Below are 220,238 nucleotides of genomic sequence, written 5' to 3'. Positions count from 1 at the left end.
AGTTCGGTCTCTATCCTCCGTGGGCGTAAGAAATTTGAGTGAATCTGACCTTAGTACGAGAGGACCGGGTTGGACGAACCTATGGTGTATCGGTTGTGACGCCAGTTGCATTGCCGAGTAGCTAAGTTCGGAAGGGATAACCGCTGAAAGCATCTAAGTGGGAAGCCCATCATGAGATAAGATTTCTATAAGACAGCTTGTAGACTACGAGCTTGATAGGTCGCATGTGTAAGCGCAGTAATGTGTTGAGCTGAGCGATACTAATTAGTCTTTTTGCTTTATTTAACTTTTACTTTTAAGTTCACTTCTATTTGATATTGTTTTTTAAGTGTGAAAATATCGCTTAATAGACTTGCAAAGGTCGAAAAAAAGAATTAAATATACCAAGAATTAAATTTTTGGTGTGTCGATAGCGGCGGGGAAACACCTGATACCATCCCGAACTCAGCAGTTAAGCCCGCTTGCGCCGAAGGTAGTGCCAGGGTAACTTGGTGTGAGACTAGGAAGACGCACCTTCTATATAAAAAGCCAGGTCAATGATCTGGCTTTTTTTTTGCCTTTTTTTAAGATTAAATTAAATATGACATTGTCGATCCTTACCTTAAGGATTACTCGTTTCTTTTTATTTTGTATGAACTACAGGATAGAAGAAACTTTATCGAATACTTCTTCGACACTTATTAGATCCATCATATCATCTTCTTTTACACGAAAGCGCCATGGAACTTCAGCTGGAGACTTATGGAAGTACTTTTTTAAGGCTCTAGGGTAGGCATTAATACAATTGTCTATTTGTCCGAATGGTCCAGTGTACTCTGGAGGAACTGCCGTATATAAACCTATTACTGGCCTATTTAAAGCTGCTGCCATATGGGCCGGGCCTGAGTCTGGTGCGATAACCATTTTTGATTTTAGAAATACATTCTTCAGCTCATTTAATGTTGTTCTTCCGCATAGATTTATTATATTTGCTTTTGATTCTTTTTCGATGGTGTCACAAATATCCTTGTCGCTTGGTACACCTGTAAGAACGATTGAAAGTTTTAAGTTGTCCTCAATGTGATTTATTAATTCAATATAACTTTTTGTAGGCCATGTTCTCTGAAGTGACGATGCCTTTGGGTGGATAACAATAAAGTTGTCTGAAGGAAGCTGTGAAATTTCTTCTTTTTTATAAGGAAGGTTAAACTCAATTTCCTTCGATTCGATACCTAAATAATCACTGAAGCCAAGAAAAGCATTAACAGAATGCTCTTTTTTGAATGGGATTGATTCAGATGTGAATACTTTTTGGAGATCGCGTCCTCTTTTTGAGTCAAAACCAATTTTTCTCTTTGCCTTGATAAAAGGATAGATAAAGTTAATTCTTAAGTTTGCTTGAGTACAAAGAAGTACATCAAAGTTGTAAGGAGCAAAGACTCTTTTTAATTTAAAATAATCCTTTAACTTCTTCGGTTTATCTATTTTTATAAGCTCAATATCTTCAATACCTTCTATTAGAGGGGCAAATGTATTACTTGTAATATAATAGATCTTAGCATTTGGGTAAGCCTTACGAATGCGATTAAGCATTGGCAGGGTCCAAATAATGTCTCCGAGGGCCGAAGTTCGCATGATGGCAATTGAGTTAATTTGATCAGATTTCATTTGGCTATTATAGTGATATTTTTGTGAAAAAGAAAGGCCCACTTTGTGTGGGCCTTAAAGTATTTGGCTAATTTAAAAAATTAGAACTTTAATTGAACACCAGCTGCTGCCATTGATGCATCATTTTGAGTTGCACCAGCATCAACTTCATATGTTAGGTAAGTGATATTGAAGTCAATATTCTTATTAAACATATATCTATAGTGAGCTGCAATTTGAGTGTAGTCATTATTAAGGTCTTTCTCGTCACGATTTTGATAAGTAACAGAGAAAACATTCTTGTTTAGCATATAAGTGATACCTGCAAGGATACGATTGATTTCGTTATCAGCTGCAGTTGTATCATTATTTTCAATACTATAACCAAGGTTGATCTTGAAGCTTCCCATTCCTAGGTTAACACCAGCTAAAGTATAGTTGCTATCTTCAGTTGCTCCACTTGCCCATTGGTCATAGCCAGCGTAAACGTCTAGGTCTACCTTTTCCATTTTTCTTTGGTATCTAACTAGACCTGAGTAGTGAGTATCACCGTAGTTCGCTGCTGGATCGTTATCATTTCCGTTTCCACGATCTGTTGAAAGAGCAATTGTTAGTCCACCCATGCTTGGTGTTTCATATGAGAACATGTCTGTTCTTGCACGGTATCTAAAGCCAAGTCCACCTGAAGCTGCACCGTCAATTCTTGCACTTGTGTCAGAACCTGCCATTGAAGCTACTGTTGAGCTTAGTGGATCAGACTTAAGCATGACATAATCAAGTGGAGTATATGTTTGACCCATTTTGAATGTACCAAATGATGTCTTTGCTCCAATTGCTGCTTGTCTCATTCTGATTCTGTAGTCGTTACCAGCATTCCCTTTAGTTGAGTTAAGTCCCATCTCTAGTACGTAAGTACCTTCAATCCCTTCAACACCCCATTTTCCTTTAGCTCCAAGTCTAGACTCTGAAGAATCTACGTCAACAAAGCCTGAAAAAGAAGTTCTGTTTGAGTCTTCGTTGTCAGTGTAAAGTGCAACTCTGTTTAATTTTCCATAAATTGTTGGCGCATCAATTGTTGCTGTCGCCGCGATTGTTGGAATTGCAACTAGAGAAGCTGCAACTGTCATTAGTTTTCTCATAATTCTCTCCATGAATAAATAATCTAATATAAATATTAAAGCGATAGCTAATAAATATGGCAAGTTAAATACCCGAAAAAATATAATGATGATTTAATGAAGAGGGCATGGTATAAGGCATCATGAAGAAAAATTTAGAAAATATGGTTTTACTTGGTACAGCAACTAGACCCCACGGAATTAAGGGAGCGTTTGTATTTAACCTTGAAAATAAGGTTAATAGTGTTCTTGGAAATGGCTCGAAGTTTATGGCCATACCGCTAAGTGGAAGTAAAATTAGTAAAGATGGTGAAGAAAAAGAAATTAAAACAATTTCTTTTGGTAATAAAGTCATCGCATATCTAAGTGGTGTTGATAATCGCAATATTACTGAAGAAATGCTTCCTTTTGAAATCTATGTTAGTCGTGATATTTTTCCAGATATTGAAGAAGAAGACGAATTTTATATGTCGGATATTGTGGGTTTAGATGTCTATGACCTAGAGAAGGAAGATGTTGTGGGCAAGGTTGTGAAGTATTTTGATAATGGGGCCCATATTGTTCTCGTTACGAAAGTAAATGGAAAGCATGTGGATATCCCATTTGTTGATCATTTTGTTAAGTTAGTTAATTTAGAAGAGAATCGTGTGGAGTGCTATATTCCACATCTTATGTAATGAAAAAAGTTTGGGTTTTAACATTATTTCCAGAGTTCTTTGCCGCCTTCAAAGATAGTGGTGTAATTGGTAAGTTTCTGGGGAATGAAGTTGAGTTTAATACGCTTTACCTGGGTGATTTTTCACCAAAAAGTTTTAAAGGCGTTGATGGTGCACCATATGGTGGAGGGCCAGGTATGGTTATTCGCGCTGATGTGCTAGAGCGTGGAATTGGCCATATTCTTAAAACTCAATCGCTTGATAAGTCTCAATTGGAGATTATATATACTTCTCCTCGTGGGGCCGTTTTTAATAATGAAGAAGCAAAAGAATTGGCCAAAGACTTTCAACAGAATAACAAGCAATATGTTTTTATCTGTGGCCGCTATGAAGGAATTGATGAGCGCTTCATATCTCAGTATGTAACAAAAGTGATCTCGCTAGGGGATTATGTTCTATCTGGTGGAGAGTTGGCCGTCATGACTATTATTGATGCCATGATGAGATTTTTACCAAAAGCACTTGGAAATGAAGATAGTGCAATTCTTGATTCTTTTGAGGATGGACTAATTGAAGGACCGGTTTATACCAGACCTGCCGAATTTAATAATATGAAGGTTCCTGATGTATTGTTAGAGGGAAATCATAAATTGATTGATGAATTTAATCACAGTAAAAAACTAGAATACACAAAGAAGTATAGGCCAGATTTATATAAAGCCTATATGAGAAATAAAGATTAAGGATATACTTAAAAATGAAAGATAATATTTATCTAGGATTAGTACACCACCCAATTAAAAATAAAAGAGATGATATTGTTACGACTTCTGTAACTAATCTTGATATTCACGATATTGCTAGAAGCTGTCGTACATTTGGAATTAAGAACTATTTTATTGTGACGCCACTTGAGGCCCAACATAAATTAGTTAACAGAATCCTCGGGCACTGGGAAGAGGATGATGCTGGTGTTTATAATCCTGATCGTCAGGATGCACTTGCAATTGCGCGTCTAGTAAATTCAGTTGAAGAAGGAATTAATAAAATCAAGGAGATAGAAGGCGTTGAGCCTTTAGTTTGTGTTACGGGAGCGAATTTTGACTCAAATAACGGTGTAGAAACCGACCTGATCAATAATGCGCGCCTTGACAAAAAGCCTATCTTCCTGTTATTTGGTACAGGATGGGGTCTTCACGCACAAGTACTCGAACGGGCACATTTCGCGCTTGAACCAATTTTTGGTGGAAGCGCAGATGGATATAATCATTTGTCTGTTCGCTCGGCAGTTGCCATCTATTTAGATCGACTGAATAGTGCCTCTAAGACTTTGAAATAGAATTTACTTAAGAACAACACTGTGTTGGTCCTCTGAGAAGTTCAAAACGTTATTGTAGGAGTTCGTAATGAATTTAGTAGACGTTGTAAATGAAAATTACAAGAACGCAAATGTAGAGTCTTTCCCAACTTTTAAAACTGGGGATACTGTTGCTGTTCACGCAAGAATCACTGAAGGTCAAAAATCTCGTATTCAGATTTTCCAAGGTGTAGTTATTGCAATGAAAGAAGCTGGAAAACTTACTGGTCACTTCAGAGTTAGAAAAGTTTCTTCTGGAATTGGTGTTGAAAGGGTATTCCCATTCCATTCACCAAACGTAGAAAAGATTGAGATCGTTCAAAGAGGTAAATCTAGAAGATCTAAGCTTTACTACCTAAGAGATCGTTCAGGTAAATCTGCACGTATCGCAATTGACTACGATAGAAAGTAATTTAAAAAACTATTTAAGTCATAAAGAGGCCCGCTTTATAGTGGGCCTTCTTTTTTAAGCTATGTTTGAAAACCAATTTATTACAAATCATAAATTTATCTTAGCAACTGATGAAGTTGGCAGAGGCCCTCTTGCAGGACCTGTTGTTACATGTGCAGTTAAGGTATCGATAGCTAACTTAGATATTCTAATTGAAACACTTAAGTCAGTAGGAGTTACTGACTCTAAGAAGTTAACACTGAAGAAGATGGAGAGCATCCTTGATCAATTAGGTGTTCAAAAATTTTTGAAAAAAAATGAACATGAATTATTCGAGTATAGTGTTGAGAAGGTTACTCCTAAGAAAATTGATGAGCTTAATATTTTTCAAGCAAGCTTACTAGGGATGAAAAAAAGCTGCCACAGTCTTCTTTGTGATTCAAAATCTGTAGTTCTAGTAGATGGGAAGTTTCCATTTTCATCTAAGAGAATTAAAGAAATTCACCCAATCATTAAAGGTGACTCAAAGTCGTCACTAATAGGTTTGGCGTCAATCATTGCGAAAGTATGTCGTGATCACATTATGATTAAAGAAGCTAAGAAATATCCTCATTACGGATTTGAAAAAAATGCTGGATATCCTACCGCCGTCCATCGCAATGCCATTCAAGAATATGGTATTACCCCGATTCATCGTAAATCATTTAAAGGGGTAAAAGAATTTGTCACGCAAGAAAATCGTTAAAGGTATCTCATTAGAGATTGAAAAATCTCGCATTGTTCACGGCGAATCTGTTCCTCTTTTGATTTGTCCTACGATGCTGCGCCGTCTGGGATGTGGCCAAGTAGATATTGCTGGGATCTATAAGTATAATGGAGAGTTTATAATTAGGCTTTTTGAAGTAAAGTCCAGTGGCTTCATGACTAACACTCAGAAGCAAAGATTGTTAAATAGCGCTCATTTTATCTCTTCATACTTTGAAATATCGTGCACAGTGTCGCTAGTTTGAACAACATTTACCTTGCATCGAACGAGGCCTTCTTTTACAATTTTCATATGGTTAAAAAATTATTCTTAATTACTCTTTTTATTTCAACAACTTTTACTAGCTTTCAAGCTAAAGCAGACATGGATCCTCGTGTGAAAATTGTCGCATTAAATGCAGGATATGGAACTGTTGGTGGGGCGCTTCTTGGAACTGCTGCAATGGCATTCGGTTCTTCTGGCCGCTCTGTTGCGATTGGTGCATCTCTTGGACTTTATGCTGGCTTAATCTTTGGTGGTTATATTGTTGGTAGTCACGAGTATAGAAAGAATAATCGTATGCAACCAAGTCAGGAAAATTATTATTACCCTGATACCAATGATAGTCCTTATCAGGATTCGCGCTTTCAAGGCGGTGGGTATAATTATCAAGGATCAGTTAATCAGGACGGCTTCTCTTTAGAAGGCCCGGCCGAAATTGGTTTTAAACAAGAACGCCCAGGCCAAGATTTTTATGTGAATCTTTTAAATTATCAGTTCTGAAAAGTACGCTTCTTCTGACCGTAGAATTGTGAAAGTTCTGTATCGTCAGTTTCGAATTCGTTAATTAGGATTTCCATTGCGTCGAAATTGTAGATTTTAAAAACTTTTAAAAACTCAGGAGCAACATTAGAAAGCCTAACTTGATCACGTCTTTTGTTTAAGGCTTTAATTGTATCAACAAATACACCTATTCCAGATGAGCCAACAAAGTTAAGGGCCGTTAGGTCAAGAGTGATTAGTGAAGTAGGATGAGTGTTAGTGATAGTTGCTAACTCCTGCTTAAGAGGAATGATATTTTCATAATCCATTCCACCTTCGATATGAACAGTGATATTTCCTGTTGAATCAGTACGTACTCTTGCTTGCATTGTCATTTAAACTCCTTCTTCTACAAAATAACAGCATCTGATATTAATTATAACGCATGGCGCACTAGGATTTTAGATGGAAGTTATTTCTTATGTAAGTTATAAATAAAGAGAATCATTAACAATTAGGATTAAACTTGAGACTAACACTCGTAACAACACCAATAGGAAACCTTGGAGATATAACTGAGAATATGCGTCAAGTATTTGCAAGTTGTGATCTTGTTCTTGCTGAAGATACTCGTGTTTTTCGATCTCTTTTATCAAAACTAGAAATAGAGCGCTCGAATTTGAAAGTTGTTTCATTCAACGATCACTCTCAAGACAGCCTGCCTTATTTTCTAGAACTAATTAAGGCAGCACAAATGCCAATCCTTGTTTCAGATGCTGGGAGTCCGATTATCTCTGATCCTGGACATATTTTAGTGAAAGAGCTTCTTAAAGAAGGCGGCGAAGTTACTTCTGTCGCAGGACCAAGTGCAGTTACTGTAGCTCTTGAATTAAGTGGAATGGCACCAAATCCATTCTGCTTCTATGGGTTCTTACCTCGAAAAAAAGGCGAAATCTCAACAAAATTTCGCCAAGCTTATCAAGCAAATGTAACATCTCTCTTCTTTGAATCTCCTCATCGTGTTCATGGAACACTTAAGCAGTTATCGCAAGAGTTTCCTGAGGCACAAGTAAGTGTTTGCCGAGAGCTGACAAAGAAGTTTGAGGAGTGCGTTCGCTTTTATGCCAAGGACTTTAAAGAAGAGATGATTAATACTAAAGGAGAATTTGTTCTTGTAATCTCATGGCCTAAGTTAGAAGGGGCAAGTAATACTACAAATGAGGAGATTGAGAAGCTAGCGCAGAACTACCTTGGGAAACAGACACCAAAAAATCTCGCAAAACTACTAGCAAAAATTACTAATCGAAAGACACAAGATATTTATCAAGGGCTTACTTCTAAATAATCCTTTTTTTCCAGTGTCTTATTGCTAGTAAAAATTTCTAATCCAAGTTAAAATTAAATAAATTGGAGTTAGAATGATCGTTAAAGTCATTGGAGGCCACGGTGGAGTCTCTCCACAGTGTCGAGCAACATCGTACTTAGTGGATGATAAATTATTAATTGATGCAGGATCTGTAGCAACAGGTATAAGTGTAAAAGAACAAACAGAGATAGATAATATTCTTATTTCACATTCTCATCTCGATCATATTTCTGATTTGGCCTTTCTGGCCGATAATTGCTTTGGTTTAAAAGGTTATCCGTTCTATATTTGGACTTCCAATGAAGTACAATCAAGTATTCAAAAACATTTACTCAATGATGAGATTTGGCCCGACTTTACAAAACTTCCAACCAAAAGTGATCCTACCTTAAAGTTTTCTAATATTGAAAGTGGAGAAACAAAAAAGATTGGTGAGTATACTGTTCATGCAATCAAAGTTAATCACTTTGCTGGCTCTCTCGGCTTTATTATTGAAAAGGATGATAGTGCAATCATCTTTACACAAGACACGGGCCCAACGGATGCTATCTGGGAAAAGGCCAAATCTATTAATAATATCAAAGCTATCTTTTCAGAAGTGAGCTTTCCTAATTCACTCCTTCAATTAGCGATAGACAGTCGTCATCATACGGCCGAGACGATGGGCCTTGAAGTTAAAAAGATGCCTAAGGATATTCCTATATTCTTGGGGCATCTAAAGCCAAATTTCTTAGATCAGCTAACGAAAGAAATTGCTGCTATTAATAAAGATGGCCGCATTAATATTCTTAATTCGGAAAATAAGTCCTATAAGTTTTAAGAGATTTTTATAGTCAAAAATTTATTTTCGTGAGATATCTCTTGCCGTGAATAATATAGATACTTTCCATTGTCAAAAACTTGAAAGCACGTTTCTTACACGTCTAACTCAACTATGTGGTAAGGAGAGTTTTAGACCAAAACTTGATCACATCAGAGATTATCTTGTCCATGATAGACGTGTCATTGAGTCGCGATCTAAGGTTATTATAGTCGGTGGAACAAATGGAAAGGGTGAGACTTGCCATAGTTTAAGCTATCTATATAAGAGAGCAGGTTTCACAAGCTGCTTGTGGACTTCTCCTCATGTTCTTTCAATTACTGAACGATTTAAAATAAATGAAAAGAATATTTCTATTGAGGAGTTAACTGAGTTACTTAATGAGCATGAAGAAGTTATCAAAGATCTTAAACTCTCTTTTTATGAAGCCTTATTTGTGCTTTTCATAAAATTTTCTCTTAAGCATGAAACTGATTTCGTCATTCTCGAAGTTGGCCTCGGTGGACGTTTCGATGCAACAAATATTTTTACAAGGCCAGTTGCTGCAATAACTTCTATTGGCCTAGATCATACAGAAATCTTGGGGAGTACTTTAAAAGAAATTTTATTTGAGAAATACGGTATAACACGTATGGGTGGAAAGCTACTTGAAAATGTAGAGCAAACTTTTCTAAAAGATATTCTATCTCAATGGTGTGGTCGTGATGATATTGCTTTAACTTCTGTCACACAACAAAAACAGTTAGCTTACTTTGAGAAGAATAGACAAATGGCAATTGCTCTCTATCAGGAGTCGACTGGGAGAAAACTCGATGAAGAAGGTATTTCTAAAATAGAGTGGCCTGTAACACCTGGACGTTGGGATCGTTTGAGTATTGAAGGTAGAGATTTTGTTTTTGTTGGAGCTCACAATCAACTTGGCCATAAGGAATTATTAAAAAGTATTTCAGATTGCCAAGGACAAGAGCTATATGATGTTCTGATAAGTTTTTCTTCTGGAAGAGAGGCACAGATCAAATCCACTCTAAAGCTATACGAAACATATCCTTGTGTTATTAAGTCCATTAATGTTTTAAGTTATGAGCACGAAAGGGCGCTTAGTAAAGAAACACTTCAACAAAACTTAAAGACGGGCACAAAAGTGTATGAATTGCACAATTTTCTCGATACAATATTAAGTACTAATGAGGAAATTGACGCAAAAAAACAATCAAATATCGAATCTCTTAGATCTGGTTCCAACAAAATACTTGTTGTGGGCTCTTATTACTTTATCGCTTGTATGCAAAAGTATCTTCGTTCTAAGTTTTCAAAATAATATCTACGCAGACACTCCAAAGGTTTTGGCCTTTGGTGAAAATGATGAAGTCCAAATTCTTTCTGATAAAGCTTATCGTAAAAGTAGTGATAACTCTTATGAGGCACATGGTAATGTTATTATCAAACTTGGAACTGATACGATCTACGGTGAAAAGGCCAGTATCTCTCTAGCGACAAAAATTGGTAAAATTTGGGGGAATGTACGTTATGCTGGGCCAAAGTTTAATCTCTATGGAACAGAAATTTCATACTCTCTACAAAAGGCAGAGTTTTCTGTTAAAAATGCAAAGCTAGTTGATGAAAACTTTGTTTTAAGAGGGAAGGAAATCGTTCGCCATGATAGTGGTGTCTTTAAAGCGATTGAAGCTGAGTTTACAACTTGTAAGGATTGTCCTGAGTCTTGGAGTATTCAAGGTCAAGAAGTGACAGTTGTTCCAGATGACTATATTAGTTTAAAGCATGCTTTTGTAAAAATTAATGGTGTTATTATAGTTTATATTCCATATGTTTCGCTGCCGATCAGAAAGGTAAGAGAGTCAGGACTTCTATTTCCAACAATTGGGCTTGATTTTGATGAAGGTTTTTACTTTAAACAACCAATTTTTTGGGCCATCAATGATAATAGTGACGCTACATTTGCTCCTACTGTTTTTGGAAAACGTGGAAATGGACTAGCCGTTGAGTATAGAAATACGCTTGGTAAATATTCTAATATTGAGTTTGATGGAAAAACTGTAAATGATAAAATATGGCAACCAGGAAAGCTAGATCTTGAGCCTAGTGGAAAAGATGAAATCAGAGGAGCCTACAAGCTTAATTATTTCTATCATCCAAATAATAAATTATCGTTTTGGGCGAACTCTACATACCTAACAGATCTAGATATTCAAAGTGACTATGAAGAGTATTTTGAAAAAAATATCTATATGGGAAGTGAGAAGGGATCACGTCTTTCTACTGACTATATGGGAGACTCTGTTATTGCAAACTTATACTCAAGTTTTATGAGTAATAGTATCTTTAGTGACCCCGAAGGTTTTGATACTGACTATGTTCAAAATACTGCAAGATTTGGTGTCGGTCATAGGCCATTTAATATTTTCAATTCGAAAGGTATTCTATCTAAAATTAATTTTTATCAAAATTTAAAATTTGATTATTTCAAACAAGATGTTGTGAATGAAAACTTATATTATAGAAATATTCAGCGTTTCGATTATAATCCATCTCTAGAGTTTGTCTTAAGGCCTATCTCACATATTAATATAAAAATGGAATCGGGTCTTGATGCTCAATACTATGTTCTGCCAACTGAGAAATCAGAAAAACAGAATGGGTACAAGTATGGGAACTATGTTAATACATCAATGTGGGTGGATATTGAAAAGGTATATGGACGTGCCTATATCCAGGAAGAGATTGTTAAGCCTGTACTCATTGAAGATACAGAGAGAAATTTAATTTCTAAAATTCCTCGCTCAGAAAGTGAAGAGCTAGACGTTAGAAAGTTGTATCGCTCTTCTTATAAGCATAGTCTTAAATTTGGTCTTAATCACTTTTATTATAATGCACAAAAATATCGTGGAAATGAAAGACTAGGTGACCAGTTTGCTCTTCTTGAGGATAATGGACGTTTTGACGAAAGAGATATTATTAGAGGTCGAAATAATACTCTTCAAGATGTATCGACTCGAACTGACTTGCCGGAATCTAATACAATTGAATTAGTATTTAATAATAATATATTGAAAAAAACACCTAAACCTAATTATCAGATGTTTAAGAATTTCAATTATCAACTTGATAACTATGAATATTCAAAAATTGCGTACTTCAATATTTCACAAGGTCTAATTCTAGAAGATAATGAAGATTCTACGACAGATACAAGTGAGCGATTAACAAGGCTTGCAATCCTAAGTGGATTAAACCTTAATAACTTCTCGTTAAATCTTTCAGAGTATTACTTCCATACGGAGAGTAAACATATTACTTCATTAAGTATGAGACATGACCTAAGAAGATTTCAGTATGAGCTTGGATTTAATTACGACTCCTTCTCCGAAGATCGTCGCTACTTTACAATTGATGTAGACTTTGAATTGAATGATATCCTTTCATTTAGAACTGGTTATTATTATGATTTTGAACTTGAAAGAGTTTATGAGTCCTATCTTGGTACTCGATATAATCCTTTAAATAATTGTTGGGTATTTGATATTGAGTATAGACAAAAAGATGAGTTTGTTAACAATAAGCTAAATCTCGACCAATCGATTTCGCTAAAAATCCTTATTAACTACAATGCTAAGAATTTTGATTCGGTTTTTGGAGTAACTCTGTGAAGTTAGTCTTTGTCGACTTCGAAGATAGTTTTACAAATAATATACTTTCTTACTTTAATGAATTTGACTTTAAAATCGAAGTTGTTAACTTTCGAAAACTTTCTCATTCAAATATTGCTCATTATTTTAATAATAATCTTGTTGTACTTGGCCCAGGTCCTGGCCATCCAGATGAGTATTTGAACCTTTTTAAAGATGCAGGGATTGAATTAACTGATTTTAAAGCTGAGCTACAAAAAGCAAGACGTTTAATCGGTATATGTCTTGGACACCAAATGATTCTTTATTTGTTAGATGAATTAAAAGTTGTGAGAAGCTCTATACCGATGCATGGCCAAGCAGTTGAGATTGAGATAGGCGAGGGCCAAGCTTTATTTGATTGTTTCAGTGAAGCTGATAGAAAAGTTCTCAGAAGAGCTAAGCTTCAGCGATATAACTCTTTAACTTTGCAGATTAGTAGTGGAGATTATTACTCTGGTAAGTGGGAAAGTGAAACTCAGCTTGTTTTTGATAAACATAATGAATTATTAATGGCATATAGGCCAAATCGTTTTCTAACTATGCAGTTTCATCCTGAGTCTGTAGGTACTTCATGCAATAATATCCTCTTTCAAGCAATGAATAAGTTTTTCATGTAGAATTATCGAGATGAGAATTGTACTTGAAGGTATATACGATAAAAGAGGATTTAAATTTGCCAATGAGATGGCAAGAGGAACCTATTGTTTTGACTTTAGGCCAAGAAGTTTTAACTTCATCCAAGGTTATGTCGTAGAGGAGCTTTTGAGAGATTCTTTAATCAGACTCGAAGATATTATTGAACTTCATTTTGAAAACGACTCACCAGTCGTCATTGATTCGGTTATTGAACAGGTCACAAAAATACATCCAAATATTAGAATAAACTACGGTCAAAGTGGTCTGCATTCTAAAGATGAATTAGAGAGGGCCGGTAAGCCATTTTCAATAATTTATGATATTTCAGATTCCAATGTTTATGAAAAGATACAGTCTCACTTATGTCAAAGTGTTGTTTTTTCATATGAAGACATTCATCGTATGGCAGATCAAGGCCAACTTAATATCTTTATTGTGAATTTCTACACAAAAGTAATGGCCACTAAGAATAAGAATTTTGAATTAGGTGTTAAGTTAAACTGGGATTCTAATCTTTCAATCTCTATTATTGAGCAACTTGATCCTGACTACATAAAATATGAAATCTCATCTCAAGTTGAACGTTGCTATCGTAATATCGATATTCCTAAGTTATCAGAATACTTTGGCGCTACGATAAAGGCCCTTGCTATTTAATAGCTTTTGATGAATAAATAATCTATGAATATTTTACTCTCAAATGACGATGGATACTCTGCTGAAGGAATTCAGTGTCTTTACGAAAGCCTAAAAGATATTGCCAATGTTGCTATTGTTGCTCCAGATAAAGAGCGCTCAGCGACTTCTCAGGCACTTACTCTTCATGATCCGATTAGAGTAGAAAAAATAAATGACTATACATTTAGTTGTAATGGATATCCTGCTGATAGCGTATTGATTGGAATTAACTCGGTTTTAGACTTTAGACCAGACCTCGTAATTTCAGGAATCAATCATGGTGCTAACCTGGGACAAGATATCTATTATTCAGGAACTGTTGGTGCTGCTAGGCAGGCCGTATTTCAAGGAATTAGGGCCATCGCTGTTTCAACAGTAATGAGATCAAGTGATGAAGTTAGACACTTTAAAACGGCCGCTGAGGTCGTTAGAAAGTTAGTAAAAGATAAGTCTGAAACTCTTTTAGAAATGCCAGAGTGCTCGCTGTTAAATATTAACGTACCAAATGTGTCGGTTAACGAAGTTGGCGAAATCGTTTGGACAACACCTCAAATGAGAAGATACAGTGAAGAAGTGTATGAAAGGGTAGATCAAATGGGCCGCCAGTATTTTTGGATTGGTGGGTCGCCTTTAGAGATCGATCCTGACACCACTTCAGATCATCATGCGATTATGAACGGAAATATTTCGTTTTCTTTCCTAAACCTTTTGAATTTTTCGTCCGATGTATTCCATGAATGGGCGGCAAAAATTTCCAAGTGATTTTTAATAGTTGATTATTTTTGTCCTCATTTGCGATTTAAACGAATGAGGACAAATGAAGAAGTCATTGCTATTTCTTGCGACATTACTGACGATACTTAGTTGTACGACCCTTAAAAATGGCCGCTATATTAAGCTAACAGATAATTATAATGCTGAGAAACTGGCCGATATTTTTAATATTCCACAATGGCAAATTGAAGAATTTAATAAGGGTGCCGCTTTTAAGAAGGGTGACACAATATTTTTACCTTATAAGAATGGAATTCTTTATAATCGAGTTGAAGGTAGGTCAATTTCTTCAATTAACTATCAAAAACTTCGCAAGAGCTCTCGTTTTTTATGGCCGGTTCCTTCGTCTAACCGTGTAACCTCTGGCTATGGACATCGCTGGGGAAGACCTCATGAGGGAATTGATATTGCTGCTCGTAAGGGGACCTATATTGTTTCTGCTGATGCAGGAGTTGTTGTTTTCAGTGGACGTAAGTCTGGTTACGGGAATATTACTGTTGTTTCACATGTTGGTGGCTTCTTTACGATCTATGCTCATAATCATAAAAATTACACAAGAAAAGGTCAAAAAGTTGCTCGTGGCCAAGTTATCGCAGCTGTAGGTAATACTGGAAAATCAACAGGTGACCACTTACACTTTGAAATTAGACATGACTCTAAGGCCTTTGATCCATTAGAGTTTTTTCACAAGCACTAGATCTAATAACTTAAAGTACATAAGTGCTGTGTTAACTGCGTCCTCGAGCGCAGTGTGAGCAACATCTCCCATATTTAAAAACTTCATTAATTTTGAACCGGACTCGCATTCTGCAGGGATTAGTTCCATATCAATTAATCCGTAAGCAATGCATGAGAGGTCAAGTTGGCGATGTTCGAAGTATTTTCTCATAAAATCCCAACCTAGGTCACGAGTCATGAATGGAAGATCTATAGCACTCATAGATTTACCAAATAATGTAATTTTCTTATTCCCAAAATACTCTCTAACTTCTTCAGACTCAAAGTAACTAATTAGTTCTTGCTTAAAGATCTCAATTGATAGGCCTTCGGCATGAGCTTTATCGATCAATTCTTTATTGTGATCAATAACCCATTGATTTAAATTAGGCTTGAGCTCTTCAAAGCTTGGGCATTTTATATAGAAATGTTTTTTTAGTTCTTTATTTATTGTTTTTGTTTTTGCACAAAAGGGAACCATTGCAAATTCGATGATTAAGTCTTTTTCTTCTAGTCCTGTTGCTTCAATATCGAATGATAAATAACGCATAGTTTTTCCCTTTTTGAGTTTATAAATATGAAATAGTAATCAATGAATTATACTTTTGAATTATATCTTTGACTAGTAGGCCACATGCTAATAAGTCATCATTAATAACACAAAGCTTACAGACTTTCTCTCCGTCACAACTTGAAGCAATTGGTATCTCTTTTCTTCTTAAGAACTCAAGAACTGTTAAGTTCATATCGAATTCACTAACCGATAATATCCAAGACTTTTGAGAGGCTCTACCATTTAGAGTTACTTGCACGTTAATTGGCCATTTCTAGGATCTTTATAAGTACTTAATCCATTGTTAAGCTCAAGTATCGTAAGATTTCCAAGTGCTGGAGTGTAGTATTGAGCAGTACCTTGTTCAGTTTTTGTCTCTCCATAGATTTCAGAAATCGTTCTTTTAGGGTTTTGAAGGACAAGTGACCTTTTTGTATTCATATACTGTTGAGCATATGAAACTTGAGGAAAGTTATTAATAAGGTCAGTTAATACTTGAGCATTATATGTTATGCCATTCATTAAAAGAAGGTACCTTCTTCCTTGATTCTGCTCACTTAAGCATAGTGCTGTGTAATTATCATTTTCAAAATTTGATAAAAGAACATCACCAATCGAATCTCCAACTTCAGGGAGAGAGCTTGTCACACCAATAATGTAATTATTATTATCTTTATAATGAGAAAACGTATTGTAGTATGACTTTTTAGGTCTTTTTAAAATCGCCATATTTGAGTCGTGTAATTTAGAGTCAAATGAACAGCTATAGTTACCTCTTCTAAACAGGTAGTTGGAATTGTAGCTACCGATACTATTATGATTTTTTGCATATGTTGTAAGTTTATTTAGTCTCTTTACGTAGCTTAGCCTTTCAAATAGTTCGTTCTCTCGTACTCCTTGGGCCCCACGGAAATATAATCTCTTCAGTGCTCTGTTTTTGAATAATTCTGCCTGATTATCTTTAATGTATTGCTCTAGTGATTTTGAAGCATAGACATATTCACTCACATTTCTCTCAATTAATGCAAGTCTTGACCTTATTGATAATGGCTTCTTGTAAAATTTTGCCATTCGAGAAACAGCATTCATAAAGGCAAAGTCATTTTGCTTCTGTGGAATACTATTGATAAAAAACTCTTTCCCTGCAACCTTAGCAATGAGTAGGGTATGAGAATTTAATGTCGTTGCATGTGGTGCGAAGTAAAGTTGAGATAGTGTAAAGTTTAATATCTGATTGCGATAACTAGAGTTACTAGATTTAGAGCTAATGAGTTTGACTACTTCTTGTTCATTTTTTTCATTATCTAATAGTATATTATTTTTCTTTTCAACAATTGGACAAGTGTGGTTGATACTTTGTGAAGTATTTAGTTTCTTTTCCACCTCTGAGCAACTAGTCAGTGCGGTCATTGCTATTAGTAGAAAAATGAAACTTTTAAGTTTATTCATTTTAAGCTTTGTAATTATCATTTTTATGAAACTCTTCATTCTCTTCGTAATAAATTTCAAGCTCTGAATCATTACCTCCAATATTATTTGAATTAAATGAATCATTAAGCTCTTGTATTACTTTCGTTACAGCTTTTTGTTTTCCAGAGATTTCGATTATGATCCAAAGACCTTTCTCATTAACTGCTGTGTGGGTAATATTATAGGCCATTTCTTTTGAGTTTAAGAATTGAGTTACCTGATCAAACGCTTTTTCTTGATATGGTGTCGTTCTGGCCGGTGGAGAAGGAATAAAATATGTAAAAGTTTGTTTATTATTAGGCTCTTTATTCCTGTTGAAAATACTCATCTATTCCCCGTAAGTTTTTATGATTACGTCTAATTATAAACGTCCTTATTGTTAAATGGAAATGTTTACCCATTTATTTTTTTTCTGCTTTTTTCATTATTGTGCGTTATAATTTAATTGATCGACAGGATGTCGTAGCAAGAGATAGGCATGAAGCCGAAAAAATGGAGGGCCAGTTGCAGGGCCCTCTTTTTTTTACTCAAAAATTTCGTTATCAAAATTCTTATTTAAATCTTTAATCGTCATTCCATCTGCTAAATTCAAAACTATAAACTTTCCATTTTCAACTTTAAAACTTCCACATTCAGTTACAACATAATCGACAACACTTTTTCCAGTAAGCGGCAAGTTACATTGTGGTAAAAGTTTTGGCTCACCAGTTTTACTAAAGTGTCTCATCATAACAATGATGTTTTTAGCACCATTTACTAGATCCATAGCGCCACCCATACCTGTTATTTTCTTACCAGGGATCTTCCAATTGGCAAGAGAGCCTTGTGTATCAACTTCCATTCCTCCTAGAACACAGAAGTCGATATGGCCTCCTCTGATCATTCCAAAGCTCATGGAACTATCAAAGAAGCTAGCTCCTTTTTCAACAGTAATGGTTTCTTTACCGGCATTAATTAGTGTAGCCGATACTTCAGATTCAGTTGGGTTATCTCCAACCCCAAGAACGCCATTTTCACTATGAATGATATAGCTATGATTCTTTGGAAGCTGTGATGGAATTATAGTAGGTAGCCCAATTCCTAAATTAATTGTTGAGTTCTCTTTGAAAAGAGTCGTTACTTCTTTTGCCATTTGTTCTTTTGTCCACATATTTAAGACTCCCTTGTTTTTAAGAATTCAATGGCATTCTCATAATTAGTACCTTGATAAACACGTTGAACAAAGACGCCTGGGATATGAACATCCTCAGGCTTAATATCACCGAGCTCGACAATCTCTTCAACTTCAACAATCGTTGTCTTTGCGGCCATGGCCATAAGGGGAGAGAAGTTACGTGCGGTTTCTTTAAACCATAGATTTCCATATTGATCTGCTTTTTGTGCCTTGATAATAGCAAAGTCTGCGTGAAGCGCTTCTTCTAGGATACAAGGTCGGTCAAACTCCTTTACCTCTTTTCCTTCGGCCACTTCGGTTCCATAACCAGTAGGAGTGTAGAAAGCACGTATTCCCATACCTGCCGCTCTAATTCTTTCACTGAGAGTTCCTTGAGGTACTAATTCAATTTCAATTTCATTGGCAAACATAGCCGCCTCTAGATCCGGATTTCCCCCCACATATGAACAGAAGCCTTTTGAAATCATTTTCTTTTTTAAAAGTTTAACAAGTCCTCGTCCCGAGTTCCCAATATTATTTGAGATGACCTTCAAATCATTTAACTCCATTTGAGCTAATTGGTTAATTGAGTTTTCTGGTATTCCACAAAGGCCAAAGCCTCCACTCATAATTGTTGAACCGCTCGTTACATCCTTAAGTGCTTCTTGAGCACTTGGAAATATTTTACTGTACATGTGAGTCCTCGATTATATTTAATAGTTTATCTAAGCAATTTTCTAACTCAAGAGGAGAGTAGTTTAAGTATGGACAAAGAATAAGAGATCGCTTTGTTATATTAATAAATAGGCCATTGTCGATTAGCTTATTCCATAATTGATTTGCTTCAATAATGTTATCATTAAGGTCAATGGCCATTAGTAGACCTATATGCCTAACTGCAGAGATTGATTTTGAATTATCAATCTTGTGCTTGAATGTCTCTAATAATTGAAAGTTCTCTTCTCTAGTTTTTATAAAGTTTTCATCTTTAATTATTGTTAGAACTTCATCAAGTATACGTAGTCCTATCGGGTGGCCTGCATTTGTGAGTCCACAGCTTAATGTATTATCATCAAAGAATGATGCATTGTTTTCACTAACAAAAACTGCTCCAAATGGAAAAAAACCACCTGAAATATTTTTAGCAAGTGTAATAAAGTCAGGCCTTAGATTATTGAAGTTTTGGAAACCAAAGTTAGTACTTGTACGCCCAAAACCGCAGACAACTTCGTCTAAGATTAGTTTTATCCCTGTCTCTTGGCATAGCTTAGAAATTTCATCATAATAACTTTGCGGAGGGATAAATACGCCGTTTCCACCTGTTATTACTTCAAGGCAGATTGCTGCGATATTAGTGCTTCCAATTTTATTGATAATTTCTCTTGTTTTGACTAAGTCTGGGTCATTAAAGAAGTTAGGAATGAATGCATGGAAGTTTGAAGGGATTCCAGCTCCATCTCGACGCCAATCACCCGTAAGAGCTAAGGCCCCTAGAGTTGCACCATGGTATGATGTCTCGCATGAGAGGATGAATTGTCGGCCAGTTATTTGTCTCGCCATTTTTATGGCATTTTCATTTGATTCGGCACCCGAAGTTGTATAAAAAATTCGCCCCTCAATTCCTATGACATTTAGAAGTTTTTGAGACACTGAATTCTTTAAACGATATTGACACTTAGGAATTGCCATTGGCATTGATTGGATTTGCTCGATCATTGCATCTTCAATTTGCTTATTGCGAATTCCAAATGATTGATGGTAACTACCAGAGGAAAGGTCATAGATTTTCTTTCCTTCGGGTGTAAGGTAACCCCATTCAAAAGTCTTGTCGATGTCGATTTTCTTGGCCTGGTTTTGTTTTGTCCATGTGTGAAAAAAAGGTAGGTGGGCCATAAACTCTCACTTTAAAATCTAATTTTTCATAAAATTAGGGGTAGATGAATTTCTACATATTCAAAATTCTTGTCATATTTTTTGCAGCCTCTCCAGGCCTTAAATACTTGAGTCTGATAATTAAATAATGCCCCACCGCATGTCTGAGATGGATCCTTTGCTCCTTCTGGCGCAAAGTGAGAACAGATTGATATGGGATGGCCATCGTGGGACATAAGTAGACTCATAACCGAAGCTTCGTCACTTATTTCATTCTTGTATTTACTAACCAGATCAAACCTTGCATGAGTAGTTTTACTAATGTTATTTGGATCTTCGACCGTTTTTATCTTTTTACCAAGGCAATGGTTTGTATGAAAGATTAAACCTTTTGGATCAGAGTTTAAAATTTCTTTTTGCGTTGGAGTTATCTCATAGTTAAAAGCTGACTTCCCATCGCTAATTAAATAATTGTGTCCTGAAGTGATTGGTGCTTCCATGAGAAGCTTTCCAACCTCTTCGAGTTTATCTCGTTGGGCCGCTTTTCTAATAAGTGCAGGCCAAATAATTCCATTAACACCGTCAACGACATTTATATTATTAACACCAATGAATTGCCCGTGATTATTTACCGCCATTAGCCCTAAACATCCACAAACTGTATAAATTAGCTGACGTGTGCCTTTTGCCTCATCAACGATATCAATTAGCATGAGGTAGTTCTTTGCACTTTGGTGCATATCCCATGTCTGAGCAGCTATACTGTTAGTCTCATCAATATAAGAGACTGATGTACAACCTTCATCTTGATTATCGTAGTCTAATTGAATATCTCTAAAATCTGTATAATTGTTGAGAATGATAATATCTCTAACTGTTGTATCACTTCCCTTAGCTATACCTTCGAGCTCCTGCGCAAGGGCCGCATCAAACTTCATTGTTTCTTCAAATTGAAGTTGTGCAAACTCATCGAGCTTATCTTTTAAATGAGGAGACCTCTTTAATAGAAGGCTTGTTCGAATCTTAACTAATTCTTTAATTGCTTCTTTAAAGGTTTCGCCATGCTTTAGTCCATTTTCATATGGGCCAGATGCATCGTATTTGAATATTGGTAGATTTAAATCTGTCATTAACATGTAAAATACCACTTCTTACTTGTTTGGTTTCCAAAAATATTTGGCGCATTAAGAGCGAATTTGTAAGAAGAGTCGTTGATGATTCTAAATTCTTTCCTTGTCTTTACTGGTGACTTTAGGTAGGCCACAGCTTGAGAAAGAGCATAAGCATCACCATCCCATGTTGAGATCATCATTAGAGGCCTTGATTCATAGACTTCTTCTTGCAGCATACAGATGCCAATCTGCCCAGCGATATGGATATAGCTTGCATCAGGTATTATTCCGTGCTCTTTCGAAAAGAGCTTCTTTTTACTATGGAAGTAAACGCTTTCATTAAAGACAACTTTAGTTCCGTTATCGTGAGCTACTTTAATAATTTCTTTAAGTTCATCATGAGAGAAATTGATTAAAAGGTCTCCAATGAACAACGCTAAGTATTCTTTCGTTGTAAGCTTTTCTTTTAGTTGTCCAAGAGTATCAACCTTTGAATTTGGGTAGAAGTCTAAGACACCAGAAAGAGTAGCTGACATAAAGCTTTGCTTACCAAAGTAGTCATGATTAAAAGAGATTACCTTTGTTCTTTGTTTTTGATTCTTAATTAAGATTGATTTGAAGATTTTTTCAACGCATTCACTATGCCCACTTGCTGTAAAAAAGTGCTGTAACTCTTTGGGTACAACTTCTTTAAACTCTTTTAGGTTTGCCATAAAGCTTTCATCAATAAAGTTTGATAGACATACTTTGTTTACAAGTGTCGGCATACTCTCGTAAGAGGCCGTATTTAAAATAGGGGAAGTTGAATACTTTAGGTCTTCATTCTTCCATTTTAGATTTTGACGGTAAATGATGACATCACGATGTTCTTCATCATCAAGATAGTTTTCTTTAAGTCTCATCTCAATAATTGCACCAAGGGAGCAATTAATGGCAAGCATTGCTCCTGCATGAATATCACGATTTCTTCCGTAGATGTAATCGTTTCCGTACGAACTTGCTAGGAGAGTAAGAGCATACTTTAAGTACTTGCCCATGCCTTGAGACTGTTCCATGTTCACAATCGTTGTATCCAACATATAAAGTGTTTTAGGGTTGTTGAAATACTTAACAAGGCGAAGTCCACTTTCGTGAGGGAAGTGCGATATTTTACCTGCAAAAGAGATACCTACTAATTGCTTTGTTTCACTTAATAGAGCAATTGCAATAGAGTCCTTACAGTGAGCGATCTTTTTAAACTTTTCAATGCTTGTTTGTCTCGTCGGTTCGTAAGTATGACGTTGAATTTCTTCGATTTTATGTTTGTAATAATCGAAGTTGTCGGCGTCAATTTTAATAAGCTCTAAATTAAATTCTTTATTAAAGAATTCTTGAGCAAAATTGAACGCAGCCTTGTCTTGTACTTGTCCTTTGAAGGCTTCAACAAGTTTACTATGCCAAAGGTATTCATTTGGAGAATTTACTTTTGTTTTTGGCGTATACTTTAGGACTCTTGATTCATTTTTGTATACACGATTAGCAATTTCATCGATTGCATCAAAAAGATAGTCAATATCTTCATTTGTCCAGGCCGTATTTAGTCTAAAACGTAGTGTGTTCTCTCCTGCTTGGTAATAGAGTAGTCCAAGATCAAAGCGATTAGCAATAAATGGTGCGATATCCTTTGAATCTGATAAGTCAAAAGCAAAAGCAACACCAAAGCATCTTGGTGAAGATAATTGATCCCACTTGTTTACAAGCTCTGATAACTTAGTTCTTGTATACTCTTCAATTGCAGAGATTTTGTAACGTAATTGATCAATAGCAATCGCTTGATAGTAACCTCTAATAACAGAGGATGTTTGAAATTCATTATTTTCCCAACATGGATTTTCTGTCAGAACAATTCCACTTTGGGCCTTTTTTGCACAAGTAATATATTCTGGATTCAGCTGATTTCCTTGTGAATCTTTAAGGTCAAATGTTCTGTGCCAAAAGAAGTCACGTCCAAGACCAAAACCTGTTTGAACCTCGTCATAGATAACTGACACTTTGTATGACTTAACAAGTAGATTAAGTGCCACGTGAAATCGATTTGTTGAATAGCGATCACCACCCTCGCATTGCATTGGCTCTACTAGAATTGCAAAGTGTGTATTTTCTTTAAGAGTTTCATGTAGCTGTTTTAAAGATGCAATTTCAGATCTTAATAACTCATCTGCATTTTTTTCAAAATCAGCAAGTTTTGCTTCAAAGTTTTGTGCAAAAGGGTTTTCCCATAGCTTTGTCCACTCTGAATCGATTTCAAACAAGAATTGATCACTTTTGGTTTCAGGGTATTTTATAAATGTTGTTTCGTGTCCATCTATTTGATACGGCTCACGCTTACTTGGGTTCCAAGTAGAAAAGAGAGTTGAAAGAAAGCGTCCGTGGAAGCTTCCTTCAAATGCTATGATTTGGTTTGCAGCTGTATGGGCCCTTTTTTTATAGGCCATAATTAGAGCAACTTCATTTGCTTCTGCACCTGAATTAACAAAAACAGGTGTTAGCTTCTTATTTGAGGCCTTTTCTCTGAGAAGTTCTTTGAATGAGTCTGCAATTTCAATAAATGTTGAATCAAGATAATTACCGGTCCACGCACTTTCATGCATTGTTGTTCCAAAGAGTGCCGTCGCATTAAAACCAAGGCCTAGTGTTGCGATCTGTGAGGCTGCATCGAGAAGGAACTCTGGAGAGTTTTCATCGTTTGTCTCCATGGCAAGATAAGGGCCTTGTGAGAATTTGTGATGTGGGATATATTCTTTCTTCTCCGCTGAAGTAAAGTTGTCTTTATACATTGTCGCAAGTTTTTCTTTTGCATGTTCATGGCTGTTTTTAGTGATTAAGTTGATTTCCATATCTGTAACCCTTGAGTATTTTTTACTATCTAACTTCTTTAAGTATTTTCTCTTTTAGAAAATCGCTAAATTTTAGTCCAGTGTTTTCTAGCATCTTCGGAAACATCGAAATACTTGTCATACCTGGGAATGTGTTGATTTCATTTAAATAGATATTTCCTTCACTTAAGAAGAAATCGATACGTGAAAGATGTCTTAGTTTGAGACATTTAAATGTTGTCTTTGCAATGATTTGCATTTGTGAGACTTGTTCATTTGTTAAATCTGGTGCCTCAACAAATGTCTTCGCCTTTGATTGATCACTATACTTTTGTTCATAGTCATAGAACTCATCACTTGCATTGACGATCTCACCGGGTCTCGAAGCATGAAGATTTCCATCTTGTTCGAATACCGCAATCTCTAGTTCACGTCCTTTTACAGTTCTTTCAATAAGAATGTCATCGCTATATTCTAAGGCCTTGTTGATAGCATCAATTAAGTCCTCTCTATTTGTAACGTGATAGCAACCAACTGAAGATCCTTGGCTAGCGGCCTTAATAAAAACGTCGTTATTTGATTTTTCAAAGAAGTCCACAACTTCACTTCGCTCATAAGGTAAATCTTTATGAATTGACATCCATTGTGTGTTTGGAATCCCTAAATGATCAAACCATAATTTGGTTGATACTTTGTTAAAACAAATACTACTTCCTTCATGGCGAGGCCCAAAATAGGGAAGTTTATGCATTTCTAAAAAACTTTGAATTTCTCCTGTTTCTCCAGGAGGGCCATGAATAACTGGAATGACATAATTAATATAAGGTCTTTCGGTTGCTGTTTCTAGTATTTGCCCATTTAGGCTTACTTTATGACCATTTAGAGTGAACTCACCTGTCTTGGTCATTTCAACGACAATAGGGTTGAGTTCTTGGATGAGGGCCACTTGTTCTTTTACGAATGCGGCCGAGCGAAGAGAAACTTCATGCTCAGTAGAGCCACCACCACAAATGATTAAGATATTTTTCCTTTCCATGGAAACCTTCTTTTAAAAGTAAATATAAAACACCCTAAAACTTATGCTTTAGGGTATTTTAAACTATCTAGTGTTGCTAGTTTCTCAAGCATTTCAGCATTCGTCCAATTGAATGAACCTTTCGAACCATGCTTACGAACAGCTACTGCATTGTTTTCAATTTCGCGATCACCTACAACGAACATAAATGGAATTTTAGATTTTTGTATTTGACGTGTCTTATATCCCATTGTTTCATTACGATCATCTACTTTTACACGGTAGCCTTGTGCAAATAACTGGTCTTTAAGTTTGTGGGCCGCTTCACCATGAGCATCATTATTTACCGGTACAATAACGATTTGTTCAGGAGCAAGCCAGAAAGGGAAAACTCCCGCAACGTGCTCAGTGTAAACACCGAAGAACCTTTCAAGCGATCCCAGTAGGGCACGGTGAACAACAACTGGTCTTTCTTCTCCACCGTCTGCTGTTGTAAACTTAAGATCAAAACGATCTGGTAGTTGGAAGTCTAGTTGAATTGTTCCTAGCTGCCACTTACGCCCAATCGCATCTGCTACTTCAATATCAATTTTTGGGCCATAGAATGCACCGTCACCTTCTTTTATTACATAATCGTGACCAGAAGCCTTTAGCGCTTCTTCAAGTGCGTTTTCTGCAATATCCCAAGTCTTATCATCACCAGCTTTCTTTTCTGGGCGAGTCGATAGGTTAACTGTTATATTATCAAAACCAAATAGCTCGTAAGCAGTGAAGATCATCTTCATTGTTCTTTGAATTTCTTCTTGAACTTGATCAAGAGCTAGAAAAATGTGGGCGTCATCTTGGCAGAATGAACGTACACGTGTCAGACCTGCAAGAGCACCGGCCTTTTCGTTTCTATGAAGACGACCAAAGTCTGCATAACGAAGAGGGAGGTCACGGTAGCTATATTTATAGTGCTTAAACATTAGCATGTGGCATGGGCAGTTCATTGGTTTAACTGCATACTCACGATCATCAATCTTTGAAAAGAACATATCGTCTTTATAGTGCTCGTAGTGACCAGATGTGTGCCAAAGAGAACTATCTAAGATCTGTGGAGTAATTACTTCATCGTATTCGTAGATGCGGTATAGTCTTCTAATATAGTTAACAAGTTCGTTAATAACGATTGTTCCTTTAGGCATGAAAAACGGAGCACCTGGAGCAACTGGTTCAAAGTGGAATAACTCCAGCTCTTTGCCTAGTTTTCTGTGATCACGCTTTTTCGCTTCTTCAAGCATCATCAGGTGTTGCTTAAGAAGTTTCTTGTCTTGAAATGAAGCTGCGTAAATTCTTTGCATTACTTCACGCTTTTCATCTCCACGCCAATAAGCGCCAGCGATGCTTAAAAGTTTAAATCCTTGTGGTAGGTCATTTGTATTCTCTACGTGTGGGCCACGACAAAGATCGATAAACTCACCTTGAGAGTAGCAGCTAACTTCCTCATCTTCAGGAATTGCTTCAATAAGTTCAACCTTAAGCTCCTGACCTTGTGACTTAAAGAACTCAACAGCTTCAGGTCTCGTCATTGCTTTTCTTTCAATTGGGAGCTTTTCTTTGATGATTGTTTTCATCATATCTTCAATTTTTGGTAGATCTTCCTCGCCCAGGGTTCGATCCATCAGAATATCGTAGTAAAAGCCATTCTCTATAACCGGTCCAACGCCAAATTGTACGTTCTCATTCGGGTAAAGTCTTGAAATTGCTTGCGCCATTAAGTGAGCGCTCGAGTGTCTGATTGTGTCTAAATCGTACTTGGGCATGTAATCTCCATAAAATTTTGGAATAATTCCTACTTTAAAGGCCCATAATATCAAATAATTAAATGGTTCATCAATATTTTGAATGTAATTATTTTAGTTATTGTAAAGAGTTTTGACGGGCAGCGTGATGACATGTTATGAACATGTTGTGGTAAGATTCCACAAAATTCTCACAGCGGAATAGAAATAGGGAGTTGATATGCAGATTGTCGGGGGACAAGAATCTGGAAATAAAGTAAATGACGGCTTTAAAACTGAAGCTTTAGGCTTTCTTGGTCATGGAGAAGGGCTCATTCCTTCACAGGATATTTTGACTAAGTTAGAAGTTGGTAAGGCATATTATCAACTAGGAAAACTTCATTATGATAAGGCCGATCTTAATAAGGCCGAAGTTAATTTCTTAAAGGCCATCGACTGTGCTGAGTGTCCTCAGGATAATTATCGTGTTTTAAAAATTCTAAGTTTTCTAATTAGAATCGCTGCGGAAAAGCTTGAGGATGAGAAAGCTGCTAAGTATGTAAATCAAAGTGAGAATATCATAAATGATTTACAGATGAATTTAGGAAGTCTTTCAGCTGAATACTTCTACTACGCTGGTTTAATTAAATCTTATAGAAATGATTTCTCAGGTGCATTTAGTGACTTAGAGCTTTCTTACAATAAGTCCAAAGAAGAAAATGATCCTGATCTTCATTCAAAGTGTTTGTTGGCCCTGGCCAATAATGCTTATAATAGAGGTGAGTTTGATCTATCGCTTGATTATATGGCCCAACTAGATAACTTATTAAAAATCATTAATAAGGAATACTTAGGTGGATCAATGCATATGACTTACGGAAAAATCCTTATTGCAAAGGGTGATGTTGAAGGTTCATTAAAGCATTATAACCTTGCTAATATTACTCTTCAGAATAAAAAATGTTGGAATCTTTACGGTTATATCCTTTTAGGAATTGGACAAGTTGAAAAGGTTAAAGGTGATTATGATAGAGCGACACTTTATTATAACCTTGCAAAACAAGCTGTTGATTCAACAACCTTTAAGCGTTTAACTAACGTACTTGATGCTGAGATTCATGAAGTAAATGATTCAAGTGTTGATATCTATCTTGATCGTAATAATAGAAAAGTAAAAGAAAAGAATATTGGTGTGATTGATTTTAAGCATCGCTTTGTTCTTTTAGAGATCCTTTTCTTACTTGCTAAAAATCGTGGTTCTTTTTACGACAAAGAAGATCTGGCACGCGAGATATGGAAAGATGAATACAATCCTCTTATTCACGATAAGCTTATCTACACGTCAATCTCACGTCTAAGAAAGCTTATTGAGCCTAAGGACAACAGTAATACTAAAAGAAAGTACATCATTCGTGGAAAGGATGGGTATACTTTCAATCCTGATGTTAAGATTCGTTACCAAATGGAAACAAAGCTTACTGCTGGTAAAGCTGTTGCAAACGTTGACATTAGTTCTCCTGTTTAATTAGCATTATACTTAATGCGATTTATTCTTATTTCAATATTTATGATGAATATATGGGCCCTTAAAGACAGGGCCCTTTTCTCTGTTAATGGCCAGATTTACTTTGGCCGTAATATCAATGAACTTTTAAAAGCATATCATCAGAGCGTTTGTTTGATAGGCAAGGATAATTACATCCAAAAGCTGTCTGGGTTGAGTTCAAGGCTTGAGCAAGTAAAGATCGGACCTCGTCATTTCGTTGCTAGTGAAAAAGATTTAGTTCTAAGAGCATTGATTTTGTCAAAGTCACTAAACCTTGAAAACGAGTACATGGATAATCCTAAACTTGGAAAATGCAAGGTCTCAAAAGACCTAGTTGGTAAAGTTTACGAAATCTATAACACTAATAAGGAACTCAAGAAGAGATATAATAGTTTTGTGGAATCTAATAAGTTAGATACATCATCTTCACAATTTACTGAATACAAAGATTTTGTTTTTAAGAATATTAGTTCGAGACTATTTCTGTAGCCATGAGTGATTTTAAGCAAAGTCTACTTTCTAATATCGTAGAGCCTAAGCTCGAGGAGCTAGCGAAGTTTGAGTCAAGTTTCTTTAACTGGCCATGGACTAAAGAGAGCTGGTTAGGCTTGGCCTCAAGTGGTCGAGAAATCTCATGTATCTGGGCCGCAGACGATGAGATTCAAGGTATTTGTGTTTTTGAAGTCAACGCACCAGATTTTTGCCATTTATATAAAATAATTGTTCATCCGGATTTTAGAAGGCGCTCCATAGCAAAGAAGCTGTTTGAGGCCATGTTGAGTCATTGTCAAAAGACTTTTAATGGCCAAATATTTCAGATTTACCTGGAAGTGGAGGCTTCAAACGAAGGCGCTATCAGGTTTTATGAGACTTTGGGGCTTGAGAAAATTCATTTAAAGAAGAATTTCTATGCAGATGGAGGTAATGCTGTTATAATGCATAGAGTTGTAAATTGAAGTTGTTTTCATAAGTTATCAATGACAAACCTTGACAAGATTTCAAAATCTTTGATAATTAATAAGTACTTAGAAATTAGAAAAGATTTTTCAATTTTTGAGTAAATAACGATTAGTTAAATATTTAACAAGATATAATCGGGTAGACTTTTAGGGCTACCCTTTTTTTTTATTTTTATAGGCTTTTTTATAAAAGCATATGGGATGCGTTTAATGGATTTAGATATCTCTTATTCAGGTATGGAACAAAAGTTTTATGAACTTACTCAAGAAGTAGTAAGTGCAGAAGGGTATCTTCTATACGATATGGAATATATCAAAGGCTCTAAAACTTTACGTGTTTATATAATGAATAAAGAAACTAAGACTGCCGTTATCGAGGACTGTGTAAGTGTTGACCGTGCTTTTAGTGAGCCTATGGAAGCACTCGATTGGATTCCTGATGACATCGTTTTAGAAGTGTCTTCACCAGGAATGTTTAGAAAAATAAAAACGAGAGAGCATCTAGAGTTAAGTATCAGTGAACGTATTCTAGTTCAACTGAGTAAGAAGTTTGGTGATCTTTTTCCAGGTGAAAAACTTGATAAAAAGACAGCTAATGCAAAAAAAATTATTTGCGTATTAAATAGCTTTGGTGATGATTTTATCGATGTGACTCTCGATAGTGATTTTGATTTAAAATTAAACTTAAATGATATTAATAAGATCGCACTTGAACCAGAAGTGTAATTGTTTGAGGTGAAAAATGAGTTTCTCAGAATTAAGTAAGATTATTGATGTTTTAGGAAAAGACCGTGGGATCGATAAGACAATTATCGTAAACGCTATTGAACAAGCTTTCTTAGTAACAGCAAGAAAGAAGTTTGGTATCCAAGGTGAGTACGAAACTCGTTACAATGAAGATGATGACGATGTTGAGATCTTTCAATATAAAAACGTAGTTGACGAAGTAAGAGATTCAATTATTGAAATCAACCTAGGTGATGCTAGAGAACTTGATGAAGATGTTGAGGTTGGTGATCAATTAGGTATTAAGATTGAAAACCCTAATTTTACTCGTGTTGACGTACAAACTGCACGTCAGATTATCATGCAAAAGGTTCGTGATGCTGAAAGAGAGATTCTATTCTCTGAGTTTAAGCACAGACAAGGTGACCTTGTAACAGGTATTGTAAGAAGATATGAGCGTGGAAATGTGATCGTTGATCTTGGAAAGGCAGACGCTGTTCTTTCAAGAAGAGAGCTAATCCCAGGTGAACAATTCAACCCAGGAGATAGAGTACAAGCATTCTTAACGGAAGTTGTTATGACTAACCGCGGACCTGAAATTAGACTATCAAGAACTTCTCCAATGTTCCTTGTTAAGCTATTTGAAATAGAAGTACCAGAAATTCAAGATGGAACTATTGAAATCAAATCTGCTGCTAGAGAACCAGGACAAAGAGCTAAAATTGCTGTTCAGTCAGTAGATAAGGATATTGATCCTGTAGGTGCTTGTGTTGGTATGAAAGGTTCACGTGTTCAAAATATTGTAAATGAACTTCAAGGTGAAAAAATTGATATCGTAAGATGGAATGATGATCTGGCAACATTTGCAATTGCCGCTCTTGCACCATCTGAAATTGAAAATATCTCTATCGATCACGATTCTAAATCAATGGACGTTATCGTAGAAGAGGATCAGTTATCACTTGCAATTGGACGTCGTGGACAAAACGTTCGTCTAGCAGCAATGCTATCTGGATATAATATTAACATTATCTCGAAGTCTAAACTTCAAGAAAAAGTTAATAAAGCAGTTGAAAACCTACTTCAAATTCCATCTGTTACAGATGCTATGGCACAAGTACTTGTTCAAAATAGTATCATGGCAATTGGTGACTTCATGGCAACTCCTGCTGAAGAGATTGCTTCAATGGCCGGTGTTGATGCTGCTGCAGCTCAAGCCGCAATTGATGAAGCAGCAAAGCTAGTTGAAGAAGGGTCAATTGAGCTTCAACCAGAAGGTGAAGAAGAATTAGTATCTGCTTCTGCAGTTCCTAAGTACCTAGGTATTATTAATAAAGAAGGTGCTGATCAGGATGAAGAAGGTACTGATAAATTTAATGAAGCAGAAAGAAGATTAAGAGAAGAATTAGCTGCATTTAAAATTAAGTAATTTTAAAATAGAAAAGTGTAGTCATACTACGGAGAAAAAATGCCTAAGAAAATATTTGAATTGGCCAATGAACTCGGAAAGAAGCCATTAGACCTCGTAGAAGAGCTGAAGTCTCACGGATTCTCAGTAAGAAACCACATGTCTGTACTATCTGATGAAGATATTACTAAGTGGCAAGAACTTGCTGGATCAAGTGCTGAAAAAGCATCTGCTGAGAAGGCAACTAAGAAGAAGACGGTCAAAAAGAAAGCTGCGAAAAAGGCGACAGTTAGAAAGAAGTCTGCAGCAAAAGCTGACGGAGAGAGCGAGGAAGATAAGCCTGCTAAGAAAACGGTTACTCGTAAAAAGAAAACTGTTGTACGTCGTAAAGCTTCATCAAAGTCTTCGGAGGCTACTTCTGATGATGAAAACACAGAAGCTGTAATCGAATCTTCTGAAGTTACTGAAGTAAAAGCTGAAGAGTCTGTAAGTACTCCTGTAATGGAAGAACCAGAGGCTCCTGAAGTAAAAGAAGAAACGACTGAAGTCGAAGCTAAAGAAGAAAGCTCTCCTGAAGCTAAGACTAAAGAAGAAGCTCCTAAGGATAAAGTGGAAGAGAAAGAGTCGACGACTTTAGATGGTAAGCCATTTGGTCTAAGAATTGTTTCTGCTCCGACTAAGGAAGATAAAGAGAAAGCCGCTGCTCGCAAGGCAAAGAAAGCAGCAGGTAAAGAAGATAAAGCTGAAGATGATATTAATGCCAAAGCTGGTCCGGCCGGAAGTGATGAAGATCGTACAGCGAAAAAGGATAAAAATCGTCTGAGTGGTCTTGCTTCTATGTTAAGTGCGAAGAAAACGGTTAACCGTTCGCAAGCTCTTAATGAAGAACGTGCAAGTACAGAAATGAAGTCTTACTCTTCGCTTCAAGGTACTGGACGCCCAATGTATACTCAAGTCAAGAGAAAGCGTCAGTATTCAGGTCCTTCGAAGTCAACTGAAATTACAGAAGTAAAAGAAGCAAAAAGAGTTGTTAAGTTACACGGTGGTGCTTACGCTGAGCAGTTAGCGAAGAAACTTTCTGTGAAGCTTAAGGATATGATCGACAAGTGTCTTGATCTTAATCTTCTTGTGAGAAATGGTGATTATATTGGTCTTAAGCTAGCAAGTCAGATTGCGTCGCTTTATGACTATAGAGTCGAAGATCAGTCATTTGATGAGGATGCAGCACTAGGGAAAGAAGAGCTTTCAGAAGAGCAACTTAATAAGTTACCTCTACGTGCTCCTGTCGTTACGATTATGGGTCACGTTGACCATGGTAAGACAACTCTACTTGATTATATTAGAAATGAATCGATTGCTGCTGGCGAAGCTGGTGGGATCACTCAGCATATTGGAGCTTACTCGGTAGATGTTAAAGACTCTAAGTTAACTTTCTTAGATACTCCAGGTCACGCGGCCTTTGGTGCTATGAGACAACGTGGTGCTGATATTACAGATATCGTAATTCTTATTGTAGCAGCTGACGATGGTGTAATGCCTCAAACAGTTGAATCAATTAAGTATATTCAATCTGCAGGTAAGCCATTAATTGTAGCGGTTAATAAAATGGACCGTGAAGGTGCTAACCCAGATCGTATTAAACAAGCTCTAACTGAATTTAGTATCACTCCTGAAGAATGGGGTGGGGAAACTCAATTCTGTCACATTTCAGCTCTTAAAGGAGATGGTGTTGACGAGCTTCTAGAAGCAATTGCTCTACAAGCTGAAATTATGGAGCTTAGAGCAGAGCCGAAAGGTCCTGCTGAGGGTGTTGTTATTGAGTCAAGAGTTGAGCATGGACGTGGTCCAGTTGCAACAGTTCTTGTTCAAACAGGTACACTTAAAAAAGGTGACTCGATTGTTGTTGGTGAAACTTACGGACGTGCGAGAAGTCTAACTGATCACAAAGGAAAGCAACATTCGAAAGTTGGTCCTTCAATGCCTGTTCAGATTATTGGTTTAAGTGAAGCTCCTTCACCTGGTGACTCTCTTAATGTTGTTAAAAATGAAAGAGAGGCTAAGAAAATCGCTCAAAACCGAATTGATGAAAGAATAAGAATCGAAGCGGCCGCTCAAACTCAAGGGCCAAAAGTTTCTCTTGAAGACTTCTTTGCAACAGCTGCAACTGAAGAAGGTCAGAAGAAAGATCTTAATCTTATTATTCGTTCAGATGTACAAGGTTCTTTTGAAGCAATTAAATCTGCTATTGAGACAATTTCAAATCCAGAAGTAGAAGTAAAAGTTATCCGTGGTGGTGTAGGTCAAATCAGTGATTCTGACATTGAGCTTGCAAATACATCTGGTGCCTTTGTTCTTGGATTTAATATGAGACCATCAACTTCAGCTCGTAAATTATCAGAGCAGTATGGAATTGATGTAAAGACTTACTCAATCATCTATGAACTAATCAATGATGTGAAACTTGCTGTTGAAGGTCTTCTTGATCCTGAGTTTACTGAAGAGTATATCGGGCGCGCAGAAGTACGTGATACATTCTCTGTACCAAAAATTGGAACGATTGCTGGTTCAGTTGTTGTTGACGGTAATATCCAAGTTGGTTGTAATGTTCGTCTTCTTAGAGAAGGTAAGATCATGTTTGATGGTAAGATGTCTTCACTTAAGAGATTTAAAGACGATGTTAAAGAAGTTAAGAATGGTTATGAATGTGGTGTTGGCTTAGAGAACTATGATGACATTAAAGTTGGTGACTTATTCGAAGCATATAAACTGAAAGAAAAGAAACGTAAGCTTGAGGATGTTTTAACAGCAGACTCACCAATTCTTTAATTCGGTTGGAGATGTCATGAGTGGCAATAAGAAAAAACTTCAGTATGAAGAACAGATTAAAAATGAAGTAAATCAATTACTTCGTCGTGGATTAGATAATTCAGCGTTTACTTTTTGTTCGATTACAAAAGTTGAAATAAGCCCTGACTTTTCTACGGCAAAGTTATTTTGGGATACTTTTGATCCGGCCAAAAGAGGTGATATTGCTAAGGCAATGGACACTTCTTTAGGTAAGATCAGAAGCCACCTTGCTAAGACTTTACAGGTAAGGCATACGCCTTCTTTAACTGCTGAATATGATTCTCAGTTTGAAGATGAGCAGGAAATTGAAAAACTTCTGCAATCTGAAAAAGATAAAGGAAAGTCTTTCTAATGGCTTCAAGAAATAAGAAATTTAAAGGCCCAATCTTTGGGCCTTTCTTTTTTAAAGTCGATAAACCGAAAGGGATGACTTCATTTGATGTGATAAGACGCTTTAAAAGAAACCTTCCTAAAAATATTGGAAAGATCGGTCACTTTGGAACTCTTGATCCATTTGCAACAGGTCTTTTAGTTATTGGTATTGGGCCTGCGACAAGACTCAATCAATACACTCAAATTGATTCTAAAGAATATATAGCAACGGGAGTCCTCGGTATAAATTCTCCAACAGGGGACTTTGATACGCAAGAAGGAACGATTGAAGAGTTAGAATTTTCTGAAGTAAGCTTTGACGATGTAAATAAAGAACTTAAGTCATTTGTCGGTTCATATATGCAAAGCCCACCGGCCTTTTCTGCTACTAAGCATGAAGGTAAGGCACTTCATGAGTGGGCCCGTGAAGGTGTCTTTATTGAAAAACCACCAGTAGAAAGAATAATTCATGAAGTTGAACTTTTAGAAGTTCAAGGACGTAAAGTCACTTTTCGAGTTTGTGTTTCCTCTGGAACTTATATACGCGTTCTCTTTGATGATCTTGCTAAGAAGCTTGGAACAAGAGGCGCTCTAGAAGATCTAAGACGAACTAATTCGGCCGGCATTAACTTAGAGAATAGCATTGATTTATCGATATTTGATGATGAAGATTTTAGTGCTAATGATTTTTTATTGAATTATACAAACCCAATTACTGAGCTCATTGGCTTTGAAAAATTGGAATTAGATGAGGCCAGTGCGCTTCGATTTATAAATGGCCAAACATTAAAGATGGACTTGGCCGATGGACACTATTGGATAAGATCGCAAAATCAAACACTTGGACTTGCTGTTGCTAATGGTGGCCTAATTAAAAGTTGTGTAGGATTTAGTCCTGCCGCGTTAGATAAAATCGATTTAACTATGTGTAATTCCTTAGACGAATAATTTTAATTCGTGCTATACTCTAGGAAATTACAAGTGAAATTTAAGGAGATAAAGTGAATACTACTTTAATTGCATTAGCTATTGCATTATTAGTTGTAACAGGGATGGTTGTCCAACTAGGTGTTTTAAGCCTTCTTTCAGGTTCATTCTTCTTCCTATTTGGGAAGTCGAAGTTTGAAGTTTTAAAATCTTCAAGCGATGAAAGTTTTGCTTTTGGTTACCGTTGGAATAATTCGAGAGAGCCTGCAAAATTCAATCATGTTGTTGTTAGGCTATTTAATCCATTTGGTAAGAAGACGCAAATTACTGTTTCAAGTGACTTTGCTGTTCAAGATTCAGACTTTGGTGTCGAAGTTAAAATGGGCCCAGCTTTTAAAGAAATTTTAGAACTTGAGAATCTTGATTCTTCAACTGTAGAAATTGAGCTTAAGTCTAAAGATGGCCTTACACAATCTCGTACTATGAAGGGACGTAAATTTATTGAAGCTTTCCGTGGTGCTGAGAATACTGTTGAGTCATTCAATGAGAAATATGGTTATGTAAAACCAAAGATGTTCTATCACCAAACAACTCGTTCATTTATTGCAGATTCAATTCCTCAAGGAGATATTCCTGTAGGTCTAAGAATTTCTGCTAATCCACAATTTGCTGGTGAATTCGCTGGTGCTGCTGGTGCAGGTGCTCCTGCTCAAGAAAACTTTGCAGTTTCTAAAGTTTGGATCGATGAAGGTTGTATCGTTTGTAACGCTTGTGAAGGTATCTATCCTGAAGTATTTGAAGTTACTGATACTAACTGTATTATTCGTCCAGATGCACCACTTGATAATGGACTTCTAATTCTTGAGGCCGCTGAAGCTTGTCCAACAGAAGTTATCAAATTCAATAAAGCATAACTTAAATTAAAAATTTTTCAATTTATATTAGGGCCCTCTTTTGAGGGCCTTTCTGTTATACTTTTCTTATGGATAAGACTAAGTATTCTACTCTTTTAAAACCAGTTAATAATGAGCATTTTAAGCGTAGCTTTTTCTTAACAGAAGAAGCTATTGATGAATCTCTTATAACCAATGTTTTCTTTGTACCAAAGGTTGGTAATGAATGGTTATACCTCGTTAAAGACAGTGGTAAGCTTGATTATCCTGGTGGTGAACTTAAGGATGGTGAAAGTGTTATTTTTGGCCTAGAGAGAATGTTAGGTCTTGAACTAGGCATAAGTGTTAAAAGTATCAACAAACTTGGACACTGGATCCTAGATGATAAGTACGATTCACCGTTACGAGAGTACTTTCCACATCCAATCTCTGCAGCAGTAGTCTTTACCGGTGAAGTTGCTATTACCGAAAATAGAGCCTCAACTCACTTGATAAAATCAGCTAATATTGAAGAGCTAAATCAGCTCCTTAGAAATAAAGATCGTTGTCTACAGGCCGATATTTACTTAGCAAGTTGTGAATTATTAATGGGAGATGTTTAGATGAGTAAGGTTATTCTAAGGTACTTACAATCAGTGGATGAAGCTGAATTTCTCATGGCCTTTAACGAAGTGTGGGAGGAAAATTTCGACTTTGTTCACTACTGGGAAAGTATCGCAAATAAGGACTTTCAAACTTATGTTGAAGTTGCACCAAGTTTTGCTAAGGGACACCATATCCCTAAAGAGCATGTGCCTGCTGCATTACTTTTTGCCTTCAATGAAGAGGGGAAAATTGTAGGTCGTACTTCAATTCGCTTTGAATTAAATGATCATCTTTTAAAGGTTGGTGGCCATATTGGTTACGGAGTATGCCCTAATTTCCGCAATCAAGGTTATGCGACTCAAATCCTTGCAGAGTCTTTAAACTTCGTTAGAAACAATATTAAGGGCCTTAAAAAGGTTCTTGTTACTTGTGATGAAGGTAATATTGGATCAGAGAAGACGATTCGCAAGAATGGCGGAGAGCTTGAGAATATTATTGAAGTTGACGGTGTGAAGAAGATGAGGTTTTGGATCGATCTCTAATATGAAGAAACCCGCCTGGACAGGGCGGGTTTCTCATTAAATGACAATTTAATTGGTAGATGGTTTGGATTATTTTCCTTCCATCGGGTTAATCATTCTGAAGTATAATCCAAGAAGTTTTACGTTTCTTTTCATATCTCCATAGAAGCTATCAACGTCTTTAGTAACTTTCATTTTCGTCATAGCTTCACCAACAAGCTGATCCATTTGTTGAATCTGAGCGAAGCTGTTTTCTTGAATATCTCTTAAGAAAACATCTCCTAGCTTGATTTGTTCGTTATTATTAAGACCTTGGATAATCTTAGTAATAACTGGTGCGAATAACTCAACTTGACCTTGGTCATTAACTGAAGGCATTGAGAAGTTATTCAGAAGGTTAGTGATCTTATTATCTAAGTATCTATCCTTATTTCCTGTTTTCGCCATTTGAATCATATCAACCGTTGAACAGTACTGGTCTGCAAGACGACATGCTTCTGCTTCAAAAGCGATTGGTACGATTGCCTGACTTAGAACTTGGTTGATGTAGTCTAGTGTTACACCTTCAAGGCCAATATCATTCATCATTACTGTAAACTGAGCTGATACAAAGTAAGAACCAGCTTGCTTAATAAGTGCTCTTTGAGCAAGGAATCCTGCAATCATCTCTTTTTGATCTTGTGAAGCAAGAAGAGCATTAATTTGAGCGAAGTATTTCTGCATCTCTGATTTAATTGTTGCTGCATTTCCAAGAGCAGCTGCCATTTCAAGCTCGGTCTTTTGAGCTTTCATTGTATCTTCAGTTGCATCTTGTGCTGCTGGAGTTTGTGCAAGTTGAAGCCCTTCAATTTGCGCCTTTTCCCATTCTTCAAAGAATGTTGACCAACGCTCATCGTGAGAAATTAACTGCATCATACTTGCTTTCTGGATAACGTTACCAGCTACATATGAGTCTTGTGCATAAGGTACATATGCTTTTCTGATATCAGTTTTCTCAGCTACATAATCCTCTGGGATTTGGTAAGTTTGCCCTTCGTGCTCGAAAGTCTCAGTAAGTAGATCTCTTTGAGAAATATGATTTACCCAAAATGCACGTGCAGGGTTAGCTGTTTGTTCAAATGTATCAATATTACCGTAAACTAGACCACCGATAGCAGCATAGTTAGTTTCAACTTCACCAACTTCAACGCTGAAGGCTCCATTAGTTAGTGGGATATTACGTCCTATTGCTGGGTCATATACTAGTGGAGTAACTTGACCAGAAAGAACTTCTCCAATTGTTGATTGTACAATTGAATCCTTAATATCAATTCCAAACAGGTACTGCTCTAGTAACTGGTATGGAATTCTTAGAGAGTTTGAACGGTACTTGTATGAGTACGACTCAGACTCTGTAAGTGCAATTAGAGCTGCTGCTTTATCATATTCAACACCACGGTTTTTCGCTCTATATGAATCACTATCAAGTGAGATTGCTTCATTCCACTTTGTTTCTACAACCATTGGTTTTTGAGTCGCTACTTGTAGAACTGTTCCATCATCAGCTGTAACCTCAGTTTGAGTTGGAACTAGAGTCGAAACAAATCTCTTATTTCTTTGTGCTTCAGTATCAAGCCCAGCTCCTGGAGTGATATCTGGAGTCGCAACTACTGACTGTAGGAAGAATAGTGACTTGATTACACCATTTACTAGGTCGTTAGTTGTTGCATCATGAGTTGCTTGATCTGCTTGAGAGTACAACTCAGGAGTATAAATTAGGTGATAGAATACTTCTTCGTTCATCATTCTTAACTTATAGAATTTATCCATTAGCCAACCAAATGCTGCTCCACCATAGAACTGCTTACGCTTTCCTGGGAAGTAGATATACTCGTACATCTGACGGTAGTCTGCAATTTGGTAATCAACGATTTCTTCAAAAGATGAACCAAAGTCGTGTCTGTTACACTGAGGAGAGTTTCCTGCGTCCTCATCTGAACAGAATCTGATTCTCTTAAGGCCTGCTTCTGCCATAAGTCTATGCTTAGAGATATTTGCAGGGTTACCATTTTCACCAACAAGTGCATCAATGACATCTTTAATTCTTACTAGGTGGTAGTATAGACCTGGTTCAAATTCAGATTCAACAGAAGATACCTTAACGTCAACACCATTGATCTCAATTGATGTCTTTTTCGAGTTAGTATATCCTTCAAGTTCTACCATTCCTGTATAAGCTGCACGTAGTGCGTATACATCGTATGGAGCTAGACCATCGTAAGTAGCGTGGTCATCAATTGTGTAGTCCATAACTGAAGATGAAGTTCTCTTTGCTTCTTTCTCTCCTGGGAATACCCAGTTCTTCTTATCAAATGAACCAACGAAGTTGTGACGTAGACCAAGGTTGTGTCCGATCTCGTGTGCAAGAGTTGGCATCCAGATATCAATTAGAATGTCATTCTTTCCTTCGTCAGTTTTTGCCATTTCAAGAACATCGTAGTTCTTAGCAAGGTTACTAAGTGCAAACTCAGCTGTTTCGTGGTTACAAATAGGGTTTTTATTACCCTTAGTATCGTACTCCATTGAATGCTTGATCTTCGCTTGAAGGGCCTCAATTGAGTTGTCACCGTGAATTGCTGCTTGTAGTGCAACGTCGTCCTTATTAGCAATTGCTTGCCAAGCAGCATGTACTGCTTTTGCCTCTTTTTGGTTAGCTCTTGTGAAGTTAGAAAGAACTTCATCTTTATCAAATGAGCTAGCTCTAAAATCATTCTTCATTAGACGGTGAGCATCTTTGATTTTCCCCATCTGTGAGGCCATATTTGGACGCTTAATTGTATTAAGTAGATTGCTCTTTAAGTTAGTGTGAGCAACACCGTGACGGTGAGATTTCATCTCAGCTTTCTTCGAGCTTTGAGTTACTGTTTCACCTTCAATTTCAACTTCTACTTCATCTGTGTTAGCAACTTGAGTCGCTTGTCCTGCTGCTTGAGTCTTTGCCTTGTGCTCTGCTAGAGCATCTTCAATTGCTTTCTTGTTAAGCTCATCTGCAAGTTTTTGAAGCTCTTTAGTTGGAGTAATATTCTTAACAAAGTTCTTCTCTGCGATCGCTTTATCAACCATCCAGTTAATTGAAGACTTCATGTTACCACCGTATAGGTAAACAGAAGCTGATTCAACAACACCGTTTCTTGGGTTAAACGATGGACCTCCAAGACCAATAATTGAACTTGAAGTAGCTTTTTCTACCCAGTAGATATGGTTACGTTGTAGATCTCCTAAGTGAGTTTTTTCCACAACTTCGATATTTACTGAACGTGACTCACCATCAAGATTGTGAGTTAGAGAAAGGTTCTTTGTTCCAGCTGGAATTGAATCATCTTTTTCAATCTTAAGAGTGATAACATCACCACGCCCTTCGTATTGAGTACCTTTGAATGCACGCTTGAAACCTAGGTTGATATCATCAATAACTTTTTGAGAAGAAACGATAATTTTATTTCTTAGATCAAGTTCTGTTTGAGTTAACTTTCTAACTAGTTTTCCATCTTTGTCGTATTTATTTGATGGAATCCCTGTTAGAACGTACTCGATATTCTTACCATTTCTGATATCAAATACCATTGGTAGATCTACAGTTGTATCAAAGTCACGAGTTTGCTCAGTGTATCCTTTTGGAACTAGCTTAGAACCTGTGAATAGACCAAAGTTAAACTTCTTTTGTACTTCGTAAGAAAGATTTTGCTCTGGCTCTTCGAACTCTTGATTGTACTTCATGAAAGTTGTTCTTTCTTTGAAAGTCATCGTTTCATTCTGTTGTCCCCAGTAATCTCCACCAAAGTCAGCACAATTAAATAGGTTACCTTTTTTATAAGTTGATTGAGTAGAGAAGTTAAGGAAATCATCTTTTCCATCAACAACCTGTACGATATCTCTTACCTCTGTCAGTCCGTGGGCCTTTCCGCCTCCACAAACACTCATTAGGTAAGGGTCTAGTGATGTAAGAACATCACCAATTTGGTCGTTACCAAGGTTTACAACAGCAATAGCTCTTTCATCATTGTGACTTGCTGGAACGTAGACGATACCACCTTTGTCATTCTTACTTTCACGGAAGTATTCAGCTTCAAATGCTAGTAAAGGCTCTGTATCAAGATTTGTTGATCCTGTTTTATCAAGAAGCGGTTTTGACCTTTTAACAAGAACACGTCCTGGCTCAAAGTGGAACTTAACGATTTCCACGTGGAAAGTTGCTTTAGAACCTGCAAAGCTATAATTGAAAATATTTGGAGAGTCTTCTAAAACTCTTCTAAAAGTAAATTCTTGATTCTTAAATTTTTCAAGCTTTAACCAAGCAGTTGATAGCTCATTTCTAATTTCTGTTGGGTAAATCTCTTCAGGTTGAGAATCTTTTTCTAGTTGAATGAATTTTGCATCTTCAGCAACAGTGCTTGAAGAGATTTTTGTTTCAGCTAAAACTTCATCATTATCATCGATATCGTACTTGAATTTTACGTACTTAATTTTTTCAGAGATCTCTGAGCGTAGGAAACAGTTATCAAGAGCGATCTTTGCTCTTTGTGCAGTATCCGCGTCACATCTTGAAAATAGTAGGTTGAATCTTTCTGCACGAACTAGTTGTTCTTCATTGTCAGTTAGATTTTCTTTCTTAATAACACGTGCAAAGTATGCCTTACTTTCATTGTCATCAAGAATAACCTTTATTAGGTCTTTGTTATCAAATACGTGACCATCATGCTTTGAAGTAGTGAAAGCATTTTCATTATTAAGGATACGATCTTCAAGTTGGCCTACTGTGAATAGGTTACTTTCAACTTTATCACGACGGTAGATAGTCGCGATCTCTTTTTGATCCATTCCGAAAACACCTGTGTAAGTTCTGTTTTCGATTAGGTAATCAACTTTGTAGTGAGTTGATTCAGAACGATCTTTTTCAATATATCTGATATGTCTTGTTTTTTCATCAAGGTCGTTTTTAACATTTTCTCTTTGGTAGAAGTCAACGCCATATTGAAATAGTGGAATGCGGTCAAGCTTAGAAGCTTTAACTGGAAGAACATCGCGAATAATCTTATTTGAAGCACTAAAAGCTTTTGCACTAGTGTCTGCTGGAGCTATGTATGCTACTAGGTAGTTTGTCGTTAGATCAAATGTGATTTCAAATTTCTGACCTTCTTTCTCTGCAAAAACTAGAAGATCTTTTACAAGAACATTATAAGTTTTATCATTAGAATTAACGATTTGAGTTGAGTAAAGAGTCTTTGCTTCACTACCAACACTTGTGTCAATTAAGTCTGTCGAAATTCTATTTTTAGAAAGTTCTTCTTGAGTTGCAACAGCAATTGCTTCAACTACAAGCTTAGCTGAAGTTACAGAATTCTTTGTACGATAGCTTTCTTGAGCAAAATCAGGCTCTTTGTCCGGAAGAGTCTTTGCACAACTTGAAAGAATCGCGGCCAATGCGAATGCATGTGTAAGGCCTCTAAGCATTCCAAATTTGTTTTCATTTTTGATTTTCATTTTCCATCTACCTTTGTTCTTTTTGTCATTTGTTCTTTATTCTCTTTGTATTCGTTATGCGTGTTCTATATTTTTATTGTTAGTGAGGCATATACTGATGAATCTCTTTCATCAAATAAATCGATCTCAACCTTCTTCCCATCCGGAGATAGGGGAGTTCCTCCAAATTCATGACCTATCTCTAGGTTGTATTTAGGGCCAAAGCTATAACCAATAGCTTGAGAGAACGAATAAGCATCTTTTGTATTGTTCTGATATGTCCAACCTTTCATATATGTTCCTCCAAGAGATAGGTATAGCTCATCCGACATGCTATATGTCAGATATGCAATTGATGAAAGACTATATGAAGTATTTGAGCTTCCAGTCATAGATGTTTCGTACTCATGGAAGTTCTTGGATGCACCAAGAATAACTAATGCAGATAGGTCCTTAATCCCAATAACACTATCGGCTATTGATAGGCCTTCACTTAAGCTAATTCCTGCTTGAAGGTTAGAATATTTTCTCGAAACTTTACTTGTTGGTAGTTTTATTGATGCTGTACCAAAAGAAACAACTCCATCAAATGGCTGAGAAGCCTTTCTAGTAAAGGATACAGACGTATCACTGATTCTACTTTTTCGCTCATCAACAAAGTCTTTTGATACTGTTGTTTTAGCGGCGAAGCTACCTTTATCTGTAATAATATTGAAACGAAATGAGTTATACATTCCACTATAATGATTCGCTTCAGAAGTCTTTAATAAGTCTCTTGAAACTGTTGTATCAATTCTAGCTGACCAATTTCTAGTCGCACCCGGTGCTTTTTTGACACCTTGGATATTACTAGTGCTACTTTGGGCAACAACAGATGTTGTTGTAAGTGCTAGTAAAATTAATGAGATACACTTAAATGGTGTCACTCTGTCTCCTTTTTTCGTTCCTGAAAATGATATTCGTCTAATACTTGATGCAAATAGTATGCCATTTGTTCAGTTTCGGACGAGTTCGCATTTGAAGTAAATATATAACAATAGGAGGTCTAAGACGCCGACTTTGGAAAATCTATAGGGCCGTTTAGGAAGTTGACGATATTTTAGGGGATATAAAGGGAGGCCGTGGGACGGCCTCCGATTACACTTAGGCCCAAAAGAGAGAGGGATTATGAGGGATATTAGGGCCTAAATGATTGTTGTACCAAATTTTAAACATGGGCGCCGCTATGCAGCACTCTCATTTTAAATATGCCTTATTAACGGATTGGACGCTAGCGAAGATAAGTTAATTTTGTTTAAGAAGAGTAAATTAACTTTTAAAGGAATCGTTTCAGAATTCCTGAAGTGATCATCTCTTTGAAACCGGCTTCATTTTCTTGCCATACTTCTTCGACAGTGATTCCTGTGTCGATAGTTGGACATTCAAATGTGAGCACAGGTGCTGCGAGATCGACACTGCCATATGTTCCAAGTGAACCTGGAGTTGGGTAGCCGATATCATCTGCTATAGGATATTTATTGTGCCTGGCCAAAAGTTGCGCAACATCCTTACAGTCACCATTGTAGTTTACGATTGGCTTCCATGAATGAATAGATAAGATAAAGGCCGGTGGATACTCTTTAAAGAGTTTGTCTAGATATTGATTTTCAGGCTCACTCAAAGGTGCCACTCCTGGGTTGTACTTGGCCTCTTCAAAATCACCCTCCCAACTCTGAGTAGGAAGGTTACGGTTTAGGTCTACGCCGTTGGCATTAACACGTGTGCCAGCATTAACACCATCAATATTAACAATTGGAATTACAACTAAAGGTAGATCAATCTCTACTTCGTTTTTAAGCCACGAAAAAATTTCTTTTAAGCAGTGAACTCCCTCGATCTCATCTCCGTGAACTCCTGCCATGATGTAGATAAAGCGAGATGAATCAACTTTATTTTTAAAAGCTTCGATTTCAAGATTGTTAACTGTTTTACCTGACTCTAATTTTATAAATTCCATAAAGAAATTGTGGTGGAAGTTTCCTTTTTTGTAAATGAAGATTTATACTTATGACTTTAAAAAGGAATCCTTAAGTAATGAAAAAGAAAAGCATACTAAAAACTTTAGAATATTTGGAAAGCGTTCTCGATACGCAAGACGATCATGATGCAATTGCTCAATTAAGAGAAAGCGTTGATCTACTTGAAGATGTTGAAAATGGTGTTACAAGTGGAAATGGCCACTTCAGTATCCCTATGGAAGCAATGGGGGCATATACTGTTTATAGTGATGGCGGTTGCCGTGGAAATCCTGGTCCTGGTGCATGGGGTGCAATGGGACAAAATCCTGAAGGCGTGGTCTTCTTTGAAAGTTCTGGCTTTGAGTTTCAAACGACTAATAACCGCATGGAGCTTACTGGTGCCATTGAATCACTAAAGTCATTAGAGAATGAACTAGAAGAAATGGGGCTTGATAACAGTCATGCGGCCTTCCTTTATAGTGACTCGAAATATGTTGTTGATGGAATTTCGAAATGGGTTCCTGGTTGGAAGGCACGTGGTTGGAAAAAAGCGGACAAAAAAACTCCAGAAAATATTGAGCTTTGGCAGAGCTTTGATGAAATAGTTGGCCGTTTTTCAAATTTACAATTTCGATGGGTAAAAGGACATAGTGGTCATCCACAAAATGAGCATTGCGATATGTTGGCCAATAAGGCCATGGATGAAAATATTTAAGGCTTGAAAAGCAGACTAAACCACTTTAATCTATTAAGATAAATATTAATTTGTAACTAGACTTCAATAAATTTAGACAAAGGATGTTAAATGAAGAAACTACTAGCAACAATGGCAATTGCGCCATTACTATTTGTTTCATGCGGTAAGAAAGCTGAAGTAAAGCCTGAGACTGAAAATGATAAGATATTTTATTCAGTTGGGCATGTTTACGGAAAAAGGTTTAAAGACTTTAAACTTACTGAAAGAGAAATGAATAACCTAATTCAGGGTGTTCGTGACGGTATGACTAAGGATGCAACTGATATTGATACAAGACAATTTGCATTCAAATTTAGAGATATCGTAAATCAAAGAATGAGTGAAGTATCTAAGACTGAAAAAGATGCTGGTGCAAAATTTCTTGCTGATTTCGTAGCTAAAGAAGGTGCGAAGAAAACTGAGTCTGGCCTAGCTTATAAGATCATTGAAGCGGGTTCTGCTAAGAAGCCAGCTGAAACTGATACAGTAAAAGTTCATTATAAAGGTACTTTAAGAGATGGAACAGAATTTGATTCATCTTATAAGAGAAATAAGCCAATCGAGTTCCCACTTAATAGAGTAATTAAAGGTTGGACAGAAGGGATGCAACTAATTGGTGAAGGTGGAAAAATTAAACTAGTTATTCCATCTGAGCTTGCCTATGGTGATCAAGGAGCTCCTCCATCAATTCCAGGTGGCGCAACGCTTACTTTTGAAGTTGAACTAATCGAAGTTCTACCTGCAGCAAAGAAATAATTCCAAAACGAATTTATTAAATTATAGATAGGCCTTCTTAAGATTACTTAATGAAGGCCTATTTTTTTGTCCCATCAAGTGACATTTAATTATCTGTATGTTTTCCTTTCATTATTGTTTCTAATTAGGGGGATAGATGAAAGTAATTCTACTGATTGCCTTATTATTACAACCTGTTTCTGAAGCTTCTTTCTTTAAGCATAAAAGAGAGAAAGAATCGTTCTTTAGTTATATTATTAGGATTTTGATTAAGCCTTCAATTCCTCACGATGGTGAAGGTGATACTTAAAAGGCGTAACCAACAGATAGCCCAAACATTGTTTGATCAGTAGATTGCTGAAAGCCATCAGCAAATTCTTCATCTGATTGGATAGCATCAAAATTAGCTTTAAAGATAAGTGACTGGGAGGTTGAAACTTTGTATTCAAGTCCTAAACTTACAGATGGAAGAAGCATTGCACTTCCTACTCTTACGGTATCTTGGATACTCGTTTCAGAACGACCAAAACCGACTCCAAGGGAAACAAAGTAGCTAAAACGGTAGCTCCAGTTATTATCGAATGATATTTTTAGGGCCGCCGTTCCCAACATTCTCTTTGTTTCTTGTTCAACATTTGGGTTGAGAAGAGTGAGTAGGTCAAGGTCATAGCGAAAGCCAATTGTTGTTTGGAATGTTTGGTTAATAGGAATAGCGTAATTGAATTGGAATGTATCCCCAGTTCTCGTGCCATCATTATTAGTACTAGAACTTGTTGATTCGCTCAGCCCTTGATTTTTGCCATAGAAGAATTCAAATCGATTATCGTAGCGCTGAAATTGCTTTTCTTTAAGAGACATCTCTTCTTCTGCAAGCATTTTTCTGTAATTCTCATCACCAAGAATCTTTGGAATCTCTAACCAAACTCTTTCCGGAGAATAGTTAACAGTAACAATTTGTCCTTTCTCAAACGGTACTCTGATATTATTGTCTGTAACAATCCACTGTGAGTACTCTTTTGTTATAGAGATGGCACGAGCTGTAAAAGAGATTTCCTTCGAAGAGAATAGCGACACTTGGCCTTTAACAATATTATCTACTCTTCCTTTACGAATAACAAAAGACATCCCGTCATTGGCAATATTTTGAATGACAATTAAGTTTGTGTTGAGATCGTATTTTTCAGCAATGGCGTGATCGGCCACTGTCAGAAATGCCATAGTGACTAGTAGAGTTTGCAAAAATCTTCGAAAGCTATTCATACAAGTATTTTATAACCAATGACAAGTTAAAGAAATCATTGGCAAATACTCCTTATTTGCTCTTGATAACCAAGGGGTTTGGTATAGTAATATTAATAGTTTAACTTTATTTATTAATCTCCGATATGAAATTAGGGATTTATGGATATGAAACTTAAAGATACTTTTTACATTCTCTTAGTTGTACTTTTTATCGCGTGTAAACCTGTTAGTAATACAGGCCGTGATAATGCTAACTCGTCAGATACTTCTGATCTTACGAAGAGGCATCAGATTACACTTATTGAAGTTTCTTCAAACCAATTGATTCTCAATGGGACAAATCTATCAACGATTAGTGCAGTCAAAACAAAGAATGGGCCCCAGGTTATCAATTTAAATATCTTATCAAAGTCAGCAAATATGGTTAGGTTAGGGGTTCCTAATGGTTTAAAAATCGTTGGTGGCTTTATCTATGACCTTATTGTAACAGATGCATTCGGACAAACTGTAACTTCTGTTAGTTTTGATGTTCAAAATAGTTCAATCTCAACAAGTAAAATTCAAGACGGCGCAATAACGAATTCAAAGTTAAGCTCTCTGGGGGCATCAAGTGCTGGCCAAGTTTTGCAGTATAACGGAGCTTCATGGGTTGCTGTTGACTATCTAGGTGGGTCTAACTATTTAGGACGTCTCATTCTTGATACAGGAGGAGTCACAGCTCCTTCAGTTGCCGGAGTCAATAATGGGGACTTCTATGTTGTTAACGATGCTGCTCCAGTTGCTGGTGATTTAAATGGTGATGGTAATATTGAAACTTTCACAGCGGGTGATATTATTCGTTTTAATGAATCAACGAATAAGTGGGACCTTCAATTAAGTAACGGGAGTTACGCTGGACCTTGGGATATAAGTGGTTCACATATTAGACGTAGTGGTTCAGGTGGAAAGGTAACAATCTCTGATGATCCATATGAAGGGCCATCTAAGTTAACTGTGAGTGGAAATATTGCAGGGCCTACAACTGCGGAAGAAAGTATTCTTTTACACGTGGGTGGAAATGTTGGTACAGGGCTTGGCTCTAGTTGGGCAAGAGCACTATCTTTTGGTTTAAGACAAGAACACAACGCTACGATGGGTGTTTATGGTAGTAACACAAATATTGGTGGAATGAATTACTTCTTTATCGATGTTGATGGAGATGGTGATAGCTTAACTTCTAGCTTTTGGAATTCTGCAGAGTTTTTCATTGATTCAGCAGGGCGCACATCAATTGGTGGTACTCCAGATCCTCTCTATCTTTTCTATGTTTATGGAAATTCGGGAGTCAATGGTAATTTAAATATTTCCTCAACTGTAACAGCGGCCAACTTTGTTGGAGATGGATCGGGGATAACCAATATTAATGCTGTTAATATGACAAATAGTGGAACAACAACAATTACAGCTGGTAGCTCCGGCCCTGGTGATATCGCCTTCCAATCAGAATCTTCTGACTTTGCTCTATACGATGCAAATGGAAATTTATCTTTTGGACACACATCTAATCTCGGTACATTCAATGCTACTGCTCAAATTGATGTACGTAGTGATTCTGGAGATGCAAGTGGACAATTTTATTCATATGGTGGCAATCAGTCGTCAATCAATCTCGCAAGTTCACAAGGTCTTATTACTGCACCTTCAATGACGACTGCAAATGATATTCTAGGTCTCTTAAACTTTGGTGGAGATACTGGTAGTGGAATAGTAAATACTGCTAGTATTCGTTCGACTGCGACTGAAAATTTTAGTGCAACAAATCTTGGAACAGAGCTGAACTTTTATACGACTGCAAATACAACGAATACACAGCAAGAAAATATGAGACTTACTAATAATGGAAGGCTACTTGTAGGAAGTACTGCTGTTTCTGATACCTCTGGTTATCAAATGGTTGTTGGAGGTAGTACTCAATTGGCCGGTAACCTAAACGTTACAGGCATTTCACAATTTAGTAATACAATTGTTTCAGGGACTCTTTCACACTCAGGAAACCTTTCAACTACAAATCTGACGGCGACTGGGACAATTCAAGGCAATGGGATTACTTCAACAGGCGGACTTACAAATACTGGCGCATTCAATACAACTGGTGCGGCCGTTGTAGATGGAACTCTACAAGTTACGGGGAATGCTACTTTTGATAGTGACATTACTGTAACAGGTGATGTTGATTTTGGTAATATCTCTGTTAATAACATTGCAGGGGATGCAACTACAAGCTCTGCATTTTTTGGACAAGTGACTTCTGCACAGAAAATTATATCTCAAGGTGGAATTGATAATGTTGTGTTTAAAGGTGGGACGTTAAATAACTTTGAAGTATTGGTTGATAATGGGGCCGGTATCAAGCTTGGGAATTTAAATACGGCGGGAGCAGTCGGCTCAAACCTACCTGTGACAATATCTACCGCAAATACAGACCGCATGACTGTAACTGCCGCTGGGCGTGTAGGTGTCGGTACAACAACTCCTTCTGAGCAACTTCATGTCGTAGGGAATCTAAGAGTTCAAGGATCAACAGACTGTACTCTTGGAGGTGGAGCTGGTGCAACGAATTGTACTTCAGATGAAAGACTCAAAGACAATGTGACAGAAATCGATCATGCCCTTGATAAAATAAAGGCCCTTAAAGGTGTTGAGTTTAACTGGAATGAGAAGTCTCTATCTCCTGGGATGCACTCGATTGGTGTGATTGCTCAAGATGTGCAGGCACAATTTCCAACGGCCGTTATTGAAAATGCTGATGGTTGGTTATCTGTTGATTATGCTGTACTTGTATCACCACTTATTGAAGCGGTAAAAGAACTCGATGGCAATTTGGCGATGTTCAAACTTATGAGTGAGGGGGTTGAATCTCAGGTAGCTCAAAATACACGTGAGATAGCTTCTCTAAAAGAAGAGAATAGTAAGCTTAAAGAAGAGAATGAAGAAATGAGAGAAGCTCTTTGCTCACTAAATCAAAGTTTTAAGTTCTGTCAGTAGGTGATTGCGTTTGTCAGCTATTATAGGCGCTTTAGCTGGCCGTCCTATTCCTAAGTCCTCAATATCACATCTTTCTAGAGGCAAGAAGAGCAATATTTTATAATGCTGAAATAACGTAAGTGTTTATTCGTGTTTATTTAAAGTTAAGGAATATTTTGGCGATAAGTTATTGGGATACTTGGGAAAGGTAATGAATCGTATACTATTAATTTCAATATTTTTAAGTGCTTTTATCGGCTGTACACCGCAGATGAATTCTTTAAAGCAGGCAAGCTGTGATGATGGGCACTACTTTGATGAAATCACTAGAAGCTGTATTCTTGATGTTTCTCCAAAGGCACCGGTTATTACAACAACTTCAGTTTCTATGCTTGAAGATGATGCCATGACAAGTTTTCCAATTTCTTTTACAGATCAAAATGGAGGAATACCTACTTCATGCACAATTGTTGATAGCTCAACAGGTCTAAACCAAACAATAACGATTGGCTCAATGACGTTTGAAAAGGTAAACACTTGGCAAAATGCAATGAACTTCTCAGAGCTTTATCTAGAGTTAGTAGATAACCCAACAGTTTCTGCTGGGGCCGAAGTAGTCTCAATAACAACAAATACAATTACTGTTCAAATTGATGCAGGCTTTTCAACTTCGTTGCAAATTATTAATGCAATAAACTCTAGTGCAACAATTAATCCAATCATCGTTGCTACGATTACAGGTCCGAATACGACGGAGAGTCCGACACCTGGGATTAAAATGTTAGGTGCAACTTGCGAATGTATTAGCGGTACTTGTTCGATGAATATTGAACCTTCTCGTCATTTTAATGGATCTTCACATATTGATTTTTATATTAGTGATGATGATGGTGATAGCGCTGTTTCAAGATTATATGTTGATGTGACAAATATTGATCAAGCTCCAAGTGTTGCGGCGACAAGAAGCACAACTGTAAGTGAAGATTCTCTAATTACTTTTGAATTCGATAGTGAAGTCAATGAAGTCCCTGTCTCTGGCTACTTTGATTATGATGGTGACTTTGCAACTTATTGTGTTGCTAGCTCGGTACATGCAAGTGTACAAAACTCAGATATCTCATGTAATTGCTCACTAGGTAAGTGTACGTTAGCGTTTACAACTAGTACAGATTACTTTAATGCGGCGATAGAAGATATGGTTGAGTACCAAATTTATGCAAATGGCCAGTATTCAAATACTGGAGTTGCTTCAGTTCGTGTGACTGAAGTTGATGATGAGCCAGTTGCTGCAAATATTATTACAGTAACTGTAGACGAAGATAGTACAGGGACGCCTGGGGCCCAAACTGCAGTAGGGCTTTATTTTCCAACAGCATCAGATGATTCTTACATGGGATTTCCAAGTTCTGATCTACGTTATAAATTTAAAAACTTAACAAGCTATCCAGATATTCAAGGCTCTTGTACAGGAGCTCCTGGTGATACATTCCACGCTAATAGTGTGGATGATGCTACTTTTTGTAATCTCTTTTTTGATGGAGATGCAAATGGTGTCTTTACTGTTGAGTATCAAATTTCAGATTCACCGCTACCTTTAACGAGTATGGCCGACTTTCATACAACTGGTTATATCAATGTGGTCATCAACGCTAAGAATGATCCACCTGTTGTGGCAGGTGGCCCATTTACTCACACTATGAATGAGTCTTCAGACTGGAATAGTGTAAGTGAAACAATTACTCTTGGAAGTGTTTCTGATGTCGATAATACAATGTCATCTCTTACGGTTTACTTTATTGATGGAAGTGGAAACCGTATCAACACGATGGCAGGACAAGGCTCTCTTGCTGGCACTGAGGGAACAATTAAAGATTGTGCGATTTCTTCAGGTGGTTCTATCACATGTTTATATGAAACATTAAACGGTAATAGTGCTAATACAATAGGAACACCTGATGACTTCCAATTTGTTGTTAGGGATTCAAGTAGTGCGGAGTCAGTTGTACAAAGTCTTGATGTTATTGTTCAAGAAACTTCTGATGCTCCTGTAATTTGTAATTACTCTGTTTATGATCGCCGCGCAGGTCGTACTGAATGTGGTGTAAATAATTGTATTGGTCATGGGGCACCTAGCTTCAATCCTACTTCTCACGTAAGTGATAATCCTGTTGTTTACTTTGATCGTACTAATGGGCTTTGTTATGAATCAGTTGACACAGATGACTGGGCAGTTGCTTCAAATAATGGGGTTCAAAATGCGAGCTTTATGAGTGATGTTATTGTAGGTGAAAAAGAAGATATTATTATTGATAATGTTATTATTAGTGAAGGTGGTAGCATTAATGAAGCTTCTCAAACGGTAACGATTGAAAATATTGTTTCAACTAATAATGTACTTATACAACCAATGAATATTCAATTCTTAAAGGATACTGACCTTGATGGTGAATATAGTGAAGCAGGGGATCTTGCAGTAGTAACAGGCGCTATGGCCAGTGGAGTAATTGATAATGGAATTTCAATTAATGAAGTATTAAGAATTAAAATGATCCCAACGGCGTCACAATATGGGGAAACGACAATTTCATTTGATCTTGTCGATAATGGTACAGGTTCACCAAGAACATCTGTTTCGTTTAAAGTTAGAGTTGAGCCTCAAACGGTTGCTCATCACGGTTGGGCCGATGTTAAAGCTCTAGGAACTAAAGTTGATCACTTTGGTATTCGAGTTGAATCTAGCTTTACATGTTCTCATTCACTAACAAAGTGCGATGGTGGAAAAGAGTGTTACGGAACGGTTTCGCCCGCAACTAGTAATGTCGTACCTGACTCAGCTGGTGCTATATATCGTACGGCGGCCAATCAGTGTTACTACTCAACAGGAACGACTTCAAATGATTGGGTTTTAATTAGTAAATCTGTTGCCTGTAATATTTCAGAAGTAAATCGCGATTATACGTCTAATGGCCTGCTAGAAGATACAACTACGACATGTGATGATCTTAATAGTGCAAGCTGTATTGGAGATGTTACATATGATTCAAGTGATGCTTCATCTGTTAGCGTTGTCTTTAACTCACAAACAGAGACATTACTTGCAAGCGATAACGACGGAAAATTCTTATTTAATACAGGCTACCGTGCAACTACGGATGAAGATTGTTTTTATTCTGACGGGACAAATTGGATTCCATATCATGGGACCTCAAGTGTAAGTGTTGAGTGGGAAGACTTCACTGTTGGTACGTCTGGTGCAATTCAAGGTTATAATATTTATCGTAAGAAAGCAGGGCCTCTACATACATTCAACTATAGTAATCCTTTAAATAGAGATCTAATTACTTCTTCTAATACTTATATTGATAACGGTGAGAACTCACGTTTAGCACCTGTTCCAAATCACACTTATGTCTATGAAGTAAGACCTGTTTTAAATTTTACGAATCAGCTTGGTGACAATGAATCACTTGAGATTACAACAAATAATAATGTTGCAAAATTAACAGTAGTTGCTCCACAAGAAAACTTTGCATTCGTCCATCGTTGGATGGTTAATAAGAAAGCTTGTGAGATGATGCATTCAGATTCATTTATTGATAGTAATTATGTTTGTGAATATAAAGGCTTTGGTGACACTGCTTCAGCTCTTGGTACAATTGGTTCAATTTATGACTTTGGAAAGGACTTACTTGTTCCTCGTTTTGAAATGGGATGCCCGTACTCTAAGACAAGTTGTGATACGACAGATGGCCAATGTATTGCTCAGAACTTAGGTGCATATGATGGGCCAGACGGGTCTATTTTCTATGAAAGATCAACAGGTACTTGCTATGTAAAAAATGGGGTATGGCAAAACTTTGCAACTCATACTTTAGATTCTGCAGTAGCATTTCAATCTTTCTTACCACCTTTAACAAATATTACAAATGCAAATGCAGCTAACGCATGTACTACACTTACTGGATCTCCGACTATTGTCGGATATGGTGCTGCGACTACTTATAAACTTCCAGATCGTGATGAGCAGATCGCTTATAGTGCTTGGGATGTAAGAGCTACTTCTGATGCAAATATTGAAGTTGTGGAAAGGGGACTTGCACTTAATTCTTCAAGTAAATGTAATGCATCAGGGGCAAGTGGTCTAGAATCATCATATATGGATATTGATAATTTAAGTTCTTCAGATATTCATACTATCCCAGGAACAAACTCTTCAGGAATTCGCTCTCTTCATACAGGTTCTGTATTTACACAAGACTGTATATCAGCTTTTGGTGTACAAGATGCTGTAGGAAATGTGGCTGAGATTTCAAATACAGTATATGGCTTCAACTCTAATATCTACTCATTTGCTTCAATCGTTTCGACTAAGGCCGATATCTATGGTGGGACAGGGGATTACATAATGGATTCTTATATTGGGCCTTGTAATGACTCTGATGGGGACAATATTTGTGATCTTGAGCTTGATAGTCACTTATTTGAGAATGTATCAGATTATAGTGCTAGATACTTTAACTATGTTTTTGGTATTCCAATTTCTAATGCGGCCAAGGCCACAGAAGATGCTATGCCTGGAAGTGTGATTAATGATTATACGCTAAGAATCGGATCAACAGCTGGAATAACTAACTCTCAACTTCATGATGATGAGATCTTTAGAATCTTTAACAACACTGATGGAGTAAACGGAAATATGGTTAGTGGTGGGGATTATGAAAGTCTTTCTGGGGCCGGTGTCTATGCATTTGAGTTTCTTCCAGATTCTGAGGCGAGCAGTAGAATTGGTCTGCGTTGTGTTATCGAACTTGATCCAAATCAGTATGACTAATTGGTGCTAACATTTGAAATTATGCTATAATCTTCAAGTATCAAGTCAATGAATGATTCTTGGGAGAAGGTTATGTTCTTTGGTCGCAATCGTGCTGGAAAATCACAAGACTTAGGGAAGGGAAAAATCATTTCTTTTCTTAATCAAAAAGGTGGAGTTGGTAAAACAACGATGTGTTTTAATACGGCACATGCCTTGGCCCACAAAGGTCATAAGGTTCTAGTTATTGATATGGATCCTCAGGCCAATATGAGTTACCTTTTTGGACACGATGAAAGCCGTAATAGCATCAGTATTTTCAACTTGCTACTAAACTCTGTAAAAGAGCTTAAGCATTTACATTCATCAACTATTTTTGAAAAAGTTGTTTTAAAAACTGATGTGGGAGTCGACCTTCTTCCTTCGGCCCAAGAGTTATCTGGATTTGAATTATGTGTGGCCGCCATAAGTTCTCCAAGGCAAATGATTTTAAAGAAATATATTGAGCAAGCTGGAATTAGAAAACGCTATGACTATATTCTTATTGATTGCCCTCCAACGCTTGGGCTTTTAGTTGTTAATAGTATTTGTGTGAGTGATGGAGTCATTGTTCCCTTTAGGCCAGATGACTTTTCAATGAAGGGCCTAGAGCACTTCTATGGAATGCTCTCAGATATTGAGGATATGGAAATTGTTAAGCTTCCTGAGATCATCACGCATATTCCAAATTTAATGGACACTAGACGTAAGCAAGAGGAGAGTGATCTTGATGAAATTAAGGAACTTATTCGTAAAGTAACTGGAGATGACCGCTTTATTGCTCCATTCTTTAATAAGGCCCAGATTGTGAAGTCTCAGGCCGCAAAAAAGTCGATCTACGCCTATAATTCCAAGGAGTATCGACCGCTTCATGAACAATTTAATAAAATCGCAAATTTAATTGATTCATGGAACGATTCGACTTTATAACTATAGTATAAGAGATAAAAAGGAGCTTTCGTGGCCACTATTAAGAACCCATTATATGTTGTAACTAACGAAGGACGTGACGTGGAAGGTGTCGCTACTTATCTTGAATTATTGGTAAAGAAATTTGGTTTGCAACCATTTCTTGATATTATGGATTCAATGATTGCGATGCTAACGAATCAGGTTGGAAATTACGGCTTTTTCATTGCCCTTCAAAAATTTATTGACCACATGGCCGCTCAAATAGAAAAAGTAGTGGAGTTTGCTTCACGCATTATTTAAAAAATGCTAGACTCCGATACATATTGACTTAAGGAGTTCATTTTGCAAATACAAGAAAGAGTTGACGCACTTATTTCAGAATTCAAAGGTTTTGGTGATTGGGAAGATCGCTATATGCATATCATCTCTCGTGGAAAAGAGATGGAATCTCTACCTGAAGACTTACAAAAAGAAGAGTATAAAGTGAAAGGATGCCAGTCTCAAGTATGGCTAATTCCTGAGCTTAAAGATGGTAAGGTTTACTTTCGCGCCGATAGTGATGCTGCCATCGTTAAGGGAATTGTTTCAATACTTGTAGGTGTTTATTCAGATGCCACGCCGGATGAGATCCTCGCAACAAGGCCTGAGTTTTTAGATACAATAGGTCTTCGACAGCACCTTTCAATGTCTCGTGCCAACGGGCTTTCAAGTATGATTAAGCAAATTTCAATGTACGCACTAGCATTTAAAACTAAAATTCAAATGGGCCTATAAAAGGGAATTTAGAGATGTATTTAAATAATATTCGACCAAGAAGAAATAGAAAGAATCATGCGATGAGATCTCTTATGCGTGAGACGACTCTGACTGTTGATGATCTTATAATGCCTTTATTTATTATCGACGGGCAAAATCAAACAGTTCCTGTAACATCAATGCCTGGGATTAATCGTTACTCTCGTGATCTTATCGTTAGGGAAGTAAAAGAACTTTGGAATTTAGGTATTAAGTGTGTTTCACTATTTCCTGCTCTTGATGATTCAATTAAAGATCGCTTTGCTACTGAATCAAAGAATCCAAATGGCCTTCTTCAACAGACAATTAAAGATATTAAGGATGCTTGCCCTGGTATGCTTATCATGACAGATGTTGCAATGGACCCTTACTCAAGTGATGGCCATGATGGGCTTGTTTGTGAAAAGACTGGTGAGATTTTAAATGATGAAACACTAGATATTCTTGCGGCCATGGCACTTGCGCAGGCCCAAGCGGGAAGTGATATTATTGGCCCATCAGATATGATGGATGGCCGTATTGCCGTTATTCGTGAGGCCCTTGATAGTGATTCGTTCACAAATACTCAAATTATGTCTTATACGGCCAAGTATGCTTCGGCATTTTACGGACCTTTTAGAGATGCTCTTGATAGTGCACCTAAAGCAGGTGATAAGAAGACTTATCAAATGGACTCTGCCAATACAATTGAGGCCCTACGTGAAATTGAACTTGATGAAGCTGAGGGAGCAGATATCTTAATGGTTAAACCAGGAATCAGCTACCTTGATATCATCGCTAAGATGAAAGAGCGTACCAATCTTCCAGTTGCTGCTTATAATGTGTCAGGTGAGTATGCAATGGTAAAAGCTGCTGCCCAGAACGGTTGGGTTGATGGCGATGCCGTAGCAATGGAGATGTTAACGAGCTTTAAACGAGCCGGATGCGATATGATTTTAACATATTTCGCTAAAGAAGTGGCCGTACAATTTGCCAAAAACTAAATCTGTTTAATCTTTTACTTTAATAGGGATGTAGGCCTTAGCTCTTTTTTCGCGGGCCTGCTTTTCTTTCACTGAAGCAATACCAACTAAAATACCGACGATGATAACAGGAATCCACATAATCACTCCTTGGTTCCTTTCCTAAGGATATTATATCATCGTTATCGGATAATATTTGATAAATCTAAGTCAATTTTTTGTGAACTTCAGCTAAATACTTGAATCTACGTAATCTATTAAGTCTCGGGCCGACTTTTTTGTGCCATCCTTAAACCACTTTGCCTCTGGATAACTGACAATATGGATACCTTCACGGCATTTTCCAAGGCAGTCACTTGATGTCACCCTAACAACGCCCTTTCCATATTTCTCATTGAAATAAGACTTTAATTCGCTTTTTAAGGCCATGGCATCTTCAAGCATAGGACAATCATTCTTCTTGCAGCTCTTGCAAATAAAGATGTGCTTTTTAAAGAGATTAGTGTCGTGTTCTTTTGCCATATAGAGTCCTAAGCTGTTATTATAACTAAAAAATTTTAAGGAATTTATACTATGGATTTTTGCCAAATTCTATCATCAAAACAAAAAGCATTACAAATTAATTTAGATAATAAGGTTTACGGCAGTTTCGCAGAAATTGGCGCAGGTCAAGAAGTTGCACGCGAGTTCTTTAGAGCTGGTGGAGCGGCCGGTACTGTTGCTAAGACGATGTCTGCTTATGATATGAAAATCTCTGATGCGATCTACGGAGTGGAAGCGTCGGGACGTTATGTTTCACAAGGTCGTTTACATACGATGCTAGAGACTGAATTTTCAAAGATGTATAAGCGTCTCAAGGATCAAAGAGAAGAAGGAACGAAATTCTTTTGCTTTGCCGATACTGTTGCTGCAAAAAGTTACTCGGGACGCGGTGAGTGTCATGGTTGGCTTGGTGTTCGTTTTCAACATGAAGCAGGAGCTGCTCCATCTGATCTTATTCTTCACGTAAATATGCTGGATCAAGAAAATCTTCAACAACAAGAGGCCATTGGTTTTCTTGGTGTAAATATGATTCACAGCTGTTTCTATAATACTAATGATTCTTCTCATCTCGTTTCATCTCTAATGGATAACCTTTCAGCAAGTCGTTTAAGAATTGATATGATTGACGTTAGAGGCCCTGCTTTTGATGGTGTTGATCCGCGTATTCTTTCTTTAGAGCTTGTTAAAAGAAAGTTTACTTCGGCCGTGATGTTTGATGAGAATGGTAAAGTTGTTCAAATCAAGGATTACTTATATCGCAAACCACTTGTTGTTCTTAGAGGTTCTTTTAGACCACCAACAAAGGGTAATGTTGACGCTCTTAAAGTTGGGCGTGAGCTATTATGTACAAGTGAGAAATGTGAGAATGTTGTGACTCTTTCAGAGATCTCAATGTCAAAGCTTCTTTCACGTTCATCATCAATTGATAACGCTGACTTCTTAGCTCGTGTTGATTTACTTGCAAAGATAAAGCAAAAAGTTTTGATCACAAATTTCGCTTCATATTTCGAATTAAATCAATTCTTGCAACCAATTGCTAAGAATCAAATTGCCTTTATCACAAACACATATAACTTAAATGAAATTTTAAATATCAAGCACTATGAGAATACGTCCTTTGGTATCCTTGGTGGTTTAGGTGAACTTTTTGGCCTAAATACTAAATTATATCTCTATCCATGTGCTGACGATAATGATTCTAAGAAGCGCTTAAGTTTTGCGGATGTTACTTATGATAGCTCGCTAGAGTTCCTTGTTAAGTATCTTCGTGAAAACAAGCTAATCGTTGATCTTGAAGGTTATGATCATGATGCATCAGGAATCTGGTCTCGAACAGTTATCGAGATGATCGAAAAGGATGAGAGTGGTTGGGAAAATATGCTTCCAGAGGAAGTCGTTGAATTAGTTAAAAGTAACAATCTATTTAAGAATTAAGAGATCAGCATGAAAAAGATTCTAGGTATTGCTATAGGCCTTTTTGTTTTAATAAGCGCTTGTGTTTATTTTATGCTCTTAGGCTCTTTCCCTGTAATGCATGGAAGTCTTAAAATCGATGGACTTAATGGTTTAACAAAGATTTATCGTGACCACGAAGGTGTTGTTCACATCGAAGCGGACTCCCGCCATGATATGAATTATGCTCTTGGCTTCTCAATGGCCAGTGATCGTAGTTTTCAATATGAGCTAATTAGTCGTGCTGGACAGGGAAGACTTGCCGAAATATTAGGCCCTGATCTCATCCCCGTTGATAAGCTATTTCGTACATTAAATTCAAAGTATATTCGTGACGGCATTTTAAAGACTCTAGATCCTATCGTTAGAAAAGATCTTGATTCATTTATGGCCGGCTATAATTACTATCTTGAAAATAATGTACGGCCAATTGAATTTTTCTTATTAGGAATTAAACCAAAGAAAATTGATCTTGAAGATATATATGGTGTCTTCGTATATCTAAATTATAGTTTTTCTCCATTTATAAGAAATGAAGTTGCTTATCAAAGTATTATGGCCAAGGTTAAACATCGCGACTTCAAATATCTATTCGCTAATAACGAAGTTGACTTTTCAAAACGCTTAAGACGTGTCGTTGATGCAAACTTTATCGACTATGAATCTCTTTTAAAAGGTATCGGTACATTTACAGGCTCAAATGCTTGGGCAATCTCTGGCAAAAAGACAAAGTCTAGAAGCCCAATTCTTGCAAGTGATCCTCATATTAACTTCTCCGCACCAAATATTTGGTATGAAGCAAATATAAAGAATAAAGAAGAAGGCTTTCATATGTATGGCCACTTCCTACCACTTATTCCATTTCCGGCCATGGGACATAATCGTAAGCTAGGTTGGGGATTAACTATAAGTTATACAGATGATGTTGATCTCTATCAATTAGATGATGATTTTGAAGTTATTCGTATTGAGGATTCACTAATAAAAGTTAAGGGAGAAGACTCGATTGATTTTCAAATTAAGTGGAGTGAAAAAGGACCGGTTGTTAATGAGATCGTTGAGGCCGTTAATAAAGACGCTAAGAATATCGCCGCTCATTTTAGTTTCTTTCAAGACGGCAATAAACCTATTGAAGGATTTTATGGGCTAGGGCGTGCAAAGAACTTAGACGAAATTAAGAAGGCCACAAGTATTGTAAAGTCACCCGGCCTAAATATTGTCTATGCTGATGCTGATGGTAATATTGCTCGACTAATTATGGGGGACAGTTATAAGAGGTCTCATCCTCTTGAGTCTGATCTTGTACAAACTCCTGATCGAAAAATTTTAGGAACTTATACATTTGACGAGAAACCACATGAAATTAATCCTAAAAGTGGTTTTGTTGTTTCTGCTAATGATGCACCTAAGACAATGAAGGAAGGAATCTATCATCGTGGTGGTTGGCATTCTGATAATCGCTACAATACAATCCTCAAGTCACTCGAACTTCGTGAAAACTGGGATATGGATTCTCAGAAGATGGTACAAACTGCAAGCTTTAGTTCAAATAATCGCAAGATGCAGAAAATCATTCATAATGCAGTTAAGAAATATCCGATGAACTCTCTTGAAGAAGAGGCCCTTGAAGTTTTTATGGATTGGAAAGGACACTCGCGTAAGGAGCAAGTTGCACCTTCTATATTTCATGAAACTAATATGCGTATTCGTAAACTTCTAATGGATGAGATGGGAGAGGACTACACTAAGTATTGCAAGGCCATTAATTCTTGGATTTTCTACTATCGTCTACTTGATACACCATTTGATAGTTGGTGGGATATTGAAAAGACTGCTCCTGTTGAAGATCGTGATTTAGTGATCTCAATGGCATTTAAAGAGTCTGTTGAATTTTTGAAATCAAAGCTTGGTGATGATATTAGTCAATGGCGTTGGGGGCGTGTTCACCAACTTACGATGCCTCATCCTTTTGCTAAGAATGATTTCCTTGCAAAGCTATTTAACCATGGGCCATATGAGGCAAATGGCTCGATTAATAGCATTAATCATATTCGACGTGTTTCTTGTGACAGTGGGCATACGCCGGTAACTGGTCCTAGTACTCGTCGTCTTATCGATTTCGCTAATGTTGATATTTCTTATGGAATTCTACCTTTAGGAAATTCTGGCCATATGCTTTCCCCATATTATGATAATCAGAGAGAGCGTTTTATGAATGATGAGTATCGTCCTCAAATTTTTAGCTTTGAGCTGATGAAGAAGTCTGGCCCTAAAGTATTAACTCTAAGGCCTTTGTAAATTTTATTTTAATCGAAGTTTAGACGAGCGATTAGGTGCATTCCATCTGTCGCTCGCAAGTTCATTTGCAATCTGCTGTGAACGATCAAAATTCACGTCTTCTGGCGAATAGGTGACACCAGGATCTTGTTGAACGTGAAGAGTTTGAGTTGGGAAGGCAAAGTTAATTTCATGCTTTTTTGCGGCCCTCAGAATATCGAGTAAGAATTTATGCTTCTCATTTAATTCATCATCCCAGCTTGGCACTTCCCAGAACATATACACGAGAATATTTAGTGAGCTTGCTCCCATGCTATTAAAATAAACTTGGAAATTATCCTTTCTTGTCATTGGGTGAGCAACGATAATTTGTCGAATACTTTCACAAAAATTTTCTATCTTCTCTGGTGGTGTCGCATAATCGATTCCAAGAGTTGTATTAAAGCGACGAAATCTTCTGCGCCCAAGATTGTCGATATTTGCGTTGATCAGATTTCCATTTGGAACGGATAAGAGCGAGTTGTGAAATGTTCTGATTCGAGTCGATCGCATTCCGACTTCTTCAATAATACCTTCGATATCATTGTTAATCTTAACCCAATCTCCAATTGTGAATGGATTATCAAAGAGAACCGTGAATGAACCAAAGAGGTTCGAAATTGTATCCTTGGCAGCTAGAGCAAAGGCGATACCACCAATTCCCATACCTGCAAGGATTGACTTCATGTCTAGCTCTAATGCATCTCCAATAAAAATGATACCGACAGCATAGATAAAGAATCTGGCGGTCTTTCTTATAAGTGGAACAACAATATCATCAAACTTATTTTCAGTTTCACGTGCCTTATCTTCAAGATAGAGACAGATAACTGTTAAGAGTTGGTTTAAGATAAATACGACGGATATGGCCATGACAATATCACAGGCCTTAACGACTAGAACAAGCGCATCTGAAGGGAGGTCAATCCAAGTCGCCAGGGTCTGAAAGACATAAGCAAAGGCAAGGCTTCCAAATGGTGATGTTAGTCTATTCTGTTGCTTTTCTGTAAATGTGATATTTCTCTTTTTTAGAATTGAAATCGTCTTCGCCGCAATATAGTGGCGTACAATACGATCTATAATAAAGCTAAAAAGAGTAATGACTAAAAGTAGAATCCAGTGAATATTTAATAAAAGAAATCTTTGATGAAAAGTCCAAGCTGGAAGGTACTCTTTTAGTCGATCTTTCGGTGACTGACTATATACGACATCTTTAGCAACTTTTTTACCTTTTAATGAAAGATCATAAAAGCGAAGTGATGTCATTGTTTCTTTAGTAAAGAGCCAGACCATTTTATCATCACGTTGTACTTGGCGAATGGAAATCTCCACATTGTGATCTTTATTTTCTACTTGTACGACTTCTTTTCGATAGTACCAGATTCCATCAGCAACTTTTCGTGGAATATTTTTTACATCAATATATTCGATGCGATCAAAAACAGTAATAAGTGTTCTCGAGAAATCTTTTAACTTGAAGTCTTTAACAGTATTTGGAATATGACGGCCATCTAGGGCAAGTATCGCTTGATCGAGACCCTGGTCATTACCGAGCTTATAGGCCTTCATGGATTTTAAAAAATAATTCATGGTCGCGCGAGGTGAGCTCAAGTCGAGGGGAGGTAGTTTTTGGCCAAAGGCCTGAGACTTAATGATTAAAATAAAGGCAAGAAAAAGTTTTAGAAAAAATTTATTCATAATAATCTCATTTATTTCGAAAAAAAAATTGGTTACCTTGACAATTATAAAACACGTCCCATCTTATTAGTAGAAGGGGAAAATTACCTCATGATTTTAGGTGTTTATACCCAAAAAATTGCGTGGAGGAATTTTTATGAATAAGTACGATTCAATCGTTGCAGGCAGTCTTGATATTGCCCAATCACTTCTCGTGGAAAAGAAGAATACTCAACTATCTGAGTGGCACCTAGCTTACGGGCTGGTAAAGAATCCTTCTTCTTTCTCATCAAGAGCATTAAAAAATAAATTAAAAGATATTAAATCAGAAATTGAGCGCTTGCCTCAAGCTTCTCAGGAAGTTTCTCTCGATAACGTAAGACCTACTGCAGGGCTTAGTAAGTGGCTCACATTAGCATCTTCGAATGCTATTCAATCTGGCCGTCAAGAAGTAACTGAAACTGACCTTCTAAAACATATTGTCGCAACTCTTTCGTCCCTCAATATCGATCCTAATACCTTTAGTTCTGCTATGAATGGAGATGATGAAGAAGAGGTTCCGGCCTTCCTGACAAACCTGAATGAAATGGCCACAGAAGGCAAACTTGATCCAGTTATTGGTCGTTCGAAAGAAATCCGAGCGGTAATGGAAATCCTTGGGCGTCGAGGGAAAAATAATCCTGTCTTAGTTGGACCTGCCGGAGTTGGTAAAACAGCTATTGTTGAAGGCCTTGCGGAAATGATTGTCAAAGGAACTGTTGCAGATGTACTTGAAGGTAAAACGGTCTACGCTCTTGATATGGGGGCTCTAATCGCCGGCACTAAGTTTCGCGGTGAGTTTGAAGAGCGTTTACAAAAACTTTTAAAGTATATAAAGCAAAATGCGGCAACGTCGATTCTCTTTATTGATGAAATTCATCAGTTAGTTGGTGCAGGTAAAACTGATGGTGCTATGGATGCGGCCAATCTTTTAAAGCCAGCACTGGCAAGAGGTGAACTAAATTGTATTGGTGCAACAACTGATGAAGAGTATCAAAAGTATATTCTTGGAGATAGTGCTCTGGAAAGACGCTTTCGTGCCGTTCCTGTAAATGAACCTTCAAAAGAAGATGCTATTGAAATATTAATGGGGATTCGCGAGAAGCTAGAGATTCATCATGGAATTAAGATTTCTGATGATGCAATTTTCAACTCCGTTATTTTATCTGATCAATATATTACAGATAAGAATTTACCCGATAAGGCCATCGACCTTGTTGATGAAGCGGCAAGTGCACTTAAACTCTCTGCTGAAGCAATGCCTGCAAAACTCGTGGAGTTAGAAGCTGAAATTCGCTCAAAGAAAGTGAATATGCAAATTGATAAGGACAATGAAAAACTGGCCAAGGAAGTTGAAGAGCTTGAAAAAAAATTCAATGAGCAAAAGAGCTCATGGGAAGAAGAGGTTCTTTCTCTTAAGCGTGTCTCAGAGTTAAAAAATCAAAGAGACAGGCTAAGTTTTGAACTAGAAGCTGCTGAGAGAAATCAGGACTATGAAAAAGCTTCAATGATAAAATATTCTCAGTTACCAGAAGTTGAAAAAGAGCTTGAATCTTGTCATCACGACTGGGTCCTTGCGACTAAAGATATTGCTCTTGTCATCTCAAGACAAAAGGGGATTCCAGTTGAGAAAATCCTTAAGTCAAAACAAGCACAGATCTTACAACTTGAAGGCTTCTTAAAGTCTCGTGTCTTCGGACAAGATGAAGCATTAACTGAAATTGCAGATACAATTGTTTCGGCCCACGCTGGCCTGACTGATCCTTCTCGACCACTAGGTTCGTTCCTCCTAAAAGGTCCTAGTGGTGTCGGGAAGACTGAGACAGCAAAGGCTTTATGTGAGTTCTTGTTTGATACACAGGATAATTTAATTCGTTTTGATCTTTCTGAATTTAGCGAAAAACACTCAGTGAGTAAGCTCATTGGTGCGGCCCCTGGTTATGTTGGTTATGAAGAAGGTGGTGTTCTAACTGAGGCGGTTAGACGCCACCCTTATTCTGTAATTCTCTTTGATGAGATTGAAAAGGCCCATTATGACTTTGGCGACATTCTATTACAAATTTTGGATGATGGTAGGCTAACAGATAATAAAGGACGAACAATTGACTTTAAAAATACGATTATCCTTTTGACGACAAATGCAAAAGTTGTTGAGACTGCCTTTAAACCTGAAGTTCTTGGAAGACTTGATTCAGTGTTAACATACAATGCACTTGATCGCTCAATTATGAATTCGCTAATTGATAAGCAAGTGCGATTACTTAATTCAAGATTACTTGGACGTAAGCTTAAGGTCGATTTATCAGAAAGTGTACGCACTAGACTCAATGAACAAGGCTATAGTGAGGCATACGGAGCAAGGCCTCTTGCTTCAATCTTTAATCGATTAGTTACAAGACCTTTGTCAAAAGAAATAATGGCACATGACTTAGAAGAAAAAGACTTAAAAATCGACTATAAAGATTCTCAAATAGTAATAAACTAATCAGACTAAGGGCTACTTTTTAAAAGGAAGTAGCTCTTTTAAATCTTCATGATATTTCTTTAAATTTATATTCTGGTTTTCTACGTGGTTTGCAATAGCATGATGAAGTTGTGGGTTCTTTAAATGGTGCCAAGACTCAATTTCAATCGGTCTAAAGCCTCGGTAGAGCTTTTGTTCTCCTTGAGCACCGGCTTCAAATACCTCTAGTCTATTATCGATGCAATACTCCATCGCCATATAGTAGCACATTTCAAAATGCAAAAATTCATATTTACTTTGATGAAGAGGGTGAATTCCCCAGTAGCGTCCATACAACTTAGTTTTTGATTCAAAAAATAGGGACATGGCAATAATTGAATCTTCTTTATAGGCCAGGTGGAAAAAACAATTGTCTAGGGTGTTTAGGCCAAGAAAGAAGTCGAGTGTTAGGTAGGCATAAGCAGACTTCTTATCAATGGTTGTTAAATATAGGCCATAGATCTGTTTTAGTTGATCTTTAGTGAGTTCACTTGCACAAGTCTTTTTGATCTCAATATCATATAAATGGCAGGCCTTTCGCTCTTTCTTTATGCTTTTTCTTTTATTTTTTTTTAGCCTTGAAAGATAGTCTTCAAATGAAGCGTAATCATTAATGAAATGATACTGAGTCGTAATTTGTTTAAAGAATCCTAAGTCTTTCAGGCAATAATAGCTATTATCTGTAAAATAGTAGTGTTCACTTGATAGTTTTAAATTCTGATACATATCAAAGGATTTTGTAAGCAGTGTCGTATCAAATTCTTGCGTGAATTTACTATTATTAACTGGAGTAAAAGGAATGGCGTGTATGAGTTTAGGATAATACTCAAGTCCCATTCGATGATAGAGGTCGGCCCAGGCCCAATCAAATATATACTCACCATAACTATGAGATTTTATATATGAAATGAGTTGATTGTTATTGGCCGTAAGGTGAGTCGCTTCCCAACCTCTTTCTGGGGATGCACTCCCACTATCTTCAATTAAATTTAGAAAGTGGGAGTTGGCAAAGGTATGCATTCTATTTATTTAATTCTTCTCGAATTTGTAATTCTAGTTGTTGATAGCTAAAACGCTCTAGTGGTTTTCCATTGATAAAGAATGTTGGTGTTCCACGAACTCCAAGCGTCTTACCATCTTCAGCATCTTGTTTTATCCATTCCATAAATTTTGGATCGTGCATATCTTTTTTAACTTTATCTATATCTAGTTCAAGAGTTGTTAAGTAGTTCCAGATTAAGTCAGGACGTGGGTTGTGGTGATTTCCCCAAGCTGGTTGACTTTTAAAGAGTAAATCAAGTGTTTGCCAGTATTGGCCTTGCTTTCTAGCTGCTTCAAGAATTGAAATTGCATAGGCCGAGTTTTTGTGAAAAGCAGCGTAGCGAACAACTAGTTTTATCTGTCCCTCATATTTCTCCATGATCTCTTTTACATATGGCGAAAAGGCACGACAAGACTCGCACTCTGGGTCTAAAAATTCTACTAAGACAACTTTTGCATCATCTGGTCCAAGAGAAGGAGAGTAGTCACGTTCAAATAACTTGTGGTTCTCATTGGCCATGAATCCGAGTTTGGCAGCTTGTTGTTTTTTGTAAAATGTTGCACTAATGGCAAAGACTGCAATAACAGTAACGATTGCAGCTATAATTTTATGACTTTTTTGCATTTAAGAAATCCTTGTTGCTATAAACTTCTAATAAGAATAGTGAAAATAAAATTGTAAAGGCGAAGAATGCCAGCATTGGGATTGAGATAAATCCGAACCAGTTAATCCATTTCTCTGAACATGGGACACCACTTACGCAGGGACTCGCACTTTCCGGAATGACCTTAAGTTGAACGAGGTTGTGATAGATTGAAATGGCCCATCCTGAAATGATAAATGGAGCAGCGTAGAGAATGCTTCGTTTATCATCTTGATAAAAACCAATCAGTAAAATCGCTGCAAGTGGATACATCGTAATTCTCTGCCACCAACAAAGTGTACACGGAACAAATTCCATAATGACACTAAAGAATAGTGATCCTGCTGCTGCGAGTACGGCAATAATCCACATAATAAAGAGGGTGTTTTCTTTGACTAATTTCATGTTGAATATAATAACGAAACTTTAAACAGATGACCAAGTAATTCGTCATCTGTCTAAAGCATTATATTGTCAATTTTTTGTAAAGTGGGTAGGGCTAAAGAGGGTACTCTGGATTGAAGTCCTGCTGGCCTTCATCTAAAACAATAGTAGGCTCGGAAATAACTTCTTCTGATATATCATCAGATGAAATATGATTAGAAGTCGTTCCCATATTGAAAAAGCGCTCAAGATTTTCTTGCATCTTTCTTAATTCTTTCATTATAGAAGCTGATTCTTTACCTTCGTAAGTAAGCTCCTCTAAAAGAATACGAGTAAGGTTCTTATTCATTCTTTTAGAAAGGTTTCTAAGGTGAGCATATTCCGCTGGTAATGGCTCCATCGTTTCAATTTCTTGTTCGGCTTCTTGAACACCGCCACGCTTTGCAGCTGCCACGATTTGCTTTACTTCTTTTACTGTTTTATCTGAGATCATTGGAAGAACGCTGTCTTGTACTTCTTTATCTAGTTTGATGATCTCGTTAGTTACACTTGCATTGATATGACCAAGTTGACGTGCTTTCTTTACATGCTCTGAGGCAAGTGCATCTCTTTTAATTGCACCTTTGATCACACTCTTTGAAAGACCTGTCTTTTGTGCCGTAATGGCAGCAAATGAATCCTGATCTTGCTCTTCTTTTGCCTTCTCAAGCTTCTTTTCCTCTGTTGTTGTTGCAATGACATCAACTTCAATCTTAGTGGCCGTTGGGTTTAGCTCTTCAAAAATTTCGCGTCCACGATTAAGACACTTCTCAAATTCGAGCTTATCAAGAGCTCTTCTAACAAGGTTCTCATCAATTGAGATTAACTCTTGTTCAAGTGATTTGCGATCAACAACATGAACAGGAACTTCTTCAATTCCAAGCTCTTTTAGGGCCTGATATCTTCTAGCACCAGCTAGAAGTTCGTTTTCTTTATTGATTGTTAGAGGATTGATTAGACCAATATTTTCGATACTGATTTTTAATGTCTCAACATCAGTATTAGTTCTTAGGTATTCACTATTTAATTTAATATCATGGATATTAACAGTTGTTGTTTGCATGGTGTCCTCATAATTTACAATTAATCTGTGTGTTGTGTGGACGCTATTTTAATGGGTAATTATATATCTGACCAGAGATGTAAGGTATTTTTAGTAACCACGCCCTGTGTTAACACGTTCAATGATTCGAAGCGTAAGTGTGTGTGGTATTATTGTTAGAATTATTTTAAAGATTTTATTTAGAAAACCTGGAACAATGTAGAATTTGTTTTTACCTAGCGCGTCCATTGTCTCTTTTACTACTTGTTCTGATGAGATTCCACTAAAGTGTTGCCTTTCGACCTTTCCTTGATTGATACGAAATTGAGTATAGACAAGTCCTGGGCAAACAGAGATGACCTGTTTGTTGGTTCCATTTAGATCTCGGCCTAGGGCCAGGCTAAAAGAGTGAAGCATGCTTTTCGAAGCAGCGTAAACACTTTGTCTTGGTACTGGGAAGAAGGCATAGAGAGAGGCGATATTGATAACTTTAAGTTTTTCACTTTGTTGTAAGAAGTGATGAGTAAGGCGCATTGGCACTTCGACATGTACTCTTTGCATATATACTTGTTTTTTTATATCTGTTTCTGGGAATTTTCCTGCGACTCCAAAACCAGCGTTATTCACAAGGTATGTAAGAGGTGTTTTTATTCTTGAAATTAGGAATTCACATGCATCTTCATCTGCGAGATCCTTGATAATGATTTCACAATTAACTTGATACTTATCTTGATATTCTTTTGCATTTTGCTCGAGCAGGGCAATGTTTCGGCCATGCAGATAAAGATCAAATCCTAGAGTCGCAAAGTAGTCAGCGAAGGCCTTGCCCATACCTGTCGTTGCGCCAGTAATTAAAATACTTTTATGATTTTGATTCTGCTTCATGATACCAAATTCCAATATTGCGAGGGGATTCAACTTCATTAAAGAAGGCCATGAGTCTGGCCTCTTTTCCTCGTTCATGTAGCATGATAGCACGATCATAGAGAAGGTAAAGCTCTAGGGCACGTCCAAATTGCCAACGAACAACATTTGCTAGAAATAACTTCTCTAGAATATCTTGATGATCTTCAAAGAACTGATCAAATTCTTTTGGACTAAAGTTAATTGGAATATTATTTTCAGTTAGCTTTGCAATTGCATATTCACTAAATGTAAGGGCGTAGAGTCTCTTGTGAGCATCACCAATAGGGATGATGTCGATCTCTTTTCCGTAAACAGTATCGATATAGAATTGAAGACAGTAGCGATAAAATTTCACACGCTTTTTTTGATTGAAGTCTTCAAGTTCCATACTCTGATGACCTCGAGTTGCTAGTGTTAAGCTATTGCTTTCAATTTGAAGAGGACTGTTTTCTTTTGCAAATTGTGAAAGGTTAGTATCCGATTTTGGCTCTAGCTTATTATAGCAGCAGCCAAAGTTAAGTAGCCCTCTTGTTTGGTTTCTACTTGCTACTTGCATATGCTTTAGCGCTAAAGGCCCACACGTGTGAAGACCTAATGAGAATGAGTCTTTGCTGAATATTCGAGAATTCTCTTTTCCCTCTAGGTCGATGCTAAAGTCATGGTTAATAAAATTTACGTCTTTAGCACCTTCTGGTTTTGGGTATTTTTTTAGGCGAGTGCGGCCAATTTCTTGAAATTCTGTGTTGATATCAAGACTTATCATCTCCATGCCAAAGTAATGAGCAAGAGTGCGGGATAGGTGCCCAACGCCTCCTCCAATATCAACTGTGTGCTTGAAGTCGCCTTCTTTATCTCTAAGCTTAGTTAGAAAGTTTGCAATCGCCAGAATCTCATCCTGCTTCTTTCCCTTAACTTTAAAAAATGCCCAACTTGGAAGTTCGTCGACTCCACGAATTAGGGATTCTTCAACGATCTCATAAACTTCATTTTCTTTTAGTGAATTTAAGAGAGACTTAAGTGGACCTTCTTCAAGTTTTGAATAATCTCTTAAGCAGTCAAGCTCGTAGAGTTCTTCATGACTTAGCTTTCTTAACGGAGCGATGAGTTCTTCTGGAATTATTTCATCAATCTCACCAGCACGCCAAGCCTGGAGAACTTCTTTTTGCCATAGCTGACTATATGGCCTTAAAATAGAGGCAAGGTTTAAAAATATTTGCTGGTAATTCATGCACAGCAATGTAGCACTTTTATCCATAATTTGGAAGGTAATAGTCATATGATCATTAATGAATCGCTAAATAAGTATAATAAAATCGCTGTTGTTGGCCTAGGGCTTTCTGGTCTTTCGGCCCTACGCCTACTGACTTTTCTAGGTAAGGATATTTATTTAGTTAATCAGGGTGCTGTTGAAACGTGGCCGGCGATTGAAGATAGCTCATGTATCAAGGCCAGGGTTGTTCAAGACGAGGCCTGTAATATTTTAGGGGAAATGGACCTTATAATTCTAAGTCCTGGAATGTCTAAAGAGCTTCCACTTTTCTCCAAAGCGACTTGTCCGATTTGGTGTGAAATTGAATTGGCCTATAAATTTGCCGATGCTCCAATTTTAGGCGTAACTGGGACGAATGGGAAGACTACTGTTGTCTCTTTCTTGGAAGAGTGTGGCAAGCAAGATCCAACGGGAGATTACTTTGTTGGAGGAAATATTGGAACGCCTTTTTGTGATTATATTTATGAGCGAATGAGTGGAGAGCGTGAACCTGCTCAAGGTATCATCTTAGAGCTCTCAAGCTTTCAGTTAAACTTGATCGATGAGTTTCAATGTGACGTTGCCGGGCTTTTAAATCTTACATTTAGTCATGGTGAACGTTACGATGACTTGAAAACATACGGACAGGATAAATTTGAAATCTTTAAAAATATGGCAAATCAGGGAATTGCCTTTCTTCCTAACGACTTAGAAGTCAAGAATGAGTACGCCATTCGCAATGAGCATCAATTGGATCTTTCAATTGGAAAAGTTAAAGAAGAGCTTTCTGAAGTTATTGATATTATGAAACTAAAAATTTACGGTGAACATAATCTAGTTAATACATACTTTGTGTATCTTATGTGGGATGCGTTTACTGGTAATATTAAGGCCTTTCAAAAAGCCTGTGATGTTTTTAATGGCGTTGAGTACCGCTTGCAAATGATTAAGCAAGACAAAGGACAGTACTTTTTTAATGATGCAAAGTCGACAAATTGGGAAGCAACACTAACTGCATTAAATGGAGTTAAGGAGCTTGGGAATGTTGAGCTCATAATTGGTGGCCAACTTCGAGGTCACGGTGATAATCAGCTAGAAAAGTTATTGCCATTTAAAGATCAAATTAAAAGAATTCTCTTCTTTGGAGAGTCTGGAAAAGTATTAAGTGAATTGAATTTTGAAATAGAATCTGAATATTTTGAAAATTTGGATGATATTTTTAAAGCAGGGTTTAATGCAGATGTAATTCTTTTTTCACCAGCATTTCCATCTTTTGATCAATACGCAAATTACGTCAAAAGAGGAGAGCACTTTACAAAATTAGCTCTTACTTAAGAACTGAAATTGTTACCTTTTGTGATTTGGAGTCTCTCATATTATCTGCAACAGTAATCTTGAATAAGAAAATAATAAGAATTCCAATAATAAATTTACCTGACTTTGATTCCATAATGTGATTATCGGTACTTAGTGACAATACTTTAGTAAAATATTGTCTTTTGTTAATAAATTTTTGCTTGTGCAAATTTTTTAGATGTAACTAAGACTAATAATAACATGCCCAGACCCATGATCAAGGCGGCGGTATCCTTTTCTGACGGACGTTCAGAATAATGCGTACTTATCTTCTCTTCAATTTTCTCATTAATATGACCACCGAAATTGGCACTGTCTTTAATAGGTACAATTGAGCCACACATTGGAATTTGTTCTTTTGGATAAAGATAAGTGGCCCCGTCCCAATCATCTTGTCCAATTGTTTCACGCCCAGTGAGATTCCTAAAATACATAAGTGAGCTTTCTTTTGAAGAGTGGCCAAGGCCAAAAGCGTGCCCAATCTCATGGGCAAAGAGGGCTATCTTTTGTGATCTTGTTTGATCATTGTAGCGAGTTCCTGCAATATCATTGAGTCCAATAACTGAGCCTTGGATTTCAGTTCCATTGAGGTTGTTTGGGAGCGTAACTGCTAAAATTCCTGTTGAAGTAAAAACCGTATTATTGCTATTGCAAACGATTAATATTTGCGTATTCGTGCTTGGAACCTGGCTGACACAGCCAGCTTCACCAGCGGCACAGATTTGTTCTGTTGTATAATCAGCATCAACAGTTAAGATATTGCCACCTTTTAAGTGGAGGCTACTTGTTGCAATTTTATTCCAATACTCACTCGCTGCAATCTCCACCATATCCATGATTTCATCTGCTGAATCTGTAATATTAGTACAGGCATTGTCAGCGACATCAACACGAATTTCTGGGTTTGAAAAACGAATTGGAATATTTGCATTAATTGTAAAAGCGTAAGAATACGTTGATAGAAGTAAGCACAGAATTAGCTTCATTATTTATTTCCAAATGTATAGTTTATCGATAAAGCATAGCTAAATGCTCGCTCTTGTCCATCTTCAATATTGAAGACACTTAATTGTCCATTTAAATAGTATGACTTATTAAAAAGGTAGTCTCCGCCTACTATGACAATATTGTTAATAGCTGTTTGGTAATCTTCTGGTGTATAGAATTGTTGCGTCGACATTCCATTTCCTAAGGTTTGAATCTCACCATCCATGGCCGTATATGTAAAGAAAATACCAAGGCCTGCATGTATTCTAAAGTGTTGGTTAAATGTATGCTCAATTAGGGCCTGAATCCAAAAGTTGGTTACGGTAACAGCACTATCTTCACTTGATTTAGGGATTGTTAGGCCTGCTTCAATATTAAGTGCTTTTTGCCACGGAATATCTGTACGAAAATTTGCTCTAATAAAAGGATTAAATGCGAAATAATTTCTGCCACCATCTATATCGGATTGAATCTTTCCGACATACTTCGTTAAGTTTCCAATCCCAAGTGAGAATTCGCCAGGTATACTATGATCTTTAGCTAATATAGAAAGTGGAAGAATGCTTATAATGCATAGAAGTAGGGTTTGAGATATTTTCATGTCATAATTGTTAAGAAGTTTTCAAGCTTTGACAACTTCTTATTTGTTTTCAAATACTAGCATTTTCATTAAAATACCCCTAAACCGCTTAAAAAGGATTTTGAATATGTTCGAAAATTATAAGGTACCAAGTGAATTAATTCCAAGCGATCCACGATTTGGTGTAGGTCCATCTTTAATACCAACTGAATTTTCAGTGCGACTTGCTGAGACAAAAGCAAAACTTTTGGGAACTTCTCACCGTAAGCCTGCTGTTAAAAATCTTGTCAAAGAAATTCAAGAAGGCCTAGCGCAATTCTATAATTTACCAGAAGGTTATGAAGTTGTAATGGGCAACGGTGGTGCAACTTTTCTATTTGATATGATTGGACTCGGCCTTGTTCGTAATAAAAGTGTTCACTATACTTGTGGAGAGTTCTCAAATAAGTGGTTTAAGTCACACAATGGAATCCCATGGATTGAGGCCCAAGAATTTGCTAGTGAGTATGGACAAGGTTGCGAACCACAAGGCTCAGAAGTGCATGCCGATGCAGACATGATCTGTTTCACTCTTAATGAAACATCAACTGGTGTACAGACAACGACAATTCCAATTGTAAATGATGATACTCTCGTGGCCGTTGATGCAACAAGTGGTGCGGGTCAGATACCTTTAGATATCTCAAAGATTGACTGCTACTTCTTTTCTCCGCAAAAAGTATTTGCTTCTGAGGGAGGGTTATTTGTTGCTATAATGTCTCCAAAGGCCCTTAAGAGAGCACAAGAAATTAATGGAACTGATCGCTATATTCCAGGGATTATGAATTGGCAGACGGCCATTGATAACTCAGTAAAGAATCAAACTTATAACACTCCAAGTATTTCAACTCTTTTCTTCCTTAATGAACAAGTAAAACTTATGAACTCACAAGGTGGGCAGAGGAATGCGGTTGATCTTGCACGCAAGAAAGCTGATATGATTTATGGTTGGGCACAGGAAGAAAGTTTCTTAGAAGCGTATGTTGTAGATGAGAAGTATCGCTCGACTTCAGTTGCGACAATCAATGTTGATGACAAGTACGAAGCGGCAGCTCTTATTAAAGTACTAGAAGCACAAGGTGTTGTGAACGGAATCGACTCTTATAGAAAGCTTGGTAAGAACCAGTTTAGAATTTCATTATTTCATAATGTAAAATTTGAAGACCTTCAAAAGCTTACAAAAATTATTTCAAACGCAATTAATCAAGCATAAATATAAAAGGGACACTCAGTGTCCCTTTTGTATAGCTCTTATTTAGTTTTTTGCACCGTCATCTTTATTATAGCTCTTTAGGAAGTCCGCTTTCCATTCATTGTAGCGATCTTTTAAGATAGCTTCACGAGCTTCTTCGGCCATATTCTTATAGAATTCAATATTGTGCATAGTTGCTAGTACTTGTCCTAGGATCTCATTTGAATCAAATAAGTGCTTAACATATGCACGAGTGAAGTTTTCACAGCAGTAACACTTACAATTTGGTTCAATTGGAAAGAAGTCACGACGATAGTTCTTGTGACGAATTCTGATTTTTCCACGTTTTGTAAATAAAGTTCCACCGCGAGCAAATTTCGTAGGAATGATACAGTCACTCATATCGATTCCATGCTCCCAGATCATGCAAAGGTCTTCCGGGTTACCAACGCCCATTACGTAACGTGGTTTATCTTTTGGCATTTTAGGTCCCGTGTACTTAACGATTTTTTCCATAAGCTCAGGCCCTTCTCCAACAGATACACCACCTATGGCATAACCTGGAAGGTCGCGCTTAACAAGCTCATCAAGACACTCATCTCTGTAGTCATCGTAAGTTGAACCTTGGATGATTCCAAATAGGGCCTGTTTTGGGTTCGTCCAAGCGTCGATACAACGATCTAACCAGCGGTGAGTACGATCAATTGAGTTCTTTGTGTACTCACGAGTTGCAGGATATGGTATACACTCATCAAATGCCATCATGATATCCGATCCAAGCTCTTGTTGAATTTGGATTGATGTCTCAGGTGAGAGCATAATTGCTTTACCTTTATGATCTTTAAACTCTGCACCTTCTTCTTTGATACTCTTTCGTTGAAGAGAGAATACTTGGAATCCACCAGAGTCTGTAAGAATTGGTCTATCCCAATTCATAAATTTATGAAGCCCACCTGCTTTTTGAACCAGCTTTGAGCCTGGAGATAAATGAAGGTGGTATGTATTTGAAAGAATAATTTTAGTGTCCAGGTCCTTTAGGAAGTTTGGTGGAAGTGCTTTGATTGCACCGTGAGTACCAACTGGCATAAAAACTGGTGTTGGAATTTCTCCGTGAGGAGTTGTGATAACACCTGCTCTTGCTCCTGAGTTTTTATCTTCGTGGACAACTTTGAATTTGAAGTGTTCTTTGACTTGATCTTGAATACGCATAGATCACCCTTTGTCGTAACTCGACTGTTGAAATATTTCTACTAACTTTAATTATTTAAAGTACTTAGCTTTAATATTTCTTTTGCCGCTTCTTGTCCAACAGTATTTGAGCTACCTTGTAAAAAATGGGCCAGATCCTTGGAAAATTTTACGAATGAGGCGCGATTTTCACCGTTATCCTTTAGGGAGACAAGTTGGTTGATCTCCTCAAGTTGGCTCATTAAAATTGATTTATTAGTACCTTGAAAGGCCTTCTCAACACTGTCAATATATTCGATTTTAACCTTTGGCCTTGCTAGGAAGGTGAAGCCTTCAAGTTCGCTTGATTTCATATTGCCGCCAATCTTAGAAAATTGCATAACTTGATCTTGTGCTATATAGAGATAAATTTCATCACTACTTCCTCGATAGAATGAAGTGAATCTATTCAAGTTTCGATACTGCTTATAATCCATTTTAAATTCTGAAAATGCTTTCTTTGACTGGCCAATAGCAAGTAGATCTACGTGGACAAGGTCTTTAGTCGATCGACCCTTAATTATTTCACCGGCCCAGAATAACTTTCCAAAATCTTCTCTTGTTAAGAAGCTCGACTTTTCATCTTTATAAAATGAACTTAGGTAAGGGTAGCGATACTTAAAAAATGGAATTGAGCTAAAGCTATTTTCAAATCTTTTAAATGGCATCGAATCTGTCATTTTAACTAGATATGTGTTTGCCGTGTCTTTGTTAATGATAAAATAAGAAGGCTTTGGGCCACCGGTCCTGAGTACAATATGTTCTTGTGAGAATTTCTTTGAGAGTAGAAGTTCTTTAATCTTTAAAGGCCTTTTCCCTAACTCTTTAGGGACATTAATTTGCGATGGAGCTTTGGTATTGGAAAAGCCTTCTTGGATAATTGGGTAACCAATTACTAAGAGAATAAAAATGGCCAAATTAATAAGTGAAATAAATTTAAAGCCTTTTACTCGATAAGTAATACGTCCTCGAGTGATCAACTCTTTTAATGAAGGAGTATCAAATACTACGGGGAGTTCAAAAATTGGAATAAGATGTGCAATTAAATCGAGGGGAGTTCTAAGTACGGCCTTTGCCCTCTTTGATAGAAATGAGCCAGACGTTGTTGCACCACTAATAAATAGAGTTGGCGACACGCTAAATAATAAATTAGAAATAAATAAGATTCCAAACAGCACGATAAAGATCTTTGCAATATCTTGACTAACTAAGAAATCTACATATTTAGCAAGTTCTGTATTGGTTAAGTCGGCCAGTTTAACACTTAAGGAGTTGATGACATCGACTTCAACTTGCGTTGAAATAATCGTGGCTGCAAAGACTAGTGATAATGCACTCATAAAGCGAGTAAAAGGACCAACTAATTTATTTTCATCTCGTTTAGTTTTCTTTTTCTTTTGCTGTGCTTTTCTTATTTTTGCACCTTCATAATCTCGGGCCGTTCCTAATTTTAGATGAGATGCATCTTTTGACTTAGAGGATTTCTTCTTTTTTGTATTTTTATTTGATTTCTTCTTGTTCTTCTTTGTCTTTTTGTCTTGTTCTGTTTCTGCATTTTGTAGGCGAGCGACGTTAAGAACTTGAGTAATGCTAAGAGAGTCAGTGTTATCTTTCATTGGGGCCTGAATTGGGCCATTGTCATCTGTATCAATAATAAAAGAGATATCCTCATCTCCATTATCAGTGTCGTCATCAGACTCATCTTTGGCGAGCATATCACTACTTGTTGTTTCAAATAAAGATGAGTCATCTTGAGTGGCAAGCTTAATTTCTTCGAGTGATTCTTGGTTTTCTTGGTGATGGAAGCTCTGATCTTCATCAAGATCTTCATCAAGATCTAAATTAAGTTCATCATTTTCACAAGCAACTTCAAACTCGTCAGGTTGTTGTGCATGAGAGAGAGTTTTTAATTTGAACTCACTATTTTTATAGCTAAGTCTTTCACCAACTTCCATGAAGTAAGTTGAACCTTCTTGAAGTGGAGTCTCTTGTAATTTAGCATCTTGAATTTTTTGAATTAACTTTAGGACTAAGCAGTCATCATCAACTTGAACCTTGATGCTTCCACCGTTTTCTGAAATAATTAATTCATTATTTTCTTCTTTAAAAAAGAACTCTTTGACAGAGATAAGAATTTCTTGATTTTCATTAGAAGTGCTGTGGATAAAACCAACCTGCATAGTCAACCTTTGTTAATTTTCAATTAATTTCCTTACTATTTTAAAGGGATTATATAAATTTTCCTACTAATTTTTAGAATTCATTTTGTGTTAATATTGGTTAAGACAATTAAGGAGATTTAACCACGGAAGGGGACAAATAAATGAAAAAATTTTTTTTAGTAAGAGCGACGTTTGCTACGCTCTTAGCAGGACAAATGACTTTTGCGGCCGATGCTGATTACAATGTACAGGATCGTTTTCGTTTAATGGAAGACAAATTTCAAACTCAAGAATTCCTTAGGGAACCTGGGCATGACTTTCTAGTCGATATGTCAGTTTATGCTAATACTGATCTTATGGAATTAGTTGGTGATGTGTCTGATGCATCTGAGTCAGATGATCCAGATCAGGCTGCGGCCGATGTTCTGTCAGCTTATGCAGACACTGAACAGAATCTTAGGTTAAATGTAGAAGTAGGAGTTCCTCTTCCATCATTTAATGCTTTCAAAGGCCTAATTAGCCCAAGTGTAAGGCTAGGTGTAAATGTCGGCTCTCTTATTGGCATTGGTGAAGAAGAGATTGAAAAAGATACTCTGATCTCTGCGATACCTGGTAACTCTGAACTTAAAACTGCTCTTGAGAGTAAGCTTACTCAATCAGTATTAAATACTATCCTAGGTAACGCTGGCTATACGACTGATGATTTAGCAACTGACTTAGGATTAACGGCTAGTGAAAAAGCTGCTCTAGAAGACGCTATGGGTGGAACAGGTGTAGTTCTTCCATTTGCTGGTTCTGGTTCAATGGCACCAATCATTGATGCTTATGTGAAAGCTGATGTAACTGCTGGGCTAAATTTTGATTATAAGAATGAAAGACACTTTGGTTCTTTTTCTCTTTATGGTTTATATAGAGCGGACGTAAGACGTGTTCTTGATCAAGATGCTATTGCTGGAGACGGTGATGTAATTGATACTGAAAACCTTGATCAAAATATGACTCTTTATGCGATGGCCGATATCACTTATGGTTTTCACTGGTTATCAAACTTTAGAACAATGTTTAAGATCCAAGACATTGCGCTTGCGACAGTAATCGAAAACGATGAAGGTTATCTCCCACTATATGAGCCAGAAATTGGTTACCGTATGCATACTGATTATAGCTTCAATCTTTCAAATATGAGAGTTCGCCCGTTCCTAGGATTCCATATGAGAGATGGTTATGATTTCGCTGATGGAGTTTATGCTGGTACTGATGTAATGTTCCATGTTTGGAAGGAGAGACTAGCAGTTACTGTAAGAGGGATGCTAGACTCTGAACACCTAACTCTAACTCCAAGACTTAAGCTAGGATTCATGGATTTCATGTATTCTCTTAAGCAACCAATCACTTCAGAAGTACAAGGTGTGAAAATTTCAACAATTCACTCTGTAAACTTCAGACTACACTTCTAATTTAAGAAACATTGTGTTAAATATCGGGGGATCTAATGATCCCCCCATTTATTTCTGCGTAGACCAATGCTGGTCGCGAGCGGAGTTGTCTATTTAGGAGAGTACAAAATGGCAAAGAACACAAAAGAATTTGTTGAAATTATTAATATGGACCTGTTTTCAGGTTTCTTAAAAGAAAATAAGCTATCAAAGCCTACAGAGGTGCAGTCTGAAGCAATTCCTGAGTTTTTAGATGGCCACAATCTACAGGTACAGGCCCAAACAGGTAGCGGAAAGACCCTAAGTTATCTTCTTCCTTTATTTCAAAAGTTAAAAGAAACAGAATCTGATCTAAAGACTCAAAAAGCAGGTTCACCTCGTGCTATTATCTTACTTCCAATCAAAGAGCTTGCAATGCAGGTTTCTGATGAATGTAAGAAGATCTCTCACCATGCAAAGATGAGAGTTCGTCTTGCGCTTGGGGGTGAAAAGGGGAAGAAAGTAAGCACTCTTAAAAAGCAAACATTTGATATCCTTATTGGTGGTCCTGGACGTATTAAGTCGATGCTTGAAAAGAAAGAGATTCGACTAGATGATCTTGAATTTCTTGTTATTGATGAAGCAGATCAGCTTCTTGATATGGGCTTCATGCGTGAGCTTAAGGCCATTCGTCGCCATCTTACTTCTTCTTATCAAGCGTGTCTTGTTTCAGCGACAATGGCCGATGATTTCGATATGCTAAAGGCCGACTTCTTTTCAGGAATGCAATTTAAGTCGATTAGTTTAGTTGGCTCACATGGGCTTTCTCAAACCATTGAAACATTCAATATCGCTCTAGACTACACTGAGAAGAATGCCATGCTAGATGTTTTCGTTAAGAAGGAAGCAAAGGGTAGTGGGATTATCTTTGTTAATCAAAAAGAGAAGGCCGTTGAAGTATATAACTATATGAAGCAGGCCAAGCTTGTGAAAAATCTCTATGTTTCTCATGGTGATATTTCTGCTAAAGAAAGAAGTGAAAACTTTAAAAAGTTTAAAGCAACAGGTGGCATCTTAATCACAACAGATATGGCCGCTCGTGGAATTGATATTAAAACTCTTCAGTGGGTACTTAATTATGACCTTCCATTTGAAGCTGTTTACTATATTCACCGTTCTGGCCGTGTAGGACGTGCCGGTAGAGCTGGAAGTGTTTACAACTTTGTGACAAAAAAGGATCAGAAATTAATTACTCAAATCAATGAGGCCATTAAGAATCAGGATACTCTAAAGATTGATCCAATCTTTCTAAAGTCAATGGCCAAGAAATCAGGTGCCAAGAAGGCGACAAAGAAAGTTGTTAGAAGAGGGAAGCTTCCTCAAAAGAAAACTACTTCACGTACAAGCTCACGTACACCATCTCGTACATCAAAAAATTCTCGCGGCAGACGCCGTTAAATGATAAAATGCTAATATGTTTAAACGTATTAGCATTTTACTTTTTCTTTCATCATTCTTTATTATGCCATCATGTTCACAAAAGGATATCTATACTCCTTTAGAAATGTTTGATATGGCCTATAAGTTTGATAATACAATTGAAGAAGTTCGTATCGGGCTAAAAGAAGAAGAACGTCAATTAGACTGTAAGGACTACCCTGAAGGTTGTATCATAGGCTCTCCAAAACGTTTTAAGGTTAGATTAGTAGAAATGATTGTCGTGCAGTATATGACATCACATGAAGCTTGCTTGGCCGCATTTAAGCTAAATCAATACTATGCTCGTAACTGGTTATTTGATGATGTTGCAAGTGAGCCTGTTCTTGTAGACTTTGTTAAACAAGTTTACGACGCCAAAAATCCACAATCAAAAGAAGATTGTAATTAGTCCAATAGCCACTGATTAATTTCTTCGTGATAGTTTTTTAATTTCTTATTTGTTCCAATGATATCACTACTAGTAATAAGAATATATTTGTTGCTTTTTAAGAGTATTTGAATGGCGTGATTTGATGCTGTCGCACCCTTTGTCTTTAAGAGTTCGACTCTTTCGATTTCATCAAGTCCGAATTGAGTAATTTGTTTTCTTAAGAGTGAGCGAGCAACAAGTCTTACTGTGTTTCTGGGTTTACTCATCTCAAGATGACGATGCTTAAGAAGGGATAGAACAACTGTAGGTGTAAAGAGAAAGAGCAAAAGATCTTTTTGACTAAGTTTATTATTGAAGGTCATAAAGCTTCCAAGTCCAACAATAAGTAAAAGAATACATACTAGCGCTAGCTTTAATGGAAATGAATTAAGTGTTAAGTTCTGAAAATTCTTTTCAAGTTTTAACATATCGATCTCCCGTTATTGCTTTCGTATTTATTTTTTAAAGAAGTACTTTTTAAATCCTGTTTGAAAAGCGTCGATCTTTACTTCCCATGCATTAATGAACTCAGGATTCTCTTCTCTATATTCTTCTAGTGTTTCCTTGAACAATATTACCCATCGTCCAAGCTCGCCTAAGCGAATATTTAAGTATTCATGGGCCTCAAGTAGGTGGGCCGCAGGGCGTGGAAATTTAATTCCTAATAACTGCGACTGCCAAAAGGCGTTGATAACTTCTAAATGCTCATTAAAGTCATCAATATTTGCTAGGGGGACATTTTTGGCAGTAATCTTTCTAAAGTGATAACCAATAAAAACATCATTGATGGCCTTAGTGTAAAATGTCCTAGTAACTTTCTCAATTATGTTGATTTCGTAATCATTGCCAGTCATAAGTTAAGTCTACACTAAATTTTGTACTTTAAATACCGATGAAAGTTTATGAAGAAAATAATTATATCTTTACTTTCATTACTCCTAGGTAAATTTATCTATGCAGGTCCGTTAATTTCAGTAAATAACGATACATGTTGGTATAAAGAAGACCAAGGACGTACAAAAATTGCATCCTTTAATGATCAAGTAAGCCTTAATACAAATCGTGATGAAGTTTTAGGCCAAGTTGTTCAATATCTACATGAACAAAAATTTGTGGCCGAAAAAATAGACATGATTCACTCTTATGGACTATGTGGACCAAGGCTTTCTATGGCCTTTCGTATCTCTTATGAGAAGGTCGACTACTGTCTAAGAGCAAGTATTGAAAAAGATCATGGCCTTAGCTTTTCAGGAGTTGGCCTGGCCCAAGATAGTAAAGGAGCCTGTCAAAGTATAGCAAGTGATAAGCTTATCGTTTCTGTTGATCAGGCCAATATTGTCGATCTACAAAAATTTTTAAACGAGCAGGGACTGAGAGCTAAGAAGGTTGATAAGCTTTCTTCCAAAGTTTACGTTCTATACTTTGATGTTCAAAGAGATGAGATTAAAGATATTAGAAAGAATGTTATTGATAGTGGAATCGCTAACTCAGCGGAATTCTCAACGGGGCAATATCATATTGCAGATGAGTTTGAATTATTAAGCATTAGCTACTTTAGAAAATAAGCACAAATAAAAAAGGCCTCTTTTGAGGCCTTATTTTTTATCTTTTACCAATTTCAGCAATTGTCTTTCCAAGAGATTTAGAACGCTTTAAGTAAACATTCGATTTCTCTTCATGCTCAGCTTCTTCCTTACATGCAATGCAAAGCTCAGCAGTATTTCTCGCCATCAGGCGATCAAAACCAATTTCAATATCACACTCATCGCAAAGGCCGTATTCACCTTTTTCGATTTTTGTCAGTGCTTTATTGATTTTCTTTACGTAGAAGTTTTCACGATTTCTGAAACGAATTTCCTGCGATGTTTGAACGTTTGCTACTGCCTCGTCTAGAGGGTCAAGTAGTTCGTTCTTGTCCATGCAATACTGCTCTTTCTCACTGTTTTTGTTAAGAATTCTTTCTTTGTCAGCAAGTAGCGCATCTTTAAGTGCAGCTATTTGCTTGTCCGATAGATACGAGTTAGCTCTGTTCATTTCGACTCCCTTGTGCCGTGTTTCTTCCAGTGAAACAAGTTGTTTGTAACCTTAGTTTTGCGCTTAGGCAAAACAATTACGCACAACAAATATTGTGTTCGTGTGTTGTAGAAAGAATTTACTGTTCTGGGAGGTGTTAGTAAAAGGTATTTTTCTTACAAAGGATTACTTTGTCATGGAATATCAATAGTTTAGAGCTATATTTTTGGAAACGATGCTTCACAATGAGGGCAAAACTTCCAAAATTGCTTATCAACCTCTGTTTTACAGCCTGAGCACGTGATTATTGCGCTTAATTCTTCAAATGTTTCGTCATACATATTTGCAAAGAGATCACTTCTCATGGCCGCGATCGTCGTAGGATGGGCCCTGAATGTCCCAGGCATTGTGGTATTTGGAATAAATTTAGCTGGCGTTACACTCTTATCTGGAAAGATTTGAACTTGAACCTCTTGTGAAGGTTGCATTTGATACATTTGCCTATTAGCAATATTGCGTTCGTTCTTTAGTAATTCAAAATTGTCGTTGGCGCTAAACTTTCTATCCATGAATTAAATTGTAGCACACTATTGCCAGCGGCGTTCAAGCAGTTCAATAATTTCCACACAGGCCTTCTTATGTTGATTAAAACGTGCAAAGAAGCCCGGCTTTGCCTCTAGTACGGCCTTTTTAAAGTAGATTGACTGTGAACCAAGAGATTCAATTAGACGTAGGGTCCATTCAAAGACTTCTGGGTTTTGATGGCCAACTAGCTTTTCTAGGGCCTCGAGAAAGTCAAAAGGCAGTCTTTCGCCTCTTTTGTGAAATTCATCGATAATTTGTTTCCTGGCCACCCCAAGGCATAGAGTTAGGACTTCTGGGTCGTGGCATAGTGCTAAGCAATCCATGATTTCTGGGTAGATGATATGATCAAGAGTGATGGTGTTGTCGAGTAAGCAAAGAAGCGGAATAAGAGCTTCCCAATTCTCCTCTTTGTTGAGTTCTTGAAAGCGGGCCTTAAAGACGCTGAAATCCTCTTTGCTATAAATACAATTTGGCCTTCTTGAGGCCTGTAAATCGGCGATGACTTTGCGAAACTGTTCATCAATATCAATCATATTTCTTCCTTTGGGCCATATTTCATGTAGCAATTACTCGATTTACTTTTAAATATATGACATTTTAAGGCCTTATGCTATATAAATACCCTTTAAGAAGGTTTTTCAATGCAGCAGTATCTTATTAACGACATTTACCGTGCGACAGAAGGAGAGGGTGTCTTTATTGGCCGCTCACAGGTCTTCGTGCGTTTTCAAGGTTGTGCCGTTGGTTGTATTAATTGTGACTCGATGGATACTTGGAGTTTTGAAATAGAGCCTACGTCTATTGAGTCGATATTTGAAAAGGTTCTAGAAGAGTCTTATCAAGGAAAAATTAATTGGATATCAATTACTGGAGGAGACCCTCTTCATCCTAAACATGTTCCAAGTGTAGTGGCCCTATCTAAATTTCTAAAAGAGAAAGGCTTTAAGCTTAACATTGAAGCAGCTGGAACACGTGTTGTTGATGAAGTTTTTGAAAACCTCGACTATATCTCATTTGACCTTAAAACACCTTCTACAGGTGTTCAAACACGTCTAGCATTAATTGAAAAACTTGCACAAAACTATGATGGAAAATTCCAGCTTAAAGCAGTTATCGCTGATCGTAAGGACTTTGATTATACATTAGGCGCTTATCGAAAACTAGAGGAGAGTCTAGGCCCAGTTGATTTTCCTTGGGTGCTAACTCCATGCTTTGAGCCAAGTGAAGAATTTCCGATGCAAAGATTCATCGATATTCAAGAGTGGAATCAGTTAGAAGGTGGACCCTTTAGAGTCATTGGTCAGCAGCACAAGTGGATTTATGGTGCAGATAAGAAAAGTGTTTAACTAATTAAGCAGCTCTTCGCGTTCTGGCCAAAGTTTCTCGTTGCTTGGCCTCAAGTAGGTCAATACCATACTTTTTAATCGTACCTAAGTCAGTAATCGTGTATGAGTTAGACTCTGCCTTTGTGCGATCCTCTGGAGAGAAGTTGTCACAGATAACGACAAGCTTAGTATCTTCCGGTAGTTTTTTTAGAGCAATCTTGATAATACCTTGTACTTTTTCTAGAGAGTTGGTGCAATAGATAACGTACTTCTTGTCATCTTTAGTAACGCTAAAGTGCCAAAGGTTTGACTTATTCTTAGACTCAACAACATGGTACTCATATGATTTAAAAACCATCGTACATTGAGTGATAAATCCTTTAATTATTTTTTTGGAATTTGCTATCTTCGCCATTGAGTCTCCGCTTTACCAGTATCATATCGGTAATTCGGGTAAAATATTAAGAATTTTTACTAAGAAAGATCTTTAATTAGATTTTAATTACTTAGAAGTTTAGTGCCTGATTTTTGCCCAATACCTTTACTCATTTTGAATTGTTTACCGGCCTTAGCGCCAAGACTCCATGCATTTGCATCAAAGCTAGTAGCCTGACTTGTTTGTGATGATACACGAGGGTAGACTCGATTTCTATGGGCCTGTGCTAGTCCTTTTATATGGATAATTTCACGAGAGCTAATCTGTTTACTTTGGTGACCTTTTAACTCGTCTAGAAACGATTTGGTAAAGCTTTTGTAGTAGGAGTTACGTGCTCGAACTCCTTTTAAATTTGATGACTTCTTTGCCTGATTCCACAGGCCCTCCATTGCTTTAGATGTATAGTCATAAATAAAATGAGCGGCTTCAACATTTTCTTTGGCACCGATGATTTCGAGATAACCGCCACCGCGACCTGAGCTAAAAACAGGTGAGACAGCATATTCTTTAAGAATATCGTAAAGACAGTCATGAAGAATATTGCGCCTTTTAAAAGAGGCAACACGTCTAACATAAGTATCTTCAAATTCTTTCATATTAATGTCAGAACGTGTTAAATGATTAAGTTTTAGCTTATTTAGGTTATGCTTTTGGATTAGGTCGTTGGCCTTCTTTGCTGCAAGCTTCGCCTCAAATTCATTTTCCGACTTAGCAAGTTCAAGGAGCTTTTGAATTTTTGCCGTAATATTGTCATTTGTTCTAACGAAGGCCGTAAGGTTGACTTGAGACTTTGAGAAGCTCTCATCCCAACCAAAGCGTTTAAATATATTTCTAAACTCTACGCCGTGGGCCTGTTCGTGAATGCCACATTCAATATGCACGAGGAAATGGGCCAGCTCATGTTTTAAGACATTCTCTAGGAGCTTGTAATCGTTAATCGTAAGAAAGCATTTGTTGATACCAATCTGATAAATTAGGGGATCGTAGAAGCCTAGGATCTTATCAGAGTCATTTACCACAAATGTAAGTGGATACATGATACCTTTATAATGGAGGCGCGAGCGTTTAAAAGATAGGCCAATACTTGCGAAAATATCACATGCCATGAGTCTGATTTTTTTTACAAATAATTGGGTATTTTCGTTATAAATAAACATTAGTACTTAACACTACATCCATACGGTTTTGTTCGGGCCGGACTTACTTTCTTATTCTCTTTAAGTTGATCTAGTGCGTTTCTAACATAGTTTCGAGCATTTTGAATATCGCTTTTATCGGCCGAAGGGATGCTGTCAATGGCACCCATATATTCGATAATTCCATTTTCATTAATAATAAAAATCTCTGGAGTTGTCTTTGCGTTATATAGCTTACCAACAGTTCCATCCGTATCAATGAGGAAGTGAGTCGCATGAGATTTCTCGATTTTAAGTCGATTCGTTGCAGCTTGTGCGTCCTTGATATATCCCTGCTTGCCAACATTAGATGAGTTGATAGAAAGCCAGTGATAACCTCTTTCTTTTGCTAGTTTCTGGGTTTGTTGCATATTCATTGAGTCATAGTGCTTTCTAACAAAGGGACAGCCATCATTATACCACTCAAGAATGACCTTCTCACCTTTAAGAGTTGAGAGCTTTATTATTTCGTTATTTTGATTCTTAAGAGAGAATTGTGGTGCTTTGTCACCGGGTGATAAAGCAAGTGTAAGTGTTGTCATTAAGAGAGAAACTAAGATTTTCATAAATACTCCTTTCGCTTATTCTACGCTGTGATACTGGAGCTTACAATAAATAAAGGCCTACATTTGTAGGCCCTTATTTTATCTGAATTTAATTAACTTAATTAAACAGTTGGTGTCGTTTTAGAAGTAACAGCTGCTTTTAGTAGCTCTCTGTTCATACGAGCAATATTTGTGATTTCAATTCCTTTCGGACATGAAGCTTCACATTCTGCTTCGTTAGTACAGTTACCAAATCCAAGATCATCCATCTTCTTAACCATGTTTTGAACACGTTGAGAAGCTTCTGCTTGTCCTTGTGGAAGAAGTGCCATTTGAGAAACTTTTGCTGATACGAAAAGCATAGCAGAAGCGTTCTTACATGAAGCAACACAAGCTCCACAACCAATACATGCAGCAGCATCCATTGCTAGGTCAGCTTGTTCTTTTGGAACTAGGATTGCGTTAGCATCTTGTGCATTTCCAGTGTTAACTGAAACGAAGCCACCTGCTGCGATGATTTCATCAAATGCACTACGATCAACCATAAGGTCTTTTTCAACAGGAAAAGCTCTTGCTCTAAATGGCTCGATTACGATCGTGTCACCATCAGAAAATTTTCTCATGTGAAGCTGACAAGTTGTTGTTTCAGCTTCTGGCCCATGTGCTTGACCGTTGATCATTAGAGAACACATTCCACAGATTCCTTCACGACAGTCGTGGTCGAAAGCAACTGGCTCAACACCTTGTGGGATAAGTTCCTCATTTAACTGATCTAGCATTTCAAGAAATGAAGCATCCGGAGAAACGTTTTCTAATGTATAGTCGGCCATTTGACCTTTATCTTCACGATTCTTTTGACGCCAGATTTTAAGATGAAGTGTCATATTATTATTGCTACTCATATCATATACCTCTTATTTGTAACTTCTTTGTGTTAGTGGAACGTTAGGGAAGTCTAGTTCTTCAACGTTTCTAATTGGCTCACTACCTTCACCCATGTATTCCCATACAGCTGCGTGGCAGAAGTTATTGTCATCACGAAGTGCTTCGTTTTCTTCTGTCTGAGACTCTTCTCTGAAGTGACCACCACATGACTCTGGTCTTTCAAGAGCGTCGCGTGCCATTAGCTCACCAAGCTCTAGGAAGTCTGCAAGACGGTTAGCTTTTTCAAGCTCGATATTGATTCCATCTGCTGTTCCTGTAACTTTAACGTCTTTCCAAAATACTTCACGAAGTTTCTTAATCTTTTCAATTCCGGCCTTAAGAGTCTTCTCATCTCTTGCCATACCAACATGGTTCCACATGATTTGACCAAGTTCTTTGTGAATTGATTCAACAGATCTTGTTCCGTTGATTGAAAGAAGCTTAGAGAATCTGTTTTTTGATTCAGTAAGTGCCTTGTCAAATTCTGGGTGATCAGTTCCAACTTTATTCCCCATTAGTTTTTCAGATGCTAAATAATTAGGAACTGTAAATGGTGCAACAAAGTAACCATCTGCTAGACCTTGCATAAGTGCAGATGCTCCTAGGCGGTTTGCACCGTGGTCTGAGAAGTTCGCTTCACCAAGAGCAAATAGTCCTGGAACAGTTGTTTGAAGGTTGTAGTCAACCCATAGTCCACCCATTGTGTAGTGAACAGCAGGGTAGATTCTCATTGGAACTTTATATGGGTTTTCATCAGTAATTCTTTCGTACATATCAAAAAGGTTACCGTAGCGCTCTTTAATAGCGTCTTCACCATCACGCTCGATTGCTGTAGCGAAGTCTAGATAAACAGCTTCTTCACCAGCTCGTACTGACTTACCTTGGTCGATTTGTTCTTTTGCATTTCTTGAAGCAACGTCACGAGGTACAAGGTTACCAAATGAAGGATACTTTCTTTCTAGATAGTAATCTCTTTCTTCTTCTGGAATATCATTTGGTGCTCTGTGATCACCGGCTACTTTTGGAACCCATACTCGTCCATCATTTCTTAGAGATTCTGACATAAGAGTTAGTTTCGACTGGTTTTCACCGTGTCTTGGGATACAAGTTGGGTGAATTTGAGTGAAACATGGGTTGGCAAACATTGCACCTTTCTTATAGGCCTTCCATGCTGCCGAACCATTTGAAGTCATTGCGTTTGTCGATAGGTAGTAAACGTTTCCGTATCCACCTGTACACATAAGAACTGCATCTGCTGCGTGCTTTTCAAATTCACCAGTGATTACGTTTCTTGTGATGATACCACGTGCGCGACCGTCAACCATTACTAGGTCGACCATTTCACGACGAGTTAGCATTTGAACTTTTCCACGTCCTACTTCTTTCATTAGAGAAGAGTAAGCACCTAGAAGAAGCTGTTGACCAGTTTGTCCTCTAGCATAGAAAGTACGTGATACTTGAGCACCACCAAATGAACGGTTAGAAAGAGTTCCACCGTATTCACGTGCAAAAGGAACACCTTGTGCCGCACATTGGTCGATAATATTGTTTGCAACTTCTGCCAGACGATAAACGTTAGCTTCACGTGCACGGTAATCTCCACCTTTTACAGTGTCATAAAATAGACGCCAGATTGAGTCACCATCATTTGGGTAGTTTTTAGCAGCGTTAACACCACCTTGAGCTGCAATCGAGTGTGCACGTCTTGCAGAGTCTTGAAGACAGAAACATTTAACATTGTAACCTTGCTCTCCTAGAGTTGCAGCAGCTGATGCACCAGCAAGACCAGAACCAACAACGATTACTTCAAACTTACGTCTGTTGGCAGGGTTAACAAGTTTCATATTAAACTTATGTTGAGTCCATACTTTAGTGATATCGTCACCAGCAGGAACTTTACCATCCATTTTTTTGATATTCATATTAGTCATTACATTCCTCCCTTAACGTGACACCAAATTGCGATTGTTGAGTATCCAACAGTTAAGACAACAGCGTATAGTTTTGAAAGAAACTTGATCGCTGGCATATACTTAGGGTGGTTAAATCCAATTGATTGGAATGCTGACCAAAACCCGTGAGATACGTGAATTCCAATAACAATCATGAAAACTACATACATTCCCACATTAAGAGGAGAAGCAAAGTACTCAATCACAGTCTTGTAAAGGTCGCGAACTTCCATTCCATTTAATGTTGTCATATATACAGAACCATACTTAAAGTTAATTAAGTGCATGATGATGAAGAAAAGAATTAACATACCTGTGTATGGCATTGTTGAAGATGCGAAAGTAGCTCCACGGCCTGTAGGTTGCTTCATGTAGTAATTAACTGGACGAGCTGCTTTATTTTCCATCGTAAGTTTTAGGGCCATAAAGAGGTGAGTTAAAAAGATTACAAGAAGACCAGCTTCTGCAACATAGATTAGTGGGTTAGAAGTAAGCGTGTAAGCGTACTTGTTAAAAGCGTCTGCTCCAACCATTAGTAAAAAGTTACCAAGCATGTGTGAAAGTAGGAATCCACACAGAAGTAGTCCTGTAACTCCCATAACTTGCTTTTTAGCAACGGAGTTAGTCAAGTAAAAGCGTAATGCTGACATTGATACATTTCCTTTGTCTAATTTAATAAAAATTTTAAAATGTTATTTGAATGGATTATAATCCTTTAATCACCAAAACTTAAGTGAATTTTTAAGTGAATTTCATTTTTTGATGCACGGCTTAACTGGGCCTCAAGAATTAGGAGAATTTTAAATGTTGATCCATTCTTTTTTTGATAAAGACACTAATACTCTGACTTATATCATTTACTCTTTAGAAACAAAAAAGGCCATTGTGGTCGATCCGGTTTTAAATTTTGATTACGCAAGTGGTCTAGTGTCAACAAAAGACGTTTTACTCATTGATGATTTCTTGAAAGAAAATAATCTTGAGCTTTCATATATATTTGAAAGTCATGTTCACGCGGATCATCTTTCTGGTGCATCGAGCCTAAAGAAATATTACCCTGGTGCAAAGATCGTCATCCATGAAAATATTAAAAAGGTACAAAATGTTTTTAATGGGGCCTTTCATTCACAGGTAAAAGAAGATGGTTCTCAATTTGATTTATTAACTCGTGAAGGCGAGGTTTTTAAAGTCGCAGATGATATCGAGGTCGAAATTATTGAGACTCCTGGCCACACTCCAGCTTGTATGAGTTTATATGTTAATAAAGAAGCTCTTTTTGTAGGAGATGCTATCTTTATGCCTGATATGGGAACTGGCCGTTGCGACTTTCCAAAAGGAAGTGCTGACGATCTTTATGAATCAATTCAAAAAATTTACTCACTCGATGATAATTGTAGTATATACGTCGGCCATGACTATGGACCAGGTGGGCGTGAGATTATGTTTAAGACAACTGTTGGTAAGCAAAAGCGCAATAATATACAGTGTAAGGCAAGTACTACTAAAGAAGAGTTCTTGGATTTTAGAACATCTCGTGATGCTGTTTTAAGTGCTCCTAGACTTTTAATCCCTAGTATTCAATATAATATGAATGGGGGAGAGTTCATCTTTAGCGAAGAAGATGGTGCGCCGTTTTTTAAAGTGCCTGTAAAGATTTGAAGCTAAAATCTAACTAGCTAATTTTATTTAAGTTTGCACTTTGAATGTCGATTAGTATTTTGTGGGAGCAAATTAAATGACAAACGAAACTCATCCAGAAATTGAGAATACAATGCAATTTACCAAGATTGGTATTGCCTTAAAAGATTGGCCTTCTCTTTCTGAGTCTGAGCGTTTATCGACTTTTAATAGTATGTCAGAAGAAGAGGCCCAAGACTTCTTTGACTCTCTCGATTCAAATTATCAAGCCGATCTTTTTGAACAATTTGACCGCAATCTTAAAAGACGCTGGGCCAATGATTTGGCCTATGATGACTTGGCCGATATTTTACAGCTTCTTGATCATGAACAAGTTGAAGAGACTCTATCTCTTTTAGCTAAACATGCTCGCGTTGAAGTTATGGCCCTAATGGCATACGCCGAAGACGTTGCCGGTGGTCTTATGAATTCCAATTATATTCGCCTGCGTGCAAATATGATGGTGGAAGAGGCCATTCGCTATATCCGTACCCAAACTCTCAGTAATGTTGAGACGATTTATTATACTTATGTGATTGATACTGCTCAAAAGCTTGTTGGAGTGGTTTCACTGCGTGAGCTTTTTGGTGCTCGTGATGGCCAAAAGATTTCTGAACTAATGACAACAGGTGATGATCTGATTGCCATTCCTGATAATATGGATCAGGAAGAAATTGGTCGTGTCTTTAGTCGTTTTGAGCAAGTTGTTCTGCCGGTTGTTGATGAAGAGTTTCGAATGAAAGGGATCATTACAATTGATGATATCATCAAGGCCGTCGAAGAAGAGACGACGGAAGATATGCAAAAGATTGCGGCCGTTGAGTCTCTTGATGCTCCTTATCTTGAGGTTGGATTCTTTGAAATGACAAAGAAGCGCCTTGGTTGGCTAGTTATTCTATTTATTGGCCAAATGCTTACTGCTACGGCCATGACTCATTTTGAAGCGGCCATTGCTCATACCGTTGCTCTTGTAACTTTTATTCCACTTATTATTTCATCTGGTGGAAACTCAGGTGCTCAAGCATCAACACTTGTAATTCGCGCCCTTGCCCTTGGTGAGGTAAAAAATAGTGACTCACTTCGTGTCTTTTTTAGAGAGCTTGGCTCTGGCCTATTTATGGGATTTATTCTTGGAATCTTTGGTTTTATGAGAATTTACTTTTGGCCAGACGCTAATGTCGCCTACGGAATGAACTTCGCAAAAATTTCTCTTATCGTTGGCTGCAGTATTATTTGTATTGTCATGTGGGGGACGCTCGTTGGCTCTATGCTACCATTCCTTCTTAAGAAGCTTCGCTTTGACCCTGCTACGGCCTCAACTCCCTTTGTCGCAACGATTTGTGATGTGACGGGTATCATTATCTATTTCTCTATTGCCCACGCGCTCTTATAGGGTACGCGGACACTTTTCGACCTTTCAAGTAGTTGTTGTATGATTAACGCATTTTATTCGCTAAAAATGTTCACTCACGCCTAGAATATGCTCTATATCTACTTTAAGGCCCCTGAAACTGCTGTTAAAGTGATGAAATTAGGCGTTATTTGGTCGAATATATTGATAAGGTTTTGAATTTGCGAAAAGTGTCCGCGTACCAAGATAGCCAGATACTAATATAAGGCCCTCAAGCGAGGGCCTTGTTTTTTATTTTGATTTTTTCTTTGTTGCTTTCTTGGCAGTTTTTTTAGCGACTTTCTTTTTAGTGACTTTCTTTGCAGTCTTTTTGGCCGTTTTCTTAGCTACTTTCTTTGCAGTTTTCTTTGCAGTCTTTTTGGCCGTTTTCTTAGCTACTTTCTTTGCAGTTTTCTTTGCAGTTTTCTTTGCAGTTTTCTTTGCAGTCTTTTTGACCGTTTTCTTAGCTACTTTCTTTGCAGTTTTCTTTGCAGTCTTTTTGGCCGTTTTCTTAGCTACTTTCTTTGCAGTCTTTTTGGCCGTTTTCTTGGCCACTTTCTTTTCTGCTTTCTTCGCAGTCTTTTTGGCAACTTTCTTAGTTGCTTTTTTTACAACTTTTTTCGCTTCTTTCTTAGCGTCTTGTGCTTTCTTTGTGAGGTCGTTTGCAACTTTCTTAGTTGTACGTTTTACTTCTTCAACGGCTTCTTCAACATCATCAGACATCTCTTTTGCAGCTCTTGTAACTCTGTTGATTGCTTTCTTCGTCGACTTCTTAACATTTTGATATGTCTCACTATGACCAATGGCCTCTAATTCTTTTTCAATTAGCTTGTCGTACTCTGCTAGAACTTTCATTGGGTCTTTACCAAGACGATCGAGTTCTTGTTGAAGCTCTTCAAAGAATTTTTCAACCTTATGCTTTTGTACGTTTACTTTGTCATAGCGAAAGCGGAAGTGAGCATATAACTCATCGTATTTCTCACTACCTTCATCTTGGATTCTTTCTAACAGGTGTCGACACTTTTTTACAATTTCATCACTTGATGATGTTAGTGCATGTTTGGCCTGCTTGTTCTTCTTTTTTAAAAAATCATCTAAACCACTCATTTTTTCCCCCTGCAGCAAGATATCTTGATACACGTAAATAATATTACGTTACAAGTGTATCGTATTAGAAAGTATTTTCAACACTTTAATGATGGTAATTTTTTAATAATTACTTGCTTTGAGTCACAGAATTCTCTATATATACATATATCAATCAATTGGACGCTTATGGACAACAAAATAGAAGAAGTTAAAACAACTAAATATGACGAATCAGCGGATCGCGCAGGACTTCTTGTCTCTGTCTTATGTTGCCTACATTGCATGGCAATTCCATTATTGATTATCTTTGTTCCATCACTGGCCACTTATTTTGAAAATCCACTTATTCACAGTCTTGCGATCTTTATTGTAGTTCCAGTAGGGCTCTATGCTTTTATCAAGAACTTAAAAGTTCACAATGATAAGAGACCACTTTTTATTGGTATCCTTGGTATGGCCACTATTTTAGTTGGGCACTTTAATCAGTACTTTTTATCTGATCATGCTGGACATATGCACATGCATTCTCACTCAATTGGAACAGTTGAAGTTGTGGCCTCTATCGTTGGTGGCCTAGCTCTAATTGCAGCGCACTTACTTAATATCAAGTTATGTCGTTGCAACCACTGCGAACACTAGTAACGTAAATTCGTTCTTTTCGAAATTTTTAATGAAGAATTATCCATATAAAGATCTATGGCATCACTGTATGCTTGCGCACTTTCTAATCCAAAAAGTTTCTTCGTAAAACTATGGCCAAAGTTAAGCCATACATGCCCAACTTTTAAAAAGAAGCGAATGCGTTTAAGGGCGGCCTTTGATTCGTAGTATTTAAAGCAAGCACTTATATAGGCCTTCACAAATTCACCATAGTAACGAGCATGTAGGTGAGGGTCTTCGCTTAGGAATTGTTTTTGGAAGTCGTTTAATTCATGGCCTTGATCGGCCGCAAATTGAGTAATTAACCAAGGCTTTGCTGTTAGAGAGCGTCCTAGCATAACGGCCTGGCAGCCTGTTTCATTAAGCATTTGGGCAATGTCGCCGTGATCTTGAATATCGCCATTACCAATTATTGGAATATCGATACTTTCTTGTAAGAACTTGATTTGCTCCCAGTCTGCAACACCTTTTCTTTTTTGGGCCGCTAGCCTTGGGTGTAAGATGAGCCAATCAGCTCCGGCCTCTTTAAGCGCACTACAGAAGTCTAAAAGAAAGTTCTTATCGTTTTGATGACCGGCCCTAAGTTTTACTGAGACAGGAACAGTAGCGTGTCTTTTAACCATCTCCACAACACTTGCTGCATACTTTGTATCACCCATTAATGAAACACCGTAGTTGTGCTTTAAGGCTTTTTTTACTGGGCAGCCCATATTGATATCAATGGCACTTGCTCCCCAGGCCTCTAGTTTCGGGATGGCCTTTTCAATATATCTTTCTTCATTACAAAGTATTTGTGGATAAAGTCCGTAGTCAGATTCGCTTTTAAAAGTTTCAGGAGTCTCTCCAAGAACTTGGTCAGGTAGTCTTCTTGAGTTTAGCATTTCTGTGGCCCATAAGGTCTTTATATTCTCTGGGAAATAGGGCCTAAGGGCCTCTCTAAGCGCAACATGTGAGAGTCCTACCATAGGAGCTAAAAGCGCTCTAAATTCAATTAGGTTCTCAAACTTTTGCCAAGAAGGTGTACGAGGTTGTGCCAAATTTGTTCCTTTAGTTCAGTTAGCTCGAGTTCTTGCCTAATCGCGAATTCTCGGTAGATGGCCGAAACCTTTAGATCTCGACGATCATCAGTTTCAAAGAAGATATACTCTAAGTCCACTTTATTATTCAAGATGGTGCTGCTAATTTTAGCATTAGACGACTCGAAGAAGCGGGGGCCTAGGCTGGTGTAGATTCTGCGCTCATGAGAGTTATTCATATCACTAAGCGTTCCATTAAAGTCATGAAGTACCCAAGGCGTATGGCCAGGGTAGGACTTATGAAGGCGAAAAATTTCAGATAGACATCTTACATTGTGAATTATGAGAGGCTTATTTAGTTGGTTGGCCAATTCAATATGCCAGCTAAAGACTTTTTCTTGTTTTTTTAGGTCTGTGTCGATAGCGCGATCAAGGCCGGCCTCTCCAATCATAAGACACAGCTCCATATGACTAAGTTTCTTAACTTGCTCAAAACTTTCTTTGGCGCCTGATAGCCTCCATGGGTGGACTCCTGCACTAAAAAATTGACCCGCTTGGGGTAAGTCATTGATTTGCGGTGAGTATGAATAAATGCAAAAATCCTCAATAGGAGCTGTTTTGTTTGGCCTTGAATGGCCGTGAAGGTCGATAAATTTTGCACTTTCGCTTTCTTTGCTTGTCATATGACATATATTTTAATACATTACGGTTCTAATTAAAAATTTGAAAAAAGATATTGCTTATCTTTTTAAAATCAATTATTTATTTAGGAATTATTTAATATATTTATTATAAGCGTTACAAATTGATGTAGGAGTACTTAATGTTAACAATTAGATTACAACGCGGTGGTAGAACTCACATGCCTATTTACACAATCGTTGCAGCTGACTCAAGAAATGCAAGAGACGGAAAATTCAGCGAGAAATTAGGTCAATATAACCCACAACTTAAAGAAAATAACCTTATCGATATCAAAGCTGAGAGAATCTCTGAGCTACTTGGTAAAGGTGCTACAATTTCTGATACTGTAAGAACACTTCTAAAGAAGAACAAAGTTACTCTTAACTAGTAATTTTTGTTTTTCATTTAAAAAAGCATAAAACGGCATTTTTGTAGAAGGAGTTCATGATGAGTGAGTTAAAAGACTTAATCGATACAGTTAGTCGCGCATTAGTTGATATGCCAGAGCAAGTAGAAGTAAACGAGATTGTTGGTGAACAAACAACAGTTATCGAACTTAAGGTTGATAAAACTGACCTTGGTAAAGTTATTGGGAAGCAAGGGAAAACAGCTCGCGCACTAAGAACTATTCTTAATGCTGCTTCAACTAAGTTGAAAAAAAGATCTGTTTTAGAAATTATAGAATAATTTACTTGAATCAATAAATATTGTGTTTTAAAAAGACCTATCGAAAGATAGGTTTTTTTATTTTTGTTATAACAAAAGAGAGCATATATATGATTGAATCAATGTCTATTCCACAAAGTCCAGAAGCAAAACGCATTCTATTAGTAGATGACCAAATAGAAATCTTAGAGCTTTTACAAGATGCTTTACAGATGGAAGGGTATCAAGTTGATGCTTGTGCAAATGCAAGTGCGGCCTTAAATGCTCTAGGTGAACATACGTATTCGCATGTAATTTCGGATTATCAAATGCCTGAAGTAAATGGGATGGAGCTTGCATCACAAGCACAAGGTGTCTTAAAAGAGAAGATGCCCCCTTTTATTCTTGCTACAGGTGATTGTTCGATTAATTCTGAGACGATTAAGGGCAAAGGTGTTAGTGGTATTCTTCCAAAACCATTTACCCTTAAGCAGGTAATAACTGTTCTACAAAATTAGAAACTAGCTATTCTTATTTTCGTTCTTTGATTGGTCTTCGATTTTGCTGGCAGTATTGGTATTGTCCTGCTGATCTTCTTCTTTAAGTCCATGTTTAAAGCCTGTAATGGCCTTTCCTAGAGACTTACCAAGTTCTGGAAGCTTCTTCCCTCCAAAAAGTAGAATAATGATAGCTAGGATAATTAAACTTTCTGTAATTCCAAGGCTCATATTTTCCTCATTTCAAGCTAAATTAATAAATTTTAGATAAGTCCATTGTATACTTACCTGGAGCATATTCGCTAAATCTTTTTGCACGAATATCCTTATAAATCTTCTTATTGTTGGAATTTGAGGCATATGGATAGATACAAATCCCACCTCTTGGTGTGAATTCACCAATAACTTCAACGTATTTTGGCTTCATAAGCTTTGTTAAATCGTCACAAATTTTTTGCACACAATCTTCGTGGAAGTCACCGTGGTTCCTAAAACTAAATAGATATAGCTTTAAAGACTTAGACTCAACCATCTTCTTATCTGCAATATAATTAATGTAGATACGAGCAAAGTCAGGCTGGCCTGTTTTTGGGCATAGGGATGTGAACTCTGTACACACAAATGTTGTCCAAGCGTCACTTCCTGGGTTCTTGTTGTCAAAGGCCTCTAGTACATCTGGAGCATAAGTATCTGGATACTCTGTATTTGCTGAACCTAGTGCAAATGCATCTAGTTCTTTTACATTTCTTCCTTTCGGTGATTGCTTTGCTTTCGACTTTGTTTTCGTTTGTTTAATAGATTTTTTCGATGCTGACATTTATCGACTCTCTTGAATTATTTTGATAGGTTATATTTACTTAATTTAACATTATCAAGGAACAATGGCAATGCGTCATGATCATTTAACATTTCCAGTTGGTAAAAAAGATGGACACAAGGTTACTAAGGTTGTTCTTGTTCAACTTGGTTCTCCTGAGTCTCCATCGACATCGGATGTGCGTAAATACTTAAGGGAGTTTTTGGCCGATCCAAGAGTCGTCGACATTGATCCTAGGGTCTGGAAAATAATTTTAAACCTCTTTGTTCTCCCGTTTAGACCTAAAAGGTCAGCAGCATTATATAAAAGAATTTGGGAAGGAAGTGAATTTCCATTAACGAGAATTACTCGTGAGTTTACTCATCGAGTAAATGAGCTAACTCCTGAGCATATTGAAGTTGAGCATGCTTTCTTACTTTGTGGGCCAAAGGTTGCTGACGTTTATGCGAAGTGGGAAAGGGAGCTTGATGAGAGAAAAGATCCTGCTCAAAAGCTAATCGTGATTCCTATGTTTCCACAATATTCAGAATCAACAATTGCAAGTGGAATTGACTTCTTTGGAAAACTTTTAGAGACAAAAGTCAGAATTCCAAACTTTGAGGTGATTACAAATTTTCACCGTCTCCATGCTTTTATTGATAACTCAATTGAGAAGATTAATGAGAAGCTTGCTAATGAGAATATTGATGAGTTAGTGATCTCCTTCCATGGTATTCCAAAGAGGAGAGTTATTTATAAGAAGGATCCATACTATCAGCACTGCTTTGAAACTTTCGAGTTTATCAAGCAAGGGGTGGTTGGCATTGATCCTGAAAAAATTCACATGACTTACCAATCTCGCTTTGGAAGTGAGGAGTGGCTAACCCCATATACAGATGAATACACTGTGAATCTTGCAAAGGGTGGCGCAAAGAATATTGCTGTTTATTGCCCGGCCTTCGTTGCAGATTGTTTAGAAACAATTGATGAGATTGGAACGGAGCTGCAAGAAGAAGTTGAAGAGTTTGGAACTCATATTCACGCTATTGCGTGTTTGAATGATGACGAAAATTGGGCCAAAGGTTTTGCTGACTATGTTGAAACACTTTGTGAGAACCCAAAAGATGTCGAAAAAATAGAATATCAATTAGAAGAGGAAAAATACATGGATATGCCAAAGCAAACAATGGAATCGGAGCCATTAAGTGATAATGCTAAGAAGTCGCTTAAGATCGTCTTTTTAACTTTATTTTTAGATCTTGTGGGATTCTCAATTATCTTCCCACTATTTCCAGCACTTGCTAAGTATTACTTAACTGTTGATGCTGATAATGTTTTCTTAAAAGCGATCTTTGGTTCAATCGATACGCTAACTCAAGCTGGAGGAGCAAGTAATTTCTCTGCTATCGTACTCTTTGGTGGTGCGCTTGGTGCACTTTATTCACTATTACAATTTGTTGCAGCACCAATTTGGGGAACAATTTCAGATCGCATTGGAAGAAAGCCGGTACTTCTCGTTTCAGTCTTTGGACTATTTATAAGTTATGTCCTGTGGGCAGTTGCCGGTAATTTTACAATCCTAATTATTGCTCGCTTCATTGGTGGGATCATGGGGGGGAATATCTCGACAGCAACAGCTGTTGTGGCCGATGTGACAACAAAGAAGAACCGTTCAAAAGGGATGGCAACGATTGGTATTGCCTTCGCTCTAGGTTTCATAATTGGGCCAGCAATGGGTGGGATTCTTTCACTATTTGATCTAACTAAGATTTACCCAGTGCTTGCTGATTACGGCGTGAACCCATTTTCAATGGCCGCAATAGTAGCTGGTGTTCTTTCACTATTTAACTTAATCAACTTATTTAATAAATTTGATGAAACTCTTCCTGAAGCTAAGCGTGGAAAGCATGAGAGTGAGAGAAGTGCAAATCCGATTACACTTTTCAGGCCACTTCCATATAAAGGTGTTAACCTAACAAACTTTGGTTACTTCTTATTTCTACTAGCATTTAGTGGGATGGAATTTACTTTAACATTCTTAGCGGCGGAAAGGCTAAGCTACTCATCGATGGATAACGCTTATATGTTTATCTTTATCGGTCTTATCTTAGCACTTGTTCAAGGTGGATATGTTCGTCGTAAGGCCCATACAGTAGGTGAGAAGCGTATGGCGCTTCAAGGTCTTGTGACAATTATTCCAGGTCTTGTTCTAATTGGCCTGGCCGAATCTTCTTGGCTTGTTTACGGTGGTCTATTTTTCTTAGCTGTAGGATCGTCACTAGTTATCCCATGTCTAACTTCACTTGTTTCAATGTATTCACCGGCACAAAGCCAGGGGCATGTCATTGGTGTCTTTAGATCCCTTGGAGCACTAGCAAGAGTTATTGGGCCAATCGTAGCCTCTCTTGTTTACTGGCGCTACAGTTCTGCGGCTCCATATTATCTTGGAAGTATCTTCTTAATTATTCCAATTCTTATGATTGCGAGACTTCCAAAACCGCAAGAAACAAATGTATAGTCTGCTGCGGCCCTGCCTCTCGCAGACATACGGATAAAAAAAAAGCCTCGCTAAGCGAGGCTTTTATCATTTTGGACTAGTGTCCTGTTTTCATTTCAATTTGAGATTGCATGTAATTTTCAATACCAACCTTTTCAATAAGTGAAAGTTGAGTCTCTAGCCAGTCGACATGCTCTTCTTCTGAGTCAAGGATCTTAGATAAAAGATCACGAGAAACATAATCTTGTTTACTTTCGCAAAGCTCGATTGCTTCTTTTAATAATGGTACAGTTTCAGCTTCTGTTTCAAGGTCTGCTTCGATGATTTCTTTTACATTCTGACCAATTCTGATTCTCTCAAGCTTTTGAAGATTAGGTAGTCCTTCCAAGAAGAGAATTCTCTTAATAACTTCATCAGCGTATTTCATCTCATCAATACTTGCTTTGTACTCAAGGTGGCCGATCTTATCGAGTCCCCAGTCTTCAAGCATTCTTGCATGAAGAAAGTATTGGTTAATGGCCGTTAATTCTTTTGTAAGAACATTATTTAATGCTTTGATTACGTCTTGATCACCTTTCATGATTAATCCCTTTCAATAATTAATTATGGATTAATGCTATAGAAGATTGGGATGTGTTTCAAGGATTTTATTTTTTGACTGGACTTAAGTTATTCTTAACTTCACTGGACTGCTCTTTCTGATTAGCTTTTAGATTCTTCTTAGCAAGGCCAGAAGAAACTTGTTCTAGTAAGCAAACACCGCATGAATTTCCGATACCAAGGCTATTGATAACCTCTTTCTCTGTCTGACCCTGCTTGATTGCATTATCGAGCATATCTTGTGTAATGGCGTTACATATACAAATATACATTAACTTAACTCCTCATTTGATCTTATCGTCAAAAGTTTTAATAATCAAACAAAAAATTGAGGTATGATAAATATATTTGACCGCTAAAATGGAATTTCAGCTATTTATAACTCTCTTTGTGAATAATTGGGCCATAGTTAATTGATGCTTTGAGGCGAGGATTAGCTCGTCGCTTTGGGCCATTCCTGGACAACCATTAACCTCGATTAGACGAAAACCGCCTCGTTCTTCTTCTAAGATATCAACGCTGATAAAGTAGAAATCAAGCTCATTGACAATAGTATCTGTGATAGAAAGTACCTGTCGTGGGGTTTTATCTTCTTCAATCATCTCACAACTACTAGAAGCAAAATTAAGAATATGAAATTCGTTTTGTGTATTCTTCGGTGACTTTCTAATAATGAGTTTCTTAATTCTATTTGAAGATAGGCCCTTAAATAATAGAACACGCCATTCAGATTTTAATTCAACATAGGGCTGGATGATATAGTTGAGATCACCTTTATCAATTAAGTCCCTTCGATCCTGAATGATATTAGTTGATGGGTAGACCCCTTTGGCCTGTTGACCACGTGTTGTTTTGAAAACCCATTTGTTTTGCTTTCCTGCATAGATAGGTTCTTGTTTAAGTAAATAAGTTTCAATTACCTGTGACGGTTCAAGAATTTCTTTGAAGTGTAGCCACTGTAGGAACTTATCTCTTAGTACACGTGAACAAGTAACAGGATTAATCATTTTTTTTTGCTCGAGTATGGCCATATTTTCAAGGTCATCATCATTATAGTTAAGGCCTGTGTTACGATTGATCACAACATCGGCCCAGGCCATGTCCTCGTTACTAACGGAGTATGGATCAGAGAAACGGCACGAATGAGTCGCTTCATTGAACGCTGCTTCGAGTTGTATACAGGCATAAAGCCTCGGGTTGGTTGTTAAAATGAGTAAGTTTTGGCTTTTCATATTGCGTAATATCTCACTAAAATATTGAATATCTATAAATTATATATGATATTATAACACTATATTAATTTGGCCTTAATGGTAGCTATGAATCGATTATCAATATTTAATTATACAACTTTATTCTCTTTAATTATCGTTTTACTTTCTTGTTCTGGTGTTGAGCTTATCAATAGTGACCAAGACGGAAATGCCGTTTCAAAGGCCCCAGAAGTGGCCAAGCAAGCTGAAGTCGCAAGAAAAAAAATTGAGCAACCTAAGAAGGCCATAACTAGTGATGATTTAGGCTTTACTGATCATTCTCATAAGAATGAGTTTTCAACTGTTGAAAATACAAAGCGCGTAAAATCATTTTGTGGTGATATCGATAAGAAATTTAAAAAGTACGGATGGGGAGAGTCTCATTGTGACTCGTATAAGTGGATTCATGTGAGAGACACACATCAAGGACGACCGATTATGTGGACAGTCTTTGGAGACGAGGAAGAACATAAACAAGAGCCTAAGAATATGACCTTAGTTCTATGTGGTGTTCATGGTGATGAAATTACACCGATCAAATTTTGCTTTGATATTTTACACCACCTTTATCACGAGGTTGCTACAATTGAAGGGCAAAAGAAGTTAAAAAATAATCTCGTTGCTGTTGCCCCAATTGTCTCTCCTGACTCATTCTTTAAGAGAAGACCTACTAGAACAAACTCGCGTGGAATTGATCCAAATAGAAACTTTCCAACTAAGGACTGGGATAAGAAGGCCCTCCACCTATGGAAAACTCGTTACGGAGCGGCCAAGCGTAGGTACCCTGGTAAAGTTGCAAACTCAGAACAAGAGACGATCTTTCAAGTGAATATTATCTCTCGTTATAATCCAAATAAGATTATTACAGTTCACGCCCCATTAACGATTCTTGATTATGATGGCCCGGTCGTTTCTAATCATATACATGAAGAAGATGGCCTTGCGCTAAAGGCCGAAGAACTTCTTAATACAATGAGTAAGAAGGCCAATGGGTATCGTGTGAAGAACTATCCTTTCTTTCCTGGAAGTTTAGGAAATTTTGCTGGAAATGAGAGAAAGATTCCTACCTATACGCTAGAGCTGCCTTCAAGTGATAATCGCAATCATAAGAAGTATTGGAAGATGTTTCGTGAGTCAATTGACTTCGCAGTTTTTCATGCACCAATGACTCGAACTGAGGTTACGGCAAGAAAGAACCAGATTGATTAAAGTTTAGTCATTTTAGTGACTTAAAAGCAAATCTCGGCCACTTTTTTACACTTTCATATCAATTTAAATTGACTCAAATTCCATTAGGATTTATTAGTAGCCTATGGAAAAGAACTTATGGAAATTAGCGGGGCTTGAGGCCCCAAATACGCCTTACGATATGGCAATTGTTACTGACGAAGTTAGACCTCATAGTGTTAACCTTGTTGGTTTTGGTTTTGATGGAACGGCATGTTTTAGAAAGGGGACACGCTTAGGGCCAGATGCTTTAAGAGAAGTTTCTGATGGTATTGAAACCTATTCACCATATCTTGATCTTTCAACTGAAGATTGCACTTTCTATGATCTTGGAAATCTTCCAGTTGCAGATCAACAAGAGGAGAGTTGGAAGGTTGCGACTGCTTGTTTCGAAGAGAATTTTGATCATATTAATTTAAAAGAAAACGATATAAAAATTATGACTCTTGGTGGAGAGCATTCAATTTCTTATGCTCCAATTAAGAAGTACCTGCAAGACTTTGAGGATCTTGTTTTAATTCATCTTGATGCTCATGCTGATCTTCGTGATGGATATCTTGGTTACCATTATTCACATGCCTCAATTATCAAGCGAAGCCTTGATCACTTTGGGCCAAAGCATAATCTTATTCAATATGGGATTCGCTCTGGTACAAAAGAAGAATATGAGTACATGAATGAGAATGGAACTATTGCAAAATCGCGTGCAGAGTTCTTAGATCGAGTTCGTGCAATCCCGGCGAATCGTCCGGTATACTTAACACTTGATTTGGACTACTTCGATCCAAGTTTCTTTCCTGGAACTGGAACACCAGAGCCTGGTGGAGAAGACTTTCATTCATTTATTAGTTTTGTAAAAATCCTATTAGAAAAGAATATAGTAGGTTGTGATATTGTTGAGCTAGCTCCTGAGATTGACTCATCTGGGAATAGTTCTGTTTTTGCTGCAAAAGTTGTAAGGGAAATGATTCTACTTTTAACTAGCAAAACGAAGTCTTAGTAAGAAAAGGAAGTTTAAGAAATGACAAATGAGACTTGGACAATTCAAGATTCTGATCGCCTCTACAACGTAAGTAAGTGGAGTAACGGTTATTTTAAGATCGAAGAAAATGGACAACTTAAAGCGACTCCAAATCCAAATAAGAATGTTGGAATCGTTATTAATGACGTTATTGAAGAAGCAAAAGAACAAGGAATTCAACTTCCTTTAGTAATTCGTTTCCATGATATTTTACGCTCGCAAGTAAAGCTTTTAAATAATACCTTTCAAAAGGTAATTGATGATGAAGATTATCGCGGGAAATTTTTTGGTGTTTACCCTGTCAAGGTAAACCAAATGAGAGAAGTCGTTGAAGAAATTGTTGATGCTGGCTCTCGCTACAATTACGGACTTGAAGCTGGATCTAAGCCTGAGCTTCTTTCTGCTCTTGCCTATAATAATAACGCCGACTCTCTTACTGTTTTAAACGGTTACAAAGATCGTGACTATCTAAAGCTTGCTATACTTGGAGCAAAACTAGGACGTAAGATATTTGTCGTTATTGAAAAATTCTCTGAACTGCGCATGCTTGTTGAGCTTGGTAAGGAGCATGGGGTAATTCCATTTATTGGAATTCGAGGCCGCATGTCTGTTAAGGGCCGCGGTAAATGGGAATCTAGTGGTGGAGATAAGGCGAAGTTTGGTTTAACGACTTCTGAAATTATCTTGGCCATTGAGTTCTTAAAAAAGCATGATCGCTTGGATATGTTAAAGCTCTTTCACTTCCATATTGGATCTCAAATTACTGATATCCGCTCAATTAAAGAAGCAATTGAAGAGGGCTCTCGAATCTATTGTAAGATGCAAAAAATTGGTGCTCCTCTGCAGTATTTTGATGTTGGTGGTGGACTTGGTGTTGACTACGATGGGACAAACTCAACAAACGATTCATCAATTAATTATTCAATTACAGACTATATTACTGATATCGTTTACGGACTAAAGTCTGTATGTGATCTAGAAGGTGTCGAGCACCCGCATATTATCACTGAGAGTGGACGCGCAATCACGGCACACCATAGTTGCGTTATCACAAATATCATTGGTGAAATTGATAACACAAAGATTGAGTTTTCAACTAAGCAAGAAACAGGTGAACATAATCTCGTTACTGAGATGAGACAAGTTGGTGAAGTTTTAGAAAAAACAAAAAATTGGCAAGAAGCATATAATGATGCTTTGAAAATTAAGACTGATTCAATTCATGCTTTTAAACTTGGGATTCTTGAGCTTGAAGAACGAGCGAAAATTGAGACTATGCATCTGCGTATTCTTAAAGAAATTAATTCTCTAGTTCCTGAAGAAGATTTTCAATCGGAACTAATGCAGGATCTTGAGAATACCCTAAGTGGCCAATACTTATGTAACTTTTCTGTGTTTCAATCTGCATGTGACAGCTGGGCCATCGAACAAGTTCTACCTGTTGTTCCACTTACACGTCTTAACGAAAAACCTCTTAAGAGATCAACTCTTGCAGATATTACATGTGATAGTGATGGGAAGATTGATCGCTTTTATGATCCTGATGAAGGGTTTAAAAAGACAATTGCAGTTCATCAGCTAAATGAAGGTGAGGAGTATCGCATTGGTATTTTCTTAACAGGAGCCTACCAGGATGTTATGGGTGATATGCACAACCTTTTTGGACGAGTTAATGAAGTTCACGTCTACGCAGATAGTGACGATCCAAAGGGATTTTATATTGAAGAGACTGTTGAAGGAAATTCTGCACGTCAGGTTCTTTCAACAATGCAGTATAATCCTGAGTTTATGGCCTTTAAAGTAAAACGCTATATTGATCGTCAGGTGTCACGTGGAAGGATTCGTCCTCGTGATGGTGTGTCTCTTGTAGACTTCTATGAAGATTGTCTCAAAAGCTATACTTACTTAAAATAAAACTGTCATAAGTTGTTAAAAATTATCGGTCTCTGATAATTGACTTACTTACTTTAGTGTTTGATAATTATTGTATTATTAAAAGAAAGTTTGTCAGGGATCGATAACATGTCTTTAAAAATTGAAAAGAATTCAATCAAACCACCAAAACAACCAAAATCGCCAGCATCAAAATCGAATTACTTCATTATATGTGCACTATCTTTGATGACACATGGTGTTCTTATCTATAATTGGCTTATTTCAAGAAGCTTATACAATCTTATTTTTATGGTCTTAGCTGGGGTCCTTGCTATTGTTGCTATCATTCCTATGATTAAAGAATATTACGCGAAAATGCGTCTCTTTAATGATAGTGAATTATTACGCCTAGAAGTTGAAAGACTGACGAGTGAAATGAAAGAATTAAAAGAAAGTAAGAAGTCACTTCAAATCAAGCTCTCACAAGAAATGGAAGCTGTTGAAAGTCAAAAAGAACAAATCTCTCAATTTGAATTAATGAATATTGAACTTCAAAATACGATGGAAGACATTAAGGATCAAATACTTGTGATTAATGATGGACATAAAGGAATGGGGCCAATCGTTGATTCTATTAATGAATTAAGAGAAAAAGCTCTTGAGTTCATTAAAGAATTACCAAAGCAAAGTGATGCTAAGAATGAAACAGAAGAAGGGGATTCTAAATTCCAAGAAACTTTTGAAAAGTTTATGAATGAATTCCAGGATATGAAAGATATTATCTTTCAACTAAAGACACTAAGCTTTCGTGTTGATGTTCAAGCAAGTTTACTCAATGACTCCGAAATGTCTCAAAGTAGTAGTGAACTTGAAGGCCTAAGTCGTAATCTTGCAAAATTCTTTAATAATGTAATTGGGCTTCTTTCAAATCTGGAAGAAACTTACCGTGGAAATCAAGATCAACTAATTGAAAAGTTAGCAATTTGTCGTGACGAGATTGATTCATACTTAGACTCAAAACAAGATATTGCTTGTGAGGTTGAAGAAGTTAGAGGGCAAATTGAGACGGCATGTGAAATTATGACAACTAAAATGGATTTAGTTGAAGAAACGATTGGCCGCGGCGACGACTCTGAATTAATTGAAGAAAATGCCGTAATTTCAGCAACTAATCAACAATCCCAAGAATCTCAGATTATTCAATAAGTGAATCATTAAAATAATTTAAGTATTTACCGATACTCTTCATATCAGCGAATGAAGCTGGTGTGAGGAGTAGTGGGAAATGCCAATTCAAGACCTATCTGATGTCGATTTAAATACATCTGAAGAAGCACAAGATAGTGGCGTTCAGGAGTATAAATTTGGTGGTGTTCATGGACACAATGATCTTTCACATTTGTCTCTTTACTATAAGCAACCAATTAAAGCACTTATAGGGCGTACTGGCCTTGTTATACTAAGCTTCTTTACAATTGGCCTAGTCTTATCCTTTGTGACTTTATTTCTAAGTTATACAACTTTTGGGCGCGAGTTTATGCAAACTCTAGTTTTTAATATCTTTTAAAATTGTTGCCGCTATCTTTTTAGGAATTGGCATGATGGATAGGCGAGAGCCTTTTTTTACCAAAGGCATCTCCTCAAAGCGACTATCAGCTTTCATTTCTTTTAGCGTTAATGCTTTAGAAAATTTTTCGACAAATTTTATATCAACAAGAAACCAGCGTGGAGCTTCTTTTGTGGCCTTTGGGTCAAAGTACTTTGATTTCTCATCAAATTGCGTCTTATCTGGATGTGACTCTTTGACTACTTCTGCAAGTCCCACGATAGCTGGCTCTTTGCAACTTGAGTGATAGAAGAAGACCTTGTCTCCAAGTTTTATCTCATCTCTCATGAAGTTGCGGGCCTGATAGTTTCGCACTCCATCCCAAGATTCCGATTGTTTCGGACGCCTTGCGAGGTCATCAATAGAGAAAGCATCAGGTTCGCTTTTAAAGAGCCAGTATTGCATTATTATCCTTTTTCCTTAAGGGTTTTGGATTAGTCCTTCAAGGTTTTTCTTCATAAATGTTGGCAGGTAGAATGCTGCCTTATGAAGTCCTGCATTGTAGTAAGAGAACTCAAGTCCGCTTGCTGCTACTGCGTCTTCTCTAAAATCGTTTATTGGGTGAATGTCGCCTTTTGTTGCAAAAGTAAATGACCACAGTCCACCAGGATATGTTAGGTTAGAGAAGTTATAGATAAATGTATTTTTGAAAATATCATTTAGAACACCGAGCATACTCTTTTGAATTTCTGCCTCAAACCAAGGCGATTCTCCTTGAGAAACAACGATACCGTTTTCAGCAAGGCACTTATTTACATTAGTGTAAAACTCAGGGCCAAATAGAGGGGCCGCTGGTCCAATTGGGTCAGTTGAGTCGATGATGATAACATCAAACTTCTCTGTTGTTTCTTGAACAAATTTAACACCGTCGCCGATGATTAGATCTAGTTTTGGGTGACCTTTTAGAACTTCTGCAGTTTGTGGAATGAATTCAATACATGCTTCACAAACAGCACCATCAATTTCAACCATTGTACATTTTTCAACTGAAGAATGACGAAGTACTTCTCTTGCTGTTCCACCGTCACCACCACCGATAACAAGTACGTTTTTTGGATTTGGGTGAACAAATAGTGGCACGTGAGAAATCATATCGTGATAAGCAATCTCATCTCTTTCTGTTACCATTACTAGTCCGTCGTTTAGAAGCATTTTTCCATGCCCCTTTGTTTCGACAACGTCTACAGTTTGGAATTCTGTTTTCTTCGAGTAAAGAACATTCTCTACTTTATATCTCATCCCGTAAAAATCTTTATATCTTTCTTCGATCCATAGGTTACTGTGCATAACTGTCTCCTGATATTATTTTATTAAAGTAATTTGTATGGTGTTAAGCGGTTTGTACGTAATTTATAAAAGTGTGAAAAGTACATGATATAGCCGCATTTTAAATAGCTTTCAACTTGCGTCTTTGCCTTGTATTCTCCAGGGTTTACATTGAGCCCGCAGTTTCCATCTTGATTTGGACAGAACTCAATGAAGTCATAAGAGATTGGCTCCATTGCATCAATTAGCACTCCAGCAATTTCCTTCATATCAATATCTGTTTCAAAACTAATATACGGACACTCTTCTTGCGGAGTAATGTGGCAAGTGAAGTAGTTGTCATCCTTGATGGCATTTAAAGAATAGCCATATGGGTTGAAGACAAAATCATCAAGTTCAAAACCTGGTAGGATTTCATCTAGTTTTAATAAATCTCTGATCTGCTCTTTTGTTACATTTTCATCGGTAAGAAGTTTTCTCGCTTCACAAGATATTTCGTACATTAGAAGTTCAAATGTGTGATCATCTACAGACGGAGTGTATTCTCGATCGAGGAAATAAATATAGTTGTGGTGATCATCAATATTGCCGAAACGAAATGCTGTTCCATCAAATTTATTTTCTAGAAGTTTAATATCATCCATAAAAGTTGAGTGCTGCATATGAGAGAAGTACTCATTCTTTCTTTGAAAGATAAGTTGTTTAATTGAATCCTTTCCGTATTCACTAGTAAAAAAGTCAATGGCCTGAATAAGTGTCGTCTGGCCACAAGTAATAATAAGCATTCTGTCTTCCCAAACAAAGAGAGAGGACTCTGAAAGTAGAAATGCTTTCAACTTTTCATTTTTTACACTTGAAAGGATTGTCGCTTTCGCTTTTTCAACTAGCTGGGCCCAAAAAGTATCAGGGATTTCTAGTAAGTTAAGGCCATCTTTAACGATAATTTCGGCCTTCTTTTCTGAACCTTCAAAAATCATATTTCATCCAATTTTTAAATACCTAGCTACTTACCCTAGGTGGTGCAAGTACTCAATATTACAACTAATTTTAATGTCACATCTTATTGCTTGTTAGTCCATCAGGCAAGTAATAAGGGCATAAAGAGGGCCATCCTATATATTTTATAGCCAATAATTTTGGGCATTACCCTAAAGTTTTAACCAAATTTTACCGATTAATAACTGTAAAGCATTAATGAGGGGATTATCATGCTCGCCAGTTTTTCAGAATTTAAGTTCTTTCAATCATTTAGAATTCCAGTTGAAGAAGCGGATAACTTACGTTTTCTCATTCAAAAAGAAGATGAAGTTGGCCATCTCGAATATATCGATGACGCTAAACTTGTTGATATTTCAATCACTGGTTTTGGTTTTAAGACACACGAGAGAATTTCTGTTGGAACAGAACTAGAAGTTTCTCTTCAGTTTAAAAAGAAGCATCTTGATTTAACTGGGCGAGTTGTTCGTGCCTTCTCAAATGTTTTAGAAGATGAAGAGATTATCTATGGTGTTGAGCTTGACGTTGAAAAAGGAATTAATAAATTTCTAGAGTCATATATCATGAGCTTTTCTTCAGAAAGATTAAAAGATTGTCTGATTCAATCAGCACTAAAAGAACGTTATACAGATCCAAATGAAGGATTTGAAATGTTCTCGCTTTTACTTTCTCTATTCAAAGATATTACTCACTTTGGTGATAAAGAAGGCTTTCTTGATACAATGCTTGAAGAAGTTATTCGTATTTTGAATGCACAACGTTCTTCAATCTTTTTAATCAATCCAGATACAAATGAGCTTGAAGCAATTGCTGCTTTAGGGTTAGATAAGACGGGCCTGAAGTTTGATTATCGCCTTGGTGTTGCAGGTTCTGTTTTCACAACGGGGGTCGCATTAAATATTTGTACTGAAAGTGATGAGTCGCGATTTAATAATGCCTTTGATGAGCAAAATGGATTCACGACAAAATCAATTATTTGTTATCCTATTTATAACCGTGAAGATAAGATTATTGGTGTAATTGAAGTTATTAATAAGCGAAATGAAAATCGTTTTACTATTGAAGATGAAAAAACAATGAAGGTTTTAGCTCTTGTTTTCTCATCAGTATTCCATAGCTTTAACCCTATCTCGAATAATTCAAAAATCCGTCGTTTCTCTGCTCCATATGATCGTCAGTATGCAATCATTGGAAACACAACAGGTGTTAAGTCGATGAGAAGCTCGATTTCAAAGCTAAAGGATCTTGATAGTCCAGTTCTTATTACAGGTGAGAAGGGAGTTGGAAAGAATCTTTATGCAACAGTTCTGCACTTTGAAGGTAAGCGCGGACTACATGAAGTAAATACTGTGAATTGTAAATTACAAGATACGGATAAGTTAGAGGCCCAGCTATTTGGCCCAGATGAAAATCAATGTGTTTTTTCGAAAACACAAGGTGGAACAGTCGTTCTTAATCATATTGAAAATCTTTCTTACGAATGGCAAGAGAGACTGTTTGAAGTTATCTCAAACAGAGGTACTTCAGGTGGTATTGTAAGTATTGATTGTCGTATTATGGCAACATCGATTAAGGATCTTGGAATCCTAACTGATGAGGGACTATTTCATCGTGATCTTTTTGAGTTTTTATCACAAGCTCAAATTAATATCGATCCACTAAGACGCCGTGAAGATGATATTGAAATGCTTGTTGAGTATTTCTTAAAGGTTGAGTGTAAAAGACAAGGCCTTTTACTTAAGAGTTTTTCTAAAAAGGTTATGGAACAAATCCTACAGTATGACTGGCCTGGAAATATTTATGAATTAAAGAAATGTATTGAAAGAGCTGTGCTATATCATCCAAAGTCACATATTATATCTGATATTGAAATCAATGACGGAGTATCTCCGCTAGTTGATATTTCAATGAAGCAGAAGCAATTTGGACAGATTGATCATGTCACAGATTTTACACTTCCTCTAAAAGATCGTCTTGCTCTTGTTGAGCGTGAAATGATTCTTAATGAGATTAAAAGAAATTTTGGAAATAAGTCTAAGGCTGCAAAAGAGATGGGAATCTCACGTGAGGCCCTTCGTAAAAAGTTGATTTATTCTCAAGAGATACTTGATCAACTAGAAGCTCCTGAAGTGGATAAAGATAAAAAAGTTGCTTAAAATTAAATAATATACAAATGAAAAGGCCTCGCGATGCGAGGCTTTTTTATGCTTATAATTCAATAATCGGTTTCCATTCTAACCACTCACTATTGGCCTTTTTGTGAATTTTAAAGTAATTCTTCTTTCTTTTTGTGAATCTCTCAGGCGTAGCAAATTCAACTCCTCCAGAGAAGAGAGTCTCTAGGGATTGAGTGCTTATTTTAGCTCCTGAAAAAAGTCCAAATTCTACGTCGACACCGCTTACATTCCAAAATTTCGTCTCTTCCTTCAAAAGTCTATGATAAGGAGAATTTACGAAGATCTCAGCAATAATATTCTTAGCTCGTGTATTGAGTCTTACATCTGTGATTACGCCAACCTGGATTCCACGGTAGTAAACACCTTGCCCTTTTGCGAGAGAATTTCTGCGGTCACTATAAAGACTAAGCCTTTGCCCAAATTTATTGTGTACTTCTTTTAGAGGTGCTTGTCTTAGCGCCTTAAAGCTATCTGTTTGCTTACCTTTATTATATCTTGAACGGCCGATATCCACAGCAATATAATTTCCTGTAAGGGCATCGATCGACTCAATCCCACTAAGGGAAATTTTAGGCTTAACTTCCCAAAACTTTGCTCCCTTAACGACAATATTTTCAAATTCTTTCTTTATTGTCGCTTGTACTGTAAGTGTTGATTTATTACGATCAATTTTTGATCCTGTCACATATCCAATAACAATACTTCTAAATTTAATTGGAGTTTTAACTTTTGAAACAGCGCTACCTAGTGGGAATTCGATTTCAATTTCCTTTCCTGGTATTGTTTCCTCATAAGAAGTATAGAGTTTAAAACTTTTTTCAAAATTTTGCTTAAGAACTGTCTTGTTATCACTTTCAAAGTTTACAAATGAGATACCGCCTTTAACTAGTGAGGCCAAAGATTCTGTTTGTACTTTTACCCCCGTAAGTGAAGCATCAACTTGCATTCCACTGACGTTGTAGAATCTTGAAGTCGAATGAATTAGGTTTTGATAACGGCTTTCAATGAAAACTGTAATATCGACTCCATCTCTTTCCATATCAAGATCATAACTAGTGACTTCTCCTACTTGAATTTTATTGTAGTAAATTGGTGAGCCGTTAGAGATAGAGCCAAGTTTATTAGCATTGAGTTTTATATAGATACCATCACTTCTAAGACTGCGTGGAGTCTCATTAAGAGCATCAAAATTCCTAATAAATTTTCCCTTTGCTGGATGCATATTAATGAATTTACCACTAATAATGGTACCTAGACCTGAAATACCTGATAGGTTTACCGTGGGGCTTACAAGCCAAAACTTCGTATCTTTTGATAAGTAGTCGCGCATACGAGGGTTCATTTCTACATGGACAGCAACACTTGTGAGATTTTTATTAAGCTCAGTATCCTTTACACGGCCAACAATTGTTCCCTTGTAGATAATCGTAGTCTTACCTGGGATAATTCCATCTGCATTTTTGAAGTTGATTGTAATATATGAGGCACGGGCCATTAAGTTTGTATATAAAAGCCAGATCCCAATTGAAACAGCAGCTACGGGAAAGAACCAAATTGGATTTATTCCTTTTTTGCTAACAACTTGAGGTTTTCCGTTACTCATATCTTTCCTTATTATCCCAGATTAATCTTGTGTCCACTTCATTTGACGCTAAGATGGTTAGTATTACGACTGCTGTGAAGTAGAGCACAGCAGGCTCTGCTTTTATTTGAGAAATGAATTCAACATTAACAAGTATAACAAGGAGGGCAATAACAAAGATATCAAGCATAGACCATTTCCCAACGATATGAACAACTCGATAAAGCTTTGTTAACTTCTTCTTTTTTCTCTCATCTAAAGTATTTATATTATCAATGATATACCAAAGTGAAATGATTTTAAATATTGGGACAATTATACTGGCCGCAAATACAATCATGGCAATAGGGTACATCTTTAATGTGATTAAGTTTAGAACACCACCGAGGATTGTCCTTGGAGTGCCTCTATTGAACGTTAGAACTGTCATTATGGGAAGAAGGTTTGCTGGTATGTAGAGGGCAATGGCCGCAATGAGATAGGCTTTGCAACGAGAGATTCCTTCGTAATTTCTAAGTTCAATCTTCGCACCACATCTCGTACAGGTAAGAATTGAATTTACTTTTTGGCACTTAGGGCACAATGCCTTTTGATGATCAATTCCTCTCATAAAGCTTCTTCCATAATTCATCAAAGTGAGTAACTGATTGAAGTAGAATGTTATTAATCATAAGTAAGACCAGGCTAAGAGTCCCAATAGTAAGTTCAACGTCAGAGCGATCGACCATTTTCGAAACCGTCACAATAATACCCATGAAGTAGACATCGACCATAGACCATTCATGAGAAGGGGCTAAGTACTTAAGTAGTGGCTTAGAAATACTCTGATTAATAAACTTATTTTTAATAAAAATTGATAAATAAACGAGCAATCTAAAAAGTGGAATTAGAATCGCAAAGAGAATAACAGAGATTGCTATTGGCCAATATGCTTTAGTGGCAAAAGCGAAGACAGACTGATAAGTCGATGTTTCTAAATTACTTCCTGCCATATGAATTTTCAAAACGGGTAAAAAGAATGCCGGATAGAATAATAAAAGTCCCGATACCGTTAGAACCTTTACCATGAGAATTGTGCTATCGCCGCGGTAGAGAGTGTATCCACAGCACTGGCAAACGGCCTTTTGTCTCGGAGCAATTAATTTAAATTCGTAGAGTTCATCACAGTCAGGGCAAAGGATTAATTTTGAATTATCCTTTAGCGTCTCCTCATCAATTGGAAATGACGTTTTATCTGTGTCGTCTAGAATTGTGGCCATAATAATATTAGGCCATAAATTACCGTTATTTTTAAGAGAGCAAACCTTGCACTATAGACTAAAAGGCCTTGTGAGTATCAATTAATTTACCATCTTGGTAGTGGCGACAATTTCCATCTGTACGTAGTTCAATATAGCCATGGATAAGTTTAGGTTTATCGACAGGCTCTTCTGACTTAGTTGTCTCATCACTACTACCAAGAGCAGCAGTCCGTACTCCAGCGCTCATCGCTGTTGCATTATCATAGAGGTTTTGAATTATTTTTGAGTCGTAGAAACTTAAGGATCTTTTCTTTTCTCCTCCACCTAATTGAGGATACATGATGGACTCTACTGATTTTGAATTAGTATGCTTAAGCCCAATTAAATGGCCAAGCTCATGGAGAATAACAGATGGCATATCATAATAAGAAGAAGTTTCATTGGTATTATCAAAAGTGAACCAATAGTCTTGTAAATTGACAATAATATCACCATGAACCATTCTAAGGTAACTGCCCTTATGTTCAGCAAAGTAGGAGGTGATGGCAAGAACCCCGAAGCCAACATCTGCATACCAATCTTGTGTAATATAGATTCCGATTTCTCCATCATAATAATCGTCCAGGTCTGAAGCTGGATCGCGGGAAGCCGCTTGGCCATGACCTAAGACAAAGTAGTCTCTAGCATCATCGGCATCATTCCATGCCTTTTGCATCTCTTCCATCATGTCGTATTCTAGGTAGTTTCCGTCATCTTCATCTGCTAAGGGGAGGCTATCTGAGCCACCATCAAGATCATTGATATTACTGAAGTCATTGTGGACTTTTACTGTTAAAGGTAGTGCCGATGCATTCCAGCGCAATGGGAGTGAGCTAATTGAAGGTCCCTTATCTGGTTCTTCAACGCAGGAGATAGTCGCCGCACAAAAACACGCTAATAGAAAAGTTGATTTAATAAACTTCATCCCAAACCTTTATCAATAGGAGAGCAATATGCTCGGATAAGTGCCATTAAGCACTATTTTAATAGATATCGGTCCGTGGGATATTAAATTTAGAAAAAATAAAGAACGGGGGCCGTAAGCCCCCGTAATCATAAATCTTATTTACATTTATTCTTAAAATATGACAAATGTGATTACTTTTGTGATTTTGCGTGATCGGCCAGAAATTGAGCCAGTCCCTTTTCTGTTAGTGGGTGACCAAATAGCGACTTAATTACACCAAATGGCATTGTCGCAACATCTGCACCAACCATTGAGCAATGTTTCACGTGATCTGCGTGACGTACTGAAGCTGCTAGGACCTCTGTTTCAAATCCATAGATATCATACATATGACGGATTTCTTGGATTAGAGTCATTCCATCTGCACCAATATCATCTAATCTTCCAATAAATGGAGAGATATAAGTCGCACCATTCTTAGCTGCTAGCAGAGCTTGGTTAGAACTAAAACACAGAGTTACATTAGTTTTGATTCCGTTTTCACTGAACCACTTACATGCAGCGATTCCGTCTTCCGTTAATGGAAGCTTAATAACGATATTACTGTGAATTTTTGCAAGTTCACTTCCTTCTTTAATCATACCATCTTTGTCAGTTGCAATAACTTCTGCAGAGATTGGCCCATCAATGATTTCACAAATATCCTTGATAACTTCAACTTGTGAACGACCTGTTTTTGCAATGATTGATGGGTTTGTTGTTACACCATCAATGATGCCCCATTTCGCTGCTTCTTTAATTTCGTTGATATCACCTGTATCGATAAAAAATTGCATATTTTGCTCCTAAGGGAAATATAAAAAATTAATAAAGAAATTTAACATGGGGAGGAGTAATGGACAAGTTTTCTACCTCTTTTAGTAAAGACGTTTTGCGCTATAATGAGTATATGAGATTAATACTTCTAATGTTTTCATTGATTATGGCCCAAGGTATGGTGCAGGCCAATGCTGACGGTTTTATCATCAAGAAGGACGATGTACGCAATAAAAATATTAAGAAGGACTATAATGCCTATGAGAATTATATTAATGATCATGGCTTTGATACTTTCTATGATCCGAGTATCGACTATTCTAAATTCTCTGGTCGTGTTACCGACAAAGATCCAACTTCAACTGTTTTTAAAATTCAGGTTGAGTCTCGTAATGTGAAATTTCTTAAGCCATCAGATGTTGTTTATTTTAATGTCGCAAGAAATATGGACAATGATCGCTGTAAAGGACATGTACGTGCCAGTGAAGACAAGTATATAACAATTTATGCAAAGGACCTTGAGGATTGTTGGGGTGAAAACTCAACATTAAGGAGAGGAACGATCCTTGTCTTTGAAAGTAAAACACTTGCGGCCAGGATAAAAGAGGCCTCTCGCTACCGCCTATCTTTACTAGCTAAAAAAAGAGATTTTACGTTCCAGTTAAATGACGTGAATAAATTTGTCTGGGGCTTTTCACAAAAGCAAGTGGAAGTCGCGGCCGATTACGATAAGCAAATTCTCGAGCTTCAAAGAAAAAAAGATGAGGCATTGAATTTACTTCTTTCAAAAAAGAACGATCAGGTTCGTCTTCAAGCTGAACTTATTTATAAGCTAGATAAGCTTGATCAAGACCTAGACTTCTATCGAATTGAGAAAGATGAACTTTATACTGATCGTTGGCATCTTGATAAGGATGCTGGCCTGCCAGTATATGACAGACCTGTACCAATTAAAAATTCTTACTAGTCTTAAATGAGCTTGTCTTCATTCATGGCAAGCTCAATAAATTGGTCATTGTAGAAATGCTTATCCATATGTTCTTTATACGGTTTTAAAGAATATGCTGGAGAGACTCCTAACCACTCTTTCATTGTTGTCTCATTAACTCCATTGTGAAGCCAAGTAAAGATACAAGACTGACGTAGTGACTTTGGTGTAATTTGAATCATCAATTGGCTGCGCCACTCCTCAAATAATAACTCCATGCCACGGGCCGATAGTCCTCCGGAAAGAATCTTATGGGCATTGGCATTAAAGAGAAGATGAGGGAAGTTGTGGCCCTGCTCTTTTTTTACTTTTTCAAGTAGCTCGATATACTCATAGAATAAACGGCCAAATATAGCAGGGAAGGTAACTGTATAGGGGTCACGCTTTTCATGTGTGATGACTGCTTTGATTTCGTCTCTAAAAGAAAAGCTTGAAACTTTAATTTTTGAAAGCTCACTTACTTTAAGTCCCCCAAGATAAATGGCACTAAAGATAATCCCATTTCTCTTGGCCTTTAGTTTTTCAAGATCGTTCTTGGCCATACGTTGATCATTTAAGAGCGTATGCCACAGACTCTTTATATGAGAGAAGGTTGCAGGTCTTGGTATATCCAGAAATTTTGGTGAAGTTGGAATTTTTCGAACAGGGTTGGCATTAAAAACACCTTCTTCTACTAAGTGGTCGAAGAAAATTCTTAGGGCCTGAACTCGGCGGCGACGTGAGTTATCAGAATTATACTTGCTCTCTAAGTACTTTCCATATTCAAGAATCTCTGGGATTGAATAGTGTTCAATACTTGTCTGCTTAGCGCTTTCTGTTACATATTGGTTAAAGCAGGCCAGGTCTGTTCGATAATTCTTTATTGTATTAAGACTTCGGCCTTTGGCCTCAATCTTTTTGAAGAAGGCCTTTTGCCATTTTTCTAACTTATTTTTATTGGCAGTTGCGATTTCCATATCCATCCTTAAACTACGTATATTACTGAATATATTATCGAACCTGTTATTATTTCACAAGAAGAAGCTTAAGCTTGCAATTGGTGGGATAAAGCATTATAAATGGCCTTAACAATTCAATATTAGGTGATTTATGCTCGAGACGACCTCACTCGGCCCGAAAGGGAAGAGTAATCCATTTGCCCATGCATTTTATGTGCACACGATTGCAAATTTTAAGCAATCAAGTGATACAAATGCTAGTGGTGCATTAGAGCAAAATCACAAATTCTTAATTGATACATTCCTTAAATATTCAAATATTGAAGAGAAGCTTTTAGCTACTTTCAATTTAAATTTTAAAGATAACGCACTTCTGATGCGTGCCTTTACACATAGCTCATATGCTCATGAGGCCAAGGTAAAAGTAAAAAGCTATGAGAGATTAGAGTTTTACGGAGACTCTGTTCTTGGTGCATTTGTGACAAAGAATCTCTTTCTTAATTTTGATGAGATGAACGAAGGCCAGCTTTCAAAGCTTCGTAGTGCTCTTGTTAATGAAGAAAGTCTAAGCGGACTCGCTAATTTCTTAGGTCTATCTTCTTTCTTAATTGTTGGAAAGGGAGAGTTAGAGGAAGAAGTTAATAGTGGAATTCTTTGTGACTTATTTGAATCACTTCTTGGAGCAGTCGCGATAGACCAAGGTGTTGATCGTGCCGACGAGTATTTAAATACAGTTTTGAGCATGTATGAGAAGGAAGTCGGAGAAAAATTCTTTTGCGAAAAGAAGCTAATAGACTTTGACCCAAAGACAAAACTACAAGAGGAAACACTGGCCCGTTTTAAAAGTCTCCCTGAATATCGTGCCACAAAGATTGGACAAGAATTTAAAATTGAGCTCTATGTAAATGAGCAATATATCTGTGAGCTAATGTCTCATAGTAAAAAAAATGGAACAAAAGAAATTGCAAAGAAATGCTTAAAAAATAATTTATTAGATCGTCTTTAATTTTACGGAGAAGTTATGTTATTAGAAAATCAACACCCAGACAACAAATCACTTATGGCCGCTATCGTTGGAGCTCCAAACGTAGGAAAGAGTTCACTTGTAAACTACTTACTTGGTATGGACCTTTCAATTGTAACGAGCAAGCCACAAACAACTCGTAATAAATTTCATGCCGTTTTTACAGTTGATCATACTGAAGTTGTATTAGTAGACACTCCAGGTCTACACAAGGCAAGTCAGGAACTAAATAAAAGAATTAATCAACAAGCAGTAGAAGGTGTTGATGGTGTTGATGTAAACCTTCTTCTTATTGACTTAACAAAAGATATCCTTGGACAAATCAAAGACTTTAAAGAGTATATTGGTGGAAAAGAGTTATCAAAAACTTGGCTAGTATTTACTAAGTCAGATCGTGTTGAAAATGCAGAAGCGCTTCCTCTAGATAAAGTATTTGAACAAGCTAAAGAAGTTATCCCGTCAATTGAGAGATTCTTCTGTATTTCAACTAAGGCCGGAGATAATGTTCACTTACTAACCGCCGCTCTTTGCGATGAAGCGAAGCCGGGTTCTCACTACTACCTAGACGGTGCAATTTCAAATAAGTCGCAACGATTCTTTGCGACGGAATATATTCGTGAACAAGCTTTTGAATTATTAAAAGATGAGCTTCCATATGAAATGGCCGTTGTTATCGATGAGTATAAAGACTTTAAAGATAAGACAGGTGCATTTGCAGCTCACATTTCAGCTTCTATCCTTGTAAACCGTCCATCACAACGTGCAATCGTTGTTGGATCTAAAGGAACAATGATTAAAGAAATTGGTATGCGTGCACGTAAGAAAATCGCTGCTATGACTGATGGGACAGTTCACTTAAATCTACACGTTAAGGTTTCTCCGAAATGGTTTAAGAATAACTTTGTTCTAGAAGAACTTGGTCTTCCTAGAGCAACAAACTCTGCACGTGTTTGGAAAAAAAGATAATTTATATATAAAAAATAGGACTTTAATATGCAAAAACGATCAATGATCATCTCATTAATTGGACGACCGAATGTTGGAAAGAGTTCCGTGTTCAACCGATTAATGAAGAAACAATTTAAGGCCATTACACATGATATGCCAGGTGTTACTCGTGATCGTCACTACGGAATTACAACTTTCAGTGATGCAGATGAGGATCGCCCATTAGATGCAATTCTTGTTGATACCGGTGGTTTCTATCCAACTCAAGTTGATGAGAATGGAAAGAATGACCAAGAAATTAATGCAAATAAATTCTTCAACATCATGACAGACCACGCTCATCAGGCGATTGAAGAGTCAGACCTTGTTCTCTTTGTCGTTGATGTTAGAGAAGGTGTTCTGCCGTTTGATAAGACAATTGCTAACTTCATTAGAAAACAAAAGAAGAAAATGTGGCTTATCGTTAATAAATTTGATTCAAGTGCTCAAGACGGCGATGAATATGCATTCTATGAACTTGGTATAAATAATGATGAAATGTTTGTTACTTCCGCGGCCCATGGCCTAGGAATGGAAAACCTTCGCGAAAATATCCACCGTGAGATGATGGCATTTTCAGAATCAAATGATGTCATGAATATCTCTGCTCTACAAAAAGGTGTTACACCTCGAGAAAATGTTGTGGCAAAGCTTGCTCTTATTGGTGCACCAAACGCTGGTAAATCAACTCTTCTAAATCAACTTCTTGGAAGTGAACGCGCCCTTGTTTCTGATATTGCTGGAACAACTGTGGACCCAATTGATGGCTACTTTGATCTTTTCCTTGGAGAAGATGCTAAGAAGCTTGATGAGGCCAAGGCATTCTTTAAGAATGATAATCTTCTACGTTCTCAGTACGAAGATTTCAAAAAGAATAACCCTGATCTTTATAACGAGCTAATTTCTTCTTATGATCTTGAAGAGGAAGTTGAGACTGAGTTAGATGATTATGAATTAGAAGGTCTAGAAGATGCGATGCTTGAACAAGACGAAGAGCTTGATGAAACATCTGTAACTCGTATGGAAGCTCAAGTTTTCGGCGAAGAAAGTAATGATGCTGGCCCTGGAGAAGAATCGAGTGAAGGTGAAGCCGAATCTCTGCTCGAAGCAGAAATCGAAGGCAGCCATTGGCGCTCAATCCACATCGTCGACACTGCAGGTATTAGAAAACAGAAGAAAATTGATGACTTTGTTGAGTCGCAATCTGTATATCGTTCCCTAAGAAGTATTGCAGACAGTGATGTATGTATTTATATGATCGATGCGGTTAAAGGTGTTTCTCATCAAGACAAGCGTCTTCTTGATATTGCTATTGAAAAAGGTGCTTCAGTCATCGTATGTCTTAATAAAGTTGATCTCATGGGGGATACTTTTAAGGATCAAGAAGCACGTAAAGAGTGGCTTTTAAATATTCGCGATAAAATGCCTTGGCTAAATTACTGCGACATCATTCCTATTTCTGCAAAACATAAGAGAGGACTTAAGCGTCTTAAGAAAATCCTTGCAAAGACAATCTTTATTAGAAGACAGTCAATTGCAACGGGTGCTCTAAACCGTTTCGTATTTGAACTTATTGAAAGACACCCAATTATTCTTAAGGGATCACGTGGTAAGAGATTCCGTGTTAAGTACGCATCTCAAATCAAGGCCGATCCACCAACATTCTTATTCTATACGAATAAGTCGAAGGGGATTCCTGAAAACTATCGTCGTTATCTAAAGAATGGCCTTCGTGGTGCATTTCCTCTGGACAACACTCCAATCCACCTGATTTTCAGAACGGGGACAGATTTACAAAACCGCATGAAGAAAGTTTCAAAATAAAAAAGGGGCCCTCGATTGAGGGCCTTTTTTTAATTAATAAATTCTTAATTATTCTCTAGATTTGACTTTACTCGAAACTATTCGAACGGCTTGCCGATACGAGAAGATATGAGTAATGACTTTCCTTTTTCTCTTTTAAGAAAGCTTCCTTTAATGAACAAAGAAGTTAATAAGTATAGCTTTGGTCATGTTGTCGTAATTGGTGGCAATTCAGGCTATGCTGGTGCTGCAAGGCTTGCTGCAGAAGGTGCTCTCAGATCAGGTGCAGGAATGGTGAGTGTGCTTACTCAAAAAGCAAGTGTATCTGGTGTTCTGGCCGGACGCCCAGAGCTTATGGTTCGAGGAATCGAAGCCAATGAAAAAGGCATTGAGCACGCAAATGCTATTTTAAAGAAGGCCACAAGCGTAGTCCTTGGCCCAGGCCTTGGTCGAGATGAATGGGGTCGATTCATGTGGGATCACTTCTGTCATCTCTCTCATAATAAAGTCGTAGATGCGGACGCCCTCTGGTTTTTATCACAGGCCCAGAATCCAATAAAGTTAGTAAATGCTATTATCACACCACATGAAGGTGAGGCAGCAAGGCTTCTAAATGTCCCACGTGAAGAAGTTTCAAAACATCGACTATCATCTGTAAAAAAAATCATGAAGTTTTCAAGTACTTGTGTTCTCAAGGGGCATGAGACTTTAGTGGCCTCACAGAGTGTCGCTTACGAGAACAAAACAGGTAACGCTATTCTTGCAATGGCCGGAACTGGAGATATCCTTGCAGGCATTATTGGAAGCTTCTTGGCCCAGGGATTAAGCTTAGATGAGGCCGCTTGTCTTGGGGTTTGGGTGCATGGCCGGGCCGCTGATTTATTAAAAGAAAGTGAAGAAGGGATTAGGGGAAGTGTGGCCAGTGACCTCTTCCCCTATATTCGAAATACTATGCTTTAACAGAATACTTTCCACCATTTGAAAAGAAAATAGCAATATATATTACGGCATATAGTAGTGCCTTTTCTTTTGAAGCAAATGGATCATTTCCGTGAATTACAAATGCTGCAACTAGCATTGTTACTGCTGAGATCGCTGCAAACCAACGAGTTTTAAAACCAATGATAATGAAGGCCTGACAAAATACTTCTGCAAAAACTGTTGCTGTTAGTGAAAATGGAACTCCTAGTCTAATTGGGTCTGGGAATTTTGTTAAAAGAGTTGTGAAGTTAGCAAGCTTGCCCCATCCATGAGCTAATAGCATCATTAGAGCTGTTGAAACTCTTAGTACTAGCCAGCCAAGGTCTGAATTTAATCTGTTCATTTAATTATCCTTGTTATGTTGTTTATTTCTTTTTGCGTTTTACTTTAGATCGCACCGCTCAAAATGGTGCATATTAAGTTTGCGCTTTGCAATCATCAACTCGCTAAAACTCGTTGAGATTATTGGTTCTACGTCATTACAAACGACTGCGCACGCACCGCTCAAAATGGTGCATATTAAGTTTGCGCTTTGCAATCATCAACTCGCTAAAGCTCGTTGAGATTATTGGTTCTAAGTCATTACAAACGACTGCGCACGCACCGCTCAAAATGGTGCATATTAAGTTTGCGCTTTGCAATCATCAACTCGCTAAAGCTCGTTGAGATTATTGGTTCTACGTCATTACAAACGACTGCGCACGCACCGCTCAAAATGATTATCAATCATTTTGCAGCGGATGCGCTACCAATTCCAAACATACCCAACCATAAGAGTGAATGCGAAACCAGTCAGGTCACTCACTCCTGGCCCACCCTTTGTGGCAGGAGCATATTTTATAGTACGTACATCTTGTAGGGCGACTGAGTGAACCAGTGCCTCAACATTTACGTATGATTCTTTTATTTTAATAGGGAACTCAAGTCCACCACCAAGTGCAATTCCAACTCCTCCGTAAGAATCTTCTACTTCACCATCTTGGTTTGCGATCTTTTCCTGTTCGTACCAATATTCAAACCTTGCCGTTAGATAAGGGTTTGAATAAGTGATGGCCGTTCCAAGGTTTGATGTATCGATATAATAGCGATATCCAAAATAGAATCTAAGCATGGAGATATCAACTGATGTTGGAAACTGTTGGATACCTTGAGTTGGATAGGTAAGCGTAATGTTGTGTTTAGAATATGCAAAACCTATATTCCAAGCTGATTGAAAATCTGAAAAATACTGAATTGTTAAACCAAATGTTGGTGGCAGGTCTTCATATAGCATTCCACGATTACCCGTCCACGTCGTATAACCAATTGCCATAGAGAAAGAAAAAAAACGTCCATATTTATAATAGCGCTCATCTTCATAAATTTGAGACTCTTCAAGGTCTTCATTAAAGTCTGAAAAGATGTCACCACCGATATTGAGATCATCGTCTGCACCGATCATTCCTTCTTGGGCCAGCGAAAGGCCTTGGAAAAATAGTAGCGCTGTGAGGAGTATGATTATATTTTTAAACATTAATTTATCCGTAGCTTATAGGTAGAAGTGGAAACCAGCAGTTATAAAGTGTTCACCCATTGTCGTCACTTCAAATTCATCAATATTTTCAAAACGAATACCGAATTCAGTACTAAAGCCAATGCTGTCGACTCCTTGAAATGAGAACTCTGTTCCAAACCCGAGGTCCCCCTGGAAACCTGAGTCTGAGTCTTGGCCAGGATTTTTATTATTTAGTAAAACTGCGGCCCCTACAGCATAGAAAGTTAGATATGGTTCATCAAAGATATTGCGATAAAGGCGAATTCCACCGTGCCACCCTCCGTTATCAGCAGTATTGACGCCAAATATTGCACCATAAGCAAACGTTGTGCTGCGTTGAACTTTAATTGAAAGTGATGGAATATTATCATTAACTGTATTTGAAAAGCCTATTCCTAGGCGTCCAACACGCTCCAGTGCAAGAGTGTTAAAAGAGATAATAAAAGCTGCTATTACTAGTGAAATCCTTTTCATGGTGCGTAATTTTCCTTTTTCCTAATTATGAGTAAATATATTTTAACAATACTCATGTATTTTTGACAACTTTCAATGTTCTTTATTAAAATGATAAAAATTTTTAACCAGAGGGTAATGGATGACAACACAGGTAGCGCCAAATGATGGCCTAAATTCTGAATTAAATTCAACTGAGCTTGGAGCGTTTATCGCTCAAAACAAAGCTTTATTTCTAGGACTGATTCTCTTAATTGTAGCTGCCATTGGTGGATATGGAATCTTTTCTTACACAAAAGCACAAACGAATGAAAAGGCTGCAACTGCTTTCTACCAATTTGAGCAAGGGTCTTTAAAGAAATATCAAGAAGGTGGACTAGATGCTGCGGCAATGAGTGCAGAGCTAGGACTTCTTTTAAATGACTATGCAAGTACTTCAGCTTCATTTGCAACGAGCTTACTTGCAGTTGATTACCTTACTAATAAAGGTGAGAACAAGATTGCACTAGATATTCTTACAAAGATGCAACCAGGAACTTCTCTACAGTCTTACTTTGTTAATTTAAGAAAGGCCGTGGTTCAAGAAGATCTTAATGAAATTGATGGTGCCATTGCATCTTTAACAGCACTTAAGAATAATGAAAATAACCTTACAATGGGACGTGTTGAGCTTGATCTTGGCCGTATGTACTTTCAAAAGGGTGACATGGCAAAGGCTAAGGCCCACTTTGATAAAGTTCTGACTCTTACAACTCAAAACGTCTACAAATCATTAGCTAAGAGCTACTTAGCAAAAATTAAGTAATCTTATGATAAAAATTCTAACGGCCACGACTGTGGCCATACTTCTTACTTCTTGTTCAACACTAAATGGTGTCAAAGCAAAGTTGTCTGCTGATAAGCTAAAGACAAAACCTCTAACGCTAGCATGGGCGAAGAACTTAGAGCCAAGTTACGAAAGTGGTAATCTTCCTATTTCGCTGGCCTCGCCTTTAATTCACGATGGCCAACTTTTTGCAGCCGATGGCCGTGGTCACTTTAATGCTTATAATGTTGAAACAGGCAGGCTACTATGGTCTTTAAATATTAAAGGTCAGATGACAAGTGCACCAATTGTTTACGAGAATTTATTGATCTTCGGAGACAATACTGGTCGCGTGTATGCTTATGACTTTAATAAGGGTGAGTTAGCGTATGAGTTTGATTTAGACGCAGGTGTTGATTCAACTCCTGTTGTCCACAATGGGCGTCTTTTTATTCATACAAGAAATCATAAACTGTTTAATATCGACGCTTATACTGGAAGAGTTATATGGTCATATAAGAGATCTGTTCCTTATTACTCAACAGTTCAACGAACTTCAACTGCTTTAATTTCTGGTAATAAAGTCTATGCTGGCTTTGCTGATGGCTACTTTATTTGCTTCTCTCTGGAAGAAGGCCAAGTCCTGTGGGAAAGACGCATGAGTGCAGGTCAGAAATTTGTTGATGTTGATATGAAACCGACGGTTTTTAATTCTAAACTTATTGTTGGTTCAGTTGATGATAAAATGGAAGTTATTGATCTGAAGTCTGGCGTTCTTTATAAGAAGCTTGCATTTCAATCAAACCGAAAAGGTGTTCTTGTTGATGGTGGAAAACTTGCTGCTTTTGGTAGCATAAATGGTGAAGTCGTCTTTATTGATTCCTCGTTTAATGAAGTAAAGCGTATTAAAGTGGATGAACTTGCTGTTTCTTCACTGGCCGTTTGGAAAGATGGGCTAGTTGTAACAACTGTTGGCAAGACTGTTTACTATATAGATTCTCGTGGCCAAATTACACAACGTTTTGATCTAGGCTCAGCATACTCAGCTGTGTTTGGAAGTATGACACAAGACGAAGATTTCCTCGCTTTTATTTCATCGCGATATCGTCTGTATACCTTCAAGTAGGTCCAAGATATAAACTCTAAAAATTACCTTGTGCGTGTTATTTCGACAATGTTATTATTTCTTCGTTATAACGCACACAAGTTTCTAGATTTAGGGGAGATTAATGGACTTAACATTCAAGGCAAATGGTATTCTTACTCGTGGAAAAGGTTTAACTTTTGACGATGTTTTATTAGTTCCGAGATACTCCGAGATATCATCTCGTCGACACACTGATCTTAAGACAAAGATTACTAAGAATCATTCAATTGAAATTCCTATTATTGCCGCTAACATGGACACGGTTACAGGCCCTGAAATGGCAATGGAGATGGGACGTTTAGGTGGAGTTGGTATTCTTCACAGATTCATGTCTCCTGAGCAACAAGTTGAAGACGTTAAAGCAATTCAAAGCTATTTTAAAGAACATTCAATCAATCTTCCAATTGCAGCATCAGTTGGAGTTAAGGAAGAAGGTAAGAAAAGAGCTGATCTTCTTGCAGCTCTTGGAGTTGAAATTCTTACTGTTGATATCGCACATGGTGATTCAATCATGATGATGGAAGTTCTTGAGTATATAAAAAAGAATTATCCGCAAATTGATGTGATTGCAGGAAATGTTGCAACTCCCGATGGAGTTAAGCGTATGATTGATAAAGGTGCAGATGCTGTAAAGGTTGGAATTGGACCTGGTAGTATGTGTACGACAAGAATTATCACTGGACATGGCGTTCCTCAATTAACGGCCATTGCAATGTGTGTTGCTGAAGCACAAAAAGCAGGTGTGCCGGTAATTGCTGATGGTGGCCTTAAGAACTCTGGTGATATGGTAAAAGCACTTAGTGCTGGTGCCAGCTCTTGCATGGCCGGCTCTCTATTATCCGGAGCGCTTGAAACTCCAGGTGAAGTTAAGGGTGGTATGAAAGAATACCGTGGGATGGCCTCGAAGGCCGCGCAAGTTTCATGGCGTGGAGAGCTTCCAAAAGGTATGGCCGCTGAAGGTGTAGATACTATGATTCCTTGTAAAGGTCCTACTGAAGGAATTATCAACGAATTAACAGGTGGAATTCGTTCTGGAATGACTTATCTTGGTGTTGATAAACTTTTAAATATGAGTGAAGCAGCACTGTTTATGGAAATGTCATCATCGGGTATGGCCGAAAGTAAGCCACACGGTAAAAGATAAGAAAGGCTTAAGGTATGGGAAATAGTGTTCTTGACGATTTATTAAGTTATCCGAAACTTATAAAAAGAATTAAAGAAAGTGATAATCCAATTCAAACAAAAAAGAAGGTTGTCGCCAACTTTAATGAAATGAAGGCCGACTATTCTCCGTCATATCTTAAATCCATGGCAAAATTCTTTGATGCTACTCTTCCTCGTTTATATGATGGGGTAAGCTTCAATGAAAATGGAACAGATCTCAATGCTCTTTTAGAAGAGGCAAGTGTAGTTCTTGTACCAAATCATCAGTCTCATGCTGATTATATTGCAATCAACTATAAGTTCTTTAAGCAGTATAAACGTATGCTCTACGTTGCTGGTGGTGATAATTTAAATATTTTTCCAATTGGTAAGATCTTTAGAAAGTCTGGTTGCTTCTTTATTCGAAGAAGTTTTCAAAACGATATTCTCTATAAGTTTACGATGGAAGCATATCTCTTTGCTCTTTTAAAGCGCAAGGAGCCAATTGAGTTCTTCTTTGAAGGTGGAAGAACGAGGTCTGGGAAACTTAGACCCCCTAAGTATGGCCTATATCAAATGCTACTTGAGGCCCACTCACATCTTCCAGACGCTAAAGAGCGTGGACTTGCATTCGTTCCTGTTAGTATTGCTCATGAGTATGTTCCAGAGCAGAAGGCACTAGCGAAAGAGATGATGGGTGGAAAGAAAGTGAAGGAATCGACAGGACAACTGTTTGGACTCTTTAAACTTATGGCCTATCAATTTGGCAAAATTCATATTTCGCTTGGTAAACCACAATATGCTCATAAGCTAGATGATCCTGAACAGAATAAGCTTAATGTAAGAAAACTTGCTTTTAAGTGCTTTAGAAGTGTTGGGGACCAGATGGTAATTACACCTACAAACCTCTTAGTCTTAATCTTATTAGATGAATCGAGTGGTGCACTAAAGTGGAATGATATTATTTTAAAAGCTCAGGCAATTTTAGAATACTGCCAGCAGTATGATATTCCTTTTACAGAGGGATTAAGGCCGAATAAATTAGAAGACTCCATTGGTCGCGCTATGGATATTCTCATTGGTAATAACAAAGTTGATGTAATTGGCCAAAGTGAAGGTACATCTCTTTTTTATGCAATTAAGAAAAATTGTCGCGGTGAACTCTTGTTTTTTAAGAATACTATTGTTCACCACTTTATCATCCCTTGGACGATTTCATTAGCTTGGTTCAATGTTTTTAGTGGTGAAATTGATAATGTTGATGAGCTTAAGGCCTTCTTTGTTAAGCAAAGAGATATGCTTAAGATGGAGTTCTACCTACCAACGGTAAAAGAATACTATGCCAAAACGCTTCGAATATTAAGTAATGCTGTTGGGAGAGAGATCACAAATTTACAAGATGCTATCGAATTTACCAATAGAGACTTATATGAAGTTGCTTCAAAACTTAGCCTTTTTGCACGTAGTTTAACGTATATAAATGAGGCCTACATTGTTTCGGCCCTTACTCTTGAGAGTTTTCAAAAGGATGGAGTCGATCACTTTAAGGCGGCAGATTATATGAAGCGCTTTGTTGATGTTTTTAAGGCCGAAATCCTTAGTCAACGTATTATTCGATTTGCTGAAAGTCAGAATGTTGAGCTTATGAAGACTGCCCTTACATATTTTGAACAAATTGGAGTTCTTGGTTATGAGGACAACTCTTATGTCATTACAAATAGAGTGAAGCTTGATGAGTTTATCCAATCGACTGAAAAAACATTGAAAGATCAACTGAAGTTAAACTTCAAAGTTGTTTAAATAGGAGATATCTTGCATCTAGAGTTATCTAAGAGAGAAAAAGAAATCAAGAAAGTTTTAATTATTACTTTCTTTTTAAATTTAACTGTTGCTCTTGTAAAGATTCTTGCAGGTATCGAATTTAACTTCATTTCTCTTCGTTCATCTGGGATTGAGTCTGCCTTTGATGGAACATCAAACCTACTTGGTATCGTTACAATCGCTCTAGCTTCAAAACCACGCGACCGTAGACATAATTATGGCCATCATAAATTCGAAAACCTTGGGGCATTAATCATTGCCTTTATGCTCTTTTGCTCGGCAATTAAACTAGGTCTTGATTATCATGACCTCATCATGGGAACGCAGACAAAGTATGGGCTATTTGGCCCTGTCCCTGTTTTTTCAATTATTATTTCGATAATAATGAGTTATTGGGTTTCTTCTTATGAAGGACGTAAAGGGCGAGAGCTAAATTCTCAAATATTAACAGCAGATAGTAGTCACACTTTTGGTGATATGATTATTAGCTTTGGTGTTTTGATCTCAATTGTTGCTGCCTACTTTGAAGTTTACTTAATTGATTATATTGTTGGTGGATTAATAATTCTTTATTTAATTTACTTAGGGATTCAGATTACTCTTGAAAATTTGAATGATCTTTTAGATGTGGCCCCTATTTTAAAGGATAAATATATTTCGTCACTTGAAGATATAAAGCATGTTCGTGACATTCATAACTTTCGTGCACGTGGTAACTCTAATTGGATGCAAATTGATTTTCATTTACTTCTTGAGCCCGACCTTTCTCTTGGAAAGGCCCATGATATTGCTCACACAGTTGAAGACCGTTTAAGGGTTATGTTAAAAGATTATTGTCGCGATGTTGATATCTTAATTCACATGGAACCAGATGATGAAGGACATAAGGATTAAATGATGGAAACGAAGATAGTTAAACGAAAAATTGGAAATATCAGATTGGCCGTGGGTGCTTGGGAAGAAGACTTTTCAAAAGTTTTTGCGAATGCTGCAAGACTTATGTCTGAGATTGTTCATGGTCAACTTATTCATTTTAAAAGTGATGAACTCTTTGTTTTTGCTGATGATAAACTAGAAAATTATAGAGTTGGCGTTCCAATGATTGGCAATCTTCAAAATAAACATCTTGAGAGCTTTGATCTTCATGCTGGAGAGCTTGAAAGTTGTGAGTTTGGAGTTGAAAAGCTAAAGGATTACACAAGAATTAAGAATATATATACTGATCTTTGCTTGTCTGAGGAGTATTTTATAAGAATTACGTCTCACGGCGGACAATATCTGTCTTTTTATGAGAAATATCTCATTCAATAATGTATACTGTGGGTATATTTTTTGTTATGTTTGCAATCCTAGTGGTCAGCCATTAGAATTGTAATTATTGAAAATAACTGATTCGCTAATAATTGGTTTATTTCCGGAGGTGATTTATTAGCAACAATTTTAGAGGTGGAAGGCCAAGAAAAGAAAGAGGCCCAAGAATTAACGAGCAAATTAGAATTTCTGAATGTCGACTAATGAGTGATGAAGAACAATACGGGGTTGTATCTATTGATAGAGCTCGCGAAATTGCGGATGAACTTGGTGTGGACCTTATTGAGATTGCTCCAACAGCTAAACCACCAGTTGTAAAGCTAATGGACTATGGGAAGTATAAGTATGCTCTTCAAAAGAAAGCTGCTGAAGCTAAGAAGAAACAGGCCAAGGTTCAGCTAAAAGAAATTCAATTACGTCCAAATATTGAAGCGCATGATCTTGAAACTAAGCTTAAAAGAGCCTACAAGTTCTTAGAAGGTGGAGACAAGGTTAAATTTGTTATGCAATTTAGAGGTCGTGAAATGGCCTATAAAGATATGGGGAAAGAGAAATTCGAAACGATCCTAAATGGGGTTTGTGAAGAAGCTGGTGCAGCAATCGAATCTCCTATTAAAATGATGGGGAACCGTATTATTACAATCGTTGCCCCAGTTAAGAAAGCTAAGTAGTCAAAATACTGTAAGTGCTCGATTTTACGTTGGGCACTCATGCTTTTCCTATCCTAAGTTCTTGATATTTTTTTTCATTTTATCGATTATTCTTTGCATTAAGTGGTTAAACCTGATAAAAATATGCACTTATAGTTTTGTTGTATTTTGTTGAATTCTCGACTCACCTTAAGGTGAGTAAAATTCAAGGAGTATAAAATGCCAAAAATGAAGACTAGAAGAGCTGTAGCTAAAAGATTTAAGCCAGTAGGTAACGGAAAGTTCAAAAGAAAAAGAGCTAACCTAAGACACATTCTTGAAAAGAAGCCAACTGATGCAAAGAAAAGAGCAGGTAAAACTGACTATGTTCACGCTTCAGATGTTGCTCGTGTAAAGAGATGTCTACCTTACGCTTAATTTTCTAAGCGCAAGCTATTCAAAAATGATTGAGTTGGTCGAAACTTAAAATCGGCAAAATTGTTTTTTTAACCTGATTTTTGGGAAAGAACGAAAGAACCATTCACTTGGTCCCCAAACGTCAAAAAAATGGAGTAAATTATGTCTAGAGTTAGAAGAGGTTTTAAAGCAAGAGCGAGAAGAAATAAGGTTCTTAAATTAGCGAAAGGTTTTCACTTTTCAAGAAGAACTAAATACTATCACGCTTCTGAAACAGTAAAAAGAGCATTACACTACAGATACATCGGTAGAAGACTTCTTAAAAGAGATATGAGAAGACTTTGGATCGTACGTATTTCTGCAGCTGCTAAGCTTCTTGGTACTTCTTATTCAAAGTTCATGGGACAGCTTAAGAAGAACAATGTTGAAATCAACAGAAAGATGCTTGCTGAAATCGCTGCAAGAGATTTCGACGGATTCAAAGCAATCTACGAATCAACAAAATAATTCATTAAACTATTTGATTTAATAAAACACAAACAAAACTATATAAAGCAAGGGCCCTGATTTTCAGGGCCTCTGTGATTCTAGCCTTGAAGAAATTTCACTTTCACTTTCCTCATATGAGGGGCATCTCGAAATTCACAAAGATATATTCCCGACCATTGACCAATATCTAGCTCACCACTTTCAACGATCAATGTAAGGGATGTTTGCATAAGTATTGACTTCATATGAGAAGGCGAGTCATCAGCTCCTTCTGCTGTGTGAGTAATGAATGAGAGGTTTCTTGGTGCCAGATGCTTTAGAAAGTTCTCCATGTCCAGCTTTGCACTTGGGTCAAATGCCTCATTGATACACAACGCGGCACTGGTGTGCTGAATTTGACACACTAGGATACCATCAGTATTTTGTGGGGCCAGATCTCTAAGACATTGTCGGATCTCTTTAGTTATGTCGTAAAAGCCTTCACCTGATGTGTTTACTATCTGCGTTTTTATAGGCATCATTAAACTCCAAACATTTTAAATATTTAGCAACTTATATATTATGACATTATTTTCAACGCTACTAAAGCAATTAAGTATTAAAGATTTCTTCGACATGGGCATTGTTGCTCTTATGATCTATCAGGTTTTAAAGATCGTAAAAGGGACGAGGGCCATTCAAGTTCTACTTGGAATGGTTTTCCTTGCTATTCTTTATACTCTTGGGATTAAATACAATCTCTATACAGTTAACTGGATTCTCGAACACTTCTTTGATTATATCTTCATTATTTTCATCGTTATCTTTCAAGATCAATTACGAGCAGCTCTTGCAACGGTTGGGACAGGTAGGAAGATGTTTAACTTCTTTGATCGCTCTCCGGTAAATTATGATATTGAAGAAGTTATAAAAAGTGTAACGGCCCTTTCAAAAGAGAGGACTGGAGCTCTCATTGTAATTGAAAGAAAGAATGGACTCCAAAATTATATTGATACTGGAACGATTATCGATGCAACCATTCACTCAGATCTTATTTACTCAATCTTTCAAACAATCTCTCCACTGCACGATGGTGCAATTATTTTGAGAGATGGAAAGATCTTGGCAGCAGGCTGCTTCCTGCCGCTTTCTAAAAATATTGAAATTGATCGCCACTTTGGAACACGCCACCGTGCGGCCCTTGGGGTTTCTGAAGTGTCTGATGCCATCGTTATCATCGTCAGTGAAGAGACAGGCAAGGTTAAATTATGTATTAATGGCCAGTTCTTCTATTCACACAATGAAAATGAGTTACGCATGATGCTTAAGAAAGCGTGGGCAGGAAAGAGACTTGATCTACAATCTCAAATCGTAGGGCAGGCATAAGATGTTAAAGAAAATTAAAAGTAATAATCTATTTGAATTAATTCAAAATCAACTACTAACTCTGCTAAGTATTATTTTGGCCGTCTTTTTATGGTTCTATGTTGTAAACTCTGAACCAATTACAACGGAGAGAATATATAACCTTGAGATTCTTCCTGCGACAAGTATGGATGTTACCTCTGTTTCGGCAAATGAAATTCACGTAACTTTAAAAGGTGCCCGTGCATTCTTGAAAGACTTTCATGGTGATGATCATTTGAAGCTACAGGTTGATTTAAAGAAGATGAAGGTAAATCGCTCCACAAAACAAGTTAAGTACTCAATTAGTGAGACTGATTTGATTGTTCCATTTGGCGTTGAAGTTGTGGATATTAAACCAAAGCATTTAACAATTAAATTAGATAAGCTGATCTATAAGAATGTTCCGATAAAGGTAAATTATATGAATAATCTGCCAAAGGAGCTTAAGCTTATTTCTTCTTCAATTAATCGCTCTAAAATTAAAATTGAAGGTGCTCGTGATATTATGAGAACTGTTGGGCAGGTGAAGACACGTCTGATTGATCTATCAGAGTTATCTGGACGAGGAGAGGTTCCAATACAACTTGAAGATCTTCCAGAGTTTCTTCGTTATGGTGAAAGTGATACAATTAACTTCAAATATGATATTAGGCCTCAAAAGGCGAACTTAACGCTTAAGAATATTCCAATACTATTTGTTTCGCCTAATATAAAATTTCGCTCTCGTATTAGAAAAGTCTCTTTAGATGTACTAACGACAGGACGAAATGATATAAAGGCGAGTGAAGTTAAGGTTTATGCAGAAATCCCTTCTGATATGGGAAGAAGTGCCGATATTCGTCTAAGAGCAGAACTTCCTGAGGATGTTCATTTATTAAAAATACACCCCGAAATAATTAAAGTGAGTAGATAAAATGACAGAAAGAAAATTATTTGGAACAGATGGAATTAGAGGTAAGGCAAATATTTATCCTATGGTCCCTGAGATCGCAACTGCCCTTGGCCGTGCCGTTACATTTTATTTCCAAAAGAAGAATAAAAATAAGAAAACACCTCTTATCATTGTTGGTAAAGACACTAGGCTTAGTTGCTATATGATTGAGCAGGCATTTTCAGCGGGTGTACTTTCACAAGGCGGAAGAGTTATCTTTACAGGTCCTCTACCAACGCCAGGTGTTGCCTTTGTAACAACTTCAATGCGTGCAGATGCTGGAGTAATGATTTCGGCTTCACATAACGATTACGATGATAATGGAATAAAACTTTTTGATGCTCATGGGTTTAAGCTTCCTGATGAAGTAGAGCTTGAACTTGAAGAGCTTGTTCTGAACCCTAAGTTAATTCCTCCTAAGGTTGGGGCCGAAATTGGCCGTGCAAAAAGACTTGAAGGAGTTGAAGGACGCTACGTTGTTCACGTTAAATCTGCAATTGATGAGGAGTGCGACCTGACTGGTATGCGTGTCGTTGTTGATTGTGCGAATGGTGCCAGTTATAAAGTCGCTCCTCTTGTGATGAGTGAGCTCGGAGCTGAAGTCTTTCCACTAGGAGTAAATCCTAATGGGCAAAATATTAATTTAAATTGTGGAAGCCTACACCCAACACTTGCAAGCCAAGAAGTTGTAAAACTACGTGCGGATATGGGATTCTGCCTTGATGGAGATGCTGATCGTATTCAAGTCATTGATAAAGATGGTGGACTCATTAAAGGTGATAAACTTATTGGTATTTTTGCTAGGCTATTACTTGAGCAAGGTAAGCTTCAAAAAGGTGACACTGTAGTTGGGACTATTATGTCAAACCTTGGACTTGAAAACTACTTGAAAAAGCTAGGCCTTAAGTTTCACCGTACCGCAGTTGGTGATCGCTACATTATGGAATACATGAGAAGTGAGAATGCCCTGCTTGGTGGAGAGCCTTCTGGACATATTATTTTTCTAGAGCATGCAACAACTGGTGATGGGACACTGGCGGCCCTTAAATCAATTGAAGCGACTTACTTCTTTAAGAAGTCGATTAATGAATTGTCTCGTGACGTTGAATTATATCCACAAGTTTTAAAGAACGTTTCTGTTTCACAAAAGAAGAAGGTCGAAGAGATGCCAACTTTTGCAGCAGAACTTAAGGCATGTGAAAAAGAGTTAGGAGAGGAAGGACGTGTGATTTTCCGATACTCAGGAACTGAGCCTTTAGCTCGTGTTATGGTTGAAGGACGTTGCGAAGACAAAATTAATGCTGTCTGTGATCGTCTTGTAAGCGCACTTAAAAAGGAAATTGCATAATGACTGATAAATTGATTCCAAGACTTGGTGTAAATATTGATCACGTAGCAACTCTTAGACAACAAAGAGATGAAGGCTACCCAAGTGTTGCAAATGCCGCCCAAGATGTTTTAATGGCCGGTGCTGATCAAATTACTATTCACTTACGTGAAGATAGAAGACATATTCAAGATACAGACTTAACTAGTGTTATGGCCGTAACAAAGCGCTTTGAAAAACCACTTAACCTTGAAATTGGTTGTGCTAAAGAAATTGTTGAAATCGCAGCTGACTTTAAGCCCGATTGGATTTGTCTTGTTCCTGAAAAGAGAGAAGAGAAGACAACTGAAGGTGGACTAGACCTATCATCTGCTAACTATGACAAAGTTTCTCAGACAATGGCCTACCTAAGAGAGCATTCACCTAAAACGAAGATTTCTCTTTTTGTTGAAGCTTCGACAGAGGTGATGAAGAAGGCCATTGAACTTAAGGCCGATGCTGTAGAAATCCATACGGGTGCTTTTGCAATCGATTTCCTGAAAGAAGGGGATTTAAATCCTCACTTAAATAGTTATGTTGAGTGCTTCAAAGCACTTGAAGGTTCAGCTGTTGCATTCCATGCAGGTCATGGCCTTACAATGGAGAGTGTTAGACCGCTTTTAGAGCGAGGACTATTTGCTGAATACAATATAGGTCACTGGATTGTGTCTCAGGCCGTATTTAGTGGTATCTCTAATGTTACTAAGGATATGTTAAATTTATTTAGAAACCATCCAGTTAACTAAGGTATGGTTTGCCTTTGATTGCTTATTGATCTTTATCGTGGAAAATAAATATCTAAGCAATTAATTCTAAGGAGCACCTGTTGTTTGACTATCAAGATGTTAGGCATTGGAAAAAAGTTTACCAAAGTGATATTTCAAATATTATTGTCGAACTAAAAGAATCATTAAGTGATCCATCTGTTGTTATTCTTGATGGGCCAGTTGGTGCTGGTAAGACTACGTTTACTAATGTCTTCCTTGGTGAAGATAAATCAGGTTCACCAACATATTCCCTTATCAATGATTGTGGCGATATTGTCCATGCAGACTTCTACCGTCTTGATTCGGCCGAAGAGATTATCCACCTTGAGCTAGCAATGTACCTAGATGAGAAAAAATACTTTCTTGTTGAATGGGGTAAGGATTATATCAGAGATATCTACCGTGAGCTTTCTGATGATTTCAATTATTTTCAATTAAGTATTGAAACCAATGACAAAAAAGAAGACGAAGAGAACGCTTCTCGAAACTATTTTTTAAAGAAAATTATTTTTTAACATCTTCTAACAAGTGGGCAGAAATAACCGATTAACTCTGTTTGGCATATCATGTTATTTTCTTCGATAATTCTTCTAACATATAGAAATTATTGACTTCTCACTGTCTTCCTAGTTCCTCAGTAAAGAAAAAATATTTTTTTATAATAATTGATTAAATCAAGTTGACTTTAAGACTTGTGGGCTGACATAATATTTATGAGAAAGATTTTAACGGAATAAATCTTTCACTTGAAAGGATAGCACGGAATGCGAGTCCTTAATTAGCACACAATTTATTTGCTTAAAGTTTAAAACAATTTTTTATTTAACATTTGGATTTATGGAGGAAGACCAATGAGACTCACTTCGAAAGGACGCTACGCAGTTAGAGCAATGCTTGACCTAACTACTCACAGCAACGGAAACCCTGTAAGACTTCAGGAAATTTCAGAAAGACAAAACATTTCACTTCACTACCTTGAACAACTTTTCAGAAAGCTAAGAAATGGCCAAGCTGTTAAGTCGGTAAGAGGACCAGGTGGTGGTTATGTTCTTGCTCGTTCAATGGAAGAAATTACAATTAAAGATGTACTTGAATGTGTTGGAGAAAATATTAATCCAGCTAAAGACATTCTTGGAACAGAAGCAGAGCAAGCAAGCACTGTTGAATTTCACCTGTCTAAGAACTACTTTCAAAACCTTGGTTTCATTATGAGCGAATACCTAACGACAACTTCTTTAGGTGACCTTGTAAGAAAATCTGGTGAGGTTGAGTCTGAAGTTAGAGGTGAGGAAACTTCTAATGAGCAAACTACTCAAACTGTAGAAGCTGCTACTCAGAACACTTCAAATGAAAGTGCATTCAGCGAGTACGCTTCAGGAATTAGATCAGGTTTAGGTGAAATTAATCAATAATTATCTCTACTTAGATTATAATGCTACGGCCCCCTTGGTTAAACCAGTTCAAGACTGGCTTTGCGAGGGGGCCGTCTACTTTGGTAATCCAGCTTCGATTCACCAAGTGGGAAAGAAATCAAAATCCTTAATTAATCAAACCATTAAAAAAATTCAAGATACTTTCAATGCTACAAAGTATGATGTCTTTTTTCACTCAGGCGCTACAGAGGCCATTAATAGTGTTGTAAAAGGTTTTTGCTTTAACGCTTTAAAAGCAAAGGAAAGTTTTCATGTCTTCTGCTTTGATGTTGACCACTCGAGTATGGTTAATCAGAAAGAACACGTTGAGCTTCTTGGTGGTACTTTTCACGTCTTGAGAACACATGAGGGTGACTTTGATAGACAAGAAGTCGTTGACGCCTTAAATGAATTCAAAGGCGAGAAACTCATTAACTTCACATATGTGAATAATGAAAACGGTGTCGTGTGGGATCTTGATGAGGTTCTAAAAGTTAAGGAAGAAACTGGCGCTTGCGTTCATGTTGATTGTGTACAGGTTGTTGGAAAAATCAAAAATTGGAACCAGATTAACCTTGGCCTTGATTACTATACTTTTTCTGGTCATAAATTTGGCGCGCTTAAAGGCGTCGGCTTTACACTTGTCTCTAAAGAAGCGAGTTGGACTCCATTAATTCGTGGTGGTGGCCAACAAAAGGCAATGCGCTCTGGGACTGAAAATGCCTTTAGCGTTCATACAATTAATCTTGCACTCGATTACAATCTTTCACATTCAAATATTGAAAGAGCTCAAGGCGTAAAAGATGAAATTGAAAATTGGCTGATTAAAAACTTTGGCCAAAAAATTACTATCATTGGTGCTAAGGCAAAAATGAGAAATGCCACTACAATATTTTTCAGTGTGCACGACAAGAATATTAATACTGTTATGATGGCACTAGATATGGCCGGAATTTGTGCTTCTAGTGGCTCTGCTTGTGCGTCTGGTATTATCAAACCTTCACGTATTGCAAAGGCTTACGGCCTAAGTGATCAGGCCGCTACAAATGTTATCCGATTTTCTCTCTCTCCATTTTCGCAAGAAGTTGAATCTATTATTTCCAAACTAGATCCAGTTTTATCTAAATTCTTATCATAGAACTCAAAAGATATGCGAACGATGCAGCGCGGTGTGCGTTTTGAACCCTTTCTGCATTTTATCAAACGAGTTCATTTTGACCTCAGTGACCTTTTTGCTCCAGTAATAAGTGTTTGATTTTACTTATGTCATTATTAATTTGGATATTTAAAAGTTGGCACGCTCGTTGCTTAATTAATAGTATCAATGGTTGGACGGCCTTGGTTCTTTAAAAAGAGTCCCAAATCACTTCTACCGGCCATGCTGAAAAACAGGAATCTGTTTTTTTCTCTTGTTCTAAAATCCTATCTTTTCTTCTTAAAGTAAAAACCAAGGCCCAATTTTCTTTTTAGTTTACACCGGCATCGCTTAATATTTTTATACACTCTGGACTACCGTTTCTTTTTGCATAATCCATTGCGCTCTTTCCATGCGTATCTTTAAGTTCAAGATACGCCCCTGCTTTAATTAAGGCTTTTAAAACGTTTGGATTACAGTTTAAGCTCTTGTCCATGGCCATGGTGAAGTGTCTATTGTTAAAGATGAGGTTTGGATTAGCGCCATTATTTAAGGCCTGAATAATTAAGTCCTCGCGTTCGTCTGCTAGTGCTCCTAGGAGATTGTGATTGGCCTGTTCATTCTTAGAGATTGCTTTCTCAGGTTTTTTCTGTAGCGCCGCTTGTTTTTGTGCAACTGGTGATTCAATTGCATTAATTGGAGTTGGTTCTTGATATTTTTCTTGAACGGACTTTGTACTTTCATTAGAGATATAAGTAGCAAGCCCTATTAAAAAGATAATTATTGGAATAACTGACTTATTCATTTAAATCTCTTCCACTGTGCCTTCTAATGGGATAAAAGGTTTTGGTTTTATATAATTCTTTATTTTCTTTGCACCACCAAATTCTTCAATCATAAACTCTGTCATTAGATCTTGAACAATTTTAGCATTATATTGATCACGGCCATTTGCCTTAAACACGTGATGGAAGTAGCCAAAGAAGACTGGCCCTTTTTGTGTTGAAATTTTACCAGATAGTGATTTGGTGTTCATGAGGGTTCCTGTTTTCGCTAGAATGGCCCCTTTATTTCTTTGTGAATTTAATCTCTTTGAAAGCGTTCCAATATCAATGCCTGCAATAGGAAGAGTGTGTTCAAGTGAATTTCCTGATTGGTGTAAGCTATTTTCAAGTTCGATATAAGAGCTTAAGACAATGGCACAGGTGGCGTAGTTGTCGACTCTATTGCCATCGATCTTTGAATCAAGTCCCGATCCTGTATAGAGCTTCACATTTGCTTCATTTTCACTAAAACCAATTCTCTTTTGATAGTAGTCATTTCCAAGCTTCTCTTCCACTAGGTTTTGTAAAAACCAGCTAGAGAATTTCTCTGCACCATAGCTTTTATAGGTAATATCAGATAGCCAATTGTGTGAGACAGAGTTTTGAAATTTTAAATAATTAAGCAGGCGAGGAGACTTGATTAGATAAGTTGATTTAATGTCCTTAAGAGGGTTTGTATTTGTGAAGATTACGTTGTCAACTCTCATTTTATAAGCGGAGGCCTTTAGTGGAAGGCCTAATTCTCTTAGTCTATCTTCTCCAGTTTTTTGTAAGAACTCTTTTAGTCGCGTTTGAATTTTCTTATTACGACTCAAGTTAAAGTATTCTTGCAACTGCTCTATATTATATTCTTTGGAATACCAGGCTTCACTCATACTCATATATGGCCTTAGCGCAATGGCAAAAATAGGAGTGTTTTCATCAAAACTAATTGTATCGAGATTCGTAATTGCGTTTGCATTTAGTGCTGCAATTAAATAAAAGATTTTCTCTTCACTAAACATTCCATCATTTGAACCCTCTAGGTGAATACTACTTCCATTAGAATAGATTTTAGTTTCATATTGAAAATTTGGCCCTAATGTTTCAAGTGCCATAAGTGAGGTAATGGGTTTACTTGTCGATGCTAGGCGGGCCTTCAAATGTGCATTCTTGCCATAGACTTTATCTTGATAAATATAGCAGAAGCCGTGCTCGTTTGGGTCTAAGTTAAATTCTTTTGAAACGGATAACCACTTCTTTTCAATTGCTTGGTGATTAGTCGCATGAGCAAAAGATAGTGTGATAAATATAGTAAGTAAGCTCTTAATTATAAACATGAAGCTCAATTCTAGAGAATATAAAATCGTAGGTCAAGAAGTGGGGGCATTGAGTTATGCGCTAAAGTTTGGCCTTTAGAATTGGTAGAATTGAAGCCAGTCCATTTGTTATCATCTCTACTGACATTGCTAGAAGGAAGAGTCCCATGACTCGTGTTGTGACATTAACACCTAGTTGGCCAACTTTCTCACTAATACGATTGGCATTAATGAGTGCAATGTAAATACAAAGAACGGCCAAGAAAATAATTGGAATACTTAAGGCCCAATCTAATGGAGAAGTTAAATTTTGAGCATAGATGATGGTTGTTGAAATAGCACCTGGGCCGGCCAGTAGCGGAATTGCAAGTGGAACAATTCCGACTTCTCGAATTGAATCATCATCCATTTCTTCTTGAGTTAGTTTAGACTCAACATCTTTAGCATTGATCATGGAAGTTGCCATTGAGAAGATTAGAATCCCCCCTCCTACAGTGAAGGCACCAATTGAGATACCGAAGAATGATAAGATTTTTTTTCCAATAAATAGGGAAATGATTAATGTAACAAATACTGCTATTGAGCAGACTCGAACCATACTTCTTCTTTGTGTTTTTGAAAGGTTTTTTGTAAGTCCCATAAACATTGGAAGTGCTCCAATTGGGTTTACGACAGATAATAATGCAACAAAGAAAGAGACCATGATACTAATTTCCATAAAATCATTATGACAACTTTCAGATATTATTCAAGTTAGTTTTTTGTTAGCGTCATCTGCAGGAGCAGATGACGCTATTCAACCCAGCGAGTCCCAGGAGGGGACGAGTCGGGTACAGTCTTCGCAACTAAAACTATTTTATATTGAAATACTATTTTCGCACAAAGTGCAGGAGCAGATGACGCTATTCAACCCAGCGAGTCCCAGGGTCTGCTTCGGCTCCTGCCTCTCGCAGACATACAGGTCATCGTGACCATAAGGGGACGAGTCGGGTACAGTCTTCGCAACTAAAACTATTTTATATTGAAATACTATTTTCGCACAAAGTGCAGGGCCTGGAACTCGCGTGGTTCGATTATCAACCTCTATGACACCTAAAAAATTCTCTTTGGCCATAATTTAGAGTTGTGGCTTAACCAACGAAAACTACATTCATGATGAAAATAAAAAACATTTCTTAAACACGTCGTATCGTAAAAATTTCATCTTTTGTTCAAGTGTTTATAATTTAGTTCGATAAAGAAGCAACATGTTCAATTTTAGAGGTATCTATTAAATATCTAAATTTTATTTTATCTGTAGTTCTTTTTACTTCCTGTGTTTCTCGTATAGAGTTTGATTTTGATGATCGCTCAAGTTCTTTCTCAGATGATGGAGTTGGGAAAGTTATTACAACTTCTACATTCTCATTTCTAATGATTAACGATACTGGCGCCGGCAACGAAGTTTATCTAAGCTATGGCCTAGAAGCTGACACGGTTCAAGTCCCTAATACTAGCTTTGCTTATTCAAAGATGTCTAATACTGATACGCTGGCACCTGATTCAATTGGGAACCACTACACATTTTCTAATGGAGTGATTGTTGCAGGTTTTAATTCTCCAAATTACGACATCATTCTAATTGATAAGAATAATAATTTTAATGTTCTGGCAACAATTCCTGGTTTTGGTGACACTCAATCAGATCCAATTTTTTTAAATCGAGTTGGAAATCAATTATTCTTTATTATTAAATCTGCTGCCTCAACTTATGATCTATGGGTGACTGATACGACAGTTGCTGGGACTAAGATGCTAAAAACTGTTTCAAATACTTACTATAACACTGTTAATATAAGGGAACGAAATGTCCTCTTTAATGATAAGATGTATTTTAAAGGTGGCGACGCAGTCAATGGTCCAGAGCTATGGGTGACGGATGGCACAGTGAGTGGAACAAGAGTTGTTGATGATTATATAGCTGGAGCCGCGGGACTTGATCCGCGAAAGTTTACGGTTGTTAATAATTCTCTCTATATTTATTCATCTACTAATCGAACGATTTATCATATGGGAGCAGATGAAGTTATTACAGAAGTTTCGTCTTTACCTGGTACTGTTTCTGGTGTGAGCTTTTACGAAAATGAATTAGCATTTAATGATTCATATTTTTGTTTTCAATTATCTGCTTCGACGGGGAACCATCTCACTTGTATCAATACTGACACTCAAGTTGCAGAGTCAAGGTTTTATACGTCAAATGCACATTTTTTAGGTGAGGAAAACGGAATATTTTACTTTGTTGAAGATTACGATATAGACCCGGATCCCATGGTGACGGATCTAAGAAGCCGAGTTTATGAAACAAGTGGAGAGATAACTTCGCAAGCACCAATTCAAATTCACGAAATGAACGCACAAGTAAATGGTATCAACTATAGTCAGACCAATTATGAAAATACCAATGGGATTATTAGCCATATTAGGTACATAGAAGATGGAGTCGGTACTAAGCATATGTTTGTCAAAATCAAGGATTCTGTCGTTACTGAAATTGATAATTTAATTTACCCATACACTACAGATCCAACAATTAATGATTTTAAACTCTATACATCTTATCGTTCATTTAGAACAAATAATCCTGGAACCTTTGTGTATATGGTTAATGATGGTGCTCAAGTGATAACGGTTTTGCAATCTGACGGAACAGCTGCTGGTACAAAAATTGTTAATCAAGTTGACATGGCCGATATCGTTGCAAATATTTCAGGTGGAAATGCAGCTCAAGGATACGGGAGGTTTATTGTTGGACTACTCGATGGTCTGTTCGTTGTTCGCCCTTATGACTTTAGTGTGGATCAGTACTTTCATGCCAATACTAGTGCATTAAACTAATATCAGTTAAAAGGCCGGAATTTTCCGGCCCATATAATATCTAAATTTAATTAGTCGTCGATATTATCCCAATCAAGATCTTTCGAGATCGTGACACCAGAGATTGTTTTTTGAACCTCTTTCTTTATGAAAGGGAAGTTGATTGCTTCAAAGCTATATTTGTTTAATAGGCCTTCTTCCATGACTTCATCAAAGGCAATTAAGATATTCTTTGGTGCGGCTTCAACTAGATGAGTAAAATAGAAGTCCTCAGGAAGTTCTGGGATATCAATTTGGGCATCTTCGTGACCCTCTAGAATTGCTTCATTCATAGCGGCTTCAGCTTGAAGTGCCATAATTTGCTTAACAGGAGACTCTTCACTTGTATCACGTACAATAAGTGAGCCCTTAATATTGGCAGGGTTTAAATCTCTAGTGATATTCCAGCTAGCAATGTTAAAAAAATCTAAGTAGAAAGTTGATTTTCCATACTTAATTTTTCTTGGAATTTGCAACTGTGTAAGGAACTTACGCGTTGATTCGTCTTTAGACTTACGAGCAAGCTTTTGAGCAAGTTTTGCGTCTTGGACTCGGATAATATAAGCACCGGCCTCTTTTGTTGACTTAAATAACATATATTGGAACGCAACACTGAAGAGCGTGTATAATTTATGTTGACCAAGGTGAATTCGTGACGCGTCGCTTTCGACAAGGGTTTTAACAGACTCATATAGGTCTTGTTTACTAAGTTGAGAAGACATTCAGTTTATTCCTTTTAAATTTGTGCGAAAGATTTTTTAAGAATTAGGTCATTTTTTGTCAACACGTTTGTCAAAAATAAATACTTAAATATTCTTTATTTTAAGCTCAAAAAAGCCTTATAACTCGTTGACTTGAATGGCTTTTTTCACTAATATGCAACACTGATTATTATAACTTATGAACGATACTATATAAATTTGGTCATCCATTTTTATTTGGACTCAATTAAATATTAACAACCTCAAAACGGAGTTAAGAATGATTAACAACAAGCTGATGGCGAAAACGAGAAACATCGGTATTTCGGCGCACATCGACTCTGGTAAGACTACTCTTTCAGAGCGTATCCTTTTTTATTGTGACATGATCCACAAGATCGAAGATGTTCGTGGTGGTGGTGCTGGTGCAACTATGGACCACATGGAGCTAGAGAAGGAAAAAGGGATTACAATTACATCTGCTGCAACGACAGCACACTGGAAAGGTATTACAGGTAAAGGGACAACTTTTGCTGACGGTGTTGAGAAAGACACTCGTGTAAACCTAATCGATACTCCGGGTCACGTTGACTTCACTGTTGAGGTTGAAAGATCACTACGTGTACTAGATGGTGCAATCCTAGTTCTTTGTTCAGTATCTGGTGTTCAGTCTCAGTCAATCACTGTAGACAGACAGATGAAAAGATATAACGTTCCTAGAATGGCCTTCTTAAACAAGATGGACCGTATGGGAGCAAACCCATTTAATGGACGTGACGCACTTAAAGAAAAGCTAAACCACAATGCTGTTCTTATGCAAATCCCTATTGGTGCAGAAGATCAGTTCACAGGTGTTGTTGACTTAGTAACTAAGCAAGCAATGTACTTTGATGGTGATAACGGTGAAAACGTAAGAATCGAAGAATGTCCAGCTGATCTTGTTGAGCAGATGGAAGAACTAAGATCTGAAATGGTTGACGCTGTAGCTGAGTACGATGATGAAGTTATGGAAGCATACCTAGAAGGTAATGAGCCAACTGAAGAACAACTTCACATGTGTATTAAGAAAGGTGTTCAATCTCTTCAACTTACTCCTGTTTACATGGGGTCTGCATTCAAGAATAAAGGTGTTCAAGCACTTCTTGAAGCTGTTGCAAGATACCTTCCTTCACCACTTACTTGTGCTCTACCAACTGCTGTTGATTCAGATACAGATGAAACAGTTACAATTAATCCAGATCCAGCAGAAGATCTACTTGCGATGGCATTTAAGATCACTGATGAGCAATTTGGTCAGCTGACTTATACAAGAATCTATAGAGGTACACTAAATAAAGGTGATACTGTTTATAATACAAGAACTGGTAAAAAAGTACGTATCGGACGTATGGTTCGTATGAACTCTAACGATAGAGAGAATATCGATACAGCTCACGCTGGTGATATCATTGCTATCGTAGGTATCGACTGTGCATCAGGGGATACATTCGTAGGTAACGACGATAACTTAAACCTTTCTCTTGAAGGTATCCACGTTCCAATCCCTGTTATCGAGCTTTCGATTTCTTGTAAGGATAAGAACGAGCAAGCGAAAATGTCTAAAGGTCTTGCAAAATTTATTAAAGAAGACCCGACATTCCACGTATACACTGATGAAGAATCAGGTGAAACACGTATTGCTGGTATGGGTGAGCTACACCTTGAAATTTACGTAGAAAGATTAAAGCGTGAGTTCGGTGCAGAAGTACAAGTTGGTGCTCCTCAGGTTAACTACCGTGAAACAATCAGAACTGAAGCTACTTTTGATTACACTCACAAGAAGCAAACTGGTGGTTCTGGTCAATTTGGTCAGGTTGTTGGTCTACTTAAGCCTCTTGCTGAAGAAGATAAGGATAAAGAAGATCAGGTATTTAAATTCAATAACGAAATTAAAGGTGGTTCGATTCCTAACGAATTCATCGGTGCCTGTGAAAAAGGTTTCCAAGACGTTATGGATAAAGGTCCTCTTGCTGCATTCCCAGTTATTAACTGTGAAGTATTCTTAAGAGACGGTAAGTCACACGACGTTGACTCTTCAGATATGGCATTCCGTATTGCTGCAAGACAAGCGATGAGACAAGCTATCAACAAAGCACAACCAGTTCTTATGGAACCAGTTATGAAAGTTGAAGTTACAACTCCAGATGAATTCCAAGGTTCTGTAATTGGTGACCTTTCTTCAAGAAGAGGGATGATCCAAGGTTCAGAAACTGATCCGGGTGGAGAAGTTATCATCAACGCTGAAGTACCACTTTCAGAGATGTTTGGTTACTCAAATGACCTAAGATCGATGTCTCAAGGTAAAGCATCATACACGATGGAATTTGCAAGATACGTTGACTGTCCTTCAAATATTCAAGAGACAGTTATGAAAGAACGTAAAGAGAAATTAGCAAACGAAGATTAAGCCGATATTTAAAAATATTGATTTATATTCGAAGGGCCGTATTTATACGGCCCTTTTTTATTTTGCATGAATAACTTTTAGGATACTACTTGATAGTGTTTTAGCATCAACCCATATCTGTCCTTTCTCATCAACTTCCCAGGCCTCGTCATAATTTCTATAATCTCCCCAGCTATTTCTAACGAGGTATTGGCATGAGTTGTCCATGGCCTTTCTTTGGCCAATCACAAGGACTGAGTGATTGCTACAGCTCCCATTCATAGCAGGTAGTGAGCGTTTAAAGCTCTTTTCTTTTTCTGTTAAGACTTCCGCACAGATATCTACAATAACCGGTAAGTTGTTTCCTGATTCAAGACTTGTGCTTATATTTTGGATGGCATGTGGGTTTACTTCATCAACTTGAAAACGTTTCTTGAATTCATCATCTGTTTCATTATAACCAACATCGCTAGGAGAGTAGTCATGGTACTCAAGTTCTGGCAGACTGAGTTCGATTTTATTATTTTCACATATCTTATCAAAGATAGCTTGCTCTCTTAAGTAGAAGCCTTTTTTTGTAACTGCAATCGCCAAAGTTTCATCATTCACAATATCGAAAAAACCTTCTTTTACACCACGAAGTCGTAGCTCTTCTTTTACAGAATTTATTTTTTCTTCTACTGTCTTATTCGAGTAGAACTCGTATACGAATGGTTCCCAGAAAGTATTTGGATCCTTAATTCCAATTGAAGTCAGAAAATTTTGATCACAGCTGTAACCCTGTCTTAGCTGATTAAAGAGGATATTAATCTGGCCGACTCCTAGTCCGGAGCGGCCAGCTCCTCTTGATATGTTGGAGAGTAGGTTGACTCTGCTCCCATTTGCTCTTGTCGGTGATAGTTTCGTTTGTAGTGCTGATGTTATTGGTGATGTAATATGTCCCTTTGCTTTTAAGTCATTTTGTATAACTGCATCGATAAATTGAGAACCTGCAAATGCATAGCACATTTGAGAATCTTTCTGCTTTCCATACATTTGATCATGAATTGGCAAGTTCTTAAAAGGCGCATTCTCACCCTGGTCGAGTCGAATATCTTGGCAGTCGTTCGCAAAAATTGATGTGGATAGTAGTATTAGAATTGTGATGAATAATTTTTGAGATTTGAACATTTAATAAATATACAATGGATAGTGTATGGTTATTTCATTTGATGTAGAAATTCCTTTAGTGTTTATATTCAATACACGTTTAGCTTATTTTAAATTTTAATAGTGGCCGACATTAAATGACTATTTTTTAAACTAATCAGCTATATATGTTCAATTTTTAGTCGGCCTAAGTCTTTGATTCCTCTTTAAAAGATTGGCACTATCATTGCTTCATATATTCATGTGAAGAAACTAATAATCGCACTATTCTTGATGGCCACAAGCACGCAGGCAATGAACCTTACATATATTTATGGAGGGATTACGCCGCATATTCAAAGGCCATCCGGCCCGAATGCAAGGCCACTTTGTAATGAGCTATCAGAGGGAAGCGGAGTTATTTATAATGAATTGCACTCAGTACGATTCAACTATGCTTACGACTGGTCCACTGGACTACTTGTAGGGGAGAATTCGTACTGTGAGCCAATTTGGGGTGTTACCCAAAGTTATAATTTTTATCGTAATAAGTATGTTGAGATTAATGGTACAGCAGGCTTCTATCATTTTGATGAGAATGGTTTTGACTTCAGTGAAGGGGCGTACTTTGCCAATATTGGTGACTTCTACTTTGTTCCAATCATCGGTGCGGAAGTGAACTTTAGTCTTTACAAAGGTAAGGACTTTCAAATATCTTTCATGAATCTGCTTACTCCTGTTATTACAAACCATTCCTTTGGAGTAACGTTTTTCTTCTAATTTACAATTATTTGACAGAGTTGTTATTTACAAATGTTCATTTTTGGTATAAGTTATAACTTATACTTAAGATAAGGTTAAAATTATGCTAGAAACAAGCCAATTACAAACACTCGTGGCCGTGGCCCGTGCAGAAAGCTTTTCTCGTGCAGCCGAGGACCTAAATGTAACTCAATCTGCCATCTCTCAATCTGTTAAGAATTTAGAGACTAAAATAGGCGTTAAGGCCTTTAAGAGAACTGGTAAGAAGGTTGTTCTAACTCAAGAAGGTGAGAAGCTCTATGAGCTTGCAACAAACTTTCTTAATGATATGGATGAAACCCTTGTCCAAATTAAAGATAATAAAGATGAAATGAAAGGAAAGATACGCATCGGTACTCTTACTGGTGTTGGGAAATCTTGGCTTGCTAATGAGCTTTTAACTTTTGCTGAGAATGAAAAAGACCTTTCAATTCATATCTCTCTAGGCTTTCAAGAAGATTTAATTAAGAGTTTTGAAGAGAATAAAATCGACTTTCTTGTACTTCCTGAAGGGGCACTACCTAAGTCTGGTGAAAAGCTACTACTAAGTGAAGAGGCCGTTACGCTTGTTTACCCTAAGGGAAACCCTTTTAATATTACAGAACAAACTTCATTAGATGAATTAACTAAGATGCCTACTGTGCTTTTTGAGCAAGGTGATCGTCTTTATTACAACTGGTGTGTGGCAAAGTATGGGAAGAAGCCTAAGAAGGTAAATGTCCGCTACTCTATAAACTCTCACGGAAATATGTTACAGGCAGTAAAGAGTGGTCTTGGGATCGCTGTGGTTCCAAATCACGTTCTAAAGCGTTGGTACTATAGTGATGAGATTGAAACTCTAGGTAAAGCATTTGAGGTTTCTAATGACCGCTTCTATATTGTCTACCATAAGGAATCGACAGAACTTGTACGTATTAGAAAAACAATTGAAATGCTGACTAAAGAGGCCAACCCATTTCTTTAATTCTCATGATAAAGAAGTATGACCTTGCAAATATTCCAAACTCCATACAGCTATTTATTAGAAAGAGTTGGGAAAAAGGTTTTAGGCTTTGCCTTGTTGGAGGCAATGTTAGAGATTGGTATCTAGGTAAACAATCGACAGATTTTGATTTCGAGATTAGACATCTTCAAAAAATTGAAGGTGAGGCATGGATTGACTATCTTACTGAAAACTTTCCTGAAGCCAACTATATTGGCATGGGGGTTTTTCGAATCAAACTTGGAGAGGCCGAAATTGAATTTTCTTCTCCACGTCTTGAAGAATTTAATGATGAAATTGGCCATAAGAACTTTACTCCTAAGTTTTCAAGCATCCTGTCTTACGAGCAGTCATTTAAGCGAAGAGATATAAGAATTAATGCTATTGGTGCACAGTTTAGTGTAGTCGATGATAGAATCGAAATTGATATCATTGATCCTTTTGGTGGCCTTGCTGATATTGAAAATAAGAAAATTAATTATATCAATGCGGACTTCTTTAACGATCCAGTAAGACTTCTTAGAACTATTCGTTTTAGTATTAATACAGGCTTTGTAATAAATGAAGATGAAAACTTCTCTAAGTTTGATTTGCGAAAAATTTCTTCTCATTACTTAAAATATGAATCTTCAAAGTGTAATGACTGTCAGCAATTTGTAGAAACCTTTGTCTCCCTTGTTAAGCGCCATCATATCAAGTTACCTCAGGCTTTAAGCGAGATCGTTCATTTAGATGAGAATTACTTTATAAACGATATGAACTCAATTGAAGAAGTCGTTATGTATAATAATGCTGGCTTCAGTGAGGAGCTCTATGCATTTTTTGCAATTAAAAAAAACCAATACAAGAAAGTATTAAATTTTATTAATGCTAGAAATGCTCTTCTAAAAAAAGATCTTATTGAATTGCGAATTAATTTCATTAATGCAATGGCCGGACTAGGCAACGATAGTCGACTTAAACACTATGACTTATTTATAAAATTGAAAGACAAATTAAGTATGCACCGTTCAAAAGACTCTAGAAATAAGGCGATAAAGGCCATCGCAGAGAGTGAGCTAGGCAAAAAACTCCTAAATAAATAACGCACTAGATTTATATCCAAATATTATGCCATAATGAAAGAAGGAAAATCCTTCTTGGGGGAATTATGGTTGACATACATTCAATAATTGCAACTCATAAAAATAGAGAAGTTGATTCAGCGAAGGTCGATTCAAGATCTTGTCCTACACCTACGTTCTCAGATATACCTGATATTTTCTTTGATGAGATTCTAGTTAATTATCGCTTAACAAGAGTTGAAATTGTTATTCTTATGTATCTTTATCGTCGTGTTTGGTCGAAGGCCAACCCATATCGTGAGCATGGTATATCTCAACTAATGTCTATGTCTGAAATTGTAGAAAAACTTCAGATTTCTCTTGAAGAAATTCATCAATCAATCCTTAAACTTGAAAATTTTGGATTCATCTCAACAATCAGAGTTGGCCAGTATTTTGTCAGACGCTTCTTTACCAAGGAAAATGACGAATATCATGGTCAGTATTATAATGACTTTGATTTTTAGATTTTTCACCAAAGCTTAAAAAGCTAATAAATCCAGTATGTTGTGTATTCCTTTTTTAAACCATGATATCATATAGATAAGAATAATTGCATGGAGACAATTTGTGTCAAAGAAAATTGCTTATCTAGGAAAGGATCTTGGTTATTGGGATGACTTACAAAAAGTTTATGCCAAAACATACCCAACTGAAGAAAAGAGCTTTCATCAGTTTTCTTATCATGCCAATAATATTAATGATTGTATTTTTGAACTCTTCGAGTTGGCCCCTTCGATTATTTATATCGACATAAAAGACGGTGAAGTAGATGGGCATAATTTAGGCCTAATTTTAAAAAGAATTCACTTCTTTAGACATACACCTGTTGTTGCAATTGTTAGTAACGTTGAAGATGTAAAGAAATTAATCTCGATAAACTTTGACTTTGTATTTGTAAAAGGAATTGAGATACATGATGTTGTGTATCACCCTTATAAATTACGATTTCCCGCTGAGGCTATTTCTGCGGAGTTTGCGCTTGCAAAGCTACAGGCCGAAATTAAGCTCAAAGAAATTGCACGTGTTGGCTACTATGGTTTAAGCTCTATGCATATTGAATGTAATAATAAGCTAGAAGAAGGTAGCATAGTTGAAGTAGAACACGCTCTTGAAAATAAGCAAATGGATACGAACTACTTTGTCGCTCGTAAACATGGTGAAGATAATATCTACTATGGTTCAAATGGTTGGTCAGAGCTAGAATACCTATTTGTTGACCCTGTTAAGCGAGAGGATGGTAGCCTTAGTTTAAACGTTGAAGATCTAAATGAGAATGAGTTAAGTAGAAAGTTAAAAATTGGAAAGACTTTAAAAAAATGGGTTAATGATAACTCGTCTTACGGTTCTAAAAAATTAACAAAGCTTTTCATGATTGATCCGCAAATGAATTATTTTAAATCAAATGACAAACTTATCGATACATACGATTTTGTATTTAGAATTAATGAGAGTTTTGATGAAGACTACATTAATATTGCACGCTTAAATCCGGATATTATAGTCTACTCTTACCCTGAGCTCTTAAGTGAGGATGGTGAGTTTGAAGATGCAAAAGAGGGCCAAGATGTTGATCAGATGGCCAATATCACAAAGAACATTGAAGATTTTCATCAGAGACAAGATGAAATATTAAAAAATGCCGTAAGTAATATCAAAAAGCTAGGAGATAATAGTCCATACTTCATTGTTATAAATTGTGACAGATACTCATCTAAAGAATTCCAAGAGAAGTTTAATTATCAATTTGCTCTTGTAAATCCGACAATGATAGGAATGAATGTACTTTCTCAAATGGTGCATCAATTAGAAGAAAAGCGCTTAACGAAAGAAGAGCAGGAATTGAATACGAAGATTGCTGCTTTAAGAAAGAAGGACCCTATTAAGTATGCTAAGCTTAACAAATCCTATTTTAATCCTCCAAAGTATTTTGTAAGTAAGAAATCTCCTCTTAGTCATGCTTTAATTATTAGGGATGCTAAGTTAGTTGAGATATCTGAATCGACTTGTTTCTTTACCTTAAATGAAGAGCTTGTCGTAGGGAATTACTACTTAACTCATCCTTTTAATTTTGCGGTAAAAATAGTCCCACAAGAAGGGAATATATATAAAAAAGAAGGCAATACTTATAAATATCAAGGATTAATTCACGCTATTGGTGAAAAAGAAAAAATGCGTCTTCGCCAATTTGTGAATGATATATATACTCAACATAAGAAAGAGATCCGTGAAAAAGAGGCCCTCGTTATGAAAGAGGCCAATGAGAGATTTTTAGAAGAGCAGCGAATTGCTACTTTATCAGAAGAGGAAGCTGCTGCAGAAGAAGAGGCGCAAGAGCAGGCGGCAAAAGAAGAAAAATTAAAGAATACAGCTCCTGAAAATATGGATCTTTTAAATGATCTAGATGCTGCTATTACTAAAAAATCTGGTCAGTAAGCTGAGTGTTTTAGTACACTAAGATACTAAACATTCTCTTCTTTTCTTACATCTTATGATTTATTTTCCATCTGCCATTAAAATATAAGGATATTTTCATGGAGGAAGATAATGAGAAATCTAATGTTAGCATTGATGCTACTAGTATCGAGCAATATTCTTGCTACAAACCCAAATAGTATAAATGAGAAATTTAATAACAGATTTTCTTTTGAAAGAGATGATTCTGGAAAACTTATTGCTGTAAGAGACCGTACAATCCGTACAAAATTCAAATTCAAGGACTATGTTGAGTATATAAAAAACTCAATCTTAAATGAGCAGGCCTTGATGTCACAAAGTGGACTTACTGGTAATTATGAAGCTGAAGTCGAAGGACTTTTTGAAACAGGTCATAATTTTCTTGGAAATGATTTTCAAACTCAAAAAAATGTAAAAAGAGTTGTTAGTTCAATGCGTGCATTTGAAGGAATTGATTTTAATGCTATTTTTGCTGATAAAGAATTTAATAACTTAATTGAAGAATTCGGCTCTAAGGTTAAGGAAGCTTTTTATTATATTGATCCTACAATTATTGCAAAGCCAGATAATGCAACTTTCTTCTATCGCAAGAATGTAACTTATAAGGTTGTTAACTGGGCATTGAATCAGGCCCGTAAACGTCTATCAACAGTTCCTGCTTTAAATACAGCTTTCTATATCATTACAGAGACTGAGAAACTTTTTAGAACAAGACGTTATTATCACCAAAACCTACTATTGCACTATCTTGAATTTTCAGCTCCTACAGATCTTGGGCTAACTAAAGAGGAAGTGGATCTAGTATATTCTTCAATATATGAGTCAAGAATTGATTGGATTGCATTTTGGGAATCAAATAGTGCAAAATTAAATTGGCCAAGATACGGTACAGCGAACTTCTACTCTAAATTTAGAACGGCCACAAATCGTTTTAGATCTTATAGATCAAAGTATTCAGAGATTGGAGAAAGAATTAACTATAGTTTTCAAGAGGTAACACTTGATGGTGAAAGAGTGATTGTTAATTTATTTGATGGGAACCACACTTTTGATAAGTCACCTGCAATTGCTTATTCTTATGACCGTCCAAATCGTGTAAAGAGACTTAGAAGTGTTCTTACTTTAGCTGGCCTTGGTTTAAGTTTTGTCCCTCTTCCTTCAATTATAAAGGACAATGTTGATGGCTTTATTAAGTCTTACTACAAACAACAGCAAATTACTGAGGGTGCTTTAATTGGTTACTTTGAAATGAATGATGATGATTATATGCTTAGAGAAATTAGATCTCAATATATCAATCCATTTATGTAAAAAAAAGGGCCTTTTAAAGGCCCTTTTTTTATGCTGCTTTATGATTTGATTTTATAACTGTTAAGATTAGAAAGATTGTTTGAACCGCAAAGAACGTTCCTAAGAAATATGCTCCACCTTGAGAGAATCCGTATGAGTGAAGTCCTGTTGCAAGGATGTAGTTAACTCCAAACCATGCCATCATAACACTCATAAAGGCCCCTGCAACAAGGACAGAGAAGCTTTTATTTGTGATCCAATTTGTATACTTTCCGTGAAGGATCGCCATATAGATACATAGAACAATTAGTGACCATGTCTCTTTCGGGTCCCAGCCCCAAAATCTTCCCCAAGAGTAATCTGCCCAGACACCACCAAGGATAATCCCTGCCGCAAGCATGATGATTCCGTATTTTAGAGTCGTGTAGATTAGGTCATTATAATATGTCTCATCTTCTACTTTAAAGTCTGTAAATGCTCTTTTAAAAAGAATTGTATTTGCTAGAATCCAACTTAGGGCCAGAGCACCGTAAGACATAATGATTGTTGTTACGTGAGTACTTAGCCAGAAATTATCTCTTAGTACTGGAACAAGTGGACTAATTGATGGTGAAACCATATTAGTCGCAAATGTAATCATCATAAGCGTACATAGGTTGTATGCAAGCCCCATGTAGAGATATGTTTTTTCCTTCTTAAAATGTCCAATAATCATTGAAAGAAGTAGAGCACCGTAGCCAGAGAAGATTACAGTCTCATACATATTTGTAATTGGTGCACGACCTGAGATATAGACTCTTAAAGTGATATATACTGTTTGAACAATAATCGTTAGCGCTGAAAGACCAAGTGCGATTCCAAATTTCTTAAAAAGAACTAGAGCTGCTAGGCCAATAAGAGTTAGGGCAAAGGCAATCTTTGGCAGCTGTAATTTATCGAATAAGAACTCTGTTAGGTATTTATCACCACTTACTTCGATATAGTCTTTCTTGGCCTTTGCAAAGACATCCTTAAATGGTGTTTGTGAAACTTGGGCAAGAGCATCGACTTTTTCTTTTGTTAAAAAGCTTGTTACCGGCCCCCACGAGATTTCATTTCCCATTCTTACAGGTAGCTGCCAGTTGTTTCCATTGATGATGTCTTGATAAAGAGCAATTTTATTAAGAAGCTTATTAAGCTCTTTCTTATAACCTGATTCAACCTTTTCTTTCTGATAGGCCATTCTAATTGTGACGTTCTCATCAATTAAGTCATCAAGTGCCATTGAGCTTTTTCCACCAAGAAGAGCTTTCGTATTCTTGTGCTCAATTTTAGTTTCTAATTTAAAAGGTGCTTCTAGGCCAAATGCCTTTGAACTTAGAAGACAGAAAGTCGCTACTGATGAGTGACCTTTGGCCTTGTACTTTCCTGTCAGGTGATGAATAACTTCTTTTGAATGAACTGTAAGTGGTTTAATACGTCCATCTTGAAGAATAGGAAGTTTTCCTAACTCATCATTACAAAAGTTAACGTTAGCAAGTGTACTTGTTGCGATAAGTAGACTTAGTAGAATCTTAATCATTTCTTGTCTCCTAATTGGTCACCATCTGCTACTTCAAGGCCTAAAAGGTCCTTCGTTTTTCTCTTTGGGCGGTAGTTTAAATAATAGTGCCATAAAGAACCAAATACGAGTAGGAGTGAGCCTAGGTATTTAATCCAGCGTCCTTGATCTAGGTTTACTGATAGGGTTGAGCTATATTGTCCCGTTTCAGGGTCTTGTGAGTATGAGGCCTGATAGAATGTGAAGCCATCATACTTTAAAGGGTTGTTCATATAGACATGATATGGAGTTGTGTCACCATCTGTGAATAGATTCACAAAACTCTCGTAACTGGCCGGGCGATTCGTTCCAGGGTCTTTATCCATTTTAAAACGAGTTAGTGTGAACTCAAATGGTAGAAGAAATGACCTTTTCGTTAAATAGACATTTGTCTTTACGCCATCAATCAGTACTGAGACTGGCTTATCATCTGTTAGCCAATATTCCTTATCTCTTACGTGAATTTTTGCTGCTCTTGTTATACCTCTAACGAGTCCACCATTTTGTTGAATTGGTAGAGTCGACTCCGGGACCATTGTTGGAACAAGGTTCTTTTCATTGCGAACTAATTTAAGTGTGAAACCCATCCAAGGAAGTGACATTAGACCTTGGTTATCAAAGTTCTGGCTAAGCCACTTATCGGCATCTTTATCATAGAAAGAAGCTGAGTCTCCAAAGAGAAACAGGTTTGGTTTTTCTTTAAAAAGATTCTTAGAGAATACTCTGATTGGAGCATTCATTGCTGGCTTTAGATTTTGGTCAAGGGCCCAAGGACTTAGGTCCGGAAGAAATGAGTATACATTTTCTCCATCTTTAATGACGAAGAAACGCTTATTGGTTGCAGTCTCTTCAACCTTGATATTCTTTTCCTCTGCAGTATAGCACTGTGACGTTCTTGAATCCCAAAGGATTAGGCCACTATCACTCGGTGTTGAAAAGCATGGGGCAAGAGTTTTTGGTAGGTAGGTAATACTTAAAAGTCCCATGCTAAGTGAAGCTTGAAAATCAAATGCTTCAGGGTGAAGACTTAATGTGAAGTCCTGGGCCACATTATCATTTGAAATAATATAACTTGATGAGTGCATATTATCTGAGTCATTAACACTATCTTTGGCAGGGAGCCACTGCATTACCTTGTCAGCAAATGGAATATATTCTTTAATTTCTATTTCTTTGTAAGTAACGTCAATATTACTATCAAATGCACTATAAGGAAGCGGAAGAACTGCTCTTGTATTCTCATCTGGACGCGTGATCTCGATAACATCTTCGTTAAGTACAACTTGTCTTGTTGGACTCATTGGCCGTAGGTGGATCGTTCCATCTATTCCGGCAATATAGGTAACAAAGGAGCCAATTCCAATTATAATTAGGCCTGTGTGTATCGTGTAGAAGCCATACAGTCTTTTCTTTAATGGGAGCCTAATAAGTGCTGCAAATAGAATACTGAGTCCCATAAAGAATTGAATGGCCATAAACCACCAAGTCTTATAGATAAGCCTACCTACGAAGTCTGTTCCGTAATAACTTTCTACAAATGTTCCTACAATCATTGCAAGTGAGAATAGTGAAATAATAAAAACTGCGAATTTCATTGAGCCAATTGAACGCTCAAAGTACTTGTAATTGAACTTGTTACTTACCATTGCTTTTTAGCCTTTTTCCTTTGCTAAATTAAATAGCATAGTTGGTAAAGAGAGGCTATGGATTTCAAAAAGTTTTCAAAAACCTTACAAAAGCGGCGCAGATTTTATGATCTTGTACGCAATATAAACAATTGAGTAGAGAAAGATTTGATGAGTGACGTAGATAAGAAACGAATGCTTTCCTAAGAACTGTATAGAGCGAATTAGACGCCATTGGCGGTATTCAATTTTATGCCAGCCAAGGTGAAAGAAGGTGATTCCTAGCAATGAAATAGCGGCCCATGGGAAGACTGCGATAAAGTCTAGAGATGCGTGGTCCATTTCTGGAAATGGGATAGCGTAAGGGGTTGCTTCAAGTGCTAGAATGAGTATGGCCAATGCTGCACTGATCCATGGTTTCTTTCTAAGAGGAGTAATTAGTAGTGTCGTGAAAAAGATACAATGTAGTGTTCCAAAGTAGATCCAGTTTTTCGGAAACATAAAATATGTTGAGATACTGATGATAATGGCCGCAATACCAATTTTAGCTTGGCGAATTAGATAAGGACGCGGATGAATCTTTCCAGGATGGGCCATACATATTGATACTCCTACTGAGAACATGAAAAGAGTAACAATAAGGCGTGGGAGGTAGTACCAAAAACCTGGTCTAAAAAATTCAATATCGACAAATCCGAAGACATCAAGATCATACGTAAAGTGAAAGATAATCATTAAGATGACTGCTATACCTCTTGTGAGGTCGATTAGATGATATCTCTTTTTTATTGTCTGCGAATCTTGTGTCATGTCTAAATGATAGCATAATCTCTTAATTTATGGTCAAAAGTATTCAAAGCTGTTAATTTGATTCCTATAAAAAGGTGGATGATGACAATATCAAATAAAGCACAAGAGCTTCTTCGTGATCTCGATACTGCACAGTATTCTCAATATATTTCAGCAAACTTCTTTGATGCTAGATTTATGGCCAATGAAGAAGATGCACTAAGAAAGAAGGCCTTGATTTATAGTGCCTTGACGATTGTGGGAAAAGTCGGGCCAAGCGCCTTATTTGTTATGACGTTTAGAGAAGCGGAAAGTTATTTAAGAGATAGTGCTGCCCAACATAGTTGGCCAGGAGTTTTAGACTTGAAAAAGTGGTTTGAAACGATTTTGCAAGAAATTCAGAAAGAGTTTTTTGAAAACGCCCTCATGAATAATAAAATAGAAGTTCTTAATTGGGAAAAATTAGACCTAAAGCAGCGTCTATTGAAAATGTCCTCACTTATTGAAAATGTGAATGCGACTCTGGAGAGTTATAACTTAGGTCAAATTCAATTATTTAGCATAGAAGAAAATGAGGTTTGTGTAGACAATGGCCTAGCTTTTGGTGGTCTGCGTCAGTTACAGGCCGATAGTTTAAGAGAGATGATTTATGATTGTATTGCTAAGTATATGAACTTTAGCTTTCAATCTCAGCGTATAAAATTAGTTGCGCAGTGATGTATAAGCAGTTAATATTAGATAGCTATACGGTAAAGAAAATTAACAAAAAATAGATTTTATAAAAGAGGAACTAGAATGAAGTTAACGGCCCTTGCACTTATCACACTAGGTATTTTTTCGATGAATACTGCTCACGCTCAAAGCGCGGCCAAAGGTAAGACTCTATACTCACGCTGTATTTCATGTCATGGTGATAATGGAGAAGGAAAGAAGTCGATGAACGCTCCTCGTATTGCGGGACAGTACGACTGGTATATTTACTCATCACTTGTTCAGTTTAAAACTGGTGAAAGAAAGAACCCAGATATGTTACCATTTATTAAAGGTCTGAACGACTCAGACTTTAAAGATCTTGCTGCTTATATCTCTACGCTATAATAGTAGAAAGATCTCAGTTTTTTTCAATATTATTTACTAGGAAGGAATCATGGTAAAGGCCATTCAATTAGGCGAATTAAGCTTTGAGTCAGTTACATCTCAAAAGAAAGTAAAAGACGTTTACGATTATAACGTCGAGGCATTCTCTGATAGTCCAGATTTTAAATGGACATTAGATGATATTAAGAAAGAATTATCTGACGGATGGCAGCTTTATTCAGTAAATCTATCGGAAGAAATTATTGCTGCGGCCTTTGTGAAGAAGGAAGATGATAAGCTTCTTTGTAAGAACACATCAATCAAGATGCAGCACAGTGGAAGTGGTTTTTCTCACAGAATTATGGACTTCTTTGAACAGGCTGCCAAAGAGTTTGATGTAAAAGAGATTGTTCACTTTTGTTCAATTGATAATTTCAGACAATATTCTCTAAATGAAAGTCATGGTTACGAAAAGACAGCACGTCGTCTTGGAAATAACGGTCACACGACAGAGTGGATCAAACAAGTCAGTAAGTAGTTGCTGGATAGTGTCTGGTGCTTAGGGGAGACTCATAGCGAGTTTTTCCCCAACTCTTTTCAATTCTCCCAGTTGTATTATCAATGATTGCTGTAAATGATTGTGGCATACCATTTACATCTCGATTGACGATGTAAATACTCTTTTTAGTAATCTTTAGTCTCTTGACGATTTCAAACTCACTGTCTGCTAATATAGGGAGGTTTTCTTTTACTTTCTTGATTACAGCGATATCTTCTTTCGTCAATTCTTTGGCAACGTCTGTTAAGGATTCATTTGCGTTTGAATCGTCTTTTGGAAAATCTGGTGTTGGTACAGAGGCAATCTTTCGAGAGTGATGTTTGTGTCCGTGATGATGCTTTCGTGCTTGATAACGGTGCTCGTTTTTACCACCAGTGGAAGAGTATTCTTTAGAATTAGACTTTCCTTCATTTTGATATGAAGAGATAATAAAAAGTGCTGCTAAAGAGATACTACAAAATAGTAAAAACTTTTTCATCTAGACCTTCTTTTGATTGATTCTATTGCTCAACCGTAAAGTTAATATTTAAAATGCTAAAAGGTTCTTCTCCTGCAAATTCAAAATCTTTGAAGTCATCATAATTAGTACTTGTCAGATCGTGGTAACAATCTTCACAGTTTGCAAATGTCATACGTAGGCGACATGAAACTTCTGTCCCTAGAGGGATATTCTTATTGATCTCAAAGAACATAATATTTGAGTCTGTAAATAGAGGGGTTCCTTGCTCTGCTTGCATTGTCTCTTGCCAGTTCGATTTTGGTGCCATGAAAGGAATGTTTTGTACATTTGTACTTGGGATGGCCTTTACAAAGCAATTATTTAAATCATCTTGCGTGCGATCTTCACCTTGTCCTAAGCAGTCTTTTTCAAGTAGTCCAATATCTGATTTCATTTTCTTTAAGAACTCATGTTGATTTAGGAGTTTTGTACTTGTGCCGTCATTATATGTAAGCATACATACAGGCATGATTCTTCCAGTATCGTTATAGTTTGTCTCACTTAATGGATCACAAACCCTTCCGCCTTGAGAAATAGAAGGGTAGCCATCACTTAAGTTTGAACAAGGTACACCATCTTGCATATGGGCCCAATCTGACGCCAGTACTCTGGTTCCGGCCATAATAGAGCTTGAGTTATTATAGACGCTAACAAATAGTCCTACGATCTCTCCTGGTGAAACCTTGCCATTTCCATTGTTATATCTTGCATCGACCGTCGTTACTTCTCCAACATCCATTTGATTTTGAATTGTTTGATATACTGACGAACGAATATCAAATACACTCAATGATGAGTATGAAGAGCGTGTATCTTTAACAAGAAGATTTTTGTTAATAAGTTCCGTCTTCTTACGATTTAGTGGGTTAACAGTGATATTTGTTGTTGAAACTGAATTGAAGTTATTATTATAAGTTCTAAAAAGTAGTAATCCGTATGAATCGAATAACTGCTCTAAGTTGTCCTTAGAGAAGTTCTGGTACGTACAAAGGTTGTACTGACTATTTGTGATATTGTAGACATTTCGAGCAAGTGATTGAGAAAAGCGTCTGAAGTTAATCGGGTTTACCGACTTAAGCCATTCTTTTGCATAGTCTTGATCTAGGTTGATTTGCCCAGATAGTCCATCTTTTGCTTGCGCTGAAAGGTCTCCAAGCTCACCTAATGACTCCACAAGAGCGTAGAAAACTAGCTTTTTGGCATCACCAATATTTCCTGTACAACGATTACTAAGTTCTTTTGTTAAAGCAACAAGTAGGTGACTGATAATTTGGCCATCAACGTGGATATCGTCAACACGTGCTTCCGTATTATATACATCGTATCCGAGATATTCTGGATAACTAAGTCTTGAGTCTTCATCGGTTGAGATCCCTGCAATATGCATTGAATCGTCTTCTGAGATAGGGCGTGAAGCATTTGCGAACTTTCCTAGGCCCCATTCTCCCATATGTTCTCTGTTGTTAGTGAAGTAAGAGAAGTAATCGGCAATACCTTCATTAATCGAGTAGGCCTCATCGTGTCCAAAATAACCAAGAGCTGACTCTTCTAGGCAAACTGGGTTTTGTGTATTTAAACAAAATGCTGCATTGAAGGCCCTGTTTCTATGGTTCATTAGACGATCAACTATAGCGTGACCAAATTCGTGATAAATAACAGATGGGTCCTGGGCCATCTTGATATTTTGATAACCAGGAATATAACCTAGTTTAATAAGGAAATTACTTGGATCAAAGCTGGCGTTCTTTCTTAGACTTGCATCGGCATGAACGACAAGTTTTGCTTTATTTGAAGCATTCCAATAGGCCTTATGTAAATCAGTATTTGTTGGAACTGATGAGTCGTAAGAGACTTGGTTAAGGCGGTCAAAGACATATGTTGTAATATCACCCAGGTAGGTATCGATGACTTTTGCCGTATGATAAAAAGCGTTGATTTGTAAGAATTCAGTAGTAGTAACAGGAAATGCCCATTTTCTTGATTCATTTTGAAATGCCGAAACTCCGGCATCCTCTGTTACTTCTAGACAGTCTCCAATCAGTGAGCAAGATTTTGTTAAATACTCATTACTGGTAATATAAATAGGTGAGCGAGTGATTAGAGTTGAAAGGTCTGTATTCTCATCTGCAGTGTAATCACTAAGGACTAGGGGATTGGCCGTTAAAACACGTCCATAATTTGCTGATACAGTATCTTGAGTATTACTTAGCGCAGAACCGCCTGAGCCTTCTCGTGATGAAGAAGCCTGATCGACCACACATGAGCTTGTAAGGATACTGATACACCCTATAATCCCTAGTGTATGAAGTAGTTCTTTTTTATTTTTAACTATACGTACCACAAATTTCAATTAGGCCTCCCATGCCCTTGAATCAATATATTCTTCTAATCTATAGAGCTACTGAATCATTCCATCTGACGCTAAGTCACGATCGATTTTTTCAATAAGCCCTGGAATAAACCCTTTTTGTCCATATTGAGATCCATTAATGGCCGCACAAGCTGTTCCACTATATTTCTCACCAATACGGTTCCATTCACTTTGAAGTCCTGGAGAGCTAATTTGAGTAATAATTTTTGCCTCGTATGCAACACCTAAAGCAACTAGCTTATCTTTTTCAAAGTCTCTTCTTTCTCTAGTAATACATTCTTCTTTTGCTGTATCGGCCTTTGAGTCACATAGTTTTCCAACATATTGGTCACGCCCTGATGAAAGCATTTTACAAAGACCTTTTCCGTCATAGTCTTCACTAATCTCAGCGGCCCTATTTTTTAGAGACTGAATTTGTTGAGCGATAATTAGGTTCTTATCTGAGATCACTTTAAGTGCATCATCTCCAATCTGTGTGCCATCGTTAATAAAGTTTTCAATATCATCTTTATACTTACTTTCCTCTTCTGAAAGGTTATCCGTAAGTTTCGTTGTTAGGGAAGTGATCAGTTGATCATCATTTTGCCCGCTATTGGAACAAGCGCTTTGTAGCTGAGCAAGAGATTTACCACTATTTGTTGAATCCTTTGATTCTCCATCTGATGGAATACTTCCTTCAGCAGATGCGCTTGCACATAGTTTCTTATACTCTGAAATTTGTTCAAAGATTAGAGTGCTTGAAGAGCCTCCGTTCATTGCCATTTGAAGAGGCGACTGTGCTCCTGATTGTGCTTGAAGGATGGAAGCAATTTCTGTTGCATCTGAGTATAGATCACTTGCATTATTGTCACCTGTACAACCAGGGCCAGGGCTTGAATCCTGTAGTCCTTTTAATTTATAGCAGAACTCAACCTGTTGTTGTGATGCTTCTGCAGCTTTTTCACCAGCTTCTTTCGCTGCTTTTTGTGCTGCTTGGTTTCGATCATTTATGGCAGTTGCACAATTTGAAACGAACTCTTGCCACTTTCCTCTTTCTTCTTGAAGGCTTTGGTTGATCTTTTCTACTTGTGAAGCTAAGTGAGTGTTCTGGTTCTCGAACCACTTGTTAAGATCATTTCTCATGCTTGCACTATTGCCGTTCATTCCTGCTAGTAGGTCACGCATGAAAGCTTCAGGATCTTTTTCTAATAGGATACCTTTTGTTTCAGCTTCATCCATTGGTTGATCAAGGTCTTGAAGTTTTCCAAATGTAAGACCAGATGAAGCAGGGATTCCATATGCTCTTGCCATTTCTGGTGTTAGGTTAGGGAACATATTCTTGTATGCATGATCAGAAACTTTTTGCATATGAGATTGCATTTGTGCCATTAAGGCCTTTGCTTTGTCTTCATATTGTTGCATTTGTGCATTGTAAGTATCTGCTTTTTGCTTAAGTTCTGCTGTCTTTGCATTCACAAGAGTTTCTGTGAAAGTAGCACATGTATTTACGTTGTCTGAACAAGCTGCTGCCTGAGTTACACAAAATGATTTACTAGATGTTTCATATACATCTGGCCCACACTTGCTAAGTTCAACAGCATTTCCATTACAATTGTAAATTAGCTCATCAATTTCCGCCATGATGCTTCCATTACCTTCTGAAGCAAGTGTTCTCTTTGTTAAAGACTGAAGTTTTTTAGCTTCTTCTTTTAGAGCTTTTGCTTCTGCTCGGTATGTTTCAAGATTTGCTACATCTCCAGCTGGTTTTAGATCACCATTGTAGATGGCCACACATTCATTCTTGATATCGCTGTAGTATTCCTTAGCTGATTTTGTCACGCTATTTCCACTGCTGTTAGAGACCGTGATTCTAATATCATTGTTGTTAAATGAGTTTGCAACGCTATCTAGAGAAGATAGAGATGTTGGATCAGAGAATGCATTAGATGCAGCTCTTTTAAATGATGAAAGAGTGTCACCTTGGTTTCCAAGTTTTACATTATCAAATGAGTTTACTGCTTGATTTATTGGAGTCGAGTATGCAGCAGCATTCTTTCCAGTCATACAGTCAATAATAAACTTTTCTTTGTACGAATCTTCTGATTTTGAAGCGAGGCGATCAACTTTAATTAAAAAGCTTGGATCATCAAACTTTGGTAGGTCAGCATCACTAACACCTAGGCTTGAGAGCATCGTTTGGACTTTCTTAAGTTTCGCTGTTGTGTTTTGAGCTGCAAAAGTTCTTGCTGATGAAAATAGGTTCGCAAATTGTGTCCCTTTAAAAAGGTCTTCTCTTAGTGCTTCATCATACCCACCAGCTTCAAGCCTTAGAGCAACTTTTTTCTTATCAGATTCAATTTGATTTCTCATTGTAATAAGAGAGCTTCCTCTAAAACGTTTTGCCTTACGATCATCACTACTCATTCTATCTTTTAGGCCAACAAGTCCACCTTGTTTCTTGATAATTTTGTTTACATCATATGCTTCCACACATGATGCTGGCATAATTTTATTAAAGTCTGTATTAATGAAGTCCTGGCTTACATTATTTCCACCACCATTAAGTAGGGCGTGTATTTCTTTGATTTTAATTCTATTTTTCTTTTGAATCTCTGCTACTTTTTTAAGTTCTGCTTCGAATTGTTCAATCATACGATCGTACTGAGAAGTCATTGATGCAAAGTTATCTTGAATACTCTTCATCCCATCTTCAATACATTGAGAACCAACGTATGGAGGAGTATTTCTTGGTTTTAGAAAGCTTGTGTATTCATTTAAAATATTTTGTCCAAATTCTAGTGCTTGCTCAGGAATCTTAAGGTTCCCACCAATATTACAGGCTCCGTTTGGTGCAAGAATTGGCTCTGGGGCAAGAGGACAGTTAAATGCAGGGTGCATTCTTCTTGACTGAAGCTTTTGTTGAGCATCGGACTTTGACTTATTAAATGCCTGAAGAGCTTGGATCTCAGTATTTGATAGACGGCCTTGGTTGTGCATTTGTTGAGAGATATCCCCAATCATGTTCAGGCCACCAATAACTGTTTTCATTCCCGAGCCGGCTGTGAACTCTGCCCAAGACTCACCATTTTTCTTAAAAGCGAATGCGCTCATCGGAATAGATGAGTGAATAAGTGTTAACGCCATTACGCTGACTTTAACTTTTTTGAAAGAGGAACTTGTTCCATTCTTTCTTAAGTTATTTTGCTCTTTGGCCTTCGTTAATCTTTTCACTTTACTTCCCCTGTCAATTCAATGCTTTATACTTATCGACATTTTAGTAATTTTCTTTATTTTATTAATGAATTGATGCTTGACCTAATAAATTGGTTAAATAAATCCTAAAGGGTGCAAATAAGTCGCTGATTTTATGTGATGGAACATGAGATTTCATGGTGTTAAAATACTTCTATAATTGAGAATATTTAAAATTTGAGTGCCAAAAATAGTGGCCGTTGGTTGAATTATCTATGACATTTTATACAAATCGCTACCTAAGAATTACTGCAACCATTATTGATTTATGTCTTTGCTTATTTATAAGCTACGGGCTCTTGGGTAGTGAGTTTATTTTATCTATTACAAATGCAATTTTTAATATTAAAAATCTTGGTACTTCAATCCAACATCTTTATGTCTACTTGATTACATATTTTCTCTACGTATTCTATTGCTCATTATTCTTTAGTATTACACTCGGTCAATATGTTTGTGGTGTTAGACTTGCTGCGGGCTCGGCCATACAAAAAAGATTAGGTGCAATCATGCGATTAATCTTATTACCTGTACGTCTCTTTTTGGATATCTTTGCAAGAGGGGTGGAGTCACCAATAAGTGTAAGACTGACGGCCTCAAGAATAACTTACAGGTCAAAAGTTTTATCTTACTTAGTCGCTACAATAATCTGTGTTGTCTCAATTGGCCTTACACCATTTAGTGCACTAATGTATAAGCAGCAATTATTTAGTAATCAGTTTGTTGATTTTGGCCTAAAAACTTTTGTTGAAGGAGAGATAACTGACTTTGAATCTTTCGCTGAAATTGGCTCCACAACACTCGGGTTTTCAAGTTTTACCAATTTAGATAATTCAAGATTTACCATAAGACCTAGCTTTGAAATTAGAAAAGTTGATTCAAAAACGATTTACCGTCCATTGATATCGATTTGGGATACAGAGCTTAAAAATAAGGGTATCTTTAAAATTTCATCACGCTTCGATCTCTATTCTCTTGTAAAGATTGCGCGTGATAATTTATTTCTTTTTGATTTGTATTATCCAGAGTTGAGTAAAGTGCTAGAACTGTCAAAAAGGGGAGATGATGATCTTTACTACCTGAGTAGTAGGGCGAGTCTTGAGCTCTTTGAACTTATTTCAAACGCCTTCCTCGTAAATTATAAGAGTATCCCAAGACTCATTTTAAAGGGACATTTTCAATTTCTTCCTTATCTTCAGCTTAAGATTGAATTAGAGAAGTTACTTGAGATTACCAATGATAACTATATCGACTTTATCAAAAGCGGTGAGAATATTCTCATTAGGAAAAAGGATTACTCAGGTGAGAATATAATATATCGTGAAACTTTCTTTAGTCTTTCTTTATTGAAGCCAATTGTCTACAAAAGTATTTGGGATCGAAATCTTGATAATGACAAGGCACAAACAGCTTTCTCAAATACACTCTTCTTTAAAGCGAGATGGGGAGAAAAAGTAAATCAACGGCTACATACTTGGGTAAAAGATAAAATCTATAATCCGCTTGTTGGTTTTGATTTAATTTCAAATAATACAGAGGTTGAGCTAACAAACGACTATACAAGAGGTCTAGAAAACTATCTTGTGGATTACTTTAGAATAGATGCAAAAAGGGCCCTCGAGTCACAAAATGATGATTATATTTCTAGTGTTCGTTCGGCCTTACAACGTTTTAGTCTTGTTTTTCAATTGGCCATGGAAAAAAATAAGAATTCTTATTCGAAGGCCACAATTAAAGGTTTTAATGACATCCTTCTTGCTCTAAAATTAAAAGATATTAAATTGCTTTCACAAGACAACACGAAGAAGACATTTGAGAAATCTCCACAAAAGGGGACACGCTCTAAAAAGAATAAGCGCCAACGCAAGCGTTAAAATAACAAAGGAAGTTGAGGGATGACATTATGGATGGCAGTCGTCTATGGAATAATTCAAGGGCTAACAGAGTTTTTACCAGTTTCTAGCTCAGGGCATCTCGCACTTTTACCTTTTATCTATGATTTTAAAGACCCTGGTATTTTCTTTGACCTTGCCATGCACGTTGGTACGGCATTGGCCGTAGGGATTTACTTCTTTAATGATGTGAAAAGAATCGTAAAAAATGCCGTGTTATTTCTTATACCCGGGAAATATTGTGACAACTTCACTAAAAACTATCTAATCGCAACTTTCTTTACAGGATTCTTTGCACTTATTTTAAAATCAACGGCCGAAAGCTATGGCCGTAATGAAGTCTTTATTGCTTTTAACTTGGCCTTTTTTGGAATTCTTCTTTTCATTTCAGATCGAATTGGAAAAACAAATAAGAATATGGAAGGCTTTAGGGCCTCCTCTTCAATTGTGATAGGACTCTCTCAAGTGCTTGCTATTTTTCCGGGGGTTTCTCGTTCGGGAATTACGATTACTGCAGCGAGATTTTTGGGGCTATCAAAGGAAGATGCATCTTCTTTTTCATTTTTACTTTCACTGCCATTAATCTTTGCGGCCTTCTTGTTGAAGACATATAACCTTATGGGCAATCCTCAGGGAGCGCAATTTGATGTACTAAGTTGTGTTGTAGGTGTTGTCGTTTCATTTGCCGTAGGACTTGCCACAATTCACTTTTTTATGAAGCTAATTAAGAGAATCCAGTTTGGATACTTTTTAATATACAGGCTAGTTTTAAGTGCTTTAGTTTTTTATCTTCTCAATTGATTCTTTAATTGAAATTTTAGGGGAGTAGCCAAAGTCCTTTAGAGCGTTGTCATGTTTAAAGTAATGTGAAGTTCCCATTTGTAAGGCCACAAATCTTGTCATTGCCGGCTGTCCCTCATATTTGCCAATTACCTTGTAAATGAACTCACAAATTGCTCCAATAAAATAAACTAGCTTTAACGAAACTTTCTTTGTTAATGGTGCAACACCTTTTGCCATTAAAATCTCATTGATAAAGTGCCATAGATTTACTGGACGCTCTTGGCCAATAAAGTAAGCTTTTCCTTGATTCTTTGCTTCAGCTATAAGTTCTTTTAGTGCCATAACATGTGCTAGTGAAGCATTTTCAACATAGTTGATATCCACTAAGTTATTGCCTTGTCCTATAATCTTTAAACGTCCACTCTTTGCTCTTTCTACTAAAGTAGGGATGATATTCTTATCTCTTTCACCGTATATGAGGTGTGGCCTAATTGCAGTTGTTAATAGCTGTGCAGAATTTGATTCTAAGACAAGTCTTTCTGCAACTGATTTTGTTCTTGCATATTCATTAAGGTAGATTTCAGGATAGGCAAGTGACTCATCACCATTTTTAATTTCTTCTTTTCCAAAGACAACACTAGGTGTACTTGTATAAACCAGGTATTTAACACCAACTTCCTTCATTGCTTTTAGAAGATTTCTTGTTCCGTCGATATTGATCTTTTCAAAGTCTTGCTTCCTTCCCCACATACCTACTTTTCCGGCAACGTGAAAAACAGCGTCAATATCTCTAAGGGCCTCTTTGATATCTTGAAAATTTGTTAAATCACCTTGATGTGTTCTTATGCCAAGCTCTTGGATTTCACTTGTGTGACGTCTTGAGAAATTAATGATCTCATGGCCCTCTCTGAGAAGGTCTTTCGCAATATGATGGCCAAGAAAGCCTGTAGCACCAGTGACAAGAATTTTCATTTTATTACCTCAGTTTTCCTTGCTGGGCCATTTGAGCTAAAGCCTTGCGATCAATTTTAATATTATGTCTAATATCGACTGGGAATTTAGAACAAATAAAAATCTCATCGATATCTTTTGTGTGACTATACTTATTGGCCATCACTTTAAGCTCTTGTTTAAGTCTAGACTTATTGAGAACTCTACCTATTGGCTCTATTGTTAGTGCTGGACGCACTCGATTATTTCTAAGAATCCAAATTAGTGCAGATTTATTAACTTGTGGATGCTTATTAAAAATGGCCTCTGTTGAAATAGGATAATATGTCGTTGCATGGGCCTTTACCTGATGGGCCTTTCTACCAAAGAACCAAACACGTCCTTGAGTATCTAGCTTTCCAAGATCACCCATTCGGTGCCAAAAAGTATAACCGTCATAAATTTTAGCTTCTTTCGTTTTGTCAGGAAGTTCATGGTAGGCAGCAGTAGCTGTTTTACTTCGTACGATGATTTCTCCGACCATTCCCGTAGCAAGTTGCTTTGTATCTTTAATGTCTTGAATTGCGCCATCGACATCTTTGATGATTCTAACTTCTACTCCTGGGCAAGCTCGTCCAATACAAGTACCACCACCTTGTGCCGTTTCAAACTGTGTGTTGGTTAAGACTTCTCGTCCATTAAAGCAACTAACAGGTAAACACTCTGTTGCTCCATATGGTGTGTACGTATCTGCATCTTCTCTTTCTAGGCGCGCTATTAGTTTCTCATGTACTTCATTTCTAACAGGAGCACCAAACATGACAATATGCTTTACGCTTTTAAGAGTCTGATTTGTTTTTTCTAGATAGTCTCCAACACGCTCCCAGATCGCTGGAGACCCAGCAATAAAAGTGGCACCATTATCATTGATATTTTTAACAAGTGCTTCTGGGTTACACTTTGCAGGTTTACTTGGATTCATATCAGGAATCACACTTGTCATACCCATGGACATTGTAAAGAATGAAAAGAGTGGGAAGCCCGGAACATCGACGTCTTCAGGTGTTAAGTCAAATAACTCTTGTAATACATCTGTTTGACGATTAAAGATTTCATGTGTGTACTCAACACCCTTTGGTCTTCCTGTTCCTCCTGAAGTAAAGAGAATGGCAGCAAGGTCACTACCTTCTACTTTTTGTGTTTCATACTCAAGTTGATCCTTTTCTTTTAACGATCTTATTGTTGTTAAGTGTGGAAGGATTTTAGCTTCTGTCGTGAAGAACTTCTTAATAGTCTTAAAGCTGTCCTTTTTAAACATTCTTAGAATATGAACAATATTAACAGCAATTAAATAGTCTGGTCTTGCGTCTTTAATTGCTTTGAAAAGATTTTTTAATCCCATTCCCGGATCTATTAAGATAGGAATTGCACCAATTTTAAATAGAGCAAATGTAAGGGCCGGGAAATCAAATGATGGCCTAACAAAGAGAAGAACCTTATCTCCTTTTTGGATACCTTCTAGACTTAAAGCTGCACTGTAATGAGAGCTTAGATCATTAAATTCTTTAAATGAGAGTTCATCATAGTGGTAACCGCTTCCAGTTTTTCTTGGGAACTTGATGCAAACCTTATCAGGTGTTTTCTGTGCCCAGTCTTCAATCCTATGCGCGATATTCATTTAAGAAACCTTTTATTTCTTTAAGACAATTCTCTCTTTCATCTTCAATTACGTAGTGGCCAGCATTCTCATAAACGACATACTTACTATTTGGGTAGAAATCTTTCCAACGTTTAAGAAATTTCATGTTGAAACAAAAATCTTGTGCACCCCAAAGAAACATCTTGGGGCATGTTACATTTTTAAGATTATCTTCAATTTGTGAAAGTCTTGCATATGTTGGATGACTACTTGATAAAGGTATATCTTTAACAAATCGAGCTGTTGCAATTCGGTTAGCATAATTATTATATGGGTGAAGATAACCTTCTTTAATATGCTTTGCTAATGGCTTTGTCGTTGTCATAAATGTAGCAGGCCATGCAAAGGCATTAAAAGTCCTAACCATTGGCTCTCCAATGACTGGAAGCTTACAAAGTGCGATACGTTTTGGAATATCAAGAGACTTAAAAGCCGCAGTATTAAGTAGGATGACACCTGTCACTGCTTGTGGCCTTGAAGTCGCAACACCCATTCCAATTGCGCCACCCCAATCATGAACTAAGAGCTTGAATATTTTTATCTCTAGTTGGTCGATTAATTTTAAAACATTATCAATATGATTTTCTAATGTGTAATCATAATCTTGTGGTTTGTCTGAAAGTCCGCAACCAAAGTGGTCTGGTACGATACAGCGATAGTCTTCTTGTAGCTCTTTGACAATATTCCTGTAATAGAAAGACCATGTTGGATTTCCATGAAGCATAATTATTACTTCACCTTCTGGGTTTCCTTCATCTAGGTAGTGGTATTTCTTTCCATCAATTTCAAAGAAGTTATTTCTAAATGGGTATTCATGCTGCCATGTATTTACTGTCATATTCATTACCAAGTTACTCCCAATACAGAACAAGATAGTCCTGATCCAATGCCAACAAGGGCAATTTTCTTGCCTTTTTCAATTCCCTTAACGTCATTCATCTTGGCAAGGGTAATTGGTAGGGCAGCTGATCCAGTGTTTCCAAGTGTATCAAATGTATCAAAGGTATCATGCTTATTAAGTCCTAACTTTCCTAGGACAACTTCTTTATGGGCCTTTCCTACTTGGTGGCCAATTACAATATCGATTTCTTTTGGGTTAAGGCCTGAATCATCGAATGTTTTCTTTGCTAAGGCCTTTCCATATTTTAATAATTCTTCTGAGTCTGTTTCCATAACAAGTGATTCAGGATTTCCATCCCCTTGGCATAGCTTATTGGCCTTAGAGTCACTGCGATTTGTGATTGAAGTGATACGAGGAGCGTTTGGTGCTTCATCTTTGTGAGAAAGACAATAGGCGACTCCTGCTGAACCAATAGTCAGGTTCGCAAAGTACTTCTTTACAGACTTTCTTGTAATGCTTTGATCTTCATTAAGTGTCTTTATTGTATTATCCAATAATGGAGCACTATTTTCACCAGAAAGAATAATAGCACGCTTGATGGCACCGGTTTCAATCATATTGGCCACAATCTCCCATGCACTTACCATTCCAAGGCAGGCGTTTGAGATATCAAAGAGCATACATTCACTAGGCATTTCAAGGTTTGCGTGAATAACTGAGGCCGTGGAAGGCTCTAAGAAATCACGACAGACACTTGAATTAATAAGAAGGTTAATGTCGCCCTTTTTGATGCCTTTTTTTGAAAGCTTATCTAAGAGCTTATTTCCTGCCTCTGTTGCAATAGAACTTGGCCTTGTTGAGTTTGGCCAAAAGCCGCGAGACTTGATTCCTGTCATTAGCTCAAGCCTTCCATGAGGAAGCTTAAGCCTTGTATAAATTGGCCCAAGTAATTCTTCTAACTTATCACTTGTTAGAATCTCTGGCGGTTCAATATAGGCATAGTCTTCTATAACGACATTATTATATTTCATTTAATCTTTTCCTTTTTATTCCATTAGTCCGTGAAGGTTTGCCATGGAAATACCACTTAACATGGAACCAATGATGCCAAGAAAGCCTTGGTCTGTTCCGCAAAGATATAGGCCGTCTACTGGAGTTCTTCCATCTCTTAACTTATCTGTTGAACCGTAAACACAACCACGAAGATGGCCAGTGTAGCGCTCAATTGTATGAGGAGTGAAGACGTCTTTAAATTTCACATCCAGTGATGCATTTGGATAGATATTCTTCAATGTTTGAAGTGATTGTTCGTAGACTTCATTCTTCATGGCAAGATAGGCCTTGCGATCTGTGTTTACTAATTCCTTCCACTTTTCATAATTAGCCATATAAGTCAGACGAATAACTCCTTCGTCACTATCATCACTAGCAAAGTTATTTGGGAAGCAAATAACGGCACTCTTATTATCGATGAAATCACTTGGCCCACGATACTGATAATCTTCTCTTTCGTTGTAAAAGAGAATTGTATCATTCATATCAAAGTCTTTTGGACGCTCATCTAGACAGAGAATCGTTTCACAAAATGTCATTGGCCCAACTGCAATTTTCTGTACAGTTTGCCCTTGTGTGATGGCCATTGTTTCTGGATGGCCCATGCTTGAGATGACCTTATCACACTCAAGTACTTCACCATTTTCAAGAGTGACGCTGCAAACTTTACCACTGTCACTTGTGTTAATTGATGCAACACCTGCGCGAAAACGAAGTTCACCCCCAAGTCCTTCATACTTATCAAGTAGGAGATTAATGATCTTCCTAACACCACCATCTGGTCTTGCAAAACCCTCTAGATAGATACTCTTAAACATGATTACGAATTGAGAAAAATCCATATCATCTTCCCATGCTGATCCGTAAATCAGAAGTGGTGCAAAGATCATGGAAATAAGCTTTTCGTTCTTTATATATTTTCTGGCAACATCTTTTGCCATGAATGTTTCATTATTTAGGGCGACTTCATTGAAGTCTCTAATATAGGCGACAAATTGGTTGAATTCATCAATGGATGCAGGAAACTTCTCTGCTATGTCTTGCGTTAGTTGCGCAAAATCGTTTGTAAATGTAAGACTCGTTTCTGGGAAGATGATCTTTGATTGCTTTTGTTCAATAAGAGCAAGCTCTGCCCAAGGGATTCTAAGTTGCTTAAGAAGTTTTGTAAGAGGCCTTCCTCTTTCTCCTCTTTGGGCGAAATTTGTAAGGGCGTGAAGGCCAACATCAAAATTTCTCTTACCACGTCTGTAGTATGAGTTGAGCCCTCCAGAGATTGAATGCTTTTCAAGGCAGACGACTTTTTTACCAAACATTGCAAGCCTTATACTTGCTGCAAGGCCGCTCATTCCAGCGCCAATTACTATTACATCATATTTTTGAGTCATAATTATTTCTTTTAAAAATAAGGCCACCTAAGTGGCCCTTATCAAGCTTATTGAAATTTTGGTGTAAGGTAAGCAACACAAGAATTCATAGAAGCTAGCTCTGGGTAATCTTCTTGAGGTACTTCAATCGAGTGTTGTTTCTTAAGTTCCATAACGATATCAAGGAAGTCCATAGAATCTAGGTCTAGTTGATCTCTTAGTGGAGTTGCATCATCAATTGTTGTTACATCATCATCAACTGCAATGTCTGCGATAATATTAACTACGATTTCTCTTACTTGTTCTGGTGTCATTTTAATCTCCTGTCTTTTCAATGATTTTTAAAATTAAGCTTTTGCTTCGTATTTCTTTATAATTAAAGTTGAATTGATCCCTAACATACCAAATGAGTTATTAAGGATATATTTAACGTCTTTTTTTAGTGGTGCTTCAAGAACGAGTTGATCCATGGCACACTCTGGATCAATTTCATCGATCTTGTGACATGGGTGAACAAGCCCGTCTTCAAAACTTGGAAGGTTACCGGCCAACTCTAGTGCTCCAGCTGCTCCCATCGCATGACCGATTAGGCCTTTCGTACAATTAACAGCGACTTCTGGTGAGTCTTTGAATGCCTCTTTGATACCTGCAACTTCTTGAATATCTCCCATCTTTGTCCCTGTAGCGTGTAGATTTACAAGATCAATATCGTTAATCGTAATTCCCGCTTTGGCGATGGCCTTATGGACACATTCCATTTGACGCTCAGGATTTGGAAGTACAAAGTCCGTTGCATCACTATTTGTATGGTAGCCAGCAATTTCACCATAAATCTTTGCACCTCGAGCAAGAGCGTCCTCAAGTCGCTCTAGTGTATAAACACATCCACCTTCTGAGATAACAATTCCATTTCTATTATTATCTAATGGGCGAGAAGCACGAGTTTGATCTTCTGGGTAATCTGCTAGTGCGCCTTGAGCTTTAAAAGATACGTGATTTCCAAATGAATTAGATGATTCTGATACACCACCAGCAAGGGCAAGGTCAACTTCACCAAGTTGAAGCATTTGAACTGCTTGGATAACCCCCATATTTCCAGCGGCACATGCCGCGCCAATTGTATAATGTGGGCCTGTGATCCCAAGGTTTAACGAAACCTCTCCTGCTGGAGCATTGGCAACTGTTCTTGGGTTATGGTGATGAGTCCATAGCTCTGGCTTCTCATCGTTATTCTTATAGAATTGGAATAATTCTTCCTCTGTCTCAACTGGGCCATGTTCTGTAATTCCCAGATAAATCCCAATACGAGATTTATCCATAGAATTGATATCTAATCCAGCATCGTCTAATGCTTCTTTTGAGCAGTAAACAGAGATTCCACCAACACGTGTTCCACGTTTTCTCATTTTACCTTTTTGATGTTTTCTTTCGTCAAAGTCACATTTACCAACAGGGATCTGTCCCATAAAGCGTACATCTTCGTAAGTGATTCCTGACTTCTGCTCTAAAAGTGCTGAACGGAATTCTTTTAAGCTATTTCCATTTGGTGCAGTTAGGCCCACACCTGTGATAACGACTCTTGATAGGTTCATTTATTGACTCCATTATTATGTTTTTCATTTTCTATTTTCGATACGATATTTAAGAAAGAATTCTTTAGTCCTGAAGTAATTCCTGCTTTGATCTGATTGATATCTGTAAAAGAATTTTTTAAGACTTTTGTTACCATTGGAAATTTCTCAATGGCGATATAAGGATTGTCGAGCTCTTTGCTGATTGAGATGATAAATTCGCTAAGTGACTTAGCAAAGCGAGTGGTTGTTAGGATATTTACTAAGCGCTTCTTCCTTTTTTCATCATGAACAAGCTTTAGAGATTCCGCAGTTATATTTTCAAACTCTTCAATAATCTCAAGTTCGCGTTTTTTGACAATATTAGAGACGATATTGATAGCATCATCATTGGCCTCATGGATTTTCATGCGCTTAATATCTGGATGGTCAGTAGTTAATACCATCTTATATGTCGATAAGGTTTTAAGGGCACTAGATACGGCAGGTTGTGATAGACCTAGAATTTTTTCGATCTCATCAGAAGCAAGAGGCCTTGGAGAGTAGACCAAGACACCAAAGATTGCACCTTCAATTCTTTTGAATCCTACTTTTGAAAAAAAGGCTTCATAGTGAGGTAGATACTCAAGTAGACCTTCTTCAATTATATTGCGATCAATTTCCATATTAACGACCTTATATTTTAAAAATAAAATATAAGTAATATTATCTAAGTGGTCAATCTTAAAAGGATCCTAATACATATTTAGGAGGCAGTGTGTTGGATGATGCCATGCAAGGTGCGTCTTGAAACCAGATTCTATAACAGTCTCTAAAAGCACCTGTAAAAAATCCAATTTAGGGCCAATATGCTACTAAATACATCAAGTTTGTGAGATAAAAATTGGCACGAATCTTGAACTAGTTTCATTATTCTAATTTTAAAATCAAGAAGATTTTATAAATGACTGGCCTTGCTGAATAGTAGAGGTGTAATTTTATTGAGGGAGAGTATAAATGAAAAAATTATTAGCGGTTGCAGCACTTGGTACGTTACTTGTTTCTTGCGGTGGAAGTGGAGGCTCTGGTTCATCGTCTACTTATGGTAAATACACTTCTCCATACGTGACAGCTCAAGGATTTGTATCGGCACTAAATAGTGTTGATCCTTACTACTATGACCTAAACACTCTCGAAAAGGATCAGTATGATTCCCTAAGAGAAGACTTCTTTGTTTACTTCGATGCTAAATATAATGAATTCGTAGCAGTCGATATTACATATCTAAGAACTCTTGCTTATTGGGACTACTACTCAAATAATCAGGGCCTTGCAGACGAATTCCGTGATGTTCAATCTGATGATGCGTGGGACTTCGGAATTATCGGTGACGGTTGGGGAGACGATTATGAAATTGTTGACTACGTAGGATCAGATGTTTTTGGTGACCCAGTATTCGAAGGTTTTGACACTGGTTACTACTATGAAGACGAAGAAGAGACTATGGATACAGGTTTAATGGCCGCAAATGATGATGAGCTTCAAATGTTTAACAAAGCATCTCTTTACTCACAGGCATTCAAACTTCCTGCAGACAAAGCACTCTCTCTTGTAACAATGGAAAAGGAAATTAAGAAAATGCTTGAAAATGCAAAAGATGGAGAACTTCTTGAGCAAGATCAGCAGGCTATTGCAAATAATATCAAGCACTTCACGGGAAAATCGATTGAAGAGTTTATGGCCGCTAAAAATGATCTAGGTGCACGTGAGCAAGTCATTGATGATGTTGCTGGACACCTTGGAACAACAACTCAAAATATCGAGGATGTTATCCTTCCAGAGCTACTTTCAATTGAATTATAAAGTATCGAAAATATATCAAAATACCACACATTTAAAAGGGCCTGAATAGGCCCTTTTATTTTGAACATGTACAGCGTTTATACAGTACTTGTAGTTCTTTCATAAGATCGCACTCTAACACCAAATATTGTTACTTTAGAGCGTAATGAAAATTAAAAATTTAAGTATATTAATATTAGTAATATTTATCTTAGCGGCCAAGGTTTACGGCGCTGATGGCCTTGTTGCAATAAACGGTGAGTCTTTGCCGGCATCTGATCTCTATAGCATAGAATATGGGGCAATTGATTCTGAGCAGGCCTATGAATTACAAGCTGAGGGAGTTGATCTCTCAACACTTTCTCCTGTCCTATCAAATCTATGGAATGGGGCCAATAATTTTTCTCGATTCAAAGACGATGCGCTTTTACCAATCGATGATTCTGATTCATTAAACTTCTCTGGTATTATCAGCTCACCAGCAGGAGTTCTTAGATTTAATGCTCAAAATAATGAAGGTAATTTTCAAGTTCACCTTTCGAAAACACTTCATACAATTCTTCTTCGAAAGAATTTACTTAGAAGTTTAGGTTATGTTGTTCCTACTTCTAAATATCTTAAGAACGTAAGAATTAACTTTAAGGACGAAAAACAAAAAGATTATTTTAAAGATGTAGAGCTTGTTATTAAGTTGGGAGCTTCTTACAAGAATTGGCTAGTTGAAGAGGGAAGCGACTACCTCGTCTTAAAAGACATCTTTGTTAGACACCCTAAAGAAGACGACTTCTATGATGTTGCCCTAACTTCAATTAATGACACTAAAGATCTTCGAACTCTTAGAAGTTTAATTGTTGTTTATTCTCTTCTAAATTTAGAGGAATCGATTAATAAATTTTCTTTTAACTTTTTAAAGATAAAAAATGATCATTTATTATTTGAATATCCAAGTTCAACTGATTTTAGTGCTACCTATGATGATGTTAAGTGGATTGCAAGGTTGATTGGGAGGCTAGGACGTCATGAGGTCACACAAATTGTTAAGAAGTCTCATTATCCAAAAGTTGTTGAAAAGCTTTTAATCGAAAAAATTATCGGACGTCGAAATAACCTTATTTCAACATTAAAAATAGATGCTCCTCTTATAGAGTATAGTAAAGATATCGAAGATCCTCTTGTTGAAGATGGCTTTCTCATTCCACACAACTTTGCGGGTTATGCTGGGCAATTTAGTTTTGGGGCCAGTAAGTCTCCAATGGACGATATACCAGCTTTTCTATTTTCAGAGGCACAAAGTAGTACTTTTAAATGGATTACTGGAAAGATTAGTGAAGGTTTAAGTGCTTTTGATCTTTCAAAGGCAAAAGTGAAGTGGTTACAAGAAGACTTTCTTGCCAATAAGGACTTTGCTCTTGATTACTTCGCAGAGCATGGACAGTTTCCACCACTTCCTTTTTCTTCATGGAAGTCGCCTGTTGTTAGAGGTAATATTATCTTTGGCCGTGACGTAGTTGTAGGACAAAGCCTAGGAACGGATAACTTCGTTCAACTTGCAGATACAATTGGATTTACAACAAATTTAGGTCTTTTTATTGGGCTTGAAAGATTTATTTCGCAAACGACTGGTGGTTCTGTATTTCCAAATATTGGAATCAATACAAGCTACACTCATGTAAGGCCACTTCAAGATCTTAGGGAGGCGATAAAAACTCCTTATAAGAATATGCTTGTAGGTAAGACTCTACGTAATATCGAAAAAAGATTGAAAGAATCGATCAATATTTCAGATCTCGATAATGAAACAAGAAGAGAGGAACTACACGCAATTTATAATGATATCTCTCAAAACTTCGGAATTGGAGAGTCGATTATTATATCTACATCAGTTGTTCCTGATATAACCCTATCGTTAAATGCTCCTCTCTTTGGTGTTGCCAATGGATATGGTTCGATTAGTACTAAGTATAAAGAATTATCGCGAATACATATTACGAGAAAATCAAAGTATAAATTTCAAATTTACTATGATGAGGCCAATGTAAAGGAAGTTAGAGCTCGTGGAGGGATTTCATATTTAATTCCAATTATAATGGGTGAAGCAGCAACAATTAAATCGAATCTTGACTTAAAGTTCTATGAAATAAATATGGACCCAGAACAAGATGATTTAGTGTTTTCAAAAAATGCTGCAAAGTTTTTATCGATACTAAGAGATCGCTCTAATGAGGCAATGGGGCCAGAAGATATTCAAGTTTATAATAAATCGAAAGATAAGACTTTTAATCTAAATTTGTTATTTTTCGTTTCTCGTACCTTTAAATCTATCACAGAACTCTTTGTGAAGATTAAGGACCAAGTTAATATTAAATTGATCTCATCAACATTTGGAGAGATGGACGGGTTTGCTGTTGGTAAATTTTTAAAGAATGTTGCAGCTTATAATTTAAAGAAATTTATTAATAACTTAGAAGTGAGCTTTGATAAGAGCTACATACCTATGATTGAAGAAGCAAAACACTATTACAAAAACCCTGGAAAGGAACTTTTTGGTGCTGCGACGACATATGAAACAAGATTTGAATCAAAGTTAAGCGATATTGACGCCAAGGTCACTCTCGATAATATGAACGAGTTATATATGTATTATCGTAAGACTCATGAGAAGGCCATCATGAAACAAAAGACAATTAAGAAGTATCTTAGAAAAGAGAATGAGGCCTTCAATCTTGACTTCTACACTCCGTCAGATGCAAATGACGCTGGAGATATGCACTTTGTACGATTAGAAAGTAAGGTTCATTTTTTCGATAAATCAGTAAAGAGAATTCTTTCAATTACTTCTAAAGATCTCGATATGATTTCTCGTAAAATGAAGATTAGAAGATGTTTTAGACGTGGTGGTAGAGATAACGATAATAATGCTAATACAAATTCTGAAAAGCTACGCTGTGGAGATCTTGATCCAATTAGAAGTAAGCTTTATTGGTGTAATAAATATTTAAATAAGAATAAAACGCAAAAAGGACTTAGGTGCCTGGCCCACGTAGGACATTATTTTGCTAAGTATGTTGATGCAAAGACACTTCTTGATTTTTTTGGTGAAGATAATATTTATATTGAATCCCAATTATCTGGATATCGTGTTGGAAGTGAGTTGATGATGAAGCCTATTGTGGGAAATTCATACGGGAAAATAAACTCGAGAAATTTTGGCGGACCAATTAATAAGCTAGTTAAGGTACTTGGAATGATCAAGGCCGAAGTTCTTGGCCTTTGGTATAGGGAGACTCTGAAATGATTTATAATAAAGTCGTAGCTCTTTCTCTCCTTTTATTCTCTATAATTGCTCAAAGTAGCTTTGGTATCGATTTATCGCAAAGACAGTGGAATATTAAAAATACAGGTCAATCATATATCAGAAAGACCTCAGAGCTAGGATTTGAAAATATCGATGGTATTAAAGGAATCGATATTAACTATTTTAATAAGAATCAGCTTGATCAATTTAGCAGTAACAAGGTTGTTGTTGCAGTGATTGATACCGGTGTTGATGTAAACCATCCTGAAATTAAGGAGAATATTTGGTATTACCCAGGTTGTATCGGTAAAAGTGAAGAAGAGAAAAAGGCACTGCCTTGTCAAGGCTATAATGTTCTTGATGGAAATGGAAATGTCTCTGATGAAATTGGTCACGGTACCTTTGTTGCGGGTCTTTTGGCGGGAAAAAAAGATAACGTTGGTATTGATGGACTACTGCCTGAGAGTATCGAAATTATGCCTATTAAGGCAATTACAAATTTCAGAGGCTTTACTCATGATGGAAAAGTTGTTTCTAGCTATTTGGCCAAGGCCATTGCTTTTGCTGTAAATAATGGTGCACAGGTATTGAATTTGTCTCTAGGGATCCCAAAGGTTATTGAGACACCTCAGGTTGTTAGTGCAATTGATTACGCTTTAAAGAAAAATGTCATTGTCGTTGCTTCGGCGGGAAATAATAACAAAAGAAGAAATATCTTTCCTTGTAATTATAACGGTGTTGTCTGTGTTGGTGGAATTGATATTCAAGGTCAAAAAGTGTCTTCATCTAATTATGGCCAAACTGTTGACATCTATGCACCTGGTGAAAAGCTTGTTGGTACAATCCCTTCAAATATGGAATCAACAGTTCTACGTGTTGGGAATTATGATGTTAAAACGGGAACATCATTTTCAATTGCTCATATTACTGCTCTTGCGGCAGCGGCCAAGGTAAAAGACCTTGGTATTAATAGCTATAATTTTTTAGCAAGATTAAAGTCATATTCAAGAACTTTATCCGAATCTGGTCTCCTCGTTGCTGACTATCAAAAATTTATTAACTCATTTGACGACAGTTCTAATAAGTCATTGCCTCCAGTCTTTTTAACAAAAGAAATAGATAGTATTACAATTGATAAGTTAGCTGCTAAGAGCTTTGGTGCTACTCTAGGATTTGATATTTATTCGGAGTATGAACTTGAAGATGCAAATATTTGTCTAAGTTCAATTGTCATTAATAGTGGAAGAACTTGTCGCCAAATTTCATTAAAAGAAGGATTAAACCGAGTTCAATTAAGTTCAGTAATACCAAACCTTGATATTGATACTTGGCAGGGGCTTAAGTTAAGTTTACAAAAAGATGAAAATCTTATTTCTGAAAAGTCATTTGATGCTCAATTCTTTGTTCCACTTCCTATTTCTTCTAAAAAACAGGTCTCCAAGATTGCAGCTGGGGCCCTGTTAAGAATCGCGCCAAATATAAAAAGTTCTCAGTTACAAAAGGTTATTGAGTTTGATGCTAACAAAAGTACACAAGACTACTTTGTTTTAAATAATCGCTCATTAAAGAGTATTTTCTACTTGTCTGAAGAGGCAAATAATTTTAGGCCATTTCAGGTTAATTTCTCTAAAGATATAAAAGTAATTAGTGTCATGAAAGTAGATATGAATCTCGATGGACAACTAGATATTCTTGTCTACGGTACATCATCTAATAATCGTGAGTATATTCTTGAATCTTTTGATTCTCAAGGAAGGCCTCTATTTGGTGAATACTCTAGATGGAGCTTAAATGCTACACAATTTGGAGGATTGGATTTTAATCGAGGTCGTCCTTATTTTAATTTTATAAAAACACAAACAACTAAGCTTGGTACTATCTTGGTCCCACTTGTAAGTAAGATTTTTGAATTACCGCAAGTTGATAATAATACAGATCCAGTCGACTTTTTAAATAATATACAAAAAAAGAGGCCTTACTATTTATTGCCATCACTTCAAGATGATGAGGTGAAGTTAGAAATTAGAACGTTAGAGTCTTATCAGTTTGATTCAAAAATTAGAGATATACTTGATCTTCCTTTTTTTAAAAAATTACAATTTGTTTCATTTCTTGAACAAGATAAAGAATCTCAAAATAGTGGTCAAGTCAGAATTATCTACGCTCTTGGTGAAGTTAGTTTCAATGAATATTATGAGATTATCTTTAATGATACTCATCATTTTGAAATTGTAAAAAAGGGGAGATCTCTTCAAATTCACCAATCAAATATAGCGACTGTTCGTTCGACAATAGATGGTGATTTTATTAGTGAGTATTTGATTACACGCCAACAAGAGTTAAATAAGCTTTCATTTAAACTTTCTAGTGGTAGACGTACATTAAAATTTGAGAGTGATTGGAATGATCCACTAGCATCAATATTGGCCGTGTACAAAGAAGAACAATATTATTCGATTTATATCGAAGGACGATATCATATCCATCTCGTGGTAACTGATGGGAAGAACATTATTAGCTCTTCAAAGACTGCCATCAATAGAGAATCAAGCTTTCCTGGTGGAAACTTCTCTCAGATCTTTCAGATGGGGCAACTGAGTTCTTCTAAAGGGGCAATTTATACTGATATGCAGAGGCTCTTTGGAGACAATATTCGCTTAATTACAAGTCACGATAATAAGCTTAGTAAAAAGCTTAAATATAACTATGCCATTCCTTCTCAGTGTGCACTAATTGGTCACACTCAGATTGAAAAGCAGATGCAAGTAAGGCTACATTGTCTGGGGCCTGGAAAGTTTTCAAGTATCATGATTTCTAATATTATGACTAAGAAGTAAATGGAAAGAAGAGTGTCGACAAGGTAAATATCTGATGCTCTTCACTATTTCCGCTTTCACAGTCAAATTCCTCTGTGAACTCATCAATGAATTTCATAATCTTTTTCTTTGCTTCAGGAAGATCGGATTTTTTTACATTTATAAGAAAATGTTCTAAGACTCTTTGCTCTTTGGGAAGGTAATAGCTATCTGCAGATAGATCACAAATCTCTTTATGAAGAGGTAGAAATTGTGACATATCAAGTTTGTATTGTGGAACGTACTCTTTATTTAAGTATAGTCTCGAATTTTCAACATTAATGATCTTTGCACTCTTCATTTGCTTTAAAATGTGCGAGTAGTCTTCTTGCCCCTTGTAGATCATTTTCTTTGTGTTAATGTCTTTAGCAGTCTTGAAGTCGCTCCATTTTAACATTTCTCTTAATAGTGCCATTTCCCATTTAAATTCAACTTGGCGATCGGCCCTTGTTACATCTGAAGTACGCTTTTCAACAATTGCCTTAAAAGTTTCATCATCGCCCTTAGAGTTTTTCTTGGCATCAATTAAGGTCTGGAAGAACTCTGCTTCTTTCTTGCTTAACTCGAGGTTCTTAATTAACATGGCCGTGATTTGAGGCCCAGGATGTCTTTGTCCTTTGATAATCATGGTCAGCCCTGAGACACTTGATATCCCAAGCTCTTTGGCCCAACGGCCAAATGTATATTTCTTATCGACAGATTTACGTCCTAGATAGATATCTTCCAAGTACTGACGATAATCAATATAGCTAAATAGGTCTATACCCCTAATTTCCATAGTTTACATATCGACAGATTGATTAAATTATTTAGCAACTACCTAAATATATTACATACTTACTTGATGAAAATGCCTTGGTATAGGATAAATAACCCATCATACATGAGGGAAAGAAATGCTAAAATCAATTTTACTATCTATTATTATCTCATTTAATGCTTTTGCACTAATTTCTACTGAGAAGACATTCTCATATATGGATAATCAGATTGATATTGATTTTAAGACTGGCTGGGGTGCAAAAACTGGCTGGGGAGCTGAGCAGATTGAAGAGATCGTTATGGATACCATCAAAAGAGACTATAAGAAAGTTTGTTTAGATGGACAAAAAGCTTCTTTATCAATTGAGGCCGATGATTTGAAATTTAATATCTATTCTCTTAGTCAAGCTGAGCTAGAGAGTCCCGATGAAAATACAATTTACTTATCTGTATTCGTATCGATGAAAAGTCGATTCATGTTTTCAGGAGTATTTGATAATTATTTCGTAAAAGTAGAATACGATGAAAACCTTGACCAGATTTTTGTCAGCTATAAAAACGAAGATGGTGCAAATAACTCTATTAAATGCTTCTAGTTCATTGAGCTAGAGGCGAAAGCTTATTCCTGCTCCAATTGTTACACCACCAATTGAAGAAACTGTTTCTGTAACCAATTTATCCATTGAGCTTGTATAAAGACCGGTAAGTCCTGCTTGGCCATAAAAGCCAATCTTTGAATAAGGTGCAAAACGAATACGGCCACCAATATTATATCCATAGGCCATTCCCGTTGCCTTTTCGCCAAAATTTTCTTGTTCAAAATCACCTGTTAGAATAAGACCTGCAAATCCTTCGGTAACAAAGCTGTTACGATTAATGAAACGAAATTGATATTGGAGCTCTCCAAGAACACTATTGATACTACTGTATGTAGCTGAAGCATTTATGTAACCAAGAGTTAGCTTGAAGCCATGACGATGTTTAGGGTCACGATATTCGATCGCTAGATTAAAACGATTAAAGGCAGGAGAAGTTTCATTGGCATATTGTGCCTGAAAGTCGTCCCATTGCGTGCCGGCCTCAAATCTTGAGTAATCCAGAGAGATAAAACTATTTTCTTTTAGTCTTTGGGCATCATTTGTGAATATTGTTTTTACATCGTGATCTGTGACTTCAGGAACATGCTCAAGTTTTGTTCCAGAAATCGAGTAACTTATATCATTAGTTCTAACATATGCAATCTTTCCTGATACTACTAGTGGTACAATCGTTCCTTGTTTTAGGTCATTGTCTCCAACTTTGATTTTTCTCCCACTACGAATGTAGCCAATTGGGGCCGAAAGATTAACGTCAGCGTAGACAATTGTTTGTCGTGACTTTGTCACGGCATAACGATAGGCGAGAGTACTTAATTGAGTAAGAGAAAAAATTAACACTAAAAGTTTTTTCATATATCTATTATAATCAAAATAGAATTTTTGACTACATTAGTTTAGGATTATTTATGAGATTTCCAGGTAAGAGAAGATCAAAACATTACTTTCCAGTAAGTGCCAAGGGTCGACTTTCTTTTGAGACAGATTTTAACCGCAAAGAGAATGTTTATATTGTTGGCATCGATCAGCTTCTTGTTGATATCGAAGTTGATGCTTCATTTGAACTATTAGAAGAGTTTAAACTTAAGGCCGGTGAGTCTTATGTGTTATCTGATAAGGATGTAGAAGATCTTTATCAACGCTCATATGAAGAGGGCCGTATTCTAGGCCAATATGCTGGTGGAGCGGTCGGAAATACTCTACATAACTACTCGGTATTGTCAGATGACCAGTCTTTTGCTCTTGGAACGATTTGTGAAACGATAAAGGTTGGAGACTATGCCTTTAAATATATCTGTAGCACTTCTTCTAAAGTAGATTTTAGCTACCTTCAACCATGTGCAGGCAAGATGGCCAGAGCAATGTGTTTGATTACGCCAGATAAAGAGAGAACCTTTGCTATTGGAAAGGGGATTATGAATCAACTTACTGAAGAGTTTATTCCTGATGATCTCATTAGTAACTCAAGCGCCTTATTAGTGACGGCCTTTCTTTTAAGGGATCGTAATGCTCCACTTTATAAAGCAACACTGAAGGCAGTAAGAATTGCTAAAGAAAATGATATACCAGTTGTTTTTGCTCTTGGGACAAGCTCTCTTATAGAAAGTGATACAGAGTTCTTCAGAAACTTCATTAGAGAAAATGTAAATGTCTTAGCAATGAATCGTGATGAGGCCCAGGCATTACTTGGTATCGATGACCCATTACTTATTGGAGAGAAGATTTTAGACTATACCGATTTAGCACTTATTACAGATGGGGAAAGAGGTCTCTATATTGCTTCTTGGGCATGTGAAACTAAGGCCCGTGAAACAAAAGATAAGCTACATTCTAAGTCGATTGAAAATTATAATAAATATGAATATTCTCGCTCTCAGCTAAGAGCTGATTGTAGTGGACCCATTAAGATTTATTCTCATATTAATCCATTTATGGGAGGGCCTGAAAACATTGAGAATACAAATGGTGCTGGAGATGCAGCGCTGTCTGCAATCTTGCATGATATAGCGGCAAATGTTTATCACCAAAAACTACTACCTCATTCAATCAAGCATGATGGTAAGTATTTAACGTACTCCTCGATTCACCAGCTATGTAAATACGCAAATCGCACAAGTTATGAAGTTCTAAAACAGAAGTCTCCTAGACTCTCTCGTAACCTACCGGTTAAAGAGCAAAGTCTAGAAGAAAGCTATTGGGAAATGTAACTATTTTTCGTTTTAAGGAAAGAGGTTTTGTCGTAAAACCTCTGGATTCCTAGTGATTGGCCTTCCTACGACAAGGAAGTCTGCACCAGCATCCATCGCCGCCTGAGGTGTCATAACTCTCACTTGGTCATCATGATCGCTACCTGGCCTGATGCCAGGGCATACTTTTGTAAAACTTAGAGAAGCTTTTTCTTCAAAACTCTTAACAATATCTAGGTCCGCCCCTGAGCACACGATACCCCTTACACCAGATGCTGCAACTTCATTTAGTAAATTTATTAGAGCTTCTTTGTGAGTACGTCCCCAAATACCTTTTATGTCACTGTTATTGTGGGATGTTAGAATTGTCACTGCTAAAATTTCACAATTAGCAACAGTCTTTGAAATACTCTCTTTAGCAAGTTCGAGCATCTTAGCTCCACCTGTTGCATGTACTGTAAGAAATCGTATGTTTAGGCCATCTAGTGTTTTGCATGCCTTAGCGACGGTTGTTGGAATATCGTGTAATTTTAGATCTAGAAAAATTTGGACTTGATACTTTTGCGATAACTCTTTGACAAACTCTCTACCGTATCGAAGAAATAATTCTAGTCCGACTTTTACATTCTTAATTTGTGGGTAGGCCGACAAAAGGTCAAAAACCTCCTGTCTATTCATACCGTCAAGGGCTACAAATGTTTTATCCATTTGTCATCTCCTGTAGGCTTACTGGTGTTGAATCCGTTGAGTTGGCCGCAATGATCGCCTTACAGACAGCATTGATATTTTCAATTCTTGTAAAACAAGGCACCGCATATTGAATTGCCGTATTTCTGATAAATTCACCATCTGATTGAGATCGTCCTTGGTTTAGTGGTGTATTTAGTACTATGGCCAGGTCGTCATTTTTTATGGCCTCAAGCATTCCAATATTAGATGCATTATCTGCCAATTTGTCTACGAGAATGGCCTTAACTGCACATTCCTTATTTAAGAAGTTGTAGGTACCTTTAGTGGCATAGAATTTAAAGCCTAAAGAGTCTAGCTCTTTAATATTTTGAATGAGTTGCTCATCATCTTTTCTTGCTAATGAAATTAGAACAGACTTCTTTGTAAGAAGATCTGGGTAGTTTCCAAGATATGATTTAATCATAGCAAGGTCCTGATTCTTATCAATACCAAGTGTTTCTCCAGTTGATCTCATTTTTGGGCCAAGAATAATTGAGTCTTGAACAAAACGATCAAATGGAAATGTTGATTGTTTAATGATTTTATATCCACATTTAAAATTGTGGTGATTTTCTATCTCTTTACCAAGTAAGGCCTTCGTTGCAATTGCTGCAAGATTGACATCATAGGCCTTTGATAGGAATGGTATTGTTCTTGAACCTCTAGGATTTGCTTCGATACAGTAGATTTCATCATTTTTAAGAGCAAATTGAAAGTTAATAGGGCCAGTGATTTCCATTGTATTGGCCATATCTGTTGCAAGTTTTCTCATTTTATCAATGATCTGCGGACGGGCCTTTACTGGTGGTGAAATCATACCTGAGTCACCTGAGTGAACACCTGCATATTCAATATGCTCACAAATTGTAAAGACTGTATTTCCTTCTTTGTCACGAATAAGATCAACGTCATATTCAAGTGCATTTGAGATATAGTTTTCGACTTGAAATGCGATTGTGTTTTCATGAAGAGATTTTAAAGTTTCTTCGGGAAGGTTTTCAATATCTGTAGGCCCTTCAAAGATAAACATACTCTCGCCACCGATAACATAACTAGGCCTTATAATAACAGGATAACCAATCTCAGTAATAGTATTGACTAGATTCTTGTAGCCTCTTATTTCTTTTGAAGTTGTGTGGGCAAGATCAATTTCTTTGGTTAAAAGATCAAATCTTTTACGATCTTCAACAGTGTCTAATAGTTCAAGGCTTGGCCCTAAGAAGTTAAACTCTTGGTGCTTTGTTCTAAAAGTGGCCTCTAAGTGGGCGCGGATATTAATTCCGGTTTGGCCACTAAAAGATGTGATGACGTGATTTGGATTCTCAAAAGCTAGAATCTCGTAAAGGTCTTCTGAGAAAAGTGGTGTTAAGTACAGTCTGTCGGAGCTGTCATAATCTGTTGAAACTGTTTCTGGGTTAGAGTTAAGAAGTATCGATTTAATCCCTTGCTCTTTTAATTCCATTGCACTTTTTACACAAGAGTAATCAAACTCTATCCCTTGACCAATGCGGTTAGGGCCTGAGCCAAAGATTGCACAACTTTCTTCTTCGATTCTTTGGACATCATTAAATTGTGTATAAGTTGAGTAGAAGTATGGTGTTAGGGCATTAAACTCACCAGAGCATGTGTCTACTGCTTTAAAAACTGGCCTAATACCGGCAGAGACTCTCTTATCTAAAATTTGTTCTTGGCTTTGACCTGATAGAAGAGCAAGGTACTTGTCTGAGAAGCCTTGCTTTTTTAATTCATAGAGTTCGTCGTTGTTTTCCAAGATTTGGGTATCTTGTTTTAGTTTTAATTCCTTGTCGAGAAAACAAACCATTTGGTCGATGAACCAAGGCGTAATGGCACTTACTTCGTGAATTTTTTCTGGTGTAATACCAAATCTTAATGCTTCTAAAACAGTTAGAAGAGATAACTCTCTTTGGTTCTTTAGTCTTTCAAGAAGATAATCTTCTGTCATTGGATAAGGAGTAGTCTTGAGTTGTTCTAGGCTTGGAATCTCAAGCCCTTGCTCAGTTGCTCTTAGTGCTTTCATGAATGATTCGTTAAAGCTTCCTCCAAGGGCCAGAACTTCACCGACAGAGCGCATTTGTGGGCCTAAGATTTGAGAGCTTGAAGGAAATTTATTAAATGGAAAGATTGGAATCTTAATTGCCACATAATCGAGTGTCGGCTCAAATGCCACCGGCGAGATACGTGTGATATCATTTAGGATCTCAAAAAGAGTTAAGCCTACAGCAAGTCCTGCTGAGATTTTAGCAATAGGGTAGCCTGTGGCCTTCGAGGCAAGGGCCGAAGAGCGAGACACACGAGGGTTCATCTCAATGACAACAATATCATTTTCATCTTTTGGGTTAACGGCAAATTGAACGTTGGCCCCTCCGGCCACAACATTCATATGCTTGGCAATATTAAGGGACATTGTTCTTAGTTGTTGGTAGCAATGGTCTGAGATTGTTTGTGCTGGTGCAACTGTAATAGAGTCTCCTGTGTGGATCCCACATGGGTCGACATTCTCGATTGAACAGATAACAACTCCACAGTGGTTTTTATCAACCATAACTTCGAGTTCTAGCTCTTTCCAACCTAGCAGGGACTTCTCCATTGTAATTGGAAACTTAATATCACTAGAAGATAAGGTTTGGGCAAGCTCTTCAGTGTTGTGAACAAGGGCGGCGCCTTTTCCTCCAAGTGCAAAATCTCGTCTGATAATAAGAGGGAATTTAACTTGGTCATCAGCTAATTCTAGTGCGTGATCAAAGCTTTTAGCACTAAATCTCTTTCCTGATTTATAGCCGAGCTTATCGAGTTCTTTTGCAAAGAGTTCACGATCTTCTGTTTTCTCGATTGTGTCAATATTTGCACCTAAAAGAGCAACACCATTGTCTTTTAGAAAATTTTCCTTTTCTAAGTCAATGCACATATTAAGTGCAGTTTGTCCTCCCATCGTAGAAAGAACAGCGTCAACATTTTCTTTTGCTATGATCTTTTTGATCGTCTCTTTTGTGATTGGTTCAATATAAGTACGGTGACTCATATTCTTATCTGTCATGATAGTTGCAGGGTTTGAGTTTAAAAGAACAACCTCAAAACCTAATTCTCTAAGGGACTTTAGGGCCTGAGTTCCACTGTAGTCGAATTCAGATGCTTGGCCAATTTTAATCGGGCCTGAGCCTATTAGAAGAATCTTCTTATACGGAGAGTTTAATTTTCCTTCATGGTACTTAGGAAGCTCTTTTATTTCTTCAGCAGAAATTATTTTTGCACCATTTTCTAGAAAGTCTTTGATTTCGCTAAAGAAGACAGCAGCATCTTTAGGCCCAGGGTTTGATTCTGGGTGAAATTGTACGCTTCTAACACGTGAGTCATAACTTCTTAGTCCTTCTAGAGAACGATCAAATAGCGAAGTATATTCACAGAATAGTTTTAATCCAAATTGGTTTTCTAATCTCTTTCTATTGAATGATTCCTTATCTATAGCGTAGCCATGGTTTTGACTTGTGATAAGTAGGTCTTGGTTATAGTGAGAATATACAGGATGGTTGGCACCTCGTTGTCCAAAGGGAAGTTTGATTGTTTCCATTTCGCAGGCCAGGCCAATTAATTGGTGTCCAAGACAAATTCCACGAATTGGAATATTAGTTCTTAGTAACTCCTTTACTGTTTCGATTTCTTGCTTGTGGAGCTTTGGATCACCTGGCCCATTAGATAAAAAGACCATCCTTGGTCTATAGTCCTGAACTTCATGTGCTGGCGTATGATGTGGGACAACCACAAGAGGGTGTCCTAATTCCTTTAAATAATTAACAATGGCCTTTTTTATTCCATAGTCGATGACGACTATTGGATTTTCTCCACTTGTGACTATCTTCTTTTCTTTTAATGAAACTTTTGAAAGATCGTTACATTCAAGTTCATAATTAGAAAAGTTAGGTGGCCGTTTAGATGTGGTAATGAGGCAGCGGTGATCGTTAGATTGACAAGATAAGTATTTCGTAAGCGCCCTTGTATCCACATCACTTATAAGAGGTAAATCACAATTTTCTAGAAATTTATTATAAGAGAAATTTCTTGCGATTAGGCTTGCGGCGTAAGGCCTGTTTGAGTTTAGGCCTTGAGATACAACTTCGTTAAACTCATAATTTCCAACATGGGCCGTTGTGTAGATAATGTGTTGGCCAAGAAATGAAGGGTCTGTGGCCGTTTCTTGATAGCCTGTCATTCCTGTCGTAAAGGCCGCTTCTCCAAAAATACCACTTTGTAGTCGTGGATCATTTTTGTCGAGGTTTATATAGGCTTTAAAAATTGTTTGATCTGGAAAATGAAGGAAAATAGGAGTCGTTTTAAGAGATTTTTGAAAGAGTAATTCTTGAGATTGAGATAGGAATGAATACCTATCTAAATTTGCTTTCGTCATTTTCCGTCAGTCCTTTTAGTGCAGAGATTTTATTATAGCGAGCACCGATTTTAGTGTCGCCATTAGTTATCATGGCCTCGATTATTGCCATGCGAATATAAATGGAATTTTCTACTTGTTTATGGGCCATCCATAGATCTGAATTAACAATCTCGCTATCTACTTCAATCCCAATATTAGCAGGTCCTGGATGGAAGATAGGTACAACCTTTCCTATGCTAAGGAGACGTTCTACATTTATTCCCCATCGCTGGTTATATGTCGACATATCAAAACTTTCTTCATGTCGTTCATTTTGAATTCTAAGCAGATAAATTGCATCTGAGTTTTTTAAGGTTTCTTCGAGATCATCACTTACTTTGATAAGGTCATTTGAAGGTAAGTGTGATGGCATAAATTCTTTAGGCCCGCAAAGTGTTATCTGCATTCCAAATAATGGTAACAAATCCATCAGGGAGTGAGTTACTCTTGAGTGTGTGCAGTCACCAATAATACAGATCTTCTTTGCGGCCAGCTCACCTTTGAAGTATTCTTTGAGAGTAAATAGGTCTAAGAGTGCCTGTGTCGGGTGTTGGTTTGTTCCATCTCCACCATTAATGATTTTAATCGGTGGGTAATCCTTAAACTGTTCAAGTAGTCTTGTTTCTGTCGTACGTACAATACAAATATCAATTCCTTGATAGAAGAGAGTTAGTAGTGTCTGCTCCAGAGATTCACCTTTTTTTAGTGATGATTTCTCAGCGTCAAAATTGATATGAATTCCTTCAAGCTTTTTGATGGCCATTTCAAATGATAATTTTGTTCTAGTAGAATTCTCAAGAAAAGATGTTGCGACTGAAATTTTTCTTTTAAGGGGAAGTCTGGCCGGGGAACCTAATTTAAGTTCCTGGGCGCGGTGGAGGAGTTGCTCAACTTGCTCGCGGTTTAAATCTTCTATTCCTTCTAGAATAGATGGAAATCCAATCATGACATTCCAGTAGTGTTGAGATACATTTATTGAAGAAAGAATAATAAAGAGAGACTCACTTGGCCACAAAAAAGATCAAATTTTTTTATGTGCTATCGAGTTAAGGAAAATAAGTGTCTAAAAGCTCTGGCAAGAACCAATTCATTAATAATTTCAAAGAAGTTCATAACCGCACTCAACTTGAAGCTTTAAAAAATGAGATCAAGGGCAATCTATTTGAATTTCTCGTCGCTAAAGAGATATCTACCTTAAATAATATTGAAGCTAATTTTCTTAAGAATATTGATCATGAACTATTGAAAATGATGCGTGAATATGAAAGTTGGTTGAGGCTTCATGCTCGTACTCTGTTGGAGGAATTACCAAGACTTGCTAAAGAGATGGCCCTTTCGATTAATGAAAATATCAAGGGGAGTATCACGAATATTACAGTCATCGGAAAATTAAGTGACCATCTTATTAAGTCTCAATTACATGAAGCGGATATTGTGGCACAGGTGATCTATCGTGATGAAACTCGTATTATTCCTATCAGTTTAAAACTCGTAAAGAGTGGTGCCAATATCACAACGAAGTCGGCCGGTGCCAAGAGTATTTTTCAAAAGTATTTTAAGTCTTATTCTGATATTGATTTCACCCAACACACTTTAAATGAATATATTGATCAAGAATTTTCTCATTTTAATAAGAAGCTCTATGAGCGTTATGATTTAGAGTATTGTGGCCGATTTGATTCACAGTGGGAAATGACTCAACTTCCAGGTGAATTGCAAGGTGCAGACCGTGAGGACTTATTTGAGCTTTATCGAAGCCTCATTAAGCATTATCATAATATATTTTCAGGGCTTCTTGAAAAAGATAAGGATAAGTTTATTGCATCATTATTACCTCTTATGGGCCTTGGGAATAAAGATGTTGTACAAGGTATTTGTTTTTATAAGCACAACACTTATAAATTAGACTTTTGTCATGTTGTTAATTATGCCCAGGCCGCTATGGTTTCAATTTGTGATCTTAACCCGGAGATTTCATCTTTTAATATTGAGATTGAAAAGGATAAATTACAGATTCGTGTCAAGCCTATGAATAAATTCACGGCCCCATCGTATAAGATTAATTGTTCGATGAAATTTGATTACAAAAAGGATTAAGATGTTTGATATCGTTTTATGCCAAAGAGATTTTGACGAAATAAATAAATGCTTTGGTCATTGTGTTAAGTTTGAAATTCATGAGTTTGAGGGAGACTCTCAATTAAGAAGATTTTTAAATGATGGAAAAAAAGTTCTTTTAATTACGACTAAAAGTAGTGTGAAGCCAGATATATTTAATCTCTATTATATGCCAAAAACTGGTAATTGTGAGTACTACTACTTATCAAAATTAAATCTAAATGGAGATGAACTCGAAGCATGTGAGAAGTACTTTCCAGATGTAAGAGATATTTCTGTATGTGCCGATTACTATAGTGCAGGAGGTGTTTTCTTTATAGACCGAATTGATCCTGTTGGGATGCCTGATTTCTCAAGAGAAGTCATGCCTATTCTAAATCGATACTTCAATATTGGTGATTATAAAGAGGCCTTATTCTTGGATCGTGATGGTATTTTAAATGTCGATCATTCATATGTACATAAGACTTCGGAGTTGGAGCTCGTTACTGGCGCTTACGAATTCCTCTTAGATGATTATAATAAGAAAAGACTTAAACTGGTTCTTACTAATCAGTCAGGTGTCTCAAAGGGAATGTTTGAGTACACTGATGTTGAAAAATTCAATGATGCTTTAAATGAATCACTTCATCATTTAATTGATGCTTTCTATATTGCTCCATTTGAGTTCACTAAAGGTGTTGGGCAATATAAATACCATTCTCTTTTAAGGAAACCACATCCAGGCATGCTTCTTGAGGCATGTTTTGACTTCGCTATCGATCTTAAAAACTCATATATGGTAGGGGATAAGGTTAGTGATCAACTTAATTTTCCTCTTCTCGAAACAATCCACCTTAAGAATCGCTATCCACTTGATGGTGTGAAGTATTTAGCTTCTAGTTTTTCTGAGGTGTTAAAATTTGCTAAGTCATTGCCAAATAAGACAAATTGAGTCAAAATAGCAGCTATGTAAAAGGAATTACATATGAAAGCAATAGACTCGTTGGGCCTAGTGAGATTAACTACAAGTTTTGCCCTTATTTTTACATTTTTTAATTCTAGTACCTTTGCTCGTCCACTTATGAGTTCTGAGCTAGAGTTGTCAAGACAGCTCGATTCCCTCAGAGAGCAAAGTAAAGAATATATCTCTAATATAAGCTCTCGAACTAATGTGAAAGAGCTTCCTATATCAAAATATCTCTCTTTTGTTATCTTAAAGAATGGTTGTGCACCACTAGAGCAAACGATCGAAGAGATTGAGCTTCAAGATGATTCTTTTCCGGATCAAAGTAAAGGACTACAAGAAAAGCTTAAGCTTTGTCGAAAATCAACACGTGCGCTTAAGGAATTTGATGTAAGTGAACTTGATACTAGCATTACTCAAAGATTAAGTGAGGAATGATACATTAGCGCATGATCACTCCTTCTATTAAGTTCTACTATATTCACTCAACAAACCCTTATGTTAACTTGGCGTTTGAAGATTATCTATTTCGCAAGCATCAATCTGAAAGTAGCCTGGAGCAAATTCTTATTATATGGAAGAGTGCTCCAAGCATTGTTATGGGGAAGTTTCAAAACCCATGGTTAGAGTGTCAGGTGAAAAAAATCAGAGAGCTTGGTATCAATTTGGTAAGAAGACAAAGTGGTGGTGGATGTGTTTACCACGATCTGGGAAATATTAATTACTCATTCATTAGTCCAAAGACATCTTATGATAAATCCAAGAATGCATCCATCGTAGTTAGTGGACTTAGGTCACTAGGGATTAATGCTTTTGAAAATGAACGCCATGATCTTAGGCTCCACCATGAAAATGTTGATTATAAGATATCTGGTTGTGCTTTTAAAGAAACGAAGCATAGTGCTCTTCATCATGGCACACTTTTAATTGATGCTAATCTAAACCAGTTAAATGAGCTGCTGCGCTCTAAGTTGACTGCTGAATCGGCAATGGGTGTTAAGTCTGTTCCTTCAAAAGTGATAAATTTAAAAGAAGTTAATGCTGCTATTACAGAATCTTCAATCGTTGACTCTATTAAGCAATCCTTTGAGGTTAGTTATGATTCTAAAAGTGACAGCTTTGAGCTATTTGAGCAAGATATCTGTTCCATTGAATCACTTATGGAAAAGATTCAAACTAATATGAGTTGGGAATGGGTTTATGGAGCAACGCCTAAGTTCTCCTTTATGTGTGATGACTTCTTAGTAACTGCAAAGTATGCGAAAATTATCTCATGTGAGCCAGAAAATCCTTCTTTGATTGATCTAATTGTCGACAAGGATTATTATTTAAATAGACTTGAGCTTAATTTAACTGAACAGCAGAGTGAATTTGTTGAGCAATGTCATCGTATTCTCTTTGTTTAAATTTTCGGAGCTGAAATGAGAGAGACAATTCATATTATTCCTGGGGAGGCCATTATCAATGAAGGCGAGGAAAGTAATTGTATGTATCTTCTGAAAGAAGGAACTCTCGCTGTTTTTAAAAAAATTGATGGTGAAGAAAAGCAAATTGGAACAATTTATAGTGGTGAGTTTGTTGGTGAAGTAAGCTTTCTTGATAAAGGAAAACGTTGCGCAACTGTGAAGGCCATTACAGATTGTGAACTTGAAATCTTCGATGCTCAAAAATTTAATGAATTTATAGACTCAAGACCTAAGTGGTTACAGAGTATGATGAAGACTTTGGCCGATAGACTTCGATCAACTAACGAAAAAATCAAAGTGTAGAAGGGCCTAGTTATGAGTAGTCCGTCAAATTTATTCATTAATGCTGATCAATATCTGATTCGAGAAGGGGATGAGAGTACTGAAGTGTATATCCTTGAAGAGGGGACACTGGGTGTCTTTAAAGTTAGAAATAATCAAGAGGTTAAGATTGGAACGATTTTTCCTGGAGAGTTAGTCGGGGAGATGAGCTTCTTCGATGGTGGCCCTCGCTGTGCTACGATTAAGGCCCTAACAAATTCTAAACTAATTGTTATTCCTTCTGTTAAATTTGAAGTTTATCTCAGTAAACAGCCTAAGTGGTTTCGAAATCTATTGGAAACTTTAATAGATCGTATTCGAAAGGCCTCTGGCCGTACTAGGCCAGAAGTTTAGCTATTTTTTAATTTCTTAAAATTAAAAAGGTTCTCATCAGTGATTCTATTGCGATCACACGATAAATGGTTAAGCTTTTCTAGGTTTGCTAAAACTCTTGGTACTTCTTGGAATAGATTATTATCGATATTAAGTCGCCTAAGTCCCGTAAGCCATTCGAATTCATTTGGGAGGCTTTCTAATAGATTATTTTGTAATTCAAGAGATTCGAGCTTTCTTTGTTCACAACACCAATTTGGAATTGTATTGAGGTTGCAATTTGCTAGTTGGAGAATTTTTAAGTTTTTAAGATGGCCTGCTCTTAATTCATGAGAACCACTAATTCCTTTTAGTTTTAAAACTTCAAGATTTTGAGCACTTTTGAGAGTTAGAAGGCATTGTCCAAGTGCTCCATCTGCATAGATATAGAGTTTCTTTAAAGCAGAGAGTTCACCGCAGTCGATTATAATATGACATGTATGTTTAGCAGAGATTTCAAGTGTTTCTAATCTTGAAAATTCAGCAATATCCTTGCTGGCCTCAAAAGTAGTCTGCTTCTTACTTAGCTTGATCAACATGTCACTATTGTAACATATGCTTACAAAATTTAGAGATATTGAATAAACTTATTATTTTTATCGACTAAGATCTGCTTTGGCCTGATATCTTTTTGATCAGTCATTTGAAAACCGATGATGATAACTTCGTGGCCTACGTTGATAAGGTGGGCGGCCGCTCCATTTAAGCAAATTTCTCCGGAACCACGCTCTCCTTTGATTACATAAGTTTCAAGGCGTGCTCCGTTTGTATTTGAGACGATAAGTACCTTTTGGCCTGGCCATAAGTCAACTAACTCGAGTAGCTCTTCGTCAATAGTAATAGAGCCAATATAGTTTAGGTCGGCCTGTGTAACAACGGCCTTGTGAATTTTTGATTGTAACATTTCACGCATAAGAGCTTTTTATCAAATTAGTTTTTGCCCGCCAATGAAAAATTAAGCTTTTGTTAACTCGTTCACCAGAAATTTACTTAATGACGACAATACTTATTGTTTTGAATCGACTCCAGGTATGCCTAAGAAATAAAGAATTGACGTCATTGGGCCATGGCTCATATGGTTTTGAGCATTTTTACGCACAATGTCTTTGGCATGGAAAGCAATTCCTAGTCCGGCCTGTGCTAGCATTGGTAGATCATTGGCCCCATCTCCAATAGCAACAACTTGTTCAAGTGAGATATTTTCTTGCTGTGCAATTAAATTTACAAGAACTGCCTTCTGGTCTGCATTGATGATTGTACCCTTTACTCGACCAGTTAGTTCTCCGCCTTCAATTTCTAGTTCATTGGCAAAGGCGTAGTCTAGATCTAATTTTTCTTTTAGATGGTTGGCAAAGTAAGTAAAGCCACCTGAGATGACAGCAACCTTGTAACCATATTTCTTCACTGTGCGAATAAAATCTTCAACTCCATCAGTAAGTGGAAGATTGAGTGAGATATCTTGAAGAGTTTTTTCACTTAGGCCCTTGAGGTGCGAGACTCTTTCAATTAATGATTGATTAAAGTCGATTTCACCATTCATGGCCCTTTCTGTGATTTCTGAAACCTTGGCCCCTATTCCGTGAACTTTGGCAAGCTCGTCAATGACTTCTGCCTGGATAAGAGTTGAGTCCATATCAAAGACGATGAGTCTCTTTGATCTTCTAAAGACGTCATCACGGATAAAGGCAATATCTGTATGATGGTCATTGCTTATATTAAGTAGATCGGACTTTACCTTGTTTAAAGCGACCTTCTCTGGAACATCTGTTAGGACTTCTAGTGAGTTAAAGCCTTCTTTAGAAACATTATCAATACGATAAATATTTATACCGTTGATGGCCAGGCATTGGGCCACATCAGAGATGAAGTCTGCTGAAATTTTCTTAGGCGCGACGCAATTAAGAATAAAGCTATTATAAGGCGTCTTATAAGTCGTCTCTTTACCTATAACTGAATACTCAAGTTTTAGTCCCATTTCGTGGGCCGTAAAAAGTAGTTCTTTTAAAACATTTTGATTTTCATTCTTCTCTTTTCCCACTTTGATGACAAAAGAAAGAGAAAGTAAATTATGAGTGATGGCCTGGTTGATATCTGTAATATCAGTCTTGTTCTCACTGATTACTTTCATAAGACTTGCGGTAATACCTGGTCTGTCTTGACCAGAAACTGTGATAATAATTTCTTTCAAGCTATCTTCCATGATGTTTAATCCTTTACTTTTGTTTTCGTTCTTTTCTGACCTCTGAGATCTTCTTAAAAAGACCAAAGGTATAGACTAGGGCCGAGAATACTGAAAAGACAAATGAAAGGTAAATGAGTATTGTTCCCACTAGAGGGAAAGAGAAGCCAAATGGTTTATCCCAGGCCATAAGCATTGGAATGGCCATCATTTGAAATGTTGTCTTCCATTTACCAAGTTGGTTAACACTTACTTTTAGTCCCTTTTCCATTGCTAGAAGACGAAGTGCTGTCATATACATTTCACGTAAAACAAGGACTATGACAACAATCACGTTGACGCGATCTAGGGCCTGTAAAAGAATTAGAGAAGAAACAACTAGGAATTTATCCGCGATTGGATCAAGAAACGAGCCAAAGACTGTAACAATATTTCTCCTTCTGGCAATATAACCATCAAAGAAATCTGTTATCGAGGCCAGCACAAAAGTCCAGGCCGCAATATAGCCAAGTGTTTTCACTGTGGCCTTAAAAATATTTTCTTCAAATAAACAGAGGTAAAGAGTCAGACAAATTACTGGAATAAGTGCCACTCGAAAGATTGTGAGGCGGTTTGGTAGATTGTCGATTTCCCATTCGCTGAGGATTTCTTTTTGTGAGACTGTATTTTGCGTATTTTTTTCTGACATATATACTCAATGAAGATTTTTCCTATTTATTAAACTTTAAACCTTCGGCCCATAAACGTCTATAATAATTAATATAAATTACTTAAATCGAATAAAAGGATAACTCGAGTTATGAAAAAGCATCTCAATCTTATTAAAACTGGTCACCAATCTATTGAAAAGCGTGTATTTCCACGTTTTCCGTTCAGTTACTTAGTTTTTAAAAGAGATGATAATTCAAAAAATTATCAAGTTCGAGATATTTCATATGGTGGTATGAGTTTGACACTAAATGATGGTGATATGGGTGCTCAAATGGATGAAAATTTCTCTGGTGAGATCCACTGGTATGACCAAAAAGTAAAAGTAAAATGCCAAGTAAAAAGAGTTGAAAAAGATAATCTTGGAATTGAATTCATTAAAGATGATATCTTCGATAAAACCTTATTAAATTTTCTTTCAATAGCAAATGTGTCGAAAAACCTTAGACCGATTCACGAATATGATGAACAACTTGAGCTTCCTGTAGGTTTAAAGACATGGCTGCGTTGTGATGGGCCATTTGAAATTTTCATTTGGCATCATAGAGATGGGGAAATTTCTAAGATTCAAATTCTTATGATGGATTCTATTCTTGAATGGACTGATGGTGAAGGGATTCAAACAGGGAAAGTTCTTAATGTAAGAAGCTCTGATAAGCCATTGACTCATGAAGAAGAATTCGAGTTCTTAATTGATACTCCAATTGATCAAGACCGTTTAGACTTTGCTCGTGAATTAGTAGCGAATGTTCCAAAGAATCTTATTTCAGAAGGTGACTTAAAATTTCTAACGCGAAAAGTTATTGGTTAATTTCCATTTAATAAAATATTAAAGGATTAAATTATTTATTTCAAAACGAAGCTTTTCAATTGAAGTTTAACTCCTTAAAATAAAGCTAAATATTTTGAATTAAAAGGATTGATAATGAATAGAAACCTCGCTTTGGAATTTGTAAGAGTAACTGAAATGGCCGCTATTAGCTCTGCTAGGCTAATGGGACGTGGTGATGAAAAGGCTGCAGATCAGGCCGCTGTCGATGCCATGAGAACGATGCTTGATTCTGTTGATTGCGACGCTACGGTTGTTATTGGCGAGGGGGAGCGAGATGAAGCTCCAATGCTCTATATTGGCGAAAAAGTAGGTTCTGGAAATGGCCCAAAACTAGATATTGCCCTTGATCCTCTTGAGGGAACAACGGTTTGTGCAAATGGTGGTTGGAATTCAATTGCTGTAATGGCCATTGCTGAAAAAGGAAACTTTCTAAACGCTCCAGATACATATATGGAAAAAATCGCAGTAGGTCCTGAAGGAAAGGGGCTTATTAATATTGACGATACACCTGCTGAAAACTTGAAAAGATTAGCGGAAGTTAAAAAGTGTCGCATACAAGATTTAACGGCCGTGATTTTAGATCGTCCACGTCACGAAGAATTAATTAGACAGGTAAGAGATGCAGGTGCACGTATCCAACTTATTGGTGATGGTGATGTTTCAGCAGCTATTGCTTGTTCAGAACCAGATAGCGGGATTGATATTCTTTTTGGTACTGGTGGTGCTCCTGAAGGTGTTATCGCTGCTGCAGCTCTTCGTTGTATTGGTGGAGACTTTCAAGGAAGACTTAAGCCAAGAAATGATGAAGAAATTGCACGTGCTAAAACAATGGGAATTGATGATATTAATAAGATCTACACAATTGATGAGTTAGCTTCTGGAAATGTTATGTTCTGTGCCACAGGTGTAACTGACGGAAGTTTCCTAAATGGTGTTAAGTTCAAGTCATGGGGCGCTGTGACTGAATCTATTGTTATGAGAAGTCAGTCAGGAACAATTAGAAGGATTACTGCTGAACACCGTTTTGATACAAAACCACGCTACTAATTATTTGATTACATACAAGGAAGTTGATTATGGCAAAGGCAAGCCGCACTGAAGTTTTTGATATTGATATTAATAAACTATATGACGTTATTGTTGACTTTGAATCGTACCCTGAATTTGTTTTAGGTGTTAATGATATCAAGGTTCATGACATGACTGATGAAAGTGGTATTGTTGAATATTCAATTGATATGATAAAGAAATTAAATTATCACCTTGATATGGAAATGAGCAGACCTAGTAAGGTTGCTTGGAAATTTAAGAAAGGTGATCTTTTTAAGGTGAATGATGGTGGTTGGGATCTTAAGGATCTTGGAGATGGAAAGACAGAAGTAACTTATAGCCTCGAAATTGAAGTGAAAGGATTTATTCCAGGATCAAAAATGATTGTAAATAAGTTAACAGAGACTTCTCTACCATCCATGATGAAAAGCTTCTACGAGCGCGCAAAAGGTCTGTGAGTCAATCATGAGCGAATCTAAGAAAACAGATAAATCAGATGGTATATTAGGCGATACGATAAAGAAAGTTGTCTCAATTGGTATTGGGGCAGCTTTTATGACTGAGGAATCAGTTAAGAAAGTCTTAGAAGATCTACCACTTCCTAAAGATATTGTTTCTGGGCTCGTGACTAATGCCAAAAAAACCAAAGAAGACTTTGTTGTTTCTGTTCGTGAAGAACTTCGTAGTTACTTAAAGAACGTCGATCCAAAAACCATTGTTGAATCAATTCTTGAAGACTATGAAGTGACTGTAAGTTTTAAGAAAAAAGAAAATAAATCTGAAGAATGATCTCTGAAAATTATCAAAAAATTCTCACGCAAGTAGGAGACAAGAATAAGCTCTTGGCCGTAACCAAGTATAGTGAATTTGAAGATATAAAAACAGTCTATGACCTAGGCCATCGAGATTTTGGTGAGAATCGTGTTGACTCTCTTATGCCTAAGGCACAAAAGGCCCTAGAACTAGGTCTAGATGATATTAGATGGCATTTTATTGGACATATTCAATCAAATAAAATTGCAAAGATTTGCCAAGTTCCAAATCTTAAAAGTGTGCAATCCCTAGATAATTTAAAACATATGCGTCTTTTTAATGAAAAGTTAAAATCTCCTTGTGACTTCTATGTTCAAGTTAATACAAGTGGTGAAGAGCAAAAGGGTGGACTCTGGGAGTTTGAATCTGTTAGAGACTTTATTAACGAGGCCAAAGACCTAAGTAATATTCGAATCGTTGGCCTTATGACCATGGCCGCAGCAGATGGCCTAGCTCCTCGTCTAAGCTTTCAAAAATTAGTTGATATTCGCGATGCTATTGATAAAGACTTGAAATTATCAATGGGAATGAGTGGCGATATGGCCGATGCTCTTAAGCTTGGCAGTGATTGTATTCGTGTTGGTAGTGCTATTTTTAGGGGATAATTATTGTATCCTTACTATCTAATTTCTAAAATTCACACTCTATCTATCTGTAATTACAATCTGTATTAGTTAAGGCTTATAGATAACATTATTGACTTTAATTTATGTGAGCTGTAATTAATTTTTATCAACTTAATTAAACCGACTTGAACAATGGAGAGTCATTATGAGTAATTCAAATAATAATGAAAGAAAGGTTCCAGAATTAAGCCTAACATCTTACACACAAGGGTCAACTGCTGAGCAGATTAAATTTGTGGATGAATTGATGTATGGCCTTAAAGAGTACGGTTTTATTATTCTTGATAATCACACAGTTGATCAGAATAAAGTTGATGAAGCCTACGAGATGGTTAAAAAATTCTTTTCTCTACCTGTTGAAACTAAGCTTGATTATCAAGGCCAAAACGGTGGCCAACGTGGTTACACTCCGTTTGGAATGGAACATGCAAAAGATAGTAAACACCCAGACTTAAAAGAATTCTGGCACGTAGGGCGTGAGCTTGCTGCAACTTCACAATATAAAGGTGTTTACCCTGAAAATATCTGGCCTGCAGAAGTTCCAGGCTTCAAAGAGAAATTCCTTTCTCTTTACGAGTCTATGGATGCTACTGCAAATATTCTATTAGAAGCGATCGGTAAGGGATTAGATGTTCCTGCTGGTTTCTTTGAAGAGATGGTTAATGATGGAAATTCAATTTTAAGAACTATCCATTATCCACCAACAACTGGTCACGATACAACAAATTCAATCAGAGCAGGAGCTCATGAGGATATCAACTTAATTACAATGCTTGTTGGTGCTACATCATCTGGCCTTCAACTTCTAGATCGCGATGGAACTTGGCTAGATGTTGATTCTAAACCAGGACAACTTGTTGTTGACTCTGGGGACATGATGGCAAGACTTACAAATAATGTACTTCCTGCAACTACTCACAGAGTAATTAATCCAGATAACTCTGGCGAAGAAAGATATTCAATGCCATACTTTGTACATCCACACTCAAAAGCGTCTCTAGCATGCCTAGAAAGCTGTGTAGGTGAAGGTAAGAAGTGGGAAGATATCACGGCAGGTGACTTTCTAAACCAACGTCTTAGAGAAATTGGTCTAATTAAGTAAAGAAATGGTTGGGGAACCAGAACAACAATATTACGAGTAATACGATTTAGAAGAGGCCTCGCATTGCGAGGCCTTTTTTCTTTTATGTACACTTATTAGTTGAGTGTCTAATTAGTGAACACTTTCTAGACTCTAAATGCTTATAATTTAATCAGGTTAGTGGCACTTTCTTTGCTTATTAATTGCCATGCTAATCTTAAAGAAAACGACTTTATTAAAGTTTGTCTCGATTCTTTTATTTAATCTGGTGATTGTGGCCTCACCTACAACAGAGTTTCACCGAGAAATTCTTTCCATGAAAAGGGCCTCTTCAAAAGTACTTTCACGTTTAAGAAGTATGTCTAGAGTTAATCACTCAGAGTTTCGCCGAGAGGAATACACTTCAGCATATTATCAATTTGAAAATATCCATTCAGCAATTAGAAGATTCCATAAGAGGGTTTTAAAGAAGGGGCAATTAGGCCGTAATGAGAAAGGCGAGTACTCGGACGAGCTTGCTTATAAAGAAATTCAGGAGTTTATTCAGTACCTTGATAAGCTAATTCCTATTTTTGTAAAAACCAAAGGCCATGAGAAATTACCTTCATCTCGTAAGATTCTTGTATCACAAATCTCTGCAAGTGCACTTGTTCTTGTTAAATATTTAAAAGAAGAAGATATCTATATCCAAGTTTCACGATCATTACAAAATGTTGCAAAGACCTATCAGAAGCAGCAGGATTTTATAGCACAAAGAGAAGAACTTTTAGCTGACTTCTATGATGCTCAAGATGAACTAGAGATTTCAATGACAAAAATGATTGATCACCTCTCTCAATTCATTAGACGCAATCATATGTCTAATCATGATCGTCGTCACGAACGCTATACAAGATCATCTTATGCTTACCTAAAGTATAGAAAGATCTTTGAAGAATTAGAAGATATGCTTGAAGACTTTGATATTAACGATGAGGCCAAGTTTATAAGGCTTATACTGCTTATGTCAGAAACTAGACAGTTAGTAAATCTTACAAAAACCAATACAAAAAGCGCTCGCATCCTTCTATCTCGTGTATACAAGGGGTTCAACTTATTTTCTTTAGAGGCGAGAAACTTAAATAGTAAACTAGTTGTAACAAAGCTAGATCCAACACTTGGACTTAAAGAGACTGAGTATAAATTTTATCGTGCAACACAGGCCTGCTCTCTACTTGGAGGGCCTGGGAATATTCTTTTAAGAAGATCAATCGAGAGCGATATTGATCTATTTGAGGACTTTAGCCCTCGTACTTCTGGAGCGATCAAGCTTATTGAATTTTTAAAATTTAATGATCGAAGCCTTGAGTTTAGACACGCTGAGATTATTACAGAAATAGAAAGAGATACTCGTATTAATACAATGGGATTCTATCCTCTAAGTTTTAATTGGGGGAAAGATGAAGAAGATAAAATGCCTCCATTTATTGAAATAAAAAAAGGGTATCGAAATTGTCACTCAGGTGGCTGTGATACTTATGATGATTATCGCACAAATTTTGCTTGGCTAAGGGTCAATGAGAAGAGTGCAAAAAAGATGACTCGTCGAAAAGAGAAGGCCTTAAAAAAGGTCGAAAATAAAGAAGACTATGGAAAATTAGGTGTGTGTTCAGATTTTGTTAATTGGGCCTTTGGGAATGTGATTACTTCTAATTGGAATCAAATACCAATCATAAGAAATCTTATTCAAATTATCTATCCTCCAGAGGGACTGCAGACGCCAGATAATCTCTATGACTCATATAAGACAGATGTCATTTGTGAGGTGGAGCGAAGAAGACTTACGTTCCCACACTATGTGAATGCTCATCACTTAAAAGAGCAGGTGTTAAGAGATTTAAATTCGCAAAACGTTGCTATTAGTAATCATGCGAAGAAGACATTAAATGAATTAATTAAGAAAAATATAATGGATAAGGAACTTAATTTAAACTATGACGTTATTAATTTTAATACAAAGTAAAACAAAGAATAAAAAAAGAGAAAAGGAGAGAAGAGAATGAACAACAAAAAACAAAGACTTCTAGTTGCTGCATTTCTTATGTCGCAAGCTCCAGCAGTAATCGCTGGCTATTATAATTCTTCAATTGAAGGTATATCATTGGATGGGATTTACACACCAGAGAACCTAAGTAATATCTCAAAGACTGTTTGTAAGAAAGTCTATGATGATCCAAATATGGATAAAGAACATACTCAAATGTGTGAGCGTGGAGTTCAGTCTGCTCAACGTATGGCCGCTGTTTACGCTGCTGGAGAGGGGACTCACCTTGGTTGTGTTGATGGTTATCAACAAGGCCTTTATCGTGGTTTCAATATGACTTCAAATCCTTCTGTTGATATTCTTAGAGAAGAGCAGCGTGCATTAAAGGGTGTAACGATTGAAAATGCAGTAGCTCTGGGAAAAAATAAAGCAGCACAAGATTCTCGTTATTCAACTGAATCAGAGATCATCTCTCGCTTCAGAGACAATGTTAGAAATGATGCTTCACAAACTGTGACAACTCCATCAAAAGACTATTCAGATGTATTAAGAGTGCCTCGCTTTGAAGGTTTTGATGATGGTTACTCAAGAGATGGAAAAGGTGGATCTTTTAATGATGTTATCAATGCTGGATGGGTTTCTTCTTCAGCTGCAATCGGAAAGAGAATTCATGCTCGTGCAGTCGCTAGACAATTTGGTCTTAGATCAAGTCTAGCTGATAAGTGTTCTTCTACTCCTATTTTATTCGACAAAGGTCTTCACACTGTTTCAATGTGGGATCTATTCTCTGCTTATGGAGAGTATAATTTCAAAGACTATGGTTGGAAGTCAACTTCTCGTGCATGGAATAAATTCAAGGCCTCAGATGAGCAAGAAGCAATTGCTTATCGCAATATTCAAGACGTTAGGGAAGCTTACCAGTATAAAATTGGTTACCACCAAAAAAGAGTTATCGTTGAGGTTGATGTTCTTGATGCCAATGGGCAACCAACGGGCGAAAAAGAACCTAAGAAGGACGCCAACGGACAATATGTTTATGAAGAAGTAGATGATTTAAATCGTCCAATCTTTGAAACTCGCTACCGTACAGTTTCAGGGAAATCGGCACAAGACCTAAAGGATGTATACGCAGATGCATTCTCTGAGTCATATAGAAATCTTGCTAAGGAACACTTTGGAAAAGCGTTTGTGTCAACCCATACTATGGCACGTAACCTTGGTGAAGACTCTGGTAAGGCCGTAGGTTTAATTGTTGCTCGTGATCTTGCAAAACAACAGGCGTATGATGAAGTTTATAAGGCACAATCTGCAACTTCATTTGCAAAAGAATATGAAAACCTATTTGTATCTTCTTGGAATAAGAATTTTGAGTACTTCGTAAATAATCCAATGGTTGAGATTACAGGATTCGATTTATCAGGTGATGGAAATGGGATCTTTACAAGAGGTGAGTCACTTAAGTCTGTTCTTGGGTTAAGAAATTTAGGTCTTAAGTCTGGAAAAATTAAAGTGTCTCTTGATTCTTCATCATTTGAAGCGGGCTCAGCACGTTCTGAATACGTAACAGCTCCGGCGGCACTTAACTTTACTCATAAGTCTGCAAGTGCTCAAGGTAAGCTTTCAAACAATCTAAGCGTTTTTGATTCAGCGTTTCTAGTTGTTAGTATTGACGGAAGTGATATTAAAAAAGTTTATGAGCTTAAGAGTACAGATTCTAAGAGAATCGAGATTCTTGATGTTGCTCCAGTTTATCAAGCAGATACACGTATTAACTCTGTTGTTGCTGGTGATGCGACAGTATTTGTAACAGTAAAAAACCCTTCAAACTCAGAGACTTCATCATCTGTTGATATCTCTGTGGCAATGAATGATGGTAGAACTTATACAGCAACAACATCTGCTTTGAAAGCAGGTGAGTCTAAGAGAGTTCCAGTTCGTGTAACAGGACTTGATCCACTATTTATTATTAACCAAGGGCTTTCTGGTAAAGCAACATCTAAGGTTGCTGGAAGAGTTATGAACTCACGTGTAACATCTCGTGATAGTGTTGACTTTGATACAGCAGTTGCAGATTACTTCAATTCAATCCTAACTAATTCAACAACTAACTTTGGTGATGATGATTATAAAGAAGATCGTGTTGAAACTTTAATTTCAATCATCTTAACTGCTACAGAAAGACAAATTGATATTGATTGGGATAGTAATTCAAGAGTTGCTACTACGATGATCGGTGCTCTTCAAAAAGAATATAAAGCTTCAGCGGCCGCTGGAAAGCTTAATGAAGAAGCAAGAGAGACTTATAAAACTTTGGCCCAAGAGCTTGAAGGATTATATGATGATACTTTTGGATACAAGGATTATGTAAATCAACTTAAGGTATTCAACGGTGATCTTGAAACTCGTTCAAAGAAAGATCGCAAGAAAGATTAATCAAAAAAACAAAGGCCCGCTTCTTGCGGGCCTTTTTATTTTCAATAATTTTATTTTTAATTATTGTGCTTCAACTACAGCTTGTCCTGGTTTGAACCAACATAGTGGTCTTAGTCCAGTTGTGAAGTTTTCAGTTCTGTTACATGTACCGATGTTAGCATCATTTTGATCTACATCTGTGTAAGCGTCAACAGTACATAGAGCACCTTGGAAGTAAGTATCTAGACGACACTGTGGTGCTGGGTGATTGTCATTAGTTTTAGAAACAACAGCTGGATCTGGAGTGTCAAACTTAAGCTCAGTCGTCATATTTCTTAGTGCTCTGAATAGGTTAGCTAGTGACATACCTGCCATTGAACCTCTTAAACACATTGCATATTCATTTTCGTTAACAAAGTTAGCTTCACAGTTCTTAACCGCGATTGCTGGAACTTCAACTTCGCTCATAATTGAAGCGTTGTCGTCGTTTTCCATGAACTTTCTTAGACACTTAGATGTTGCGAAGTAATCAGCTTGACCTTCGTTTGATGCCCAAGATGATCCCCACCAGCTTGCTTTCTTTGGTGCTCCACCTAGGTGGTGACCAAGTTCGTGACATACAACAGATGCAAATCCATCTCTTGTAATTGTTTCGTGTCTAGCTAGACCACCAAACATCGAAACGCGCCAAGTGTTACCAACTTGCTGAGCATATGCGTTAACTGTTCCATCTTCCCATTTTCTTTCGATTTCTAAAGTTTTACCTTTAGCTGCAATGATTGGTGCGTAGATCGCTTCAATCTTATCGATGATTCCATTGAATTCACCTTCAGAAATTGTGTTGATACTTTTTACATTTGAAGGAATCCATAGGTTGTTGTCTTCTACGATTCCTGTTGTTCCGTGCTCATCACATGCAAAAGTAAATGATGCTGTGCATGCAAGTAGTAGAGCTAAAATTCCTTTTTTCAAATCAGTCCTCCCTGAAAGTATATTATTGATTTGCCAATTATTTTCTCGTTTAGCGTAGATATGATTTTTCTGAATTTTTTACACTATGTAAAAGTCTTTTTTTGATTTAGGCCTCAATGTAAGATTTTGTTGGTTTCTTGATGCTGTGATGCATTGTGGATGTGATGATTTTTTTACTGTGAATCTGTCTAACATACTAAAATTATGATAAGATTTTAGCAATATGAAGAAGCTAGTTTTTATCTCTTTATTTACACTTTCAGTTGTAAGTTATGGCCAAGGTAATGATCCGCTTGTTGATCAGATTATGCAGATGCGTGATGAAATGATGAAACAAATGCAGGCCGGTGATAGCTTTGATGCTGAAATACAAAAAATGTTTGAAAGAATGCAGAAGATGGGACAGATTCAAGGGCTACCTGATCGCCTCAATCATCACGTCAATATGGTTGAATATTTTTGGCAGGATGCTGACACACTAGTTGTCAAAGCTACTAAAGACGATGAAGTCAATATTGAAGTTAAAGAAGGGCTTGTCGTAATCAAGGGGCAAAAAGTTATCAAGTCTCCAAACGGTATTTCAAAATCTTCTTTTACTCAGTCTGTTCCAATTAGAGCTGGCCTTGATTCAACGACTGTGAAGATGAGTGTTAAGGATGGTAATATTATTCTTGATTTTAAGGTATTGGAAAAATCTAAGCAGCGATAATCTCACCGTTTAAATTTTCAAGAATTGAATAGAGCTTATGATTAAAGTCCTGGACGTTAAATGGCTTTGTTAGAACTTCCTCTACATTTAACTTTGAAGCATCGTGAATTTTATCTACATCGATATCGCCAGAGATCAACATGATATGAGGATAATTTTCATTCCTCTTTCCTTCCATGTTATTTACGCCGTAAAGCTGCTCAATATATTGAAGGACTTCTTGACCACCCATTTCCGGTAGATTTAGGTCAATGACAATAAGGTCATAATTATCGTCTCTGATCATTTTACAGGCATCAAGCCCATTTGAGGCCATTGACACATTTGCAAAGTAGCCACTACTTGCAATAAGTGACTTTAATGATTCCGAAATTGTTCTTTTGTCGTCAATTATGAGTGCCTTCATGTTGATTTCCTTGTCTTGATTTCCGTATCAATAAAATCGCAAAGTTGCTCTTAAACCTACAAACAATATGTCCTCATTTTAGTGCCACCTACTATTTTTTATAACTAAATTAATTCATAAGATTTGTTAATGCTCTTAAGTCTCTGAAATAACGACCAAAACCCTCAGCTAAATTTGAGTAGAGGACTAAAGTATCGTCGATAAGCTTCCGATAAATAATTTATGAAAAGCATCGCTGTGACGTTAATTACATTGATTGTGACAAGTTATGCCTTTGGAATTAAGGAGACTTATTTCCATAAGCAAGAGTTTGATATTCCAAAAAGAGACTTGTCGATTATCGCAACTGACAAAGGGTTTTTTCCTTCGAAAGTAACTGCATTTGTAGGGGAGAAGCTTAATCTCTATGTGACAGCTGCTACAAACTTACCAAGTTGTCTTATTTTAAAAGAACACGAAGTATATGTAGAGGCCAAGAAGGGTGAAGTTAGGGAGGCGTCTGTTTTCCTTGATACTCCTGGCCGCTTTAAATTCTATTGCCCATCAGGACAGATAAGTGGGACTTTAACTGTCATAGAACATCCACGTGAAAAGGCAAAGAAAGACGAACAAAAAAGAGAGATCGCATCTCGTGAAAATGAACGAGTGCGTGTCTGGCGTCCAAAAGACGACTAGAGCAGTTTATTAAAGAGTTGATTGTGAGGGATTATGTCTTCGGTATTTAGCGATGCGATTAAGAATTTACTTTATCCAATTGGAGACCTTCTGGAAGATGAGGGTGTATCTGAAGTTATGATTAATGGCCCTCATGAAATCTTTGTTGAAAAGAAAGGACTTGTGTTTAAAGTTCCAAATCAATTCGAAGATGAATCCTCTTTAATCTCTGCAATGCGTGCCATTGCTCAATCAGTAAACCGTACAATTGATGAAGACAATCCTCGCCTGGACGCTCGTCTTCCTGATGGCTCGCGTATTCACGTTGTGCTGCCTCCTATGGCAAAAAATGGGACAACAGTGGCCATTCGTAAGTTTTCAAAAGATAGCCTTACATTAAAAGATTTAATCTCATTCGGATCGATGTCAGATGTCGCCGCACGATTCTTAGATATTTGTGTCTATCTTGGAAAGAATATTCTCGTTTCTGGTGGTACAGGTTCTGGAAAGACAACCATGCTAAATGTTCTCGGTGGTCGAATACCAAAAACACAAAGACTTATCATTATTGAAGATGCAGCAGAGCTACAAGTTGACGCCGAACACGTCGTAAATTTTGAAACGAGAAAGGCCGATGAGCTAAAAGGGATTGAAGAAGTTTCGATTCGTGATCTCGTTATTTCTGCCATGAGGCTTCGTCCTGATAGAATTATTGTCGGGGAGGTACGTGGTGATGAGGCACTTGATCTTGTTCAAGTTATGAATACTGGTCACGACGGTTCAATGGGAACTGTTCACGCCAATAACCCAATTGACGCCTGTACTCGTCTTGAGACACTGTGTCTTATGGGGGACACAAAGATCCCACCTGATGCTGTTAGGAAAATGGTCGGAAGTGCTCTACAGATTGTCGTGCAATGTAGTCGATATCATGATGGTGGACGTCGTACTTCACATATTTCTGAAGTTTTAGGTGTCGATAATAATGGCAATTATATTGTTCGTGATATTTTCCGCTGGGTGCAGACTGGAAAGGATCCACAAACAGGTAAGTATGTAGGAGAGATGGTGCCGTGTAATTACGTGCCAACTTTCTTTGAGGATATTGTAGTTCACAAGCTGCCATTTCCAAAATCAAGCTTCTTGGCCCCTGATTGGGTTAAGGATATGGTTAAGAAGAAAGCAGCTTAGAAATAGAGAGAGCTATTAGATATCGACTTCAATTCCATCTTCATAGATTTCTACGATAAATCGATCCTGATCTAGCTCTTTTGTCTTTTCAACGATTTCTTTGATATCATCCACTTCTAGTTCTGGCTCAAGCTCCATGTCTGCGCTAAATACCTTAATGATAGCAATACTCATCTTAAAGTCACTTAAGTCACTTAAGTCACTGAATTCTGATAGGGGAAATGTTACTTTGTAACCCCCTGAAAACTTGTCAATATCCACGTCTATTTTCATATAATTAATTGTAATTACATTAGAGTAAAAAGCAATAAAATTTAAACTACGTAGATTCCTGTAGGTGTGTCAAAAATTTAGTGCATAGAAAATGAACATGGCATTACTATTTTTCAACTAAGCACATAAGAACACTTTCCACTGATATTATTGAAGGCGTCAGTTAGCCTAATTTTATTTTTGAGGGAAAAATTAAATGAGAAATAGAACGAAATCATTCATCAAATCAACTCTAGTGATGACAGCGATTGCTCTATCTGCAAATATTTTTGCACTAGAAACAATTCAAGATGATATTGATTCAATTCGTTTTCAGCTTAAATCTGAACAAATCTATACTTTGAAGAATTATGGGCAAGGACAGTATAAGGAATTGGCCTTTACAAGAATTGAGCGACCGAAACTAGAAGTTGGCCTTAATAAGAAAGCTTCAACAGAAATTTTAGAAGTCGCTATTGATGAATCTCTCTTAGTTGAAAAGAACTCGCTTGTTAATATTAAATTAGAAAAGAATAATCTCGTTAATATTGAAAGTGCTGCAAATTCTAAGACTTCAGTATTAACAAAATTAAAAAATCATAAATTAGGACTTGATAAGAATCAGGCCGCAAAAATACTTAAAAAAGATATCATCGCAAATCTTAATCGTGTGATTGCAAAAATTGGTTTTCGTGATAACACAAAAGTTCGCTATGAGATTAAGAATCTTGCCTTTAATTGTCCTTCTCTAAAGGGCCGTATTACGAATTGTCGTGGTAAGTATGATGTCGTTGCAGTATTAAAGAACGAAAAGAAGAAGACATCAAATCTTTCAGAGATTCTTATTAACTCGACGAAGAATTTAAATTCTTTTGGATCAGAAATTGAAATTAACACTTATATTGGAGAGCTTCGTTCAATCAATAAGCAACTTAATAAGTTGTCAGAAGGGAAGCCTAAGGGTGTTGATCTTAAAAAGCTTTATGCCCTTAAAAAAGATGTACAGTCAGAAATTTTAGATTCTTATCAGTACACGGCCATTGCTACGACAAGTGCACAAGAGTTTTTAACAAAGCTTAATTCTAAATTTAATTAATACTTTGTTTTAAACTTACAAATAAATTTATGACTTCATTTAATACATCATTATGAAGCTGACAGAAGTTAGCTTCATACTTTTTTGAATGAGAATCAAATACTTCACGATTTTCTTTGTTCTTAACTTCTAGTTTCAATTGATCCGCTAGAAAAATTAATTTGATATCGAGATTATAAATAATCACTCTAAGAATAGGTGACTCTTCCCATTGTCCAAAGAAAATTTTGTAACTTAAG

The 220,238-nt window shown here is 37.0% G+C and carries 210 protein-coding genes and 2 rRNA genes (1 of these 212 only partly in view); 117 read left to right on the top strand and 95 right to left on the bottom strand.

The annotated features are described in order from the left end of the window. Positions 1-285, top strand: a 23S ribosomal RNA gene (locus tag M902_RS08695); the annotation flags it as partial. A gap of 114 nt (positions 286-399) precedes the next feature. Continuing rightward, positions 400-516 (top strand): 5S ribosomal RNA (gene rrf / locus M902_RS08690). A 120-nt stretch (positions 517-636) separates the two neighbouring features. Here rrf and M902_RS08685 read toward each other — a convergent pair. Both M902_RS08685 and M902_RS08680 read right to left on the bottom strand, forming a co-directional pair. Beyond that, positions 637-1,647 carry a glycosyltransferase family 9 protein gene (locus M902_RS08685; protein ID WP_156979788.1) on the bottom strand — a complete coding sequence of 337 codons (1,011 nt, stop codon included), beginning with the start codon at positions 1,645-1,647 and terminating at the stop codon, positions 637-639. 80 nt (positions 1,648-1,727) lie between these two features. Then, complete coding sequence (locus M902_RS08680; RefSeq protein ID WP_021267344.1) at positions 1,728-2,765, bottom strand: porin; 1,038 nt, start codon at positions 2,763-2,765, stop codon at positions 1,728-1,730. Between the two features lie 122 nt (positions 2,766-2,887). On the opposite strand from M902_RS08680, the gene rimM reads away from it, so the two are divergent. The 7 genes from rimM to M902_RS08645 all read left to right on the top strand — a co-directional run bounded on the left by rimM (position 2,888) and on the right by M902_RS08645 (position 6,676). Further along, entirely contained in the window at positions 2,888-3,421 is a 534-nt protein-coding gene (rimM, locus tag M902_RS08675; RefSeq protein ID WP_021267165.1) for a ribosome maturation factor RimM, read from the top strand. Then, on the top strand, positions 3,421-4,143 hold the full coding sequence (gene trmD, locus M902_RS08670) for a tRNA (guanosine(37)-N1)-methyltransferase TrmD (RefSeq protein WP_021267284.1): 723 nt from the start codon (positions 3,421-3,423) through the stop codon (positions 4,141-4,143). Before rimM ends, trmD begins: the two co-directional genes overlap by 1 nt. A gap of 14 nt (positions 4,144-4,157) precedes the next feature. Next, positions 4,158-4,739 (top strand): RNA methyltransferase, encoded by a 582-nt coding sequence (locus M902_RS08665; RefSeq protein ID WP_021267303.1) that lies wholly within the window; start codon positions 4,158-4,160, stop codon positions 4,737-4,739. A gap of 67 nt (positions 4,740-4,806) precedes the next feature. Then, positions 4,807-5,169: a 50S ribosomal protein L19 gene (rplS, locus tag M902_RS08660; protein ID WP_021267203.1), complete on the top strand. Its 363-nt coding sequence runs from the start codon at positions 4,807-4,809 to the stop codon at positions 5,167-5,169. A gap of 61 nt (positions 5,170-5,230) precedes the next feature. Continuing rightward, entirely contained in the window at positions 5,231-5,893 is a 663-nt protein-coding gene (locus M902_RS08655; protein WP_021267291.1) for a ribonuclease HII, read from the top strand. Beyond that, the gene (locus tag M902_RS08650; protein WP_040314494.1) at positions 5,871-6,158 is read left to right on the top strand and encodes a hypothetical protein; all 288 of its coding nucleotides are present in this window, start codon (positions 5,871-5,873) and stop codon (positions 6,156-6,158) included. Before M902_RS08655 ends, M902_RS08650 begins: the two co-directional genes overlap by 23 nt. Positions 6,159-6,205: 47 nt before the next feature. Then, on the top strand, positions 6,206-6,676 hold the full coding sequence (locus tag M902_RS08645) for a hypothetical protein (RefSeq protein WP_021267310.1): 471 nt from the start codon (positions 6,206-6,208) through the stop codon (positions 6,674-6,676). Here M902_RS08645 and M902_RS08640 read toward each other — a convergent pair. Then, on the bottom strand, positions 6,667-7,050 hold the full coding sequence (locus M902_RS08640) for an STAS domain-containing protein (RefSeq protein ID WP_021267371.1): 384 nt from the start codon (positions 7,048-7,050) through the stop codon (positions 6,667-6,669). The two genes, M902_RS08645 and M902_RS08640, sit on opposite strands and share 10 nt — an antisense overlap. Positions 7,051-7,181: 131 nt before the next feature. On the opposite strand from M902_RS08640, the gene rsmI reads away from it, so the two are divergent. The 8 genes from rsmI (at position 7,182) to M902_RS15930 (ending at position 15,312) form a co-directional block, all read left to right on the top strand. Further along, positions 7,182-8,000 carry a 16S rRNA (cytidine(1402)-2'-O)-methyltransferase gene (rsmI, locus tag M902_RS08635; protein WP_021267183.1) on the top strand — a complete coding sequence of 273 codons (819 nt, stop codon included), beginning with the start codon at positions 7,182-7,184 and terminating at the stop codon, positions 7,998-8,000. 73 nt (positions 8,001-8,073) lie between these two features. After that, a complete protein-coding gene (locus M902_RS08630; protein WP_021267258.1) occupies positions 8,074-8,841 on the top strand; it encodes a 3',5'-cyclic-nucleotide phosphodiesterase in 768 nt (255 codons plus the stop codon). Positions 8,842-8,887: 46 nt separating this feature from the next. After that, positions 8,888-10,159, top strand: coding sequence for a Mur ligase central domain protein (locus M902_RS16630; protein WP_021267369.1), 1,272 nt, complete (start codon positions 8,888-8,890; stop codon positions 10,157-10,159). Continuing rightward, positions 10,095-12,506 (top strand): LPS-assembly protein LptD, encoded by a 2,412-nt coding sequence (locus tag M902_RS08620; RefSeq protein ID WP_040314493.1) that lies wholly within the window; start codon positions 10,095-10,097, stop codon positions 12,504-12,506. Before M902_RS16630 ends, M902_RS08620 begins: the two co-directional genes overlap by 65 nt. Next, complete coding sequence (locus tag M902_RS15935) at positions 12,503-13,144, top strand: aminodeoxychorismate/anthranilate synthase component II (protein WP_021267193.1); 642 nt, start codon at positions 12,503-12,505, stop codon at positions 13,142-13,144. The genes M902_RS08620 and M902_RS15935 overlap by 4 nt, the downstream gene beginning before the upstream one ends. 10 nt (positions 13,145-13,154) lie before the next feature. Next, complete coding sequence (locus M902_RS08610; RefSeq protein ID WP_021267335.1) at positions 13,155-13,820, top strand: hypothetical protein; 666 nt, start codon at positions 13,155-13,157, stop codon at positions 13,818-13,820. Between the two features lie 24 nt (positions 13,821-13,844). Further along, entirely contained in the window at positions 13,845-14,603 is a 759-nt protein-coding gene (gene surE, locus M902_RS08605; RefSeq protein ID WP_021267215.1) for a 5'/3'-nucleotidase SurE, read from the top strand. A 55-nt stretch (positions 14,604-14,658) separates the two neighbouring features. Then, positions 14,659-15,312 (top strand): M23 family metallopeptidase, encoded by a 654-nt coding sequence (locus tag M902_RS15930; protein ID WP_021267148.1) that lies wholly within the window; start codon positions 14,659-14,661, stop codon positions 15,310-15,312. On the opposite strand, the gene M902_RS08595 is transcribed toward M902_RS15930, so the two are convergent. The 11 genes from M902_RS08595 to thrS all read right to left on the bottom strand — a co-directional run bounded on the left by M902_RS08595 (position 15,289) and on the right by thrS (position 27,167). Beyond that, a complete protein-coding gene (locus M902_RS08595) occupies positions 15,289-15,882 on the bottom strand; it encodes an exonuclease domain-containing protein (RefSeq protein ID WP_021267360.1) in 594 nt (197 codons plus the stop codon). The two genes, M902_RS15930 and M902_RS08595, sit on opposite strands and share 24 nt — an antisense overlap. Positions 15,883-15,901: 19 nt before the next feature. Further along, a complete protein-coding gene (locus M902_RS08590; protein ID WP_021267164.1) occupies positions 15,902-16,078 on the bottom strand; it encodes a hypothetical protein in 177 nt (58 codons plus the stop codon). Between the two features lie 56 nt (positions 16,079-16,134). After that, complete coding sequence (locus M902_RS08585; RefSeq protein ID WP_156979784.1) at positions 16,135-17,334, bottom strand: hypothetical protein; 1,200 nt, start codon at positions 17,332-17,334, stop codon at positions 16,135-16,137. Between the two features lies 1 nt (position 17,335). Next, positions 17,336-17,683 (bottom strand): hypothetical protein, encoded by a 348-nt coding sequence (locus M902_RS08580; RefSeq protein WP_021267198.1) that lies wholly within the window; start codon positions 17,681-17,683, stop codon positions 17,336-17,338. A 195-nt stretch (positions 17,684-17,878) separates the two neighbouring features. Next, positions 17,879-18,505, bottom strand: coding sequence for a 3-oxoacid CoA-transferase subunit B (locus M902_RS08575; protein WP_021267354.1), 627 nt, complete (start codon positions 18,503-18,505; stop codon positions 17,879-17,881). Positions 18,506-18,507: 2 nt separating this feature from the next. Then, positions 18,508-19,203, bottom strand: a complete 696-nt coding sequence (locus tag M902_RS08570; RefSeq protein ID WP_021267361.1) for a CoA transferase subunit A — start codon at positions 19,201-19,203, stop codon at positions 18,508-18,510. Next, positions 19,193-20,401: an aminotransferase class III-fold pyridoxal phosphate-dependent enzyme gene (locus M902_RS08565; RefSeq protein WP_021267262.1), complete on the bottom strand. Its 1,209-nt coding sequence runs from the start codon at positions 20,399-20,401 to the stop codon at positions 19,193-19,195. The genes M902_RS08570 and M902_RS08565 overlap by 11 nt, the downstream gene beginning before the upstream one ends. Positions 20,402-20,427: 26 nt before the next feature. Further along, entirely contained in the window at positions 20,428-21,510 is a 1,083-nt protein-coding gene (locus tag M902_RS08560; protein ID WP_198011884.1) for a C45 family peptidase, read from the bottom strand. Then, entirely contained in the window at positions 21,510-24,368 is a 2,859-nt protein-coding gene (locus M902_RS08555) for an aminotransferase class III-fold pyridoxal phosphate-dependent enzyme (protein WP_021267237.1), read from the bottom strand. The genes M902_RS08560 and M902_RS08555 overlap by 1 nt, the downstream gene beginning before the upstream one ends. Before the next feature lie 25 nt (positions 24,369-24,393). Further along, the gene (locus M902_RS08550) at positions 24,394-25,383 is read right to left on the bottom strand and encodes a D-alanine--D-alanine ligase (RefSeq protein WP_021267370.1); all 990 of its coding nucleotides are present in this window, start codon (positions 25,381-25,383) and stop codon (positions 24,394-24,396) included. Between the two features lie 41 nt (positions 25,384-25,424). Further along, the gene (thrS, locus tag M902_RS08545) at positions 25,425-27,167 is read right to left on the bottom strand and encodes a threonine--tRNA ligase (protein ID WP_021267254.1); all 1,743 of its coding nucleotides are present in this window, start codon (positions 27,165-27,167) and stop codon (positions 25,425-25,427) included. 199 nt (positions 27,168-27,366) lie between these two features. On the opposite strand from thrS, the gene M902_RS15925 reads away from it, so the two are divergent. The 11 genes from M902_RS15925 to M902_RS08490 all read left to right on the top strand — a co-directional run bounded on the left by M902_RS15925 (position 27,367) and on the right by M902_RS08490 (position 37,930). Then, the gene (locus tag M902_RS15925; RefSeq protein ID WP_021267168.1) at positions 27,367-28,650 is read left to right on the top strand and encodes a helix-turn-helix domain-containing protein; all 1,284 of its coding nucleotides are present in this window, start codon (positions 27,367-27,369) and stop codon (positions 28,648-28,650) included. Between the two features lie 42 nt (positions 28,651-28,692). After that, entirely contained in the window at positions 28,693-29,160 is a 468-nt protein-coding gene (locus M902_RS08535) for a hypothetical protein (protein WP_040314491.1), read from the top strand. A gap of 2 nt (positions 29,161-29,162) precedes the next feature. Next, positions 29,163-29,627 carry an N-acetyltransferase gene (locus M902_RS15920; RefSeq protein WP_021267253.1) on the top strand — a complete coding sequence of 155 codons (465 nt, stop codon included), beginning with the start codon at positions 29,163-29,165 and terminating at the stop codon, positions 29,625-29,627. Positions 29,628-29,840: 213 nt separating this feature from the next. Continuing rightward, on the top strand, positions 29,841-30,356 hold the full coding sequence (rimP, locus tag M902_RS15915; protein ID WP_021267378.1) for a ribosome maturation factor RimP: 516 nt from the start codon (positions 29,841-29,843) through the stop codon (positions 30,354-30,356). A gap of 16 nt (positions 30,357-30,372) precedes the next feature. Next, a complete protein-coding gene (gene nusA, locus M902_RS08520; protein ID WP_021267268.1) occupies positions 30,373-31,785 on the top strand; it encodes a transcription termination factor NusA in 1,413 nt (470 codons plus the stop codon). A gap of 39 nt (positions 31,786-31,824) precedes the next feature. Further along, on the top strand, positions 31,825-34,590 hold the full coding sequence (infB, locus tag M902_RS08515) for a translation initiation factor IF-2 (protein ID WP_021267366.1): 2,766 nt from the start codon (positions 31,825-31,827) through the stop codon (positions 34,588-34,590). Between the two features lie 16 nt (positions 34,591-34,606). Then, a complete protein-coding gene (gene rbfA / locus M902_RS08510) occupies positions 34,607-34,963 on the top strand; it encodes a 30S ribosome-binding factor RbfA (RefSeq protein WP_021267149.1) in 357 nt (118 codons plus the stop codon). Next, positions 34,963-35,931 carry a tRNA pseudouridine(55) synthase TruB gene (gene truB, locus M902_RS08505; RefSeq protein WP_021267379.1) on the top strand — a complete coding sequence of 323 codons (969 nt, stop codon included), beginning with the start codon at positions 34,963-34,965 and terminating at the stop codon, positions 35,929-35,931. Before rbfA ends, truB begins: the two co-directional genes overlap by 1 nt. Before the next feature lie 53 nt (positions 35,932-35,984). Next, positions 35,985-36,824 carry a ferredoxin gene (locus M902_RS16625; protein ID WP_021267270.1) on the top strand — a complete coding sequence of 280 codons (840 nt, stop codon included), beginning with the start codon at positions 35,985-35,987 and terminating at the stop codon, positions 36,822-36,824. 68 nt (positions 36,825-36,892) lie between these two features. Further along, positions 36,893-37,405, top strand: a complete 513-nt coding sequence (locus tag M902_RS08495; protein ID WP_021267194.1) for a hypothetical protein — start codon at positions 36,893-36,895, stop codon at positions 37,403-37,405. Further along, positions 37,406-37,930 carry a GNAT family N-acetyltransferase gene (locus M902_RS08490; protein ID WP_021267349.1) on the top strand — a complete coding sequence of 175 codons (525 nt, stop codon included), beginning with the start codon at positions 37,406-37,408 and terminating at the stop codon, positions 37,928-37,930. A 69-nt stretch (positions 37,931-37,999) separates the two neighbouring features. On the opposite strand, the gene M902_RS08485 is transcribed toward M902_RS08490, so the two are convergent. From M902_RS08485 to M902_RS08475, 3 genes are all read right to left on the bottom strand, one after another. After that, complete coding sequence (locus M902_RS08485; RefSeq protein WP_021267157.1) at positions 38,000-43,429, bottom strand: zinc-dependent metalloprotease; 5,430 nt, start codon at positions 43,427-43,429, stop codon at positions 38,000-38,002. 65 nt (positions 43,430-43,494) lie between these two features. Beyond that, the gene (locus M902_RS08480) at positions 43,495-44,334 is read right to left on the bottom strand and encodes a hypothetical protein (RefSeq protein ID WP_021267315.1); all 840 of its coding nucleotides are present in this window, start codon (positions 44,332-44,334) and stop codon (positions 43,495-43,497) included. A gap of 389 nt (positions 44,335-44,723) precedes the next feature. After that, complete coding sequence (locus M902_RS08475; RefSeq protein WP_021267227.1) at positions 44,724-45,404, bottom strand: M14 family murein peptide amidase A; 681 nt, start codon at positions 45,402-45,404, stop codon at positions 44,724-44,726. 245 nt (positions 45,405-45,649) lie between these two features. Between M902_RS08475 and M902_RS08470 the strand changes: the two genes are divergently transcribed. The 3 genes from M902_RS08470 (at position 45,650) to M902_RS16510 (ending at position 47,186) form a co-directional block, all read left to right on the top strand. Then, the gene (locus tag M902_RS08470) at positions 45,650-46,120 is read left to right on the top strand and encodes a ribonuclease H (protein ID WP_040314533.1); all 471 of its coding nucleotides are present in this window, start codon (positions 45,650-45,652) and stop codon (positions 46,118-46,120) included. A gap of 90 nt (positions 46,121-46,210) precedes the next feature. Beyond that, positions 46,211-46,897 (top strand): FKBP-type peptidyl-prolyl cis-trans isomerase, encoded by a 687-nt coding sequence (locus M902_RS08465; protein WP_021267318.1) that lies wholly within the window; start codon positions 46,211-46,213, stop codon positions 46,895-46,897. A 136-nt stretch (positions 46,898-47,033) separates the two neighbouring features. Continuing rightward, positions 47,034-47,186, top strand: coding sequence for a hypothetical protein (locus M902_RS16510; RefSeq protein ID WP_021267350.1), 153 nt, complete (start codon positions 47,034-47,036; stop codon positions 47,184-47,186). On the opposite strand, the gene M902_RS08460 is transcribed toward M902_RS16510, so the two are convergent. Next, complete coding sequence (locus M902_RS08460) at positions 47,183-48,094, bottom strand: hypothetical protein (protein WP_021267241.1); 912 nt, start codon at positions 48,092-48,094, stop codon at positions 47,183-47,185. The two genes, M902_RS16510 and M902_RS08460, sit on opposite strands and share 4 nt — an antisense overlap. A gap of 189 nt (positions 48,095-48,283) precedes the next feature. On the opposite strand from M902_RS08460, the gene M902_RS08455 reads away from it, so the two are divergent. The 6 genes from M902_RS08455 (at position 48,284) to hemB (ending at position 58,660) form a co-directional block, all read left to right on the top strand. Beyond that, on the top strand, positions 48,284-51,142 hold the full coding sequence (locus tag M902_RS08455; protein WP_021267248.1) for a tail fiber domain-containing protein: 2,859 nt from the start codon (positions 48,284-48,286) through the stop codon (positions 51,140-51,142). A gap of 190 nt (positions 51,143-51,332) precedes the next feature. Next, positions 51,333-55,952: a hypothetical protein gene (locus M902_RS08450; protein WP_040314488.1), complete on the top strand. Its 4,620-nt coding sequence runs from the start codon at positions 51,333-51,335 to the stop codon at positions 55,950-55,952. Positions 55,953-56,000: 48 nt separating this feature from the next. Continuing rightward, positions 56,001-56,900, top strand: coding sequence for a ParA family protein (locus M902_RS15910; protein WP_021267196.1), 900 nt, complete (start codon positions 56,001-56,003; stop codon positions 56,898-56,900). Between the two features lie 30 nt (positions 56,901-56,930). After that, the gene (locus M902_RS08440; protein ID WP_021267333.1) at positions 56,931-57,182 is read left to right on the top strand and encodes a hypothetical protein; all 252 of its coding nucleotides are present in this window, start codon (positions 56,931-56,933) and stop codon (positions 57,180-57,182) included. 42 nt (positions 57,183-57,224) lie between these two features. Continuing rightward, positions 57,225-57,656, top strand: a complete 432-nt coding sequence (locus M902_RS08435) for a SufE family protein (RefSeq protein ID WP_021267234.1) — start codon at positions 57,225-57,227, stop codon at positions 57,654-57,656. 14 nt (positions 57,657-57,670) lie between these two features. Then, positions 57,671-58,660: a porphobilinogen synthase gene (gene hemB, locus M902_RS08430; RefSeq protein WP_021267355.1), complete on the top strand. Its 990-nt coding sequence runs from the start codon at positions 57,671-57,673 to the stop codon at positions 58,658-58,660. A gap of 210 nt (positions 58,661-58,870) precedes the next feature. Here the strand turns inward: hemB and M902_RS08425 are convergent, their stop codons facing one another. Next, positions 58,871-59,161, bottom strand: a complete 291-nt coding sequence (locus M902_RS08425; RefSeq protein ID WP_021267266.1) for a (2Fe-2S) ferredoxin domain-containing protein — start codon at positions 59,159-59,161, stop codon at positions 58,871-58,873. A gap of 51 nt (positions 59,162-59,212) precedes the next feature. On the opposite strand from M902_RS08425, the gene M902_RS08420 reads away from it, so the two are divergent. Together M902_RS08420 and M902_RS08415 are read left to right on the top strand one after the other, a co-directional pair. Next, positions 59,213-60,616, top strand: coding sequence for a hypothetical protein (locus M902_RS08420; RefSeq protein ID WP_021267357.1), 1,404 nt, complete (start codon positions 59,213-59,215; stop codon positions 60,614-60,616). A 9-nt stretch (positions 60,617-60,625) separates the two neighbouring features. Beyond that, complete coding sequence (locus tag M902_RS08415) at positions 60,626-62,932, top strand: penicillin acylase family protein (protein ID WP_021267186.1); 2,307 nt, start codon at positions 60,626-60,628, stop codon at positions 62,930-62,932. 3 nt (positions 62,933-62,935) lie between these two features. Here the strand turns inward: M902_RS08415 and M902_RS08410 are convergent, their stop codons facing one another. Then, on the bottom strand, positions 62,936-64,648 hold the full coding sequence (locus M902_RS08410) for a mechanosensitive ion channel family protein (RefSeq protein ID WP_021267364.1): 1,713 nt from the start codon (positions 64,646-64,648) through the stop codon (positions 62,936-62,938). A 136-nt stretch (positions 64,649-64,784) separates the two neighbouring features. Between M902_RS08410 and M902_RS08405 the strand changes: the two genes are divergently transcribed. Beyond that, positions 64,785-67,151 (top strand): ATP-dependent Clp protease ATP-binding subunit, encoded by a 2,367-nt coding sequence (locus M902_RS08405; RefSeq protein WP_021267218.1) that lies wholly within the window; start codon positions 64,785-64,787, stop codon positions 67,149-67,151. A gap of 12 nt (positions 67,152-67,163) precedes the next feature. Here M902_RS08405 and M902_RS08400 read toward each other — a convergent pair whose 3' ends face one another. The 6 genes from M902_RS08400 to M902_RS08375 all read right to left on the bottom strand — a co-directional run bounded on the left by M902_RS08400 (position 67,164) and on the right by M902_RS08375 (position 72,453). Further along, positions 67,164-68,189, bottom strand: a complete 1,026-nt coding sequence (locus M902_RS08400; RefSeq protein ID WP_021267176.1) for a peptidogalycan biosysnthesis protein — start codon at positions 68,187-68,189, stop codon at positions 67,164-67,166. A 1-nt stretch (position 68,190) separates the two neighbouring features. Beyond that, a complete protein-coding gene (locus M902_RS08395; RefSeq protein WP_021267305.1) occupies positions 68,191-68,835 on the bottom strand; it encodes a thioredoxin domain-containing protein in 645 nt (214 codons plus the stop codon). Further along, positions 68,819-69,259, bottom strand: coding sequence for a disulfide oxidoreductase (locus tag M902_RS08390; protein ID WP_021267154.1), 441 nt, complete (start codon positions 69,257-69,259; stop codon positions 68,819-68,821). The genes M902_RS08395 and M902_RS08390 overlap by 17 nt, the downstream gene beginning before the upstream one ends. Before the next feature lie 94 nt (positions 69,260-69,353). After that, positions 69,354-70,340: a ParB/RepB/Spo0J family partition protein gene (locus M902_RS15905; protein WP_021267336.1), complete on the bottom strand. Its 987-nt coding sequence runs from the start codon at positions 70,338-70,340 to the stop codon at positions 69,354-69,356. A 90-nt stretch (positions 70,341-70,430) separates the two neighbouring features. After that, positions 70,431-71,204 (bottom strand): SDR family oxidoreductase, encoded by a 774-nt coding sequence (locus tag M902_RS08380; protein WP_021267242.1) that lies wholly within the window; start codon positions 71,202-71,204, stop codon positions 70,431-70,433. Further along, positions 71,182-72,453 carry a methyltransferase gene (locus M902_RS08375; RefSeq protein WP_021267281.1) on the bottom strand — a complete coding sequence of 424 codons (1,272 nt, stop codon included), beginning with the start codon at positions 72,451-72,453 and terminating at the stop codon, positions 71,182-71,184. Before M902_RS08375 ends, M902_RS08380 begins: the two co-directional genes overlap by 23 nt. 48 nt (positions 72,454-72,501) lie before the next feature. Here M902_RS08375 and murD point away from each other — a divergent pair, with 48 nt between their 5' ends. Beyond that, positions 72,502-73,809, top strand: a complete 1,308-nt coding sequence (murD, locus tag M902_RS08370) for a UDP-N-acetylmuramoyl-L-alanine--D-glutamate ligase (protein WP_021267229.1) — start codon at positions 72,502-72,504, stop codon at positions 73,807-73,809. Here murD and M902_RS16770 read toward each other — a convergent pair. The 3 genes from M902_RS16770 to M902_RS08360 are packed head-to-tail and all read right to left on the bottom strand — an operon-like array spanning position 73,802 to position 75,418. Further along, entirely contained in the window at positions 73,802-73,924 is a 123-nt protein-coding gene (locus M902_RS16770; RefSeq protein ID WP_021267166.1) for a hypothetical protein, read from the bottom strand. The genes murD and M902_RS16770 overlap by 8 nt on opposite strands. Before the next feature lie 52 nt (positions 73,925-73,976). Continuing rightward, positions 73,977-74,816 carry a matrixin family metalloprotease gene (locus M902_RS08365; RefSeq protein WP_021267380.1) on the bottom strand — a complete coding sequence of 280 codons (840 nt, stop codon included), beginning with the start codon at positions 74,814-74,816 and terminating at the stop codon, positions 73,977-73,979. Then, positions 74,816-75,418: a hypothetical protein gene (locus tag M902_RS08360; RefSeq protein WP_021267171.1), complete on the bottom strand. Its 603-nt coding sequence runs from the start codon at positions 75,416-75,418 to the stop codon at positions 74,816-74,818. The genes M902_RS08365 and M902_RS08360 overlap by 1 nt, the downstream gene beginning before the upstream one ends. A gap of 106 nt (positions 75,419-75,524) precedes the next feature. Between M902_RS08360 and M902_RS08355 the strand changes: the two genes are divergently transcribed. Then, entirely contained in the window at positions 75,525-76,649 is a 1,125-nt protein-coding gene (locus M902_RS08355; RefSeq protein WP_021267271.1) for an aminotransferase class V-fold PLP-dependent enzyme, read from the top strand. 42 nt (positions 76,650-76,691) lie between these two features. On the opposite strand, the gene tgt is transcribed toward M902_RS08355, so the two are convergent. Both tgt and M902_RS08345 read right to left on the bottom strand, forming a co-directional pair. Then, entirely contained in the window at positions 76,692-77,837 is a 1,146-nt protein-coding gene (gene tgt / locus M902_RS08350) for a tRNA guanosine(34) transglycosylase Tgt (RefSeq protein WP_021267209.1), read from the bottom strand. A 47-nt stretch (positions 77,838-77,884) separates the two neighbouring features. Continuing rightward, complete coding sequence (locus M902_RS08345) at positions 77,885-80,035, bottom strand: hypothetical protein (protein WP_021267332.1); 2,151 nt, start codon at positions 80,033-80,035, stop codon at positions 77,885-77,887. Between the two features lie 143 nt (positions 80,036-80,178). On the opposite strand from M902_RS08345, the gene M902_RS08340 reads away from it, so the two are divergent. From M902_RS08340 to M902_RS08330, 3 genes are all read left to right on the top strand, one after another. Beyond that, positions 80,179-81,474: a hypothetical protein gene (locus M902_RS08340; RefSeq protein ID WP_021267175.1), complete on the top strand. Its 1,296-nt coding sequence runs from the start codon at positions 80,179-80,181 to the stop codon at positions 81,472-81,474. 108 nt (positions 81,475-81,582) lie between these two features. After that, a complete protein-coding gene (locus tag M902_RS08335; protein ID WP_021267276.1) occupies positions 81,583-82,890 on the top strand; it encodes a DEAD/DEAH box helicase in 1,308 nt (435 codons plus the stop codon). A 16-nt stretch (positions 82,891-82,906) separates the two neighbouring features. Continuing rightward, positions 82,907-83,320 (top strand): hypothetical protein, encoded by a 414-nt coding sequence (locus M902_RS08330; protein WP_021267365.1) that lies wholly within the window; start codon positions 82,907-82,909, stop codon positions 83,318-83,320. Here the strand turns inward: M902_RS08330 and M902_RS08325 are convergent. Further along, positions 83,317-83,769 (bottom strand): hypothetical protein, encoded by a 453-nt coding sequence (locus M902_RS08325; RefSeq protein ID WP_021267319.1) that lies wholly within the window; start codon positions 83,767-83,769, stop codon positions 83,317-83,319. The genes M902_RS08330 and M902_RS08325 overlap by 4 nt on opposite strands. A gap of 27 nt (positions 83,770-83,796) precedes the next feature. Beyond that, the gene (locus M902_RS08320; RefSeq protein WP_021267231.1) at positions 83,797-84,195 is read right to left on the bottom strand and encodes a group III truncated hemoglobin; all 399 of its coding nucleotides are present in this window, start codon (positions 84,193-84,195) and stop codon (positions 83,797-83,799) included. A 48-nt stretch (positions 84,196-84,243) separates the two neighbouring features. Here M902_RS08320 and M902_RS08315 point away from each other — a divergent pair, with 48 nt between their 5' ends. Continuing rightward, positions 84,244-84,906: a hypothetical protein gene (locus M902_RS08315; RefSeq protein ID WP_021267195.1), complete on the top strand. Its 663-nt coding sequence runs from the start codon at positions 84,244-84,246 to the stop codon at positions 84,904-84,906. A 37-nt stretch (positions 84,907-84,943) separates the two neighbouring features. Here the strand turns inward: M902_RS08315 and M902_RS08310 are convergent, their stop codons facing one another. The 3 genes from M902_RS08310 to M902_RS08300 all read right to left on the bottom strand — a co-directional run bounded on the left by M902_RS08310 (position 84,944) and on the right by M902_RS08300 (position 86,472). Continuing rightward, positions 84,944-85,375 (bottom strand): TraR/DksA C4-type zinc finger protein, encoded by a 432-nt coding sequence (locus M902_RS08310; RefSeq protein ID WP_021267338.1) that lies wholly within the window; start codon positions 85,373-85,375, stop codon positions 84,944-84,946. A gap of 197 nt (positions 85,376-85,572) precedes the next feature. Then, positions 85,573-85,923 carry a hypothetical protein gene (locus tag M902_RS08305; protein ID WP_040314487.1) on the bottom strand — a complete coding sequence of 117 codons (351 nt, stop codon included), beginning with the start codon at positions 85,921-85,923 and terminating at the stop codon, positions 85,573-85,575. A gap of 18 nt (positions 85,924-85,941) precedes the next feature. After that, positions 85,942-86,472, bottom strand: a complete 531-nt coding sequence (locus M902_RS08300) for a hypothetical protein (RefSeq protein ID WP_021267277.1) — start codon at positions 86,470-86,472, stop codon at positions 85,942-85,944. Between the two features lie 108 nt (positions 86,473-86,580). On the opposite strand from M902_RS08300, the gene M902_RS08295 reads away from it, so the two are divergent. After that, a complete protein-coding gene (locus M902_RS08295) occupies positions 86,581-87,285 on the top strand; it encodes a 7-carboxy-7-deazaguanine synthase QueE (RefSeq protein WP_021267191.1) in 705 nt (234 codons plus the stop codon). A gap of 4 nt (positions 87,286-87,289) precedes the next feature. On the opposite strand, the gene M902_RS08290 is transcribed toward M902_RS08295, so the two are convergent. From M902_RS08290 to M902_RS08265, 6 genes are all read right to left on the bottom strand, one after another. Then, entirely contained in the window at positions 87,290-87,679 is a 390-nt protein-coding gene (locus M902_RS08290) for a hypothetical protein (RefSeq protein ID WP_021267208.1), read from the bottom strand. Positions 87,680-87,762: 83 nt separating this feature from the next. Next, positions 87,763-88,857, bottom strand: coding sequence for a DUF2786 domain-containing protein (locus tag M902_RS08285; protein ID WP_040314486.1), 1,095 nt, complete (start codon positions 88,855-88,857; stop codon positions 87,763-87,765). Then, positions 88,857-89,441 carry a redoxin domain-containing protein gene (locus M902_RS08280; protein ID WP_021267292.1) on the bottom strand — a complete coding sequence of 195 codons (585 nt, stop codon included), beginning with the start codon at positions 89,439-89,441 and terminating at the stop codon, positions 88,857-88,859. The genes M902_RS08285 and M902_RS08280 overlap by 1 nt, the downstream gene beginning before the upstream one ends. 101 nt (positions 89,442-89,542) lie before the next feature. Continuing rightward, positions 89,543-90,304, bottom strand: a complete 762-nt coding sequence (locus tag M902_RS08275) for a succinate dehydrogenase/fumarate reductase iron-sulfur subunit (protein WP_040314528.1) — start codon at positions 90,302-90,304, stop codon at positions 89,543-89,545. Between the two features lie 30 nt (positions 90,305-90,334). Beyond that, positions 90,335-92,275 (bottom strand): fumarate reductase/succinate dehydrogenase flavoprotein subunit, encoded by a 1,941-nt coding sequence (locus M902_RS08270; RefSeq protein WP_021267255.1) that lies wholly within the window; start codon positions 92,273-92,275, stop codon positions 90,335-90,337. Then, positions 92,275-92,946: a succinate dehydrogenase cytochrome b subunit gene (locus M902_RS08265; RefSeq protein WP_021267356.1), complete on the bottom strand. Its 672-nt coding sequence runs from the start codon at positions 92,944-92,946 to the stop codon at positions 92,275-92,277. Before M902_RS08265 ends, M902_RS08270 begins: the two co-directional genes overlap by 1 nt. Before the next feature lie 154 nt (positions 92,947-93,100). On the opposite strand from M902_RS08265, the gene M902_RS08260 reads away from it, so the two are divergent. Next, positions 93,101-93,955, top strand: a complete 855-nt coding sequence (locus tag M902_RS08260) for an MBL fold metallo-hydrolase (RefSeq protein WP_021267243.1) — start codon at positions 93,101-93,103, stop codon at positions 93,953-93,955. A gap of 76 nt (positions 93,956-94,031) precedes the next feature. After that, the gene (mgtE, locus tag M902_RS08255; RefSeq protein ID WP_021267372.1) at positions 94,032-95,366 is read left to right on the top strand and encodes a magnesium transporter; all 1,335 of its coding nucleotides are present in this window, start codon (positions 94,032-94,034) and stop codon (positions 95,364-95,366) included. A gap of 249 nt (positions 95,367-95,615) precedes the next feature. Here mgtE and M902_RS16620 read toward each other — a convergent pair whose 3' ends face one another. Then, entirely contained in the window at positions 95,616-96,470 is an 855-nt protein-coding gene (locus M902_RS16620) for a hypothetical protein (protein ID WP_021267207.1), read from the bottom strand. A gap of 168 nt (positions 96,471-96,638) precedes the next feature. On the opposite strand from M902_RS16620, the gene M902_RS08245 reads away from it, so the two are divergent. After that, entirely contained in the window at positions 96,639-97,091 is a 453-nt protein-coding gene (locus M902_RS08245) for a MerC domain-containing protein (protein WP_021267280.1), read from the top strand. Here M902_RS08245 and M902_RS08240 read toward each other — a convergent pair. Together M902_RS08240 and M902_RS15900 are read right to left on the bottom strand one after the other, a co-directional pair. After that, the gene (locus M902_RS08240) at positions 97,088-98,149 is read right to left on the bottom strand and encodes a tRNA-dihydrouridine synthase family protein (RefSeq protein ID WP_021267327.1); all 1,062 of its coding nucleotides are present in this window, start codon (positions 98,147-98,149) and stop codon (positions 97,088-97,090) included. The two genes, M902_RS08245 and M902_RS08240, sit on opposite strands and share 4 nt — an antisense overlap. Then, the gene (locus M902_RS15900; RefSeq protein WP_021267181.1) at positions 98,104-98,811 is read right to left on the bottom strand and encodes a TatD family hydrolase; all 708 of its coding nucleotides are present in this window, start codon (positions 98,809-98,811) and stop codon (positions 98,104-98,106) included. The genes M902_RS08240 and M902_RS15900 overlap by 46 nt, the downstream gene beginning before the upstream one ends. Before the next feature lie 140 nt (positions 98,812-98,951). Between M902_RS15900 and rpsP the strand changes: the two genes are divergently transcribed. The 3 genes from rpsP to M902_RS08220 all read left to right on the top strand — a co-directional run bounded on the left by rpsP (position 98,952) and on the right by M902_RS08220 (position 99,975). Beyond that, entirely contained in the window at positions 98,952-99,200 is a 249-nt protein-coding gene (gene rpsP / locus M902_RS08230; RefSeq protein ID WP_021267155.1) for a 30S ribosomal protein S16, read from the top strand. Between the two features lie 59 nt (positions 99,201-99,259). Beyond that, positions 99,260-99,499 (top strand): KH domain-containing protein, encoded by a 240-nt coding sequence (locus M902_RS08225; RefSeq protein ID WP_021267274.1) that lies wholly within the window; start codon positions 99,260-99,262, stop codon positions 99,497-99,499. A gap of 89 nt (positions 99,500-99,588) precedes the next feature. After that, positions 99,589-99,975, top strand: coding sequence for a response regulator (locus M902_RS08220; RefSeq protein ID WP_021267342.1), 387 nt, complete (start codon positions 99,589-99,591; stop codon positions 99,973-99,975). 3 nt (positions 99,976-99,978) lie between these two features. On the opposite strand, the gene M902_RS08215 is transcribed toward M902_RS08220, so the two are convergent. Together M902_RS08215 and queF are read right to left on the bottom strand one after the other, a co-directional pair. After that, positions 99,979-100,185, bottom strand: a complete 207-nt coding sequence (locus tag M902_RS08215) for a twin-arginine translocase TatA/TatE family subunit (RefSeq protein ID WP_021267238.1) — start codon at positions 100,183-100,185, stop codon at positions 99,979-99,981. Positions 100,186-100,207: 22 nt separating this feature from the next. Then, a complete protein-coding gene (gene queF, locus M902_RS16765) occupies positions 100,208-100,771 on the bottom strand; it encodes a preQ(1) synthase (protein WP_021267220.1) in 564 nt (187 codons plus the stop codon). A 64-nt stretch (positions 100,772-100,835) separates the two neighbouring features. Between queF and hemH the strand changes: the two genes are divergently transcribed. Then, a complete protein-coding gene (gene hemH / locus M902_RS16340) occupies positions 100,836-103,268 on the top strand; it encodes a ferrochelatase (RefSeq protein ID WP_084710498.1) in 2,433 nt (810 codons plus the stop codon). A gap of 76 nt (positions 103,269-103,344) precedes the next feature. Here the strand turns inward: hemH and bfr are convergent, their stop codons facing one another. From bfr to M902_RS08190, 3 genes are all read right to left on the bottom strand, one after another. Beyond that, positions 103,345-103,827: a bacterioferritin gene (gene bfr, locus M902_RS08200; protein WP_021267265.1), complete on the bottom strand. Its 483-nt coding sequence runs from the start codon at positions 103,825-103,827 to the stop codon at positions 103,345-103,347. A 67-nt stretch (positions 103,828-103,894) separates the two neighbouring features. Further along, positions 103,895-104,119: a bacterioferritin-associated ferredoxin gene (locus M902_RS08195; RefSeq protein WP_021267159.1), complete on the bottom strand. Its 225-nt coding sequence runs from the start codon at positions 104,117-104,119 to the stop codon at positions 103,895-103,897. A gap of 96 nt (positions 104,120-104,215) precedes the next feature. Beyond that, a complete protein-coding gene (locus M902_RS08190) occupies positions 104,216-105,079 on the bottom strand; it encodes a hypothetical protein (protein WP_156979782.1) in 864 nt (287 codons plus the stop codon). Positions 105,080-105,166: 87 nt separating this feature from the next. Between M902_RS08190 and M902_RS15895 the strand changes: the two genes are divergently transcribed. The 5 genes from M902_RS15895 to M902_RS08165 all read left to right on the top strand — a co-directional run bounded on the left by M902_RS15895 (position 105,167) and on the right by M902_RS08165 (position 110,790). Continuing rightward, the gene (locus M902_RS15895) at positions 105,167-106,309 is read left to right on the top strand and encodes a M14 family zinc carboxypeptidase (protein ID WP_021267345.1); all 1,143 of its coding nucleotides are present in this window, start codon (positions 105,167-105,169) and stop codon (positions 106,307-106,309) included. 103 nt (positions 106,310-106,412) lie between these two features. Then, a complete protein-coding gene (speB, locus tag M902_RS08180) occupies positions 106,413-107,327 on the top strand; it encodes an agmatinase (RefSeq protein ID WP_021267169.1) in 915 nt (304 codons plus the stop codon). Between the two features lie 21 nt (positions 107,328-107,348). Beyond that, positions 107,349-109,262 carry a biosynthetic arginine decarboxylase gene (gene speA, locus M902_RS08175; RefSeq protein ID WP_021267320.1) on the top strand — a complete coding sequence of 638 codons (1,914 nt, stop codon included), beginning with the start codon at positions 107,349-107,351 and terminating at the stop codon, positions 109,260-109,262. Positions 109,263-109,370: 108 nt separating this feature from the next. After that, a complete protein-coding gene (locus tag M902_RS08170; RefSeq protein ID WP_021267161.1) occupies positions 109,371-110,429 on the top strand; it encodes a hypothetical protein in 1,059 nt (352 codons plus the stop codon). A gap of 79 nt (positions 110,430-110,508) precedes the next feature. Further along, positions 110,509-110,790 carry a hypothetical protein gene (locus tag M902_RS08165; RefSeq protein ID WP_021267172.1) on the top strand — a complete coding sequence of 94 codons (282 nt, stop codon included), beginning with the start codon at positions 110,509-110,511 and terminating at the stop codon, positions 110,788-110,790. Here the strand turns inward: M902_RS08165 and M902_RS08160 are convergent. From M902_RS08160 to M902_RS08150, 3 genes are read right to left on the bottom strand one after another with little or no spacing between them, the layout of a single operon-like run. Then, complete coding sequence (locus tag M902_RS08160; protein WP_021267279.1) at positions 110,770-111,234, bottom strand: EVE domain-containing protein; 465 nt, start codon at positions 111,232-111,234, stop codon at positions 110,770-110,772. The genes M902_RS08165 and M902_RS08160 overlap by 21 nt on opposite strands. 15 nt (positions 111,235-111,249) lie before the next feature. Further along, the gene (gene speE, locus M902_RS08155; RefSeq protein ID WP_021267322.1) at positions 111,250-112,116 is read right to left on the bottom strand and encodes a polyamine aminopropyltransferase; all 867 of its coding nucleotides are present in this window, start codon (positions 112,114-112,116) and stop codon (positions 111,250-111,252) included. A 23-nt stretch (positions 112,117-112,139) separates the two neighbouring features. Then, positions 112,140-113,072 (bottom strand): adenosylmethionine decarboxylase, encoded by a 933-nt coding sequence (locus M902_RS08150; RefSeq protein WP_021267244.1) that lies wholly within the window; start codon positions 113,070-113,072, stop codon positions 112,140-112,142. Positions 113,073-113,303: 231 nt separating this feature from the next. Here M902_RS08150 and M902_RS08145 point away from each other — a divergent pair, with 231 nt between their 5' ends. Further along, positions 113,304-115,247 carry a sigma-54-dependent Fis family transcriptional regulator gene (locus M902_RS08145; protein WP_021267278.1) on the top strand — a complete coding sequence of 648 codons (1,944 nt, stop codon included), beginning with the start codon at positions 113,304-113,306 and terminating at the stop codon, positions 115,245-115,247. A gap of 52 nt (positions 115,248-115,299) precedes the next feature. Here the strand turns inward: M902_RS08145 and M902_RS08140 are convergent, their stop codons facing one another. From M902_RS08140 to fsa, 5 genes are all read right to left on the bottom strand, one after another. Further along, a complete protein-coding gene (locus tag M902_RS08140; RefSeq protein ID WP_021267251.1) occupies positions 115,300-116,871 on the bottom strand; it encodes an intermembrane transport protein PqiB in 1,572 nt (523 codons plus the stop codon). After that, positions 116,864-117,460, bottom strand: a complete 597-nt coding sequence (locus M902_RS08135) for a paraquat-inducible protein A (protein ID WP_021267173.1) — start codon at positions 117,458-117,460, stop codon at positions 116,864-116,866. Before M902_RS08135 ends, M902_RS08140 begins: the two co-directional genes overlap by 8 nt. After that, on the bottom strand, positions 117,447-118,109 hold the full coding sequence (locus M902_RS08130) for a paraquat-inducible protein A (RefSeq protein WP_021267217.1): 663 nt from the start codon (positions 118,107-118,109) through the stop codon (positions 117,447-117,449). Before M902_RS08130 ends, M902_RS08135 begins: the two co-directional genes overlap by 14 nt. Positions 118,110-118,167: 58 nt before the next feature. Further along, entirely contained in the window at positions 118,168-119,055 is an 888-nt protein-coding gene (locus M902_RS08125) for a matrixin family metalloprotease (protein WP_021267385.1), read from the bottom strand. Positions 119,056-119,228: 173 nt separating this feature from the next. Continuing rightward, positions 119,229-119,873 (bottom strand): fructose-6-phosphate aldolase, encoded by a 645-nt coding sequence (gene fsa, locus M902_RS08120; RefSeq protein WP_021267224.1) that lies wholly within the window; start codon positions 119,871-119,873, stop codon positions 119,229-119,231. A gap of 59 nt (positions 119,874-119,932) precedes the next feature. Between fsa and M902_RS08115 the strand changes: the two genes are divergently transcribed. Continuing rightward, positions 119,933-120,820: a hypothetical protein gene (locus M902_RS08115; protein ID WP_021267388.1), complete on the top strand. Its 888-nt coding sequence runs from the start codon at positions 119,933-119,935 to the stop codon at positions 120,818-120,820. Positions 120,821-120,822: 2 nt separating this feature from the next. Here M902_RS08115 and M902_RS08110 read toward each other — a convergent pair whose 3' ends face one another. Continuing rightward, positions 120,823-121,797, bottom strand: a complete 975-nt coding sequence (locus M902_RS08110; protein ID WP_021267201.1) for a site-specific integrase — start codon at positions 121,795-121,797, stop codon at positions 120,823-120,825. A gap of 133 nt (positions 121,798-121,930) precedes the next feature. Here M902_RS08110 and rnc point away from each other — a divergent pair, with 133 nt between their 5' ends. The 4 genes from rnc (at position 121,931) to M902_RS08090 (ending at position 126,553) form a co-directional block, all read left to right on the top strand. Continuing rightward, positions 121,931-122,785, top strand: a complete 855-nt coding sequence (rnc, locus tag M902_RS15890; protein WP_021267367.1) for a ribonuclease III — start codon at positions 121,931-121,933, stop codon at positions 122,783-122,785. A gap of 15 nt (positions 122,786-122,800) precedes the next feature. Next, entirely contained in the window at positions 122,801-123,769 is a 969-nt protein-coding gene (gene era / locus M902_RS08100; protein ID WP_021267177.1) for a GTPase Era, read from the top strand. 27 nt (positions 123,770-123,796) lie between these two features. Further along, positions 123,797-125,614, top strand: a complete 1,818-nt coding sequence (locus M902_RS15885; RefSeq protein ID WP_021267339.1) for a GTPase — start codon at positions 123,797-123,799, stop codon at positions 125,612-125,614. Between the two features lie 108 nt (positions 125,615-125,722). Then, a complete protein-coding gene (locus M902_RS08090) occupies positions 125,723-126,553 on the top strand; it encodes an NAD(P)H-hydrate dehydratase (protein ID WP_021267389.1) in 831 nt (276 codons plus the stop codon). Here the strand turns inward: M902_RS08090 and M902_RS08085 are convergent. The 3 genes from M902_RS08085 to M902_RS08075 all read right to left on the bottom strand — a co-directional run bounded on the left by M902_RS08085 (position 126,543) and on the right by M902_RS08075 (position 128,582). Beyond that, entirely contained in the window at positions 126,543-126,917 is a 375-nt protein-coding gene (locus M902_RS08085; protein ID WP_021267223.1) for a DoxX family protein, read from the bottom strand. The two genes, M902_RS08090 and M902_RS08085, sit on opposite strands and share 11 nt — an antisense overlap. Positions 126,918-127,319: 402 nt before the next feature. Beyond that, positions 127,320-128,087: a hypothetical protein gene (locus M902_RS08080; protein ID WP_021267390.1), complete on the bottom strand. Its 768-nt coding sequence runs from the start codon at positions 128,085-128,087 to the stop codon at positions 127,320-127,322. Positions 128,088-128,102: 15 nt separating this feature from the next. Continuing rightward, positions 128,103-128,582 carry a hypothetical protein gene (locus M902_RS08075; RefSeq protein WP_021267247.1) on the bottom strand — a complete coding sequence of 160 codons (480 nt, stop codon included), beginning with the start codon at positions 128,580-128,582 and terminating at the stop codon, positions 128,103-128,105. Between the two features lie 121 nt (positions 128,583-128,703). On the opposite strand from M902_RS08075, the gene M902_RS08070 reads away from it, so the two are divergent. From M902_RS08070 to rplT, 9 genes are all read left to right on the top strand, one after another. Further along, the gene (locus M902_RS08070) at positions 128,704-129,366 is read left to right on the top strand and encodes a tetratricopeptide repeat protein (protein WP_021267189.1); all 663 of its coding nucleotides are present in this window, start codon (positions 128,704-128,706) and stop codon (positions 129,364-129,366) included. 4 nt (positions 129,367-129,370) lie between these two features. Continuing rightward, on the top strand, positions 129,371-130,492 hold the full coding sequence (locus tag M902_RS08065; protein WP_021267313.1) for a PQQ-binding-like beta-propeller repeat protein: 1,122 nt from the start codon (positions 129,371-129,373) through the stop codon (positions 130,490-130,492). Between the two features lie 103 nt (positions 130,493-130,595). After that, a complete protein-coding gene (locus M902_RS08060) occupies positions 130,596-131,657 on the top strand; it encodes a guanosine monophosphate reductase (RefSeq protein ID WP_021267178.1) in 1,062 nt (353 codons plus the stop codon). 14 nt (positions 131,658-131,671) lie between these two features. Next, positions 131,672-133,456 carry a 1-acyl-sn-glycerol-3-phosphate acyltransferase gene (locus M902_RS08055; protein ID WP_021267326.1) on the top strand — a complete coding sequence of 595 codons (1,785 nt, stop codon included), beginning with the start codon at positions 131,672-131,674 and terminating at the stop codon, positions 133,454-133,456. 12 nt (positions 133,457-133,468) lie between these two features. Further along, positions 133,469-134,371, top strand: coding sequence for a cation diffusion facilitator family transporter (locus tag M902_RS08050; protein WP_021267212.1), 903 nt, complete (start codon positions 133,469-133,471; stop codon positions 134,369-134,371). 3 nt (positions 134,372-134,374) lie between these two features. Next, entirely contained in the window at positions 134,375-134,788 is a 414-nt protein-coding gene (locus M902_RS08045) for a hypothetical protein (RefSeq protein WP_021267358.1), read from the top strand. Between the two features lie 116 nt (positions 134,789-134,904). Then, positions 134,905-135,459: a translation initiation factor IF-3 gene (gene infC / locus M902_RS08040; protein ID WP_084710493.1), complete on the top strand. Its 555-nt coding sequence runs from the start codon at positions 134,905-134,907 to the stop codon at positions 135,457-135,459. Between the two features lie 198 nt (positions 135,460-135,657). Further along, a complete protein-coding gene (gene rpmI / locus M902_RS08035) occupies positions 135,658-135,855 on the top strand; it encodes a 50S ribosomal protein L35 (protein WP_021267185.1) in 198 nt (65 codons plus the stop codon). A gap of 141 nt (positions 135,856-135,996) precedes the next feature. After that, on the top strand, positions 135,997-136,341 hold the full coding sequence (gene rplT, locus M902_RS08030; RefSeq protein ID WP_021267308.1) for a 50S ribosomal protein L20: 345 nt from the start codon (positions 135,997-135,999) through the stop codon (positions 136,339-136,341). 80 nt (positions 136,342-136,421) lie between these two features. Here the strand turns inward: rplT and M902_RS08025 are convergent, their stop codons facing one another. Then, on the bottom strand, positions 136,422-136,844 hold the full coding sequence (locus tag M902_RS08025) for a secondary thiamine-phosphate synthase enzyme YjbQ (protein ID WP_021267226.1): 423 nt from the start codon (positions 136,842-136,844) through the stop codon (positions 136,422-136,424). A gap of 40 nt (positions 136,845-136,884) precedes the next feature. Between M902_RS08025 and cdaA the strand changes: the two genes are divergently transcribed. From cdaA to M902_RS07990, 7 genes are all read left to right on the top strand, one after another. Then, on the top strand, positions 136,885-137,688 hold the full coding sequence (cdaA, locus tag M902_RS08020) for a diadenylate cyclase CdaA (RefSeq protein ID WP_021267179.1): 804 nt from the start codon (positions 136,885-136,887) through the stop codon (positions 137,686-137,688). A 1-nt stretch (position 137,689) separates the two neighbouring features. Beyond that, positions 137,690-138,622, top strand: coding sequence for a YbbR-like domain-containing protein (locus M902_RS08015; protein WP_021267264.1), 933 nt, complete (start codon positions 137,690-137,692; stop codon positions 138,620-138,622). Between the two features lies 1 nt (position 138,623). After that, a complete protein-coding gene (gene glmM, locus M902_RS08010; RefSeq protein WP_021267394.1) occupies positions 138,624-139,988 on the top strand; it encodes a phosphoglucosamine mutase in 1,365 nt (454 codons plus the stop codon). Further along, on the top strand, positions 139,988-140,752 hold the full coding sequence (locus M902_RS08005) for a pyridoxine 5'-phosphate synthase (protein ID WP_021267239.1): 765 nt from the start codon (positions 139,988-139,990) through the stop codon (positions 140,750-140,752). The genes glmM and M902_RS08005 overlap by 1 nt, the downstream gene beginning before the upstream one ends. 80 nt (positions 140,753-140,832) lie before the next feature. Beyond that, entirely contained in the window at positions 140,833-141,288 is a 456-nt protein-coding gene (locus tag M902_RS15880) for a tRNA (adenosine(37)-N6)-threonylcarbamoyltransferase complex ATPase subunit type 1 TsaE (RefSeq protein WP_021267282.1), read from the top strand. 336 nt (positions 141,289-141,624) lie between these two features. Then, positions 141,625-142,185 (top strand): Rrf2 family transcriptional regulator, encoded by a 561-nt coding sequence (locus M902_RS07995; protein ID WP_021267150.1) that lies wholly within the window; start codon positions 141,625-141,627, stop codon positions 142,183-142,185. Continuing rightward, positions 142,169-143,323 carry a cysteine desulfurase family protein gene (locus M902_RS07990; protein WP_021267273.1) on the top strand — a complete coding sequence of 385 codons (1,155 nt, stop codon included), beginning with the start codon at positions 142,169-142,171 and terminating at the stop codon, positions 143,321-143,323. Before M902_RS07995 ends, M902_RS07990 begins: the two co-directional genes overlap by 17 nt. Positions 143,324-143,651: 328 nt before the next feature. Here M902_RS07990 and M902_RS07985 read toward each other — a convergent pair whose 3' ends face one another. From M902_RS07985 to M902_RS07975, 3 genes are all read right to left on the bottom strand, one after another. Beyond that, positions 143,652-144,125, bottom strand: a complete 474-nt coding sequence (locus M902_RS07985; protein ID WP_021267377.1) for an ankyrin repeat domain-containing protein — start codon at positions 144,123-144,125, stop codon at positions 143,652-143,654. Further along, a complete protein-coding gene (locus M902_RS07980) occupies positions 144,126-145,463 on the bottom strand; it encodes a D-alanyl-D-alanine carboxypeptidase (protein ID WP_021267147.1) in 1,338 nt (445 codons plus the stop codon). Positions 145,464-145,524: 61 nt separating this feature from the next. Continuing rightward, on the bottom strand, positions 145,525-146,160 hold the full coding sequence (locus M902_RS07975) for a MarC family protein (RefSeq protein WP_021267351.1): 636 nt from the start codon (positions 146,158-146,160) through the stop codon (positions 145,525-145,527). Positions 146,161-146,855: 695 nt separating this feature from the next. On the opposite strand from M902_RS07975, the gene M902_RS07970 reads away from it, so the two are divergent. Next, positions 146,856-148,319, top strand: a complete 1,464-nt coding sequence (locus tag M902_RS07970; RefSeq protein WP_021267216.1) for a hypothetical protein — start codon at positions 146,856-146,858, stop codon at positions 148,317-148,319. A 50-nt stretch (positions 148,320-148,369) separates the two neighbouring features. Here M902_RS07970 and M902_RS07965 read toward each other — a convergent pair whose 3' ends face one another. Next, positions 148,370-149,059, bottom strand: a complete 690-nt coding sequence (locus M902_RS07965; RefSeq protein ID WP_021267343.1) for a hypothetical protein — start codon at positions 149,057-149,059, stop codon at positions 148,370-148,372. A 259-nt stretch (positions 149,060-149,318) separates the two neighbouring features. On the opposite strand from M902_RS07965, the gene fusA reads away from it, so the two are divergent. After that, positions 149,319-151,484, top strand: coding sequence for an elongation factor G (fusA, locus tag M902_RS07960; RefSeq protein WP_021267187.1), 2,166 nt, complete (start codon positions 149,319-149,321; stop codon positions 151,482-151,484). Between the two features lie 57 nt (positions 151,485-151,541). Here the strand turns inward: fusA and M902_RS07955 are convergent, their stop codons facing one another. After that, positions 151,542-152,633: a hypothetical protein gene (locus M902_RS07955; protein WP_040314483.1), complete on the bottom strand. Its 1,092-nt coding sequence runs from the start codon at positions 152,631-152,633 to the stop codon at positions 151,542-151,544. Positions 152,634-152,855: 222 nt separating this feature from the next. On the opposite strand from M902_RS07955, the gene M902_RS07950 reads away from it, so the two are divergent. From M902_RS07950 to M902_RS07925, 6 genes are all read left to right on the top strand, one after another. Beyond that, on the top strand, positions 152,856-153,371 hold the full coding sequence (locus M902_RS07950; RefSeq protein WP_156979776.1) for a hypothetical protein: 516 nt from the start codon (positions 152,856-152,858) through the stop codon (positions 153,369-153,371). An 85-nt stretch (positions 153,372-153,456) separates the two neighbouring features. Continuing rightward, positions 153,457-154,356 (top strand): LysR family transcriptional regulator, encoded by a 900-nt coding sequence (locus M902_RS07945; RefSeq protein ID WP_021267259.1) that lies wholly within the window; start codon positions 153,457-153,459, stop codon positions 154,354-154,356. 5 nt (positions 154,357-154,361) lie between these two features. Next, positions 154,362-155,459, top strand: coding sequence for a tRNA nucleotidyltransferase/poly(A) polymerase (locus M902_RS07940; protein WP_021267307.1), 1,098 nt, complete (start codon positions 154,362-154,364; stop codon positions 155,457-155,459). 65 nt (positions 155,460-155,524) lie between these two features. Next, complete coding sequence (locus M902_RS07935; RefSeq protein ID WP_021267368.1) at positions 155,525-155,944, top strand: hypothetical protein; 420 nt, start codon at positions 155,525-155,527, stop codon at positions 155,942-155,944. Positions 155,945-156,047: 103 nt separating this feature from the next. After that, the gene (locus M902_RS07930) at positions 156,048-157,913 is read left to right on the top strand and encodes a hypothetical protein (protein WP_021267162.1); all 1,866 of its coding nucleotides are present in this window, start codon (positions 156,048-156,050) and stop codon (positions 157,911-157,913) included. Positions 157,914-158,024: 111 nt separating this feature from the next. Next, entirely contained in the window at positions 158,025-159,245 is a 1,221-nt protein-coding gene (locus M902_RS07925; protein WP_021267387.1) for a hypothetical protein, read from the top strand. A 28-nt stretch (positions 159,246-159,273) separates the two neighbouring features. Here M902_RS07925 and M902_RS15875 read toward each other — a convergent pair whose 3' ends face one another. The 3 genes from M902_RS15875 to M902_RS07910 all read right to left on the bottom strand — a co-directional run bounded on the left by M902_RS15875 (position 159,274) and on the right by M902_RS07910 (position 163,238). Then, on the bottom strand, positions 159,274-160,785 hold the full coding sequence (locus tag M902_RS15875) for a cytochrome c biogenesis protein (RefSeq protein WP_021267245.1): 1,512 nt from the start codon (positions 160,783-160,785) through the stop codon (positions 159,274-159,276). Next, positions 160,782-162,449, bottom strand: coding sequence for a cytochrome c biogenesis protein ResB (locus tag M902_RS07915; protein WP_021267376.1), 1,668 nt, complete (start codon positions 162,447-162,449; stop codon positions 160,782-160,784). The genes M902_RS15875 and M902_RS07915 overlap by 4 nt, the downstream gene beginning before the upstream one ends. A gap of 84 nt (positions 162,450-162,533) precedes the next feature. Next, on the bottom strand, positions 162,534-163,238 hold the full coding sequence (locus M902_RS07910; protein ID WP_021267289.1) for a heparan-alpha-glucosaminide N-acetyltransferase: 705 nt from the start codon (positions 163,236-163,238) through the stop codon (positions 162,534-162,536). 78 nt (positions 163,239-163,316) lie between these two features. Between M902_RS07910 and M902_RS07905 the strand changes: the two genes are divergently transcribed. The 3 genes from M902_RS07905 (at position 163,317) to M902_RS07895 (ending at position 164,832) form a co-directional block, all read left to right on the top strand. Beyond that, positions 163,317-163,934, top strand: coding sequence for a hypothetical protein (locus M902_RS07905; protein ID WP_156979774.1), 618 nt, complete (start codon positions 163,317-163,319; stop codon positions 163,932-163,934). A 78-nt stretch (positions 163,935-164,012) separates the two neighbouring features. Beyond that, positions 164,013-164,315 carry a cytochrome c gene (locus M902_RS07900; RefSeq protein WP_021267353.1) on the top strand — a complete coding sequence of 101 codons (303 nt, stop codon included), beginning with the start codon at positions 164,013-164,015 and terminating at the stop codon, positions 164,313-164,315. Positions 164,316-164,364: 49 nt separating this feature from the next. Continuing rightward, positions 164,365-164,832, top strand: coding sequence for a hypothetical protein (locus tag M902_RS07895; protein WP_021267188.1), 468 nt, complete (start codon positions 164,365-164,367; stop codon positions 164,830-164,832). On the opposite strand, the gene M902_RS07890 is transcribed toward M902_RS07895, so the two are convergent. Genes M902_RS07890 through M902_RS07880 form a run of 3 tightly spaced genes read right to left on the bottom strand, consistent with a single transcriptional unit; the run spans position 164,822 to position 170,933 of the window. Continuing rightward, positions 164,822-165,331, bottom strand: a complete 510-nt coding sequence (locus M902_RS07890) for a hypothetical protein (RefSeq protein WP_021267225.1) — start codon at positions 165,329-165,331, stop codon at positions 164,822-164,824. The two genes, M902_RS07895 and M902_RS07890, sit on opposite strands and share 11 nt — an antisense overlap. 22 nt (positions 165,332-165,353) lie before the next feature. After that, a complete protein-coding gene (locus tag M902_RS07885; protein WP_021267287.1) occupies positions 165,354-167,702 on the bottom strand; it encodes a lipoprotein in 2,349 nt (782 codons plus the stop codon). Positions 167,703-167,750: 48 nt separating this feature from the next. Then, positions 167,751-170,933 (bottom strand): hypothetical protein, encoded by a 3,183-nt coding sequence (locus M902_RS07880; RefSeq protein ID WP_021267204.1) that lies wholly within the window; start codon positions 170,931-170,933, stop codon positions 167,751-167,753. A gap of 236 nt (positions 170,934-171,169) precedes the next feature. Here M902_RS07880 and M902_RS07875 point away from each other — a divergent pair, with 236 nt between their 5' ends. Both M902_RS07875 and M902_RS07870 read left to right on the top strand, forming a co-directional pair. Further along, positions 171,170-172,828 carry a hypothetical protein gene (locus M902_RS07875; RefSeq protein ID WP_021267346.1) on the top strand — a complete coding sequence of 553 codons (1,659 nt, stop codon included), beginning with the start codon at positions 171,170-171,172 and terminating at the stop codon, positions 172,826-172,828. Between the two features lie 21 nt (positions 172,829-172,849). Further along, the gene (locus M902_RS07870) at positions 172,850-173,647 is read left to right on the top strand and encodes an undecaprenyl-diphosphate phosphatase (protein WP_021267213.1); all 798 of its coding nucleotides are present in this window, start codon (positions 172,850-172,852) and stop codon (positions 173,645-173,647) included. On the opposite strand, the gene M902_RS07865 is transcribed toward M902_RS07870, so the two are convergent. The 8 genes from M902_RS07865 to M902_RS07830 are packed head-to-tail and all read right to left on the bottom strand — an operon-like array spanning position 173,624 to position 181,752. Then, the gene (locus M902_RS07865) at positions 173,624-174,601 is read right to left on the bottom strand and encodes an NAD-dependent epimerase/dehydratase family protein (protein ID WP_021267146.1); all 978 of its coding nucleotides are present in this window, start codon (positions 174,599-174,601) and stop codon (positions 173,624-173,626) included. The genes M902_RS07870 and M902_RS07865 overlap by 24 nt on opposite strands. Before the next feature lie 4 nt (positions 174,602-174,605). Then, the gene (locus M902_RS07860; protein WP_021267199.1) at positions 174,606-176,237 is read right to left on the bottom strand and encodes a fatty acid CoA ligase family protein; all 1,632 of its coding nucleotides are present in this window, start codon (positions 176,235-176,237) and stop codon (positions 174,606-174,608) included. After that, the gene (locus M902_RS07855) at positions 176,221-177,102 is read right to left on the bottom strand and encodes an alpha/beta fold hydrolase (protein ID WP_021267325.1); all 882 of its coding nucleotides are present in this window, start codon (positions 177,100-177,102) and stop codon (positions 176,221-176,223) included. Before M902_RS07855 ends, M902_RS07860 begins: the two co-directional genes overlap by 17 nt. Continuing rightward, positions 177,102-178,130 (bottom strand): 3-oxoacyl-ACP synthase III, encoded by a 1,029-nt coding sequence (locus M902_RS07850; protein WP_021267235.1) that lies wholly within the window; start codon positions 178,128-178,130, stop codon positions 177,102-177,104. The genes M902_RS07855 and M902_RS07850 overlap by 1 nt, the downstream gene beginning before the upstream one ends. 15 nt (positions 178,131-178,145) lie before the next feature. Further along, positions 178,146-179,537: an NAD(P)/FAD-dependent oxidoreductase gene (locus M902_RS07845; RefSeq protein WP_040314511.1), complete on the bottom strand. Its 1,392-nt coding sequence runs from the start codon at positions 179,535-179,537 to the stop codon at positions 178,146-178,148. A 47-nt stretch (positions 179,538-179,584) separates the two neighbouring features. After that, the gene (locus M902_RS07840) at positions 179,585-179,830 is read right to left on the bottom strand and encodes an acyl carrier protein (RefSeq protein ID WP_021267153.1); all 246 of its coding nucleotides are present in this window, start codon (positions 179,828-179,830) and stop codon (positions 179,585-179,587) included. A gap of 33 nt (positions 179,831-179,863) precedes the next feature. Further along, positions 179,864-181,108: a beta-ketoacyl synthase gene (locus M902_RS07835; RefSeq protein ID WP_021267391.1), complete on the bottom strand. Its 1,245-nt coding sequence runs from the start codon at positions 181,106-181,108 to the stop codon at positions 179,864-179,866. Beyond that, on the bottom strand, positions 181,105-181,752 hold the full coding sequence (locus tag M902_RS07830) for a GbsR/MarR family transcriptional regulator (protein ID WP_021267252.1): 648 nt from the start codon (positions 181,750-181,752) through the stop codon (positions 181,105-181,107). Before M902_RS07830 ends, M902_RS07835 begins: the two co-directional genes overlap by 4 nt. A gap of 331 nt (positions 181,753-182,083) precedes the next feature. Between M902_RS07830 and M902_RS07825 the strand changes: the two genes are divergently transcribed. The 3 genes from M902_RS07825 (at position 182,084) to M902_RS07815 (ending at position 189,040) form a co-directional block, all read left to right on the top strand. Further along, positions 182,084-182,929 carry a hypothetical protein gene (locus tag M902_RS07825; protein ID WP_021267398.1) on the top strand — a complete coding sequence of 282 codons (846 nt, stop codon included), beginning with the start codon at positions 182,084-182,086 and terminating at the stop codon, positions 182,927-182,929. 145 nt (positions 182,930-183,074) lie between these two features. Then, on the top strand, positions 183,075-186,203 hold the full coding sequence (locus tag M902_RS07820) for a hypothetical protein (RefSeq protein ID WP_021267309.1): 3,129 nt from the start codon (positions 183,075-183,077) through the stop codon (positions 186,201-186,203). Beyond that, on the top strand, positions 186,200-189,040 hold the full coding sequence (locus M902_RS07815) for a S8 family serine peptidase (RefSeq protein WP_021267384.1): 2,841 nt from the start codon (positions 186,200-186,202) through the stop codon (positions 189,038-189,040). The genes M902_RS07820 and M902_RS07815 overlap by 4 nt, the downstream gene beginning before the upstream one ends. Here the strand turns inward: M902_RS07815 and M902_RS07810 are convergent. Then, positions 189,030-189,836, bottom strand: a complete 807-nt coding sequence (locus M902_RS07810) for a TIGR02147 family protein (RefSeq protein ID WP_021267163.1) — start codon at positions 189,834-189,836, stop codon at positions 189,030-189,032. The genes M902_RS07815 and M902_RS07810 overlap by 11 nt on opposite strands. Positions 189,837-189,954: 118 nt before the next feature. Between M902_RS07810 and M902_RS07805 the strand changes: the two genes are divergently transcribed. After that, the gene (locus M902_RS07805) at positions 189,955-190,416 is read left to right on the top strand and encodes a hypothetical protein (protein WP_021267246.1); all 462 of its coding nucleotides are present in this window, start codon (positions 189,955-189,957) and stop codon (positions 190,414-190,416) included. Positions 190,417-190,425: 9 nt separating this feature from the next. Here M902_RS07805 and M902_RS07800 read toward each other — a convergent pair whose 3' ends face one another. Continuing rightward, a complete protein-coding gene (locus tag M902_RS07800) occupies positions 190,426-191,271 on the bottom strand; it encodes a hypothetical protein (RefSeq protein ID WP_021267233.1) in 846 nt (281 codons plus the stop codon). Positions 191,272-191,324: 53 nt separating this feature from the next. Here M902_RS07800 and M902_RS07795 point away from each other — a divergent pair, with 53 nt between their 5' ends. Next, complete coding sequence (locus tag M902_RS07795; RefSeq protein ID WP_021267314.1) at positions 191,325-192,623, top strand: inosine/guanosine kinase; 1,299 nt, start codon at positions 191,325-191,327, stop codon at positions 192,621-192,623. 12 nt (positions 192,624-192,635) lie between these two features. Here the strand turns inward: M902_RS07795 and pyrF are convergent, their stop codons facing one another. The 3 genes from pyrF to M902_RS07780 are packed head-to-tail and all read right to left on the bottom strand — an operon-like array spanning position 192,636 to position 198,718. Then, a complete protein-coding gene (pyrF, locus tag M902_RS07790; protein ID WP_021267214.1) occupies positions 192,636-193,310 on the bottom strand; it encodes an orotidine-5'-phosphate decarboxylase in 675 nt (224 codons plus the stop codon). Beyond that, positions 193,303-197,751 (bottom strand): carbamoyl-phosphate synthase large subunit, encoded by a 4,449-nt coding sequence (gene carB / locus M902_RS07785; RefSeq protein ID WP_021267348.1) that lies wholly within the window; start codon positions 197,749-197,751, stop codon positions 193,303-193,305. Before carB ends, pyrF begins: the two co-directional genes overlap by 8 nt. Further along, positions 197,729-198,718: an aspartate carbamoyltransferase catalytic subunit gene (locus M902_RS07780; protein ID WP_021267306.1), complete on the bottom strand. Its 990-nt coding sequence runs from the start codon at positions 198,716-198,718 to the stop codon at positions 197,729-197,731. Before M902_RS07780 ends, carB begins: the two co-directional genes overlap by 23 nt. Positions 198,719-198,831: 113 nt before the next feature. Here M902_RS07780 and M902_RS07775 point away from each other — a divergent pair, with 113 nt between their 5' ends. Genes M902_RS07775 through M902_RS07750 form a run of 6 tightly spaced genes read left to right on the top strand, consistent with a single transcriptional unit; the run spans position 198,832 to position 202,977 of the window. Further along, complete coding sequence (locus M902_RS07775) at positions 198,832-199,869, top strand: hypothetical protein (protein ID WP_021267373.1); 1,038 nt, start codon at positions 198,832-198,834, stop codon at positions 199,867-199,869. Between the two features lies 1 nt (position 199,870). Next, a complete protein-coding gene (locus tag M902_RS15870; RefSeq protein WP_021267219.1) occupies positions 199,871-200,824 on the top strand; it encodes an HAD-IIIA family hydrolase in 954 nt (317 codons plus the stop codon). 33 nt (positions 200,825-200,857) lie between these two features. Further along, positions 200,858-201,274 (top strand): hypothetical protein, encoded by a 417-nt coding sequence (locus tag M902_RS07765; RefSeq protein WP_021267396.1) that lies wholly within the window; start codon positions 200,858-200,860, stop codon positions 201,272-201,274. An 11-nt stretch (positions 201,275-201,285) separates the two neighbouring features. Next, positions 201,286-202,242 carry a lipoate--protein ligase gene (locus tag M902_RS07760; protein ID WP_021267386.1) on the top strand — a complete coding sequence of 319 codons (957 nt, stop codon included), beginning with the start codon at positions 201,286-201,288 and terminating at the stop codon, positions 202,240-202,242. A 15-nt stretch (positions 202,243-202,257) separates the two neighbouring features. Then, complete coding sequence (locus M902_RS07755; RefSeq protein ID WP_021267329.1) at positions 202,258-202,605, top strand: Crp/Fnr family transcriptional regulator; 348 nt, start codon at positions 202,258-202,260, stop codon at positions 202,603-202,605. Positions 202,606-202,617: 12 nt separating this feature from the next. Next, positions 202,618-202,977, top strand: coding sequence for a Crp/Fnr family transcriptional regulator (locus tag M902_RS07750; protein ID WP_021267299.1), 360 nt, complete (start codon positions 202,618-202,620; stop codon positions 202,975-202,977). On the opposite strand, the gene M902_RS07745 is transcribed toward M902_RS07750, so the two are convergent. From M902_RS07745 to pgsA, 4 genes are all read right to left on the bottom strand, one after another. Continuing rightward, a complete protein-coding gene (locus M902_RS07745; RefSeq protein WP_021267341.1) occupies positions 202,974-203,534 on the bottom strand; it encodes a leucine-rich repeat domain-containing protein in 561 nt (186 codons plus the stop codon). The two genes, M902_RS07750 and M902_RS07745, sit on opposite strands and share 4 nt — an antisense overlap. 29 nt (positions 203,535-203,563) lie before the next feature. Beyond that, positions 203,564-203,908: an aspartate 1-decarboxylase gene (panD, locus tag M902_RS07740; RefSeq protein WP_021267374.1), complete on the bottom strand. Its 345-nt coding sequence runs from the start codon at positions 203,906-203,908 to the stop codon at positions 203,564-203,566. A 93-nt stretch (positions 203,909-204,001) separates the two neighbouring features. Next, on the bottom strand, positions 204,002-205,195 hold the full coding sequence (gene serB / locus M902_RS07735; protein ID WP_021267340.1) for a phosphoserine phosphatase SerB: 1,194 nt from the start codon (positions 205,193-205,195) through the stop codon (positions 204,002-204,004). 13 nt (positions 205,196-205,208) lie between these two features. Beyond that, positions 205,209-205,862 (bottom strand): CDP-diacylglycerol--glycerol-3-phosphate 3-phosphatidyltransferase, encoded by a 654-nt coding sequence (pgsA, locus tag M902_RS07730; RefSeq protein WP_021267180.1) that lies wholly within the window; start codon positions 205,860-205,862, stop codon positions 205,209-205,211. Between the two features lie 111 nt (positions 205,863-205,973). Between pgsA and M902_RS07725 the strand changes: the two genes are divergently transcribed. The 8 genes from M902_RS07725 to M902_RS07690 all read left to right on the top strand — a co-directional run bounded on the left by M902_RS07725 (position 205,974) and on the right by M902_RS07690 (position 214,740). Continuing rightward, entirely contained in the window at positions 205,974-206,693 is a 720-nt protein-coding gene (locus tag M902_RS07725) for a PilZ domain-containing protein (RefSeq protein WP_021267269.1), read from the top strand. 114 nt (positions 206,694-206,807) lie between these two features. Continuing rightward, a complete protein-coding gene (gene glpX / locus M902_RS07720) occupies positions 206,808-207,761 on the top strand; it encodes a class II fructose-bisphosphatase (RefSeq protein WP_021267331.1) in 954 nt (317 codons plus the stop codon). A gap of 29 nt (positions 207,762-207,790) precedes the next feature. Beyond that, positions 207,791-208,222, top strand: coding sequence for a type II toxin-antitoxin system RatA family toxin (locus M902_RS07715; protein ID WP_021267192.1), 432 nt, complete (start codon positions 207,791-207,793; stop codon positions 208,220-208,222). A gap of 7 nt (positions 208,223-208,229) precedes the next feature. Continuing rightward, positions 208,230-208,553: a hypothetical protein gene (locus tag M902_RS07710; protein WP_021267294.1), complete on the top strand. Its 324-nt coding sequence runs from the start codon at positions 208,230-208,232 to the stop codon at positions 208,551-208,553. Further along, positions 208,550-209,182 (top strand): YggS family pyridoxal phosphate-dependent enzyme, encoded by a 633-nt coding sequence (locus M902_RS07705; RefSeq protein ID WP_021267381.1) that lies wholly within the window; start codon positions 208,550-208,552, stop codon positions 209,180-209,182. Before M902_RS07710 ends, M902_RS07705 begins: the two co-directional genes overlap by 4 nt. Before the next feature lie 166 nt (positions 209,183-209,348). Further along, the gene (locus tag M902_RS07700) at positions 209,349-210,305 is read left to right on the top strand and encodes an isopenicillin N synthase family oxygenase (protein WP_021267260.1); all 957 of its coding nucleotides are present in this window, start codon (positions 209,349-209,351) and stop codon (positions 210,303-210,305) included. A 187-nt stretch (positions 210,306-210,492) separates the two neighbouring features. Continuing rightward, positions 210,493-212,286: a hypothetical protein gene (locus tag M902_RS07695; protein ID WP_021267272.1), complete on the top strand. Its 1,794-nt coding sequence runs from the start codon at positions 210,493-210,495 to the stop codon at positions 212,284-212,286. A gap of 36 nt (positions 212,287-212,322) precedes the next feature. Beyond that, positions 212,323-214,740 carry a hypothetical protein gene (locus tag M902_RS07690; protein WP_021267267.1) on the top strand — a complete coding sequence of 806 codons (2,418 nt, stop codon included), beginning with the start codon at positions 212,323-212,325 and terminating at the stop codon, positions 214,738-214,740. Between the two features lie 60 nt (positions 214,741-214,800). Here the strand turns inward: M902_RS07690 and M902_RS07685 are convergent, their stop codons facing one another. Next, positions 214,801-215,691 (bottom strand): ImmA/IrrE family metallo-endopeptidase, encoded by an 891-nt coding sequence (locus M902_RS07685; RefSeq protein WP_021267392.1) that lies wholly within the window; start codon positions 215,689-215,691, stop codon positions 214,801-214,803. Between the two features lie 223 nt (positions 215,692-215,914). Between M902_RS07685 and M902_RS07680 the strand changes: the two genes are divergently transcribed. Continuing rightward, positions 215,915-216,400, top strand: coding sequence for an Hsp20/alpha crystallin family protein (locus M902_RS07680; protein ID WP_021267222.1), 486 nt, complete (start codon positions 215,915-215,917; stop codon positions 216,398-216,400). Here M902_RS07680 and M902_RS07675 read toward each other — a convergent pair. Further along, a complete protein-coding gene (locus M902_RS07675; RefSeq protein ID WP_021267347.1) occupies positions 216,387-216,806 on the bottom strand; it encodes a response regulator in 420 nt (139 codons plus the stop codon). The two genes, M902_RS07680 and M902_RS07675, sit on opposite strands and share 14 nt — an antisense overlap. A gap of 222 nt (positions 216,807-217,028) precedes the next feature. On the opposite strand from M902_RS07675, the gene M902_RS07670 reads away from it, so the two are divergent. Next, a complete protein-coding gene (locus M902_RS07670; protein ID WP_021267324.1) occupies positions 217,029-217,481 on the top strand; it encodes a cupredoxin domain-containing protein in 453 nt (150 codons plus the stop codon). 33 nt (positions 217,482-217,514) lie between these two features. Beyond that, the gene (locus tag M902_RS07665) at positions 217,515-218,651 is read left to right on the top strand and encodes a CpaF family protein (protein WP_021267382.1); all 1,137 of its coding nucleotides are present in this window, start codon (positions 217,515-217,517) and stop codon (positions 218,649-218,651) included. 15 nt (positions 218,652-218,666) lie between these two features. Here M902_RS07665 and M902_RS07660 read toward each other — a convergent pair whose 3' ends face one another. Beyond that, positions 218,667-218,924, bottom strand: a complete 258-nt coding sequence (locus tag M902_RS07660; protein ID WP_156979770.1) for a hypothetical protein — start codon at positions 218,922-218,924, stop codon at positions 218,667-218,669. Between the two features lie 196 nt (positions 218,925-219,120). Between M902_RS07660 and M902_RS07655 the strand changes: the two genes are divergently transcribed. Beyond that, positions 219,121-219,999 (top strand): hypothetical protein, encoded by an 879-nt coding sequence (locus tag M902_RS07655; protein ID WP_021267300.1) that lies wholly within the window; start codon positions 219,121-219,123, stop codon positions 219,997-219,999. Here the strand turns inward: M902_RS07655 and M902_RS07650 are convergent. Further along, positions 219,992-220,238 carry the end of a hypothetical protein gene (locus M902_RS07650; protein WP_040314479.1) on the bottom strand. 482 nt of this gene lie beyond the right edge of the window, so the window shows 247 of its 729 coding nt (coding positions 483-729); its start codon lies beyond the right edge, outside the window — the gene reads right to left on this strand; the stop codon is at positions 219,992-219,994. The genes M902_RS07655 and M902_RS07650 overlap by 8 nt on opposite strands.

Source organism: Bacteriovorax sp. BAL6_X, assembly GCF_000443995.1.
Taxonomy (GTDB): Bacteria; Bdellovibrionota; Bacteriovoracia; order Bacteriovoracales; family Bacteriovoracaceae; genus Halobacteriovorax_A.
Note: the sequence above shows the minus strand (reverse complement) of the source record. Positions and strands in the feature narration are given on the sequence as shown.

Excerpts from the sequence above, each read along its gene's own strand:
- carB (WP_021267348.1), bottom strand. The coding sequence starts at position 197,751 with ATGACGAAAGCAAATTTAGATAGGTATTCATTCCTATCTCAATCTCAA.
- M902_RS08125 (WP_021267385.1), bottom strand. The coding sequence starts at position 119,055 with ATGAAGTTTATTAAATCAACTTTTCTATTAGCGTGTTTTTGTGCGGCG.
- M902_RS07795 (WP_021267314.1), top strand. The coding sequence starts at position 191,325 with ATGAGATTTCCAGGTAAGAGAAGATCAAAACATTACTTTCCAGTAAGT.
- M902_RS08360 (WP_021267171.1), bottom strand. The coding sequence starts at position 75,418 with ATGAAAATATCTCAAACCCTACTTCTATGCATTATAAGCATTCTTCCA.
- M902_RS08405 (WP_021267218.1), top strand. The coding sequence starts at position 64,785 with ATGAATAAGTACGATTCAATCGTTGCAGGCAGTCTTGATATTGCCCAA.
- M902_RS08150 (WP_021267244.1), bottom strand. The coding sequence starts at position 113,072 with ATGATTTTTGAAGGTTCAGAAAAGAAGGCCGAAATTATCGTTAAAGAT.
- M902_RS08415 (WP_021267186.1), top strand. The coding sequence starts at position 60,626 with ATGAAAAAGATTCTAGGTATTGCTATAGGCCTTTTTGTTTTAATAAGC.
- hemB (WP_021267355.1), top strand. The coding sequence starts at position 57,671 with ATGTATTTAAATAATATTCGACCAAGAAGAAATAGAAAGAATCATGCG.
- M902_RS15905 (WP_021267336.1), bottom strand. The coding sequence starts at position 70,340 with ATGCAAACAACAACTGTTAATATCCATGATATTAAATTAAATAGTGAA.
- M902_RS07955 (WP_040314483.1), bottom strand. The coding sequence starts at position 152,633 with ATGTTCAAATCTCAAAAATTATTCATCACAATTCTAATACTACTATCC.
- rplT (WP_021267308.1), top strand. The coding sequence starts at position 135,997 with ATGTCTAGAGTTAGAAGAGGTTTTAAAGCAAGAGCGAGAAGAAATAAG.
- M902_RS07925 (WP_021267387.1), top strand. The coding sequence starts at position 158,025 with ATGAGAAATCTAATGTTAGCATTGATGCTACTAGTATCGAGCAATATT.
- M902_RS08655 (WP_021267291.1), top strand. The coding sequence starts at position 5,231 with ATGTTTGAAAACCAATTTATTACAAATCATAAATTTATCTTAGCAACT.
- M902_RS16510 (WP_021267350.1), top strand. The coding sequence starts at position 47,034 with ATGAAAGTAATTCTACTGATTGCCTTATTATTACAACCTGTTTCTGAA.
- rpsP (WP_021267155.1), top strand. The coding sequence starts at position 98,952 with ATGTTAACAATTAGATTACAACGCGGTGGTAGAACTCACATGCCTATT.
- M902_RS08390 (WP_021267154.1), bottom strand. The coding sequence starts at position 69,259 with ATGAAATTAGTCAAAGAAAACACCCTCTTTATTATGTGGATTATTGCC.
- M902_RS08580 (WP_021267198.1), bottom strand. The coding sequence starts at position 17,683 with ATGAGTATTTTCAACAGGAATAAAGAGCCTAATAATAAACAAACTTTT.
- M902_RS08395 (WP_021267305.1), bottom strand. The coding sequence starts at position 68,835 with ATGCAAAAAAGTCATAAAATTATAGCTGCAATCGTTACTGTTATTGCA.
- M902_RS07810 (WP_021267163.1), bottom strand. The coding sequence starts at position 189,836 with ATGGAAATTAGGGGTATAGACCTATTTAGCTATATTGATTATCGTCAG.
- M902_RS07860 (WP_021267199.1), bottom strand. The coding sequence starts at position 176,237 with ATGAATATCGCGCATAGGATTGAAGACTGGGCACAGAAAACACCTGAT.
- M902_RS08450 (WP_040314488.1), top strand. The coding sequence starts at position 51,333 with ATGAATCGTATACTATTAATTTCAATATTTTTAAGTGCTTTTATCGGC.
- M902_RS08330 (WP_021267365.1), top strand. The coding sequence starts at position 82,907 with ATGTTTAAACGTATTAGCATTTTACTTTTTCTTTCATCATTCTTTATT.
- M902_RS07780 (WP_021267306.1), bottom strand. The coding sequence starts at position 198,718 with ATGATTGGATTTCCATCTATTCTAGAAGGAATAGAAGATTTAAACCGC.
- M902_RS08190 (WP_156979782.1), bottom strand. The coding sequence starts at position 105,079 with ATGAAAAGCCAAAACTTACTCATTTTAACAACCAACCCGAGGCTTTAT.
- M902_RS07895 (WP_021267188.1), top strand. The coding sequence starts at position 164,365 with ATGGTAAAGGCCATTCAATTAGGCGAATTAAGCTTTGAGTCAGTTACA.
- M902_RS08645 (WP_021267310.1), top strand. The coding sequence starts at position 6,206 with ATGGTTAAAAAATTATTCTTAATTACTCTTTTTATTTCAACAACTTTT.
- M902_RS07935 (WP_021267368.1), top strand. The coding sequence starts at position 155,525 with ATGGTTGACATACATTCAATAATTGCAACTCATAAAAATAGAGAAGTT.
- M902_RS07815 (WP_021267384.1), top strand. The coding sequence starts at position 186,200 with ATGATTTATAATAAAGTCGTAGCTCTTTCTCTCCTTTTATTCTCTATA.
- M902_RS08270 (WP_021267255.1), bottom strand. The coding sequence starts at position 92,275 with ATGACTAATATGAATATCAAAAAAATGGATGGTAAAGTTCCTGCTGGT.
- M902_RS08315 (WP_021267195.1), top strand. The coding sequence starts at position 84,244 with ATGAAGAAAATAATTATATCTTTACTTTCATTACTCCTAGGTAAATTT.
- M902_RS08140 (WP_021267251.1), bottom strand. The coding sequence starts at position 116,871 with ATGAGTAACGGAAAACCTCAAGTTGTTAGCAAAAAAGGAATAAATCCA.
- M902_RS08665 (WP_021267303.1), top strand. The coding sequence starts at position 4,158 with ATGAAAGATAATATTTATCTAGGATTAGTACACCACCCAATTAAAAAT.
- M902_RS08110 (WP_021267201.1), bottom strand. The coding sequence starts at position 121,797 with ATGGAAATCGCAACTGCCAATAAAAATAAGTTAGAAAAATGGCAAAAG.
- M902_RS08355 (WP_021267271.1), top strand. The coding sequence starts at position 75,525 with ATGTTCGAAAATTATAAGGTACCAAGTGAATTAATTCCAAGCGATCCA.
- M902_RS07825 (WP_021267398.1), top strand. The coding sequence starts at position 182,084 with ATGAAAAAATTATTAGCGGTTGCAGCACTTGGTACGTTACTTGTTTCT.
- M902_RS08475 (WP_021267227.1), bottom strand. The coding sequence starts at position 45,404 with ATGGAATTTATAAAATTAGAGTCAGGTAAAACAGTTAACAATCTTGAA.
- M902_RS08090 (WP_021267389.1), top strand. The coding sequence starts at position 125,723 with ATGAGTAATGACTTTCCTTTTTCTCTTTTAAGAAAGCTTCCTTTAATG.
- M902_RS08260 (WP_021267243.1), top strand. The coding sequence starts at position 93,101 with ATGTTGATCCATTCTTTTTTTGATAAAGACACTAATACTCTGACTTAT.
- cdaA (WP_021267179.1), top strand. The coding sequence starts at position 136,885 with ATGACATTATTTTCAACGCTACTAAAGCAATTAAGTATTAAAGATTTC.
- M902_RS08590 (WP_021267164.1), bottom strand. The coding sequence starts at position 16,078 with ATGAACTTAACAGTTCTTGAGTTCTTAAGAAGAAAAGAGATACCAATT.
- M902_RS07845 (WP_040314511.1), bottom strand. The coding sequence starts at position 179,537 with ATGACTCAAAAATATGATGTAATAGTAATTGGCGCTGGAATGAGCGGC.
- M902_RS08015 (WP_021267264.1), top strand. The coding sequence starts at position 137,690 with ATGTTAAAGAAAATTAAAAGTAATAATCTATTTGAATTAATTCAAAAT.
- M902_RS08470 (WP_040314533.1), top strand. The coding sequence starts at position 45,650 with ATGGGGGCATATACTGTTTATAGTGATGGCGGTTGCCGTGGAAATCCT.
- M902_RS15875 (WP_021267245.1), bottom strand. The coding sequence starts at position 160,785 with ATGATTAAGATTCTACTAAGTCTACTTATCGCAACAAGTACACTTGCT.
- M902_RS07905 (WP_156979774.1), top strand. The coding sequence starts at position 163,317 with ATGATGACAATATCAAATAAAGCACAAGAGCTTCTTCGTGATCTCGAT.
- M902_RS07945 (WP_021267259.1), top strand. The coding sequence starts at position 153,457 with ATGCTAGAAACAAGCCAATTACAAACACTCGTGGCCGTGGCCCGTGCA.
- M902_RS08115 (WP_021267388.1), top strand. The coding sequence starts at position 119,933 with ATGGACAAGTTTTCTACCTCTTTTAGTAAAGACGTTTTGCGCTATAAT.
- M902_RS08560 (WP_198011884.1), bottom strand. The coding sequence starts at position 21,510 with ATGACAGATTTAAATCTACCAATATTCAAATACGATGCATCTGGCCCA.
- glpX (WP_021267331.1), top strand. The coding sequence starts at position 206,808 with ATGAATAGAAACCTCGCTTTGGAATTTGTAAGAGTAACTGAAATGGCC.
- M902_RS07965 (WP_021267343.1), bottom strand. The coding sequence starts at position 149,059 with ATGTCTTCTCAACTTAGTAAACAAGACCTATATGAGTCTGTTAAAACC.
- M902_RS08060 (WP_021267178.1), top strand. The coding sequence starts at position 130,596 with ATGGACTTAACATTCAAGGCAAATGGTATTCTTACTCGTGGAAAAGGT.
- M902_RS08245 (WP_021267280.1), top strand. The coding sequence starts at position 96,639 with ATGGACAACAAAATAGAAGAAGTTAAAACAACTAAATATGACGAATCA.
- M902_RS07705 (WP_021267381.1), top strand. The coding sequence starts at position 208,550 with ATGATCTCTGAAAATTATCAAAAAATTCTCACGCAAGTAGGAGACAAG.
- M902_RS07680 (WP_021267222.1), top strand. The coding sequence starts at position 215,915 with ATGAAGAAGCTAGTTTTTATCTCTTTATTTACACTTTCAGTTGTAAGT.
- M902_RS07995 (WP_021267150.1), top strand. The coding sequence starts at position 141,625 with ATGAGACTCACTTCGAAAGGACGCTACGCAGTTAGAGCAATGCTTGAC.
- infB (WP_021267366.1), top strand. The coding sequence starts at position 31,825 with ATGCCTAAGAAAATATTTGAATTGGCCAATGAACTCGGAAAGAAGCCA.
- truB (WP_021267379.1), top strand. The coding sequence starts at position 34,963 with ATGGCTTCAAGAAATAAGAAATTTAAAGGCCCAATCTTTGGGCCTTTC.
- M902_RS16770 (WP_021267166.1), bottom strand. The coding sequence starts at position 73,924 with ATGGAATCAAAGTCAGGTAAATTTATTATTGGAATTCTTATTATTTTC.
- M902_RS08595 (WP_021267360.1), bottom strand. The coding sequence starts at position 15,882 with ATGCGTTATTTATCATTCGATATTGAAGCAACAGGACTAGAAGAAAAA.
- M902_RS08075 (WP_021267247.1), bottom strand. The coding sequence starts at position 128,582 with ATGAAAAGGATTTCACTAGTAATAGCAGCTTTTATTATCTCTTTTAAC.
- panD (WP_021267374.1), bottom strand. The coding sequence starts at position 203,908 with ATGCGTGAAATGTTACAATCAAAAATTCACAAGGCCGTTGTTACACAG.
- M902_RS07750 (WP_021267299.1), top strand. The coding sequence starts at position 202,618 with ATGAGTAGTCCGTCAAATTTATTCATTAATGCTGATCAATATCTGATT.
- M902_RS08300 (WP_021267277.1), bottom strand. The coding sequence starts at position 86,472 with ATGATTGATATTGATGAACAGTTTCGCAAAGTCATCGCCGATTTACAG.
- M902_RS07710 (WP_021267294.1), top strand. The coding sequence starts at position 208,230 with ATGAGCGAATCTAAGAAAACAGATAAATCAGATGGTATATTAGGCGAT.
- M902_RS15885 (WP_021267339.1), top strand. The coding sequence starts at position 123,797 with ATGCAAAAACGATCAATGATCATCTCATTAATTGGACGACCGAATGTT.
- fsa (WP_021267224.1), bottom strand. The coding sequence starts at position 119,873 with ATGCAATTTTTTATCGATACAGGTGATATCAACGAAATTAAAGAAGCA.
- M902_RS15870 (WP_021267219.1), top strand. The coding sequence starts at position 199,871 with ATGTTTGATATCGTTTTATGCCAAAGAGATTTTGACGAAATAAATAAA.
- rimM (WP_021267165.1), top strand. The coding sequence starts at position 2,888 with ATGAAGAAAAATTTAGAAAATATGGTTTTACTTGGTACAGCAACTAGA.
- M902_RS08380 (WP_021267242.1), bottom strand. The coding sequence starts at position 71,204 with ATGAAGCAGAATCAAAATCATAAAAGTATTTTAATTACTGGCGCAACG.
- M902_RS16620 (WP_021267207.1), bottom strand. The coding sequence starts at position 96,470 with ATGAGTGGTTTAGATGATTTTTTAAAAAAGAAGAACAAGCAGGCCAAA.
- M902_RS07940 (WP_021267307.1), top strand. The coding sequence starts at position 154,362 with ATGATAAAGAAGTATGACCTTGCAAATATTCCAAACTCCATACAGCTA.
- rbfA (WP_021267149.1), top strand. The coding sequence starts at position 34,607 with ATGAGTGGCAATAAGAAAAAACTTCAGTATGAAGAACAGATTAAAAAT.
- M902_RS08170 (WP_021267161.1), top strand. The coding sequence starts at position 109,371 with ATGTCTTTAAAAATTGAAAAGAATTCAATCAAACCACCAAAACAACCA.
- M902_RS08495 (WP_021267194.1), top strand. The coding sequence starts at position 36,893 with ATGGATAAGACTAAGTATTCTACTCTTTTAAAACCAGTTAATAATGAG.
- M902_RS08280 (WP_021267292.1), bottom strand. The coding sequence starts at position 89,441 with ATGAAAATCTTAGTTTCTCTCTTAATGACAACACTTACACTTGCTTTA.
- M902_RS08220 (WP_021267342.1), top strand. The coding sequence starts at position 99,589 with ATGATTGAATCAATGTCTATTCCACAAAGTCCAGAAGCAAAACGCATT.
- M902_RS08630 (WP_021267258.1), top strand. The coding sequence starts at position 8,074 with ATGATCGTTAAAGTCATTGGAGGCCACGGTGGAGTCTCTCCACAGTGT.
- M902_RS08335 (WP_021267276.1), top strand. The coding sequence starts at position 81,583 with ATGGCAAAGAACACAAAAGAATTTGTTGAAATTATTAATATGGACCTG.
- M902_RS07865 (WP_021267146.1), bottom strand. The coding sequence starts at position 174,601 with ATGAAAATTCTTGTCACTGGTGCTACAGGCTTTCTTGGCCATCATATT.
- era (WP_021267177.1), top strand. The coding sequence starts at position 122,801 with ATGTTATTAGAAAATCAACACCCAGACAACAAATCACTTATGGCCGCT.
- M902_RS07725 (WP_021267269.1), top strand. The coding sequence starts at position 205,974 with ATGAAAAAGCATCTCAATCTTATTAAAACTGGTCACCAATCTATTGAA.
- M902_RS08320 (WP_021267231.1), bottom strand. The coding sequence starts at position 84,195 with ATGACTGGCAATGATTACGAAATCAACATAATTGAGAAAGTTACTAGG.
- pyrF (WP_021267214.1), bottom strand. The coding sequence starts at position 193,310 with ATGGATAAAACATTTGTAGCCCTTGACGGTATGAATAGACAGGAGGTT.
- mgtE (WP_021267372.1), top strand. The coding sequence starts at position 94,032 with ATGACAAACGAAACTCATCCAGAAATTGAGAATACAATGCAATTTACC.
- M902_RS07800 (WP_021267233.1), bottom strand. The coding sequence starts at position 191,271 with ATGAAAAAACTTTTAGTGTTAATTTTTTCTCTTACTCAATTAAGTACT.
- M902_RS08085 (WP_021267223.1), bottom strand. The coding sequence starts at position 126,917 with ATGAACAGATTAAATTCAGACCTTGGCTGGCTAGTACTAAGAGTTTCA.
- M902_RS07900 (WP_021267353.1), top strand. The coding sequence starts at position 164,013 with ATGAAGTTAACGGCCCTTGCACTTATCACACTAGGTATTTTTTCGATG.
- murD (WP_021267229.1), top strand. The coding sequence starts at position 72,502 with ATGATCATTAATGAATCGCTAAATAAGTATAATAAAATCGCTGTTGTT.
- M902_RS08575 (WP_021267354.1), bottom strand. The coding sequence starts at position 18,505 with ATGTGGACAAAAGAACAAATGGCAAAAGAAGTAACGACTCTTTTCAAA.
- M902_RS07835 (WP_021267391.1), bottom strand. The coding sequence starts at position 181,108 with ATGAACCTATCAAGAGTCGTTATCACAGGTGTGGGCCTAACTGCACCA.
- M902_RS08465 (WP_021267318.1), top strand. The coding sequence starts at position 46,211 with ATGAAGAAACTACTAGCAACAATGGCAATTGCGCCATTACTATTTGTT.
- rnc (WP_021267367.1), top strand. The coding sequence starts at position 121,931 with ATGCTCGAGACGACCTCACTCGGCCCGAAAGGGAAGAGTAATCCATTT.
- nusA (WP_021267268.1), top strand. The coding sequence starts at position 30,373 with ATGAGTTTCTCAGAATTAAGTAAGATTATTGATGTTTTAGGAAAAGAC.
- M902_RS08055 (WP_021267326.1), top strand. The coding sequence starts at position 131,672 with ATGGGAAATAGTGTTCTTGACGATTTATTAAGTTATCCGAAACTTATA.
- speB (WP_021267169.1), top strand. The coding sequence starts at position 106,413 with ATGGAAAAGAACTTATGGAAATTAGCGGGGCTTGAGGCCCCAAATACG.
- M902_RS08045 (WP_021267358.1), top strand. The coding sequence starts at position 134,375 with ATGGAAACGAAGATAGTTAAACGAAAAATTGGAAATATCAGATTGGCC.
- M902_RS08165 (WP_021267172.1), top strand. The coding sequence starts at position 110,509 with ATGCCAATTCAAGACCTATCTGATGTCGATTTAAATACATCTGAAGAA.
- hemH (WP_084710498.1), top strand. The coding sequence starts at position 100,836 with ATGGCAATGCGTCATGATCATTTAACATTTCCAGTTGGTAAAAAAGAT.
- glmM (WP_021267394.1), top strand. The coding sequence starts at position 138,624 with ATGACAGAAAGAAAATTATTTGGAACAGATGGAATTAGAGGTAAGGCA.
- M902_RS07660 (WP_156979770.1), bottom strand. The coding sequence starts at position 218,924 with ATGAAAATAGACGTGGATATTGACAAGTTTTCAGGGGGTTACAAAGTA.
- M902_RS08265 (WP_021267356.1), bottom strand. The coding sequence starts at position 92,946 with ATGTCAGCATTACGCTTTTACTTGACTAACTCCGTTGCTAAAAAGCAA.
- M902_RS07830 (WP_021267252.1), bottom strand. The coding sequence starts at position 181,752 with ATGGAAATTGATCGCAATATAATTGAAGAAGGTCTACTTGAGTATCTA.
- M902_RS07805 (WP_021267246.1), top strand. The coding sequence starts at position 189,955 with ATGCTAAAATCAATTTTACTATCTATTATTATCTCATTTAATGCTTTT.
- M902_RS08310 (WP_021267338.1), bottom strand. The coding sequence starts at position 85,375 with ATGAACAGAGCTAACTCGTATCTATCGGACAAGCAAATAGCTGCACTT.
- M902_RS08565 (WP_021267262.1), bottom strand. The coding sequence starts at position 20,401 with ATGGCCCACCTACCTTTTTTTCACACATGGACAAAACAAAACCAGGCC.
- rimP (WP_021267378.1), top strand. The coding sequence starts at position 29,841 with ATGGATTTAGATATCTCTTATTCAGGTATGGAACAAAAGTTTTATGAA.
- M902_RS08225 (WP_021267274.1), top strand. The coding sequence starts at position 99,260 with ATGAGTGAGTTAAAAGACTTAATCGATACAGTTAGTCGCGCATTAGTT.
- surE (WP_021267215.1), top strand. The coding sequence starts at position 13,845 with ATGAATATTTTACTCTCAAATGACGATGGATACTCTGCTGAAGGAATT.
- M902_RS07700 (WP_021267260.1), top strand. The coding sequence starts at position 209,349 with ATGAGTAATTCAAATAATAATGAAAGAAAGGTTCCAGAATTAAGCCTA.
- M902_RS15910 (WP_021267196.1), top strand. The coding sequence starts at position 56,001 with ATGAATGATTCTTGGGAGAAGGTTATGTTCTTTGGTCGCAATCGTGCT.
- M902_RS08080 (WP_021267390.1), bottom strand. The coding sequence starts at position 128,087 with ATGTTTAAAAATATAATCATACTCCTCACAGCGCTACTATTTTTCCAA.
- M902_RS08145 (WP_021267278.1), top strand. The coding sequence starts at position 113,304 with ATGCTCGCCAGTTTTTCAGAATTTAAGTTCTTTCAATCATTTAGAATT.
- M902_RS08025 (WP_021267226.1), bottom strand. The coding sequence starts at position 136,844 with ATGATGCCTATAAAAACGCAGATAGTAAACACATCAGGTGAAGGCTTT.
- M902_RS07820 (WP_021267309.1), top strand. The coding sequence starts at position 183,075 with ATGAAAATTAAAAATTTAAGTATATTAATATTAGTAATATTTATCTTA.
- M902_RS08460 (WP_021267241.1), bottom strand. The coding sequence starts at position 48,094 with ATGGCATTTCTGACAGTGGCCGATCACGCCATTGCTGAAAAATACGAT.
- M902_RS07870 (WP_021267213.1), top strand. The coding sequence starts at position 172,850 with ATGACATTATGGATGGCAGTCGTCTATGGAATAATTCAAGGGCTAACA.
- M902_RS07760 (WP_021267386.1), top strand. The coding sequence starts at position 201,286 with ATGATCACTCCTTCTATTAAGTTCTACTATATTCACTCAACAAACCCT.
- M902_RS07915 (WP_021267376.1), bottom strand. The coding sequence starts at position 162,449 with ATGGTAAGTAACAAGTTCAATTACAAGTACTTTGAGCGTTCAATTGGC.
- M902_RS07755 (WP_021267329.1), top strand. The coding sequence starts at position 202,258 with ATGAGAGAGACAATTCATATTATTCCTGGGGAGGCCATTATCAATGAA.
- M902_RS07910 (WP_021267289.1), bottom strand. The coding sequence starts at position 163,238 with ATGACACAAGATTCGCAGACAATAAAAAAGAGATATCATCTAATCGAC.
- bfr (WP_021267265.1), bottom strand. The coding sequence starts at position 103,827 with ATGAAAGGTGATCAAGACGTAATCAAAGCATTAAATAATGTTCTTACA.
- speA (WP_021267320.1), top strand. The coding sequence starts at position 107,349 with ATGACAAATGAGACTTGGACAATTCAAGATTCTGATCGCCTCTACAAC.
- M902_RS07695 (WP_021267272.1), top strand. The coding sequence starts at position 210,493 with ATGCTAATCTTAAAGAAAACGACTTTATTAAAGTTTGTCTCGATTCTT.
- M902_RS15920 (WP_021267253.1), top strand. The coding sequence starts at position 29,163 with ATGAGTGATTTTAAGCAAAGTCTACTTTCTAATATCGTAGAGCCTAAG.
- M902_RS08195 (WP_021267159.1), bottom strand. The coding sequence starts at position 104,119 with ATGTATATTTGTATATGTAACGCCATTACACAAGATATGCTCGATAAT.
- queF (WP_021267220.1), bottom strand. The coding sequence starts at position 100,771 with ATGTCAGCATCGAAAAAATCTATTAAACAAACGAAAACAAAGTCGAAA.
- rpmI (WP_021267185.1), top strand. The coding sequence starts at position 135,658 with ATGCCAAAAATGAAGACTAGAAGAGCTGTAGCTAAAAGATTTAAGCCA.
- M902_RS08535 (WP_040314491.1), top strand. The coding sequence starts at position 28,693 with ATGATGAATATATGGGCCCTTAAAGACAGGGCCCTTTTCTCTGTTAAT.
- M902_RS07970 (WP_021267216.1), top strand. The coding sequence starts at position 146,856 with ATGATTAACGATACTGGCGCCGGCAACGAAGTTTATCTAAGCTATGGC.
- M902_RS08680 (WP_021267344.1), bottom strand. The coding sequence starts at position 2,765 with ATGAGAAAACTAATGACAGTTGCAGCTTCTCTAGTTGCAATTCCAACA.
- M902_RS08585 (WP_156979784.1), bottom strand. The coding sequence starts at position 17,334 with ATGAATAAACTTAAAAGTTTCATTTTTCTACTAATAGCAATGACCGCA.
- M902_RS07715 (WP_021267192.1), top strand. The coding sequence starts at position 207,791 with ATGGCAAAGGCAAGCCGCACTGAAGTTTTTGATATTGATATTAATAAA.
- M902_RS15900 (WP_021267181.1), bottom strand. The coding sequence starts at position 98,811 with ATGACAAGCAAAGAAAGCGAAAGTGCAAAATTTATCGACCTTCACGGC.
- M902_RS08410 (WP_021267364.1), bottom strand. The coding sequence starts at position 64,648 with ATGAATAAATTTTTTCTAAAACTTTTTCTTGCCTTTATTTTAATCATT.
- M902_RS08365 (WP_021267380.1), bottom strand. The coding sequence starts at position 74,816 with ATGAAGCTAATTCTGTGCTTACTTCTATCAACGTATTCTTACGCTTTT.
- M902_RS07980 (WP_021267147.1), bottom strand. The coding sequence starts at position 145,463 with ATGTTTATAATTAAGAGCTTACTTACTATATTTATCACACTATCTTTT.
- M902_RS08400 (WP_021267176.1), bottom strand. The coding sequence starts at position 68,189 with ATGCATACCTTTGCCAACTCCCACTTTCTAAATTTAATTGAAGATAGT.
- M902_RS08070 (WP_021267189.1), top strand. The coding sequence starts at position 128,704 with ATGACAACACAGGTAGCGCCAAATGATGGCCTAAATTCTGAATTAAAT.
- M902_RS07875 (WP_021267346.1), top strand. The coding sequence starts at position 171,170 with ATGACATTTTATACAAATCGCTACCTAAGAATTACTGCAACCATTATT.
- tgt (WP_021267209.1), bottom strand. The coding sequence starts at position 77,837 with ATGCGTATTCAAGATCAAGTCAAAGAACACTTCAAATTCAAAGTTGTC.
- M902_RS08130 (WP_021267217.1), bottom strand. The coding sequence starts at position 118,109 with ATGGCCACAATTCTAGACGACACAGATAAAACGTCATTTCCAATTGAT.
- thrS (WP_021267254.1), bottom strand. The coding sequence starts at position 27,167 with ATGCCCAAGTACGATTTAGACACAATCAGACACTCGAGCGCTCACTTA.
- M902_RS08275 (WP_040314528.1), bottom strand. The coding sequence starts at position 90,304 with ATGACACTTCATCTTAAAATCTGGCGTCAAAAGAATCGTGAAGATAAA.
- M902_RS08005 (WP_021267239.1), top strand. The coding sequence starts at position 139,988 with ATGACTGATAAATTGATTCCAAGACTTGGTGTAAATATTGATCACGTA.
- M902_RS07850 (WP_021267235.1), bottom strand. The coding sequence starts at position 178,130 with ATGAAATATAATAATGTCGTTATAGAAGACTATGCCTATATTGAACCG.
- fusA (WP_021267187.1), top strand. The coding sequence starts at position 149,319 with ATGATTAACAACAAGCTGATGGCGAAAACGAGAAACATCGGTATTTCG.
- M902_RS08160 (WP_021267279.1), bottom strand. The coding sequence starts at position 111,234 with ATGCAATACTGGCTCTTTAAAAGCGAACCTGATGCTTTCTCTATTGAT.
- M902_RS08455 (WP_021267248.1), top strand. The coding sequence starts at position 48,284 with ATGAAACTTAAAGATACTTTTTACATTCTCTTAGTTGTACTTTTTATC.
- M902_RS07655 (WP_021267300.1), top strand. The coding sequence starts at position 219,121 with ATGAGAAATAGAACGAAATCATTCATCAAATCAACTCTAGTGATGACA.
- trmD (WP_021267284.1), top strand. The coding sequence starts at position 3,421 with ATGAAAAAAGTTTGGGTTTTAACATTATTTCCAGAGTTCTTTGCCGCC.
- M902_RS08305 (WP_040314487.1), bottom strand. The coding sequence starts at position 85,923 with ATGGATAGAAAGTTTAGCGCCAACGACAATTTTGAATTACTAAAGAAC.
- M902_RS07890 (WP_021267225.1), bottom strand. The coding sequence starts at position 165,331 with ATGAAAAAGTTTTTACTATTTTGTAGTATCTCTTTAGCAGCACTTTTT.
- M902_RS08285 (WP_040314486.1), bottom strand. The coding sequence starts at position 88,857 with ATGTTTATTTATAACGAAAATACCCAATTATTTGTAAAAAAAATCAGA.
- M902_RS07690 (WP_021267267.1), top strand. The coding sequence starts at position 212,323 with ATGAACAACAAAAAACAAAGACTTCTAGTTGCTGCATTTCTTATGTCG.
- M902_RS08485 (WP_021267157.1), bottom strand. The coding sequence starts at position 43,429 with ATGAAAATCAAAAATGAAAACAAATTTGGAATGCTTAGAGGCCTTACA.
- M902_RS08490 (WP_021267349.1), top strand. The coding sequence starts at position 37,406 with ATGAGTAAGGTTATTCTAAGGTACTTACAATCAGTGGATGAAGCTGAA.
- M902_RS08610 (WP_021267335.1), top strand. The coding sequence starts at position 13,155 with ATGAGAATTGTACTTGAAGGTATATACGATAAAAGAGGATTTAAATTT.
- M902_RS08425 (WP_021267266.1), bottom strand. The coding sequence starts at position 59,161 with ATGGCAAAAGAACACGACACTAATCTCTTTAAAAAGCACATCTTTATT.
- M902_RS07855 (WP_021267325.1), bottom strand. The coding sequence starts at position 177,102 with ATGAATATGACAGTAAATACATGGCAGCATGAATACCCATTTAGAAAT.
- M902_RS07675 (WP_021267347.1), bottom strand. The coding sequence starts at position 216,806 with ATGAAGGCACTCATAATTGACGACAAAAGAACAATTTCGGAATCATTA.
- M902_RS08550 (WP_021267370.1), bottom strand. The coding sequence starts at position 25,383 with ATGGAAAGGAAAAATATCTTAATCATTTGTGGTGGTGGCTCTACTGAG.
- M902_RS08570 (WP_021267361.1), bottom strand. The coding sequence starts at position 19,203 with ATGTACAGTAAAATATTTCCAAGTGCTCAAGAAGCACTTAAGGATGTA.
- M902_RS07670 (WP_021267324.1), top strand. The coding sequence starts at position 217,029 with ATGAAAAGCATCGCTGTGACGTTAATTACATTGATTGTGACAAGTTAT.
- M902_RS15895 (WP_021267345.1), top strand. The coding sequence starts at position 105,167 with ATGAATCGATTATCAATATTTAATTATACAACTTTATTCTCTTTAATT.
- serB (WP_021267340.1), bottom strand. The coding sequence starts at position 205,195 with ATGGAAGATAGCTTGAAAGAAATTATTATCACAGTTTCTGGTCAAGAC.
- M902_RS08295 (WP_021267191.1), top strand. The coding sequence starts at position 86,581 with ATGCAGCAGTATCTTATTAACGACATTTACCGTGCGACAGAAGGAGAG.
- M902_RS08290 (WP_021267208.1), bottom strand. The coding sequence starts at position 87,679 with ATGGCGAAGATAGCAAATTCCAAAAAAATAATTAAAGGATTTATCACT.
- M902_RS07665 (WP_021267382.1), top strand. The coding sequence starts at position 217,515 with ATGTCTTCGGTATTTAGCGATGCGATTAAGAATTTACTTTATCCAATT.
- speE (WP_021267322.1), bottom strand. The coding sequence starts at position 112,116 with ATGCACAGTAACCTATGGATCGAAGAAAGATATAAAGATTTTTACGGG.
- M902_RS07985 (WP_021267377.1), bottom strand. The coding sequence starts at position 144,125 with ATGAATAAGTCAGTTATTCCAATAATTATCTTTTTAATAGGGCTTGCT.
- M902_RS08340 (WP_021267175.1), top strand. The coding sequence starts at position 80,179 with ATGAAAAAATTTTTTTTAGTAAGAGCGACGTTTGCTACGCTCTTAGCA.
- M902_RS07840 (WP_021267153.1), bottom strand. The coding sequence starts at position 179,830 with ATGACACCAGAACAAGTAAGAGAAATCGTAGTTAATATTATCGCAGAC.
- pgsA (WP_021267180.1), bottom strand. The coding sequence starts at position 205,862 with ATGTCAGAAAAAAATACGCAAAATACAGTCTCACAAAAAGAAATCCTC.
- M902_RS08420 (WP_021267357.1), top strand. The coding sequence starts at position 59,213 with ATGGATTTTTGCCAAATTCTATCATCAAAACAAAAAGCATTACAAATT.
- M902_RS07765 (WP_021267396.1), top strand. The coding sequence starts at position 200,858 with ATGAAAGCAATAGACTCGTTGGGCCTAGTGAGATTAACTACAAGTTTT.
- M902_RS08685 (WP_156979788.1), bottom strand. The coding sequence starts at position 1,647 with ATGAAATCTGATCAAATTAACTCAATTGCCATCATGCGAACTTCGGCC.
- M902_RS07975 (WP_021267351.1), bottom strand. The coding sequence starts at position 146,160 with ATGGAAATTAGTATCATGGTCTCTTTCTTTGTTGCATTATTATCTGTC.
- M902_RS08325 (WP_021267319.1), bottom strand. The coding sequence starts at position 83,769 with ATGTTAAAACTTGAAAAGAATTTTCAGAACTTAACACTTAATTCATTT.
- M902_RS08555 (WP_021267237.1), bottom strand. The coding sequence starts at position 24,368 with ATGGAAATCAACTTAATCACTAAAAACAGCCATGAACATGCAAAAGAA.
- M902_RS08135 (WP_021267173.1), bottom strand. The coding sequence starts at position 117,460 with ATGAGAGGAATTGATCATCAAAAGGCATTGTGCCCTAAGTGCCAAAAA.
- M902_RS15930 (WP_021267148.1), top strand. The coding sequence starts at position 14,659 with ATGAAGAAGTCATTGCTATTTCTTGCGACATTACTGACGATACTTAGT.
- M902_RS08345 (WP_021267332.1), bottom strand. The coding sequence starts at position 80,035 with ATGCAGGTTGGTTTTATCCACAGCACTTCTAATGAAAATCAAGAAATT.
- rplS (WP_021267203.1), top strand. The coding sequence starts at position 4,807 with ATGAATTTAGTAGACGTTGTAAATGAAAATTACAAGAACGCAAATGTA.
- M902_RS15925 (WP_021267168.1), top strand. The coding sequence starts at position 27,367 with ATGCAGATTGTCGGGGGACAAGAATCTGGAAATAAAGTAAATGACGGC.
- M902_RS08640 (WP_021267371.1), bottom strand. The coding sequence starts at position 7,050 with ATGACAATGCAAGCAAGAGTACGTACTGATTCAACAGGAAATATCACT.
- M902_RS08375 (WP_021267281.1), bottom strand. The coding sequence starts at position 72,453 with ATGAATTACCAGCAAATATTTTTAAACCTTGCCTCTATTTTAAGGCCA.
- M902_RS07745 (WP_021267341.1), bottom strand. The coding sequence starts at position 203,534 with ATGTTGATCAAGCTAAGTAAGAAGCAGACTACTTTTGAGGCCAGCAAG.
- M902_RS08065 (WP_021267313.1), top strand. The coding sequence starts at position 129,371 with ATGATAAAAATTCTAACGGCCACGACTGTGGCCATACTTCTTACTTCT.
- M902_RS08215 (WP_021267238.1), bottom strand. The coding sequence starts at position 100,185 with ATGAGCCTTGGAATTACAGAAAGTTTAATTATCCTAGCTATCATTATT.